The 230,686-nt window shown below is 43.8% G+C and carries 177 protein-coding genes, 3 tRNA genes, 10 pseudogenes and 1 other annotated feature (1 of these 191 cut by a window edge); of the genes and pseudogenes, 83 read left to right on the forward strand and 107 right to left on the reverse strand.

Going from position 1 to position 230,686, the window contains the following annotated elements; all coding sequences use genetic code 11:
* Positions 1-179: 179 nt before the first annotated feature.
* Positions 180-11,561: a non-ribosomal peptide synthetase gene (locus Xhom_RS47360; protein ID WP_069316853.1), complete on the reverse strand. Its 11,382-nt coding sequence runs from the start codon at positions 11,559-11,561 to the stop codon at positions 180-182.
* Between the two features lie 774 nt (positions 11,562-12,335).
* Here Xhom_RS47360 and Xhom_RS47365 point away from each other — a divergent pair.
* Complete coding sequence (locus Xhom_RS47365; protein WP_069316854.1) at positions 12,336-12,632, forward strand: hypothetical protein; 297 nt, start codon at positions 12,336-12,338, stop codon at positions 12,630-12,632.
* A 33-nt stretch (positions 12,633-12,665) separates the two neighbouring features.
* Here the strand turns inward: Xhom_RS47365 and Xhom_RS47370 are convergent, their stop codons facing one another.
* Positions 12,666-12,908: a hypothetical protein gene (locus Xhom_RS47370; protein WP_069316855.1), complete on the reverse strand. Its 243-nt coding sequence runs from the start codon at positions 12,906-12,908 to the stop codon at positions 12,666-12,668.
* 267 nt (positions 12,909-13,175) lie between these two features.
* Complete coding sequence (locus tag Xhom_RS47375; protein WP_069316856.1) at positions 13,176-13,370, reverse strand: hypothetical protein; 195 nt, start codon at positions 13,368-13,370, stop codon at positions 13,176-13,178.
* An 800-nt stretch (positions 13,371-14,170) separates the two neighbouring features.
* Here Xhom_RS47375 and Xhom_RS47380 point away from each other — a divergent pair.
* Positions 14,171-14,443, forward strand: a pseudogene (locus Xhom_RS47380) (5-oxoproline transporter, DUF979 family subunit); the annotation flags it as partial.
* Positions 14,427-15,073 (forward strand): annotated as a pseudogene (gene pcp / locus Xhom_RS47385) (pyroglutamyl-peptidase I). The pseudogenes Xhom_RS47380 and pcp, both read left to right, overlap by 17 nt.
* A 102-nt stretch (positions 15,074-15,175) precedes the next feature.
* On the opposite strand, the gene pgpA reads toward pcp, so the two are convergent.
* The 11 genes from pgpA to queA form a co-directional block, all read right to left on the reverse strand.
* Positions 15,176-15,667: a phosphatidylglycerophosphatase A gene (gene pgpA, locus Xhom_RS47390; protein ID WP_069316858.1), complete on the reverse strand. Its 492-nt coding sequence runs from the start codon at positions 15,665-15,667 to the stop codon at positions 15,176-15,178.
* Positions 15,660-16,706 carry a thiamine-phosphate kinase gene (thiL, locus tag Xhom_RS47395; RefSeq protein WP_069316859.1) on the reverse strand — a complete coding sequence of 349 codons (1,047 nt, stop codon included), beginning with the start codon at positions 16,704-16,706 and terminating at the stop codon, positions 15,660-15,662. Before thiL ends, pgpA begins: the two co-directional genes overlap by 8 nt.
* A 101-nt stretch (positions 16,707-16,807) precedes the next feature.
* Positions 16,808-17,224: a transcription antitermination factor NusB gene (gene nusB, locus Xhom_RS47400; RefSeq protein ID WP_069316860.1), complete on the reverse strand. Its 417-nt coding sequence runs from the start codon at positions 17,222-17,224 to the stop codon at positions 16,808-16,810.
* A gap of 29 nt (positions 17,225-17,253) precedes the next feature.
* Complete coding sequence (gene ribH, locus Xhom_RS47405) at positions 17,254-17,724, reverse strand: 6,7-dimethyl-8-ribityllumazine synthase (RefSeq protein WP_069316861.1); 471 nt, start codon at positions 17,722-17,724, stop codon at positions 17,254-17,256.
* 148 nt (positions 17,725-17,872) lie between these two features.
* A complete protein-coding gene (gene ribD / locus Xhom_RS47410) occupies positions 17,873-19,027 on the reverse strand; it encodes a bifunctional diaminohydroxyphosphoribosylaminopyrimidine deaminase/5-amino-6-(5-phosphoribosylamino)uracil reductase RibD (RefSeq protein ID WP_069318482.1) in 1,155 nt (384 codons plus the stop codon).
* A 41-nt stretch (positions 19,028-19,068) separates the two neighbouring features.
* Positions 19,069-19,518 (reverse strand): transcriptional regulator NrdR, encoded by a 450-nt coding sequence (gene nrdR / locus Xhom_RS47415; RefSeq protein ID WP_069316862.1) that lies wholly within the window; start codon positions 19,516-19,518, stop codon positions 19,069-19,071.
* A gap of 109 nt (positions 19,519-19,627) precedes the next feature.
* The gene (secF, locus tag Xhom_RS47420) at positions 19,628-20,596 is read right to left on the reverse strand and encodes a protein translocase subunit SecF (protein WP_069316863.1); all 969 of its coding nucleotides are present in this window, start codon (positions 20,594-20,596) and stop codon (positions 19,628-19,630) included.
* A 10-nt stretch (positions 20,597-20,606) separates the two neighbouring features.
* A complete protein-coding gene (gene secD / locus Xhom_RS47425) occupies positions 20,607-22,454 on the reverse strand; it encodes a protein translocase subunit SecD (protein WP_071933875.1) in 1,848 nt (615 codons plus the stop codon).
* Between the two features lie 28 nt (positions 22,455-22,482).
* Positions 22,483-22,815 (reverse strand): preprotein translocase subunit YajC, encoded by a 333-nt coding sequence (yajC, locus tag Xhom_RS47430; protein WP_069316864.1) that lies wholly within the window; start codon positions 22,813-22,815, stop codon positions 22,483-22,485.
* 133 nt (positions 22,816-22,948) lie between these two features.
* Positions 22,949-24,073, reverse strand: coding sequence for a tRNA guanosine(34) transglycosylase Tgt (tgt, locus tag Xhom_RS47435; RefSeq protein WP_069316865.1), 1,125 nt, complete (start codon positions 24,071-24,073; stop codon positions 22,949-22,951).
* 97 nt (positions 24,074-24,170) lie between these two features.
* A complete protein-coding gene (gene queA, locus Xhom_RS47440) occupies positions 24,171-25,271 on the reverse strand; it encodes a tRNA preQ1(34) S-adenosylmethionine ribosyltransferase-isomerase QueA (RefSeq protein ID WP_069316866.1) in 1,101 nt (366 codons plus the stop codon).
* A gap of 104 nt (positions 25,272-25,375) precedes the next feature.
* On the opposite strand from queA, the gene Xhom_RS47445 reads away from it, so the two are divergent.
* From Xhom_RS47445 to ggt, 3 genes are all read left to right on the forward strand, one after another.
* Entirely contained in the window at positions 25,376-25,999 is a 624-nt protein-coding gene (locus tag Xhom_RS47445) for an acyl carrier protein phosphodiesterase (protein WP_069316867.1), read from the forward strand.
* Positions 26,000-26,154: 155 nt separating this feature from the next.
* Positions 26,155-26,757: a peroxiredoxin C gene (locus Xhom_RS47450; protein ID WP_069316868.1), complete on the forward strand. Its 603-nt coding sequence runs from the start codon at positions 26,155-26,157 to the stop codon at positions 26,755-26,757.
* Between the two features lie 259 nt (positions 26,758-27,016).
* The gene (ggt, locus tag Xhom_RS47455) at positions 27,017-28,777 is read left to right on the forward strand and encodes a gamma-glutamyltransferase (protein WP_069316869.1); all 1,761 of its coding nucleotides are present in this window, start codon (positions 27,017-27,019) and stop codon (positions 28,775-28,777) included.
* A gap of 117 nt (positions 28,778-28,894) precedes the next feature.
* Here ggt and brnQ read toward each other — a convergent pair whose 3' ends face one another.
* From brnQ to phoB, 3 genes are all read right to left on the reverse strand, one after another.
* The gene (gene brnQ, locus Xhom_RS47460) at positions 28,895-30,235 is read right to left on the reverse strand and encodes a branched-chain amino acid transport system II carrier protein (protein ID WP_069316870.1); all 1,341 of its coding nucleotides are present in this window, start codon (positions 30,233-30,235) and stop codon (positions 28,895-28,897) included.
* A 469-nt stretch (positions 30,236-30,704) separates the two neighbouring features.
* Positions 30,705-32,018, reverse strand: a complete 1,314-nt coding sequence (gene phoR, locus Xhom_RS47465) for a phosphate regulon sensor histidine kinase PhoR (RefSeq protein WP_069316871.1) — start codon at positions 32,016-32,018, stop codon at positions 30,705-30,707.
* 78 nt (positions 32,019-32,096) lie between these two features.
* Positions 32,097-32,786 carry a phosphate regulon transcriptional regulator PhoB gene (gene phoB, locus Xhom_RS47470; RefSeq protein ID WP_069316872.1) on the reverse strand — a complete coding sequence of 230 codons (690 nt, stop codon included), beginning with the start codon at positions 32,784-32,786 and terminating at the stop codon, positions 32,097-32,099.
* A gap of 345 nt (positions 32,787-33,131) precedes the next feature.
* Between phoB and sbcD the strand changes: the two genes are divergently transcribed.
* Positions 33,132-34,343 (forward strand): exonuclease subunit SbcD, encoded by a 1,212-nt coding sequence (gene sbcD / locus Xhom_RS47475; protein ID WP_069316873.1) that lies wholly within the window; start codon positions 33,132-33,134, stop codon positions 34,341-34,343.
* Between the two features lie 50 nt (positions 34,344-34,393).
* Entirely contained in the window at positions 34,394-38,074 is a 3,681-nt protein-coding gene (locus Xhom_RS47480) for an AAA family ATPase (protein ID WP_069316874.1), read from the forward strand.
* Between the two features lie 51 nt (positions 38,075-38,125).
* Here the strand turns inward: Xhom_RS47480 and Xhom_RS47485 are convergent.
* From Xhom_RS47485 to mak, 10 genes and pseudogenes are all read right to left on the reverse strand, one after another.
* Positions 38,126-39,748: pseudogene (locus tag Xhom_RS47485) on the reverse strand (ABC transporter substrate-binding protein).
* Between the two features lie 364 nt (positions 39,749-40,112).
* Positions 40,113-41,747, reverse strand: coding sequence for an ABC transporter substrate-binding protein (locus Xhom_RS47490; protein ID WP_069316875.1), 1,635 nt, complete (start codon positions 41,745-41,747; stop codon positions 40,113-40,115).
* A gap of 116 nt (positions 41,748-41,863) precedes the next feature.
* On the reverse strand, positions 41,864-43,489 hold the full coding sequence (locus tag Xhom_RS47495; RefSeq protein ID WP_069316876.1) for an ABC transporter substrate-binding protein: 1,626 nt from the start codon (positions 43,487-43,489) through the stop codon (positions 41,864-41,866).
* A gap of 40 nt (positions 43,490-43,529) precedes the next feature.
* A complete protein-coding gene (locus tag Xhom_RS47500; protein ID WP_069316877.1) occupies positions 43,530-45,164 on the reverse strand; it encodes an ABC transporter substrate-binding protein in 1,635 nt (544 codons plus the stop codon).
* A gap of 128 nt (positions 45,165-45,292) precedes the next feature.
* A complete protein-coding gene (locus Xhom_RS47505; RefSeq protein ID WP_232326110.1) occupies positions 45,293-46,927 on the reverse strand; it encodes an ABC transporter substrate-binding protein in 1,635 nt (544 codons plus the stop codon).
* Between the two features lie 270 nt (positions 46,928-47,197).
* On the reverse strand, positions 47,198-48,835 hold the full coding sequence (locus Xhom_RS47510) for a bifunctional metallophosphatase/5'-nucleotidase (RefSeq protein ID WP_069316878.1): 1,638 nt from the start codon (positions 48,833-48,835) through the stop codon (positions 47,198-47,200).
* Between the two features lie 11 nt (positions 48,836-48,846).
* On the reverse strand, positions 48,847-49,662 hold the full coding sequence (locus Xhom_RS47515; protein ID WP_069316879.1) for a ribonuclease T2 family protein: 816 nt from the start codon (positions 49,660-49,662) through the stop codon (positions 48,847-48,849).
* A 78-nt stretch (positions 49,663-49,740) separates the two neighbouring features.
* Positions 49,741-51,693 (reverse strand): bifunctional 2',3'-cyclic-nucleotide 2'-phosphodiesterase/3'-nucleotidase, encoded by a 1,953-nt coding sequence (locus tag Xhom_RS47520; RefSeq protein WP_071933876.1) that lies wholly within the window; start codon positions 51,691-51,693, stop codon positions 49,741-49,743.
* An 83-nt stretch (positions 51,694-51,776) separates the two neighbouring features.
* Positions 51,777-52,949 (reverse strand): porin, encoded by a 1,173-nt coding sequence (locus Xhom_RS47525; RefSeq protein ID WP_069316880.1) that lies wholly within the window; start codon positions 52,947-52,949, stop codon positions 51,777-51,779.
* A 937-nt stretch (positions 52,950-53,886) separates the two neighbouring features.
* Complete coding sequence (gene mak / locus Xhom_RS47530) at positions 53,887-54,795, reverse strand: fructokinase (protein WP_069316881.1); 909 nt, start codon at positions 54,793-54,795, stop codon at positions 53,887-53,889.
* 168 nt (positions 54,796-54,963) lie between these two features.
* On the opposite strand from mak, the gene rdgC reads away from it, so the two are divergent.
* Positions 54,964-55,875 carry a recombination-associated protein RdgC gene (gene rdgC / locus Xhom_RS47535; protein WP_069316882.1) on the forward strand — a complete coding sequence of 304 codons (912 nt, stop codon included), beginning with the start codon at positions 54,964-54,966 and terminating at the stop codon, positions 55,873-55,875.
* A 105-nt stretch (positions 55,876-55,980) separates the two neighbouring features.
* On the opposite strand, the gene Xhom_RS47540 is transcribed toward rdgC, so the two are convergent.
* The gene (locus tag Xhom_RS47540) at positions 55,981-57,129 is read right to left on the reverse strand and encodes a porin (protein ID WP_069316883.1); all 1,149 of its coding nucleotides are present in this window, start codon (positions 57,127-57,129) and stop codon (positions 55,981-55,983) included.
* Between the two features lie 547 nt (positions 57,130-57,676).
* On the opposite strand from Xhom_RS47540, the gene Xhom_RS47545 reads away from it, so the two are divergent.
* Complete coding sequence (locus Xhom_RS47545; RefSeq protein WP_069316884.1) at positions 57,677-58,315, forward strand: TetR/AcrR family transcriptional regulator; 639 nt, start codon at positions 57,677-57,679, stop codon at positions 58,313-58,315.
* A gap of 139 nt (positions 58,316-58,454) precedes the next feature.
* On the forward strand, positions 58,455-60,851 hold the full coding sequence (locus Xhom_RS47550; RefSeq protein ID WP_069316885.1) for a beta-N-acetylhexosaminidase: 2,397 nt from the start codon (positions 58,455-58,457) through the stop codon (positions 60,849-60,851).
* Between the two features lie 555 nt (positions 60,852-61,406).
* Here Xhom_RS47550 and exbD read toward each other — a convergent pair.
* On the reverse strand, positions 61,407-61,832 hold the full coding sequence (exbD, locus tag Xhom_RS47555) for a TonB system transport protein ExbD (protein WP_069316886.1): 426 nt from the start codon (positions 61,830-61,832) through the stop codon (positions 61,407-61,409).
* A gap of 6 nt (positions 61,833-61,838) precedes the next feature.
* Complete coding sequence (gene exbB, locus Xhom_RS47560; RefSeq protein ID WP_069316887.1) at positions 61,839-62,870, reverse strand: tonB-system energizer ExbB; 1,032 nt, start codon at positions 62,868-62,870, stop codon at positions 61,839-61,841.
* A gap of 488 nt (positions 62,871-63,358) precedes the next feature.
* Between exbB and metC the strand changes: the two genes are divergently transcribed.
* From metC to Xhom_RS47585, 5 genes are all read left to right on the forward strand, one after another.
* The gene (gene metC / locus Xhom_RS47565; RefSeq protein WP_069316888.1) at positions 63,359-64,552 is read left to right on the forward strand and encodes a cystathionine beta-lyase; all 1,194 of its coding nucleotides are present in this window, start codon (positions 63,359-63,361) and stop codon (positions 64,550-64,552) included.
* Positions 64,553-64,858: 306 nt separating this feature from the next.
* Positions 64,859-65,524, forward strand: a complete 666-nt coding sequence (locus Xhom_RS47570; protein ID WP_069316889.1) for a DedA family protein — start codon at positions 64,859-64,861, stop codon at positions 65,522-65,524.
* Positions 65,525-65,836: 312 nt separating this feature from the next.
* Positions 65,837-66,997 (forward strand): alcohol dehydrogenase, encoded by a 1,161-nt coding sequence (gene yqhD / locus Xhom_RS47575; RefSeq protein WP_069316890.1) that lies wholly within the window; start codon positions 65,837-65,839, stop codon positions 66,995-66,997.
* Positions 66,998-67,022: 25 nt separating this feature from the next.
* Complete coding sequence (dkgA, locus tag Xhom_RS47580; protein ID WP_069316891.1) at positions 67,023-67,868, forward strand: 2,5-didehydrogluconate reductase DkgA; 846 nt, start codon at positions 67,023-67,025, stop codon at positions 67,866-67,868.
* Positions 67,869-68,277: 409 nt separating this feature from the next.
* Positions 68,278-68,571 carry a hypothetical protein gene (locus Xhom_RS47585; protein ID WP_069316892.1) on the forward strand — a complete coding sequence of 98 codons (294 nt, stop codon included), beginning with the start codon at positions 68,278-68,280 and terminating at the stop codon, positions 68,569-68,571.
* A gap of 33 nt (positions 68,572-68,604) precedes the next feature.
* Here Xhom_RS47585 and Xhom_RS47590 read toward each other — a convergent pair whose 3' ends face one another.
* Complete coding sequence (locus Xhom_RS47590) at positions 68,605-69,264, reverse strand: YtjB family periplasmic protein (protein ID WP_069318486.1); 660 nt, start codon at positions 69,262-69,264, stop codon at positions 68,605-68,607.
* 116 nt (positions 69,265-69,380) lie between these two features.
* Between Xhom_RS47590 and serB the strand changes: the two genes are divergently transcribed.
* The 4 genes from serB (at position 69,381) to Xhom_RS47610 (ending at position 74,832) form a co-directional block, all read left to right on the forward strand.
* Positions 69,381-70,358: a phosphoserine phosphatase gene (gene serB / locus Xhom_RS47595; protein WP_069316893.1), complete on the forward strand. Its 978-nt coding sequence runs from the start codon at positions 69,381-69,383 to the stop codon at positions 70,356-70,358.
* A gap of 23 nt (positions 70,359-70,381) precedes the next feature.
* Positions 70,382-71,767: a DNA repair protein RadA gene (radA, locus tag Xhom_RS47600; protein WP_069316894.1), complete on the forward strand. Its 1,386-nt coding sequence runs from the start codon at positions 70,382-70,384 to the stop codon at positions 71,765-71,767.
* A gap of 438 nt (positions 71,768-72,205) precedes the next feature.
* Complete coding sequence (nadR, locus tag Xhom_RS47605; RefSeq protein ID WP_069316895.1) at positions 72,206-73,432, forward strand: multifunctional transcriptional regulator/nicotinamide-nucleotide adenylyltransferase/ribosylnicotinamide kinase NadR; 1,227 nt, start codon at positions 72,206-72,208, stop codon at positions 73,430-73,432.
* A 674-nt stretch (positions 73,433-74,106) separates the two neighbouring features.
* Positions 74,107-74,832, forward strand: a complete 726-nt coding sequence (locus Xhom_RS47610) for an ATP-binding cassette domain-containing protein (protein WP_069316896.1) — start codon at positions 74,107-74,109, stop codon at positions 74,830-74,832.
* 67 nt (positions 74,833-74,899) lie between these two features.
* On the opposite strand, the gene ettA is transcribed toward Xhom_RS47610, so the two are convergent.
* Complete coding sequence (gene ettA, locus Xhom_RS47615) at positions 74,900-76,567, reverse strand: energy-dependent translational throttle protein EttA (RefSeq protein WP_071933877.1); 1,668 nt, start codon at positions 76,565-76,567, stop codon at positions 74,900-74,902.
* Positions 76,568-76,952: 385 nt separating this feature from the next.
* On the opposite strand from ettA, the gene sltY reads away from it, so the two are divergent.
* Both sltY and trpR read left to right on the forward strand, forming a co-directional pair.
* The gene (gene sltY / locus Xhom_RS47620) at positions 76,953-78,872 is read left to right on the forward strand and encodes a murein transglycosylase (RefSeq protein WP_069316898.1); all 1,920 of its coding nucleotides are present in this window, start codon (positions 76,953-76,955) and stop codon (positions 78,870-78,872) included.
* 56 nt (positions 78,873-78,928) lie between these two features.
* Positions 78,929-79,249, forward strand: coding sequence for a trp operon repressor (trpR, locus tag Xhom_RS47625; RefSeq protein ID WP_069316899.1), 321 nt, complete (start codon positions 78,929-78,931; stop codon positions 79,247-79,249).
* 253 nt (positions 79,250-79,502) lie between these two features.
* Here trpR and yjjX read toward each other — a convergent pair whose 3' ends face one another.
* A complete protein-coding gene (gene yjjX / locus Xhom_RS47630; protein ID WP_069316900.1) occupies positions 79,503-80,030 on the reverse strand; it encodes an inosine/xanthosine triphosphatase in 528 nt (175 codons plus the stop codon).
* Positions 80,031-80,085: 55 nt separating this feature from the next.
* Between yjjX and gpmB the strand changes: the two genes are divergently transcribed.
* Positions 80,086-80,733, forward strand: a complete 648-nt coding sequence (gpmB, locus tag Xhom_RS47635) for a 2,3-diphosphoglycerate-dependent phosphoglycerate mutase GpmB (protein ID WP_069316901.1) — start codon at positions 80,086-80,088, stop codon at positions 80,731-80,733.
* On the opposite strand, the gene robA is transcribed toward gpmB, so the two are convergent.
* Complete coding sequence (gene robA / locus Xhom_RS47640) at positions 80,730-81,611, reverse strand: MDR efflux pump AcrAB transcriptional activator RobA (RefSeq protein ID WP_069316902.1); 882 nt, start codon at positions 81,609-81,611, stop codon at positions 80,730-80,732. The genes gpmB and robA overlap by 4 nt on opposite strands.
* Before the next feature lie 704 nt (positions 81,612-82,315).
* On the opposite strand from robA, the gene creA reads away from it, so the two are divergent.
* On the forward strand, positions 82,316-82,792 hold the full coding sequence (gene creA, locus Xhom_RS47645; protein WP_069316903.1) for a protein CreA: 477 nt from the start codon (positions 82,316-82,318) through the stop codon (positions 82,790-82,792).
* Positions 82,793-82,966: 174 nt separating this feature from the next.
* Here creA and arcA read toward each other — a convergent pair whose 3' ends face one another.
* Positions 82,967-83,683, reverse strand: coding sequence for a two-component system response regulator ArcA (gene arcA, locus Xhom_RS47650; RefSeq protein ID WP_038238609.1), 717 nt, complete (start codon positions 83,681-83,683; stop codon positions 82,967-82,969).
* Positions 83,684-84,372: 689 nt separating this feature from the next.
* Positions 84,373-84,492, forward strand: a sequence feature (Thr leader region).
* 24 nt (positions 84,493-84,516) lie between these two features.
* Between arcA and thrA the strand changes: the two genes are divergently transcribed.
* Genes thrA through thrC form a run of 3 tightly spaced genes read left to right on the forward strand, consistent with a single transcriptional unit; the run spans position 84,517 to position 89,203 of the window.
* Positions 84,517-86,976, forward strand: a complete 2,460-nt coding sequence (thrA, locus tag Xhom_RS47655) for a bifunctional aspartate kinase/homoserine dehydrogenase I (RefSeq protein ID WP_069316904.1) — start codon at positions 84,517-84,519, stop codon at positions 86,974-86,976.
* Entirely contained in the window at positions 86,958-87,908 is a 951-nt protein-coding gene (gene thrB / locus Xhom_RS47660; RefSeq protein ID WP_069316905.1) for a homoserine kinase, read from the forward strand. The genes thrA and thrB overlap by 19 nt, the downstream gene beginning before the upstream one ends.
* A gap of 2 nt (positions 87,909-87,910) precedes the next feature.
* Positions 87,911-89,203 (forward strand): threonine synthase, encoded by a 1,293-nt coding sequence (thrC, locus tag Xhom_RS47665; RefSeq protein ID WP_069316906.1) that lies wholly within the window; start codon positions 87,911-87,913, stop codon positions 89,201-89,203.
* 383 nt (positions 89,204-89,586) lie between these two features.
* Here thrC and ymcF read toward each other — a convergent pair whose 3' ends face one another.
* The 3 genes from ymcF to yaaA all read right to left on the reverse strand — a co-directional run bounded on the left by ymcF (position 89,587) and on the right by yaaA (position 91,025).
* Entirely contained in the window at positions 89,587-89,709 is a 123-nt protein-coding gene (gene ymcF / locus Xhom_RS47670) for a cold shock small protein YmcF (protein WP_232326365.1), read from the reverse strand.
* Positions 89,710-89,715: 6 nt separating this feature from the next.
* Positions 89,716-89,928: a transcription antiterminator/RNA stability regulator CspE gene (gene cspE / locus Xhom_RS47675; protein ID WP_069314953.1), complete on the reverse strand. Its 213-nt coding sequence runs from the start codon at positions 89,926-89,928 to the stop codon at positions 89,716-89,718.
* A gap of 320 nt (positions 89,929-90,248) precedes the next feature.
* Positions 90,249-91,025: a peroxide stress protein YaaA gene (gene yaaA / locus Xhom_RS47680; protein ID WP_069316907.1), complete on the reverse strand. Its 777-nt coding sequence runs from the start codon at positions 91,023-91,025 to the stop codon at positions 90,249-90,251.
* A gap of 287 nt (positions 91,026-91,312) precedes the next feature.
* Between yaaA and tal the strand changes: the two genes are divergently transcribed.
* The gene (gene tal, locus Xhom_RS47685; protein ID WP_069316908.1) at positions 91,313-92,266 is read left to right on the forward strand and encodes a transaldolase; all 954 of its coding nucleotides are present in this window, start codon (positions 91,313-91,315) and stop codon (positions 92,264-92,266) included.
* Between the two features lie 109 nt (positions 92,267-92,375).
* Positions 92,376-92,951 carry a molybdopterin adenylyltransferase gene (gene mog, locus Xhom_RS47690; RefSeq protein ID WP_069316909.1) on the forward strand — a complete coding sequence of 192 codons (576 nt, stop codon included), beginning with the start codon at positions 92,376-92,378 and terminating at the stop codon, positions 92,949-92,951.
* Between the two features lie 154 nt (positions 92,952-93,105).
* Here mog and Xhom_RS47695 read toward each other — a convergent pair whose 3' ends face one another.
* From Xhom_RS47695 to Xhom_RS47705, 3 genes and pseudogenes are all read right to left on the reverse strand, one after another.
* Positions 93,106-94,509 carry a glycoside hydrolase family 1 protein gene (locus Xhom_RS47695; protein WP_069316910.1) on the reverse strand — a complete coding sequence of 468 codons (1,404 nt, stop codon included), beginning with the start codon at positions 94,507-94,509 and terminating at the stop codon, positions 93,106-93,108.
* 86 nt (positions 94,510-94,595) lie between these two features.
* A pseudogene (locus tag Xhom_RS47700) lies at positions 94,596-95,948 on the reverse strand (PTS transporter subunit EIIC); the annotation flags it as partial.
* 363 nt (positions 95,949-96,311) lie between these two features.
* The gene (locus Xhom_RS47705) at positions 96,312-96,947 is read right to left on the reverse strand and encodes an ArsR/SmtB family transcription factor (RefSeq protein ID WP_069316912.1); all 636 of its coding nucleotides are present in this window, start codon (positions 96,945-96,947) and stop codon (positions 96,312-96,314) included.
* A 184-nt stretch (positions 96,948-97,131) separates the two neighbouring features.
* Between Xhom_RS47705 and Xhom_RS47710 the strand changes: the two genes are divergently transcribed.
* The 10 genes from Xhom_RS47710 to Xhom_RS47755 all read left to right on the forward strand — a co-directional run bounded on the left by Xhom_RS47710 (position 97,132) and on the right by Xhom_RS47755 (position 109,671).
* On the forward strand, positions 97,132-97,629 hold the full coding sequence (locus Xhom_RS47710) for a DUF2938 domain-containing protein (RefSeq protein ID WP_069316913.1): 498 nt from the start codon (positions 97,132-97,134) through the stop codon (positions 97,627-97,629).
* A gap of 392 nt (positions 97,630-98,021) precedes the next feature.
* The gene (locus Xhom_RS47715; protein ID WP_069316914.1) at positions 98,022-101,447 is read left to right on the forward strand and encodes a non-ribosomal peptide synthetase; all 3,426 of its coding nucleotides are present in this window, start codon (positions 98,022-98,024) and stop codon (positions 101,445-101,447) included.
* Entirely contained in the window at positions 101,444-103,117 is a 1,674-nt protein-coding gene (locus Xhom_RS47720) for a GMC family oxidoreductase (RefSeq protein ID WP_069316915.1), read from the forward strand. The genes Xhom_RS47715 and Xhom_RS47720 overlap by 4 nt, the downstream gene beginning before the upstream one ends.
* Positions 103,104-103,832 (forward strand): thioesterase II family protein, encoded by a 729-nt coding sequence (locus Xhom_RS47725; protein WP_069316916.1) that lies wholly within the window; start codon positions 103,104-103,106, stop codon positions 103,830-103,832. The genes Xhom_RS47720 and Xhom_RS47725 overlap by 14 nt, the downstream gene beginning before the upstream one ends.
* 57 nt (positions 103,833-103,889) lie before the next feature.
* Positions 103,890-105,026, forward strand: coding sequence for an acyl-CoA dehydrogenase family protein (locus tag Xhom_RS47730; RefSeq protein WP_069316917.1), 1,137 nt, complete (start codon positions 103,890-103,892; stop codon positions 105,024-105,026).
* A gap of 91 nt (positions 105,027-105,117) precedes the next feature.
* Entirely contained in the window at positions 105,118-105,987 is an 870-nt protein-coding gene (locus Xhom_RS47735) for a GNAT family N-acetyltransferase (RefSeq protein WP_069316918.1), read from the forward strand.
* A gap of 70 nt (positions 105,988-106,057) precedes the next feature.
* Complete coding sequence (locus Xhom_RS47740) at positions 106,058-106,522, forward strand: group II truncated hemoglobin (RefSeq protein WP_069316919.1); 465 nt, start codon at positions 106,058-106,060, stop codon at positions 106,520-106,522.
* Positions 106,523-106,579: 57 nt separating this feature from the next.
* Entirely contained in the window at positions 106,580-107,422 is an 843-nt protein-coding gene (locus tag Xhom_RS47745; RefSeq protein ID WP_069316920.1) for a metallophosphoesterase family protein, read from the forward strand.
* A gap of 50 nt (positions 107,423-107,472) precedes the next feature.
* Positions 107,473-108,048, forward strand: coding sequence for a flavoprotein (locus Xhom_RS47750; protein ID WP_069316921.1), 576 nt, complete (start codon positions 107,473-107,475; stop codon positions 108,046-108,048).
* A 351-nt stretch (positions 108,049-108,399) separates the two neighbouring features.
* Positions 108,400-109,671 carry an MFS transporter gene (locus tag Xhom_RS47755; protein ID WP_069316922.1) on the forward strand — a complete coding sequence of 424 codons (1,272 nt, stop codon included), beginning with the start codon at positions 108,400-108,402 and terminating at the stop codon, positions 109,669-109,671.
* 66 nt (positions 109,672-109,737) lie between these two features.
* Here the strand turns inward: Xhom_RS47755 and satP are convergent, their stop codons facing one another.
* Complete coding sequence (gene satP / locus Xhom_RS47760; protein WP_069316923.1) at positions 109,738-110,310, reverse strand: acetate uptake transporter; 573 nt, start codon at positions 110,308-110,310, stop codon at positions 109,738-109,740.
* A gap of 349 nt (positions 110,311-110,659) precedes the next feature.
* Here satP and dnaK point away from each other — a divergent pair, with 349 nt between their 5' ends.
* The 3 genes from dnaK to Xhom_RS47775 all read left to right on the forward strand — a co-directional run bounded on the left by dnaK (position 110,660) and on the right by Xhom_RS47775 (position 114,964).
* Positions 110,660-112,570 (forward strand): molecular chaperone DnaK, encoded by a 1,911-nt coding sequence (gene dnaK, locus Xhom_RS47765; protein WP_069316924.1) that lies wholly within the window; start codon positions 110,660-110,662, stop codon positions 112,568-112,570.
* 228 nt (positions 112,571-112,798) lie between these two features.
* The gene (dnaJ, locus tag Xhom_RS47770; RefSeq protein WP_069316925.1) at positions 112,799-113,926 is read left to right on the forward strand and encodes a molecular chaperone DnaJ; all 1,128 of its coding nucleotides are present in this window, start codon (positions 112,799-112,801) and stop codon (positions 113,924-113,926) included.
* Positions 113,927-114,223: 297 nt separating this feature from the next.
* Positions 114,224-114,964, forward strand: coding sequence for a hypothetical protein (locus Xhom_RS47775; protein WP_069316926.1), 741 nt, complete (start codon positions 114,224-114,226; stop codon positions 114,962-114,964).
* Between the two features lie 13 nt (positions 114,965-114,977).
* Here Xhom_RS47775 and Xhom_RS47780 read toward each other — a convergent pair whose 3' ends face one another.
* Positions 114,978-115,823, reverse strand: coding sequence for a DMT family transporter (locus Xhom_RS47780; RefSeq protein ID WP_069316927.1), 846 nt, complete (start codon positions 115,821-115,823; stop codon positions 114,978-114,980).
* 206 nt (positions 115,824-116,029) lie between these two features.
* On the opposite strand from Xhom_RS47780, the gene nhaA reads away from it, so the two are divergent.
* Both nhaA and nhaR read left to right on the forward strand, forming a co-directional pair.
* Positions 116,030-117,199: a Na+/H+ antiporter NhaA gene (gene nhaA, locus Xhom_RS47785; protein WP_069316928.1), complete on the forward strand. Its 1,170-nt coding sequence runs from the start codon at positions 116,030-116,032 to the stop codon at positions 117,197-117,199.
* A 247-nt stretch (positions 117,200-117,446) separates the two neighbouring features.
* Positions 117,447-118,373 carry a transcriptional activator NhaR gene (gene nhaR / locus Xhom_RS47790; RefSeq protein WP_069316929.1) on the forward strand — a complete coding sequence of 309 codons (927 nt, stop codon included), beginning with the start codon at positions 117,447-117,449 and terminating at the stop codon, positions 118,371-118,373.
* A 113-nt stretch (positions 118,374-118,486) separates the two neighbouring features.
* Here the strand turns inward: nhaR and rpsT are convergent, their stop codons facing one another.
* Complete coding sequence (gene rpsT, locus Xhom_RS47795; protein WP_069316930.1) at positions 118,487-118,747, reverse strand: 30S ribosomal protein S20; 261 nt, start codon at positions 118,745-118,747, stop codon at positions 118,487-118,489.
* A 348-nt stretch (positions 118,748-119,095) separates the two neighbouring features.
* Here rpsT and ribF point away from each other — a divergent pair, with 348 nt between their 5' ends.
* From ribF to ispH, 5 genes are all read left to right on the forward strand, one after another.
* Positions 119,096-120,040: a bifunctional riboflavin kinase/FAD synthetase gene (gene ribF, locus Xhom_RS47800; RefSeq protein ID WP_069316931.1), complete on the forward strand. Its 945-nt coding sequence runs from the start codon at positions 119,096-119,098 to the stop codon at positions 120,038-120,040.
* A 70-nt stretch (positions 120,041-120,110) separates the two neighbouring features.
* On the forward strand, positions 120,111-122,924 hold the full coding sequence (gene ileS / locus Xhom_RS47805) for an isoleucine--tRNA ligase (protein WP_069316932.1): 2,814 nt from the start codon (positions 120,111-120,113) through the stop codon (positions 122,922-122,924).
* Positions 122,924-123,430 (forward strand): signal peptidase II, encoded by a 507-nt coding sequence (gene lspA, locus Xhom_RS47810; RefSeq protein WP_069316933.1) that lies wholly within the window; start codon positions 122,924-122,926, stop codon positions 123,428-123,430. Before ileS ends, lspA begins: the two co-directional genes overlap by 1 nt.
* A 137-nt stretch (positions 123,431-123,567) precedes the next feature.
* Positions 123,568-124,038, forward strand: coding sequence for an FKBP-type peptidyl-prolyl cis-trans isomerase (gene fkpB / locus Xhom_RS47815; RefSeq protein ID WP_069316934.1), 471 nt, complete (start codon positions 123,568-123,570; stop codon positions 124,036-124,038).
* On the forward strand, positions 124,019-124,972 hold the full coding sequence (gene ispH / locus Xhom_RS47820; RefSeq protein WP_069316935.1) for a 4-hydroxy-3-methylbut-2-enyl diphosphate reductase: 954 nt from the start codon (positions 124,019-124,021) through the stop codon (positions 124,970-124,972). The genes fkpB and ispH overlap by 20 nt, the downstream gene beginning before the upstream one ends.
* A gap of 179 nt (positions 124,973-125,151) precedes the next feature.
* Here the strand turns inward: ispH and Xhom_RS47825 are convergent, their stop codons facing one another.
* Positions 125,152-125,826 (reverse strand): GNAT family N-acetyltransferase, encoded by a 675-nt coding sequence (locus tag Xhom_RS47825; protein WP_069316936.1) that lies wholly within the window; start codon positions 125,824-125,826, stop codon positions 125,152-125,154.
* A gap of 184 nt (positions 125,827-126,010) precedes the next feature.
* Positions 126,011-126,652: an alanyl-tRNA editing protein gene (locus tag Xhom_RS47830; RefSeq protein WP_069316937.1), complete on the reverse strand. Its 642-nt coding sequence runs from the start codon at positions 126,650-126,652 to the stop codon at positions 126,011-126,013.
* Positions 126,653-126,744: 92 nt separating this feature from the next.
* On the opposite strand from Xhom_RS47830, the gene Xhom_RS47835 reads away from it, so the two are divergent.
* The 5 genes from Xhom_RS47835 (at position 126,745) to Xhom_RS47855 (ending at position 134,472) form a co-directional block, all read left to right on the forward strand.
* The gene (locus Xhom_RS47835) at positions 126,745-127,746 is read left to right on the forward strand and encodes a LysR family transcriptional regulator (RefSeq protein WP_069316938.1); all 1,002 of its coding nucleotides are present in this window, start codon (positions 126,745-126,747) and stop codon (positions 127,744-127,746) included.
* A 166-nt stretch (positions 127,747-127,912) separates the two neighbouring features.
* Entirely contained in the window at positions 127,913-128,734 is an 822-nt protein-coding gene (dapB, locus tag Xhom_RS47840; RefSeq protein ID WP_069316939.1) for a 4-hydroxy-tetrahydrodipicolinate reductase, read from the forward strand.
* 436 nt (positions 128,735-129,170) lie between these two features.
* Complete coding sequence (carA, locus tag Xhom_RS47845) at positions 129,171-130,331, forward strand: glutamine-hydrolyzing carbamoyl-phosphate synthase small subunit (RefSeq protein ID WP_069316940.1); 1,161 nt, start codon at positions 129,171-129,173, stop codon at positions 130,329-130,331.
* Positions 130,332-130,348: 17 nt separating this feature from the next.
* Positions 130,349-133,570, forward strand: coding sequence for a carbamoyl-phosphate synthase large subunit (gene carB / locus Xhom_RS47850; protein WP_069316941.1), 3,222 nt, complete (start codon positions 130,349-130,351; stop codon positions 133,568-133,570).
* A 221-nt stretch (positions 133,571-133,791) separates the two neighbouring features.
* Positions 133,792-134,472, forward strand: a complete 681-nt coding sequence (locus Xhom_RS47855; protein WP_084023335.1) for a tyrosine-type DNA invertase — start codon at positions 133,792-133,794, stop codon at positions 134,470-134,472.
* Positions 134,473-134,791: 319 nt separating this feature from the next.
* Here the strand turns inward: Xhom_RS47855 and Xhom_RS47860 are convergent, their stop codons facing one another.
* The 17 genes from Xhom_RS47860 to Xhom_RS47940 all read right to left on the reverse strand — a co-directional run bounded on the left by Xhom_RS47860 (position 134,792) and on the right by Xhom_RS47940 (position 154,123).
* Positions 134,792-135,070 carry a helix-turn-helix domain-containing protein gene (locus tag Xhom_RS47860; RefSeq protein WP_069316942.1) on the reverse strand — a complete coding sequence of 93 codons (279 nt, stop codon included), beginning with the start codon at positions 135,068-135,070 and terminating at the stop codon, positions 134,792-134,794.
* Positions 135,071-135,088: 18 nt separating this feature from the next.
* The gene (locus tag Xhom_RS47865; RefSeq protein ID WP_069316943.1) at positions 135,089-135,931 is read right to left on the reverse strand and encodes an MrpH family fimbial adhesin; all 843 of its coding nucleotides are present in this window, start codon (positions 135,929-135,931) and stop codon (positions 135,089-135,091) included.
* A gap of 64 nt (positions 135,932-135,995) precedes the next feature.
* Positions 135,996-136,559, reverse strand: coding sequence for a fimbrial protein (locus Xhom_RS47870; protein WP_069316944.1), 564 nt, complete (start codon positions 136,557-136,559; stop codon positions 135,996-135,998).
* 115 nt (positions 136,560-136,674) lie between these two features.
* Positions 136,675-137,433 carry a fimbria/pilus periplasmic chaperone gene (locus Xhom_RS47875; protein ID WP_069316945.1) on the reverse strand — a complete coding sequence of 253 codons (759 nt, stop codon included), beginning with the start codon at positions 137,431-137,433 and terminating at the stop codon, positions 136,675-136,677.
* A gap of 143 nt (positions 137,434-137,576) precedes the next feature.
* Positions 137,577-140,285 carry an outer membrane usher protein gene (locus Xhom_RS47880; protein WP_069316946.1) on the reverse strand — a complete coding sequence of 903 codons (2,709 nt, stop codon included), beginning with the start codon at positions 140,283-140,285 and terminating at the stop codon, positions 137,577-137,579.
* 549 nt (positions 140,286-140,834) lie between these two features.
* Positions 140,835-141,377 carry a fimbrial protein gene (locus Xhom_RS47885; protein WP_069316947.1) on the reverse strand — a complete coding sequence of 181 codons (543 nt, stop codon included), beginning with the start codon at positions 141,375-141,377 and terminating at the stop codon, positions 140,835-140,837.
* Positions 141,378-142,108: 731 nt separating this feature from the next.
* Positions 142,109-142,825, reverse strand: a complete 717-nt coding sequence (deoD, locus tag Xhom_RS47890; RefSeq protein ID WP_069316948.1) for a purine-nucleoside phosphorylase — start codon at positions 142,823-142,825, stop codon at positions 142,109-142,111.
* 75 nt (positions 142,826-142,900) lie between these two features.
* The gene (gene deoB / locus Xhom_RS47895; protein ID WP_069316949.1) at positions 142,901-144,124 is read right to left on the reverse strand and encodes a phosphopentomutase; all 1,224 of its coding nucleotides are present in this window, start codon (positions 144,122-144,124) and stop codon (positions 142,901-142,903) included.
* 80 nt (positions 144,125-144,204) lie between these two features.
* Positions 144,205-145,572 carry a thymidine phosphorylase gene (gene deoA / locus Xhom_RS47900; protein ID WP_069316950.1) on the reverse strand — a complete coding sequence of 456 codons (1,368 nt, stop codon included), beginning with the start codon at positions 145,570-145,572 and terminating at the stop codon, positions 144,205-144,207.
* 84 nt (positions 145,573-145,656) lie between these two features.
* Entirely contained in the window at positions 145,657-146,436 is a 780-nt protein-coding gene (deoC, locus tag Xhom_RS47905; RefSeq protein WP_069316951.1) for a deoxyribose-phosphate aldolase, read from the reverse strand.
* 218 nt (positions 146,437-146,654) lie between these two features.
* Positions 146,655-147,920: a NupC/NupG family nucleoside CNT transporter gene (locus tag Xhom_RS47910; protein WP_198148783.1), complete on the reverse strand. Its 1,266-nt coding sequence runs from the start codon at positions 147,918-147,920 to the stop codon at positions 146,655-146,657.
* Between the two features lie 348 nt (positions 147,921-148,268).
* On the reverse strand, positions 148,269-149,039 hold the full coding sequence (locus Xhom_RS47915; RefSeq protein ID WP_069316953.1) for a TatD family hydrolase: 771 nt from the start codon (positions 149,037-149,039) through the stop codon (positions 148,269-148,271).
* Between the two features lie 11 nt (positions 149,040-149,050).
* Positions 149,051-150,175: a patatin-like phospholipase family protein gene (locus tag Xhom_RS47920; protein WP_069316954.1), complete on the reverse strand. Its 1,125-nt coding sequence runs from the start codon at positions 150,173-150,175 to the stop codon at positions 149,051-149,053.
* A gap of 268 nt (positions 150,176-150,443) precedes the next feature.
* A complete protein-coding gene (locus tag Xhom_RS47925; RefSeq protein ID WP_069316955.1) occupies positions 150,444-150,812 on the reverse strand; it encodes a BON domain-containing protein in 369 nt (122 codons plus the stop codon).
* Positions 150,813-151,138: 326 nt separating this feature from the next.
* Positions 151,139-152,728, reverse strand: a complete 1,590-nt coding sequence (prfC, locus tag Xhom_RS47930; protein ID WP_069316956.1) for a peptide chain release factor 3 — start codon at positions 152,726-152,728, stop codon at positions 151,139-151,141.
* 566 nt (positions 152,729-153,294) lie between these two features.
* Positions 153,295-153,744, reverse strand: a complete 450-nt coding sequence (gene rimI / locus Xhom_RS47935; RefSeq protein WP_069316957.1) for a ribosomal protein S18-alanine N-acetyltransferase — start codon at positions 153,742-153,744, stop codon at positions 153,295-153,297.
* Positions 153,713-154,123: a DNA polymerase III subunit psi gene (locus tag Xhom_RS47940; RefSeq protein ID WP_069316958.1), complete on the reverse strand. Its 411-nt coding sequence runs from the start codon at positions 154,121-154,123 to the stop codon at positions 153,713-153,715. Before Xhom_RS47940 ends, rimI begins: the two co-directional genes overlap by 32 nt.
* 145 nt (positions 154,124-154,268) lie before the next feature.
* On the opposite strand from Xhom_RS47940, the gene rsmC reads away from it, so the two are divergent.
* From rsmC to Xhom_RS47955, 3 genes are all read left to right on the forward strand, one after another.
* Complete coding sequence (gene rsmC / locus Xhom_RS47945) at positions 154,269-155,282, forward strand: 16S rRNA (guanine(1207)-N(2))-methyltransferase RsmC (RefSeq protein WP_069316959.1); 1,014 nt, start codon at positions 154,269-154,271, stop codon at positions 155,280-155,282.
* Between the two features lie 211 nt (positions 155,283-155,493).
* Positions 155,494-155,580: transfer RNA gene (locus tag Xhom_RS47950), tRNA-Leu, on the forward strand.
* Between the two features lie 46 nt (positions 155,581-155,626).
* Positions 155,627-155,713, forward strand: a tRNA-Leu gene (locus tag Xhom_RS47955).
* A 105-nt stretch (positions 155,714-155,818) separates the two neighbouring features.
* Here the strand turns inward: Xhom_RS47955 and Xhom_RS47960 are convergent.
* The 5 genes and pseudogenes from Xhom_RS47960 to Xhom_RS47980 all read right to left on the reverse strand — a co-directional run bounded on the left by Xhom_RS47960 (position 155,819) and on the right by Xhom_RS47980 (position 161,182).
* Positions 155,819-156,100, reverse strand: a complete 282-nt coding sequence (locus Xhom_RS47960) for a DUF1435 family protein (RefSeq protein ID WP_069316960.1) — start codon at positions 156,098-156,100, stop codon at positions 155,819-155,821.
* Between the two features lie 133 nt (positions 156,101-156,233).
* A pseudogene (phoA, locus tag Xhom_RS47965) lies at positions 156,234-157,620 on the reverse strand (alkaline phosphatase).
* 271 nt (positions 157,621-157,891) lie between these two features.
* Complete coding sequence (locus Xhom_RS47970; protein WP_069316961.1) at positions 157,892-159,403, reverse strand: aldehyde dehydrogenase family protein; 1,512 nt, start codon at positions 159,401-159,403, stop codon at positions 157,892-157,894.
* Between the two features lie 15 nt (positions 159,404-159,418).
* Positions 159,419-159,799: a cupin domain-containing protein gene (locus Xhom_RS47975; RefSeq protein ID WP_069316962.1), complete on the reverse strand. Its 381-nt coding sequence runs from the start codon at positions 159,797-159,799 to the stop codon at positions 159,419-159,421.
* 81 nt (positions 159,800-159,880) lie between these two features.
* Entirely contained in the window at positions 159,881-161,182 is a 1,302-nt protein-coding gene (locus Xhom_RS47980) for an NAD(P)/FAD-dependent oxidoreductase (protein ID WP_069316963.1), read from the reverse strand.
* Positions 161,183-161,634: 452 nt separating this feature from the next.
* On the opposite strand from Xhom_RS47980, the gene uriH reads away from it, so the two are divergent.
* Positions 161,635-162,585: a uridine-preferring nucleoside hydrolase UriH gene (uriH, locus tag Xhom_RS47985; RefSeq protein ID WP_069316964.1), complete on the forward strand. Its 951-nt coding sequence runs from the start codon at positions 161,635-161,637 to the stop codon at positions 162,583-162,585.
* Between the two features lie 138 nt (positions 162,586-162,723).
* Here the strand turns inward: uriH and Xhom_RS47990 are convergent, their stop codons facing one another.
* A complete protein-coding gene (locus Xhom_RS47990) occupies positions 162,724-162,900 on the reverse strand; it encodes a helix-turn-helix domain-containing protein (RefSeq protein ID WP_069316965.1) in 177 nt (58 codons plus the stop codon).
* Between the two features lie 217 nt (positions 162,901-163,117).
* Between Xhom_RS47990 and Xhom_RS47995 the strand changes: the two genes are divergently transcribed.
* Positions 163,118-163,330 carry a helix-turn-helix domain-containing protein gene (locus tag Xhom_RS47995; RefSeq protein WP_069316966.1) on the forward strand — a complete coding sequence of 71 codons (213 nt, stop codon included), beginning with the start codon at positions 163,118-163,120 and terminating at the stop codon, positions 163,328-163,330.
* Between the two features lie 44 nt (positions 163,331-163,374).
* Here Xhom_RS47995 and sugE read toward each other — a convergent pair whose 3' ends face one another.
* The gene (gene sugE, locus Xhom_RS48000; protein ID WP_069316967.1) at positions 163,375-163,689 is read right to left on the reverse strand and encodes a quaternary ammonium compound efflux SMR transporter SugE; all 315 of its coding nucleotides are present in this window, start codon (positions 163,687-163,689) and stop codon (positions 163,375-163,377) included.
* 201 nt (positions 163,690-163,890) lie between these two features.
* On the reverse strand, positions 163,891-164,457 hold the full coding sequence (gene efp / locus Xhom_RS48005; protein ID WP_069316968.1) for an elongation factor P: 567 nt from the start codon (positions 164,455-164,457) through the stop codon (positions 163,891-163,893).
* Between the two features lie 40 nt (positions 164,458-164,497).
* Between efp and epmB the strand changes: the two genes are divergently transcribed.
* Positions 164,498-165,523 carry an EF-P beta-lysylation protein EpmB gene (gene epmB, locus Xhom_RS48010; RefSeq protein ID WP_069316969.1) on the forward strand — a complete coding sequence of 342 codons (1,026 nt, stop codon included), beginning with the start codon at positions 164,498-164,500 and terminating at the stop codon, positions 165,521-165,523.
* A 69-nt stretch (positions 165,524-165,592) separates the two neighbouring features.
* Here the strand turns inward: epmB and Xhom_RS48015 are convergent, their stop codons facing one another.
* From Xhom_RS48015 to Xhom_RS48030, 4 genes are all read right to left on the reverse strand, one after another.
* Positions 165,593-165,934: a DUF4156 domain-containing protein gene (locus Xhom_RS48015; RefSeq protein WP_069316970.1), complete on the reverse strand. Its 342-nt coding sequence runs from the start codon at positions 165,932-165,934 to the stop codon at positions 165,593-165,595.
* Between the two features lie 157 nt (positions 165,935-166,091).
* Complete coding sequence (groL, locus tag Xhom_RS48020; protein ID WP_069316971.1) at positions 166,092-167,738, reverse strand: chaperonin GroEL; 1,647 nt, start codon at positions 167,736-167,738, stop codon at positions 166,092-166,094.
* A gap of 53 nt (positions 167,739-167,791) precedes the next feature.
* Complete coding sequence (locus Xhom_RS48025) at positions 167,792-168,085, reverse strand: co-chaperone GroES (RefSeq protein WP_069316972.1); 294 nt, start codon at positions 168,083-168,085, stop codon at positions 167,792-167,794.
* A 177-nt stretch (positions 168,086-168,262) separates the two neighbouring features.
* Entirely contained in the window at positions 168,263-168,802 is a 540-nt protein-coding gene (locus Xhom_RS48030) for an FxsA family protein (protein ID WP_069316973.1), read from the reverse strand.
* 357 nt (positions 168,803-169,159) lie between these two features.
* On the opposite strand from Xhom_RS48030, the gene aspA reads away from it, so the two are divergent.
* From aspA to Xhom_RS48055, 5 genes are all read left to right on the forward strand, one after another.
* A complete protein-coding gene (gene aspA / locus Xhom_RS48035) occupies positions 169,160-170,584 on the forward strand; it encodes an aspartate ammonia-lyase (protein WP_069316974.1) in 1,425 nt (474 codons plus the stop codon).
* 140 nt (positions 170,585-170,724) lie between these two features.
* Positions 170,725-172,026 (forward strand): anaerobic C4-dicarboxylate transporter, encoded by a 1,302-nt coding sequence (locus tag Xhom_RS48040; protein WP_069316975.1) that lies wholly within the window; start codon positions 170,725-170,727, stop codon positions 172,024-172,026.
* A gap of 213 nt (positions 172,027-172,239) precedes the next feature.
* Positions 172,240-174,030, forward strand: a complete 1,791-nt coding sequence (locus tag Xhom_RS48045; protein WP_069316976.1) for a protein-disulfide reductase DsbD — start codon at positions 172,240-172,242, stop codon at positions 174,028-174,030.
* 18 nt (positions 174,031-174,048) lie between these two features.
* Positions 174,049-174,621 (forward strand): division control transcriptional repressor DicD, encoded by a 573-nt coding sequence (gene dicD, locus Xhom_RS48050; RefSeq protein ID WP_069316977.1) that lies wholly within the window; start codon positions 174,049-174,051, stop codon positions 174,619-174,621.
* A gap of 129 nt (positions 174,622-174,750) precedes the next feature.
* A tRNA-Phe gene (locus tag Xhom_RS48055) sits at positions 174,751-174,826 on the forward strand.
* A gap of 359 nt (positions 174,827-175,185) precedes the next feature.
* Here Xhom_RS48055 and Xhom_RS48060 read toward each other — a convergent pair.
* The 9 genes and pseudogenes from Xhom_RS48060 to Xhom_RS48100 all read right to left on the reverse strand — a co-directional run bounded on the left by Xhom_RS48060 (position 175,186) and on the right by Xhom_RS48100 (position 181,316).
* Positions 175,186-176,193: a tyrosine-type recombinase/integrase gene (locus tag Xhom_RS48060; RefSeq protein ID WP_069316978.1), complete on the reverse strand. Its 1,008-nt coding sequence runs from the start codon at positions 176,191-176,193 to the stop codon at positions 175,186-175,188.
* A gap of 210 nt (positions 176,194-176,403) precedes the next feature.
* A complete protein-coding gene (locus Xhom_RS48065) occupies positions 176,404-177,297 on the reverse strand; it encodes a TraI domain-containing protein (protein ID WP_069316979.1) in 894 nt (297 codons plus the stop codon).
* A gap of 194 nt (positions 177,298-177,491) precedes the next feature.
* Positions 177,492-177,680: pseudogene (locus tag Xhom_RS48070) on the reverse strand (DUF1281 domain-containing protein); the annotation flags it as partial.
* A 92-nt stretch (positions 177,681-177,772) separates the two neighbouring features.
* Positions 177,773-178,069 carry a TA system toxin CbtA family protein gene (locus Xhom_RS48075; protein WP_069316981.1) on the reverse strand — a complete coding sequence of 99 codons (297 nt, stop codon included), beginning with the start codon at positions 178,067-178,069 and terminating at the stop codon, positions 177,773-177,775.
* On the reverse strand, positions 178,066-178,626 hold the full coding sequence (locus Xhom_RS48080; protein WP_069316982.1) for a hypothetical protein: 561 nt from the start codon (positions 178,624-178,626) through the stop codon (positions 178,066-178,068). Before Xhom_RS48080 ends, Xhom_RS48075 begins: the two co-directional genes overlap by 4 nt.
* A 120-nt stretch (positions 178,627-178,746) precedes the next feature.
* Positions 178,747-179,208 (reverse strand): antirestriction protein, encoded by a 462-nt coding sequence (locus Xhom_RS48085; RefSeq protein WP_069316983.1) that lies wholly within the window; start codon positions 179,206-179,208, stop codon positions 178,747-178,749.
* A gap of 12 nt (positions 179,209-179,220) precedes the next feature.
* On the reverse strand, positions 179,221-179,655 hold the full coding sequence (locus tag Xhom_RS48090) for an antirestriction protein (protein ID WP_069316984.1): 435 nt from the start codon (positions 179,653-179,655) through the stop codon (positions 179,221-179,223).
* Positions 179,606-179,890, reverse strand: coding sequence for a hypothetical protein (locus Xhom_RS48095; RefSeq protein WP_145957419.1), 285 nt, complete (start codon positions 179,888-179,890; stop codon positions 179,606-179,608). The genes Xhom_RS48090 and Xhom_RS48095 overlap by 50 nt, the downstream gene beginning before the upstream one ends.
* 520 nt (positions 179,891-180,410) lie before the next feature.
* A complete protein-coding gene (locus Xhom_RS48100; RefSeq protein WP_418384931.1) occupies positions 180,411-181,316 on the reverse strand; it encodes an SAM hydrolase/SAM-dependent halogenase family protein in 906 nt (301 codons plus the stop codon).
* Positions 181,317-181,773: 457 nt separating this feature from the next.
* Here Xhom_RS48100 and Xhom_RS48105 point away from each other — a divergent pair, with 457 nt between their 5' ends.
* The gene (locus Xhom_RS48105) at positions 181,774-182,976 is read left to right on the forward strand and encodes an SIR2 family protein (protein WP_038187162.1); all 1,203 of its coding nucleotides are present in this window, start codon (positions 181,774-181,776) and stop codon (positions 182,974-182,976) included.
* Positions 182,973-184,751, forward strand: coding sequence for an ATP-binding protein (locus Xhom_RS48110; RefSeq protein WP_069316986.1), 1,779 nt, complete (start codon positions 182,973-182,975; stop codon positions 184,749-184,751). Before Xhom_RS48105 ends, Xhom_RS48110 begins: the two co-directional genes overlap by 4 nt.
* Positions 184,752-184,864: 113 nt before the next feature.
* Here Xhom_RS48110 and Xhom_RS48115 read toward each other — a convergent pair whose 3' ends face one another.
* The gene (locus Xhom_RS48115; protein ID WP_069316987.1) at positions 184,865-185,278 is read right to left on the reverse strand and encodes a hypothetical protein; all 414 of its coding nucleotides are present in this window, start codon (positions 185,276-185,278) and stop codon (positions 184,865-184,867) included.
* 55 nt (positions 185,279-185,333) lie between these two features.
* Between Xhom_RS48115 and Xhom_RS48120 the strand changes: the two genes are divergently transcribed.
* From Xhom_RS48120 to Xhom_RS48130, 3 genes are all read left to right on the forward strand, one after another.
* Positions 185,334-186,028 (forward strand): IS1 family transposase gene (locus Xhom_RS48120; protein WP_099139630.1). Its coding sequence is split into 2 segments (ribosomal slippage): positions 185,334-185,583 and positions 185,583-186,028, totalling 696 coding nucleotides; the frame shifts between segments, so codons are not numbered across the junction.
* Between the two features lie 437 nt (positions 186,029-186,465).
* A complete protein-coding gene (locus Xhom_RS48125; protein WP_069316990.1) occupies positions 186,466-188,238 on the forward strand; it encodes a hypothetical protein in 1,773 nt (590 codons plus the stop codon).
* Between the two features lie 262 nt (positions 188,239-188,500).
* Positions 188,501-189,097 carry a tyrosine-type recombinase/integrase gene (locus Xhom_RS48130; protein ID WP_069316991.1) on the forward strand — a complete coding sequence of 199 codons (597 nt, stop codon included), beginning with the start codon at positions 188,501-188,503 and terminating at the stop codon, positions 189,095-189,097.
* A gap of 669 nt (positions 189,098-189,766) precedes the next feature.
* Here Xhom_RS48130 and Xhom_RS48135 read toward each other — a convergent pair.
* From Xhom_RS48135 to Xhom_RS48155, 5 genes and pseudogenes are all read right to left on the reverse strand, one after another.
* Entirely contained in the window at positions 189,767-190,225 is a 459-nt protein-coding gene (locus Xhom_RS48135; protein ID WP_232326115.1) for an RNA-dependent RNA polymerase family protein, read from the reverse strand.
* On the reverse strand, positions 190,203-190,511 hold the full coding sequence (locus tag Xhom_RS48140; protein WP_069318487.1) for a helix-turn-helix domain-containing protein: 309 nt from the start codon (positions 190,509-190,511) through the stop codon (positions 190,203-190,205). Before Xhom_RS48140 ends, Xhom_RS48135 begins: the two co-directional genes overlap by 23 nt.
* Before the next feature lie 741 nt (positions 190,512-191,252).
* Positions 191,253-191,400 (reverse strand): annotated as a pseudogene (locus Xhom_RS48145) (IS982 family transposase); the annotation flags it as partial.
* A gap of 112 nt (positions 191,401-191,512) precedes the next feature.
* A complete protein-coding gene (locus Xhom_RS48150; RefSeq protein ID WP_069316992.1) occupies positions 191,513-191,923 on the reverse strand; it encodes a DUF4440 domain-containing protein in 411 nt (136 codons plus the stop codon).
* A pseudogene (locus Xhom_RS48155) lies at positions 191,923-193,302 on the reverse strand (MFS transporter). Before Xhom_RS48155 ends, Xhom_RS48150 begins: the two are co-directional and overlap by 1 nt.
* A 125-nt stretch (positions 193,303-193,427) precedes the next feature.
* Here Xhom_RS48155 and Xhom_RS48160 point away from each other — a divergent pair.
* Positions 193,428-194,342 carry a LysR family transcriptional regulator gene (locus Xhom_RS48160; protein ID WP_069316993.1) on the forward strand — a complete coding sequence of 305 codons (915 nt, stop codon included), beginning with the start codon at positions 193,428-193,430 and terminating at the stop codon, positions 194,340-194,342.
* A gap of 363 nt (positions 194,343-194,705) precedes the next feature.
* Positions 194,706-195,431 (forward strand): SDR family oxidoreductase, encoded by a 726-nt coding sequence (locus Xhom_RS48165; protein WP_069316994.1) that lies wholly within the window; start codon positions 194,706-194,708, stop codon positions 195,429-195,431.
* A gap of 18 nt (positions 195,432-195,449) precedes the next feature.
* On the opposite strand, the gene Xhom_RS48170 is transcribed toward Xhom_RS48165, so the two are convergent.
* Positions 195,450-195,686, reverse strand: coding sequence for a hypothetical protein (locus Xhom_RS48170; protein WP_145957420.1), 237 nt, complete (start codon positions 195,684-195,686; stop codon positions 195,450-195,452).
* 462 nt (positions 195,687-196,148) lie between these two features.
* Here Xhom_RS48170 and Xhom_RS48175 point away from each other — a divergent pair, with 462 nt between their 5' ends.
* From Xhom_RS48175 to Xhom_RS48185, 3 genes are all read left to right on the forward strand, one after another.
* Positions 196,149-197,753 carry a type I restriction-modification system subunit M gene (locus tag Xhom_RS48175; RefSeq protein ID WP_069316996.1) on the forward strand — a complete coding sequence of 535 codons (1,605 nt, stop codon included), beginning with the start codon at positions 196,149-196,151 and terminating at the stop codon, positions 197,751-197,753.
* Entirely contained in the window at positions 197,743-199,182 is a 1,440-nt protein-coding gene (locus Xhom_RS48180) for a restriction endonuclease subunit S (protein WP_069316997.1), read from the forward strand. The genes Xhom_RS48175 and Xhom_RS48180 overlap by 11 nt, the downstream gene beginning before the upstream one ends.
* Before the next feature lie 111 nt (positions 199,183-199,293).
* Entirely contained in the window at positions 199,294-202,572 is a 3,279-nt protein-coding gene (locus tag Xhom_RS48185; RefSeq protein WP_069316998.1) for a type I restriction endonuclease subunit R, read from the forward strand.
* A gap of 333 nt (positions 202,573-202,905) precedes the next feature.
* Here Xhom_RS48185 and Xhom_RS48190 read toward each other — a convergent pair whose 3' ends face one another.
* The 8 genes and pseudogenes from Xhom_RS48190 to Xhom_RS48225 form a co-directional block, all read right to left on the reverse strand.
* On the reverse strand, positions 202,906-203,514 hold the full coding sequence (locus tag Xhom_RS48190; RefSeq protein ID WP_069316999.1) for a histidine phosphatase family protein: 609 nt from the start codon (positions 203,512-203,514) through the stop codon (positions 202,906-202,908).
* A gap of 444 nt (positions 203,515-203,958) precedes the next feature.
* Positions 203,959-204,876, reverse strand: a pseudogene (locus Xhom_RS48195) (integrase domain-containing protein).
* A 943-nt stretch (positions 204,877-205,819) separates the two neighbouring features.
* Positions 205,820-207,007 carry a hypothetical protein gene (locus Xhom_RS48200; RefSeq protein ID WP_069317000.1) on the reverse strand — a complete coding sequence of 396 codons (1,188 nt, stop codon included), beginning with the start codon at positions 207,005-207,007 and terminating at the stop codon, positions 205,820-205,822.
* A gap of 216 nt (positions 207,008-207,223) precedes the next feature.
* Positions 207,224-208,738, reverse strand: a complete 1,515-nt coding sequence (locus Xhom_RS48205; protein ID WP_069317001.1) for a conjugal transfer protein TraG N-terminal domain-containing protein — start codon at positions 208,736-208,738, stop codon at positions 207,224-207,226.
* On the reverse strand, positions 208,735-209,073 hold the full coding sequence (locus Xhom_RS48210; RefSeq protein WP_198148708.1) for a hypothetical protein: 339 nt from the start codon (positions 209,071-209,073) through the stop codon (positions 208,735-208,737). Before Xhom_RS48210 ends, Xhom_RS48205 begins: the two co-directional genes overlap by 4 nt.
* Positions 209,074-209,078: 5 nt before the next feature.
* Positions 209,079-210,518 carry an integrating conjugative element protein gene (locus Xhom_RS48215; protein WP_069317002.1) on the reverse strand — a complete coding sequence of 480 codons (1,440 nt, stop codon included), beginning with the start codon at positions 210,516-210,518 and terminating at the stop codon, positions 209,079-209,081.
* Positions 210,519-210,529: 11 nt separating this feature from the next.
* Positions 210,530-211,498, reverse strand: a pseudogene (locus Xhom_RS48220) (TIGR03756 family integrating conjugative element protein).
* The gene (locus Xhom_RS48225; protein ID WP_069317003.1) at positions 211,495-211,887 is read right to left on the reverse strand and encodes a TIGR03757 family integrating conjugative element protein; all 393 of its coding nucleotides are present in this window, start codon (positions 211,885-211,887) and stop codon (positions 211,495-211,497) included. Before Xhom_RS48225 ends, Xhom_RS48220 begins: the two are co-directional and overlap by 4 nt.
* A 347-nt stretch (positions 211,888-212,234) precedes the next feature.
* Between Xhom_RS48225 and tssI the strand changes: the two genes are divergently transcribed.
* The 8 genes from tssI (at position 212,235) to Xhom_RS48265 (ending at position 223,765) form a co-directional block, all read left to right on the forward strand.
* Positions 212,235-214,307: a type VI secretion system tip protein TssI/VgrG gene (gene tssI / locus Xhom_RS48230; protein WP_069318489.1), complete on the forward strand. Its 2,073-nt coding sequence runs from the start codon at positions 212,235-212,237 to the stop codon at positions 214,305-214,307.
* 104 nt (positions 214,308-214,411) lie between these two features.
* Positions 214,412-214,831, forward strand: a complete 420-nt coding sequence (locus Xhom_RS48235) for a DUF1795 domain-containing protein (RefSeq protein ID WP_069317004.1) — start codon at positions 214,412-214,414, stop codon at positions 214,829-214,831.
* A gap of 12 nt (positions 214,832-214,843) precedes the next feature.
* On the forward strand, positions 214,844-219,211 hold the full coding sequence (locus Xhom_RS48240) for an RHS repeat-associated core domain-containing protein (protein WP_084023151.1): 4,368 nt from the start codon (positions 214,844-214,846) through the stop codon (positions 219,209-219,211).
* A 15-nt stretch (positions 219,212-219,226) separates the two neighbouring features.
* Positions 219,227-219,844: a hypothetical protein gene (locus Xhom_RS48245; protein WP_069317005.1), complete on the forward strand. Its 618-nt coding sequence runs from the start codon at positions 219,227-219,229 to the stop codon at positions 219,842-219,844.
* 478 nt (positions 219,845-220,322) lie between these two features.
* Positions 220,323-221,291, forward strand: coding sequence for an IS30 family transposase (locus tag Xhom_RS48250; RefSeq protein ID WP_069317006.1), 969 nt, complete (start codon positions 220,323-220,325; stop codon positions 221,289-221,291).
* A gap of 144 nt (positions 221,292-221,435) precedes the next feature.
* A complete protein-coding gene (locus tag Xhom_RS48255) occupies positions 221,436-222,035 on the forward strand; it encodes a hypothetical protein (protein ID WP_069317007.1) in 600 nt (199 codons plus the stop codon).
* 252 nt (positions 222,036-222,287) lie between these two features.
* On the forward strand, positions 222,288-222,824 hold the full coding sequence (locus tag Xhom_RS48260; protein ID WP_069317008.1) for a hypothetical protein: 537 nt from the start codon (positions 222,288-222,290) through the stop codon (positions 222,822-222,824).
* A gap of 167 nt (positions 222,825-222,991) precedes the next feature.
* The gene (locus tag Xhom_RS48265; RefSeq protein WP_069317009.1) at positions 222,992-223,765 is read left to right on the forward strand and encodes a hypothetical protein; all 774 of its coding nucleotides are present in this window, start codon (positions 222,992-222,994) and stop codon (positions 223,763-223,765) included.
* An 80-nt stretch (positions 223,766-223,845) separates the two neighbouring features.
* Here the strand turns inward: Xhom_RS48265 and Xhom_RS48270 are convergent, their stop codons facing one another.
* The 8 genes in view from Xhom_RS48270 to Xhom_RS48305 are tightly spaced (at most 10 nt apart) and all read right to left on the reverse strand, a layout consistent with a single transcriptional unit that may run on beyond the window.
* Entirely contained in the window at positions 223,846-226,608 is a 2,763-nt protein-coding gene (locus Xhom_RS48270; protein ID WP_069317010.1) for a conjugative transfer ATPase, read from the reverse strand.
* Positions 226,608-227,009, reverse strand: a complete 402-nt coding sequence (locus Xhom_RS48275; RefSeq protein ID WP_069317011.1) for a TIGR03751 family conjugal transfer lipoprotein — start codon at positions 227,007-227,009, stop codon at positions 226,608-226,610. The genes Xhom_RS48270 and Xhom_RS48275 overlap by 1 nt, the downstream gene beginning before the upstream one ends.
* Positions 226,997-227,347 (reverse strand): hypothetical protein, encoded by a 351-nt coding sequence (locus Xhom_RS48280; protein WP_069317012.1) that lies wholly within the window; start codon positions 227,345-227,347, stop codon positions 226,997-226,999. The genes Xhom_RS48275 and Xhom_RS48280 overlap by 13 nt, the downstream gene beginning before the upstream one ends.
* Positions 227,347-228,759: a TIGR03752 family integrating conjugative element protein gene (locus Xhom_RS48285; protein WP_069317013.1), complete on the reverse strand. Its 1,413-nt coding sequence runs from the start codon at positions 228,757-228,759 to the stop codon at positions 227,347-227,349. Before Xhom_RS48285 ends, Xhom_RS48280 begins: the two co-directional genes overlap by 1 nt.
* Positions 228,749-229,582, reverse strand: a complete 834-nt coding sequence (locus Xhom_RS48290) for a TIGR03749 family integrating conjugative element protein (protein WP_069317014.1) — start codon at positions 229,580-229,582, stop codon at positions 228,749-228,751. The genes Xhom_RS48285 and Xhom_RS48290 overlap by 11 nt, the downstream gene beginning before the upstream one ends.
* Positions 229,579-230,235, reverse strand: a complete 657-nt coding sequence (locus Xhom_RS48295; RefSeq protein ID WP_069317015.1) for a PFL_4703 family integrating conjugative element protein — start codon at positions 230,233-230,235, stop codon at positions 229,579-229,581. Before Xhom_RS48295 ends, Xhom_RS48290 begins: the two co-directional genes overlap by 4 nt.
* Entirely contained in the window at positions 230,232-230,609 is a 378-nt protein-coding gene (locus tag Xhom_RS48300; RefSeq protein WP_069317016.1) for a TIGR03750 family conjugal transfer protein, read from the reverse strand. Before Xhom_RS48300 ends, Xhom_RS48295 begins: the two co-directional genes overlap by 4 nt.
* A gap of 10 nt (positions 230,610-230,619) precedes the next feature.
* Positions 230,620-230,686 carry the 3' portion of a TIGR03745 family integrating conjugative element membrane protein gene (locus Xhom_RS48305; RefSeq protein WP_232326369.1) on the reverse strand. The gene runs 266 nt beyond the window's last position, so 67 of the gene's 333 nt are visible here — the last part of the coding sequence; the start codon falls outside the window, past its right edge; the stop codon is at positions 230,620-230,622.

Genomic DNA, 230,686 nt, shown 5'->3' on the forward strand with positions numbered 1-230,686 from the left:
TATCTGTAATCCATATTGCACCTCTCGTGCAATATAGTATCGCAGCTAAAGCTGACCGACTAAAGTCGGTGGTTTTAACCTTTCATATGGAAAAATAAACTGGGCCTGTTCTCATCATCATTCGGCGCAATCAATATATTAGACATAAAAATCGCGCCGTTTTTTCACAACAAGTCAGATCAATCCACCAACTCCAACACACCTTCAATAATCTGTGATTTCAGTTCGATAATATTGTGGTGGTCACAAGGCAGTGGTATGACAGACAGATGCTGGCAAGCCTGCCCTATCTGGTTATCATCAGCGTGCAGTGCTATCGGTATTTTTCCCTGCTTGTTTAATTGAGCGTGGAACTCCGGCAACTGAGTCGCTTTAAATAGAGTGACCGGGCTATGTTGCAGAGGTTGCGAGAGCTCATTCTGGCAAATCGCATCGTCCGCAGGGCCTGCCTCCAGCGCTCGTACCGCTGCATCCCCTTCCAGCCCCAGCTCCTGTAATAGCATCTGCCGCCAGCTTGGATGTAAAGCCCCCAGACTGACTTGATAGAAGCTGTCCAGCAGGTAGAGATGGATATCACGTATCCCTCTGGCTTCCAGTTGTGATGCAATCTCCAGAGCAATTAACCCACCCATTGACCACCCCAAAATACGTACAGGGCCTTGTGTCAATGACTGATACCGTTCCATTTGCTCCAGATAGAAACTGGCTATGTCACGCAGTGAAGTGATTAATGGCCGATGGTACAGGTTGTAATTATCCACACCCAGACACGTCAGTTTGCCATCCAGCGTTCTGGCGATGTCCAGATAAACTTCACATCCCGCCATAGCCGGATGGATCATCCATAACGTTTCTTTAGCTGAACCGTTATTCAATGGCTGGATCAGTTGATATTCAAGGCTTTCAAGAATGCCGCGGATGCTGCGCCGCTTGAACAATTCCATCACGGTGACTGCCTGCCCCAGCAAGGTCGACATCTGCTGGCAGACCGGAATAGCCAAAATGGACGTTCCACCACATTCAAAAAAGTCATCGTTTACGCCAACGTGATCCAGCTCCAGTTTCTGCTGCCATAACTGACAGAGTTGCTGCTCCTGTTCAGTCTGTGGCGGTTGATACTGATGCTGTTTTGGCGCGATATAATTTAGCGCCGACAATTGCTTACGGTCTATCTTGCCGCTGGAATTCAACGGCAGTTCTGGCATATGCACCAGTACAGCAGGAACCATATACGACGGCAACACTTGTGCGAGATGCTGGCGTAAATCGTTTTCATCCAGAAGTTCGTCACTGACGTAATAGGCGGCCAGACTATCAGATAAGCCACTGATTTTAACCAAAGCACACTGGCGAATGTCCTTCATTGCCATCAGCGTATTTTCAATTTCCCCCAATTCTATCCGATGACCATTGATTTTGACCTGACTGTCTATTCGTCCCAGAAACTCAATGTTGCCATCCGGTAACCAGCGCCCTAAATCGCCTGTCCGATACAGACGTTCACCACTGATAGGATGATATAGGAAACGTTCTTCTGTACGTGCCGGGTCCTGATAGTAGCCAATAGCCACACCTATCCCGCCGATATACATCTCACCGATGGCCTGAGCCGGTACAGGTTCCAGATCTTTATCCAAGAGAAGGAAGAATTGATTCGCCAATGCCTTGCCATAAGGGATACTCTGGTTATAACTGGCGCCTTGTGGTACTTCGAATAAAATCGACCACACCGAAGCCTCAGTGACCCCGCCGCCACTGAAAATGCGGCAACCGGGGAGCCAGTCACGGCAGCGCTGTATATGATTAACCGGTACCCAGTCGCCGGATAACAGAACACGATCCATCGCCACGTTAGGCCGTTCTGCCAATATTTCCACTTCCTGCAATAGCAATTCAAACAACGCAGGTGCCGCATTCCAGATCGTGACGCCATGCTCACGAATTAATCTGAGTAAGGTTGCTGGCTGGTATCGCTGTTCTTCGCTTGGGATCACCAGATTTCCGCCTACACCTAAAACGCCGAATATGTCATAAACTGACAAATCAAAGCACAAGGCATTAAGAGCCAGCAAAGTATCTCCCCGCACAACATTCAATTTACGGTTGATGTCTATCAATGTGTTGTTAGCCGTGTCATGGCGAACAGCAACGCCTTTCGGTGTTCCCGTGGAGCCAGAGGTGAAAATGACATAGGCCAGACTGTCACAGGGGATCGGCACAGGCAATGACATCGGTTTAGGCTCAGTCAAATGAATGGCGCAACCATAAGGATCGAGCTGGATAATTTCACAAGTTTCGGCTGTCCATGCTTTACTACTGATCAGCAACTGCGTACCTGTCTGATCAATGATCTGTTGGCAACGTTTCTGCGGCCATGAAATATCCATCGGTACGTAAGCTCTCCCTGCCAGCAAGACAGCCAGAACAGCAATGATCTGCGCCCTGCCTTTACTGACCTGAATGGCGATAAGTTCAGATTGATTACGCGGATGTTGATGGATTTGCGCGGCCAGTGTCTGTGCAGCCTGAAGTATTTCAGCATAGCTGCATTGGCCGATAGTATCAATTAAGGCAATGTCATTTGGCTGCTGCCGAGTCCAATCGAGGATCCCCTGATACAATGGGTAACTGTAGAGAGAAGCATCCTGTGTTTCCATTGGCGGCTGCAACAGAGCCATTCTCTCTTCCGATGAATACAGACTGATGTCTTGCACCAATTGTTCTGGATGAGCCACCATCTGCATCAATATATTCTGGAAGTGCTGGACCATGTCATTGATGGTTTCTGGCGCAAACAAAGCCTTAGCGTAGTTAATGTTGCCAGCCAGCGCATCATTACCCTCTTCAAACCCGAAGCTGAGGTCAAACTTGGCGACATCATATAACTCCGCCAGATTTTGCATGATGAAAGGTGCATTAGCATCAGTCGCTTTCTGTTCCAGCGCGAAAGAGATCTGAAATAGCGGATGGCGTGATAAATCACGTTTTAACTTCAGGAATTCGACCAATTTTTCGAAAGGCATATCTTGATGCTGCTGGCTGCTAATGGTGTTGGCAAAGACCTGACGAATTTGTTCAGCTACACTCCATTCTGGTGATACCTGGTTACGCAGTACCAACATATTAACGAACATGCCAATCAGTGGCTCCAACTGCGGGTGTGAGCGGTTGGCTATCGGGCTACCAACGACAATATCGTGCTTGCTGCAATACCTGACCAACAGGAAATTCATACCCGTCAACAAGACCGCATGTAAGGTCACATCCAATTGGCGCGCCAATTGCCGCAGTTGCTGGCTTAACTGAGGTGTAAGGGAGAAGAAAGTCGTGCCGCCACGATGGTCAAAAATATCAGGGCGCGGATAGTCGCAGGGAAGTTCCAATTGAGGGCAATTTTGCAACTGTTTTAGCCAGAATTGTTTTAGCTGTTCCAATTTATCGCTAGACAGCATCTGTTGGTGCCAAGCTGCGTAATCCATATATTGGATAGATAACGGCGGTAGTGCGGGTGGGCGGTTGTCCAATTCAGCACCATAAAACTCTGCCAACTCCCTTAAAAACACATTCAACGACCAGCCGTCAAAACTGATGTGATGAATGTTGAGCAGACAGAAATGAGACACATGTCCATCTGATTCTATTCGTTGTAACAGCGTCGCCCGGATGGGGTATTCGTAGCGTAAATCAAAGATACGTAAAATCTCCTGCTGCAAGAAATCATGCCACTCATCCGTCTGCACTTCAGCATGGGCGACCACCAGTGCCTCATCATGGGCTTGCAGGAAAGATTCTCCATTATCATCTTGCTCAAAGGTACAACGTAATATCTGATGGCGTTGCACCACAGCTTGCAAACTATGAACAAAGCTGTCCATCTGAATATCTGTCTGTAAGCTGAATAACAGGGGAATGTGGTAAACATTGTTTTCCTGCATCAGCGTTTCGATAAACCAGAGTCGCATTTGTGAAAAAGACAGAACTCCACGTTGCAACCCTGTTTTCGGGATCACTTCAAGGTGTGTGCAATTATCGGATAGGAAGGTACTCAGGGATCGGACAGTAGGATGCCGATTCAACGCCACCAATGGGATTTCACACTGCAATGACTGACTCAGGCGATTACTCAACTGGATAGCCATAATGGAATTGCCGCCCAGTCGGAAAAAGTTATCGTCTATACCAATACGTTCGCATTGCAGCAGTTCCGCCCAGATATCACAACACTGTTGTTGCAGCGGTGTTTCAGCAGAGATGTATTTCTGCTGTGCATCCGTAAACGTAGGTGCCGGGAACAGGCGGCGATCCAGTTTGCCATTAATAGTCATCGGAATGCGGGCTAATGGAATCAATGCACTGGGTTGCATATAGTTAGGCAACACCTGTGCCAATGTCTGCCGGATCTCGGACGAAAGATCATCACTGGTCGATATACTGCCGTTTGACATACTGTCGTTCAACGTATAGTAACAGACTATTTTTGGGGATTCCTGACCATGAATGATAGCCACAGCCTGATCAACACCGGGGATATCGGCGAGCACACTCTCGATTTCTCCAAGCTCGATCCGATACCCTCGAATCTTCACCTGACTGTCATTACGACCGAGATATTCCAACGATCCATCATCCAGCCAGCGCACAATGTCGCCCGTGTGGTATAAGCGTGAATGATCTGAATGCTGTTGGAATGGATTAACAACGAATTTTTCACGGCTCAATTCTGGTTGATTCAAATAACCGCGAGCCAATCCCACACCGGATAGGAACAACTCACCGGGCGCACCAACCGGCAATGGTTGCAGATTACTATCCAGCACATAAGCCCCACATTGCGCCAACGGCTTGCCGATGTTACACGCGCCATTATAGTGATAAGGGTTAACGGTGCAGCAGACACTCGTTTCAGTCGGGCCATAGCAGTTAAAGACATTACGCCCCTGAGCCGCGTAGTGATCCAACACATCCTGAGAGGAGGCTTCACCACCCACCGCCAGCCATTGCAGGCTATCCGGCAACGTCGGTTTGAGTTTGAGCAGCACAGGCGGCAACATCGCATAACCAATCTGCCACTTCTGCAATAACGTTTGCAATTCCTGCAAGTCATAACGCTGTACGTCAGATGCTACCACCAGCGAATGTCCACCCACAAATGCCGGGAAAATCTCCATCAGATGGGCATCAAACACAATAGAAGCAAATTGCAGGAAGCGAATGCCTGGCTGCGTCATTTCCATTCTGGTAAACAGACTACGCGCCATGACAGCAGAACCCCGGTGTTCCACCAGCGTACCTTTCGGCTTACCTGTCGTGCCTGATGTGTAAATAACATAAGCCAATTGCCTTGGTTCCACCTGTGGCAGTAACGATTGTATATCGCCTGTGGCCTCTGTATCCGCCAATTTTCTCAGGTATAGCTGTTGTAGACCGGGGCGCTCAAACAGAGGTGCCAAATCTGGCTCAGTCAGTACCAACTGGATTTGGCTGTCCTGTAGGATGTAATCCAATCTCTCTGCAGGAACATTTGTGTCCATCGGCACATAAGCCGCCCCAGCTTTAAGGATCGTCAGCAAGGCTACGATCATGTCAATACCACGTTCACAACACAGGCCAATCAATTCACCGGAAGCTAATTCACGCTGGAAAAGCCGGCGATAGGTAGCCCGCAGCCGAACTGCCTGACGTGATGAGAGATCATCCAGTTCTTGATAGCTTAATGTCCGGTAATCGTCCATTAACGCCGAATTTTGCGGTGTTAATCGCGCCTGCCTTTCCAGTAAACCATGCAGCGTCATCGGTTCCCATGTTTCTGAAGCCGCAAAAGCCCACTCTTCCAACAGTTGCCGACGTTTGTCATCACTCAGCGCCAATAACCGCTGATGAGGATAATGAAGATGGGAAGGAAGACGAGCCAGCAATACGCCCAACATTTGCAAAATGGCGTTGGCACGTTTGGCATCAAGGCTATTCTGGTTATAGGACAGAGATAGTGTCAAACCTTGTTCTACATCGCCCTCAGCAATCAGATTCAAGGGGTAGTCAGTAGTATTGCCACTGGCAGCCCGCAGATTGGCTCGCATGGTATCCAATTCTGTCGTTGGATAATTTTCATAGACAAAGATAGTTTGAAACAGTTTTTCACCCGCAGATTGTAATTCGGCCAGTGGCTGATAACTGTAAGTATCCAAATCAATCATACGTTGATGAAGAGTACGAAGCTGTTGCAGACAGGTTGATTGCGGCTCCCAATCCATCACCAGTGGCAATGTATTGATAAACAACCCGACACTACGCTCTATGCCTGATACTGGATGATTACGGCCAGACAAGGTGATACCAACGATGGTTTGTGATTGTTGGCTAAACAGATGTAATAACTTGTGCCAGACGAATTGAAGCATGACATTGAGTGTCAAGCCATGGTTGCGGGCGGTTTCCTGTAATGACAAAGCCACTGCATGAGGCAATGCCTGACATGCTACCGCCTGAATATCAGGCGTTTCATTACCGGAGGAATTCCGTGCATCACGAGCCAACAACAGGGAAATATCCGTACTCTCCCAATGCTGAGTCCCCAACTTTTGCCAGTGATGGCGGCACTCTGCAACCTGACTGGCGTAATAACGCTGGGTCGCCAGATAAGAAATATCGATGCGGGTATCTGGCATTTGTCCCGCCTGTAACTGCTGGTAAGTGCGATGGACATATTCCAGTAATATCTGGCTGCTCCAACCATCAATGATAATGTGATGACTGGTGTGGATCAGGCTGTATCGGTCTGCTGCCAATTTAACGAGACAAACCCGCATAAGCTCCGGTTTATTCAGTTCGAAAGAGTCGTTGTATTGTTGTTGGCAAAGCTCAGTCAGTTCCTGCTCCTGTGCAGAATGGGTACTGAGATCATGGTATTGCCATAATAATTCAGCATGTTTGGACACAATTTGCAGCGGCTGTTCCTGCCAGTCAAAGCCTGTACGCAACACCGGATATCGTTGCTGGGCGTATTCCCAAGCACTGTAATAATTATTCAGATCGATCGGTTGTTCGTAATCCAAGACAAACTGAAAGTGGTAGGTCGAGTTATCTGGGTAACTCAGATAATGGTGGATAAATCCTTGTTGCAGACTGTTAGCGGGATAAACAACGACTGGCTCCAATCCTGCCGGTAATCGGGACAGCAATGCGGCATTAATCCCACCATCCATTTCCTGCTGAGTCGTATTGGCTGATGATGCCATAGTGTCGATAAGCGATATCAATGCTATTTGGAAGCTGTGATCCAACTGAGCAAGCTGCGATTGGCTGAGTAAGCCATCCCAGCGATAGTGCAGCTCTTGGCCGATAAGCCAGATATTGAGGGTAAGCAAACCGGAATCAACATTGTGTGGATTAATGGTCTGTCCGGCCGATTCTGCACTAATCTGCCAATCACTTTCAGGCGCCTGTAGCTGCCCCAGATAATTGAACACTACGGCAGGATAAGGCGCTGACAGAGCAGGTTCCTCCCCCCCCAAACTGCGCAATGCACCGTATGAAATGCCTGAATCCGGTATACCTGCAAGAGTGGCATGAACTTGCTGCAATGAAATCGCCTCTTCACCCTCAGCAGAAAAATGCAGGGGATAGAGAGACGTAAACCAACCAACCGTACGGCCAACATCCAACTGTATCGATGGCAAATGGCGGCCATGACCTTCCAGAAGCAGCGTATGGTTCGATATTCCACTGAGATTGCCCAGTGCATGTAAAAGTGCAGTCAGCAATACCTCATTGGGAGCAAAGCTTGCTGCACCCTTGGTCACATCCAGTAAACGAATACTGGCGGCAGGCTGTAAAGTTTGTTGCAGAAATTGACGAGTGTGGCTGGCCTCCAATAATGGCCGATAATCAGATTGTAAAACACACTGCTGCAGCCAGAATTCACGCTGAGATTCGAAGCTGGAGAGCTGTTCCGTCAGGGCTGTCTGCCATTGCCGATAACTGGCAGTTTTGGCACCAAGATTGTCGCCATGATAAAGCTGTTTTAAATCATCAAGTACTATGCGCCATGACACGGCATCAACAATCAGATGATGCAAGGCACAGTAAATGCGCGCTGAACCATCCGCATAGCCATCAATATAGGCAAAACGCCACAATGGGCCAGCCGCAATATTAAAATCACTTTGCCAGCTATCCAGACGGTCATTGAATGCTTCATCGGTCAACTGGTCATAATGGCAAATCTCCAGCGCCGTTGGTACGACCTGCTTGATACCCAGATAAAGCTGACATTCAGCAGGAATAAATCTGGCTCGCAGCATATCGTGCCGTTCCATCAACGCTTGAATCGCTGCTTCCAGCTTCTGCGGTTGCAAAGGTGGCACCCGAATCAAGAAAGCCTGATTCCAGTGATCCGGTTCAGCAAACGCCTGTTCGAAAAACCAATGCTGAATAGGATGAAGAGGAAAATCACCCTGTAGAACTCCCTGCTCGGAATGCTTCATCTGGCAATCAGGGGTAGCCGCCAACTGTACTGCCAGTTCGGCAATCGTGCGACATTGATATAACAGTTTGGTGCTGCATGGCAACTGCTGGCGACGCATTTCTGAAACCAAACGGATAGCGGAAATGGAATCTCCCCCCAGATGGAAAAAATCGTCATCAATCCCTATTTCGTCCAAACCCAGAATCCCTTGCCAGAGATTTTGCAGCCGATGCTCTAACTCCGTTTCTGCGGCACGATAAACATAACGGCTCTGTTTAAAATCGGGTTCTGGTAACGCCACAGCATCCAACTTGCCACTAATCGTCATCGGCAAGGATGCCAGTTGTACGAATGCAGATGGCATCATATAATCCGGCAGGGAAAGCTGCAAAGTACGGCGTATGCTATCTTCATTTAAGGTAATATCTGACACATAGTAGAGCACAATGTGCGAGCGATCCTTACCGCGTACCTGCGCTGTGCATTGACTCAGCCCAGATGCCGCAATAAATACCTGCTCAATTTCAGCCAGTTCAATGCGATGCCCATGAATTTTTACCTGAAAATCCTTGCGTCCCAGATATTCCAGCTCCCCATTCGGCAACCAGCGCGCCTGATCACCCGTGCGGTAGAGCCGCTGATCATCGGAATGTTGAGCAAACGGGTTGGCAATGAATGCCTTGGCTGTTAATTCCGGCTGCCCCAAATATCCTCTGGCCAGCACGGCGCCAGAGAGATAAAGCTCACCGCTCATGCCCATCGGGACTAACTGCAACTGCTCATCCAATATATAAGCCTGAATGCCGGGAAACGGACGACCAATATTATGGGCACCATCCCACTGATAATGGTGCGTAGTGACACATACGCTGGCTTCCGTGGGGCCATAGGCGTTAAATATCCGCCGCCCCTGCATGGCGTAGTGATCCAGAATGGCTTGAGGTGTTGATTCCCCTCCCACCAGAATATTTTGCAATCGGGCAGGTAACACCGGTTTTGTTTTCAACAGAGTGGGAGGGAAAGTGGCTATTTCAACTTGATAAGTTTCAATTAATTTTATCAACAAGTCAGGATCATGGCGCTCTTCTTCTGAAGCAACCACCAATGTATGACCAAAACACAATGCCATGAAGGTTTCGAACACATGGGCATCAAATGCCAGCGAAGCAAACTGTAGCCAGCGTTGAGGTTGTTCAATGCCCTTAATCACCTTGGCATATAGACCATCCAACATGAGTAATACCCCACGATGTTCCAGCAGAGTCCCTTTCGGACGGCCTGTCGTGCCAGAAGTATAGATGGAGTAGGCCAATGAATTCGGCTTTGAGGCAGCTATCGGCGCGCTGGCTGGCTGATCACAATAATCATCCCCATGGCTGCCCAATGTCAGCAAAGCCAGGTTTTGCCCGTAATCACGCAATATAGGCTGATGCGCCATATCCGTAATTGCCAGCCGGGATTGACTATCGGTCAGAATATAGGCCAGCCGTTGCGTTGGGACTTGCGGATCAAGAGGCAGATAGGCCGCTCCCGCTTTCATCACGGCCAGCATGGCAACCACCATATCAACCCCACGATTCATAAAAATCGGCAATAATGTATCAGGGGCTAATGATTGTCCTGTTGTTTGCAGATAGCGTTCCCGTATCAACTGAGCCAGTTGGTTACTACGTTGTTCCAATTCCGCATAACTGAATTGCTGCTGGTTATCAATCAACGCGATTTGTTGTGGATGCAAGCAAGCCTGCTGTTGAAACTTTTCATGAATCGTTGTTTCCGGGACATCGGCCTGCTCTCCCTGATGACCATATTTCAGTAAGGCCATACGCTGATCCGGCGTCAGGAACGAAAATTGTCGGATTGGTTTTTCTGGATTTGTCAGGGCATTAACCAGTAATTGCTGGAACTGCTTAGCCAAAGCAGTAATTTGTTCAGGGTGGAAACGGCTGCGTGGGTAGCGGATACGGAAAGCCCATTGATCACCTTGCTGCTGATATTCCAGCGCCCATTCCGAATCAGCCAAGTCGTTGTTGAAACGGTGATTGTAATTAACTTCACAACCCTCCAGTTCCAGACAGAAATCCTTGAAATGAGCTTGATTTACAACGACATTTAACTTACGGATAGGGGTAACGGGTAACACCTTAAAAAGTGGCCAATATGAGCAACGCAGACCGGATGGTGTCTTCAATGATGAGGTATAATTTAACGCATGCTGGTAAAGCGAAGCAAAGCTGGCTGTATCATCCAATTGTAAGGGAAAAACAGCGGTGTTGATTTGGGCACCCAATGAAAGAGACTCTCCCCCTGCCACGGCAACAGGATAACTGACGTGAACCTTTCCATCAGGTATATATTGAGCAATCAGTGCCGCCCACAACGTTTTGAACACCAGAAATGGCGTACAGTGCCGCAGAGAACGTTTAAGGTGCTGCCAATCACTTAATGGCAGATTGAAACGAACCTCTCCGATCAGTTCCTGTTCATCTTTCGCCAGTTCTGATAAATAAGGCAACGGATTAGTTGCTGCCACATCAGCCAGACATGTTTTCCAGAACTGTTCCGGCTGATGTTCTTCCAATATTTTGATCTGCTGACGATATTGTGCAAACTTTTCCGCAACTTGCTCTAGTGTCAGCGGGGTATGACGCAGGGGGCGCTGATTATACAAATCCGATATAGCGTGATAGAGCTCTTCGGTACTCCCTCCATCCACTACAATATGGTGCAATACAATGACCAATTGAAATTGTCGCTCTGACTGTCGGAACAATCCAAACCGGATAAGTGGCCCTTGCCTTAAATCAAATGGTTGTGAAACAAACTGAGGCAGTTTTTTTTCACAGTCAAAAAGTTGTAGGGGATTAAGGCTATTCGAACCAGATTTCCAATATAATTCACTACTTTCTTCATCAAGCTGATACTGAAATAATGGATATTGATTCATCAATCCCTGTATAGCCGATCTCAATTTACTTTCATCTAAATCGCCCTGAATCGTTTGGTCTATGACCATATGGTATTTAACTGAGTCAGGTTCAAGAATCCATTCATTCCAAAATAGGCGTGTAAATGGAGAGGCCAGAATGCTATCCATACGGATACTCCTTTCGAATTTATTATTAAATAAAAACTTGTTTACCTGACCAGAGATCAGGTAATTACTTTTTGAATCAGTCCTGGCGATAAATTAGAAAAGCAATACCTCAGCATCCTCATACCTAAATTGGCTGCTAGGTAGATATTGTGAGTTATCGTCGTTATAAGAATTTTTAATTAGGCAGGCATCCTGCTTTGGAAACATATTCAGGCTATTGTTTGATTAAATATAAACCCTTGCTGTCTCTTTTTTATTAGTCTTCATCCTTGATATAACGGTGAATATAAGTGAAGGTTATCCTAGTGGTTTCTTTTTAAAACAATGATCTTATAAATAATACAAACTGGAAATTAATCATAAATCATTAATAAATAACATCTAACACACTAACAGATTTATTATTCCGCCCAGTGCAATAAATACAGAATAAAATAAATAAAATTTAACCAGCGATAGCTTTTTTTATTAAAAAATCGAGTTTGCTAGCAAACAACTTATTCGCAAAAATATACTTTCATATCAAAATCAAATAAATATCATTTTAAGTAATACAACAATCATAAAATATCTAACAAAATAGAAAAATAATCATTTTTATGTACTATGGAAATCATGGGAATATTATTAAAGATATAAATAACCATTGGTTATTATTTAATATTGTTATTTTTAGGATGGTAATTACAAGATAGGAAAACAGACGATAAAATTATTGATTTCACATCATCAAATTTATATCCGCTCAAAATAATTTGACGAACAGTTATATCAATGGAGAAAGGGGGAAGAGAAAACACTTATGGAGGGAATAAAAATCATGGGAAGCAAATCACTCAATCCTCTTATCGTTCAGCACGTAACGGACAGGAGAAATCTCTGCCAAAACTGGCAGGTTTTTGCCACGAGAAAAAAAGAGCGGGCTACAGGACTCATCTGACTAAGTTTGTTGGATCTGCTGCTCAAACGTCATATGGCAAGACGGTTATTTCCCGCAGTTTCGTTGTTCAAGGCAGCTCAAAATACGAGTATATGGTTATGGCCAATATTAGAAATATGCGATATGTGTAACTGTCTTTTTGTCTAATACTCCTAAGTTGTCTTTCAAAAAGGGAGCACAGGGCGTTGAAAATCGACCGAACTGGCTAACTCTTTTCCTTGAATGAGATATTTAGCCATAAAGGCCAACAAATAATCTTTACCTATTCTTGAAATAAGAATATCAAGGATACTAGGTTCGAAAACATGAATAACCAAGTTGTTGTTTTCACCAAACCCATAAGTTCTTAAAAACAAAATATCAGAAACATGAACAGCGTCTAATTGAGTATAACGTGCAGCATACATTTTTCCTTTTTCCCACGTATAAAAATATTCTTTTCTCTGTCAATAAAAAAAGATGTAGGTTTATGTAAAAAAAAACAAATATAAATAAATAGAGTTATCAATAATAAAAAAGGGGAAACACCTCATCTAATAATAAATTTCGCCACACTGTGGATTTTTCATAAAATATATTATCCATATAGCGAATATAAAAATATTGGGATAAAAATATACTTGTTGAATCATAAATATATTCATACACCTTAAGATAACTTGGAAATTTAGGATTTAAATAAAATTTATCCCGTATTCTTCTTTAACATCGTTGACTATTTCTAAATATATTTCTTCATTAAGCCTTTCTACATCGGGATCCCGCCCGCTGAGAGTATCATTGAGATGTGAACTCTCCTCACTAACCGCTTCCTCCAGTTTCATCAAGTCATCAATTTTCCACTGATAATAATATTCAAACTGATTCACTACTTACTCCTTTCCCCTTAAAGAAAAGCTACACGCTGTGCTAACTCTCATTTCTTTCTCAAACAAAATTAAAATATGTAATAGAAAAAAACCGTATTTACAGATGATAAAAACACCCAATTATAAATACATAAAACAAAGAACTACCGAACGTTAATTTATTTTTATAAATTCAAAAAATTTAGATAAAAATATTTTTTATTATTATTCATAACACCATAAAATAACACTATAAAAACAAAATAAATCGTCTTTTAATAAATACATTATGAATTGGTATTATTTAATTAGCAATTGACATAAATTAATAATATATAAATAATTTTACATTAATGGATGTCCAATAGAAAAAACTTAAAAATAATAAACCAATTAAAAATATATTTTAATTACACTAAAAATAAAATTTTAAATTACTATTTATCAAAAATACCCCTATTTATTCATCAGACAATCATCTCTATTTTCCAACTTTATTTATTAATTTACTTTTAAGCGATTGGTTGAATCCGTTCACTATATATCCCTTAAAAAGTGATCTGCATTCCATTTTTATAATTCCATGTGAATTTTATTTGCCTATTAGTTAATCACTCACTATTTATTTTGTTCAACAATACAAAAAATGATTTAACAAAAGTCACCATGTGAGCCAACAACATAACAACGATAAACTTATCTATGGGGAAGTAAAATATGCAGCAAACCATCAATTTTTGGCCTCTGATCGGGATCGCCGTCATCATGATCGGTTTTATCTCTATGTGTTGGCAGGGCTTCTTTTGCTCGCTGTCGCGGTCATGTCATGGCGTGACAAAGCGAATCCCCGTCGTTTAACTACAGGGCTATTTTGGGCACTGTATGGTTTCATCTTTTTAGTAGGGAAATGGAGTGGCGATCTGGTGGCGATTTGGGTCACTGATGAAACTCATGCCCAGAAAATCGCTCATGTCAGTGTTGGAATATTGGTGGTTGTTATGGCACTTCTGGCAGGGTTTGGCGGGGTTCGTTTAGGAAACTATCATCAACGTACACCAGAACAACGGCAAGAAAGTTCTGAACGTCTCGGTAATCACAGCATTTGAGCCTTTCGGTGGGGAAGCAATTAATCCATCATGGGAAGCCAGCAGGCCATTGCAGGGATACCAATTCGCTGATAAGAAAGTTGAAATTTGCCAACTTTCCTGTGTTTTCGATATATCCTTGCAGCAGCTTTATACCGCTATCAATAAGTACCAGCCTGAACTGGTGATTGCTGTCGGGCTGGCGGGAGGCAGAACGGCTATCAGCGTAGAGCGCGTCGCAATTAATATCAATGATGCAAGAATTCCTGATAATGCAGGCAATCGCCAATTGATACCCCCGTTATTGCGGGTGGCCCTGCCGCTTATTTTTCTACTCTGCCCATCAAGGCAATCGTGAAAGCGTTAAATACAGCAGGTATTCCCGCTTCGGTTTCCCAAACCGCCGGAACCTTTGTATGTAATCATGTTATGTATGGCTTATTGCATCATTTAACTCAGAATTATCCTTCCATACGTGGTGGATTTATTCACGTTCCTTATTTACCAGAACAATCCGCAAAATTTTCCCATCAACCAAGCATAGCTCTGGAGTTAATGACGAAGGCATTAAAAATCACTGTTGAAACAGCATGGAGCAATAAATCAGATATCACTGTTATAGGCGGGGCAACGCACTGAGCACAAATAAGCCGTCGATAAAAATAAATTAGCCACTAGTTCCAGTGGCTAATTTATTAATTATCACAACGATAAAAGCGAAGATTCAGAAAGGCAGAATACTCAGAAAGGCAATAGTTGGTAGAAATTCAATAGCCAGATCACCACAACCGAAAATATCGCCGCGATAATGTCATCCAGCATGATACCGACCCCGCCTTTTACATAGCGGTCAAACCAGCGGATCGGCCACGGTTTCCACATATCGAAAATGCGGAATACCACAAAGCCAACCAACACCCATTGCCAGTTGAGCACTGGGATTGCCATTAATGTGATCCACATACCAATGAATTCATCCCAAACGACACAACCGGGATCGTCCACCTGCATGGTATCGGCTGCTTTTTGGCAAATCACGCAACCAATGACTGTACCCAACAAGATAGCTAACCAAATTCCCCAGGTAGGCAACTGCACCAACAGTAACCAAAAAGGGATCGCCACCACTGAACCCATTGTGCCCGGCATAATCGGCGATAAACCACTGCCGAAACCCGTCGCCAATAAATGCCACGGATTACTCATTTTTAGGCGGCGTTTCGCATCATCCATGCGTTCCCTCCGTTTGGTCATTTTCTGTCTGCTGTGCTACCGAACAAGGTATTACCGGCTTTTTATCAGTTTTAAAATGGTCAAAGCCTTTCAGATCCAGCTCAATTTCTTCGTTGTTGTTAAAGTAGCGGATACCTTCTGATTCTGGCCTGATTTGCCCAACGCAACAGAAACTTGCGCCTGTATGAGCTAATGCCATATTTAATGCACCACGGTTAAGCTCTGGCACGGTGAAGCACAATTCATAATCTTCCCCACCACTCAACGCCCATTTCAATGCTTGCCCTGGAGCAACATATTGTTGTAGTGCTTCCGAATACGGTAACGCATCCAGATTAATACGTGCGCCACATTGGCTGGCTGTCAGGATGTGATTGAGATCAGAAATCAAGCCATCAGACAGATCAATTGCCGAAGAGGCCAGATCACGCAGTGCCTGCCCCTGTAAAACCCGTGGTTGCGGGCGAAGATGGCGTCTAACCAACCAGTTATGGATCGCGGTATCTTCCACTGTCAGGTGCTCTTGCAACAGAGCAAGTCCTGCAGCACTGTCACCCAACGTCCCGGTCACATAAATCCAGTCTCCGTTCTTCGCACCCGCACGGCGTAACGCCCTACCTGCCGGAACCAAACCATGTACAGTGAGAGTCAAACTCATGGGGCCTTTTGTGGTATCCCCACCGATCAACTGCATACCGTAATAGTTTAGTTGTTCAAACAAACTATCACTGAATCGTTTTAACCAATCCTCATTGACGGTCGGTAACGTTAAAGCAAGAGATGCCCAAGTTGGATCTGCTCCAACAGCAGCCAGATCACTGATATTGACAGCCAGAGCTTTATAGGCCAAATCCTCTGGTGAGATATCAGGAAGGAAATGAACACCAGAAACTAACGTATCCGTTGTTACCGCGAGTTCTTGCTTATCTGCAACGGTCATCAGCGCACAATCATCACCAATCCCTAGACTTACATCACGTCGGCGAATGACATGGCGATTGAAATAACGTGCAATGAGGTCAAATTCACCACATGCCATAATAGAATTCCAAAAATTGACTAACGATGAGCACATAAGGCCGGAATACCGGCCTTATGTATAAAATCATCGAGTTATAATGGGGAACTCCTGACAAGCAATCACTTTTTCTTACGTGCTGCCGGGCCAGCTTTATCCAATACCCCATTCACGAATTTATGGCTATCTTCAGCACCAAACGTTTTTGCCAGTTCGATACCTTCGTTAATAGCCACTTTGTAGGGAACATCATCACGAAAGCTTAGTTCAAACATCGCAACGCGCAAGATGGCTTTTTCCACCTGACCTAACTCTTCAAGTTGACGAGAAAGATAAGGTGCCATCAAAGTATCCAATTTTGTAGCATTGACCGCTACCCCGGATAGCAACTCACGGAAATAGGTGACATCAACACCGGTTACGTCCTGCTCTGACAGAAACTGCAATTCAACATCAGCAATACTATTTTTGGATAATTGCCATGAATAAATTGCCTGGACAGCACACTCACGAGCACGACGACGAGCAGCAGGTTTCACAAAATTCCCCTTAATTAAAACTAGAAAACTCAGCCTTTAATGGCTTTAATTACATTGATCATTTCCAATGCGGTCAAGGCAGCTTCCGCGCCCTTATTGCCCGCTTTAGTGCCAGCGCGTTCAATTGCCTGCTCAATATTTTCGGTTGTCAGAACACCAAATGTAACAGGAATATTGCTGGTCATCGCCACATTAGATAAACCAGAGCTACACTCGCCAGCAACATATTCGAAATGGGCTGTACCACCACGGATAACAGTTCCCAGAGCAATAGCCGCGTCATATTTTTGGGACTCAGCCAGTGCTTTGACCGCCAGTGGCAATTCATAAGCACCCGGAACCCATACTACGGTGATATTGTCTGAAGAAACTTGACCGATACGCTCCAGCGCATCCAAGGCCCCTTCCAGTAGGCTGTCATTTATGAAGTTGTTAAAGCGGGCAATCGCAATGGCGATGCGGGCTTCAGGAGCTGCAACAACACCTTTGATTACGTTCATAGCCGTCCTTATACCTTATTCATATCCGCAGGGGCGCGGATCTTATCACATTCTTTTTCTCTGCGTCTTGATTTATGTTCAAACTTAAATCAAGACGTTCCGAGTACCCGATTTTTATTTCATAATCAGCGCGACCAAGTTGATTGCTTTAATAAACTGGACGCAGGCGTAAGCGCAAATCAGGGCCAACTTGCTTCACATCAAACAGTGTGAATTCAGGCGCATCTGATAATTTCTGCAATTCCGGGATATCAAACAATCCACGAGCACTATTGCCCAATATTTTCGGTGCCATATAAAGAATCAGTTCATCCACTAATCCTAGCGATAACAATGCTCCGGCCAATGCTGGCCCACATTCTGCCCACACCGAGTTCACTTGACGTTTACCGAGTAGCATCATCAACAATACCAGATCAATCCCTGTACTCTGTTCAAGGTTATTTCCAGCCTTATATGCTAAATCTGGTAAGGGACGTGCAGGCAATAAGATTTGATCTGCATTATCGGGCCACATCTGTTCATCAATGGAAGTACGTGCTAACCAACATTGCCCCGTTTGCTGCACAACTTGATGCTGTGGTGTCACACGATTTTGACTATCAACAATAATCCTGATTGGTTGACGTAAATTTTCTTGAGGATAAATTGCCTGAACTTCCGCGCCTAACTCATTCCAGCGGACAGTCAAGGAAGGGTCATCAGCCAATACGGTTGCGCTGGTACTCAGAATTGCGCTGCATTGTGCCCGCAATTTTTGCACGTCTTGACGGGCTTCAGGTGAGGTAATCCATTTACTTTCCCCTGAGGCTAATGCGGTACGCCCATCCAGTGATGTTCCCATTTTGAGTTGCAGATAAGGAAAACCGGTACGCATCCGCTTGAAGAACCCTTTGTTCACCGCTTCTGCTTGTTCCATCATCACACCATGCTCAACAGCAATACCTGCCTGCTGCAACTTATACAATCCCCGTCCGGCAACCTGTGGATTCGGATCTTGCATTGCCGCCACTACGCGACTGACTCCCGCTTCAATCAAAGTATCAGCGCAAGGAGGGGTTTTGCCGTGATGGCTGCATGGTTCAAGAGTCACATAGGCCGTCGCCCCTTTTGCCTTGTCGCCAGCCATACGGAGAGCATGAACTTCAGCATGAGGTTCACCAGCCCGTAAATGAAAACCTTCACCCACAATGTAATCATCCTTAACGATGACGCAACCTACATTCGGATTCGGTGATGTCGTAAATCGTCCCAGATACGCCAATGCCAGCGCACGAGACATATATTTTTCATCTGGGGTCATTTGTGCATTAAGGGTCATTTTTTCATCGGGAGTCATGGTGTTTAGTCTTGTAATTTGGCTATTTCTTCACCGAATTCACGGATATCTTCGAAGCTACGGTAAACAGATGCAAAGCGAATATAAGCGACCTTATCAAGCTTTTTCAGTGCATCCATCACGAAATTCCCGATCATCTTTGACGGAATTTCACGCTCTCCTGTTGCCCGTACCTGTGATTTAATGTGGCTAATCTCTGTTTCCACATCATCAGAGCTGACAGGACGCTTTTCCAGAGCTTTCTGCATTCCGCGACGCAATTTTTCTTCGTCGAAAGGCTCACGAATATCATCACTTTTAATAACTCGCGGCATCACCAGTTCTGCAACCTCAAACGTAGTGAAGCGCTCATGACATTCTAAGCACTGACGGCGACGGCGCACTTGTGAGCCATCCCCAACCAAACGGGAATCAATAACTTTAGTATCAACGGCTGCGCAAAATGGGCAATGCATATCGTTTCCTGACAGTTAACCGAAGGGATAACAGTGTACCTTGAAGTGATAATAAAAACACCCTGTCAGTGAGTACTAACAGGGTGTTTTAGTAAGGTATGCTAAGCAATCAAGGAAGAATGGAAGGCTGATCTGCCCCTTCTTTCTCAACTTTCTGCTGAATCATATGTTCGCGCTTCATACCCAATTTCAACGCCAGTGCTGACGCCACATAGATAGAAGATATTGTACCGATGGAAACCCCGATTAACATTGCCAATGAGAAGCCTTTCAGCATTTCGCCACCAAAGATGTAAAGCATCATCACGACCAACAGTGTCGTTGCTGACGTCATAATGGTACGGCTCAGTGTCTGGGTCAGAGAGACGTTCGTGATTTCATACGAAGTACCACGGCGTATTTTGCGGAAGTTCTCACGAATACGATCCGACACAACGATACTATCGTTCAATGAGTAACCGATAACAGACATCAGAGATGCCACAATTGTCAGGTCAATCTCAATATGGAATAACGACAGTATACCCAATGTAATAACCACGTCATGGGCTAGTGCGATAACCGCTCCCAATGCCAAACGCCATTCAAAACGGAATCCGACATAAATCAGGATACTGATCAGTGCTACCAACAGTGCCATCGCCCCGGTCTGCGCAAGCTCACTGCCTACGCTCGGGCCGACAAATTCAACACGCTTAACGGTTGCTTCTTTATCGATATCGGCATTGATGACTGAGATAATTTTATTACCCAGTTCTTGCCCTGCATTGCCTGATACTGGCGGCATACGAACCATAACATCACGGCTGCTGCCAAAGTTTTGCAAGAGTGCATCAGAAAAGCCATTTTTTGTCAGGCCTTCTCGCATCTTATCAAGATCCGCAGGTTTGCTCAGGTTAATTTCGATTACCGTACCACCAGTAAAATCAAGCCCCCAGTTAAACCCGCGAACTCCTATCATGACAATAGAAGCGACCAATAACAGTAACGAAATACCAAAGGCAACGTTGTCCCAGCGCATAAAGTCGATGACTTTACGCCCATAGTTTAATTGTTCAACAGTGTAATCCTGTGCCACAACGTGCTCCTTAAATTGACAGCTTATTGATACGCTTGCCACCGTACAGCAGGTTCACGATTGCACGTGTTCCCACAATGGCGGTGAACATTGAAGTCGCCACACCGATGCTGGTTGTGATAGCAAAGCCCTTGATAGAGCCTGTTCCCACAGCATACAAGATCACGGCGGTAATCAGCGTAGTCAGGTTTGCGTCGATAATACTGGAGAACGCACCTTTGTAACCTTCATGGATAGCCTGCTGTACAGTGCGCCCGTTACGCAACTCTTCTTTGATACGTTCGTTTATCAAAACGTTCGCATCCACGGCCACAGCAAGTGTCAGGACGATACCTGCAATCCCCGGCATGGTCAGTGTCGCTCCCGGCAACAAGGACATGATACCCACAATCAGAACCAGGTTAGCCAGCAGTGCGCTACTCGCGATAAAACCAAACTTGCGATAGTAAATCACCATGAACAGGATGGAAGAAATCAAGCCCCACAAACATGCCTCAAGACCTTGCTCAATATTCTGCAAGCCCAGAGTTGGCCCGATGGTACGCTCTTCCACAATCTGGATTGGTGCAATCAACGCACCTGCACGTAGCAATAGTGATAACTGACGAGCCTCAGCAGGGTTACCAATTCCCGTAATGCGGAAACTGTTACCCAAGCGTGACTGAATGGTAGCAATGTTGATGACTTCTTCTTTCTTAACCAAAAGTGCTCGGCCGTTAGCATCTTTCTTACCGCTGTCCTTGTATTCTACAAACAGCGTTGCCATTGGTTTTTGCAAATTATCTTTGGTGAAATTAGACATTGCCGTGCCACCAGCACTATCCAAAGAGATATTAACCTGTGGGTAGCCATTCTCATCAGTGCTCGAAGTGGAGTCAGTGATGTGATCACCTGTCAGGATAACACGCTTGTACAGTACAACAGGGTTACCATCGCGGGTATACTGCAATTCTGAATCAGCCGGAATGCGGCCAGCCTGCGCCGCATTCTGGTCAATATTGGAATTGACCAAACGGAATTCCAGTGTTGCGGTTGCACCGAGGATCTCTTTCGCGCGGGCGGTATCCTGAATACCTGGCAGTTCAACAACAATACGGTCAGCACCCTGACGTTGAACCAGAGGTTCAGCAACCCCTAATTGGTTAACACGATTACGCAGAATAGTGATGTTTTGCTGCACAGCATAAGAGCGGGCTTCACGCAGGCGCTCATCACTCATGACAACTTTCAGCACGTTGTTTGCACCCGTGGAGAACACTAAATCACGGTGACGAGGCTCAAGATAGCTGTCAGCTTTAGAACGTGTGTCGCCATCACGGAAACGAACTTCGACGCCGTAATTATCAATTTTGCGGATAGTAGAATAAGGAATGTTTTGATCACGCAACTCAATGCGTAAGCTATCAATGTTCTGTTCTTGTAACTTGCTCAGGGCAGTTTCCATATCCACTTCCATCAAGAAGTGAACACCACCACGCAGATCAAGCCCCAATTTCATCGGCTCAGCACCGACTTTGCTTAACCAGCCAGGTGTCGCAGGTGCAAGGTTCAGCGCTACAACATACTGTTCACCCAATGCAGAAACCAGCGCTTCACGGGCACGGAGCTGAACATCAGAATTACTGAAACGAGCAAGAATTGCCCCATTTTCCAGTGCAATAGACTTGCTCTTGATTTGGTCTTTTTCTAAAACATTACGGACTTGGTCCAGCGTTTTTTCACTGGCGGCGATGCCTCGCGCGCCAGTGATTTGTACAGCCGGATCCTCACCATAAAGGTTGGGAAGTGCATAAAGCAAACCGATGAGGATCGCAGCGATCAGCATCAGATACTTCCACAAAGGATAACGGTTCAACACGGCAGTTCCCTTCGGGAAAATCGGAAAATTAAATAGCCTTCATTGTACCTTTCGGCAGAATGGCAGCAACGAAGTCACGTTTGACAGTTATTTCTGTGGTGTCATTCAAGGCAATCACAACATAGCCTGTTTCTGACACTTTAGAGACACGCCCAACCAAACCACCAGAAGTCAGCACTTCATCCCCTTTGGAGATGGAATCCATCAATTTTTTATGTTCTTTGGTACGTTTTTGTTGTGGACGCAGGATCATGAAATAGAAAATCAAACCGAAAACAACCAGCATGATAATCAGAGAATATGGGTTCCCCTGAGCTTGCGCACCAGAAGCTGCCGCAGCTTCAGAAATAAAAAAACTCATTAAATTTCCCTCATTGTTATCGAAGACATGGTTATCACATAGCCCTCGAAAATTGTTATCGAAAATCGACAGTGGCTCGATCAAAAACCAGCCCAATATGCTACACATATTAAGGCTGGTTAGTCACGCCAAATTATATATTTAACGACGGAACGGGTTTGCCAATCCGCTGATAAAACTCTTCAACAAACTGTTTCAGTTTGTCCTCTTCAATGGCTTTACGAATTCCAGCCATCAAACGTTGATAATACCTTAAATTATGTATTGTATTCAGCCTTGCACCAAGAATTTCGTTACAGCGATCAAGGTGATGCAGATATGCACGACTATAATTGCGGCAAGTATAGCAGTCACAATGCTCATCCAGTGAAGAAGTATCTTCTTTATGTTTGGCATTGCGGATCTTGATAACTCCTTCTGTCACAAACAGATGACCATTACGGGCATTACGTGTCGGCATCACGCAGTCAAACATGTCAATACCACGACGAACACCTTCAACCAAGTCTTCTGGCTTGCCGACTCCCATCAGGTAGCGTGGCTTATCTTGCGGGATTTGCGGGCAGACATGTTCCAAAATACGATGCATATCTTCTTTTGGCTCACCAACAGCCAGACCACCCACAGCGTAGCCGTCAAAACCAATTTCTACCAGTCCCTTTACCGATACATCACGTAAATCTTCGTAGACACTACCTTGAATGATGCCAAACAATGCATTTTTATTGCTCAATTCATCAAAGCGCTGACGGCTGCGTGCTGCCCAACGCAATGACATTTCCATGGAACGCTTCGCATAATCCCAATCCGCAGGGTATGGAGTACATTCATCGAAAATCATAACGATATCGGAACCCAAATCATGTTGGATTTCCATGGATTTTTCAGGGCTGAGGAATACAGGCGTTCCATTGATTGGATTACGGAAATGAACTCCCTCTTCTTTGATTTTGCGCATCGCACCCAGGCTAAATACCTGAAAACCACCCGAGTCTGTCAGGATAGGTCCATGCCACTGCATAAAATCATGCAGGTCACCATGCAATTTCATGATTTCCTGCCCCGGACGCAGCCATAGGTGGAAAGTATTTCCCAAGAGGATCTGAGCACCTGTTTCTTTCACCTCTTCCGGTGTCATACCTTTTACTGTACCGTAAGTGCCCACCGGCATAAATGCCGGGGTTTCCACTACGCCACGATCAAAAATCAATCGACCACGACGGGCATTCCCATCCGTCTTTTGTAACTCAAATTTCACTTAACCTCCAGACATCAGAAAAACAGTCTGATGCGATGTTTAGACACCGTTAACACCAGCGGATCTGGAATAACGACTCTTTTAATTTTAAACGCTTTTATTTCGATAACGTTTCTTTTGATGCCACTGTATTACGATTGATAAACATCGCGTCACCATAACTGAAAAAACGATATTTTTCTGTTACCGCTTCTTTATAAGCATTCATGGTATTTTTATAACCAGCAAATGCAGAAACCAGCATGATAAGCGTGGATTCCGGCAAGTGGAAATTGGTAATCAGCGCATCAACAACCTGATATTCAAATCCAGGGTAAATAAAAATTTGGGTATCATCAAAAAATGGCGCGATCACGCCATCTTGACAGGCTCTGGCAGCACTTTCCAAGGAGCGAACTGACGTTGTTCCCACCGCAATCACTTTATTGCCACGTGCCTTACATGCCAATACCGCATCCACCACATTTTGTGGTACTTCCGCGTATTCAGCATGCATCACATGATCTTCGATGGTTTCCACTCTGACTGGCTGGAAAGTGCCCGCGCCTACGTGCAGGGTAACAAAGGCCATTTCAACGCCTTTTTCACGCAGAGCAGCCAAAAGAGGCTCATCGAAATGCAACCCGGCTGTCGGTGCAGCTACTGCCCCGGGACGTTCACTGTAAACCGTCTGATATAACTCCCGATCCGCATCTTCATCAGGACGAGCAATATAAGGAGGCAGCGGTATATGGCCGATTTCATCTAAAATAGCCAATACATCACGATCATCATCAAAACGGATTTCAAACAACGTATCGTGGCGCGCCAGCATCGTTGCTTTAATGCTTCGCTCCTCACCGAGAACTTCTTTACCAAGAACATCTTCACCGAGAATAAGTTCAGCGCCTTCTTTCGGTGCTTTGGACGCACGAACGTGAGCAAGTACTCGCTTATTATCCAGCATCCTTTCGACTAAAACTTCTAATTTTCCCCCCGTCGTTTTGCGGCCAAACAGGCGCGCAGGAATGACGCGAGTATTATTGAAAACCAACAGGTCACCAGCTTCCAACTTATTCAGCACATCAGTAAAAATACCGTGCGTCAGCTCCCCTGTTTCACCATTAAGGGAAAGCAGTCGGCAACCACTTCGCTGCGACTGAGGATAGTGAGCTATCAGCTCTTCTGGCAATTCAAATGTAAAATCAGCGACACGCATTTTATCTGTATCATTCTAAAAAACAGGCAGACTAGTCTAGTGCTGCAAGCCCGAGGGTGCAACAAAGAAGCACTTAGTTTAACTATTTACGGTATACTCTCACTATGAATTTTCTCGCACATCTTCATTTAGCTGCATTATCGGAAAGTTCCTTATTGGGAAATTTGCTGGCGGATTTCGTTCGCGGCTCACCAGAAGGATTATTCAGTTCCGATATTGTAGCAGGTATCCGTATGCACCGCCGGGTAGACACCCTGACGGATAAACACCCGCTTGTCATTGAAGCACGTCGCTTATTCCGCTGTGAATATCGGCGAGTTGCCCCAATTACCCTTGATATCATCTGGGATCACTTTCTTTCCCTGCATTGGGACAAATTTGAAAAAAATTACTCTCTGCCGGAATTTGTCAATCTTGCCCGCCGCGATATAGAACCTCATCTCAGCTCCACTCCCGAAAAGTTTCAAGAGCTCAATCAATATCTCTGGTCACAAAATTTGCTCATCCGCTATGCAGATATGTCATGTATTGCCAATGTCCTGCAAGGCATGGCGAGAAGACGTCCCAAATTATCAGCGCTCGCGGGATCATATCAGGATATCGAAAACCACTACCTTGATTTCGAAGCACTATTTTGGCAATTCTACCCGCAAATGATGACATTGGCGTCAAATAAGCGTCTACTAGAGCAGGAAATTTCCCCAGAACCTTGCACTTTTCCTAAATAGTTTTATCTTATGTAGGCTAAAAGGAATTAAAAATAGATTATTGATAGGTAAAATCTATTATATCAATTGGTATTTTATCCTTTATTGCTATACCCTAATTCCTTATGCTGTAACCCGTTTCCACATAACACCTTTTAAAATCACAGGAGTCAATTATGGTTTTAGTAACCCGCCAAGCCCCTGACTTTACAGCTGCTGCAGTTCTCGGTAACGGTGAAATCGTTGATAATTTCAATCTGAAAAAACACCTGAATGGCCGTCCTGCCGTTATTTTCTTCTGGCCAATGGACTTCACTTTTGTCTGCCCTTCTGAACTGATCGCTTTCGATCACCGCTATGAAGAATTTCAGAAACGTGGTGTTGAAGTCATCGGCATTTCCTTTGACTCTGAATTCGTTCACAACGCATGGCGTAAAACCCCAATCAGCGAAGGTGGTATCGGCGAAGTCAAATATCCAATGGTTGCTGACATCAAGCGTGACATCATGAAAGCTTACGGCATTGAGCACCCAGAAGCTGGTGTTGCTCTGCGTGGTTCTTTCCTGATTGACAAAAATGGTGTTGTTCGTCACCAGGTTGTTAACGATCTGCCACTGGGCCGTAACATTGATGAAATGGTACGTATGGTTGACGCACTGCAATTCCACGAAGAGCACGGTGAAGTTTGTCCTGCTCAATGGGCAAAAGGTCAAGAAGGTATGGGCGCTTCACCTGAAGGCGTAGCAAAATACCTGACTAAAAATGCAGACAAACTGTAATTCTGCTCAAAATTACATAAATCAATAACATCGTTTTATTTATTACCCTAAACCAGTCGCTTAGCCGACTGGTTTTTTTTATCCAAATAAATTAATTATCCTAATATTTTTCGTTTTATCGCCTTACACACGAAAATCATCTTTCCAAAATTCTGAGCTTTGGATAAGGTGAGACACATATTTTTAACAAAAAATATACAATCCCAAAATACGATCGATTCCCCCTTTCGCCATAGATTCACGCTCAGGAGAACAAGGCATGGTCAAAATCTGGAAAATTCCATTTGTTATTATCGCGTTATTCGTTTCCTGTACACTTCATGCAGCTACTGAACCTGCAATTGAAGCTAAAAACGGCATGGTTGTCAGTGCACAACACTTAGCTGCACAAGCTGGCATCGACATTCTTAAAATAGGTGGAAATGCCATCGATGCCGCAGTTGCTGTCGGTTATGCTGAAGCCGTCGTTAATCCCTGCTGTGGCAATATTGGTGGCGGTGGCTTTATGACTATCCATCTCGCAAATGGCAAAGATACCTTCATTAACTTCCGTGAAACCGCCCCCGCAGCCGCCAGTGCCAATATGTATTTGGATAAAGACGGAAACGTCATCAAAAATGCCAGCTTATATGGCTACAAAGCAATTGGCGTACCCGGGACAGTCATGGGATTTGAAGAGGCATTGAAAAAATATGGTACATTGTCTCGTGAGCAAGTCATGGCTCCGGCCATCAAGCTGGCACGCGAAGGTTATATTCTGACGCGGGGCGATACCGATATCTTCGACACTACAGTTAAGCGTTTCGCTCAAGATCCTGAAGCGGCTCGTATTTTCCTGCACAAAGATGGCACACCATTTGAACCAGGGGATAAGTTCATCCAAACTGATTTGGCCAACACATTGGAAGCTATAGCGAAAGAAGGAACAAATGCTTTCTACCACGGTAAAATTCCCCAATTAGTTGAAGAAGCCTCAAAAAAATCAGGCGGAATTATCACCGCAGCAGATTTTGCCAACTATTACACAACAGAAACAGAGCCTGTTACCTGTAGCTACCGTGGATATAAATTTATTTCATCTCCACCACCTAGCTCCGGCGGTGTCACCCTGTGCGAAATATTGAACATTGTTGAAGGTTACGATCTAAAATCAATGGGGGTCAATTCTGCTGCCTATATCCATACTCTGACGGAAGCCATGCGCCATGCTTATGTAGACAGAAATACTTATCTTGGTGATCCAGCATTCATTAAAAACCCACTGGATCGGCTGTTAAGCAAAAGCTATGCTGAATCCATCAGAAAAGAGATCCAACCAAATAAAGCAACGCCTTCAAAATTAATACAGCCGGGGATTGCCCCCCATGAAAAACCAGAAACCACCCACTATTCTGTCGTAGATAAAAACGGTAATGCAGTTTCAACGACTTACACTATCAATGGACGTTTTGGTGCGGTTGTCATTGCACCGGGAACGGGCTTTTTCCTAAACGATGAGATGGATGATTTCACAACTAAAATCGGTGAGAAAAATCTGTATGGACTGGTACAAGGTGCAACCAATTCAATCGCCGCAGGTAAGCGCCCACTATCATCAATGAGCCCGACAATCGTGACCAAAGATAATAAAACCTTTCTGGTGTTAGGCTCTCCGGGAGGTTCACGTATTATTTCGATCACGTTGCAAACTGCGCTAAATATCATCGAGTTCGGTATGTCTCCACAAGAAGCCGTCAATAGCCCGCGTATTCACCACCAATGGCTACCTGATGAGGTCTATTATGAACAACGTGGTCTTTCAAAAGATACCCTGAATTTACTGGATAAAATGGGTTACAAAATGGTAGAGCAGACACCGTGGGGTGCCACAGAACTCATTATGATTGGCTTGCCAGGAGCCAGCGGAGTCACTCCCCATTCTTCAGGCAATGATTCAGCCGTTTCAGGTATTGTTCGTGAAAGGTATATTTATGGTTCCAATGATGTCAGACGCCCAGCTGGTGCGGCTATTGGCTACTGAAACTCAATAAAAGACCCAATATAAAAAAGGGTGAGCACTTTAAAGTGCTCACCCTTCTCTTTATTATTTGATGAATGAATAAATTAACTCATCAATCATCATTCAGATAGCAGGTAATCAGACATGTTCCTGCTGTACTTCATGCTTTGGGAGCTTTGCTCCTCCCGCGATGCGATCATAGATAGCGCAAACCACTACTGATAACAGCGTTGGTATCAACCACGCTAAACCTTGATCGGCCAATGGCAGGTGAGTCACCCATGATGGCAGTAAGTGAGACAGGTGCTCAGACGCTTTAATAGCATCCAAAATCCCAAACAGCAAGCTGACTAACATCGCTGGCGCCAGAATACGGCTGAAGTTTTTCCACCAACGCAATGTAAAGCTCAATAATATCAGAGTAATACAAGGCGGATAGATCGCCGTCAGCACAGGTATTGAGAACGTAATCAAATGGCTCAGCCCCAGATTAGAAACCATCATGGAGAAGATGCCCAAGATCAGAACCAGTGCACGATACGATAACGGTAAATAACGGCTAAAGAACTCTGCACAAGCACAAGTAAGACCGATAGCCGTCACCATACAGGCAATGAAAATCAACAGTGCAAGGAAGAAACTGCCATAGCTACCAAAAGTATTCTGAACATAAGCATGCAGGATAACCGCTCCATTTTCCGCTTTTGGCACCAATGAACCGCTGCTTTCGCCCAATTTGAACAAAGAGAGATAAACCAGCGCCAAACCTAGTCCGGCAATCAAACCAGCCCACATGGCATAGCGAGTTAACAGAGAAGGAGATTCAACACCTCGGGAACGGGCTGCATTGACAATAACAATACCGAACACCATTGCGCCTAACGTATCCATTGTCAAATAACCATTGACGAAGCCATTTGAGAATGGGATCTCCTGATAGCTTTCAATGGCAGGAATAGGACTACCTGCTGGCCATAGAACAGCCGCAAGACCCAGAATTGCCAATGCCAGAATTTTAATTGGAGCCAATATATGGCCGACGCTATCAAGCAGTTTGCCCGGATACAGTGAAATCAGGATCACCAGTGCAAAATAAATCACACTATAGATGAACAGAGGAAGCTCACCGGTTCCAGTTAATGGTGCGATACCGACTTCAAAAGAAACAGTCGCGGTTCTTGGTGTCGCAAATAAAGGGCCGACCGCCATATAACAGGTAGTTGCCAGAATCAAACCCGCAGTTTTACCAATAGGCGAACTGAGTGCCTCAATACCACCACCTACTTTCGCTAGAGCGATCACGGTAATTACTGGCAGGCCAACAGCGGTTAACAAAAAGCCTGCAGCTGCGATCCAAACATTCTCTCCCGCCAGCAAGCCAACCATGGGCGGAAAAATAATATTTCCCGCCCCGACGAACAAGGCAAAGGTCATAAAACCTAATGCCCAGATATCCTTAGATGATAAACGGTGTGCCATAATTATTGTTAATATATTGTTGCTAAAAGAATTGTATATGCGATATTAAGTATCGCAAATACTTGAATTTTCACTGGCGAGACTGACCTCAGATTTAACAGCCAATAATCAATAATATTCACTGAAATTCGGCAAGTTACAGAATGATAGAGGTAATTACAGAATGATAGAGGTAATTACAGCTAGAATCGCCAACAACTGCCCCCAAGTAAAACTTTTATAGCGCCAAAAGGCAAGCGGCAAACCTAAAACCAGAACAATATTTCAAACTCACTTTTAAAACCAGTGATTATTGTTATCTATCATTGAATACACACTATATGATTTGTACTTTTTTTGTCCATATTGATTAATAAATCATTTTTTATGTGTATTATTAACATTCAATTCTATTAAACTGATCCCCTATATCTTTTTTTAATCCACGATTGCTTTGTTTATACTTTCCATCTCAACGCCCTCACCTCAGTCACAAAATTTTAGTTGGACTATTTTTGACAGAAACAATGAGCCTAAGCGATAATAAAAAACTAAAAGTTGAGCCAGAACCTAATGCACTCGAGATATCAAGATGAGTATTGTAATGATGCAGAGCATGCTTAACTATCGCAAGCCCTAATCCACTTCCGCCAGTTAGCCGCGAACGGGCACGATCAACACGATAAAAACGCTCTGTCAGACGAGGTAAATGTTCGGCGCCAATTCCCCCACCATTATCCTCTACTTTGAACAACGCTCCCTGAGAGATATTTAGCCAACTCACCTCAATTCGTGTTCCCAGAGGAGTATGCTTAATAGCATTATAGACAAGGTTTGACATCGCACTGCGCAGCTGCTCTTCATTACCAAAAACTTTCAGGTTTTCATCTATGTTAAACACAATATTGTACTGGTTTCCCCCCAATGTCAGGGCTTCTTGCTGCAATAACTCCAACATAGCGGGAACATCAACGACCTGATTCATATCCACTTGCGGCCCTATCTCAATTTTAGAGAGGTGCAATAGTTGCTGCACCAAGCCATCCATTCTCCGGATCTGCTCCTGCATCGTCCCGATCGCTTTCTGATTTATCTTACTATCAAGCTCCTGATCTGCCATCATTTCCAAATAGCCTTGTAATACAGTGAGTGGCGTTTTAAGTTCATGGCTAACATTGGCGAAAAAATCCCGTCTGGCATTTTCCAACAATCGTTTTTGGGTAATATCGCGAGCCACCATCAATAATTGTTTTTCTGAATAAGGCATGACCCGGAATTCCATCATATTGCCATTATTCAATTCGATGGATAAAGGACGGGAAAAATCATTTGCTGTGATATAGCGGCTGAAATCAGGATAGCGAAGTAAATTGAAAATATGCTGACCATTATCCTCCGGCCAACGAAACCCAAGTAAATGTTGTGCCAGACGATTGCACCAGAAAATATGACCTTCCGTGGTCATCATCACAATCGCATCGGGCAGTGATTCTGCTCCACTACGAAAGCGCTTAATCAACAATGCGAGTTCACGACGCCGTTTGCGATTGCGCTGCTGCATCTGGTAAATACCATAAAAGATGGGTTCCCATCCTCCATGACCCGCAGGAGGTAGCATACTGCGATCCAACCATAGCCAATCGGATAATTTCAGCAAATTATACCCATGCCATATCAGAGCCAAAAATAGCGCGATGACGAGCAACCAAGCCAAATGACCGACAAAAATAGACAAAATGACGGCGGGAAGACAAAAAAGCACAAGGCCCAATACCAACTTTTTCCAAGACAAACGCTCAAGCACGCTATTTTCTCCGGCATGACAACTCGACTACGAATTAACACCAACATAGCCAATTAACATTTAAGGCACTCAAACTCATCAATAACGGGTAGAAAAACGATATCCCGTACCGCGAACAGTCTGTACCATTTTATCGTGCTTCCCAACCTCCAGCGCCTTGCGCAAACGCAGGATATGCACATCAATAGTGCGATCTTCCACATAAACATTCGTTCCCCAGACATAATTAAGTAACTGTTCACGACTATAAACACGTTCTGGATGAGTCATGAAAAAATGAAGAAGTTTGAATTCAGTTGGGCCCATTTCCAAATCCTGACCTTGACTGGAAACACGATGAGATGACGGATCCAGTATCAATCCATCCATATTAATGACATCACCCGCCTCCATAGGAGAAATACGGCGCAAAACAGCCTTGATACGGGCAATTAATTCCTTGGGTGAAAACGGCTTAGTGATATAGTCATCAGCTCCGACATCAAGACCCCGTACCCGATCTTCTTCTTCCACGCGAGCTGTTACCATAATGACAGGGATCGTCTTGGTATTATTATCCCGCTTAATTTGCTTGATAAGCTGTATCCCCGAACCGCCGGGAAGCATCCAGTCCAATAACACCAAATCAGGATAAGGCTCTGACAAACGCCCTATTGCTGTCTCATAATCTTCAGCTTCAACGGTCTGATAACCATTTTGTTCCAGTACAAAACAAACCATTTCACGAATCGGGACTTCATCTTCCACTACCAAAATACGTTTAGTCATGGTTAATCCTGTCAATATTATTGAAGTCAGCAACGTTCACTTTAGGACATTATGAGTCAATTTTATGACAATTTTATGAAAAGGCTTATATTTCAATCAGCAAACCGTAATCCGGTTTGCAAGAAATTTATCAGACATTTGTCGTGTTTCATTATGGATGCGAGCCAACCCGAAAATTCAATAACGTGAGTGGAATAGGACAGGACATCCCTCACACACCCATTATAATTAGCGCGTGTAGTAGGGTATTGTAGCGGGTTAGTAAGTAGTAGTGAGTTAATAAATAGTAGCGAGTTAATAAATAGTAGCAAGCTAAGCAAGATACATAGGCAATGGTGGGAAAACATGCGGATCATTCATACATCAGATTGGCACCTTGGCCAATATTTCTTTACCAAAAATCGTGCCGCAGAACATACGCACTTTTTACAGTGGCTTATTGAACAAATCATTCAACACCAAGTTGATACGCTGATTATTGCCGGAGATGTTTTTGATACAGGATCTCCACCCAGTTATGCACGGGAGCTTTATAACAAATTTATTGTGTCACTCCAGCCTACGGGTTGTCAGCTTATCATTCTCGGGGGAAACCATGATTCCGTTGCCACTCTCAATGAATCAAAATCACTGCTCACCTACCTGAACACAACAGTGATTGCCAACGCTGAAGCAGAAGTCGGGCAACAATTACAGGTGCTGAATAACAAAGAAGGGAACGCAGGAGCGATCCTTTGTGCCATTCCTTACCTGCGCCCACGAGATATCATGATCAGTCAAGCCGGACAATCTGGTACACAAAAACAACAGGCATTGCAAAATGCCATTACCGAACACTACCAACGGCTCTATCAACAAGCTTGTTCGTTGCGAGAACAGCTCGGGCAACCATTACCGATTATTGCAACCGGGCACCTCACGACAGTGGGTGCTTCCACGACGGATTCTGTTCGCGATATTTACATCGGCACATTGGATGCTTTCCCTGCACAGGCATTTCCACCGGCCGATTATATTGCACTGGGCCATATCCACCGCCCTCAAGTCATTAGTAAATCAGAACATATTCGCTACAGTGGCTCTCCTATTCCACTCAGTTTTGACGAAGTCGGTCAGGAAAAAAGTGTCTGTCTGGTTGACTTTAAAGCCGATAAACTTGATGGCATCACTCTTTTGCCCATTCCCCGTTATCAGCCTATGCAATTAATTCGTGGCAATTTGAAACAAATAGAAGAACAGTTACAAACATTCAAGGAATATCAGGGAGAACGCCCAGTCTGGCTGGATATTGAAGTCGCAACTCAAGATTACCTGCCCGATATCCAAAAGCGCATTCAAACCCTAAGCGAAGGCCTACCCGTTGAGATTATTCTGCTGCACCGCAGCAAAAACCCCCGCCAGCTATCAATGTCTGAGCAAAATAAAGAAACTCTGACTGAACTCAGCGTCAATGAAGTCTTCACACGACGTTTAGCATTGGCTGAAATAAAAGATATTTCTCAGAAACAACGAATAACTACCCTATTTAAGCAAACGCTGGATGACATTTCTCAGTAATAACAGTCTCATCAATAACAATCTCAGCAATAACATGAAGAGCGCATTCCATGAAAATTCTTAGCTTACGGCTGAAAAATATCAATTCACTACAAGGCGAGTGGAAAATTGACTTTACGGCAGAGCCTTTTGCCAGCAATGGATTATTCGCCATTACAGGCTCAACAGGGGCAGGAAAAACCTCCTTGCTGGATGCCATCTGTCTCGCGCTATATCATGAAACACCAAGGCTAAATACCATTTCGTCTTCTCAGAATGAATTAATGACCCGTCATACGGCTGAATGTCTTGCTGAAGTGGAATTCGAAGTCAAAGGTGTTGCTTATCGGGCATTCTGGAGCCAGCGCCGTGCCCGTAACCAAGCTAATGGCAATCTACAAGCCCCGAAAGTTGAATTGGCGGACAAAAAAAGCGGTAAAATTTTGGCCGATAAAATCCAAGACAAAAAAGAAAAAATCGCTGAGATAACGGGACTGGATTTTAGCCGTTTTACCAAATCAATGCTCTTATCACAGGGTGATTTCGCCGCTTTCTTAAATGCTCAGGATAAAGATCGGGCAGATCTACTGGAAGAGCTAACTGGCACCGAAATTTACGGCATTTTGTCCCAAGAAATTTATCAACGCCATAAAGAGGCTCAATCTGAGCTGAATCTTCAGCACGCTAAAGCTTCCTCCATTGAATTACTCACACCAGAACAGCAGCAAGCATACCAAGATCAGCAGCAACAACTGACTACAGAAGAAACTCAACTCAGCCAACAGATTAAAGCATTACAAATAGCCGACCAGTGGCTTTTCAGGCGGGATGAACTTCAGCAATCACTGGCAAACAATACGTCACTTTTACAACAAGCAGAGCACGTTATTCAAAAAGCCCAACCTCAATTGCAGCAGCTTACGGCCAGCGAACCAGCAGAAAAAATCCGCCCATTCTGGGATGCACATCTTCGTGCTCTCAATGAAAAAAATCGGCTCATTGAACAACAAACAAGAATAGAAAATGAACGCCAGCAGCAACAGGCACGGCTGCAACCCTCTGAACAAGAACTCACACATTTAGGAAAACTGAGGGAAGAACATCAGCAACATCAAAATCAACAGGAAAAACTGATCACAGAGGAGATCATGCCACTCGATCATAAAATCGATACGCAAGCAAAAGATCTGTTCGCTCTTGAAAAAGAAATAGCTGGGCAAGACCGCGATTTCTCTGACATTTCATCCCAATATCAAGTTGCGCAAAGCCAAACAGATATGCTGAATAAAGAACAAGCAGCGCTGGAAACCTACCACGAGGAGCATCCCTATTACCACGCCTTGGACAGTAAACTACCAGAGTGGAAGCAATTATTTGTCCGTCAGAAAGAACGACAAGAGAAAATAAACCAACTGACGCAAAACACCCAGCAACTTACCACAGAGATAGCCCGTGTAAACGATCATTTGAATACGTTGAGCACAGCACTAAAGCAACAAAAAATACAGAACCAAACATTGCACAACAGCCTCACTGCTGCGGAAAACAAACTCACTGCTTTGCAAGAAAAGCATCCGTTGGATCAGTTACAGAAATATTTAGCAAATTATCAGAAACAGTTACTGTCGCAAAACCAACTGGAGATCTTGCTACCTCAGATCCAGCAACTAAAGAATACGATCGCCACCGATCAGATCCAACTGACACAATCTCAAGCATTAGTTAACCCGCTACCTGATCAGATCACCGCGCTCAATCAGCAGTTGATAGAAAAGCAGCAACACTATGACGATCTAGATAATCATATTCGGTTAGAACAAAGGATTATCAGCTTAGAAAAAGAACGGACACAATTAAAAGAAGGAGAATCTTGTCCGCTTTGCGGTTCGACTCACCATCCTTTAATCCGTGAATACCAAAATATTGCCCTGCCACAATCAGAAAATCGTTTGAAAGCCTTGCGCCGACAGATTGACCAGCTACAAGAAAACCGCACTACCCTACAGCAAAAACAACAAATCCAGCAGCAGATCAGCGAACAATTACAGCAAAATATTGCACAATCCAACGCTAAATTAGCGAAGTTTGTTGAACAATGGGAACACCATTGCCAGCAGTTACAAGCCACTGAATTGCCGATGGATGCAGAGCCTGTTAATCACTTTATCAACCAACGGCAATATGCTTATCAACAACACCTGAACCAACAGGAAGCACTTTTACAAACAGAAAAAGCCTGCCAAGCAGCGGAAAAAGCACTGGCTGCCAATCGCGGACAATACCAAGCCCATGAGAAAAATATTGAACTGGAGAAATTCAAACAAGATTCATCCCAGAAACTATTAGCAGAAAAAACAGCCGAGATCCGACAGATAGAATCCGATCATGCGGCCACAGCACAGCAATTAAGCACTGAATTACAGGCTACACCTTTTATACTGCCAACTCATCAAGAGACAGAAAACTGGCTGCAACAACGTGAACAAGAATTAAAAAATTATCATGCTTCACTAGAAAGATGGCAGCAATTACAGAAAGAGTTGGCGGGCTTACAAAGCCAACTTCATGAATTGGAAAAACAAAAAAGCAAGCTCGTTATCCATATTCATACCCTGAATGAACAACAGCAGAAACAAAAGCAATTATTGGAACAAACACGGCAAGCACGCCATCATTTATTTGGTGAGCAATCCGTCATTACCATTCGTCAGGCTTTGCAACAAAAATACAATGAATTGGAGGTAACCTATACACAAGCCGTTTTCCATCAGCAAGAACTGCAAAACAAAATGAATCAATTAGCTGGTGCAGCCAATGAAATTGAAAAGAGCAGTAAAGCAGCCATAGCAGAAAGCCAACATGCCTCTCTTCAATTTCAAACTGGATTGGCGCAACAAGGTTTTCCCGATCAACCCGCTTTTGAACGTGCCCTATTGGAACCTGAACAACGGGAAAAATTACAACAGTTACAAACAATACTTGAACAACAGCAATTGCAAGCCAAAACAAAACACCGTGAATCAGAAATAGCGTTACAGAGGCATACAGAAACGCAACCACAACTGCTTGAGCAATATGAATCTCATCAATTATCAGCGATACTGCTCGACATTACGGCAAAACTGAAACACAACAACCTGCAACAAGGCGAAGTCAGAACCCTGTTAAACAGCGATGCCACTCGCCGCCAGCAGCAGCAGACACTACTGACACAAATCGCGCTCTCGCAACAAAACTATGATGACTGGAGTTATCTCAATAACCTGATTGGTTCCGCTGACGGCGCTAAATTTCGCCGTTTCGCGCAAGGTCTGACATTAACTCATCTCGTACATCTGGCGAATATCCGGCTGGAAAAATTGCATGGCCGTTACTATTTGCAACGCAAAGATGATGGTGGACTGGAATTGCAAATCGTGGACACTTGGCAAGCTGATGCCGTCAGGGATACCAAAACCCTCTCCGGTGGAGAAAGTTTCCTTGTCAGCCTTGCCCTTGCACTCGCCTTGTCTGACTTAGTGAGTAACAAGACGCAAATAGAATCCCTGTTTCTTGATGAAGGCTTTGGTACGCTTGATCCAGAAACCCTTGATATCGCACTGGATGCACTGGATCACCTCAATGCCTCAGGAAAAACCATCGGGGTAATCAGCCACGTAGAAGCATTAAAAGAACGCATTCCTGTTCAGATTAAAGTGGAAAAAAAGAATGGATTGGGGTTCAGTCAATTGGCACCCGAATTTCGGGTTTAACCCCCAGAGATCAAATATCAACATGGAAAGCCTGCCAAGCAGGCTCCTAATCTAATGTTTAATTACATAAAGGTCTTTCGTAGAAGTCAATCCAATAAGATTAGAATCATAACCTCCAATATAAGGCTTCACTAATTGAGCTGTCACATAATAATAAACGGGAGCGATGGGAGTATTCTCTGTCAGAATATCGATAGCCTGTTGAAAGTCTTCTTTCTTATTAGTTTCCCTCGATTTTTTTACCCAATGATCAAAATCCTTATTGGAGTAAAATGATGTATTGTTACTTTGATTCGTGGTAAATATATTCAAAAAAGACATTGGGTTGTTATAATCTCCAATCCATCCACCTCTAACAACATCAAACTTTCCCTGATGCTCGTTATCCAACAAAACTTTCCACTCTTCAGTTTGAATATTAGCAATAACTCCGAGAGTCTTTTTCCACATTGAAGTTGCAGCAATAGCAATTTTCTTATGCATGTCTGATGAGTTATAAACCAAATTAAATTTAAGAGGATTATTTTTATTAAATCCAGCCTCATTCAATAATTGCTTAGCTTTTTTAATACGTAGGGCTTGTGTCCATGTTTCATAATCAGGCTGTTTAAACTTAAAACCGCCGATCCCCGGTGGTATAATTGTGTAAGCAGGAATTTGGCCTTGGGCAACAACTTTATCCGCAATGATATCTCTATCCAAAGCAAGACTCAGTGCTTGCCTGACTCTAACATCATCAAATGGCGGCTTTTTGTTGTTGAACGCGTAGTAATATGTACTAAGGAGCGGGGAAATATGAACTTGCGAGCTTATACTTTTTTTTAATGATGCAAAGGCTTATAATGGGATCGTAAATGTAATATCTATCTCATCGGCCAGATAACGGTTTAAATCTGAGATATCTGATGAAAGTGGAAGATAAGTGACTTTATTGATTACTGTGTTTTTATTATCCCAATAATAAGGGTTTCTCACACCGACAATTTTTTCATTCACTCTCCATTCTGCTAATTTAAAAGCGCCACTGGAAACAAAAAATTCAGGTTGTGTCCATTTATTCCCATATTTTTCAACCACCTTTTCACTAATTGGTACTGTTATGGGAAAAGCCAGCATCTGTAAAAAATAGCCAACCGGCTTTTCTAGCGTTACTTCTAGCGTCGCATCATCCAATGCTTTAACCCCAAGCTCTTCCGCTGGTTTCCTCCCTGCCAAAATCTCTTTAGCATTCACTACAGAAGCATCAACGAAATAGCTACCATAGGGAGAAAGCGATTTAGGGTCAGTTAAACGCCGCCAACTGAAAACCACATCATGAGCCGTAATTGGCGTTCCATCAGACCATTTGATCCCTTTCCTTAAATGAAAAATCCATGTTTTATTATCTTTCGTTTCCCAGCTTGCAGCCAGTTTCGGTTCGACATTACCTTCTTTATCTGTACTTACCAACGTATCGAAAAAATCATTAATAATATTAATTGCTACATTACCTTCAACTTTATCGACATCCAATGAAGCCGGCTCTGAACCATTATTACGCACAATCTCTTGTTTTTCGGCCAATTGTATATCTGGTGGAATAACGGCGGCGTAAGATAGCGTGATACCGCCCAGCATGATACTGATAGAATAAGATAATTTTTTGATAATGTTTTTTATGATTCGATTTAGCATGTCATAATCTCCTATAACGATAAGATGTTCTTCAGTTATTTATTATTGAACCTCCATTTTTATTTCAATTCTAAATAATTTTTTAATCTCCTTTATTACTCAATAAATTATTAATTGCAACCACAATAGATTACAAACAGATTAACTTTATTTATGACTTCTAAAGTTCAGTTTATTTTTCAATTTAAAATCAATTTGATATGGTATTTTCATTTAAAAATAAAAATTGCACGAGAGTGGCCCCTCAGAAGGATAGATAAATATGTAGTGATGATGAGTGAATGCAACCAGTAAGGCCGTTATTTGAAAGAAGAGGTAAGCTAATAAGAGCCTGATAGACACAGGCTCTTATGTTAAAACTCATTCAGTGTTTGATAATATAAAGATCTTTCGTGGAGAAATCTCCTCTTGGGTTAACATAAAACCCACCCACATAAGGCTTCACCAATTTTGTATTAACATGATAGTAGATCGGGATAATAGGAACATCATGGGTTATAACATCAAGTGCCTGCTGATAATCTTCTTTATCGTTAGTTTTACTTGCTTTTTTTACCAAATTATCAAACTTATCATTAGCGTATTGTGACGTATTATTAGAGTTTCCGGAAACAAAAATCCGCAAGAACGTCATTGGGCTATTATAGTCACCAATCCACCCTCCTCTTGCAAGATCGAATTTTCCATTGTGCATATTATCCAACACCACTTTCCATTCCTGATTTTGCAAAATGGCATTCACACCAAGATTTTTTTTCCACATTGAACTTGCTGTAATGGCCAATTTTTTATGCATTTCTCGGGTGTTATAAAGTAAATTGAAAGTCAGTGGATTACTTTGATTGAAACCCGCCTCATTCAGTAATTCTTTTGCTTTCGCAATACGTTGTTCTTGCGTCCAAGAGGCATAATCTGCATGTTTAAAATCAAATCCCCCCGTATTTGGCGGCATGATATCATAAGCCGGAATCTGCCCTTGTCCCAAGACCTTATCGACAATGATATCCCTATCCAGTGCTAAATTTAATGCCTGCCTGATTCTGATATCAGTAAATGACGGATGTTGGTTATTAATTTCATAATAATAAATCGATGATTTTGGGGAAACACGGACTTGCTCACCCAGTGTTTTTTTCAATTGTGCAAAGGAATCCAAGGGCATGGTTTTAGTAATATCAATCTCACCGGCCAAATAGCGATTTGTCTCTGCTTTTTCAGCCGGAATAGTCAGAAAGGTCACTTTATTAATGACAGTATTTTTGTCATCCCAATAATAAGAATTTCTGACTCCTACAATTCTTTCATTAACTTTCCATTCAGACAATTTAAAAGCACCGCTACTGACAAAAATCTCTGGCTGAGTCCATTTATCACCATATTTTTTAAGCGCCTTCTCACTAATGGGAACCATCACTTGGTGGGTTAAGATCTGTAATAAATCGGCAACAGGTTTCTCCAGTTTCACTTCCAACGTGAAATCATCCAGCGCTTTTATGCCCAGCTCTTCTGTTTTTTTCTTGCCCGCAAAAATATCTTTGGCATTCACCACAGAAGCATTGCTTAGATAACTACCATAAGGTGAAAGTGTGTCAGGGTTTATCAAACGACGCCAGCTAAACACCACATCATGCGCTGTAATTGGCGTACCATCAGACCATTGTATGCCTTTCCTTAAATGGAAAACCCATGTTTGGTTATCCTTTGTTTCCCAGCGTTCTGCCAATCTAGGCTCAATATTGCCTTTATTATCGGTATAAACCAACCCATCAAAAAAGTCGTGAATAATCGCAAATTCAACATCGCTTTCGACTTTATGCACATCCAATGAAGCAGGCTCTGCGCCATTACCACGAACAATCTCCTGTTTATCTGCCAATTGCGTACCGGCAGGAACAGTTGCTGCATGGGATAAAGTCATGCTTCCTAGTGTCATGGCAATAGTACAGGATAATACTTTAATAGTTTGCTTTGTTGTTAATCCTACTTTATTACGTTGCATTTTTCACTCTCTATAATTTCAAATAAAAATAATTAAAATATTATTATAACTATAAATAATCATAACACTATTGATAATTAGAGCCTGCTGATACAGGCTCTTATCTCTTTACACATTTAATGCTCAATAATATAAAGATCTTTTGTAAAAAACTCTCCCCTTGTGTTAACGAAAAATCCGCCAACATAAGGTTTAACCATTTTATGATTAACATAGAAGTAAATAGGAATAGCTGGCATGTCTTTTGTTAATATATCAGATGCCTGCTGATAATAATCTTTAGAATTAACCTCACCTGCTTTCTCTAATATATTAGAGAACTCATTATTTTCATACAGAGATGTATTTTTTATGTTATTTAATGAAAATATAGATAAGAATGTCATCGGGCTATTATAATCAGCAACCCATGCCCGCCGGATAACATCAAATTTTCCTTGCTGCATATTATCCAACATGACTTTCCATTCTTGATTCTGCAAAACGGCATTCACACCAAGATTTTTTTTCCACATTGAAGAAATAGCAATGGCAATTTTTTTATGTCCTTCCTGAGTATTATAAAGTAGATTAAATGTAAGGGGATTTTTTTGATTAAATCCAGCTTCATTTAATAATTCTTTGGCCTTAGAGATACGTTGCGCCTGTGTCCATGAAGCATAATCAGGTTGTTTAAAGTTGAAGCCCCCAATATCTGGCGTAAGCATAATATAGGCAGGTAATTGTCCCTGCCCCAATATCTTATTAACAATAATATCTCGATCCACAGCTAAGCTTAGCGCCTGTCTGACTCTGACATCATTAAATGGCGGCTTTTTATTATTAAACTCATAGAAATATACTGTTGATTTGGGAGAAATCATTACCTGATCAGGTAATGATTTCTTTAATGATGGAAAAGATTCTGCTGCAATAGTATTGGTAATATCTATTTCTCCTGCAAGATAACGGTTTAAATCTGCTTTCTCCGAAGATAAAGGAAGATAGGTCACTTTATTAATCACTGTATTTTTATCATCCCAATATTTGGGGTTTCTGACTCCTACTATCTTTTCATTTACGATCCATTCAGAGAGTTTAAATGGCCCACTACCCACAAATACTTCCGGCCTAGTCCATTTATCGCCATATTCCTTTACTGCCTTTTCACTGATTGGAAACATAACAGGATGGCCCAGCATCTGTAAAAAATCGCCGACAGGCTTATCTAGCCTCACTTCTACCGTCATGTCATCCAGAGCTTTTACCCCAAGTTCCTCTGGTTTTTTCTTACCTATCAATACTTCATTTGCATTTATTACAGAAGCACTTTCAATATAACTACCATAAGGAGAAACTGTATCTGGAGTAATCAGACGCCGCCAACTGAAAACCACATCATGAGCCGTAATAGGTGAACCATTTGACCATTTGATATCTTTTCTTAAATGAAAAATCCATGTTTTATTATCATTGGTTTCCCAACTAGTTGCTAATCTTGGCTCAATATTTCCTTGCCTATTGATATTGATTAAGCCCTCAAAAAAGTCGCTGATAATATTAAATTCAACATCACTTGAAACTTTATGTATATCCAAAGAAGCCGGCTCTGCACCATTATTACGTACAATCTCTTGCTTAGCGGCCAGTTTTGTTCCCTCAGGAACCACCGCAGCATGAGATAATGTGATATTTCCCAATATTAATGCCATGGCACAGGATAATAATTTTATTTTTTTAGGTGTGTTTATGAGGTTAATCATGTTTTTTCTCCATAATCGGTGTTATTTCGTCAAAATTTATCTAATGCTTAATAATGTAAAGATTTTTCGTTGAAATATAATCCATTGGGCTAACATACAGCCCACCGACGTAAGGTTTAACCATGCGATTAGTGACATAGTAATAAACAGGTATGACAGGCACATCATTGTTAAAAATATTCATAGCCTTCTGATAAGAAGCAATATCATTAGTTTCGCCTGCTTTAATTACCATCTGATCAAATTCACTATTTTCATATAGTGGGATATTATGGCTACTACCTGTCAGAAAGGTATCCAAGAAAGACATTGGGCTGTTATAATCCGCTGTCCATGCGTATCTGACGACGTCAAACTTATTCTGGTGCATATTATCCAACATCACTTTCCACTCTTGGTTTTGTAAGTTGGCTTGAACACCTAAGTTCTGTTTCCACATTGATGTGACAGCAATAGCAATCTTTTTATGTGATTCTTTCGTGTTATAAAGTACGTCAAATTTAAGGGGATTTTTCTCGTTAAAACCCGCTTCATTCAAGAGTTCTTTGGCTTTTTTAATCCGTTTCTTTTGTGACCATGAGGCATATTCTGGCGGAGTTAATGTGATCCCGCCAATATTAGGAGGAAGAATATCGTAAGCGGGGAGTTGCCCCATGCCCAATACTTTGTCAGCAATCACATCTCTGTCTATGGCTAAACTTAGTGCCTTTCTGACTCTGACATCATCAAATGGCGGTTTTTTAGTGTTAAAGACGTAATAGTAAGTGCTTAGCATCGGGTCAACATGAACCTGATCACTCAATGTTTTCTTTGATGATGTAAAGGAATCCAAGGGAATGGTAAAAGTAATATCAATTTCACCAGCGAGATAACGGTTTAAATCTGATTTCTCTGATGTGAGGGAAAGATAAGTGACTTTATTAATTACAGTATTTTGATTATCCCAGTAATGGGTATTTCTGATGCCAATAACATTTTCATTCACTTTCCATTCCGACAGTTTAAAAGCACCACTGCCAGCAAAAGTATCTGGATGTGTCCATTTATCGCCGTATTTTTTGACTATTTTTTCATTAATAGGAACCAGAATCGGGTGGGTTAGCATCTGCAAGAAATAAGCCACGGGTTTATCGAGTTTTACTTCCAGAGTGAAATCATCCAGCGCTTTAGTACCAAGTTCTTCTGCTTTTTTCTTACCTGACAATACGTCGTTTGCATTAACGACATGGGCAGTTCCAAGATAGCTGCCATAAGGGGAACCCATTGTTGGATCAAGTAAACGCCGCCAGCTAAATACCACATCATGGGCGGTAATCGGTGTGCCATCAGACCACTTAGCTCCTTTTCTTAAATGGAAAATCCATGTTTGGTTATCGTTTGTTTCCCAGCGTTCAGCCAGTCTGGGAATAATCTTGCCTTTACTATCGGTGTAAACTAAACCATCAAAAAAATCATGGATAATATTCAGCTCAACATTACTTTCTACTTTATGTACATCCAAAGAAGCAGGGAAAGCACCATTATTACGTACGATCTCCTGTTTTTCAGCTAATTGTGTACCCGGGGGAACGACTGCGGCATGGGATGGTACGATATTTGTTAATAGTATTCCTATCGAACAGGTAAGTATTTGGGTGATTTTATTTTTAATTAAACTTGCCATTATTTTCTTCATATCTTTAACCTCCATAAATTGCTGTTTTTGTTATTACATTACGTTACCATTTTCATCTAACTCACTAATTTAATTAACTTCATTAACTAAAAAAATCCTATTTAAATAGACTCTTTTTATCGAAACAACTAGTGTTTTATAATATAAAGTTTTTTTGTCGAAATATGTCCCACTGAATCAATATGAACGCCACCAATATAAGGCTTAATTAATTTAACACGGACATAATAATAAACCGGAATAGCAGGAAATTCTTTATTAAGAATATCAATTGCCTGTTGATAATCGGCTGGTTCGTTAGTTTCATCTGCTTTTAAAACCCATTGATCAAATTTCTTATTTTGATATCTCATATAGTTATTGGTATTTTCTGAAGTAAAGATATCTAAAAAGCTGGTCGGGCTACTATAATCCGCATTCCATGCGTATCTCGTCACTTCGAAGTCGCCTTGAGCCATAGTATCATTCTGTGTTTTACTTTCTTGATTTTGCAAAATAACTTCTACACCAAGATGCTTTTTCCACTCCGAGCTGGCAGCAATGGCAATTTTTTTATGGCTATCAGAAGTGTTATACAGCAGGGTAAACTTAAGCGGATTATTTTTATTAAAACCCGCTTCATTCAATAATTCTTTTGCCTTTTCAACACGCTGCTCCTGTGTCCATGAGGCATAATCAGGATGCTTTAAATAAATGCCACCAGTACCCGGAAACACGACATCATAAGTAGGTTTTTGACCATTACCCAATATTTTGTCAGTAATAATGCTCCTATTCAGTGCTAAAGCCAGCGCTTTTCTGACCCGAATATCATTAAATGGCGGCCTTTGCGTATTGAACAGATAATAGTAGACTCCCAATATAGGTTTGACATGCAATTGATCGCCAAATTTCTCCTTAACCATTGGCAAAAATTCTGATGGCCCACCGTTGGATATATCAATCTCTCCAGTCATATAGCGATTAAAGTCAGCTTTATAAGCTGATAATGGCAAGTAAGTGACTTTATTAATTACAGTATTTTTATCATCCCAATAATAAGAGTTTCTGACACCGACAATCTTTTCATTCACAATCCATTCAGAGAGTTTAAAAGGCCCATTACTGACAAAATATTGTGGCTGCGTCCATTTACTGCCATATTTTTTGATAATCTTTTCACTGACGGGAGACATCACAGGGTGTGCCAACATATTCAGAAAACCCGCTTTTGGCCTTTCCAGTGCAATTTCTACCGTTTCATCATCCAGTGCTTTTACACCCAGTTCTTCAGGTTTTTTCTTACCTGATAAGACATCATGGGCATTCACAACCGTAGCTTGGATCAGATAGCTGCCGTAAGGCGAAGTCGTATCAGGTGTGACCAACCGACGGAAAGAAAACACCACATCATGGGCCGTAATCGATGTACCGTCAGACCATTTAATCCCTTTTCTTAAGTGGAAGATCCACGTTTTATTATCTTTAGTTTCCCAGCGTTCAGCCAAGGCAGGGATAATATTTTCTTCTTTATCCGTAGCAACCAGACGCTCAAAAAAATCATATAAAATATCAAATTCACTGCTGCCTTCAGATTTATGCGGATCTAAAGAACCGGGCTCAGAAAAATTATTACGGGTAATTTCTTGCTTATCCGCCAATTGTATATTGGGCGGGACAACCGCCGCATAAGAGAAAGTGGCACTTCCCAATATTAAGCTTAAAGAACAGAATAATATTTTTACAGTCTTATTTTTTATTATCCTTACCAGCATATTTTGCATATTAGCGGTCTCCATAACTATTTTTATTATTGAATAACGATTACATATATCACTATCACCTTATGACCATTACTGATATGAAGATTACTACATTGAGTAATATCTTCGAGTAATTAGAATGCGCTTTAAACTTAAACTTTATTCCAATGAAGAAATGCAACGCATAATAATTAACGTTGCATTTCTGATCAGGATCAAACACCCGTTACAATATCTTTGATCTGCTTGTTTTATCTACTGTGATTTGCGTTATCTTGTACCGCTGTCACATTATTTTGCACCGAGATCGATAATCCGATCCTGTTTTGGGTAATAGATTGGGGATTTTTCCGTGAAATATTTAACGACTGCATCAATATCCGGCACGTTATATACAGGATCGGTTCCTTCTTTAAATACAGAAAAACTACTTCCTCCTGTCGCCAGATATTCATTGGCTGCCACACGGTATTTCGTTTGTAAATCAACCGGCTTACCATTGATTTTCATCGAATTAACCATCACGCGATCACCCACAGGCCTGCGGCTGTCCCATGAATATTGAAAACTATGTGACACCGCCAAAATTTGCGGGCGTGTGCGATCCCATTGCTGTTCCAGCAGACGTTTAATTTGTTCGCCGGTCAGTGTCTTAGTTACCATCATATTGGAGAATGGTTGAACGGTATAAATCGCGTTATAAGTTACATCGCCCGCATCCATAGGTGCACGAATGCCACCATTATTGACAAAGGCGATTTGTGCTCCGCCATCTTTTTTTGCCGTTGTCGAATATAAATGCGCATCCGCAATCACTTTACCCAACGATGATTCTCCACCCTGAGTCAATTGCTTGGTCAGATTGCTTTCCAATTTACCAATAACGCGGTTTGCCAGCGGTGTGGCAATTTTTTCATAGGATGCCAGTAATTCAGTTATTTTTGGATCTTTACCGTATTTACGGTCATCGACCCAAATATTTTCCGCTTTGAAGTTCACCACATCTTTTGTGGCTTTATCCAATTTCAGATCCAACTTGGTGATCAGTGCGCCATTGGATTGAGCGGAAGTGACGGACTTACCATTAATCACGCAGTTGTAGGCCTGATGGGTGTGACCGCTGATGACAAAATCCACTTCTTTATCCAGATGATTGACGACTTCCAATACCTTGCCTGTCACATCATTACAGGCGTTGACATCAATGCGTTCTCCATCGCGTTTCTGAGCTGCTCCTTCGTGGATCAATACCCCAATCGCTTTCACGCCTTTTTTCTGCAATTCCGGCACTAAGGCGTTAATGGTTTTGACTTCATTGGCAAAACTTAATCCTGCTGTACCTTGTGGAGTCACAATGGCAGGCGTTCCTTCCAGCGTCAGCCCGATGAAAGCAACCGGAATTCCCTCAAATTCTTTAATTACGTATTCAGGGAAAAGGGTTTTGCCCGTTTCATTCACGGTGACATTGGCAGACAGGTATTGGAAATCTGCTCCCTTAAACGGTGTTGGCCCCTGACAGCCTGTCACCGGATGACAACCGCCATTTTGCTTACGCAGTAGTTCTTCCTTACCTTTGTCGAATTCATGGTTACCGACAGAAGTCGCTTCCAATCCGGCAAGGGACAAAGCTTCGATACTTGGTTCATCATGGAACATGGAGGAAAGCAGCGGGCTGGCGCCGATCATATCGCCTGCGGCTACCACAATATTATTCGGATTCTCTTTTTTCAGTTCCTTAATCAAGGTAGACATATGTTCAATGCCACCCGGTTGATTAGAGCCCGGCGCTTTCAATGCCCCATGAAAATCATTCAACCCCAAAACCCGGACATCCACCACATTTGCCCGGTCATGAACGGGTTTAGTTGTACATCCCGCTAACAAAGCTGCGCCAATCGCAATCGGAAGTAATTTATATTTATAATTCATGTTGCTATCTCTTAATGTTCAGGCCGTGGGCAATCAATCACTTCAAAATTCTTGCTATAACAGATATAGAATTCGTCGTGGCTAATTTGGATATGTTTGCCTTTCAATACTGGATTATGTGCCTGCAGGAATTTAATCAGCTTCTTATTGGATGAACGCCCTTCCGGCAAGACCAGTTCGTCGAATAGTTTTTGCTGTTTGCTAAAGAATTGAGTGGGAGTTTCAAAGGCACAGACGCCATGTTTCTCCCATTCACCTTGCAGTAAATCTATGCCGGGAGAGGTACACAGGTACGGTTTGATAATTTGGTAATCCAGTGCTGGCAAGTCGCCTTTGCACAAGCGAGGATGTTTTCGGATATCTGACCAATCGCGGCACTCTTCCATCGATTTACCATCGCAGCTCTCCGCCCACAGGCCATGTAGTATCCAGCCAAATTTATTGTCAGAGAAACATTGCAGCGCAATTTTTTCATATTCACGCTGGGCTTTTTCTTCCTGATTTTCGTGCTGCAATTTTTTGATTTTCTTCTTTTTATAATCACAAAATGCAGGGGAGTAGTTGATTGCCAATTTAAAATAATCAGTCGAAGCCCTGTCGTTTTGGCCATAGTGATCAGTTTTGGCATCATAATCGTAATTGGCCGTTGGCTGTTCAGGCACAATGCAGGAAGCACCGCCAGCCAGATTAGATTGGGCTTTCAATAGTGACGTAGTGTCGGGAGTAGTGTCGGGAGTAGTGTCGGGCGCAGTGGCACATCCTGCCGCCATTAACGCAAAAACGAGAGATACTGTTTTTAGGAAAGGTAACCGTGTTAGAAAACGCATAGCAATAAGTCCATCATCAGATCAATAATCCGCCTGCCCCAAAAGGCTTTAAGGAGCAGGCATCAATACAGCTAAGATTTACTTTTTCTCTGTCAGATCAATTTGATAGAGAGCAAAGCCGATATCATCATTTTTCAGGTATTTCACTGGGTATTGAGCGTGTTCTTGGATGAATTTCGCTGCTTTCTCGGTTGGAGAAGTTTCAAAGCGTACATCCAGTTTTGTCTCTGTTTTGATTGGCAGGAATGACCAGTTATTTTCAGCCTGTGTTGATACCACACCTTTCTCTTTGGTGATTCTGGAGATATAAGAAGCCAAAATGGTACGATTTTCATCCGGTGAAGCAAATGCAATGTGATCTTCACCCGTTCCCGCGAATTTACCACCGTAACCACGGTAGTTATTGGTGGCAATCAGGAAAGTGGCTTTCGGATCAATCGGCTTGCCCTGATAGGTCACGTCTTTGATGCGGTTAGCGCCTTTGTTGACGAGCTGACAATCTGTGTCGTATTTCGCTGGCTGGGTGAGATCTATCTTATAGTTAACTCCGGTGATGGTATCGAAGTTATAGGTTCGGAAGCCATCCCAGTTCAGCAACTCTTGCGGTTTGGTCGAAGTCGGGTTGATCTGATTAAACATGCCCGCGGAGCACTCCAGCCATTCAACAACGTCAGAGCCTGTTGCTTTCACTACTACCAGCGTATTTGGGTAGAGATACAGGTCAGCGGCATTACGGAAAGTCAGGTCACCTTTTTCCACTTCTACAAAGTCAGCCGGTGCATTTTTACGGCCGCCCGTTTTAAACGGCGCTGCCGCCGCCAAGACTGGAATGTCTTCCAGATTTGGATCACCCTGAATGAAGCGTTTGGTGTAATCCACCTGTGCGTCATTGACGATCTGGACGGTCGGATCACTCTGAATCAAAGCCAGATAGCTGTACATGTTGGCAGAAGCTTTGCCGATGAACTTACCAACGAAATCGCGGGTTCCCTGATGTTCTTTGTCAATGATGGAGGCCAGTTGATTATCGCGCTCGACCAGTGCTTTTTTCTGGATTTTATCATAGATAGGACGGGCTTCTGCTTTAGCAGATTCAACTTTCCACTCACCATTGCCGTTATTGATCACCATATCAACCACACCCAAATGGTCACCCCACTGTCCCGGCATCACAGCAGGAATGCCATTGACTGTTCCATTGGCAACATCAACGCCTTTGATCCCTGCATATTCCTTGGTTGGGAAAACACCATGAGAATGACCAAACAAGATAGCGTTAATGCCCGGCACTTCACTCAGATAGTAAACGGAGTTTTCTGCCATCGCTTTGTAAGGCTCTTGCGAGAAACCAGAGTGCGGAATGGCGATAATCAGGTCAGCACCCTCTTTTTTCATTTGAGGAACAAATTTTTTCGCGGTTTCGGTAATGTCATTGACGACAACTTTGCCATCCAGATTTGCTTTGTCCCATATGCTGATTTGTGGCGGAACAAAACCGATATAACCGATCTTAATGGTATGCTCTTTGCCTTCTCGATCTTTAACAGAGGTATCAACGATAATGTAAGGTGTGAAGTAGTTTTTGCCGGTTTTAGCATCCATAACATTGGCGTTGATATAGGGGAACTTGGCACCAGCAATGGCCTGTTTCAGGTAGTCCAACCCAAAATTGAATTCATGGTTACCAAAGTTACCCACGGTATAGCCCATTGTGTTCATCAACTTGTGAGCCGGATGAACATCTCCTTGTTGCAGCCCTTTTGCCGCCATGTAATCCGCAAGAGGGCTGCCTTGGATCAAGTCACCGTTATCAACCAAAATCACATTGGTTGCTTCAGCCTTGGTTGCCCTGATTAAATTTGCTGTACGAACCAAGCCAAATTGCTCAGTGGTTTTATCTTTAAAATAATCGAAATCAATCAGGTTGCTGTGAATATCCGAGGTTTCCATCACCCGTAAATCGACGGTAGCCGCATTGACATTGAATGCAACCAACATTGCCAATGTTGAGACTTTCAATATATTTTTCACTGTGCTATGCCCCCATAATAGAAAGAAGATAAGAGTAGAAGGATGACAAGAGAGCCTGAATCAGGCCCTCTATGCAATATTATCTAAAAAAACAAACGTGCCCCTGTTCCCAGAATGACTTGTTTCTTGTCTTTGTAAGCCGGATTGTCGCTACGAGCATCATCATATGCTGTTTCCACAAACAGTAGCAGGCTATTATTGTACTTAGAAACATTAAAACGTTTGTCTAAACCGACCGTGTAAGTCTGTTTTTTATAGTTGAATGTATTGGCATCCCCATCACGCAGGTAATATCCTGCGTACATGCCACTACCGATTTTATCCCAGTGCCACTTACCGCCCAGACCATACAAGTTTGCTTTCCAGTCACCTTTGACTGACTTTTCTTTCAAGCCTTTACCATTGCTTTCGTTGTACACTAAGCTGGAGTTTTTGGAGCGTGCCAATCCATAATCCAGACCAATAGAGAATTCACGGCCTGGGAAATAATATTCCATGCCAAAGGCCAGTAAGCTATCTTGTGGGGAAGCTAATCCAGCGTCTTTGCCATTGTCTTCTTTTTTTCTCTCGCCCGTAGCCTGAGAGTAACCCGCATTCACTTCCAGACCAACGTTCGATTTATAGAAACCTACCAGCGAGTAAGCGTGGCGAATATCACCATGAACACGCTCTTTATCAGAGCCGGATTTACCGCTGTAAGTTGCAGCCAGTTTGAAACCTTCATAACTTTGAGTCTGAAAAAAAATGGTTTGAGGCAAACGCGTCATAAAGTTATTCTTACCAACGCCACCTTTACTATAACCCGTCGTGCTACTCAATACATCGCTAAAGTAAAATACGCCTGTATTACCATAGCCATAGCTGGATTTTTTCACCCAGTCGATGGGAATATAAGTACGGCCAACCCGTACCTCACCAAAGTCACGATGAGAAGCACCGATATAACCAACGCGATTATACATTTCGAAGCTCGTATTGTTATTTTCACTGTTGGTTTTTTGGGTGTCAGAACCCCATTCCATTTTGCCAAATACTGAGATTTCGTCAGTAAATTTATGGCTGCCACTGAAACCGATACGGCTACCATCATCTTTAATAAGAATATCGCGATCCTGGCTGGTCACTGTCGCTTTCATACGAAACTGACCGTTCAAATCGACCTTGCTGCCTTTATCGTTGTATACCGTAACGGCATTGGCGCTGCCCGACATCACCAATAACCCAATTAAAACAGCCAACGGCTTCATGTTTTTCATAATAAGACACCCATCAAATATTAAATTTAATTTTCTTTCAGACAGAACATCGCCTTATCGCAGACTAAGCTGCAACTTGAAATCTATTAGATAGAGGGTAATAAATGCCCGTCTCGATCTTTCTGCTAAAAGGTAATCGCTCAAAAAAATGACAAATTTTGAATGCTATTTAAAATTATCTTTATTACTTCTTCCCATAGAGAGTTTTATTAACATCAATATAAAGTGAATCAGCCAAATTAGATGAAACAGAATCTGGTCTTATTTTTGCACAGTAAAAAATGTTCAAGGAATTAAATTTAATCTCTTCAATATGCTAAAATTAGTTTATTACACATATTAATAATAACCTAAAAAAACAGTGCATTTCGTGAAGAAAACCACATTAACATAAATATTTAGACAAATTATTACAATTGCATGTGATTTTCATCACAAAATCGCGGATTTTTTTGTTTTTTCCATGACTGCCATACCATGCATATGACAAAAAAATTATTTTCCTTATTCGTTTTATATCCGACTTTATTTAATAGTTCGTATTTTTTACCACCTAAATAATTAATAAATTTAAAGTCAAATGTGATATTTATTTCATTAAAAAATAAATATATTTTTATTTGCAAATAAAGCTAAGCTTATAAACAACATGAATGGATTGTTTTATTATTCTTCTTATTACGGGTAACATGAAAATATAATTACTTGATTAAATAATAAATTTAAATTAAGTTAATTTTTAATAAAATCATGTTGCTTTATCTGTAGCAGAAATAATGCAGGCAAAAATAGAAGCCACCTATCATGAGTGCTTATCTTTCAAATTGTGTGCAGTAGTGAGCAACTTTCGCTCATTACTGCACACAATTTGAGACCGACGGGAATTGAATTCAGACTGCTTCAGTTTGTGACTGTTAGTGTTGATAGAAATATTGCGTTATTGCTGAGGCCACAACCACGCTGCCCCACGCACACCACTGGAATCACCATGCAGTGCTTTCCTTATCGGAGTGGCACACTCCCCACCAAAAACCCACTCTTTGACTAAATCAGGCAGAGTCTGATAAAGGCGATCAACATTACTCATTCCACCACCCAGTACGATCACATCCGGATCAAATAAATTAATCACTTGTGCCAAAGCCCGTGCCAGGCGTCTTTCATAACGGCGCATCGCCAATTCTGCAAACTCATCTCCCTGTACCAACGCTTCCATAATTTCATGACCTTTTTTATGCTCTCCACTCAGGCGGAAGTAATCAGTCATGAACCCAGTCCCGGACACAAATGTTTCAGTACATCCCGGCTTACCGCAAAAACAAGAAACTTCAGCCTGATATAACCGATCTTCCTCATCCATCCAAGGTAACGGATTATGCCCCCACTCCCCAGACAGACCATTTCCGCCCGCATGTACTCTACTCTCAAATGCAATCCCAGAACCGCAACCCGTTCCAATGATGACAGCAAATACCATTGGCATTCCTGCTCCTGCACCATCCGTCGCTTCTGATACTGCCAGACAGTTTGCATCGTTGGCGATACGCACTTCACGTCCCAGCAAAGCGGCAATATCCTTATCCAATATTTGGCCATTCATCCAGACTGAGTTGGCATTTTTCACTTTTCCGGTAAAAGGCGAAATAGCACCGGGTATTCCAATCCCCACAGTTCCCTGCTGCCCGGTTACCTGTTCCGCATCAGCAATCAACCCGACAATGGCTGCCAGTGTTTTTTGATAGTCATTACGAGGGGTATCCACCCGTTTGCGAAATAACTCGTCCCCCTGATCGCCCAATGCGATCACTTCAATCTTGGTACCACCGAGATCAATACCTATACGCATAGCTTACCTTTTTTATTCAGCACGATGACGCTTGTTATTATATGAAAATACGCAAGTTATTATATGAAGCTGACGAAGTTCTAGGGCTTCATCACATGATTCGTTATTATGCTCCCTTATATTTTAAGATGACCGTTGTCACGATGCGCAAAAATATGGGGTAATTGCATGTTATGGTTTAAGAATTTAATGATTTATCGTTTAAACAGAGAGATCGCACTTTCTGCGGATGAACTGGAAAAACAATTAAGCTCATTGGCATTCACCCCGTGTGGCAGTCAAGATATGATGAAAACCGGCTGGGTTTCTCCGATGGGTTCCCACAGTGAAACGTTAACTCATGCTTCTGGTAATCAGATCCTGATTTGTGCGCGTAAGGAAGAAAAAATGTTGCCTTCTCCTGTAATTAAGCAGGAATTACAGGCCAAAATAACTCGTTTGGAAGGTGAACAGCACCGTAAACTGAAAAAAACAGAAAAAGACTCGCTGAAAGATGAAGTGCTCCACACTCTGCTGCCAAGGGCATTCAGCCGTTTCAGCCAGACATATATCTGGATAGATACCGTTAACCATCTGATCATTGTTGACGCCGCTAGTGCAAAACGCGCCGAAGATAATCTGGCATTACTGCGAAAAACGCTGGGATCATTGCCGGTTGTCCCGTTGACATTCACCGATCCTATTGAGTTGACTTTAACCGAATGGGTACGTTCAGGTAACCTGCCTACAGGTTATGCTCTGATGGATGAAGCAGAACTAAAAGCGATTCTGGAAGACGGTGGTGTTATCCGTTGTAAGAAGCAGGAATTAGTATCAGACGAAATCGCTACGCACATTGAGTCAGGCAAATACGTCACCAAACTGGCATTAGATTGGGAAGAACGAATTCAATTCATGCTGTCAGATGATGGTTCTCTTAAGCGCATCAAATTCTGTGAAACCTTACGTGATCAAAATGATGATATTGATCGTGAAGATGTTGCCCAACGATTTGACGCAGACTTTACCTTAATGACGGGTGAACTCAGTGCGCTAATCAAGAACACTATTGATGCATTGGGTGGTGAAGCAGAAAGTTAATTTTCCAGAAAGAAAGTTCAATCGAACTGCCTACGATGATCACACCCATTGAGGCAGTTCGATGAAATAACAACGTACTATTTTTTCAACTGACATTTATCTCAATCAGAACTGATAAACCAAACCGACACCAAACACATCGTCAGTGTTGATCTTAGTTGTTTTAGTAAATTCATTATTCTTCAACAAATTAAATTGATATTCAGCGTAAGTACGCATATTTTTGTTGAGGTTGTAAGACGCACCAACTGAAATATATTTCACTAAATCTTCAGACCCTTTGTCTGTTCCCACACTGCTGACAGGCAAGTCTTTGCCCAAATTTTTACCTTTGGAATAGACATAGCCGATAGATGGGCGCAGACCAAAATCAAACAGATACTGAGCTGTCAGCTCAAAGTTTTGTGTCTTATTGGCAAACATAGTGTAATCATTTACAGAGCTACCAAATCGGGTCAAGTTATGAGCTTCTCCGTACATGGCTGCCAGGTAAACGTTATTCTTGTCATACTTAGCAGAAACAAGCCATGCTTCAGCCTTATTCCCTTTAGCAAGAACTTTGGCTTTATCAGCACCCAACTTTTGTGCTGAAGTACGGTTAGAGTTACCGTATGACCCACCAAGACTAAAACCATTACCAAAATCATAGGAGCTAGACAGAGCAAAACCATCACCATTCTGCCTTGAAACATCACTACGGCTATTTTTAGTACCACCATCATTTTTAGCTTGATACTGCAAGGCAAAATTCAAACCATTCACCAAACCAAAAAAGTCAGTATTACGGTATGTTAACAGCCCTGTCGAACGCCCCATCATGAAATTATCGGTTGCCGCCATAGAGTCGCCACCAAATACGGGCAATACATCTGTCCATGCGTTAGCATCATAAACGACACCAAAGTTACGGCCGTAATCCAACGAACCGTATTCGTCAAGTTTAAAACCAACGAAGGCTAGACGTGTTCTGGCATTTTTACCACTTTCCGTTTCCACACCATTAGCACCCATGTTGAATTCCCAGCGTCCAAAGCCAGACAGTTTATCTGTCACTTGGGTTGAACCCCTGATACCTATACGGGCAACAGAGCTATCACCAGTTTCTTTACTTGATTTGGAGAATGTTCTCTGGGCTTCTGCTTTTCCATATAAATCAATTTTATTACCATCTTTATTATAAATTTCAGCGGCATTTACTGCCCCAGTGAGAAGAAGTACCGGAATTGCCATTGCTATTGCGTTGTGTTTTATCATTATCATGATCCTCATTAATGTTGTTATTTTTTGCGCCACCGCAAAAAAATGCACTCTCTAAGAAGTTACTTTTCCCAGAATCAATAATCAGGTGGTAGCGTTTTTTTACACGCTTTCGTTACTTAAATGTTAAATTTGTAACAAGCAAAGGGGATATTAAGATCTAAAAAAACCTTTTACTAACAAAATTTGACGAAAAATGCCGTCCTGTGAAGAAAATCACATAGTTAAGGGGGAACTTAAGCCCCTGATAGCACTCGTTATGGGACTAATTAATTAAAAAGGGTAAGTTATAAATATTAATGAAAGTAATAAAAAATAAGTGTCATGATAGAAGTGATTTTTCATTCCATTTTATTTTCACAATTATTAATAACTCATTTAAATAAATAATAATTTATAAATATTATTATTGACAAGATACGGTGAGTTCTGTATTTGGTGGGGAGTGATTTAGTTATCCATTTAAATTTAAATCAGTAATTTCTGTTTCTTAATGGAATCACGCCAATGCGGTACAAATATTCACAACTCATAAGGTGCTAAAATGGCAGAAAATCATTCACGTCCAAGAGGCCGCCCTACAATTCCAGAGCAGGAAATACGCCAAAAAATTCATGATATCACTCTTTCACTTCTTATTAATCAAGGATATATAACTACAACGATGGATGTGGTTGCCAAAAAAGCGGGCATTGCCAAAAAAACACTATACCGTTTCGTCACAAATCGAGAAAACCTGATGGAACAAGTTGTCATGCGCTGGGCAGATAATTTTACCCCCGCCTTTAAGAAAAAGCCCAATAACTCTCAGCAAGTCATCAAACTAATGAAAATATATTTAGGTGAAATGGCCAAGGAATCATTATCTTCAGATTCTGTAGGTTTATTTAAGTTACTACAATCTGATTTTCCTTATCGTGAAATACTGCTGGATAAATATCAGCAAGGTGGTATTGAAAAAGGGAAGAATATTCTGGCCAATTGGCTTGAACACCAATATCAGCAGGGGCTAATAAAAAAACTTGATTATAACCTTATTAGCGAATTGATAATTTCAATGGTTATTGCGGAACCGCTCAGGAAAATGGCATTGGGTATCCTCCCTCCAGTGCCAGAAACAGATATCACGCCTCATATTACCGCAGCAATGTCATTAATTAAGTATGAATTTTTAGAGGAATAGTGACTATTTCCGGGTATCTCATTTTCACGGAAATATAAACCGGCGCCGAAACGATAATCACATCGGCGCCCATTTGAATTAACGAATTTGCATTAAAAAAATTGTTTTACGCATTATTGAAAAAAATGAGAGAAAAATCATGAAGTTTCCCTTCCGCCCTCTATTATTAATCACCGCGTTAAGTTGTAGTTTTTCGGCTATGGCGGTTTCTGCCAATCACCTTCCTCTTATGCCTTGGCCACAACAAGTTTCAGTACAACAGGGGCGTCTTTATAATATTGACAGAAAACTGAATATCATCGTTACGGGAGATGAGATGCAAGATGCCATATCCCGCTGGCGAAAACGCATTGAAGCACAAACTGGCTGGATATTGCCGCCACCTGAATATTCTATTTCCTCTGTCCCGACGATCAGAATTAGCATAGCCAAGAAAACAGCGCCGATTCCCCAACCCAACAACGATGAAAGTTATCAGTTAGTCATTAATTCCCACGGTGTCACATTGAAATCAGCGACCCGTTTTGGTGCTATGCGTGGCGTGGAAACTTTGTTGCAATTATTGCAAAACGATCACAAAGGTACTTATCTGCCTCTGGTCAATATTACCGATAATCCGCGATTTTCATGGCGTGGCGTGATACTTGATTCTGCTCGTCATTTTCTGCCAGTTGAAGTGATTAAACGCCAATTGGATGGCATGGCTGCCGCCAAAATGAATGTCTTTCATTGGCATTTAACCGATGATCAAGGCTGGCGTTTCGCTTCTGATCATTATCCGAAACTACAACAACGTGCGAGCGATGGCCTGTTTTACAGTAAAGCGCAGATGCAGGATGTGGTTGCTTATGCCAGCAGTTTAGGTATTCGCGTTGTACCTGAGATTGATTTACCCGGTCATGCTTCCGCCATTGCCGTTGCCTACCCTGAATTGATCAGCACATATGGAAACTACGAGATGCAGCGCCAGTGGGGAGTCCACAAACCAACGCTGGATCCAAGCAATCCGCAAGTACATCAGTTTGTCGATACTTTAATTGGTGAGATCACTGAAATTTTCCCTGACCCATACATTCACATTGGCGGTGATGAAGTTGATGCTTCTCAATGGCAGGCTTCTAAAAAAATCCAGATATTTATGCAGGAAAAAGGCTTGAAAGATAGTCATGCCTTGCACGCGTGGTTCAATCAAGAGCTAGAAACGATCCTTGAAAAACACGGGCGTAAAATGGTGGGATGGGATGAAATCTATCATCCCGCATTACCGAAATCTATCGTTATTCAATCATGGCAGGGGCAAGATTCACTGGGCAAGACCGCTGATGAAGGCTATCAAGGAATCTTGTCCACAGGGTTTTATCTTGATCAACCCCAAAGTGCGGCCTATCACTATCGCAATGAAGTCTTGCCACAAACACTCAACATCGATGATAACGTGAAAGCAGATGAGACCGCGCAAAGCTGGTCATTTACGATGCCACGTTTAAAAGGAAACCCAGTGACGGGCAGTTTTACTCTGATTCAGGACAACAACGGCAAATGGCGTGGTTTTATTGATTTCGCCGGAAAATCACGTCGCGCCGTTAACAGCATTGTTTGGCGAGGGGAGACAGTGAAGTTTACTGTGGATAGTTGGATGGGAGAAACGACTCCGGTTGTAAACCTCAATCAGCAACAAAAAACCGCGAGCGGTTATATCCTGTTAGGTAATGTGCGCTATCCAGTCACAGGAGAAAAGTTAGCAACGACTCCCGCTGGCAATCAACCTGTTGTACCAGCGAATCACCATCAGCACAATATTCTGGGAGCTGAAGCTGCATTATGGTCAGAGAATGTCACCGCTGAAGTGTTGGATATTAAACTCTGGCCACGTACCTTTGCCATAGCTGAACGACTTTGGTCTGCCAAAGATGTGACGAATGAAAAGCACATGTATCAGCGTTTACATACGATGGATGCGTGGACAACGGTATCCGTCGGCTTGCAACAGCAAGCCAATAGCCAACGGTTGATGACCCGTTTGGCAAACAATACGAATATTGAACCACTGCAAATCTTGGCTGAAGCAGTGGAGCCAGCCCAGTATTACTCCCGCCATCATTCTAAGTTTCAAGCCGGTAATTACCATCAATATGAACCACTTTATCGTTTTGCTGATACGTTAGGATCAGAAAGTCTGGTTGTCAGGGAAATGGAAACATTGGTTGATCGGCTATTAAAGAATAAGCAGGATTGGCAGGCGGAGCAGGCATTACGTGATCGACTAATACGTTGGCGGGATAACCATAATTCCGTGATGAAGATTGTCAAAGCGAACTATATGATGCGTGATCTCGTACCCGTTGCCAATGATGTCAGCGAAATTGCCGAGCTTGGTTTAGTGATGCTGGATCACGTGAAGGCCGGAAAAACATTTTCGCCACAACAGCAACAGGATGCCCAGAAATTGCTGACACAAGGGACACAAATGCGTGATGAAGTAGTGATACGAGCGGTATATCCACTGGAACGGATGCTTAATTATTTGAGTAAATAGGCCGAACCATTAGATAAATCAAAGGGTAAGAATCATTATGATGATACTTGCCCTATTAGAAAACCAGGAGTCGATTTCAAATATAAAGATTATAAAACTCCGCCAATATGCCATGAATGCAAACGCCACAATTCAATGTTTGGCATAAGATTTTTTGCATATACCCAATGGATTTCAAGTTGCAGCGCGACGGCAAGGGAACGAATATCCAGGAGCATAGGCCATGTGACTGGGTGAGTGAGCGTAGCCAACAAAGCGGCAACTTGAAAGACGACGAGTATAGATAAACATAAAATAAAATATCGAAACATGAATATATATGCATACAGAAAAAACAATCTTTAGTTTTTTATTTTTAATACAATAATCTCAATTAATATCTACAAATGGAGATAAAGAATGGTGTTTGTTTTGAGGAGGGAGTTATGACGGTATACCATTAATATACCGAATAGAAATAAAAGATAAAAAATTGAACTGCCCAATCAATTGGACAGTTCATATTTATCACACTATCTTCCTGCGGCATCCGCTATCAGATAGCCTTGATGAAACTTACTGAGCGGCAACAGACTCCATTCCCACCAACCCAACTTTGAGATAACCCGCTTTGCGCAGTGAATTCATCACACTCATCAACATTTCATAATCCACAGATTTATCTGCTTGGAAGAAAATCGTGGTTTCTTTATTGGATTGTGTGGTTTGATCCAATACCGAAGATAAAGTATCGCGCTCAACCAATTGATCCCCCACGTACAGCTGATGATCCGCTTTAACGGTCAGGAATACGGGTTTTTCCGGGCGCGGTTGCGGTTTAGCAGAGGATGCCGGCAAATCAACTTTAATATCTACTGTTGCCAGTGGTGCCGCCACCATGAAAATAATCAGCAGCACCAACATCACGTCAATAAATGGCGTGACGTTAATTTCATGCAATTCACCGCTATCGTCCAAATCTTCATTAAGACGTATTGCCATAATTGATTACCTTGCTTCTGCTTTTTCTGCTTTTTCTGCTTTGCTGTCAGCCAGATCAAGATCACGTCCCAGCAACAGAATTGCCTGAGCCGCCATATCCCCCACTTGTCCACGATATGATGAAATCACACGGGCAAAGACGTTATAAATCACTACCGCAGGGATCGCTGCTACCAGCCCCAGTGCGGTTGCCAGCAGTGCTTCCGCGATACCCGGTGCGACAACGGCCAAGTTTGTCGTTTGTGAATGGGCAATACCAATAAAGCTGTTCATAATCCCCCAGACAGTCCCGAACAGGCCGATAAATGGGGAGATTGCGCCAATGGTTGCCAGATAGCCGTTGCCACGGCCCATATGACGGCTGATTGCCGCGACGGTACGTTCCATGCGGAAGGCTGTACGTTCTTTCGTACCCGCTTTGTCGGTACTTTCAGCAGATAAAGCGCGCTCGGACTGAGCTTCGCTCAACATTAGACGACTGATGCTCTGCTTACTAAAATCAGCTGCAATTTTCGCTGCCATATCCAAGTTGGTCGCGTCAGCCAAGGCCTGTTGTTCTTTGCGTAAACGACGGCGAGCTGTCAGCAGTTCAACTCCTTTGGAGAAAAATAGTGCCCATGTGATGACAGAGGCAATAACTAACCCCACCATAACAGTTTTTACTACTGCATCCGCGTTCTGATACATACCCCAAATAGACAGATCCGTTGCAAAACCACTGGACAGATTTTCAGATTCGTCTGAAACCGAAGTGGTAACAGTTTCAGTTGTCACGCTTTCTGCGGTCACACTCTCTGTTGTCTCAACCGCGTCTGATTGCGGCTCTGTGGTTTGCTTTTCTGTAGCTTGCGGTTTTTTGGTTGATGGCGCTTCGGTTTTCGCTTCAGCCTCTTGCTGAGGAGCTGCGGCAGGGGCTGGTGTGGCCGGAGCGGCTACCTGAGCAGCAGCCTGATTTTCTGGCGTTGCTGGCGCAGTATCAGCCCATGCTGAACTTGTTAATCCGAGTGCCAATAGAATAGAAGCTGTCAAATTACGCATCAGTTAGCCTTACTCTCTTTCTTATAGATTCTGTTACTTAGCAGTGAATCGCGTTTACTCATCTTGCTAATCCTAATATATATTCTGAGTATGGATCATTTTTCACCATGTATTCCTTCATCTTGCCCGTTGCTTCTCTGTTGACTGCACGTTGATCGCACTGCAAGTTGAAATCGATTAGGTATAAAAGCTTCATTTGAAGCCTGATCCATACTTATCACCCCAAGTGGGGTAAAAGTCCGCCGTGAATGATATCAGACATTGAGCGATTTGATAGTAATTATCATTACTATTTGATAAAAAAGTGCTAATTAATGATGCATATTATTTAATCTCTTCTGACTTACTGTTGATAGAGCACCTTGAATTTTCGTCAAGTTGCTCAATTCCTTTTGGCAAAACCGCCCCAAATCTTTTAACTTGCTTATCATTATTTGAACAATTTTACTTGGACAGTGAACCAAACATGAGCTTAGGGGTGGGATGCTATGACAGAAAAAAAACTAGAAACTTTATTAGTCAGTGCAGGAAGGCAAAAAAAATATACGCAAAACGCGGTTAATCCCCTTATTCAACGTACATCATCTGTCATTTTCGATACCGTTGCAGATATGAAACATGCCTTGAAGAATCGGGCAAAAGGTGAATTATTCTATGGACGCCGTGGCACACTCACGCACTTCTCCTTTCAGGAAGCCATGACCGAACTGGAAAATGGTGCTGGCTGTGCCCTTTATCCTTCTGGAGCAGCAGCGATCACCCATTCGATTTTAGCATTCGTGGAAACTGGCGATCATGTTTTGCTGACAGGAACAGCTTACGAACCTACACAGGAATTTTGCAATCAGTTTCTCCATAAGATGGGCATTTCTACCGACTATTTTGACCCGATGATCGGAGAAGGTATTGCTTCGTTGATTAAACCCAATACTAAGGTGGTTTTTCTTGAATCTCCCGGCTCACTGACGATGGAAGTACAGGATATTCCGGCTATCGTGCAGGCTGTCCGTCAGGTTAATCCTGAGATGGTGATTATCATTGATAATACATGGGCGGCGGGTGTGCTGTTTAAGGCGCTGGAATTTGGTATCGATATTTCCGTTCAATCTGCCACAAAATATATCATCGGACATTCGGATGGCATGCTGGGAACCGCGGTTGCCAATGCACGTTGTTGGGATCAACTCAGGGAAAGTTCTTATTTGCAGGGTCAAATTGCTGATCCTGAAACAGTGTATACAGCAACCCGTGGGTTACGTACGCTGGCTGTTCGCCTGAAACAGCATGAAGAAAACAGTATCAAGATTGCCAAATGGCTTGCACAGCGGCCAGAAGTGGCTGAAGTTTACCATCCTGCCTTGCCTTCTTGCCCTGGACATCATTATTTTCAACGCGATTTCACAGGCTCTTGCGGGTTATTTTCTTTTCTCCTGAATATCCAACTTACACCGACACAATTTTCTGATTATCTGGATAATTTCACCCATTTCAAGATGGCTTTTTCATGGGGAGGATTTGAATCATTAATTTTGGGTATCCAGCCTGAAATGCTTAAGACAATGCGCCAATATGATTCGCCCCAGAAAACGGGCACGTTATTCCGTCTCCATATCGGATTGGAAAACCCACAAGACTTGATTGATGATCTGGAAGCCGGTTTTGCCCGCCTGGCTCTTTTTTAATTCCAAGTATGCATAACATCAGAGACTCAATGTTTAGAATGAATTCTTTAACATCATGCCTCTCTATTTAGCGAAAAACGCCGTAAACCCTCGCCCCAATGCGAGGGGGTCGTAAAAGAGTATTAAAGAGAGTCATGATGTCATTTTTTCCCTGTCATCCCGTTCAAGCCTTTATGTTGTATCAAATCCCCCCCTCCCCCCTTCATTTTGCGGTACACTTGAAACCTCCTTTCATCTTTTACATTCGAAATATAGGTATAGACCTGCTCGTTAATTAGTTCATTCGCAAAAATTACAGGATAAACAATGGAAACGTTAAGCGAGATTGTGCATGCGCTCTGGCATCATGATTTTAACCAACTCGCCAATCCCGATGTCATCTGGATTATTTATGGTGTTCTCTTTGTCACGTTAGTGCTGGAAAACGGGCTATTGCCAGCCGCTTTTTTACCCGGCGATACTTTGCTGATACTTTCTGGTGCCTTGATTGCCAAAGGCGTCATGAGTTTCATTCCCACCGTCATTCTATTGAGTATTGCGGCAAGTCTGGGGTGCTGGCTAGGCTATTTGCAGGGTCGCTGGCTCGGTCATACCCGAATAGTGAAAAATTGGCTGGCGCAACTTCCCTTACAATATCGCCAACGTGCCAATCAACTATTCTCCGAATACGGCCTATCCGCTCTGCTTATCGGACGTTTTTTAGCGTTTGTTCGTACTCTTCTGCCAACATTTGCGGGTATTTCTGGTCTAAATAATAAACGCTTTCAGTTTTTTAACTGGTTAAGTGGCTTTTTATGGGTCATTATTATCGTGGGTTTTGGCTACATACTGAACCAGATCCCATTTGTCAAAGCGCACCAAGATCTGGTGATGAACATTTTGATAATTCTGCCTGTGATTTTGTTGATCAGTGGATTATCCGCTTCTTTACTGATGTACTGGCGCCACAAAAAATCATCAAAGAGAAAGTAAGTCAAAAAACTTGTTGTTTAGGCTTTCTTATAAAAGCGGCTGTTTTTTTATTTGAAAATTTATCAACCCCAAAAATTAAACAACCAGAGTCCATTCCGACAGGCAACCGTTAGTGCCAACAGTTTGAGCAGTACCCGAATTTCATAGGCTGAATAACTTCCCTGAATGGGATGGACGACCTTATCAATCGATCAATATCCTAACGTGATGCTGTTGAAACTATACAAATAAAATCGTCTCAATAAACAAAAGGATGCTCATTGATATATCCCAAAACTTACATGATCTAACGAGTAAGAAAAGGTTATTATTATGCAGAATTTCACCCTACACACCCCCACCAAAATCATTTTCGGCAAAGGGCAAATTGCCCAATTAAGTAATGAAATCCCGAAAACGGCGAAGATTTTGTTAGTTTATGGCGGTGGTAGTATTAAGCACAATGGGGTACTTTCCCAAGTTTATGCTGCATTGGAAGGCTATACAATTGACGAGTTCAGTGGTATTGAACCCAATCCCGCCTATGAAACACTTATCAAAGCTGTCGATTACATCCGCCAACATGAGATTGATTATTTACTGGCAATCGGGGGAGGATCTGTCATTGATGGCACTAAATTCATTGCGGCAGCAGTTAATTATCCTCATGATGATTTGTGGGAGATATTAATAACCAACGGTGCATATATCACTTCTGCTCTTCCTTTTTCCTGTGTACTAACACTACCTGCAACAGGTTCCGAAACCAATAATTTTTCAGTCATCAGCCGTCGGGAAACAGGCGATAAGCAATCTTTTTCCTCTCCTTTTGTTTTCCCCAAAATTGCCATCCTCGATCCCGAAGTAACATATTCTCTTCCAGTCAGGCAGACGGCTAATGGCGTCGTAGATGCTTTTGTCCATACGTTGGAGCAGTACCTGACGTATCCCGTAAATGCCAAAGTGCAGGATCGTTATGCAGAAGGTTTATTGATGACGTTACTTGAAGAAGGGCCTAAGGTACTAAAAGAACCTGAAAATTATGCTATTCGCGCCAATATTATGTGGACAGCAACCCAAGCGCTAAACGGTCTTTTAGGTGCCGGAGTGCCACAAGATTGGGCAACACACGAGTTGGGTCATCAGTTAACCGCCTTTCACGGGTTAGACCACGCTCAGACACTGGCGATTATATTACCGCATCTTTTACAAGAAAAACGCGAAGCGAAACACGACAAACTCCTGCAATATGCTGAACGTGTCTGGGATTTCACTGAGGGTTCTGAAGAAGAAAGAATCAGCAAGGCTATCCGTGCCACTCGTCAGTTTTTTGAAGATATGGGAGTGAAAACTCATCTTTCTGATTATCGGCTTGATGGCAGTTCTATTCCTGCAATGATCAAAAAATTAGAAACACAAGGTTTGGTTGCTCTCGGTGAACACCAAGATATTACGCTTGATGTCAGTCAGCGAATTTATGAGGCGTCCATCTGAAGTTCCAAATCTGAAGGAGGTAAGCATGGGGCAGCAAACAATTATTAAGCTCGTTGATGAGAACCACATGCCACAATTGGGGCTTGGGGTTTGGCAAGCGAGTAATGAACAGGTTGTTAAAGCTATCCACACGGCATTGGAAGTGGGTTATCGTTCTATTGATACAGCAGCGATTTATCATAACGAAGAAGGTGTAGGAAAAGCCTTGAAGGAAAGTGATATTCCACGGGAAGAGATTTTTGTCACCACCAAACTTTGGAATGATCGCCATCTGGACGCCAGTGCTGCATTACAGGAAAGTTTGGACAAACTACAGCTGGATTATGTAGATCTTTATCTCATTCACTGGCCTGCGCCTGAGCAAGATCATTATGTTGATGCATGGAGACAACTTATTGATCTGAAAGAGGCGGGGTTGGTTCGCAGTATTGGTGTGTGTAATTTCCACATTGAACATTTGCAGAGATTGATATCCGAAACCAACGAAATTCCTGCTATCAATCAAATTGAATTGCATCCACTGATGCAACAGCGACAGCTTCACTCATGGAATGCAACCCACCATATTACAACTGAATCCTGGAGCCCATTATCACGGGGAGGAAAAGGCGTTTTTGACTCTCCATTAGTTGAAAAACTTGCCATTAAATACGGAAAAACACCGGCGCAAATTGTCATCCGCTGGCACCTTGAATGTGGCATGATTGCCATTCCTAAATCCGTTACCCCTTCTCGTATTAAAGAAAATTTTGAGGTGTTTGATTTCAGATTGGAAAAAGAAGATTTAACTGCCATGGCAACATTGGATATTGGCAAGCGGATAGGCCCGAATCCTGAGACTTACAACCTGGTTGAATTAGCTACCTTTTAATAACTCTCCATATAATCTAATCCAACAGGACCTGAATTCTGTCGAATAACAGAATTCAGGTCACGGCATACCCAATAGGATATCAGGTTGCATAGCGGCGGCGAGGGAAACGAATTCCCAGGAGTATAACTCACGCTGTGACAGCTCCTCACCCTATCGAGGGTGTCGCAAAAGGCATACGTTGCCAGATGTAGTGTTGATGGGATAAAAGCACTGCAACTCATTAATAAAATCAAAATTATGAATAATAACAATGTTGATTATTGGTGTATGCTTTATGACATAGACTTACTGTATGACAGTAAATATTATATGTATTAAATGGATAGTAAGTTAATTATGTTTTTTTAGAGAGTAAAAAACATATCTACTTCCATATTTAACCCAAATAATACTTAAGGAAATGGTTATGATTTACATAGTGATTTCTTTATTGATGCTTATCCCTTTTTTCTTCATCTTAAAGTGGCTTCTGTTATCAAAGCACATTCACCACAATGCGGCAGGTATTATGTTTGCGGTAGCGGTTATTGCTTTCCATATGTATATCTTCCGCTTCGATCAGCTCCCTATTTTGCATGTTGCGATGTCCCATAAACCGATTGTGTTTTATGGCGCAATTGTGATTGCTCTTTTACACGGTGTAATCTATTCCGTTTGCTTTAATCGGTATTATGGGAAAGCAATTTATGATAAGCGTTAATCTACAAAACCTGCCCAACCTATAGCATTGAAGTTACTGTTGAGGATCATCATCTTTATTTTCTACCTCATCAGCGGATTTGGTGTTAGCAGTCAACAGATAAGGCGACTGTTGCCAACGGCTAGGAGATAGCTGCAATAAATTATGGGCCAGAATAAAGCCAATCGCCAAGGATAGCAGGAGCATGATACGGAGTAAGTTAGTGGTGTTATCGACCTGCTTAGCTTCAGTTGCCAATCTGTGGGTATCCAATGTCAGGCGGAGAAAACCTTTGGGCGAGTTTTTACCCGGTATAGGTACGACTATTTGCTGGTTAAAATAACCACTGGATTTTTTTCCCTCTAGCGATAATCGTTCGCGAACAGAGATCGGTTCACCACTCCGTGCAATCTGTGTTCCATTTGCCAAATAAACACTAGCATCCAAGATTCGACTCTCCCGAGTCAGATAATCCAAATTATCTACAATTTTTTTACTATCAATATCTTTGCTACCATTATCTATATAATCAGATAAGCTGAATGCAACTTGTTTTGCCAATGTCTTCGCCAGATCCTCGAACTGAGCCATATGGGATTGCTGTTGAGAACGACTGAAATAGGAAACCCCCTGCATCAGCAGTACCAGCAGACCTATACATACTAAAATAATCGCTGTCTTGTGTAATCGGAATTTTAGTTTAGCTTTTATCATCATTATTATCTCATCCCATGCACCAAAGGCACATGTTGCCAGATGCAATATTGATAGGATAGTTTGAAAAGAATTTTTTGCCGCCAAAATTGTATGGAATACAGGAGTCGATATTCATGTCTAATAATCTGGCCTATCGTTACTTACCGGATGAGATCCATAAATGGCCGGGATTACCGTTATCCCTCAGTGGTGATGAAGTGATGCCACTGGATTACCGAGCTGGGGACAGCGGATGGTTGCTGTATGGGCGTGGTTTGGATAAACAACGCATCAGCGAGTTTCAGCATCTGCTTGGTGCAGCTATGGTGGTCGTATCCTCATGGCGTATTGATGATTATCAGGTTGTCCGTATTGCTGGCAGCCTTTCGCCTCGCATTAAACGACTGGCAGATGAATGTCGTCTGGATGTTGTTCCATTGGGGCAAATCCCACGTCTGCGCTCGCCTGGCCTCTTGTTGATGGATATGGATTCAACCGCTATCCAGATCGAGTGTATTGATGAGATCGCTCGTTTGGCTGGCGTTGGCGACAAAGTCGCTGAAATCACAGAACGCGCAATGCAGGGTGAGCTTGATTTCTCAGAAAGCCTGCGCGAACGCGTTGCTCAACTGGCGGGTGCCGATGCAGCAATCTTGCAGCAAGTGCTGGATACGCTCCCTCTTATGCCTGGCCTGACGAGCCTTGTCCGCAAGTTACAATCATTGGACTGGCATGTTGCGATCGCCTCCGGTGGTTTTACTTTCTTTTCCGATAATCTTCGCCAACAACTGCGTCTTTTTGCCACCGTAGCCAATCAACTTGAAGTTAAAGATGGCAAACTGACGGGCAAAGTCAAAGGGACAATTGTCGATGCGAAATATAAAGCAACTACGCTGATAAGATTGGCAAAAGAGCTGAACATTCCTCTGAGCCAAACCGTTGCCATTGGTGATGGCGCCAATGACCTGAAAATGATCCGCAAAGCAGGATTGGGAATTGCCTATCATGCCAAGCCCAAAGTATATGCGCAGGCTAAGGTTGCGATCCGCCATGCCGATTTGATGGGTGTTTTGTGTGTTTTGAGTGGTGGCTTGAAACACGAAGAACGTTAGTAGTCATATTGAGGGAGAACAGAGTGGCAAAAGCAGCAAAACGGGCATTTGTCTGTAACGAGTGTGGTGCAGATTATCCACGTTGGCAGGGGCAATGTACCGCATGTCACGCATGGAATACAATTACGGAAGTGCGTTTGGCCGCAGCTTCATCTTCCCGTAATGAACGTTTAAGCGGCTATGCCGGAGATGTGGGCATCAGCAAAGTGCAGAAACTCTCAGAGATCAGTTTGGAAGAACTGCCCCGTTTTTCAACCGGATTTAAAGAGTTTGACCGGGTTCTTGGCGGCGGCGTGGTTCCTGGTAGTGCCATTTTGATCGGGGGTAATCCTGGCGCAGGGAAAAGTACCCTGCTCTTACAAACTATGTGCCAATTATCGACCCAGATGAAAACATTGTATGTCACAGGGGAAGAATCATTGCAGCAAGTCGCGATGAGAGCACATCGGCTAGGCTTACCGACCGATGAACTGAACATGCTGTCAGAAACCAGTATTGAACAAATTTGCCTGATTGCCGAACAGGAACAACCGAAACTCATGGTAATCGACTCGATTCAAGTGATGCACATGGCGGATATTCAATCCTCACCGGGCAGTGTAGCGCAAGTGAGAGAAACCGCAGCTTACTTGACACGGTTTGCAAAAACCCGTGGCGTTGCCATTATCATGGTTGGGCATGTCACAAAGGATGGCTCTTTGGCCGGTCCAAAAGTGCTCGAACACTGTATAGACTGTTCTGTCATGCTGGATGGCGAAGCAGATTCGCGTTTTCGCACACTGCGCAGTCATAAAAACCGTTTTGGTGCCGTCAATGAGCTTGGAGTGTTCGCTATGACCGAACAAGGATTGCGGGAAGTGAATAACCCTTCTGCCATTTTCCTGAGCCGTGGCGATGAAGTGACATCGGGTAGTTCTGTCATGATTGTGTGGGAGGGCACTCGTCCTTTGCTGGTTGAAATTCAGGCGCTGGTAGACCACTCCATGATGTCAAATCCTCGTCGTGTCGCGGTAGGGCTTGAACAAAACAGGTTGGCTATTCTATTGGCGGTTTTGCATCGACATGGAGGTTTGCAAATGGCTGACCAAGATGTATTTGTTAACGTTGTCGGTGGTGTGAAAGTAACGGAAACCAGTGCTGACCTTGCATTATTGCTCTCTTTGGTTTCCAGTTTCCGTAATCGTCCTTTACCCCGTGATCTGGTGGTATTCGGTGAAGTGGGATTGGCGGGTGAGATTCGTCCCGTTCCCAGTGGTCAGGAGCGCATTTCAGAAGCCGCCAAACATGGCTTTAAACGGGCTATTGTGCCTCATGCCAATGTTCCCAAAAAAGCATTGCCGGATATGAAGGTATTCGGTGTTAAAAAACTGGCTGATGCCTTAGCTATTTTGGACGATCTGGATGACTGAGTCACTATTTACTCCAGAGCGTTCTATCCTTAATAGATTCCGAGTTACATAAAATATTTTGTTACCTGCCTGACATTATCAGAACCAATAAGGCAGGTAATAAATTCACCCTATCAACCCACGCTATTTTCCTAATCAAAAACTATTAGTAACATTTAATCCGAAATAGTTATACAAATATAACTACGAAATCCCAAAGATAGATCAATCGTATTAAATAAAATCCAACAATTAATATAGTGATTATTTTTTCGATTTAACCATAAATTTAATACATATTTATTTTATTTTTTATATATTGTTGATTATCTAATTTTAAATTCTTACGGCCATGAAAATAGCAATATTTCATTCCAAAATATCAATATGCTCAATTTTATTTTACCTTTCACAGCGAGCATGCTATGTTGTTTAATATACTAAACACAAGGAGGATGTATGAATCAGTTTGACTATTTGAAAGATGCTATCAAACAGGCAGGTTACACGTTACAACAAATTGCTGATGCGAGCGGTATGACAAAAGGCTATCTGAGCCAATTGGTTAATGACAAAATAAAGAGTCCCAGCGCTCAGAAACTGGCAGCTCTTCATCAATATCTAGGATTAGCCTATCCTATGGAAAAGAAAACAATTGGAGTCGTGTTTGGTAAATTTTACCCATTACATACCGGACACATTTATTTGATTCAACGGGCATCCAGCCAAGTTGATGAATTGCATGTTGTTCTTTGTTATGACGAAACCCGGGATCGTGAGTTATTTATCAACAGTTCGATGTCCCAACAACCCACAGTGAGTGATCGCCTGAGATGGTTATTGCAAACGTTTAAGTATCAGAAAAATATCCATATTCACGTTTTTGATGAACAAGGAATGGAGCCTTATCCGAATGGCTGGAAAGCTTGGAGTAAAGGCGTGAAAACATTCATGGCAGAAAAAGGTATCAATCCTAATTATATCTATTCCAGTGAAGAGCAGGATGTCTCTCGCTATAAAGAATACTTCGGTATTGAGACTTTTCTTATTGATCCACAGCGTTCATTTATGAATATCAGTGGCAGCCAAATTCGTCAGGCACCTTTCCGTTATTGGGAATATATCCCTACAGAAGTGAAGCCATTCTTTGTGCGCACTGTCGCTATCCTTGGTGGTGAATCGAGCGGAAAGTCGACATTAGTGAATAAGCTGGCCAATATGTTTAACACCACCAGTGCATGGGAATACGGTCGTGAATATGTATTTTCCCACTTAGGGGGGGATGAAATGGCTTTGCAATACTCAGATTACGATAAGATTGCATTAGGTCATGCTCAATATATTGATTTTTCAGTTAAATATGCCAATAAAGTTGTATTTATTGACACCGATTTCGTGACAACACAGGCATTTTGCAAACGCTATGAAGGTAAAGAACATCCTTTTGTTCAAGCGATGATTGATGAGTATCGCTTTGATTTAGTTATTCTTTTAGAAAATAACACACCTTGGGTAGCTGATGGTTTGAGAAGTCTGGGTAGCGAACGGGATCGCAAAGAATTTCAACATTTACTTGAAAGTATGTTGAAGAAAAATAATATCAATTATATCTGTGTCAATTCGCCAGACTATGATCAACGTTTTCTGCGCTGTGTTGAATTAGTTCAAGAAATGTTAATGGAGTAACTAACTTTTATCTATAAAATAGATTTAAATTATATTATTATTATTACAATTAATAGATAGTAATTGATTCTTAGCCATAACTTTTTTCGACCTTGTTTTATTCCATATTAACGTTTAATTAAATGTTTCTTGTGGTTATTTTTACAATAGCAATAAAATAAATTGTGATAATAATATTTTTTGATGCTTGAATTTTACCGTTTTGACTTGAATTACAGAGAAATAAGTCATTTAATGAACAGACCTATTGATTTATTTATATAAATTTTATTAGTTATTAATAATCCCACAAATATGTTAGGTCTTTTATCAACAATGGGGGTGATGCACAAAATAATGTTAAGTTATTAATAAAAACATAATGACTTTTTTCCTTATTATCAAAGTGGAATAAAAATAGAATGATTTATGCTATTTTTATTTAACTAAATCTTTATCTTAAGCATAATTAACTAACGTTTTTGACTTTTTATTCCAAGACTAAGAAACATCTCATTTATTATATAATCATTGTAAATAATAATTGACATAAGATGAGTATATCCCTGATGTGAATGTTTCACATATAAACTATTTTTATTTGCGCAATTCCTTATAGGTATTATTGCGAATGGACTTAGACAGTATATGTTAAGGAAAAAGCTTTAATCTTTTAACCTAATTGTGTTGAGAATATGAACTTAAATCAATTTAAATCGATTGAGGTTATCAATATTTCATATGGTTTAACTGATAATACAGTTAATCATGAAATGATTTCAGATATCACATTTTCTATTATACCAGGTGAAATTACTTTGATAACAGGGCCGAAAGCATCGACTAACCGTACAGTGCTGTCGATTGCATCGGGTATGTTACAACCAGACCAAGGAGATGTATTAATAAATAATAACAAGCTGAAACTGATGAATGATAGAGAATTAGGAAAGTTTCATACCGAGAGTAGTGGGTTTATTTTCCAGGGTTTCAATTTATTTAGAGAACTCACTCTGTTAGATAACTTGTTATTATCAACGTCTTATGGATTATCGCTTTCTCGTGAACAAGCAGAAAAAATCGCGCAGAAATCGTTGGACGTTGTCAAATTAGGCCATAAGAGCCGTTATTATCCAGAGGAGCTGTCTGAAAACGAAAAACAACTGGCTGCAATGGCAAAAGCCATAGTCAGAAGGCCTGAATATTTATTTGCAGATGATCCAATGCGCAACTTAGATCAGCAGGCATTTCAGATGGTGATTAATATCTTTAAATTTATTGCACATGAACAGAAAGGTACGGTTGTAATTGCCTCTCAAGATAAACGCTTAATGCAATATGCAGATAGTGTCATCACTTTAGCAAGTGGAAAGGCCGTTAAAACTTATGAGTCTTTTCTGGAACAACGCGTGTTGTGTTAGTGTAGTTATTGTTTATAAACTTAAACTTGAAAAACGGCCTGATATCAGGCCGTTTTCTTTATCAGGCTTACTTGCTGATCTTTTTATATTTAATGCGGTGTGGCTCCAGTGCTTCAGCCCCCAGAGTCCGCTTTTTATAATCTTCGTATTCGGTGAAGTTCCCCTCAAAGAAGGACACCTTACCCTCATCCTGATAATCAATGATGTGTGTCGCGATACGGTCAAGGAACCAACGGTCATGGGAAATAACCATCGCACAGCCAGGAAATTCCAGCAGGGCATTTTCCAACGCACGCAGCGTTTCAATATCTAAATCGTTGGTTGGTTCGTCAAGCAGTAACATATTGCCACCGACTTGCAACAGTTTGGATAAATGCAGACGGCCACGCTCACCACCAGACAATTCACCAACACGCTTACCTTGATCTACGCCCTTGAAGTTAAAGCGCCCAACATAAGCTCGGCTCGGAATTTCAAAGTTGCCGATACGCATGATATCTTGACCGCCCGAAACTTCTTCCCAAACGGTTTTGCTGTCATCCATGCTATCGCGGAACTGATCAACAGAAGCCAATTTAACGGTTTCACCCAATGAAATTGAACCTGAATCCGGCTGCTCTTGGTCTGACAACATACGGAACAGTGTCGATTTACCCGCACCATTCGGGCCGATGATCCCAACAATCGCTCCTTTCGGCAGGGAGAAACTCAAGTTGTCGATCAGAATACGATCACCATAAGACTTAGTCAGATCGGTCACTTCCAGCACTTTATCACCCAAACGCGGGCCAGGTGGAATGAACAATTCACTGGTTTCATTACGTTTCTGGTACTCAACGTTATTGAGTTCTTCAAAGCGAGCCAGACGTGCCTTACCTTTTGCCTGACGCCCTTTGGGATTTTGGCGAACCCACTCAAGTTCTTTTTCAATGGATTTACGGCGAGCCGCTTCTGATGCAGCTTCCTGCGCCAAGCGCGCATCTTTTTGTTCCAGCCATGAAGAATAGTTACCTTCCCATGGAATGCCTTCACCACGGTCAAGTTCCAGAATCCAGCCAGCAACGTTATCAAGGAAGTAACGGTCATGGGTAATCGCAACGACTGTGCCTTCATAATCATGCAAGAAGCGCTCCAGCCATGCGACAGATTCAGCATCAAGGTGGTTGGTTGGTTCGTCAAGCAGCAGCATGTCTGGTTTTTCCAGCAACAAACGGCAGATTGCTACACGACGACGTTCACCACCTGACAAATGTTCAATTTTAGCATCCCAAGCAGGCAAACGCAGAGCATCAGCCGCCCGCTCAAGCTGGTTATCCAGGTTGTGCCCATCATGGGATTGGATAATAGATTCCAGTTCACCCTGTTCTTTTGCCAGCTTGTCAAAATCTGCGTCCGGATCAGCATAAGCAGCATAGACTTCATCAAGGCGTGTCAGAGCATTTTTTACTTCGCTGACAGCTTCTTCCACTGCTTCGCGAACAGTATGTTCAAGATTGAGCTTTGGTTCCTGCGGCAGATAACCAATTTTTATCCCGGGCTGTGGGCGAGCTTCACCCTCAATATCTTTATCAATACCCGCCATGATGCGCAGTAAGGTCGATTTACCGGCACCATTCAGACCGAGAACACCAATTTTTGCTCCCGGGAAAAAACTCAGAGAAATATTTTTCAGAATATGTCTTTTCGGGGGAACAATTTTACCAACCCGATGCATACTATAAACATATTGAGCCAATGTATTTTACCTTTTAATTAATCAGGAAATTTTGAAATTCGTTTGCGTTCAGGGGGCTAGATAACCGCAAACGGTAAAAAGCCTCTGGGCGGAACGTCCTTTTATGAATAGCATCGCCGTTCCAATCTGTCGATTGTATTCACTGAGGGATGGAATACAAATAGGTTTATCTACTCTCTTATAAAATAAACACTTTTACAGCCCCTTCCTTATTAGCACGTATTAGTTGTGATCAATCACATCAATAATATGCTTATAATTACATGGTATTTTAGCCATACCCAGTAGATTTCAGGTTGTAGCCAACCAAGCGGAAACTTGAAAAATAGGGGGTATATGCATTTTGGCATGATAGTAGAATCATCTTCTGGAGAGGTGTGTGGCAATGAGTAAGTGGCAGCATTTTGCAATAGCTGTAAGTCTGGTTTTTGTTGTTGTGGGAGCAGCTCATGCTGATTCGCTAGACGCACAACGTCAACGATATCAAGAAATAAAACAGGCTTGGGATGCCAAAAATAGAGAGGAAATTGCACGTCTAATGCCCACGCTGCAAAAGTATCCTCTCTACCCTTATCTTGAATATCGTCAATTAACTCAGGATTTGGCAATAGTTACCCCTGAACAAGTTCAACACTTTATTGATAATTACCCGACTCTGCCACTAACACACTCGCTGAAACTTCAATTTATCAATGTACTGGCAAAAAATGGCGACTGGCACAACCTTTTAACCTTCTCCCCCAATCCCCCAAATTCAGTTGCCGAACGTTGCCATTACTACTTCGCCCAATGGGCCACTGGTCACCAGCAGGTTGCGTGGCAAGGAGCTGAGAAAATTTGGCTCAGCGGCAGTTCATTACCTGACAGTTGCAATCAACTCATTAATGTTTGGGAACAATCTGGATATTTGTCTGCAAATTTAATTTTGCAGCGTCTTGAATTGGCTATGAAAGAAAATAACGTTCCACTCGTTAGCTATCTTGCCAAGCGATTGCCATTAAATTATCAGAAGTTAGTCTCTAGTTTGGTAAAACTACAACATGATCCTGAATTAGTTGAACAATTCGCAACCACCACGGCTCCAACAGATTTCACCCGCTCGGTCGTTATCACCGCCTTTCAGCGTTTCGCCCGCAAAGATGCCAAATTAGCCAGAATAACTATTCCAACACTGGTGCGAATGCAGAAAATGAATGACTCCGAACAGCAGCAATTAAAAGAGTTCATTGCATGGCAATTAATGGGAGATGTCACACCAGAACAAGCAAAGTGGCGAGATGAAACTATCCGGGATTCACAATCGACTAAATTGCTTGAGCGACGTGCTCGTTTGGCTTTGAGGGATGGCGATTATACTAGCCTTGATGGCTGGCTGGCGCTACTGCCCAAAACGGTCTTGCAAAATGATGAATGGCAATATTGGAGTGCCATTATTCTGCTCAATCAAGGAAAGACCACAGAAGGAAATGCAATATTGCGTAACCTAACCAAGCACCGTGGTTTTTATCCCATGGTAGCCGCTCAGAAATTGCATATAACTTATCCTCTGAACATTAATAAAGCCAAAAGACCCGATATGACCATTGCTGGTATGCCGGAAATTAAGCGCATCCAAGAGTTGTTGTATTGGGATATGGAGAGTCTGGCACGTTCGGAGTGGGTTCGCTTAGTGGCCTCACAAAATCCATTGACGCAGGAACAATTGGCGCGTTATGCGTTTGAACAACATTGGCCCTCGCTTAGTGTGCAAGCTACTATTACGGGAAAAATGTGGGATCATCTTGAAGAACGTTTCCCGCTGGCATGGAAAAACGAGTTCGCAAACTTTACAGCAGACAAAAATATTTCCCAAAGTTATGCAATGGCAATTGCTCGTCAGGAAAGTGCGTGGGATCCGCAAGCCCGCTCTTCTAAAGGAGCCAGTGGGCTAATGCAAATCATGCCTAAAACCGCCGAACATACGGTAAAGACGAATAAAATTCAGGGCTATGCCAGTAAAAATCAATTAATGAACCCAATTATGAATATTAAAATTGGCACCGCTTATCTGGATTCGGTTTACCAGCGTTTTGACAATAACCGTATTCTTGCCAGTGCCGCCTATAATGCAGGGCCTACAAATGTTGATCGTTGGCTGGCTGATACCTCTGGACACCTTGATCCGATTGCCTTTATTGAAAGCATCCCTTTCAATGAAACACGCAATTATGTCAAAAATGTTCTTGCCTACGATATGTTCTACCATAATTTTATGGGGAAAATATCTAACGTACTGACCGATACCGAATGGCAAAGACATTATTAATTTAGGATGCATGTATGATATGCTGCTGTACTAGTTAAATAGTATGGTGGCTTTTTATGGCACAAAATCATTTGATTGATCCGGCGATTTCCCCGGAAGATGGTGATGACTGGTTCACTTTTGTAAAGTTATTGCAAAACGCATTTGAAGAAAATTTGCAACATTCTATTTTGCAGCTATTATTGACCCCCGATGAACGTACCGCTTTATCAACCCGAGTTCGGATTATTCAGGAATTGATGCGTGGAGAAATGAACCAACGCGAACTGAAAAACGAGCTAAGTGTGGGTATCGCAACAATCACTCGTGGTTCGAACAGCTTAAAAATAGCGCCAGCTCATGTTAAAGCATGGTTGGAAGCGCAGTTATTAAAATAACTGCTATTAAATAATTACATTAAGTCGTGCAAATAACGGCTTAAATAGCCAAGCGGGGTCATCATGTTATGACCCCAAACGGCTTACTTGTATACCCAATGGATTTCGAGTTGCAGCTCGACAGCAAGGGAACGAATCCCCAGTAGCATAGCTAACTATGTCTAACTATGTGCTAACCTATGTAACTGGGGTGAGTAAACGTAGCCAACAAAGCTGCAACTTGAAAGACGGCGGGGATAAACAGCCGTTAAAGTTAATTATTAATATCCTTGTAAATTTCATGATGAATAGGTACAAGAGCCAATATCAGAGCTTGATGATAAACGCTGGTGCGAGTCAGAATGCCGTTGGTAAAAAAACCGATTGCCCCCCCTTTTTGCTTGATATTATCAATGCCAGTGACTTCAGCCATTTCATGGCCAAGTTCTCGTCCTTCGCGAATACCTTCCAATACTTTTTCAGGAAGCATAAGACTCGCAGAACGCGACTCTCCCCGAATTTGTTTATGCTCAATCACCATCCAGGCAAACGTCATGTCATCTTCAATTCCAGCTTCAACCCCAACCCAGAAGTCAGCTTCAGGCCGGACTTGACGGGCAGCCATAACACGATGGCGGGCACCTGTTCGGGTTTCGGTATTGCCAATAGGCTGTTGAGGTACACTGCTATCTACATTGACATCTTCTATGTGGTAAGTGCCCGAGCCAAAAACATCATCGAATGCAAGGCTAATCGCTTTTATTTTCGCAGGGTTAGTTGTTGCCGCAATAACATGATACATAATAAATAAATTATCCTTTGAACTATTTCACGATGCAGTATAACGGAAAATACATATGTTACAGGTCTATCTTGTTCGTCATGGCGAAACCGAATGGAACGTGGCTCGCCGCATTCAGGGCCAATCTGACAGTCCTTTGACTGAAATTGGCTTGCGTCAGGCTCACTTGGTAGCGCAAAAAATCAAATCAGAAAACATTACCCATGTTATCACCAGTGATCTTGGCCGAACACGCCAAACCGCAGAGATCATCGCCAAAGCCTGTGGGTGTGACGTAATATTGGAACCACGTTTGCGAGAATTACATATGGGGATTTTGGAAAATCGCGAACTAAACTCCCTCTCCCCCGAAGAAGAATCTTGGCGTAAAAGTCTCGTCGATGGTACACCAAATGGACGTATCCCAGAAGGTGAATCGATGAATGAATTATCTATCCGTATGCGAGCTGCACTGGATAATTGCCTCAATTTACCGGCTGGCAGCCGCCCACTGCTCGTAAGTCATGGTATGGCACTTGTCTGTTTGGTCTGTTCAATTCTGGGGCTTCCTGCCAATTCAGAACGTCGTTTAAGGCTGAGAAACTGTTCTATCTCACGAGTCGATTATCAAAATAGCCCATGGCTAGCTTCAGGCTGGATCGTTGAAACAGCAGGCGATATCACACATCTGAATATGCCCGCTTTGGATGAATTACAAGGCTAACGCTCAATTGGGATGAGGTACTCAAATTCCATCACATGGCTTTGAGACTCATCCTCGATATTTTTCCAGTCGAGATTAGTGAGATAGTATCGCTCGATATCATATCCCTTTCTGCGAGTAACATTTAATCTAGGCAAGCAAGTACCATAAATGGTAAAGAGAAACTCTTGTAATTGTTCTTTATTACCAAAATAACTGAACGAAATATAGTCCCCCCCAGGCAAGACGACTGGGCTACTACCTTTAGTATCAAAGACGGCATATTCCGGCTCTATTGCTGTGGTATAGAAAACGGTTTGCTCTTCTTCATGCTCATGACTGAGGATAGTATGATGTAACCCATAAAGTCTGGGTGGTAATACTTCCGCATGCTGTAGATAGTTAATCCAAAAGTTTTGCCGCATGCCTGTGCAAGCAGTTAGCCACTCTTCCAACATATAGCTACACGAGTGCTCAGTGCCAATCAATATTTTATCTTCCAACGTAATATATTTGTGTGTTGGCAGAGGCTTGTTATCCAGCAAGATAGGAGGGCATATTCCTTTTGCACACCATTCTTCACTTCGGCGATAAGATGCGGGCGTTCGATCAAACTGTTTTTTGAAAGCCCTTGTGAAAGTTTGTTGAGAATCAAAACGATATTGCAAAGCAATATCCAGAATAGGTCGACTGGTTAAACGTAATGCAACAGCAGCTCGAGATAATCTTCTCGCGCGGATGTAAGAGGCAATTGCCTGACCAGTCACATCCTTAAACATACGCTGCAAGTGCCACTTAGAATAACCTGCTTTTGCTGCAACATTATCGAGCGATAGTGGACGGTCTAAGTTATTATCCAGCCAATGCAGCAAATCTCGAATGATGTTGGTTTGATCCATACATCTCCCTAAGTCATCAAGACAAAAAGAAAAATCAGAAAATGTAAAACAACTTACTTTGTTGAAAAAACATTTTTCTGTACACATATGTTACGTAGCTTGATAGATAAGCAATACCTATCATTCTTCAAAGATAACAATATGGATTTTTCATCCTCCAGATTACCTGTTACTCAGGCATATTGTGGGTTTTACATTTTAAGATACAGTCCTTGCTTCCAAGCGTAATAGAAATATTTTTATACTATTACTTAGGGTTAATTACTTTATTTATTGCCACATAATTTATTGCCGCACACAGAATGCGACTAGCACTATATAGTGGGCATATTAAATATTGCTTAAATAATTAATTAACTTTGTTTCATCAATGTTATCAATCAGATCACAGATATAATAAAACAAGATAAAACTTGGAATAAGTTAATGGGAAACTTAATAATAAGTCAAGTACTGTCTTTCAAAACCACACAACCACATGAAAATATTAAAAATAAAAATTCCCTTCATTATATTACATGCGCTGTTAAAGACTATTTATTAGCCTACTATCTCATGCAACTCGAAACCTATTAGGTATATAATGGCATGGCTTTTCGTTATGTATATTCATGATGAAAATGGTTTTACCGCAACCATTTACTTGCATTATATGTTAATGGTGGATATTTTCACTGCATTTATTTAATTCATATGGACTAAATATGGTAACAATCAAGAAAATAGTGGTAGCAGCTACCTTACTCTTTTCTCCTGTGCTTCTGCATGCTGAAGAGATTGGCTCTGTTGATACCGTGTTCAAATTTTTTGGCCCTGATAACAAAATAGTAATAGAAGCCTTTGATGACCCCGATGTTAAAAATGTCACCTGCTATTTGAGCAGAGCTAAGACAGGAGGTATTAAGGGCGGTTTGGGATTGGCAGAAGACACATCAGACGCTGCTATATCCTGTCAGCAGGTTGGCCCGATTGAATTGGCAGATAAGATTAAGACATCCCCCAAGAAAGGACAGGTCGTCTTCCAGAAACGTACTTCTCTGGTGTTTAAAAAACTTCAAGTTGTACGATTCTATGATAATAATCGTAATTCATTGATTTACCTAACTTATTCTGACAAAGTGATCGATGGTTCTCCTAAAAACGCGATTAGTGCCGTGCCAATTATGCCGTGGAAAAAGTGATTGAACCACGAAATAGACCGACTGTTAAACTATCGTCCAGTAGGCAATGTCTGTTAAATTAAAAAGAAAAGCCCTGATGTTGTAAAACATTCGGGCTTTTTAGCTGATACTAAAACTCTTTCACTACATTAGTATTAAAGAATATCAGTATTAAAGAATGAGTATCAAAGAGGTTTAGTCTTCTAAATCACCACAGAAGCGATAACCTTCACCGTGGATAGTCGCAATGATTTCTGGAGTATCCGGTGTCGATTCGAAGTGTTTACGAATACGGCGGATAGTCACATCAACAGTACGATCGTGAGGTTTCAGCTCGCGCCCTGTCATTTTTTTCAGCAATTCTGCACGAGTCTGGATCTTTCCAGGATTCTCACAGAAATGGAGCATCGCGCGGAACTCACTACGTGGCAGTTTGTACTGATCACCCATTGGGCTAACCAAAGAGCGGCTATTAATATCCAGCTCCCATCCATTGAACTTATAGCTTTCAACCTGACGACGTTCTTCACCTGAATGACTCAGATTCATTGTCCGCGAAAGCAAATTCCGCGCACGGATAGTTAATTCGCGCGGGTTAAATGGCTTGGTGATGTAATCATCAGCACCAATTTCAAGCCCAAGAATTTTGTCCACCTCATTGTCACGGCCTGTCAAAAACATCAGCGCGACATTTGCCTGCTCACGTAATTCACGGGCAAGAAGTAACCCATTTTTACCTGGTAGATTGATATCCATAATAACTAAATTAATATCGTTATCTGACAGAATATTGTGCATTTCCGAACCGTCAGTCGCTTCATAAACGACATACCCTTCAGCTTCAAAAATGCTTTTCAGGGTATTGCGTGTGACAATTTCGTCTTCAACAATCAAAATGTGCGGGGTTTGCATGGTTGCTACCTAAAATCGCTAAAAAACAGAATCTGTATGGCATAAGCTGTTATTATTAAAAGAAAAACATACTGATTTTGTTCTGAATGACAGAAAACCAGCTCATGTCCAAAATAAACGTTTTGATATGTTTTACGCTAAAAGCCAGCGTCGCTTTTTTGGAGGGGACATACCCGAAGAACCCGTTTTAAATAACGGTCCTATAGTAGTCTATTAACAGCAAGATAACAGCTAGTAATGCATTTACCCTCTAAAAAAACTAACTTTTGTTGATACATATCAAAATCAATTGTAGCACGTTAACATTAATTGTAATTGTTAATTTCAATCAAGGCCATTTGTTATTTATTTGAAATAAATATGTTAACAATCGTCATGGTATCTTGAATGCCTGATTGAACCAGCCCGGCACTCAACCGTCCAGACATACATGTTTTTATCATAAAGATAAAACAATTACAAAATATGTTTTTTATAAAATTAAATGCTAGAAAATAAGCTCAAAAACCAGATAATGAGTTGGTCATTTTGTTATATTTTGAATAATTACAATACGGAAAATGACGTTTTTTTCTGCTATCAGCAGAAAAAATATTTGACACCGACCACAATTTACTTTAACCAATAGGGGGTCAAATGAATCCAAAAAAGACAGACAGGAAATTATGCAACAAATCAGCCTGAAAAAAATGGTTACAACAAAAACCACCACTACGATTACCACCGGAACAACGAGTAGCGGTGCGGGCTGACGCATATACATAAAACAATAATAAGCCCGTATCCCACAAGATACGGGCTTTTTTTTGGTCAGAAATCAGGAGAGAACGTTAATGCGAGTACTGAAATTTGGGGGCACCTCGGTCGCAAATGACCAACGGATGCTGAGTGTTGCGGATATCGCCGAAAATGAGTTGCAATTGGGGCAAGTCGCCTTGGTACTCTCTGCACCGGCAAAGATAACAAACCACTTAGTGGCAATGATTGAAAAAACGGTTGCAGGGCAAGACATCATTTCCAATATGAACGATGCGAGCCAAATCTTTGCTGATTTGTTATCGGGACTGAAAGAGCAACAAGCTGGATTCGATTTTGAACGCCTGAAAGGAATAGTCGAGCGTGAATTCGCCAACCTGAAACAGACTCTGCACGGTATTTCCTTATTAAGGTATTGTCCAGACAGCATTAACGCATCCCTGATCTGTCGTGGCGAAAAGCTGTCAGTTGCCATCATGGAAGCGTTATTACAGGCTCGCGGCCACAAAGTCACTGTCATTGACCCCGTCAACAATTTGTTAGCACATGGACATTGCCTTGAGTCCACTGTTGATATCCATGAATCGACTAAACGGATTGCTAGTCTTAACATCCCTGCTGATCATATTATCCTGATGCCGGGCTTCACCGCGGGTAACGAAAACGGAGAATTAGTCGTACTGGGACGCAACGGTTCTGATTATTCAGCAGCTGTTCTGGCGGCATGTCTACGCGCAGATTGCTGTGAAATCTGGACTGATGTGGATGGCGTTTATACTTGTGATCCAAGGGCAGTCGCAGATGCTCGCTTGCTGAAAAGCCTGTCGTACCAAGAAGCCATGGAGTTATCTTACTTTGGTGCCAAAGTTCTCCATCCCCGTACCATCGCCCCTATCGCCCAATTTCAAATCCCTTGTCTGATAAAAAACACAGCTAATCCTGACGCCCCTGGGACCTTCATTGGCAATGGACAAAAAGATGAGAACATACCGGTCAAGGGCATTACTAACCTGAATCACATGGCAATGATCAATGTTTCCGGCCCTGGTATGAAAGGAATGGTTGGCATGGCTGCCCGGATATTTTCCGTGATGTCCCGCGAAGGCATTTCCGTTGTGTTAATTACGCAGTCTTCGTCAGAGTACAGCATCAGTTTCTGTGTGCCGCAAAAAGAGTTAGCAAAAGCGCAAAAGGCGCTGACAGAAGAATTTTATCTGGAATTGAAAGATGGCGTACTTGATCCCATCGACATAATAGGCAATCTTGCCATTATCTCGGTTGTTGGGGATGGTATGCGTACCCAACGAGGCATTTCGGCCCGCTTCTTCTCGGCGTTGACACGTGCCAATATCAATATTGTTGCCATTGCACAGGGTTCTTCTGAACGTTCCATTTCCGCTGTCATTGAAAATGATACGGCAACCACCGCTGTTCGACTCTGCCATCAAATGTTATTCAACACCACTCAAGTCGTAGAAGTCTTCATGGTCGGTGTCGGTGGCGTGGGTGGCGCTTTGATTGAACAAATCCGTCGCCAGCAAGTATGGCTCAAACAAAAACACATTGAACTACGCGTTTGTGGTATCGCTAATTCCAGAGCCTTATTAACAAATATGCAAGGTATCAATCTGGATAACTGGCAGCAGGCACTCTCAGAAGCGAGCGAACCGTTCAGCCTGAGCCGTCTGATCCGCCTTGAAAAAGAGTATCATCTCCTGAATCCGGTCATCGTAGACTGTACCTCTAATCAATCGATTGCGGAACAATATGCTAGTTTCCTCAGTGACGGCTTTAACGTTGTCACACCGAATAAAAAAGCCAATACCTTGTCGATGGACTATTACCACCAAATTCGTCAGGCGGCAGAAAAATCTAAACGTAAATTCCTGTATGACACTAACGTCGGGGCTGGGTTACCTGTTATCGAAAATTTGCAGAACCTGCTCAATGCGGGAGACGAGTTGGTGCAGTTCAGCGGAATTTTGTCTGGTTCGCTATCCTACATTTTCGGTATGCTGGATGAAGGTATAACACTTTCACAAGCGACTTTACTGGCAAAAGAAAAAGGCTTTACCGAGCCTGATCCACGGGACGATCTTTCCGGTATGGATGTTTCCCGTAAGCTATTGATTCTGGCACGTGAATCAGGTTATGAACTGGAATTAGACGATATAAACGTTGAGCCAGTCTTACCTGCATTCTTTGACTCAAATGGCGATGTTGACAACTTCCTGCAACGTTTACCGCAATTGGATCAAGAGTTCAGCCAGCGGGTTACCGATGCTGCTGCGCAAGGGAAAGTTTTGCGTTATGTTGGCATGATTGAACAAGGACGTTGTATGGTGAAAATTGTCGCCGTTGATGGCAATGATCCACTATACAAAGTCAAAAATGGCGAAAATGCACTGGCTTTCTACACCCGTTACTATCAACCGATCCCGCTGGTGCTACGAGGTTATGGTGCAGGAAACGATGTGACGGCAGCAGGGGTTTTTGCTGATATATTACGCACTCTGTCATGGAAATTGGGGGTTTAATGGTAGTCAAGGTTTATGCGCCCGCCTCTATTGGGAACGTTGGTGTCGGGTTTGATGTGCTCGGCGCTGCGGTTTCTCCGATTGATGGTTCGTTACTTGGGGATTGTGTTTCCGTAAGCCAAGCTGAACATTTCAGCCTGAATAATCAAGGGCGATTTGTCAGCAAATTACCTGTCGATCCCAAACATAATATTGTCTACCAATGTTGGCAGCTTTTTTGTCATCGGCTGGGAAAAGAACTGCCCGTCGCCATGACATTGGAAAAAAACATGCCGATTGGTTCAGGATTAGGTTCCAGTGCCTGTTCTGTGGTCGCAGGTTTAGTGGCACTGAATGAATATGCTGGCCGCCCATTTGACCGTAACCAATTGCTGACCATGATGGGAGAACTGGAAGGACGCATCTCTGGCGGGATTCACTATGATAATGTCGCACCATGCTATTTAGGGGGATTACAGTTAATCCTGTCTCAGGAAGATCCTCTTTGCTATTCCGTTCCCACGTTTGATGACTGGTTATGGGTGATGGCGTATCCCGGTATCAAAGTATCGACATCAGAAGCCCGTGCGATCCTACCGAAACACTATGCTCGCAGGGACATCATTGATCATGGCCGTTATTTTGCCGGTTTTATCCATGCCTGCCATACCCAACAACCAGAACTGGCCGTCAAATTGATGAAAGATGTTGTTGCTGAACCTTATCGCACACAACTTCTCCCCGGTTTTGCCAACGCACGTGATGCAGTAAAAGAATTGGGTGCTCTGACATGCAGTATCTCAGGCTCTGGCCCGACACTCTTTGCGATTTGTAATAAAAAATCCGCAGCAGAAGAAGTAGCGCAATGGCTGCAACAACATTACGTACAGAATGATGAAGGCTTTGTACACATTTGCCGTCTGGATCACACAGGCGCACGACAGGTAAAGTAACGATGAAACTCTATAACTTAAAAGACAGCAGCGAGCAGGTCAGTTTTTCACAGGCGGTAAAACAGGGATTGGGCAAACAGCAGGGGCTCTTTTTTCCTCAGGAATTACCTGAATTCAGTCGTGCTGAAATTGACGAATTATTAACATTAGATTTCGTCAGCCGCAGCCAGCGGATTCTCTCTGCCTTTATTGGTGATGAGATCCCCACAGAGCAATTGGCAACCCGCGTTAAAAATGCATTTGCCTTCCCTGCTCCTGTCATGAGCATTGAAGACGATGTCGCTTCACTGGAGCTGTATCACGGGCCAACATTGGCCTTCAAAGACTTTGGTGGTCGTTTCATGGCACAAATCCTCGCACAGATTGCGGGAGAACAGCCTGTTACTATTTTGACAGCAACATCCGGTGATACGGGTGCCGCCGTTGCCCATGCTTTCTATGGCTTGAATAACGTACAAGTCGTGATCCTTTATCCCGAAGGCAAAATCAGTCCATTGCAGGAAAAACTCTTCTGCACACTAGGCGACAATATCCACACCGTTGCTATCAAAGGTGATTTCGACGCCTGTCAGTCCTTAGTCAAACAGGCTTTTGATGACGAGGAACTGAAACGCGCCCTGCACCTCAATTCAGCCAACTCAATCAATATCAGCCGACTACTGGCACAAATCTGCTATTATTTTGAAGCCGTTGCGCAGATCCCAGCCGAGAAACGCGACCAGTTGGTCATTTCCGTCCCAAGTGGCAACTTCGGTAATTTAACTGCGGGATTGCTGGCAAAATCGCTGGGGCTGCCAGTAAAACGTTTTATTGCGGCCACCAACGTCAATGACACCGTTCCCCGTTATTTGGCAGAAGGCGCGTGGCAGCCACATCAGACCGTTGCCACGTTATCAAATGCAATGGATGTCAGCCAACCCAATAACTGGCCACGCATCGAAGCACTGTTCCAGCGCAAAGGTTGGGCACTGAGTGAACTGGCAAACGGGGTTGTGGATGACAAAACCACTCAGAGCACCATGCAAGAACTGGCAGCAAAAAACTATATTTCCGAACCCCATGCTGCCGTGGCGTACCGTGTCCTGCGCGATCAATTACAGGAAGGGGAATATGGCCTGTTTTTGGGCACGGCTCACCCAGCTAAATTCAAAGAAAGTGTTGAAGAGATCCTCGGCCAACCACTTCCATTGCCACAAGAACTGGCAGAGCGTGCAGATCTCGCCTTATTATCTGATTTCCTGCCTGCGGATTTTGCTACCTTACGCGAATACCTGATGGAAAGAGCGCCGAAGTAACGTAGTCTGAAATTACTTTAAGAAAAGAACTCAATGCCTGAGACACGATTAAGGTTTTACTAAAAAACAAAATTGTGAAAACCCTCAGGCATATCCATAGATTCGAATATTCTGGTCAGAATTATTCATGGGTAGGAAATGCCAAAAATCTCAAAGAGGTTATGACTCAAGCGTGAATAGTATATTTTGGTTAAAAAATTTTCGGATTTTAACTACTATAGAGCCAAAAGCGGCCTTGTGAACGATATTAAAATGAAGCATCTGTTCAATTGTGCATAACTACACATGTAGCTCTGACCAAAGGAAACAGTAAGTCTTATCTGATTTTCAGGCAATAAAAAACCCCGCATCTGCGAGGTTTAACTATCTGAATGTATTTCTATTTAAACAGGCAACATAACTGATTTACAGAAAATACATTTTGCTCCGTATGGATTACTCTCTGATACATCAAAGAGATACCTCCGATACTGTGAGCCTTTACAGCATGGGCATCTGAAATAGATGTCGCCTTAGAGAGGCACCACATTTGCAGCTGCTGGGCCTTTCATACCATTTTCGATGGTAAATGAAACTTCTTGCCCTTCATCTAAGCTTTTAAAATCATTACCTTGGATTGCAGAATAGTGAACAAACACATCTTTGCTGCCATCTTTTGGAGAGATAAAACCGAAGCCTTTATCGTTATTAAACCATTTTACTAAACCAGTCATTGTATTAGACATATGAATTCCTTTAAATTTTTTGAGTTGCCATAAGGCAGAATAAGGTTTGTTTTTAATTTGTACGTACTTATGGGAACTAATTAGAAGGAATTCGCAATGAAGGATATCGAAGATAACGCTTAATGGTGAACTGCTTTAAACTTGCTTGTCATAAATAGGTCTGTACTTCCAAACCGATGACGCTATTAACTCATACCTTTACTGATATAGCAAACTTTATTTTTCTATTTCGGTTCCCTTCTTAAAGGAACCTCAGATTAAATGAATTAAATACCATTCATCACTCCATCTGTTCGGTGAAGTGATGACCACCGGGGAGATCAGTCCTGCTCAGGGCGCTTAAACACCAGTTCATTCCCTTTGGAGAGGGATTCATCAAACCTATATCCTTCCAGATTAAACTCCGCCAATCGCGCAGGCTCCGTCAGTTGATTCTGAATGATAAAACGGCTCATCAACCCACGAGCTTTCTTGGCATAAAAACTGATCACCTTATATTTGCCATTTTTTTCATCGAGAAAAACAGGCTTAATAATCTGGGCAGACAATTTTTTGGTATTGACCGATTTGAAATACTCATCAGAGGCCAGATTGACCAGTACGTTATCACCTTGCTGTTCCAGCACTGTATTCAGGTTTTCAGTGATACGATCGCCCCAAAACTTATACAGATCTTTACCGCGTGGGTTTTCCAGTTTGATCCCCATTTCCAAACGATACGGTTGCATCAGATCGAGAGGACGCAATACCCCATATAAACCAGACAAAATTCGCAGGTGGCTCTGAGCGAAGTCAAAATCAGCATCAGAAAACGTTTCTGCCTGCATTCCCGTATAGACATCACCTTTAAAGGCAAGGATCGCTTGGCGGGCATTTTCAGACGTAAAATTGATTTGCCACTCCCCAAAACGAGCAGCATTCAGGCCAGCCAATTTATCACTAATACTCATCAAACTACCGATTTGCACCGGGGTTAACGTTCGACAAACATCGATCAATTGCTTAGATTCCGCCAGCAATTCCGGCTGACTAAATGTTTCTGTCGCGAGAGGGCTTTCATAATCGAGCGTTTTTGCAGGTGAGATTGTAATAAGCATGATTTTGTTCCGAGATTCTGGTTCGATGTATTTTCTCAAAAATTGAGGCTTTCTCCACTCTTTCTCCACTTTAGCAAAAATAGACCGAAAAGGCAGAATATCCCCGATAGATTTCGCGTTGTATCGCGGTGATTAATGAATGAAACCCACCAAGAAGTCATTTGAAAAATGAAGGGGATAACAGCGATAGGATTTTCCTACCTTACAGCAAGACGCGACCATGTTATTATCACAGGATGGCGAGGCAACAGTGCCAATATTTTACGTATAACGATGAGATATTAAACATGACCGATAAACTGACTTCCCTGCGTAAACTGACAACAGTAGTAGCAGATACCGGGGATATCGCGGCGATGAAACTGTATCAGCCGCAAGATGCGACCACCAACCCTTCCCTGATTTTGAATGCAGCTCAAATTCCAGAATATCGCCAACTGATTGATGAAGCCGTTGAATGGGCACGTGGTCAGAGCGATTCCCGTGAACAGCAAATTATTGACGCCGGCGATAAATTAGCTGTCAACATTGGTCTGGAAATTCTGAAACTGATCCCTGGCCGTATCTCCACTGAAGTTGATGCTCGCCTGTCTTATGACACCGAAGCGAGTGTAGCGAAAGCAAAACGCTTGATCAAATTGTACAACGAAGCAGGTATCAGCAATGATCGCATTCTGATCAAACTGGCTTCTACCTGGCAGGGTATCTGTGCGGCGGAACAACTGGAAAAAGAAGGTATCAACTGTAACCTGACTCTGCTGTTCTCCTTTGCTCAGGCTCGTGCTTGTGCCGAAGCGGGTGTTTACCTGATTTCACCATTCGTTGGCCGTATCCTTGACTGGTACAAAGCCAACGGTGACCAGAAAGAATTCGCACCACATGAAGATCCGGGCGTGATTTCTGTTTCTGAAATTTACCAGTACTACAAAGAGCATGGCTATAACACCGTCGTGATGGGTGCAAGCTTCCGTAACTCTGGCGAAATTCTGGGACTGGCTGGCTGTGACCGTTTGACTATCTCTCCAGCGCTGCTGAAAGAGCTGTCTGAAACTAAAGGCGAAGTTGAACGTAAACTGGGCTATGAAGGCGAAATCAAAGCGCGCCCTGCTCGCTTGACCGAAGCTGAATTCTACTGGGAACACCATCAAGATCCGATGGCGACTGAAAAACTAGCGGAAGGTATCCGCAAATTTGCAGTAGACCAAGGCAAACTTGAGAGTATGATCGCTGATCTGCTGTAATTTCAGGCAATGAGCTATTTTTTCTTGCACAAAGGCGACATAATACGGTCGCCTTTTTTATCTTTCACCTTTCAAATAGCCTCTTTCTTGGCTGCTAATTGAGGTTTATATGAATGTATTGCGTATTGGCCTTCTATCGGTTTCTGATCGTGCCTCAAACGGTGTCTATCAGGATAAGGGCCTCCCTGCATTGGAAACATGGCTGGAGAAAGCGATTACCACACCTTTTGACATAGAAACTCGCCTGATCCCCGATGAACAAATCCTGATAGAACAAACGTTGTGTGAATTAGTCGATGAACTAGGCTGCCATTTGGTACTGACAACAGGAGGAACCGGGCCTGCTCGTCGCGATGTGACTCCTGATGCAACATTGGCGATTGCCGACCGTGAAATGCCCGGATTTGGTGAACAAATGCGCCAAATCAGCCTGCAATTTGTGCCGACAGCAATCTTATCCCGTCAGGTGGGCGTGATCCGAAATCAAGCCTTGATTCTCAACCTACCAGGCCAACCGAAAGCCATCGCAGAAACGCTGGAAGGGCTAAAAGATGACAGTGGCAAAGTGCTAGTAGCAGGTATTTTTGCCAGTGTTCCTTATTGCATCCAATTGTTGGATGGCCCATATGTAGAAACAAATGAAACCGTTGTGGCAACGTTCAGGCCTAAAAGTGCCCGTCGTTAATGAGGGTAATAAATAACATCCCCTAATAATGACCATTTGTAATTAATCATCATATGAAAACCAGAGATCCTGACAGGATATCAGGATCCCTTTGAGGGCCTATAAGAGCGAGACATCAACTCATTAAGCCATCATAAAATGATCATCACACTTTTTATTTCTCGCTCAGGCTCTGTCCATTGCTTTCAATCACCTGCTTATACCAATAAAAACTCTTCTTACGACGTCGTTCCAGTGAACCTGTTCCCTGTTCATTTTGGTCAACATAGATATAACCGTAACGCTTGGAGATTTCAGCTTTTGAGGCACTGACAAGATCAATCGGTCCCCAACTGGTATATCCCATCACGTTGACACCATCTTCAATTGCTTCACGCACTTGTACAAGGTGGTCGTTGAGATAATGGATACGGTAATCATCTTGAATACTGCCATCAGTTTCGACGGTATCTTTCGCTCCCAGCCCATTTTCAACAATGAACAGTGGCTTCTGATAACGATCCCATAATAAATTGAGTAATGTGCGTAAACCAACAGGGTCAATTTGCCAGCCCCATTCTGAACTAGCTAAGTAAGGGTTAGGGATCATGTTCAGGATATTACCCCTTTGTTTCTGATACTCCGTTTCATCTCCGGTTGTACAGCCGCTCATGTAATAACTGAATGAGATAAAATCGACGGTGTTTTGCAGTTCTTGTCGATCTTGTTCTGTGATAGTGACATCAATCCCATGTTCGCGGAAATAACGCAGCATATAACCGGGATAAGCACCACGACACTGTACATCACCAAAAAACAGCCATTTCTGATTTTGCTGGAGAGTCACCAGCACATCTTCCGGTTTACACGTCAATGGATACATCAAACCACCGAGCAACATATTACCAATCTGAGCATCAGGAATGATCTCACGACATAATTTCACCACTCGGGCGCTGGCAACCAATTGATGGTGAATCGCTTGATAAATTTCCGATTGAGTGCTGTTTCTGGAAAGCCCGACTCCCGTCAATGGTTCATGCAGAGACATATTGATTTCATTAAATGTCAGCCACAATTTCACTTTCTTTTGGTAACGAGTGAAAATCGTGCGCGCATACCGCTCAAAAAAATCGATTATCTTGCGGTTTCCCCAGCCACCGTATTGGTTAACCAATGCCCACGGCATCTCATAGTGAGATAAAGTAATCAATGGTTTAATACCGTATTTAGCCATTTCATCGAATAGCTTGTCATAAAATGCCAGCCCTGCTTCATTAGGCTGAGCATCATCGCCATGCGGGAAAATTCGGCTCCATGCAATGGATGTACGCAAACATTTAAAACCCATTTCTGCAAACAATGCGATATCTTCGGGATAACGATGATAGAAATCGATGGCGGTATCTTTAAGGTACTGCATAGCATTTGACGCATCACGCTCAATAATAGAACCAAAAATGCCTTGCGGCTGAACATCGGAGGTAGAAAGGCCTTTTCCATCAGTTAAATAGGCCCCTTCCACCTGATTGGCAGCAACTGCGCCTCCCCAAAGAAAATGCGTTGGGAACTGTTTCATTCGGATCTCCTCTTATGAACACTTAGCAAATAATAATGGATACAGCGAAGTAATGTGCCCAGTTACTGGCGAGAGAGCTTCTCCTTGGGTAGGCCAAATAACCAAGTCAAAACCATGGCAATAGTAAAAGCCAGAGCTGTACCCATAATTGCTCCCCACACCGTATTATTGATTCCTGTTGGTGGGATAATCTGGGTGAAGGTAAAAATACTAACCAGCCCCATTGAGTAGACAGCGCTTTGATAATAACCAATCACAGCACTACCGATTGCTCCAGCGATACAGCCAAAAATAAAAGGACGTCGATAAGGCAAAGTCACACCATAAACCGCGGGTTCTGTAATACCAAAAATACCTGAGGTAACCGCAGAGCCAGACAACATTTTCAATTTGACATCATGTGTTCGAAGAAATACCCCCAACGCAGCCCCTGTTTGTCCCATCACTGGCGCGAGTAGCAAAGGCACCAACGTATCATGACCAAGAACCGTTAAATTATTGATCATCACAGGAACTAATCCCCAATGCAGACCAAAAATGACACAAACCTGCCAGATAGCTCCCATGACTGCACCAGCCAGCGCGGGTGCAAATCCATAGATCGCTTGGTAACCCTGTGCCAATAACTGACTTAACCAAGTTGCGGCCGGCCCAATAACCAAAAATACCAGAGGAACGATAAGCATCAGGCAAACCAAGGGAGTGACAAACATTTTGATGGCGGAGGGAAGATAGGTATCTAATTTTTTCTCAATCTTGCAACTGACCCAAGAAGCAAAAATAATCGGTATCACCGAAGAGCTGTAATTCAGGAACACGAGGGGCATTCCCATAAAATATTCTGCCGTACCGCCTGCTGCGGATGCCTGAAAAGCCGAGATAATCAGGGGGTGAACCAGTGCCCCGCCGATCCCCATGCTGATAAAGGGATTACCCCCGAATTTTTTACCCGCCGTATAGCCGAGTAATAGAGGGAAAAAGTAAAATAGAGAGTCACTGGCGGCATACCAGATATGATAAGTCCCACTGTCAGACGACATCCAGTTAAATACAACAGCAACCGAAAGTAATCCTTTCAAAATACCAGATGCGGCCATAACGCCGAGAAAGGGGGTGAAAATGCCGGAAATAATATCAATAAAACGATTAAAGAGACTTTCTTGTCGGTTGTCTGAGTTCCCCGTTTCATCGGGCGGAGAAAATACCTGCTGAATAGCTTGATATACTTCTCTGACATCATTGCCAATCACAACCTGAAACTGTCCACCACTCTTGATAACTGTAATGATATTCGGATGGGCTTTCAGATTATCAATATTGGCAAGCGTACAATTTTTCAGTTTAAAACGTAGCCGAGTTGCGCAGTGGACGAGGCTGACGATATTCTCTTTACCGCCAACTTCCACAATGATTTCTTGAGCCAGTGTCTGGTATTTCATGCCATTTCTCTCATTTTCATCATTTTCATCATTGCTGATGGAGCAAAAGCCATAAGGTTTCTTTCGATGAAAAAAAACCTGACCTCTAGCATAATGAACTAGTTGATCAGGTTTTGTCTGCCTAAGAAGTAACAATCTACTTTATAATTTTAGTGGCTTCCAGAGATACCTCAAACTGAGGGTGATAGAAGTGTGATAGTGATCGCTCCTGCCTTGTGATTATTACCAAATATACCTGTCGTCTTTCAAATTTCAGCTTTGTTGGCTACGTTCACTCACCCCAGTCACATAGCTAGCTATGCTTCTGGGGATTCGTTCCCAAGACATAAGCACCGCATTTTGAAATCCATTGGAATAATCACTTTATTCCTCAATACGCATTCCCGCCTCTTTCCAACCTGAGAAACCTTTTTTAAACCGACGAGCCTGAATACCTTTAGCACGCAGTAATGCAAGGGCATTAGCAGAAAGTACGCAATAAGGGCCACGGCAATAAGCAATAAGATCCTGATAGGCAGCCAATTCATCTAGCCTGCTTTCCAGTTCATCGACCGGAATATTAATGGCATTGGGCAAATGACCTTGTTCAAACTCATCTTTTGGCCTGACATCAAGCAAGGTCATACTTTTGTCTTTGAGCCTGTCCAGCAGCTCTTCCCATGAAATGGCCTCCTGATTGTTCGTATCGTCGATCAGCCTACGCATTTCTGTACGGTTAAATTTGGCATATTTCTGAAGTACAGATATAACTTCCATAACAGGGCCTTCACCCCGACGATAAAGCACATTCTTGCCTGACTTGCGGGATTGAAGTAACCCTGCTCGCTTGAGATGCTGGAGGTGTTGAGAAGTATTAGCGATAGAGAGGCCAGACAGTTCCGACAGGCACTCCACGGATTGCTCGGCATCCGCTAAACATTCAAGCAATGTCAACCGGTGAGCATTTCCCAGCACCTTAGCAATTTCCGCGATCTCGACAAGAATTTGTTTATCAAACATTGATAGCCAGTTTCCAATATTATTACATTCAATAAATTTATTGACTATGATAGTATCAGAGTTTTTTAGGCATTTCGAGTGCCACCAGCTAAGAGTCTCCCCCAGAAGGCTCTAAGTAACTAACGGGAATTAACCGTTGTAGATAGACAAATGTAGATAGGCAAAATTCGGAGGATAGCAACAAATGAATGAAGGATTGGAGTTTATTGTTCGTTCTGTATTGATTGGTGCTGGAGCCACGGTTGTTATGGATATTTGGGCGGTTTTCATTAAACGCTGTTTCGGCATCCCCTCATTGAACTATAGCATGGTAGGGCGCTGGATTGGGCATATTCCAAAAGGGAAACTTATCCATACAAGCATTCTACAGGCTACCCCCGTAAAAGGTGAAAGCGGAATTGGCTGGTTTGCCCACTATTTAATTGGCATCATTTTCGCGGGACTGCTGTTATCAATTATGGGGCCTGATTGGGCAGAAAATCCCACTTTTCTACCCGCCTTAGTGATAGGTATCGTGACATTAGTGGCACCTTATTTCATTATGCAACCCGGCATGGGAATGGGCATTGCTGCCTCCAAAACCCCGGCACCGACCACAGCTAGATTAAGAAGCCTGATGGCACATACCTCTTACGGTGTTGGGCTGTATTTAACCGCGCTATTATTAACATTATTTCCTTAATTTTATTCTCAAATAACCGTCGATAAATTTACGTTATTTATCGACGGAGAATACCCACCGTTATATTTTTCATTCCTTATTAAAAACAAATCATGAATAAAAACACCATCAATAAAATACTTTTTATTAAATTCCTTATTAATTAATGCGTAATAAAAATTATATAATAATTATTATTAATTCAATATCGTTATTAGGTATAACCATTAGTTATAAAAGTGTTTATATTGTGTAAAAAAATGACAGCAAATAAAACTCAATGTCCAACCAATCAATCTAGATATATATTTTCGGTGATGTGTTATTTCTAATATAAAAAATAATCACAAACAACCAAATACAATATCACATAGAAAAACCGCAACTTCTCAGTCAAAGGTAGGAGATAATGTATGCAACATTTTCTCAAGGCATTGCAAGAATCTGGATTACATTTTTCTGTTTCTCCTGAACGATATGAACTAGAAAATAAAAATACAGAAATGGTACTTTCTCAACTGACACAACAGATTCATGGAATGCTTAGGAATGTATTACCATTGGATGCTCCCATCCCAATAACTCCCCAAACAGAGATCCCAGAGGCAGAAGATTTTCCATTAACGGATATTCAATATGCTTATTTGATCGGGCGTAATCCCGGATTGGAATTGGGGGGGCTAACCAGTTGCCTGTATACCGAGTGGGATATTAATGCATTAAATCTCAAAGTATTAAATGACGCATTGAACAAGCTCATTGAATATCACCCAATGTTACGGGCTAGTTTGTCTTTGGACGGACAGCAACGGATTTTATCCGCGCCATTGAACTACACCATTTCTATTCAAGATGGCAGAACATGGTCAACATCAGAAAAAGAGATAAAACTGGCAACACTTCGTCAGGAAATGGAAACTCAATTATTGCCCGTTGATAAAACACCGACATTCGATATACGGGCAACAATAATTAATGATGATATTACCCGCCTGCATATTTATTTCGACTTGATGTTTGTCGATCTTCATAGTGTCCATTTGATATTACGAGACTGGTGGCTGATTTATCAAGGTCATGAGTTGCCGATGTTACCTGCCAACATAGGTCTTCATACTCATGGCTTTCGCACTTATATCAAATCGGAGCGTTATCTACAGGGACAGCCTCAGGGACTGCGTGATAAGGCCTATTGGGAACAACAGCTAGATACTTTACCGCAATCACCAGAGCTACCATTGAAAAATGTTCCTGAGCTGATTTCTCCCCCGGTGTCCAAACGTTACAGCCGAAAAATCGCTGCCGAGACATTACTGGCTCTCAGGCAAAAAGCGGAATCACGCAAGTTAACACTGGAAACGGTGCTTCTCGGCATGTATGCAGAAGTCCTTCGTCAATGGTCGAAACGCCAAAATTTTACACTGACGATCACTCAATTTGGGCGACGTCCCTATTTTGATGGCATCGAAAATGTCGTCGGCAATTTCCTGCATCCTATGTTATTGGGCATACGGGGAACCGGGAATGAAAGCCTCAATGATCGTTTAACACAGATCCAGACTGATTTGATGATGAATCGCTGGCATTGCTCCTACAATGGTGTGCAGGTTCTGAGAGAGCTGACCCGCCGGGGTCATGGCAACCTAAGTAATGGCAACCGAGCCGCCGCCGCTCCCGTCGTATTTAGCAATACCCTGACGGCCAATTTGGATGATGTAGTGACAGATATTGGTTGGACTGAAGCGACCCAAATTTATAGCAGCAATCAGACCCCACAAGTATGGTTAGAGAATCAGATTGTTCGTGTTGATGATCTTGTCCAAATTAACTGGAATACAGTCAGTGAGCTATTCCCTGACGGTATGGTGGAAGCCATGTTGGATGCGTATCTGGCGCTGATAACAACGTGTGCGGAAAATGATTTCGTATGGGATAAAAACGCATCATTGGTGAAGTTGCCCGCTTCAGACCTGATGGAGCGAGCAGCAGCCAATGCCACGGATACCGAATTTGATCTCAAACTGCTGCATGAAATGGTTTTACAGGCCGCAGAAAAATTCCCCAATACCATTGCGCTTGTTCAGGGCGAAAAACAGATTACCTATGCAGAGATGGTCAGCAGAGCCTGTGCAATAGCACAGCAACTACGAACCTCCGTCCTAATTCATCCCAATGATATTGTCGCTGTATCTCTGCCACAAAGCCCGGAATTGGTGATCGGATTATTGGGCATTCTTATGTCAGGTGCTGCCTATGTGGCAATCGACCCTCTACTCCCAGTCGAACGTCGAATGAGTTTGCTTAATCGCTGTTCAGCCAAAGGGATCGTCACTGCCAGCACAGTTTTTAAACACGATGAGTTAGCAAATTTTTTCCGGATCAATTTGGATGAATGTCCTAAACACATCGATTCTCTACATTGGGCTTCCATGATGTCAGTACAGGGATTGGATGATCTGGCATATATCATCTTTACTTCCGGTTCAACAGGAGAGCCAAAAGGTGTCATGGCTTCCCACCGCAATGCAGCAAATACCGTGCTAGATATTAATCACAAATTCCATGTAACGGAAAAAGACACGGTATTGTCTGTCGCACCTGCCGGATTTGATTTGTCTGTTTATGACTATTTCGGGTTATTGGGTGTAGGAGGAAAAATCGTCTTTTCAATGCCTGAAACCGCCAATGACCCAAAAGTCTGGCTGGAACTGCTTATTAAACACCAAATTACTATCTGGGACAGTGTGCCAGCCCCGGTTAAGGTGCTGGTAGACAGAAATGGCTCCGCGCTCTCTGAGACAAAATTAAGGTTAATTCTCATGAGTGGCGACTGGATACCCGTCGATCTGCCAGAACGTATTCGGGAGAATTTGCCCCATGTTGCGATCATTAGTCTTGGCGGAGCCACCGAAGGTTCTATCTGGTCGATACACTATCCCATCCAAGAAATAGATAAAAACTGGAAGAGCATTCCTTATGGCAAGCCATTAGCAAACCAAACCTTCCACGTTCTGAACAATTGGCTGCTCCCCTGCCCCAAATGGGTGACAGGAGAACTCTATATTGGTGGAGATGGTGTGACTCAAGGTTATTTAGGTGATGCCGAAAAAACTGCCCTGCGTTTTATGACTCACCCCATCACTGGTGAACGATTGTATCGAACAGGCGATCTGGGACGCTATATTGCAGGCGGCTTGATAGAAATTCTGGGACGTGAAGATAATCAGGTCAAAATCAATGGATATCGCATCGAATTAGGCGAAATTGAAGCCTGTCTCCTGAATCACGACAATGCCAGTCACGTCGTTATTGATGCGCCTATTCATGCCAAAACCGGGCAACGGCATATCGTCTCTTATATTGTTCCGGGTACTGCTGAAACCTTGGACGATCCTCTTCATTTTCAGGAACAACTGAGGGAGACTGCCCGAAAAACCCTGCCTTCTTATATGGTGCCCAGTTATTACGTTTTGCTACCCCATATGCCGTTAACCAGTAACGGGAAGATTGACCGCAAGGCACTGCCACTCCCTTGGCCTGATACAGAAGAACATACCGATGCCGTCGTTGCACCTGCTAATGATATTGAAGCGAAAATCCTGCAACTCTGGCAAGTACAACTTCAGCATGATGATTTTGATGTTACTGATGGCTTTTTCGATATTGGCGGTGACTCACTGCATGCTGTTGGCTTACTCAGCGCATTGCGACAAGAATTTAAGATTACGCCAATTGGCGAACAAGACATCATCGAAGGGCTATTCATGAATTCCAATATTCAGTCCTTTTCCCGAATTATCGAGACACTTCTGCAATCCCAAGCGGTGAACAACCTATGAGTAAGAGATACGATTATATCGTGGTAGGCGGGGGTTCGGCGGGATGCGTGGCTGCATCACGCCTATCGCAGAATGGCATGAAATCGATATTGCTCATCGAAGCTGGCCCCGCATCCGATGTCCACAACCCCGTTAGCCCGCTCAGGGACGCATCAAGACTCGTACTGGAAGGATATAACTGGGATTATGAGGCCAATGTGCGCAGTGAAGACAGCTTCGCCGACCTCATTCATTCTCCCGCTCACCCGCAAAATAATGCGCAGCCGTCTCGTAAGCATAAAGGGCGCAAACCTTTCAATTATCGGGTAGGCAAAGTGTTAGGCGGTTCCTCCGCAGTCAATGGTGCCATTGCTTTGAGGGGGTTTCCGAGCGATTTCGATAAATGGGCCAGCATGGGTTGCCCCAAATGGTCTTGGGAACAGGTTTTACCGTGGTTTAAGCATCTGGAGAGTGATGTCGATCGTGTCAATGATGATAGCCACGGTTCACAAGGGCCAATGTGCCTGCGCAGACCACCGGATGGCGAGATTCATCCTCTCGATATGGCTTTTGCCCATGCCTGCGAACAACTTGGCGTTCCTTATGTTGATGATCTTAATGTCGGCGAACATCCCGCTGTAGGGCCTGTGCCTGCTAATGTCATCAATGGTGCGGAAAGAGTGGATGTTTACCGTTCATACCTAGAGTCAGTTTTAAATAGGAAAAACCTGCACATTATCACTGATGCATTGGTCGCACAGATCTTCTTTAACGGCACAGTAGCCTCTGGCGTCAAAGTCATTCAGGCAGGAAAAGAGTCGGTTTATCAGGCAAAACAAATTGTTCTCTGCGCTGGTGCGATCGGTTCGGCTGCATTGTTACAGCGTTCCGGTGTCGGTGATCCCGAGCATCTAAACGCATTAGGCATTCCCATTGTTGCTGAAGTCCCCGCAGTGGGCAGAAATTTAACCGATCATGCTTCAGTCGTGCTATGGGCACTCCCCAAAGCAGGAGTCTGCACAACCGGCCTGCCTTGGCGACAAATTGCTGCCCGCATCAGCAGCGGCTATGACGAAAAAGTCGATGTACAAATTGGCTTGCTGAACAATGTTGCCAGTGACACCGTGCCGGGATTTAAAGATCGTGTTGCTTATCCAATGTTAGTTGGGGCTTCCGTGATGTTAATGCGCCCACAAGCACAAGGGCGGGTTTTTATCAGCGCCGCTGACCCGACAATACTGCCTCACATTGACCTGCCATTAACCCGTAGCTCAGCGGATATCGCTCGTCTTATAGGTGGTGTACGCAAGGTCTGGGAGGTTTTGCGCCATCCAGAAGTGGCAGGCTTCCTTGACGGTATTCAATTTTGGTCTCACTCCATGATTTATAACGACGAAATCATGAACAGTGCAATCACGAACCTTGTCAATCCGGGTTGGCATGCTTCTGGAACGCTCAGAATGGGCCACGTTAGTGATCCTGACAGTGCCACACAAGAAGATGGACAAGTGCACGGAATCACAGGTGTGACCGTCGCTGATGCTTCCCTGTTTCCCACCATTCCCTCCATGCCAACCAATCTGACAACTATTATGACCGCCGAACGCATAGTCAGTTTTCTGATGGAAAGAGAAACTTTTTTGATGGAGAGAGAAACCACCGGCGAACGGAGGGCAAATGGACACGAGTAACAAACGGGTTATTTATGCCTTTCCACATGCGGGAGCAACAACGGCGATTTATCGTCCTTGGTTGAATGACCTGACAACAACCAAGGCTGCAATTCTACAGCCTGTCGCGATCCCCGGACGCGGTTATCTGGCAAAACAGCCCGAAATCCACGATCTGGATTTACTGGTTAATCGGCTGGCATCTGATATCTGGACAGATTTCCAGCAGAAACACACTCAGGGGATCACGGAACTGGTCACCTTCGGCCACAGTTTTGGCGGCGTACTGAGTATTGCGGTAGGACAGATGTTAGTGAAAAAATATGGCATTTCTCCTCTATTTGGCGTGGTGTCCAGTTCTGTTCCCCCCCATCTTCAACAGGAAGATGAGCGGCATACATGGACAGACGAACAATTAATTCAGAAAACCAAAGAAGATCAAGGAACGCCGGAAGCAATTTTGAACGAACCTGCACTGATAAAACCGATCATCAGGCAATTGCGCAGTGATTACCTGATACGCAGCCAATTTCCCCAGCTTGACGATATACAAGTGGATTACCCGCTGATGCTGGTTTCAGCCACTCAAGATAGGTATGTCAGTTTAGCAGCGATGAAAGCGTGGAAAAATTACACGTCTCGCGATATTTCGCTCATCCGTATTGAAGGGGATCACTTCGCTGTATACCGACATTGGGAAGCCATCAAACCAATATTGCTAAGTAAAACAATATAACTGTGCAAAACAATATTGCTGAGTAAAAAAATAGCTGACAACGAATATGGGGTGAATATGCGTATTGAGATTGATAACTTCGATAATTACCGGAAATCTTGCCATGCATTTATTGAGCGTGAAATCGTAGCTGATCATAAAATATGGGAAGAAAATGGGCTGGTTGAACGCACTTTTTGGGAAAAATTGGGCCAGTCAGGATTATTAGGCATGGGTGTTAGCCCCGAATTTGGCGGACTGGATCAACACGATTATCGATTCGCGGTGATCCTGATCGAAGAACTCATCAAAGCAGGCGTGACCGTACCGGGGATCGTTGCTCACAATGATGTTGTCGCCAGCTACATTTTTGCTCTCTGTAATACGGAACAGAAAAAAAGGTGGCTGCCGGAGTTATGTAGCGGAAAACAAGTCGTAGCCATTGCGGTGACAGAGCCTAGTGGCGGCTCCAATACAGCAGACATCAAAACTATTGCCAAGCGGCAGGGCGATTACTATCTGGTCAATGGTGGTAAAACTTACATCACTAATGGCATCCATGCCGATTTGATCGTTGTGGCGGTCAAAACGGAAGAAGGGCAGCAGGGTCAAGGCATCAGCCTACTGGTGATAGAGCGGGACATGCCCGGATTCACCAGAGGAGAGCCGTTGAAGAAAATTGGCTGGAATGGCAGCGATACGGCTGAACTCTTTTTTCATGACTGCAAAGTTCCCATTACCAACCTGATTGGCCGTGAAAACCTCGGTAACTATTACTTCATGTCGGCAATGCCCCGTGAACGCCTGAGCATCTCAGCGGTGGCGGTTGCCAGTGCAGAACATATTTTGCAGAGCACGCTGGAATATGTGAAAGAACGAAAAGCTTTCAACCAACCCATTGGCTCTTTTCAATATAACCGCTTTATCCTCGCTCAATTAGATACCGAAATAAAAATAGCCAGAGTCTATCTCGATAATGCTGTTGCGCTCTTTAACCAAGGTCTCTTCAGTTTGGTAGATGCCGCCCGTATTAAATGGTGGACAACCGAGTTGCAAATGAAAGTGGCAGATCGTTGCCTGCAATTGCACGGAGGAATGGGTTATATGCGTGATTCCATTGCTGGCAAAAATTGGCTGAATAGCCGTGCCCAAACTATTTACGGCGGAACCAGCGAAGTGCTGCAAGAAATCATCAGTAAATCAATGGGACTTTAGTTTGTAACTCTAGGTCATTAGATCGTGCGACGGATACAGAGATCTGAACCTCTACATTAACTACAGAATGTGTTGGAAGGATATATCGGCCATGAAAGAGAGAAACAGTAAAAAATGTACTATCCGATCGGTTAATTACACTCAATGGAGTGACATCATCCTTAATTGGTCTAGCGCCGAGAATTGGGATATGGGAGAAGGTGATACTGACTCTTTCTTTAATGTTGATCCCAATTGTTTTTTCATTACCTATCGTGGTGAACAACCCATATCCTCCATATCAATGGCACGTTATTCAGATACCTATGCACATGGTGGCAACTTCATTGTAAAACCTGAGTTTCGTAATCATATTTGTGCCGGAAGAATATGGAAGACCACGATGATTTTTGCAGACCAACGGACTATTGGCTGTGATGGTAACTGGGATATATCACATTTATATGAAAAAAGAGGATTCGTTCCCTACTACCGCAATCTGAGATTGTCAGGTGCCGTCACACAGAAAATGCCCCTCCCATTAGGGGCTTTGCCAATTACCCCTGCCAATATTGCTGAAGTGATCCAATATGACGCTGAATGTACCGGTATTCATCGTGGGGCACTGCTAACAGACTGGTTTTTCGGCAAAAACCGATATGGTTTTTATACCGTCTCCCAAAACAGAGTTACCGGCATGATTGGGATACGTAAATCTGAAAATGGTTACCGGATAGGCCCTTTCCACGCCGATAACGCAGAGGCTGTTGAAACTCTTACCTTCACAGCCTTGGCACAAGTACCCACAGGGGAACAAGTGTCAGCCGATATTCCTGAAACCACCAACAATGACTTTCTTCTGCTGGCTCATGAGATTGGATTACGAGAACTCTTTTTTACCTTCAGAATGTACAAAGGTAACAACATACCAAAAGGACGGCTGGATAAAGTCAAGGCTATCGCGTCCTTGGAGTTAGGGTAATAGGTATTCAAAAAAACAAGCACAACCTGAGTATCAATATCATTAATGTATTCCTACTGAGAGGTATTGTATGACGAATAAAACGCCGACTTTATTTGAATGGATGGGTGGTCGTGAGGCTCTGATGAAACTCATGACCGTCTTTTATGACAAAGTTGAAAAAGATGAACTCCTCGCTCCCCTGTTCAAAAACATGAAATCCGACCACCCCGCCCATGTAGCCATGTGGTTGGAAGAAGTACTTGGTGGAGAAGAACGCTATACCAATGAGCGGGGTGGCTTCAAAGTTATGCTGAGTCGTCACAGAGGCAGAAGTATACAACCAGAGCAGAGAAAAAGATGGGTTGAATTACTGATGCTAGCGGCTGATGAGATCGGCTTACCGTCTGATCCGGAGTTTCGTGCAGCATTCTCAGGTTATATCGAATGGGGTTCCCGCAGAGCTGAGGCCAATTCTCAGCCTGATGCAACCCCCTCACGCCGCGAAACGGTGCCTAAATGGGATTGGGGAGCAGCCCCTCCGGGAACGCCATAATTCCGCACTAAATTTATTGATATATAAATTTATTTCTCGGTAATTAGAGGTGAAATCATGCTGTTGGCTGTCAGTGACCTACATGTATCCCATGCAGCAAATCGGGCGATAGTCGAATCATTCAAACCATCAACCCCCGATGATTGGCTTCTGCTGGCTGGCGATATTGCAGAACAGGAGTCAGATTTTACATGGGTCATAAGTACACTTTCCCAACGATTTGCTCAGATCATCTGGACACCGGGTAATCATGAACTCTGGTGCACACCAAGAGATCAATTAAAATTGCCCGGCGTGCCGCGTTATGAACATCTGGTCAATATCTGCCAACAGCATAACGTCCTCACCCCTGAAGATAAATTCGGTCGTTACCACATGGGAAATGGCGCAGCCGTTACCATTGCGCCTATTTTCACGTTATACGACTATTCATTCAGGGGTATTTCTGACTATACGGCGGATCAGGCCATAGAACGCGCCCGTCGTTGCGGAATCATAAGTTCTGACGAGTTTTTTCTGAAAACCTATCCCCATAAAAATATTATCGATTGGTGTCGGGAACGTATCCAATATACCGAAAAGCGCTTGAACGAAATCCCGGACGGCGAAGATATCGTTCTTATGAGCCATTTCCCCATTATCCGAAAACCACTCGAATCTCTACGTAATACCGAATTTTCCATTTGGTGTGGCAGTGAAAAAACTCATCGGTGGGCATCAAGAAAAGGCGTCCGTATGGTGGTATACGGCCACCTGCATATCCCCAATGTCGAATATATTGAAGATGTCGTCCATGTTGAAGTGTCTTTGGGATACCCACGAGAATGGCAGGAACATGGCAGGCATTCTTACTTGTTGGAGCTGGATAAGCTACTGGAACATGCCAATGAATATCGATAACACGCCATATTAATAATAATTATATTAATGATAATAAAGGCAATTTACCCATGAAAAATGATGAAATCATCCAACCAATAAAACCACGCATTTTAATTGGAACTACCGGATCCGTAGATATCACTCTTCTTCCCAGATATCTTTCAGCTATTAAAGCAACGATTGACTGTACATTAACTGTATTGATGACTAACAGTGCCACCACCTTTCTACCCGCTGCAACGATGGCGCTCTATGCCGATCGAATCATCAGTGGCGAAAACCCGCAAGATTGGCCAACAGATAAACCTTCACGCATTGTCGCCGATCACGACCTCATGGCCATTTTGCCTGCAACAGCAAACACTCTTGCAGCAGTTGCTCATGGCAGCGCCCCCAACCGTTTAACCACTGTCATTCTGGCTTCTACATTCCCTGTGTTGTTTTTTCCTGTCATGGGAAGCGTGATGTGGGAGAAAAATGCAACGCATCGTAATATCAATCAATTACGGGATGATGGCTATCATGTTATTGAACCCATGTGGCATGAGAATTTTGATGCATCATTGAAACGGATGGTTGGGCATCCATCATTACCGGATATTGAAACGGTTATTTCCTTACTGAGGCAGCATCTGCCAGAGTAACCTCTAAAATAAAAGGGATATATGTGGAAGAGCATTCAGCCTTTTTGACTCAGTAAAGCGGTTAATTAGCTGATAAGCGGCGTACTCTTCCCTTCTTCAATTTCAGCTTTTCCATCTTTCAATTTTCTGTTTTATTGACTACTAATTGAAATTTATTCAATACCTAAAGCATTAAATTTTCCTTTTTGACCACCTTTAAATTGCATATCATCACATTTGTTTAATTAAACAAATTGCAGAATAAACGTCTTTTAATATAGCATAAGTTTTATTTTAATCTGATTACGATCTCTAATGGGCGATTAAAAATAATCACAATTGCCTAATTTTATAACTATAAATCGGTAACTTATGTCACAACATCAAAATAGAACATTAAACAAACAGGACTATAAAACTCTGTCTTTGTCTGCCTTAGGTGGTGCTCTGGAGTTTTACGATTTTATTATCTTTGTCTTTTTTGCCGTTACGCTTGGAGAACTGTTTTTCCCTGCGGACATCCCTGAATGGCTTAGGCAACTGCAAACATTTGGCATTTTTGCTGCCGGTTATCTGGCTCGTCCCTTAGGCGGGATCGTTATGGCGCATTTTGGTGATTTGATTGGGCGCAAGAAAATGTTTTCGCTCAGTATATTGATGATGGCTATTCCAACTCTGGCCATTGGGATGCTTCCCACCTATGATGCGATTGGTATGGTAGCTCCTCTGCTGCTCCTGCTGATGCGTATCATGCAAGGTGCAGCAATTGGAGGAGAAGTACCCGGCGCATGGGTCTTTGTGGCGGAACATGTTCCTCAGAAACGCATCGGCCTTGCCTGCGGCATTCTCACTGCCGGGCTAACCATGGGTATTTTGTTTGGCTCTCTTGTGGCAACCGTTATTACTTCTATTTATACCAAACAGGAAGTGTTTGATTGGGCATGGCGTCTGCCATTCTTCTTAGGTGGATTTTTCGGTCTTTGCGCTATGTATCTACGCCGTTGGCTACATGAAACCCCTGTTTTCAAAGAAATGCAGGAGCGTAAAGCATTAGCGGAAGAACTCCCGCTGAAATCCGTGGTTTTGAATCACAAACGCGCAACCATTATCTCTATGCTGCTGACGTGGTTACTTTCTGCCGGTATCGTGGTCATTATCTTGATGGCCCCAACTTACATGCAGACGGTCTTCCATCTGGAACAGTCACTGACCCTGAAAGCAAATAGCCTGGCGATTATCTCATTGGCAATTAGCTGCATATCTGTGGGATATCTATGTGATAAATGCGGAGCTGGTATTGTGTTGATCATCGGCTGTATTCTATTAGCCGCCACAGCATGGTTCTTTTATCACAATATCAGTCATGAACCGGTTAAATTATTTAGCGCTTATGCCCTGGTAGGGCTGGCTGTTGGCGTAATTGGCGCAGCACCTTTCGTCATGGTTAACAGCTACCCACCAGAAGTACGGTTCAGTGGTATTTCATTTTCCTATAATATGGCCTATGCCATTTTTGGTGGACTGACGCCGATCTTCGTCACTCTGCTGATGAAATATACGCCACTAGCACCCGCTTACTATATTATGGCTTTATCTGCGATAGGTCTTTTGTTGGGGCTTTATCTGAATAAAAGAACGGGTTGAATATAAAAAAGATTTGGATCTTAAACAAAACAGGATGAGCTTAAGAGTTCATCCTGTTTGGAATAGTTAAGCGTACTTCACTTCACCAATCGGTAGAACAGTACGGCCATATTGTTCATTCAGAACTTCAGCCATTGCCAGATAGAAAGCACTCGCGCCGCAGATAATCCCTTCGAAACCAGCAAAGGTCAAAATGCTCGCATTACCTGTGATATTACCGATAGCCAGTAAAGCAAACAGCAGAACCAGGCTGCCAAACACAAATTGCAGGACACGATTGGCTTTCAATGTTCCAAAGAACATAAACAAGGTGAAAATACCCCACAGAGCAAGGTAAACGCCGAGGAATTCATGGCTGGTTGCTTCAGCCAATCCCATCGTTGGCAGGAACAGCAATCCGATCAGGCTCAACCAGAACATACCGTAAGAGGTAAATGCGGTTGCAGCAAAAGTATTGCCTTTTTTGTACTCAAAGATGCCAGCCAGCACCTGAGCCAAACCACCGTAAAAAATTCCCATGCTCAAAATGGCCGATGCCAATGGGAAAAAACCAGCATTGTGCAAATTCAACAAAATGGTTGTCATTCCAAAACCCATTAAACCCAATGGGCCTGGGTTCGCCAACTGATTAGAGTGCATACGTCCCCTAGAAAATACAAATAAAAACAAAAAGTAAAAAAGTTCTCATGGTGCTTTACTGCACCAATAAAACGTAAAAGGCGGCGAATCATAATGTGATGACATCAACTACACAATGGCCTTCGAAAAAAATTTTTATTAAATCTCAATTTTTTTTCAATCTGCCCCTTGATGATGAGATGAATGACCCCATCTAAGTCTCAACTACAGTTACTACCGATACTTCGGCATGAGCTGGAAACATAAAATGGGGAATGTCTGGCAATCAGTGCCATTGAAAATAAAACATTCGTCCTCATATAGCTTAGTAACTTGACCGAATATATGAATTCTTTGTGGAGGCGTTTAGATGGGTAAAATCATTGGTATCGACTTGGGAACTACCAACTCTTGTGTAGCAATTATGGACGGCACAACTACGCGCGTGCTTGAAAACAGCGAAGGTGATCGTACCACTCCTTCTATCATCGCATATACTCAGGATGGTGAAACTCTGGTTGGTCAACCAGCTAAACGTCAGGCTGTTACTAACCCGCAAAACACCCTGTTCGCCATCAAGCGTTTGATTGGCCGTCGTTTTCAGGACGAAGAAGTACAGCGTGACGAAGCTATCATGCCATACAAAATCATCGCTGCGGATAACGGTGATGCGTGGTTAGAAGTGAAAGGCCAGAAAATGGCACCACCTCAGGTTTCTGCTGAAGTTCTGAAAAAAATGAAGAAAACAGCAGAAGATTATCTGGGTGAGCCAGTAACTGAAGCTGTTATCACCGTTCCTGCATACTTTAACGATGCGCAACGTCAGGCAACTAAAGATGCAGGCCGTATCGCAGGTCTGGAAGTTAAGCGTATCATTAACGAACCAACCGCAGCAGCTTTGGCTTATGGTCTGGATAAAGAAGTCGGTAACCGCACCATCGCAGTTTATGACTTGGGTGGCGGTACTTTCGATATCTCTATCATAGAAATTGACGAAGTTGATGGCGAAAAAACCTATGAAGTTCTGGCAACCAATGGGGATACCCACTTGGGTGGTGAAGACTTCGACAGCCGTATGATCAACTATCTGGTTGATGAGTTCAAAAAAGAACAAGGCATCGACCTGCGTAACGACCCACTGGCAATGCAGCGTCTGAAAGAAGCCGCAGAAAAAGCGAAAATCGAGCTTTCTTCTGCCCAGCAAACAGACGTTAACCTGCCATACATCACGGCAGATGCGACCGGTCCTAAGCACATGAACGTTAAAGTTACCCGTGCAAAACTGGAATCTCTGGTTGAAGATTTGGTTAAACGTACTATTGAGCCTCTGAAAGTAGCCCTGAATGACGCTGGCCTGTCTGTATCTGACATCCAAGACGTGATTCTGGTTGGTGGTCAAATTCGTATGCCAATGGTACAGAAAGCGGTTGCAGATTTCTTCGGCAAAGAGCCACGTAAAGACGTGAACCCAGATGAAGCGGTTGCTATGGGTGCAGCAGTTCAGGGTGGTGTACTGTCTGGTGACGTAAAAGACGTTCTGCTGCTGGACGTAACTCCACTGTCTCTGGGTATCGAAACCATGGGTGGCGTCATGACCTCCCTGATTACTAAGAACACCACGATCCCAACCAAACATAGTCAAGTGTTCTCTACAGCAGAAGACAACCAGTCTGCGGTAACTATCCATGTATTGCAGGGTGAGCGTAAACGTTCAGGCGATAACAAATCTCTGGGTCAATTCAACCTGGATGGTATTCAGCCTGCAATGCGCGGCACCCCACAGATCGAAGTGACTTTCGACATCGATGCTGACGGTATCCTGCACGTTTCTGCGAAAGACAAGAACTCTGGTCGCGAGCAGCACATTACTATCAAAGCATCTTCTGGTTTGAACGAAGAAGAAATCCAACAGATGGTACGTGACGCAGAAGCAAACGCAGAAGCTGACCGTAAGTTTGAAGAACTGGTTCAGATCCGCAACCAAGCTGACCAACTGATTCACGGTACTCGTAAACAAGTCGAAGAAGCAGGCGACAAACTGACTGCGGATGATAAAGCGGCTATCGAGAAAGCGATTTCTGAACTGGAAACAGCATCAAAAGGCGAAGACAAAGCTGAGATCGAAGCGAAGATTCAGGCTCTGGTTGAAGCTTCCAAAAAACTTCTGGAAATTGCACAGCAACAAGCTCAGGCTGGTGCTGCTGATGCAGGCACAGACAACGCGAAGAAAGAAGACGACGTTGTAGACGCTGAATTCGAAGAAGTTAAAGACAAAAAATAATAGCCCTTAAGCCCAATCGATTTCGAGTTGTATCTCGGCAATAAACGACTAAGCCCCAGAAACATAAATAGCTATGTGACTGGGGTGGATGAGCGAAGCCAACAAAGAAACAATTTGAAAGATGAAGGGAATAGCGGGCAAAGTAACAGGGCGCCCTGTTACTTGTTAATTGCACGGGCGTTGAGGTAACTCTACGCCCGTGTGTGCGTATTAAGGGTAAAAAATACAATGGCAAAAAAAGATTACTACGAAGTTCTGGGTGTATCCAAAACCACAGATGAAAAAGAGATAAAGAAGGCCTATAAACGACTGGCAATGAAACATCATCCTGACCGTAATCAGGGTGATAAAGAATCAGAAAGTAAATTCAAAGAAATTAAAGAAGCGTATGAGATCCTGACAGACTCACAGAAACGCGCCGCTTATGATCAATATGGTCACGCAGCCTTCGAACAAGGTGGTATGGGTGGTGGTGCCGGTGGCGGAGCTGACTTTAGCGATATCTTTGGTGACGTTTTCGGAGATATTTTCGGTGGTGGCCGCCGTCAGCAACGCGCTAGCCGTGGCTCAGATCTGCGTTACAGCATGGATTTAACACTGGAAGAAGCTGTCCGTGGTGTGACCAAAGAGATCCGCATTCCGACATTGGAATCTTGCGATAGCTGCCATGGCAGCGGAGCAAAATCGGGGACCAGCCCAGAAACATGTTCAACCTGTCACGGTGCCGGGCAAGTACAAATGCGCCAAGGTTTCTTCGCGGTTCAACAGCCTTGTCCTCATTGTCATGGTCGCGGAAAAATCATCAAAGAACCTTGCGGTAAATGTCATGGACATGGCCGTGTTGAAAAATACAAAACGCTGTCTGTCAAAATTCCAGCAGGTGTTGATACTGGCGACCGCATTCGCTTAAGTGGTGAAGGTGAAGCAGGTGAACATGGAGCACCAGCAGGTGATTTGTACGTACAGGTTCAAGTCAAGGCTCACCATATCTTCGAACGCGACGGCAGCAACCTCTATTGTGAAGTGCCAATCAACTTCGCAACTGCGGCATTGGGCGGCGAAATTGAAGTCCCTACCCTTGATGGCCGCGTCAGTCTGAAAATTCCTGCTGAAACACAAACTGCTAAACTGTTCCGCATGAAAGGCAAAGGTGTTAAATCCGTCCGTGGCGGCGTTCAGGGCGACTTACTGTGCCGTGTTGTTGTAGAAACACCGGTTAAATTGAATGAAGAGCAAAAAGAGCTGATGCGTCAATTAGGTGAGTCTTTTGGCGGGAAAGGCGGTGAAACCAATAGCCCTCGCTCTAAGAGCTTCCTTGATGGTGTGAAGAAGTTTTTTGATGATCTGACTAAGTAATTTCATGCTTTTGTAAGATCTCGATAATAGCGCCTCCTGATTATTATTTAATTTATTGATTATCAGGGGGTTCTTTTTTTATTCATTGATTCCCTCTCTATTTTCTGCCGTTTAAAGCAACGTTATCATCTGATTAACCTTGAAACTTCCTTAAAAAAAGCAGAAAGTATCACTGCTGGACGCCTTAAAAATAACATCCTATCTATATAAACAAGCCCAATAACAGTAATAAAATTGTTGAATTTAATTATACAAGTCTATTCCAGATAAAATTCTAAGCGATAACAGGGGCAGATTATGATTGAAAATATTCTAAACGATGCGATTAAGCATGCACGGCATATTTTTCAAGCAAAAACAACAAATAAAACTTATATTAACATTGAAAGACTGCCTGAAAATAAGAGAGTAATGTATACCCCTCAACGTATCAGAGAAAAGGAAAATATACATAATGAATTTGTAAATACTTGTCGGGGAATAAGGAATATCATTGATAAATATAAATATGTCGTATCTGAATCAGATGCTGGCAAAGTATTAATTGGAAACTGTGGCGAATTATCAGCGGCAGTATTTGGCTATTTACTCAATCATCATGCTAATAATATTTTAAATTGGTTTATGACAAGCGGAAAACGGAATGTAAATAATGCAAAAATGCCTATCTATATATTTATTATCACATTTAATGACCCTTATGATCATGGGCTCGTTGTTGTCATGCTTCCTGAAAAAGCTCAGGACTTGCCCGAATTAAATAAAGTATATGGTGCCTTACCTGATAACGCTTGGGTATGTGACCCTTGGGCTAATATAGCGTGCTCATCTAAAGAATATAACACTAGATGGAAAGTTAAAATGCTGAGATGGCATCTGGTAGGTAAATCAACATCAGTATATCAACATGAGAATTTGAACCCCCCTCCATCACCAATGAGGCAGGCTAACTATCATGCTGTGACCCTCAGCCAAAAAAAGGTGTTGTGTATAGGAATGATATTTCCTGATGGTCAGGTTAAGATAACTCATCCGTAACGAGATAAACTCGTTACCCCAATTTTGTTCCAATCACTCCCGCTACGATCACAACACAAGCCAATAATCGCATTTTGCTAAATGGTTCCCGCAAGATAAACACAGACAATAACATGGCAAACAGCACACTGGTTTCACGTAATGCAGCCACCAACACAATAGGAGCATGACTCATTGTCCAAATAACAATGCCATAACTCAATAATTGCATCAGCCCTCCCATCAAACCCTGCTTCCAGTATTGACGAATACTTTTTCCAACTGTATCCCAATATTTGAAATACATAACCGCGCCCATTACCCAGCCATTAATAGCAAACAACCACAAAATATAGGTCAGAGCATTATCGCTGGCACGGGAGCCGACACCATCAGACAAGGTATAACAGGCGGTAAATACTGATGTTGTAATCGCAGCAATCAATGTGTTGCGATCCAAGTGAAGAGATTTTCTCCCTTGCGGAAACGCAATCAAAATGATCCCCACAATAATTAACCCAACCCCCAGTATGGCAAAGGGCGGTAACATTTCTCGCAGAAATAACCAACTCAATAAAGCGGTGATGAGTGGTGCACATCCTCTAGCAATCGGATATACCTGACTTAAATCTCCCGTCTTATAAGAACGGCTCAAAAACAGACAATAACCAATATGCAGAATGGCAGATAATGCTAACCACGGTAACGAGGCAAGTGTCGGCAATCCCACCCAAAATAATCCTGATGTTGAAATCAACCCGGCAAAAAAGACAATAATAGAAATACCCAAGAATCGATCAGCGCTAATCTTTACTAACGCATTCCAACTAGCATGCAGCAGAGCAGCGCTGAGAACAAACAAGAAAAGTAAAGTGGTCATGAAATATTTTGTTTAATTATTAACATAACAGGCGATAAAAACATCATCTACTATCTAAGATAATTTATCAATATTGCAAAATATGTTACTTTCATAAAGTTATAGTTCGTATATATCGATTTATTTGGCACAAATAATCTACTTTTTCCGATACCATGACTGTCATAACATTGACACCTTAATCAATTTCCATAGGTTATCTATTCATGACTGCAATCATTCGCCAATTCTTGAAATTAGAGGCAGCAGGAGGAATTCTCCTCATCATAGCGGCCATCATTGCGCTGGTTATGGCGAATACGCCATTGCAGGGTATTTATCATCAATTTCTCAACCTTCCAGTGGCAGTGCAATTTGCCGCATTGGAAATCAATAAGCCACTATTGCTATGGATAAATGATGGCTTAATGGCAGTATTTTTCCTGATTGTCGGATTGGAAGTGAAGCGGGAACTGATGGAAGGCTCACTTGCCGGCCGTGACAAAGCAATTTTCCCTGCAATTGCTGCGTTGGGAGGCATGCTCGCTCCTGCGCTGATCTATTTGCTATTTAATGGCAATGATGACATCACACAACAAGGTTGGGCTATTCCTGCTGCGACAGATATCGCCTTTGCACTTGGGATCATGGCATTGTTAGGAAAACGTGTTCCCACCGCACTAAAAGTATTTTTACTTGCTCTGGCAATCATTGATGACTTAGGTGTGATCGTTATTATTGCGTTGTTTTATACCAAAAGCGTTTCTTTAGGAGCACTTGGTCTCGCCGCTGCCATGATTGCGCTTTTAGCATGGATGAACTGGAGAGGCATAGCCAAAACTTCCATTTATCTGGTTGTTGGTGTTGTTTTGTGGGTTTGTATTCTGAAATCTGGTGTTCATTCAACACTAGCAGGCGTTATCGTTGGGTTCTTGATCCCTCTGCGCGACAAAAAAGATGATTCACCTTCCGAAACACTGGAGCATGAATTACATCCGTGGGTAGCGTATTTAATTCTGCCATTATTTGCTTTCGCCAATGCTGGTGTCTCATTGCAAGGCGTTACACTCGATGGCTTAACAGGCATGCTACCCGTGGGCATTGCGATTAGTCTATTCATTGGAAAACCATTAGGTATTTTCTTGTTTAGCTGGGTTTCGGTAAAAATAGGTGTTGCTAAATTACCGGAAAAAATTGGTATGCAGCAAATTTTCGCTGTTTCCGTACTGTGTGGGATCGGTTTTACTATGTCTATCTTTATTTCCGGTTTGGCATTTGAAGGTCTAAATGATTCTTTCAGTACTTACTCCCGTTTAGGTATATTAATTGGTTCTACAACTGCGGCTGTCGTTGGTTATGGATTACTAAATATACTATTACCGAAGAGAAAAACGTAGAAAAATGCAAGTGAATAGATTAATTTAAGCACAAATTTATAAACAATTTCCGAATTAATTCAACCTATTAATATTACGCTACAGTATTTTTTACCTACTTTGCCATAATATTTCATCTCAATAGAAAAATAGGATTACGCCACAATTTGGCGAAACAAAATGTATGGCCGACTGTTATATACCCGACAGGCTTCAAGAGCGATAGATGAAAGGTATACAGATATAAGGCATACATAAGGATCAATATATGCAGGTTTCACATTTAAATTTTAACCACCTTTATTATTTTTGGCATGTTTGCAAGGAAGGTTCTGTTGTGGGTGCAGCAGAAGCACTCTATTTGACGCCACAAACCATTACAGGGCAGATTAAAGCATTAGAAGAACGATTGGGTGGAAAATTGTTCAAACGTCAGGGAAGAGGCTTGGTACCGTCTGAACTGGGGCAATTGATTTTCCGTTATGCAGATAAAATGTTTACGCTCAGTCAGGAAATGCTGGATATCGTTACCTACAGCCGAGAATCAAACCTACTGTTTGATGTGGGCGTCGCGGATGCTCTTTCCAAACGTTTAGTCAGCAAAGTACTCGAAACCACTGTTGTAGAACATGAGAAAATCCATTTACGCTGTTTCGAATCAACTCATGAAATGCTGCTTGAGCAACTCAGCCAGCATAAGCTGGATATGATCCTGTCAGATTGTCCAGTAGATTCTTCTCAACAAGAAGGTTTGTTCTCCGTGAAATTGGGTGAGTGCAATATCAGTTTTTATTGCCGTCAACCGATCCCGGAAAAACCGTTTCCAGAATGTTTGGAAGAACGCCGTTTATTGATCCCGGGGCGCCGCTCTATGCTAGGCAGGAAACTCCTGACATGGATACGCAATAAAAATCTTCAGGTTGAAGTGCTGGGCGAATTCGATGATGCCGCACTGATGAAAGCATTTGGCCTGTATCATAATGCTATTTTCATTGCGCCTTCATTTTATGCCAACGATACTTTTGCTGATAGTGATATTGTTGAGATAGGCCGACTGGATGCCGTACAAGAAGAGTATTACGTCATTTTTGCGGAACGCATGATCCAGCACCCTGCTGTTCAACGAGTGTGCAACAAGGACTTTTCTGCTTTATTCAGCGCACCACCCAAAAGCAGCCCTAAAAAATTATATTAAATCGACAGTTATAACCAGATGTTCTAACTGTATGATATAACAATATAGATATAACAACAGATACAAAAAAACCGGCTAGAAGGCCGGTTTTTTTAACATAATCAAAACAATAATTACATTGCTTTGATTTGTGCTGACAGAGCAGACTTATGACGTGCTACTTTATTTTTGTGGATCAGACCCTTACAGGCTTGACGATCAACAATTGGTTGCATGTCACTGAATGCTTTCTGTGCAGCTTCTTTATCGCCAGCAGCGATAGCCGCGTATACTTTCTTGATAAAAGTACGCACCATAGAACGACGGCTTGCGTTGTGCTGACGGCGTTTCTCAGACTGTACGGCGCGTTTCTTAGCTGATTTGATATTAGCCAAGGTCCAACTCCCAAATATATTCTATCGAGGACAATTCAAAGGCCGAGGAATATGCCTGTTCAGCCTTCTTTTGTCAATGGATTTGTGCAAATAAGCGTCGTTGTACTGCGACGCTGGTTACGTTGTGATGGGGCAGGATTTTATCAGCTTACTGAGAGGGAATACAGTCTTTAGCAATAAAAAACTGAATGAATCGCAGAGAAATGCAATAAATTAAATATTTTTCGGGCGTCTGGCCTATTTTTATTGTATGAATCAGGTTATTAATTTAAACCCTTTGTGATCGTGGGTTAACCTTGAGCCTTGTACAAGGTATAATCCGGCAATTTCCACGGTATTGAGCCAGCTATGGAGCTAATTCGCGGTATACACAATATCCGGGCGCGTCACCATGGTTGCGTGCTGACGATTGGTAATTTTGATGGTGTCCATCGCGGGCATCAAGCTTTATTAAAACACTTGAAACAAGAAGGGCTGCGTCTCGGATTACCGACGGTGGTCATGATTTTTGAACCGCAGCCATTGGAAGTTTTTGTTGCAGATAAAGCGCCAGCTCGCCTGACACGGCTAAGAGATAAAATAAAATATCTAGCCCAAAATGGTGTTGATTATTTATTATGTGCGAAATTTAACCAGTATTTTGCCGCTAATTCACCTGAAGCCTTTGTTTCACGGTTGCTCGTTGAAAAACTGGGTGTTAAGTTTCTGGCAATAGGCGATGATTTTCGCTTTGGCAAAAATCGCCTTGGCGATTTCCACTATTTGCAGCAAGCAGGTAAACAATACAATTTTGATGTCGCCAACACAGACAGTTTTTGTGATAGCGGCCTTCGGATCAGCAGTACAGCTATTCGTCAGGCATTGCAAAATGATGATCTGGCTCTGGCCGAAACATTACTGGGGCACCCTTACAGCATAAGCGGTAGAGTGGTTTACGGTAACCAATTGGGACGCACCATTGGGTTTCCCACAGCCAACCTGCCGTTAAAACGCTTGGTTGCGCCTGTTAAGGGCGTCTATGCTGTTGAAGTCCACGGATTAGGCAATACGCCCTTACCGGGTGTTGCAAATATAGGCAGTCGCCCCACCGTTTCTGGTCAGGGCCAGCAACTTGAAGTGCATTTGATTGATACCCAAATGGATCTATATGGGCGTCATATCAATGTAGTATTACGCAAAAAATTGCGTGATGAGCAGCGATTTGCTTCACTTGATGCGCTTAAACAGCAAATCGCAAATGATGTGGTTGCAGCAAAAGAATATCTTTTGCAGCAATCCGAGTCATGTATCTGATACCCGATAAATTTCACACTGAAGCTTGAAATATTAGGGTATAGCGGAAAATTGGAACTGAGAATCTATAATGAGTGACTACAAAGACACCCTGAATTTACCGGAAACAGGGTTCCCCATGCGCGGGGATTTAGCCAAGCGCGAACCAGATATGTTGAAACGTTGGTACAAGGAAGGTTTGTATCAGGCAATTAGAAAAGCAAAATCTGGCAAGAAAACGTTTATTTTGCATGATGGCCCTCCTTATGCAAACGGCGATATTCATATTGGTCACTCAGTTAATAAAATTCTCAAAGACATTGTTATTAAGTCCAAAGGATTATCAGGCTACGATTCGCCTTATATTCCGGGTTGGGACTGCCACGGTTTGCCAATTGAGCTCAAGGTTGAGCAAATTATCGGTAAGCCGGGGGAAAAATTTTCCGCCGCTGAATTCCGTGCTGAGTGCCGCAAATATGCCATGACTCAGGTCGAAACACAGAAAGCGGGTTTCCAGCGTCTGGGTGTACTGGGTGACTGGGATAAACCTTACCTGACGATGGACTTCAAAACTGAAGCCGACATCATTCGGGCACTAGGCCGCATTATCGACAATGGTCATTTGCTGAAAGGTGTGAAACCTGTTCATTGGTGTACAGATTGTGGTTCCTCCCTTGCCGAAGCAGAAGTGGAATACTACGACAAAACGTCCCCTTCCATTGACGTGCGTTTTACCGCCGTTGATGCTGATGCCGTGTACGCTAAATTTGATGTACGGCATCTGAGCCTACCCGTTTCTCTGGTTATCTGGACAACCACACCGTGGACATTACCTGCTAACCGCGCTATTTCACTGAATGCGGAAATTACGTATCAGTTAGTTAAAGTTGAAGATAAGTGTCTGATTCTGGCAGCGGAATTGGTTGAATCCGTCATGCAACGCGCAGGCATCACTTCATGGGAGGTCGTGAGCGATTGCACTGGCGCAGATTTGGAATTAATGCGTTTCAATCATCCATTCATGGGTTATGACGTTCCTGCTGTTCTGGGTGACCACGTTACCCTCGATGCAGGTACAGGTGCAGTACATACCGCAGGTGGTCATGGCCCGGACGATTACTCCATCAGCCTGAAATATGGCCTTGAAATCGCGAATCCTGTAGGCCCGAACGGTTGCTATATCTCCGGCACCTATCCTTCACTGGATGGTCAGTTTGTCTTCAAGGCGAACGATATCATTGTTGAGCTGTTGCAGGAAAAAGGCGCACTGCTGAGCCTGAAAAAAATCCAACATAGTTACCCTTGCTGCTGGCGTCACAAAAAACCGATCATCTTCCGTGCAACACCTCAATGGTTTATCAGCATGGATCAGAACGGCCTGCGTGAACAATCATTGAAAGAGATCAAAGATGTTCAGTGGATCCCAGGTTGGGGACAGGCTCGCATCGAATCAATGGTAGAAAACCGCCCGGACTGGTGTATTTCCCGCCAGCGCACATGGGGTGTTCCGATGTCTCTGTTTATTCATAAAGAGACACAAGAGCCACATCCACGCACTGTCGAATTGATCGAAGAAGTTGCGAAGCGTGTCGAAGTCGATGGTATTCAGGCATGGTGGGATTTGGACACAGCCGAACTGCTGGGAGCTGAAGCCGCTGATTACGTTAAGGCACCGGATACGCTGGATGTCTGGTTTGATTCAGGAAGCACTCACTCTTCAGTTGTGGATGCGCGCCCAGAATTTCACGGTAATTCAGCCGACATCTATCTGGAAGGTTCTGACCAACACCGTGGCTGGTTTATGTCTTCACTGATGCTGTCAACCGCAATCAAAGGCAAGGCCCCTTACCGTCAGGTTCTGACTCACGGATTTACCGTTGATGAGCAGGGACGTAAAATGTCCAAATCCATCGGTAACACTGTCAGCCCGCAAGATGTGATGAATAAACTGGGTGCGGATATCCTGCGTTTGTGGGTTGCATCAACGGATTATTCAGGTGAAATCGCAGTTTCTGACGAGATTTTAAAGCGTTCTGCTGATGCGTATCGTCGTATCCGTAATACCGCTCGCTTCCTGTTGGCAAACCTGAACGGTTTCGATCCAGAACAACATATGGTGAAAGCTGAAGACATGGCTGTACTGGATCGTTGGGCAGTAGGCCGCGCTCAGGCAGCTCAGGCAGATATCCTTAAATACTATGACGAATATGATTTCCATTCCGTCGTTCAGCGTTTGATGCAGTTCTGCTCCGTGGAAATGGGCTCGTTCTATCTGGATATCATCAAAGATCGCCAATACACCGCGAAAAGTGACAGCCTTGCACGCCGTAGTTGCCAGACTGCTTTGTTCCATATCGCAGAAGCGCTGGTTCGCTGGATGGCACCAATCCTGTCATTCACTGCTGATGAAATTTGGAATGAACTGCCGGGCAAACGTGCTCAATATGTCTTTACCGAAGAGTGGTATGAAGGGCTGTTTGGTCTGTCTGATGGCGAAGACATGAACGACACATTCTGGGCTGAACTGCTGGAAGTTCGTGGCGAAGTGAATAAAGTTCTGGAACAGGCACGTGCTGATAAACATATCCGCAGTTCACTGGAAGCCGCTGTAACGCTTTATGCAGATGAAACACTGGCAGAAAAACTCAACCAACTTTCTGACGAATTGCGTTTTGTGCTGCTGACTTCTCAGGTTGAAATTGCAGACTATGCAGCCGCCAATGAAGGTGCACAACAAAGCGAGATTGCAGGTCTAAAAGTGGCCTTCCGCAAAGCGGACGGAGAAAAATGCCCACGCTGCTGGCACTATGCTAAAGATGTGGGTCTGGTGGCGGAACATGCTGAACTTTGTGGCCGCTGTGTGACTAACGTTGCCGGTAACGGTGAAGAGCGTAAATTTGCCTGATGAATAAGCCCATTTGTTCCACTGGTCTTCGCTGGCTTTGGCTGGTTGTAGTGATATTGATACTGGACTTGGGAAGTAAACACTTAGTATTGCAGCATTTAGCGCTGTACAACCCGATACCCTTGATACCTTCATTCAATCTGATGTATGCCCAGAATCTGGGAGCAGCATTCAGTTTTCTGGCGGATAAAGGCGGCTGGCAACGTTGGTTCTTTGCGCTGATCGCCATTGTTATCTCAGTCGTTTTGATGGTGATGATGTATCGCTCCAGTGCTAAGCAGAAACTGAGTAATATCGCTTATGCTTTGGTCATCGGTGGGGCATTGGGGAATCTGTTTGATCGGCTGGTGCATGGCTTTGTTGTTGATTTCATCGATTTTTATGTCGGTGAATGGCATTGGCCCACCTTTAATATTGCAGATTCAGCCATCTGCATCGGAGCAGCTCTCATCATCATAGAGAGTTTTATCAGCCAAGATGACAAGAAAGCTGTACCGAAGGCATAGCCATTAAAAGAAAAATAAGAAGTAGCCCCAACTGGGGCTACTAATTTTATCTATGCCCGATAGATTTCAAGTCGAGAGCCAATTTGAAAGATAGAGGGTATACTTGCAATCGTTTTTGATTAAAAGGTTTGAGCGATATGTCAATGCAGGTGCAAGCGCACAGTGCGGTTTTATTACACTTCACGTTAAAGCTGGATGATGGTTCAACGGCAGATTCAACTTACAGTCAAGGCAAGCCTGCATTATTCCGTTTGGGTGATGGCAGCCTCTCCGTACCACTGGAACAACAGCTTCTTGGCTTAAAACTGGGTGATAAACACCAATTCACGTTGGCGGGTGAAACCATTTTTGGTAAACACAACCCTGACTTGGTGCAATACTTTACCCCGCGTGATTTTGCCGATGCCGGAACCCCTGAAGTGGGAACCATTATGTTATTTACCGCCATGAACGGCAGTGAAATGCCGGGGCTGGTTAAAGAAGTTGCTGAAGGTTCCATTACGGTTGATTTTAACCATCCACTGGCTGAACAAAACATCACTTTTGATATTGAAGTGTTGGAAATTGACCCTCAGTTGGAGGAAACCCATGCAAATATTGCTGGCTAACCCTCGTGGTTTCTGTGCTGGTGTAGATCGTGCCATCAGCATCGTAGAACGTGCGTTGGAATTGTACGGTGCTCCCATTTATGTTCGTCATGAAGTGGTTCATAACCGCTATGTTGTTGATAATCTAAGGGAACGTGGAGCCATTTTCATTGAAGAAATTTCAGAAGTCCCTGATGGGGCGATTCTGATTTTTTCCGCACACGGTGTATCCCAGGCTATCCGTGCCGAAGCCCGCTCCCGTAATTTAACTATGCTGTTTGATGCGACGTGTCCATTGGTCACTAAAGTACACATGGAAGTTGCAAGAGCCAGTCGTAAAGGCAAAGAAGCGATTCTGATCGGACATGCTGGTCATCCTGAAGTGGAGGGCACAATGGGTCAATACAATAACCCAGAAGGCGGTATGTATCTGGTCGAGTCACCGGAAGATGTGTGGAAACTGCAAGTAAAGGATGAAAACAACCTTTGCTTTATGACACAAACAACGCTTTCTGTCGATGACACATCAGAAGTGATTGATGCACTTAATGCCCGGTTCCCGAATATTATCGGGCCACGTAAAGATGATATCTGTTACGCCACAACTAACCGTCAGGAAGCCGTACGTGACTTGGCCTCAGGTGCTGATGTAGTTTTGGTCGTCGGCTCCAAAAACTCATCAAACTCAAATCGATTGGCAGAACTAGCACAGCGAGTAGGCAAGCCAGCTTATTTAATTGACTCTGCTGATGATATTAAAGAAGAGTGGGTTGAAGGCGTCAGTGCAGTGGGTGTGACTGCTGGAGCATCTGCGCCGGATATCTTGGTTCAGCAGGTGATCGAACGTTTGAAAACTTTTGGTGCGCAAACAGTTAACGAACTGCATGGCCGCGAAGAAAATATTGTTTTTGAAGTACCAAAAGAATTACGTGTTGAAGTGAAAGAAGTCAATTAATATCAGGTCTGCGTAAATTGAAACTCGGCTTTTTCGGGTTGGAAGGTTTAAGCAATTAACCCCGACACAATCACCAACAAAAAGCCGAGTATACAATATACTATGGTATCTTGGATGCTCAATTTAAACACTTCCACGATATCAGCTAGCATCCACATTCCTGCAAACTCATTAATTTATTAACCTATGAACTTATAACAATTATTTATAAAATACCATTTACTACTTTCATTAGGATTTAGCTGTAAATATACTTCGTCATCTAATTGAGTAAAACCCATACTAATATATAGCTGTTTAGCTGCTTTTACTGAAGAAAGAATTAGTTTTCCTTTCATTCCTAATTGTTGTGATTTATTTACTGCACACTCTATTAGTAAAACACCACAATCTCGAATACCACAATGAGTAGCCAAATAATCTACGATCGGTAATTCAGGATAATCTTTATTCTGAGGGGAAAATTGTAAAACTCCTATAGGTACCCCTTTGAAATATGCAGCAAAAAAAATGCTATCTTTTGGTCTGTTTTTTTTATCAATGTCACTCTTCGCTGAAATAGATATTTGCTTGAATATATAATTTGCGCTGTTATATCTGTCATTCCATTTTTTTTCTTCATCATCATCATTAAGAAAACCAACAGAATTCTCATATCTCCATTCTTTATTCATGGTTTCGTTAATAAGCATATTAGTTGTATTTAACGCCTCATTTTTATCAACCTCTTTGATTATTATCGATGATCTTACATTAACTGATATGAATTTCATATTAGGTACAGAATTATAATGAGGTAGTGAATTCAATGCGACGGGCTGATTAATATTAAAAGATTTTGATCTGAACATCATATCACTCCCATATGATTATTTACTTTAACTTACTGATTTTTCATTGCATCAAATGATTAACACCCATCCATTAATATCATTTAAAATTTAAATTAACATCGGAAATAAATATTTTTACACTATCAAATGTTAATTATGTTTTATACTCCAGTAAAAAATAGAGTGTTGACTATTAATACATGAATTACGATGGAAATACCACATTATATTGCACAGATAATCTGCCTTTCTTTTCCTTTATAGTCTCTATCAGAATTCTATGAATTTGTTTTAATGACACTACGTGTGTTCCACCACAAGGATAAGGCATCAATTCGCCAAAACCAACCTCTCGAAATCCATCATTCCGCATAATAATTTGGCAAGGTAAATCTTCAGAGATAAGTTGGTCACATCTTGCTTGTAGTTCTTCAACTGAAAAAACTTGCACATGATTTCCTGGTTTGAAGGTAATCTTACTTTCTCCGGGCCAATGGTGCGCTTTGATGGGATGCCACCCCAGCTGTTCGACAATATGACCAATAAGGTGGCCTGCCGAGTGTAATCTTGAATGCAATTGACGGCGCTTGTCATCAACTCTGGCAAAAGCCATTCCTGTATTTATTGGATGTGTTGTGTAATGGATTATTTTGTTATTCTCTAACGTAACATGGATAACTTCCACATCGTTAAGCCAGCCAGTATCACTGGGTTGCCCTCCTCCTTGAGGATGAAATGGCGTTTCTTTTAATTGAACTGCATAACGTTCATCATCACAAAGAGAACAATCTAAGATTTCAACTTCCCCTGTCAGTATGGGACTGGATAAATAAAGGCGTTCAGACATAATGAGTATTCTTTTATATGAGTAAGTTACCTAATTGTATTAAATAAACTTATTTTCGATAATCCATTAAAAGATCAAATAATTTTTGACTTATGAGCACAAATAGCACGATAAACTTGATGCGGGAAATGGCCATTTTTGCAAAAGTAGTTGAAACGGGTAGTTTCTCCGAAACAGCCCGTCAACTTGCAGCAACACCTTCCGCCATTAGCCGCTCTGTAGCTAAGCTAGAAAAAGCGCTTGGAACTCGTCTCTTACAGAGAACAACACGTAAACTACGCTTAAGTGAAAGTGGGCAAGAAGTTTACGCACATTGCTTGAATATGATGGAGGCTGCTCAAGAGATTATGGCAGTATCAGGAAATTTTAGCCGTGAACCACAAGGTATAATACGTGTCAGTGTTCCTAAAGCAGTTGGACGTTTCGTTGTTCATCCTCATATAGCGGCTTTCCTTGTTCAATATCCCAAAGTGGATGTGAATTTACGGCTCGATGATCGTTATGTCGATTTGATAGACGATCAGGTTGATCTCGCTATCCGAATTACAGACCAACCTCCCCCGGGTCTTATGGGACGACGTTTATTGAATATTTGGCATATGTTATGTGCAACACCTGAATATCTCGCAGAGCACGGCACTCCACAGCATCCGCACGACTTGAAAACTCATAGCTGCATCTATCTTGGAGAAGAACCTGGGGATTCACGCTGGAAGTTTAGTCAAGGCAACAAAGTAGCCACTGTTAATATCCATGGCCGTTATGCGGCCAATCATACGGGGGTACGGCTTGATGCCGTACTGCAACATATCGGCATTGGCAGTTTGCCGTACTTTACCGCTAAACATGCTTTGCAGCAGGGGCGATTAGTTCAGGTTCTGCCTGATTGGAGTTTTAAAGCCAACTATACGGGGGAACTCTGGATACTTTACCCACCAACACGACACTTACCACCAAAACTAAGAGTGTTTATAGAGTTTCTGGCCGAACGTCTCCGTAAGGAAATCACCTCAGATAAAATGGAGGCTAAGAACCTGACGACTAATCATTACGAGTTACCTGAGGCAGAAAAGTTGCCTGAGACAGAAAAATAGCGATATGTAACATGTATCCGCTATTTAGTATTTTTTATAACAAACTACCTGATCTCTATTTTTCTAATGGTTTTCCCCTAAATCTGGCGTAGCCTGCGGTTGCCAGTTAAGCTGTTAAACAATTTGCATATCACCTCAATTAAAAATGACTTATAGCGAGGGCCTTATGGCTGATACAGATATTCGTGTTGCGATCGTAGGCGCAGGTGGGCGTATGGGACGCAATCTTATTCAAGTTGTCCAGCAGCAGGATGGCATTACACTTGGCGCAGCACTGGAGCGTTCCGGCTCTTCATTAGTGGGAGCGGATGCCGGAGAGCTGGCAGGAATTGGTAAGAACGGGGTTTCTATCAGTGACGATCTGAATCATGTCATTGAACATTTTGATGTATTGATTGATTTTACCCGCCCGGAAGGCACATTAGCTTACCTCTCTATTTGTCGGCAGTATCAAAAATCGATGGTCATTGGTACAACAGGCTTTGATGATGCAGGCAAACAAGCCATTGAAGAAGCTTCCCGTGAAATTCCTATTGTTTTTGCAGCGAATTTTAGTGTCGGAATCAATCTGGTACTTAAATTACTGGAAAAAGCGGCGACCATTATGGGGGAGAATACGGATATCGAAATTATTGAAGCCCATCATCGCCATAAAGTGGATGCCCCATCAGGAACAGCGCTAGCTATGGGTGAATCCATCGCCAATACCTTAGGTCGCGATCTCAAAACCTGTGCAGTGTATGCTCGTGAAGGCCATACTGGAGAACGTGATCCGAACAGCATTGGATTTGCCACCATACGAGCAGGTGATATTGTCGGAGAACACACTGCAATTTTTGCAGATATCGGAGAGCGTGTAGAGATAAGCCATAAAGCCTCAAGCCGGATGACTTTCGCCAATGGCGCTATAAAGGCATCAAAATGGCTTAAAGCAAGAAAAGCAGGACTCTATGATATGAAAGACGTACTTAATTTAGACAAATTGTAATAAATATTAAATTTTAACTAATTGTAATTGCACGATTAATTATATTTAACCGTGCAATTTAATAATTACTTAATATTTTAATATAATTACCAGAATTACCACTTAAATTCATGATTAAAAGTCACCTTTTTGTTAATTTTTTTCTTCGGACATGAAAAAAACCTACTTTTTTTCTGTTTTTAAATTTTCTCTTACAGTAATCAACTATCCATGCTACTTTCCTTATGTTTTTCAGCCATATTTACCCAATACAAGGCTGAAAGATGTAAAAAAGCCAATAAAAATGCCATTTTTTGTAGACAAGCCCCCCTCTCCTCATTAGAATGCGCGCAATTTGCCAAAATTTTGATAAAAATGATGATTCGAATTGATTTTAAGTGTCAATTCTGAATTAATATGCAGTAAATGAGACTGATTATTCATTCTGGAGGGCGTTTTGATTAAGTCAGCTATATTGGTTCTGGAAGATGGAACCCAATTTCACGGTCGCGCCATAGGTGCAGAAGGTGTGGCTGTTGGAGAAGTGGTCTTCAATACCTCAATGACCGGATATCAAGAAATACTTACCGACCCTTCCTATTCCCGCCAAATTATTACTCTTACTTATCCCCATATTGGTAATGTCGGCATCAATGCCGCTGATGAAGAATCCCCAACCATTCAAGCCCAAGGCCTGGTCATTCGTGATTTACCCTTAGTGACCAGTAACTACCGCAGTGAAGAAAATCTGTCTGATTACCTGAAACGTCACAACATTGTCGCCATTGCTGATATCGATACACGTAAACTGACCCGCCTTTTGAGAGAAAAAGGGGCGCAGAACGGCTGCATCATCGTCGGGAATGAGGCAGATACCCAAGTTGCATTGGAAAAAGCAAAAGCATTCCCTGGCTTGAAAGGCATGGATCTCGCGAAAGAAGTGACGACTGCACAATCTTATCAATGGGTACAAGGAAGCTGGACATTAGCGGGTGGCTTGCCAGAAGCTCGCGAAGAACAAGAATTGCCTTACCACATTGTGGCTTATGATTTTGGTGTAAAACGCAACATCTTGCGTATGCTGGTAGATCGCGGCTGCCGCGTTACTGTTGTACCTGCAAAAACCTCCGCAGACGAAGTACTGAAAATGGCGCCGGATGGTATTTTCCTGTCCAATGGCCCCGGCGATCCGGAGCCGTGTGACTATGCTATCGAAGCAATCAAAACGTTTCTGAATACCGATATTCCTGTATTTGGTATCTGTTTGGGGCACCAATTGCTGGCACTCGCCAGTGGTGCAAAAACCGTGAAAATGAAATTCGGTCACCACGGTGGCAACCATCCCGTTAAAGATCTGGATCGCAATGTCGTCATGATCACCGCACAAAACCACGGTTTTGCTGTTGATGAAAGTTCACTGCCAGACAATCTGCGCGTAACGCACAAATCCCTTTTTGATGGAACACTGCAAGGCATTCATCGTACTGATAAGCCAGCATTCAGTTTTCAAGGACACCCTGAAGCCAGCCCTGGCCCGCATGAAGCTGACTCTCTGTTCGATCATTTTATCGAGCTAATTGAGCTGCATCGTCAGAATAACGTTCAGAACACCAAATAATCAGGAGAAAAGAAAAAATGGCAAAACGTACTGATATTAAAAGTATTCTGATCTTAGGTGCAGGCCCGATTGTTATCGGTCAGGCTTGTGAATTTGACTATTCCGGCGCTCAGGCTTGTAAGGCACTGCGTGAAGAAGGCTATCGTGTCATTCTGGTCAACTCTAACCCAGCAACCATTATGACCGACCCTGAAATGGCAGATGCGACCTATATCGAGCCAATCCACTGGGAAGTCGTGCGCAAAATCATTGAAAAAGAACGTCCGGACGCCGTCTTGCCAACCATGGGTGGACAAACTGCACTGAACTGCGCATTGGAATTGGAACGTCAGGGCGTACTGGCCGAATTCGGCGTTACAATGATTGGTGCCACTGCTGATGCTATCGATAAAGCAGAAGACCGCCAACGTTTTGACAAAGCGATGAAAAAAATTGGTCTGGATACCGCGCGTTCTGGCATCGCTCACACAATGGAAGAAGCGCTGGCAGTCGCAAACGATGTTGGCTTTCCTTGTATTATTCGCCCTTCTTTCACCATGGGTGGAACCGGGGGCGGTATTGCCTACAATCGTGAAGAATTCGAAGAAATCTGTGAACGCGGTTTAGACCTCTCTCCGACCAATGAATTACTGATCGATGAATCCCTGATTGGTTGGAAAGAGTATGAAATGGAAGTAGTGCGGGATAAAAACGATAACTGCATCATCGTCTGCTCCATTGAAAACTTCGATCCAATGGGTATTCATACCGGTGACTCCATCACCGTCGCTCCCGCTCAGACTCTGACCGATAAAGAATATCAAATCATGCGTAACGCTTCGATGGCGGTATTGCGTGAAATCGGTGTAGAAACAGGCGGTTCAAACGTTCAGTTTGCCGTGAATCCGAAAAATGGCCGACTGATTGTTATTGAGATGAACCCGCGTGTATCCCGCTCATCGGCACTGGCGTCCAAGGCAACAGGTTTCCCAATCGCAAAAATCGCGGCAAAACTGGCCGTCGGCTATACCCTTGATGAATTGATGAACGACATTACTGGTGGACGTACTCCTGCCTCTTTTGAGCCATCCATTGACTATGTCGTTACCAAAATTCCTCGCTTTAACTTCGAAAAATTTGCAGGCAGTAATGACCGTCTGACGACTCAGATGAAATCGGTTGGTGAAGTGATGGCGATTGGACGCACTTTCCAAGAATCCATGCAAAAAGCCCTTCGCGGTCTGGAAGTCGGCGTAATCGGTTTTGATCCCAAAGTCAACTTGGATGATCCACAATCACTGACCAAAATTCGCAGTGAACTGAAAAGTGCTGGTTCTGATCGTATCTGGTTCATTGCTGATGCGTTCCGTGCAGGTATGTCTGTTGATGGCATCTTTAACCTGACCAACATTGACCGCTGGTTCCTGGTGCAGATTGAAGAACTGGTTCGTCTGGAAGAACAGGTAGCAGAACAAGGCGTGAATGGCCTGACCTTTGATTTCCTACGCCATCTTAAACGCAAAGGTTTTGCCGATGCCCGTCTGGCTAAACTGGTGGGTATTTCTGGTAAAGAAATTCGTAAGTTGCGCCATGATCATAACCTGTATCCGGTATATAAACGTGTTGATACTTGTGCGGCAGAATTCTTTACTGACACCGCTTACATGTACTCCACGTACGAAGATGAATGCGAAGCTAATCCGAACAATGACAAGCCGAAAATCATGGTATTAGGCGGTGGCCCGAACCGTATCGGACAAGGCATTGAATTCGATTACTGCTGTGTACACGCTTCACTGGCTCTGCGCGAAGATGGTTTTGAAACCATCATGGTGAACTGTAACCCAGAAACCGTTTCAACCGATTACGACACTTCCGACCGTCTCTACTTTGAGCCTGTTACGCTGGAAGATGTGCTGGAAATCGTGCGTGTTGAGCAGCCAAAAGGCGTTATCGTTCAGTATGGCGGCCAGACTCCGCTGAAACTGGCTCGTGAGCTAGAAGCTGCTGGTGTACCTATTATCGGTACCAGCCCTGATGCAATTGACCGTGCGGAAGACCGTGAACGTTTCCAACAAGCGGTTAATCGCCTTGGACTGAAACAGCCAGCGAACTCTACCGTGACCACCATTGAACAAGCCATTGAAAAAGGTAATTTGATTGGCTATCCGCTGGTGGTTCGTCCTTCCTATGTATTAGGCGGACGGGCGATGGAAATTGTGTATGACGAATCAGATCTGCGCCGTTATTTCCAAACCGCAGTAAGCGTATCTAATGATGCCCCTGTCCTGCTGGATCGTTTCCTTGATGATGCCATTGAAGTGGATGTTGATGCGATTTGTGACGGCGAGAGAGTCCTGATTGGCGGCATCATGGAACATATCGAACAAGCGGGTGTTCACTCCGGTGACTCAGCCTGTTCTTTACCTGCTTACACATTAAGCAAGGAAATTCAGGACGTCATGCGTCATCAGGTTGAAAAACTGGCTTTTGAACTGCGCGTCCGTGGTTTGATGAATGTGCAGTTTGCCGTGAAGAACAACGAAGTCTACCTGATCGAAGTGAATCCACGTGCAGCACGTACTGTGCCATTCGTTTCCAAAGCAACAGGTCGGCCATTGGCAAAAATTGCAGCACGCGTGATGGCAGGCCAATCCCTGCTTGAACAAGGTGAGATAAAAGAAATTATTCCACCTTACTACTCCGTGAAAGAAGTGGTATTGCCATTCAATAAATTCCCGGGTGTTGACCCGATCCTCGGGCCAGAAATGCGCTCTACAGGTGAAGTGATGGGTGTTGGTCGTACCTTTGCTGAAGCCTTCTCAAAAGCCATGCTGGGAAGTAACTCCACCATGCGCAAGCAGAACCGGGCGCTGTTATCTGTACGCGAAGAAGATAAAGAACGTATCGTTGATTTGGCTGCGAAATTGCTGAAGCACGGTTTTGAACTGGATGCGACCCACGGTACTGCGATTGTATTGGGTGAAGCGGGTATTAACCCTCGTTTGGTCAATAAAGTCCACGAAGGGCGTCCACACATTCAGGACAGAATCAAAAATGGTGAATATGACTATATTGTCAATACCACGGCTGGCCGTCAGGCGATTGAAGATTCAAAACTCCTGCGTCGCAGCGCACTGCAATATAAAGTGCATTATGACACAACCCTGAATGGCGGCTTTGCAACAACGTTGGCACTCAGTGCAGATCCGACTGAACAAGTCATTTCTGTACAGGAAATGCACGCGAAAATTGCCTGATAGCTTCCCATAACTAACGGAAATCAAATACCGTCATTTTTTTGATAGTATCCTCCTAAAACAACGGCTTCCCCAAAGTTGGAAATCCAACGAGTAAGGAAGCCGTTTTCGTGAGTTTTTGTTAATTAATGAAGCTTAATATTGCAGTCTAGGAATAATCAGCAACAATCATAGTAGGCATCTTTGATCATCATAAGGAGTCGAATACTGTGTCAAATATCATATTAAAGCGTAAATACTTAACTCACTCAGAAATTGAAGTATTACTTAAGGAGCTCGAAAAGCACCCTCATGCTGACCGTAATATTTGCATGATATTCATGGGATTTATTCATGGTTTCCGGGTATCTGAGTTGCTTGGATTACAACTATCCGATGTCGATTTGGAAGGGAAAAAACTACGTGTACAACGCCTGAAAAATGGTTTTTCCACAATCCATCCTATGGTTGCGAGAGAAATTCAGCTAATACGGAAATGGCTTTCATTGCGCCAAGGCTATAAAAATAGTGAACAGAGTGACTGGCTATTCTTGTCACGAACAGGAACACGCATGTCGCGCCAGCAATTTTATAAAATCATCCGGCAGACCAGTTTAAAGGCTAATTTATCGGTTTGCGCGAATCCGCACATGTTACGACACTCTTGTGGCTATGCTCTGGCGGACAATGGCGTGGATACCCGCTTGATTCAAGACTATTTAGGCCATCGAAATATTCGTCATACCGTTCGCTACACCGCGAGTAATGCTGGTCGCTTCGAGACTATATGGCTGGAAAGAGGAAAACGAAAATTGTCAACAATTAGTACCAAACTGTCAACCCATCAATTACCCCACCATTTCAACTTGATACATCTTAACTTTTCTCACCAAAAACAAATCAACTCTTTGATTCATTTCTGAAAAATATCTCCTCTTTTTTCACTCTATATCTTATTTATCTCTCATAAAAATTTTCATGTTTTTTATTATGTTGAGCAAAAATTTAAATTGCGCGACATCGAAAGCCATATAAATCAAAACTATTAATAGTGTTGGAATAACTAACCAAAATAATAATCAAACCAAGCCTAATCTTCTTGAGTTGACAGTTTGGTACTAAATGTTAACCATTTGATGTGTAAAGATCTTATGTTGCCCTATGAATATTGGTCAAAAAAAAGCCATTCCGATTAAGGAATGGCTTAGAATTTTGATGCCTGAATGTTTTTTCTAATTGAGGTCAATATGAACCCAATACTGTTTCCGCAACATAGGAATATTGATTATTCATGTGGGCGGCAGGGCTACGAAAGCAATCTTCTAAAAACCAATCAACGGGAGTCTTTAAAGCAATAGAAATATCAACTAAATGCTCCAAACTGATTTTATTGGTTCCTCGTTCATAACGTGACAATTGCTGATGGCTAACACCAATTCTGTCTGCCAGCTCTGCTGCTGTCACTCCAATTTCTCTCCTTCTCATTTGGATTCTTTTTCCTACCAGCATACTGACTTGCATAATATTTTTACTCTTGATTTATAAATAAATTAAATAAACTATTGCGGTACCTTCATACTTACCGGCTTTTGGTGGAGTTATGGTGTGCAGCATTGATGTCAGCGTGAAATTCGTAGGCACATTCCGCCCTTGAGCGGTAACATTCACGCCATCTGCTGCATTTCTCCCATTAATCTGCAATGTCGAATACATTTGCTTATTAGTATCGAGATAAACTTTTGGTTCATTATTGATTGACTTAGTTTGCAGCATTATTTGATTACTATAGACAGCACATTTAAATTGACCGTTAATGGAACGGGTCGCATTATTCACTTCTGGCGCGGTTAATTCCCCATAAGCAATTTCAGAAGGCAGACTGAGTTCACAGCTTTGATTCAGAGGGGGCATTTTATTGCAAACAGAGCCCCGAAATTGTTGAGCATTACCATATCTCTCGAACAGACTGTCAGCATAAAATAAACCTACACAGTCCGCATTTACGTTCAGAATGGAAAATGTCACTCGTTTAGGTATCCCAAACTGACGTTTATAGGCTCGCATAACCTCTGCGGTGGTTCGGTATTTATGTGCATCAGTTAAGCATACCTTTGCATCATGACAGGAGCCATACATACCGGGTTGGCCGCCGGTGCGATACTGAACATCGGGGCCAACATAGCATTTGCTCCATCCATAACAATCATTCGGGATCCCCTCTTCCTCTGTCCAGGCAATAATTTCCATGGTCGTTAGGATGTTGCCATTCGATTGATTAATAGTATTCACCGGCATAACATAAGCCCCACCATAGACATGTGTGGCACTTAATAAAAACAACAGAGCCGTTAGCTTCAACAACGATTTCTTAATATGGCACATAACTTATTTTCCAAATGCATCAAACTCTGGCTAAAGATCGTGGATGAAAAACCAGTCAGCATGACTAGTCGTAATTAACTTCAAAAGTCGCAGTTGCACTGAATGGACCCGTACTAATTTTCTTCCGTTGAAGAGCGCTCGGCTCCGCTTGCACATAAGCCCGGAACGGGATCACATTATTTCTGCTATTGGCGAGTAACGGGAATTCACTGGTTTTATTGAACGGCATCGGCGTACCATCGACTTTTTCCATACCAATGGCCGCACCTTTCGCGCTACTAGCTGAACTAAAGGCCAACAAATCCGGTAGCTCTGAACTTGTTTGCCCTGAGAATTTAATTTTTAAGCGCTTTGTTATACGAGGATCGCAATTCTCTAAACGCAGATAGAATGGCTTGGCTATCGTGCGATGCCTCAGGTAAAGATCACTGTTAAGAATGCTCCCAAACTCCACTTCCATACTTTTATCTTCTGCCTTAATAGAACAAGTAGGAGCAAGGACAGTTAGCGTAATTTTGACATCTTGACTCAGGTTATCTTTTGCATATGCACTTTGCTGACCAGCAACGCCAAAAAGAAACAACACCAGCAAGGCATATCTGGATAGTTTGATGCTTAACTGACTCATTATCATTTACCCGACATTTATCTAACTAATTACCTAAAAAATCCGTTTACCTAAAGAACCCCATCACAACCTGATGATTGCCGCCTTAATGCAACTCGAAATCTAGTTAATTAATTTAATTTTCTTCATTTACTACTTTTGCCACAGTGCAGGTATCACCACTACAGCTGAATGTTAGCTGTGGACGACCACCATAGTCATTGACGTAGGTCAGTACGGGTGTATTGCCCAGTGAATTAGTTGAACCACCCAGTTTTTCACTGCTTTTAGGGGCCAACATCAAAGGTTGAAAACCCTCTACACTTTTGCCATTCACTTTGTTGGATGCTTCAGAAATAGTGACGTAATAAGGTGTTGGGTTATTCACCAAATATTGGTTTCCCTGACGGGTTAAGGTGAGTTTTTCCTGCCATGGGTTATCGATATCTATACGGCGTGCAATCACCGCTTCTGGGCGGTAGAACAGCTTGATACGCGTCTGTAAAGCGATTTGCAAAACATTGGGTTTCTCACTGCGTGGTGGAATTTCACGAATATTGAAATAGAACAAGCTTTCTTGATCTTGTGGTAATTGAGCCACCGCAGGTAGTGTTTGAATCTTGATTTGGCTCTTCGCTCCCGCTTCAACACGCTGTACTGGAGGAACAACCACAAGTGGGCTATTGATCTTATTTCCCTTGTCATCTTCAATCCATGCCTGTGCCAAATAAGGCAAATCAAGGTGCTGATTTTCAATGTTCAGGCTAACTGATTTCACATCACCGTTAAAAATCACTCGGGTACGATCCAACGCTATTGCTGCCATCGCCTGATGTACTGACATCAGGCTTGTCACTGTTATGGCAGTTATCATGAGAATTTTTTTCAGTTTCATAATGTCCGTTTACTCGTGTTGCTCGTGCTCAAAATAAGCGAATGTTTATATGACTGTGCCAACTAATATTCGCACGCTTTAAACCAATTAAATCAATATAATACGCTAATTAATAGCAACTTCTTGGTTTGTTTTATTACAATTTACTTATCTTCGCCTTTTAAAAACTGACATAGCAGCAAAAGTGAAGCCAAAGATGCTTCTGCAACTTCATCAGGCACGGTGATTTCACATTGTGCTTGCCCACCCCAATGCACTTTCAGCTTTTCTCCTTTGTTCATTCCACTCAGGTAAGCGTATCCATCATCACTCACAATCCCAATTTCCCGCTGAGCTGCATTCATGACGGATGCACCAAAAGGTGGGAATGAACCGTCAGGTAAACTGATAATCGTCATCGCCTTGATACCTGACATAACCTGGAATTTACGATAGCCAATAGCGCCTTCCGTCAATGTTGCTTGCTGCACAGAGCGCAGTGCTTCTACATCATCCGGTAAGTTATCCAGATCAATATTTGCCGTATTACGGAAATAGTTATTCACATCTACCAACACAGCTTTACCAAAAAAGTTGGTATGCACCGCTGAACCGAATGCCCTAATCGGGACATTCCTGACACCTTCCGTATCCACCATCAGGCGAGTTGCACCCGGCATATTGATACGATGTAAAACAGCACCATGTGCGGTTACTGTTACTCCACCTTGTAAGCCGAGTGCTGCCGAAGTATTACCGCCATCCTGATAACTGGCGCTGGCAGTCAGCAATGCTTTGTCACCATAATGGGTATAATAACCGTCCGTTGTCACCTTACCGTCAATGCTAGTTCCCGCTGATATACGATAGTTATTACGGTCATCAATACGGTCAAAATAACTTGCCCTATGCGAATTACCCTGACGATTAACAATCCCGCTGTAGCTGATGGTGCCACTTTCTCCCCAAGGAATGGAAAGACCCAGGTACATGCCATCATCTTTTTTATCGTCAAAATTGTTGCGATAAGCCGATAAGTTGACGTTGATATTTTTATAACGTCCGATATCCAAATACTTAGATAAAGAAAGGTTATAGCGATCGTTTGTCGGCCGATTCCAGTAGGTTTGATGGCTATAGTTTAAATGGGCACTGAGACCAATATCCGTAAACTGTTTATTGAAAATAATGGTATAAAGCTCTTTTCCACTATCAGAAGTATTGTTGCGATAGCGGCGATCAATATATTGCCCCATACTCATAAAATCACGTTCTGAAAAGCGGTATCCGGCAAACGTCACCTGACTGTTGTATTGATCAAAACGTTTCGAATAACTGAGACGATAAGATCCACCTGTGAAGGTTTTATTTTCTCTCGGCAGTTTTGCCCTTGATTCCGTCACGTCAAACGACAATGCACCAAACATCATCAAGTCGCGGCCGATCCCCAGAGACAAGGCATTGTAATCACCCGCCCCCAAAAGACCGCCATATAATGACCAACCGTTATTGATCCCCCAAGAGAACTCCCCCATACCAAATGCGGGCCCTTCACGACGGTGTTTATCATTAGTGGATTGCCCCCCAATCAATTTGTACTGCACACGTCCGGGGCGCGTCAGATAAGGGATCGTAGCGGTATTGACCTTAAATTCCTGTATGCTGCCATCCTGCTCTTCAACTCTGACATCCAATGTGCCTGACACAGCATCACTGAGATCCTGAATACGGTATGGGCCAGAAGCAACCTGCGTTTCATACAACACCCTGCCCATCTGACTGACAGTCACCTTGGCATTAGTTCTTGCGACACCCGAAACTTCAGGAGCATATCCACGCAGATTCGGCGGCAACATATTTTCATCGGTGACCAAACTCACTCCCGTATAACGGAAACTATCGAAAATATTGGAATTGAGATAATCCTCTCCCAATGTCAATTTCGATTCCAATTGAGGGATCGCACGGTACATGTAATAACGGCTCCAATCCCAATTACGCTCTCTTCCCTTTGAATTATCTGCGTAATACGATTTATCGCCCTTATTTTTGGAACGCTCATATCTGGCCTGCCAGTCAGCCCGGAAACGCCACGCTCCGGCATTCATACCGGCAGTACCATTAGCACTTAACTGTTGATTATTACTGCCGTGAGTTGGTTTGGATGTTTGAGCATTGAAGTTATAGTCAAACAATAACCCAGCTACTCCGTCGTCCCAACGGGATGGTGGATCCCAGTCCGGTAAGTCATATTCCAGATAGATTTTGGGTACAACTAAATACAATGTGTAAGTAGCCAGATCGCCTCTGGCTGACATGCCTGGCAGGGTATTGAGATCAAGACATTTCCCATCGTTGTACCAACCTAATTTTTCTGCCCACTGCGACTTCAATGCAATATGATTTACTAATTCGGGAGATATACAGGCTTCACTCCCTTTTGGATCATCAGCGGGCGCAATGAAATCGATAGTATAGGTATCTGGAAATTCATTCTTATTCATCCGGACACTCATGATGTAGTTACCCGGCATGATATAACCTGAACGAGCGAATTTATCCAAATCAATATTAGCTCGTTCACCGATGTCCAATGCATCAGTATTGAATTCAATAGGCTTAGAATAGCCAACATTAATACCCGATAATGCAAACAATACAAAGACAGAAAGCGGCTTAATTCCGTATATTAATTTTTTTGTTTTTATTTTGTTCGATGTCTTATTTTTATTAACCACTTTATTTTTATTAAAGACATTTTTTCTATTACTGTTCAATTTTTTATTAAAAGATGAAAAAACATGATTCATAGAATCTGAAAACAAAGCCATAGCATCCTCTGAACAATGAATCGTTAATAATCCGATTTGAATTTAGCCGCTGTCTGATACAGACACGTCTTAAGTGTGCAAAACTTTTCACTTAATACATGACATCATTAAAATTCATCGATCTAAATTTGAGGACCCTGACCGATAATGAGGGTTGCAGAGATAGCCACATGTCCTGCTTAATCCATAATATGCTATGTTCTCTGTTTGTGCTTCACTAGTTATACCGGAATGCGGGAAGTAGAGGAAACATGTCATCATCGGTATGCCATTAAAAATCACCTTTGTATGGCAAAAAATCTTTATTTTCCGAATACAGCCAATAGAGAACACCGTAGGTTAAATAAAAAAGGGTATTTCAATTTACCACTATAGGGATAACTCTGTTGTTAATTTTTTGTTACTATGAATTAACAGCGATCTTGATCTATATCAATAAAACAGAGCTCATTACAGAATACTATGATCACGTTTTCTACTAACGTGTTAATCCCAGAAATACCCTAAATATATTATCAGGAAATCCTAAACAAAGATAAAAGTGAACTTCCTGATATTCAGCTACTAAAAATTATCTGCTTATTTGTAATATTACAGGTACGCTAAAGAGAAGTTAGCAATAGCAGTGAAGTTACCAGGAACGACTAAGCTCGCACCTTTGTCATCACTTGCTTTAACACCTTGCAGGTAAGCGGCGAAATTCAGATCGTTGTTGCCTTCGTTCAAAGACATTACGTCTGATGCTGTACCCATAGGAATGATTTTTCCAGCAGCGTTAGTGATAGCGATTGCTGCACCTTTAGCAGTTCCTTCAATGCCCAGCAGCCCTTGAGAAGCTAAACCGTAATTGTTCTGACCAGTGAAAGTTGTTGTTAAGCCTTTTTTAGCTTGATCAGTACAACCTTCTAATTCAATTTTGAACAATTTGGATTCTGAACGGCCACCATTTTGCAGTTTATCGCTAGAAATTTGTCCCATATTAACTTCGATATTGGTGTTTTTGATTGAGCAAGGCGCGTCAATGATAGCACCAGTGAATCTAACTGTACCGCTACCTTGGTTAGCTGCACTTGCCGCTCCCGCAGTTAAAGCCACACCAAAACCTAAAACCATTGCCAATTTATTAAGTTTCATAATCAACTTATGCCTTTAAATGTTAAATAGATATTGATAGCCAAAAGGAAGCCGAAGCACAGAAATTAATTTCTGACACTTAGGCGCTTAGGCAAATTATTATTTAGTTTCTTGACTCAAATCATAAGTAGTCAAAATGACCGAAACTGTAAATATCATTCTACATAATGATTCTTAAGTCAAATTTCAGGCGATAAAACTAGCTATGTGCTTTAACGTCATATGAAATATGAGTTTTTGCAAAAAAGTACGTGTAATGAGTAGTATATTTTACTAATAAATTTTTAAATTCGGATTATTACACTGAGTTATATCGGGTGATGTTTAGTAATTTAGAATCTTAATTCATGCTGCTTTCTTGCTCTATTTTATATTTCTTAAAAAAATAAAAAATTTATTATCCTGACATAACTATAACATTCGGATTTTATTATCGATATTATCGACTATTTCAAAATAAAACTAAAACATTCCCCAAGAAATATAATTGTCAAGATAATTATTAATAAATATTATTATTTCTAAAAAATAATTTTTACATTGTTAATTTTATTATTTTTACTCATTTTTTAAGCAAATTAGTAAAAAAGAAAATACCTATTACATAAATAGACCAAACATATTTTAAAAAATACATCAAGCCAATACACGACTTACAAATAAAAAGCCCTCTCCAATAATGGAAAGGGCTTATAATTTCTATATAAAGTGATAAAACTATTTACGCTTTTTTAATTATCACCCAGTAAAATGGATTCAAGCGCGATTTCGATCATGTCATTAAATGTATGTTGACGTTCTTCAGCAGTTGTTTGTTCGCCAGTACGAATATGGTCAGAAACAGTACAAATAGCCAGTGCTTTTGCGCCAAATTCAGCAGCAACGCCGTAAATGCCCGCCGCTTCCATTTCAACCCCCAGAATACCGTATTTTTCCATCACGTCGAACATCTGAGGATCTGGCGTATAGAACAGATCTACAGAGAAAATATTACCAACGCGCGTGTTGATATTCTTCGCCTTAGCAGCGTCAACAGCGTTACGAACCAGCTCAAAGTCAGCAATCGCCGCAAAATCATGATCCTTAAAACGTAGGCGGTTCACTTTGGAATCGGTACATGCTCCCATACCAATCACAACATCGCGGATTTTAACGTCTTCACTAACTGCACCACAGGAGCCGATACGAATGATCTTTTTCACACCAAATTCAGTGATCAATTCCTTGGCATAGATTGAACAGGATGGGATACCCATACCGTGGCCCATAACAGAGATGCGACGGCCTTTGTAAGTACCCGTAAAGCCCAACATACCGCGAACATTGTTCACTTGACGGGCATCTTCCAAAAAGGTTTCCGCAATATATTTTGCACGCAGTGGATCACCCGGCATCAAAATAACATCAGCAAAATCGCCCATCTCAGCATTAATATGTGGGGTAGCCATAAATTTATTTCCTTGTTTTTATTACGTATCAAAATAGGTGAAAATCGAGGAAAGCCAATTGACCTCCCACAAAAATTAAAACATCACTTTCCCGTAATCCATCGGCGTCAGGTCGAAATATTTCGCCACTGTCTGCCCAATGTCGGCAAATGTTTCACGATGCCCTAATGAACCTGGTTTAACGTTAGGGCCGTATACCAAAACAGGAATGTGTTCACGTGTATGATCAGTACCCGCCCAAGTTGGGTCACAACCATGGTCAGCGGTAAAGATCAGAATGTCATCTTCTTTAACCAGTTTCAGCATTTCTGGCAGACGACGATCAAACAGTTCCAGTGCTGCCGCATAACCGGCAACATCACGGCGATGGCCGTAAGAGGAGTCGAAATCAACAAAATTGGTAAATACGATGGTGTTATCTCCGGCCTGCTCCATTTCAATCAGTGAAGCATCAAACAAAGCATCAATTCCCGTCGCTTTGACTTTTTTCGTGATCCCCACGTTCGCGTAGATATCAGCAATTTTACCAATAGAAACGACTTCACCCTGTTTTTCATCAACCAACTTTTTCAGGATGGTTGCCGCTGGTGGCTCAACCGCCAAATCATGACGGTTACCGGTACGTTGGAAATCACCCACTTTATCCCCTACAAATGGGCGGGCAATCACACGGCCAATATTATATTCGCCAATATTCAGCTCTTCACGAGCGATTTCACACAGCTCATAGAGACGATCTAAGCCGAATGTCTCTTCATGACAGGCAATCTGGAAAACAGAATCCGCAGAAGTATAGAAAATTGGCTTGCCGGTTTTCATGTGCTCTTCGCCCAGTTTATCCAGGATAACCGTACCGGAAGAGTGGCAGTTCCCCAGATATCCCGGCAGGTTGGCACGTTCAACGAGTTTATCCAACAATTCTTGTGGAAAACTGTTTTCTTCGTCGTGGAAATATCCCCAATCGAACAAAACCGGAACGCCCGCAATTTCCCAGTGACCTGATGGCGTGTCTTTACCAGAAGAAAGTTCACTTGCATAACCATAGGCGCCAATAATTTCGGCATCTTTATCCAGACCAACCGGGAAAGTTCCACTGGATTCTTCCGCTGCTTTGCCCAATCCCAACCGGCTCAGGTTCGGTAGGGTTAATAGCCCTTTACGGCCGATATCAGCCTCACCACGGGCACATTGTTCTGCGATATGCCCTAAGGTGTTAGATCCTTGGTCGCCAAACTTTCCAGCATCTGCGCTTGCACCAATACCAAAGGAATCCAATACCATGATGAATGTACGTTTCATAATTTTCTCCTGCGTCAATTCACGCCTATCAATGCGGAAACTGCCAGCTATTAAAATCTATTTTAAATACTTGTGATGGTTTATTCACTGATATGACGATAAACCATTGGCGTGCCGGTTTTTACCTTGGTTTTCTCTAAAACGGTTTCATCAAAAACTGTATCATTAAAAACAAAAGCGTTACGTACTGCTTCTGCGGTTTCATGCCAAGCGTTCTCGCTATTAGCATGAATCATCGCCAGAGGGGTATCTGCATTCACTTTTGTCCCCAACGCAACGATATTACTCAGCCCCACACTGTAATTAATAGGATCGGCCGCTTTACGACGACCACCTCCCAATGCAACAACAATCATTCCCAACGCTCGGGTATCCATCTCTGTAACAATGCCACTTTCGATGCCCCTTTCTCCTGCCAATACTGGCTTGCTGAATCCGGCAGTGGGTAGATAACGGGGGTAATTTTCGACGAAATCAACTGGCCCTTTCTGTGCAGCCACCATACGACCAAATATTTCAGCGGCTTTGCCGCTGTCCAGCACCGCCTGTAACTTACGATGGGCATCATCACGATCAGTTGCCAGATGACCTGACAGCAGCATTTCAGCAGACAATGCCATTGTCACCTCAAATAACCGAGGATTACGGTATTCTCCTGTCAGGAATTGAACAGCTTCACGCACTTCCAGCGCATTGCCGGCACTGGATGCTAAGACTTGATTCATATCTGTCAATAACGCGGTTGTTCTACAACCAGCCCCATTGGCTACTCTGACGATGGACTCAGCCAATCGTTCTGATTGTTCATAAGTCGGCATGAATGCACCTGAGCCGACTTTCACATCCATTACCAGTGCATCCAATCCCTCGGCCAGTTTTTTACCCAAGATCGAAGCGGTAATCAAAGGGATGGAATCAACAGTCGCAGTAATATCACGCGTCGCATAAAAGCGTTTATCCGCAGGTGCTAATGAATTGGTCTGCCCGATAATTGCAACTCCCACATCCCGAATAATGTCACGGAAACACTGCTCATCAGGGAAAATGTCAAAACCGGGGATAGACTCTAATTTATCCAGTGTGCCTCCGGTATGTCCCAAACCCCGTCCAGAGATCATCGGTACATATCCCCCACAGGCTGCCACCATCGGCCCAAGCATCAGAGAGGTAACATCACCTACTCCGCCCGTTGAATGCTTGTCCACAATCGGGCCGGGGAGGTTCAATTTCTTCCAATCTAAGACTGTACCAGAATCACGCATTGCCAATGTCAAGGCAACGCACTCTTCCATCGTCATATCATGGTAATAGATGGTCATTGCCAATGCAGCGATCTGCCCTTCGGAGACCGTGTTATCACGCACTCCATTAATAAAGAAACGGAGTTCTTCTGCACTCAAAGGGTGACCATCACGTTTTTTGCGGATTATTTCCTGTGCCAGCAACAAAGCTACCCCCCAATCATTATTATCTGAAAAGAATGGCAGTAATACACACTATCTTAGTGCGTATTGAATAAGTCATTATTGATCTCAATAACTACTGTTCTGCTTTTGGCCCTGATGTCCAAGCACGGTCAGCAAACTACTCAACAAACTGGAAGCACCGAAGCGGAAATGACGGGAATCAGCCCATTTGTCTCCCATGATACGTCCAACCAGCATCAGATACTGTTCCGCTTCTTCGGCAGTACGCACTCCACCAGCAGGTTTAAAACCAACGGTTTCACCCACGCCCATGTCACGGATAACACTCAGCATGATTTCAGCACTTTCCAGCGTCGCGTTAACGGGAACTTTACCTGTTGAGGTTTTGATGAAATCCGCACCGGCTTTAATTGAAATTTCTGATGCCTTACGAATCAGGTCAACTTCTTTTAATTCACCGGATTCAATAATCACTTTTAGCCAAACACCGGATTCAGCACAAACCATTTTGCAAGCTTTAACCAGCTCGAAACCGATTTGTTCATTGCCTGCCATCAAGGCACGATAAGGGAAAACAACATCCACTTCATCAGCACCATAGGCTATAGCAGCGCGAGTTTCAGCCAGTGCAATATCAATATTATCGTTGCCATGTGGGAAGTTGGTCACGGTGGCAATACGAATATCAGGGGTTCCCTGTTCACGTAATACCTTACGTGCCACAGGAATAAAACGAGGGTAGATACAGACAGCAGCGGTATGTCCGGCAGGACTATTAGCTTGACGACAAAGTGCAGTCACTTTCTCATCTGTGTCATCGTCATTAAGTGTCGTTAAATCCATCAAACTCAGCGCACGCTGAGCGGCGGCGGTTAAATCGGTCATAAAACTCTCCAACGGTATTAGGTTCGTTTGTTGGTGAGCGGACTTGGTTCCTTGAAGATATCGCTATGGTTATATACCACAACAACAACAGAGTTCCTTCTCTCCGCACTATTTTGCTTTTTCATTTTGCTTTTTTATTTTGTTTTTCTGCTTTCAGGAAAAACAAAAGCAGGTGAGAAACCTCACCTGCATTTAATTTGAGACTCACTTTCTACGTATTACAACGCGAGGAAGAAGCCTGCAATAGTTGCACTCATCAAGTTAGAGAGTGAACCGGCCAGTACAGCTTTGATACCAAAGCGTGCAATGTCACCACGACGGTTTGGTGCCATACCACCCAAGCCACCCAACAGAATAGCAACAGAAGACAAGTTAGCGAAGCCACACAGAGCAAAAGCGATAATCGCTTTAGTATGGTCGGAAAGCACTTGCAGACCTGCAGCCTGAACAACATCATCTGCTTTCAGGTATTCACCAAAGTTCATGAATGCCACGAATTCATTGACCACGACTTTCTGGCCGATGAAAGAACCCGCGATAGTCGCTTCATGCCATGGAACACCAATCAGGTAAGCAATTGGCGAAAACACCCAGCCCAACACCAATTCCATGGATAATTGAGGGTAATCGAACCAGCCGCCGATGCCACCTAAAATACCATTCAGCAAAGCAATCAATGCGGTGAATGCCAACAGCATTGCACCAACGTTCAAAGCCAGTTGCATACCTGATGCTGCGCCCGATGCTGCGGCATCAATGACATTGGCTGGACGATCTTCCGCTGCAATCAGAGACATTGCATCAACGGTATCGTGTGTTTCTTCGGTTTCAGGTACGATCAGTTTAGCAAACAGCAAACCACCCGGCGCAGCCATAAAGGAAGCTGCAATCAGATATTCCAGTGGAACACCCATAGATGCGTAACCCGCCAATACTGAACCTGCTACAGAAGCCAATCCACCACACATAACGGCGAACAGCTCAGATTGGGTCATGGTCGCAATATAAGGACGAACAACCAGAGGTGCTTCGGTTTGGCCTACGAAAATATTTGCTGTCGCAGACAAAGATTCAGTGCGTGATGTTCCCAACATTTTCTGCAAGCCACCACCCAATACTTTGATGATGATCTGCATGATGCCCATGTAATACAGCACCGCAATAAGTGAGGAGAAGAAAACGATTACTGGCAGAACACGCAGGGCAAAAATAAAGCCAGCGCCACCGAACAATTCAAACATTTTGTCAGAGACTAATCCGCCAAAAATAAAGTCTGTTCCTTTCTGACCATATCCAATCACGTTGGACACACCTCTTGACATTCCCCCTAGAATGTCTTTGCCCGCTGGCACGTAAAGCACAAATGCCCCAATAGCAACCTGAATCAGAAAGGCGCCCAGGACAGTACGGATTTTAATAGCTCGATAGTTACTGGAGAAGAGTACTGCGATGAAAATCAGCACTGCCATCCCGACCAGGCTCATAAAGAGTTGCATTGGAAGAATCCCTGTTCACTGAATGAATAATAAAAATATGTCAGTTATTTTGTGAGTTTCTACTGACATTGTGTGTGAGCCGATTATACCTAGTACCTAAAAGGAACAAGTAACTAACTTCACAAATTAATACAGCAAAAAGTAATATAAAAACGCAAAATGAGATACCCGTCACATAAAACCATCTAATTTCGGGGGGATTAGATAATCTTACGGGTAAAATGGTAAAAAAAAGGATAAATAAGCAAGCAATATAAGTTAAACATCATTAATGATTACTAAAAACCAATCGAATGTTTTATATACTAAAATCTCTTTAATTCTCACTGACTAAGATCAGTTCAGTTCGAATAATGCCATACTATTTTGATAAACTTGATTAGCAATTTCATCTGATGATTCTTGGCGCAAGTCACAAAGTACTGAAAAAATCGCAGCAACTCTTTCTGGTCGGTTTGGCTGCCCTTGGTATCCCGACAATGGCATATCCGGTGCATCTGTTTCCAAAACCAAAGATGACAGGGGGAGTTGTGAAATCGTATGACGTGTTTTTTGTGCCCGATCGTAAGTAATCGTTCCCCCTACACCAATGTAGAAACCCAGTCGAATAAAAGCTTGAGCTTGAGATAAACTGCCCGCAAAACCATGAATTACCCCTGTGCGGGGCAATTTATGCTTTCGCAAAATGGCAGCCAATTGATCATGGCTTTTTCTGGAGTGCAGTATCACCGGTAAATCATGTTGTTTAGCCAGCTTTACCTGCGCTTCCAACACACTTTTTTGCTTCTCAAACTGCGGTTCTGGCATATAAAGATCAAGACCAATTTCCCCGACGGCTACGCATTTGGCATTTTTTTCCTGTAACCTCTGAGCCAACTCATCCAAATGAGCACTTTGATGTTCACGGATATAGAGTGGATGTAACCCCAAAGCAGCATAGATTGCAGGGTAATTTTCTGCTAACGCAACAACTCGCTGAAAATTCCTTTCGCTGACTGTAGGCACAATAATTTTTTCCACTCCCACTCGTCTGGCTTGTTCTAAGCTCGTTATTTCATCACCCAAAAAGGGAGGGAAATCAAAATGACAATGTGTATCGATAAACATCTATTTGTCCGTTACTTGTCCGTGTTGTTCACCACTATTTTCTCTGTCGGCGGAACGTTATCAACTATCTCAACAATGGGCACATCGGCTACCGAACGTTCTATATTATTCAGGAAATGGTTTCGCCGGAAGCAATGACGATTGACGCCATCAGTACTTAAGCTATTACGGCATACACCATAACTCTTGCGTTCTGCTTGCCCAAATTTCCCACCCACAAAAGTATGACCAATAGTCGCCAAAAAGTATCGACCACAACGCCGTCCCAAGTGGTAATCCTGAGTTAATGCCCTAATTTTGCTGCCCAACGCCATCGTAGCCAATGGTGCAGGTGGATAAATTTCGAATATTTGCACGTCATCCGGTGGTTTTTTGATAAATTCCTGCGTCCGACGGTAACTCTGGGCGTGAAGATTGAGCATTTTGACCATCTTTTGCAAACTACTGGTTTCCAACCAGCGTTCCATTCTCTTGAACCACTGAGGAGTATAGTAAGGCTGTGAAGGAACTGTCCTGATCACAACAATCGTATCTGCACCACGGCGATAAGCTTCTTGCACAGGAATAGCATCGCAAATACCACCATCTTGATAGATTACATCGCCAAAGGAGACACCATTACGATAAAAACCGGGAATAGCACTGGAGGCTTTAATGATTTCCATCCAATTTTTGTCATCAGGATGCAAATAATCAGGTTTAAAGTTATCAGCACGACAGGCACACATGTAGAATTCACGCCCTGCATCAAACTGGCGCATCGCTGCTGTGATATCGAGTGGTAATTGTTCAGATATAGTATCAATATACCAATCCAGATCGATCAGGTGCCCACCGCGAACAAAACGAAATGGATTAAAAAAAGCGGGATCGGTTGTATAACGGTTGATCACTCTGCGGGCATAACCCTGCTGACCACAAATATAAGCCGAGAGGTTTTGGGCTCCTGCCGATGTCCCAAGAAACAACTCAAATGGATTAAAGCTAAGACGAAGGAATTCATCCAAAACACCTGCTGTAAAAATACCTCGCTGGCCCCCACCTTCACAAACAAGCGCTATTTTTCCTGGTTTGATCTGTGATTTATAAGCTAAAGGTTCTATATTACCCAACGTTATTGGAATATGTTTCCCCACTATTCTCCTCCCTCAAAATCAATAACGACATCAAAGCATAATCCGCATGTCGAATATCTATCAGTATATTGTTGTTCAAACAACCTGTTTGTAAAATTTTCGTTAAGTAGTGAAAACTAAAATATCAAAAGAGATTAATTCAGCAAATTATCCCAATAGATTTTCCTATGAGATAATCGCCTAATTTAGCAGGGTTTTACTTGAGGAAAAGAAGGGAAAAGAAAGAAAAAGAGTGGCTTATTATCAGCCACTCTATAAGTAACTTCAGTTATTTTTTAATCTCTAACGTACTCTTAACCGCTTTGACACCTTCCACTCCATGGACAATTTCAGCTATTTCTGCTGCTTGCCTCTTGTTTTTGACAAACCCCGAAAGGTAAACAATGCCTTTTTCCGTTTTCACTGAGATTTCATTGCTGTTCAAGCCCTTATGCCCTAACAATTCCCCTTTCACTTTTGCCGTAATGGTGCTGTCATCAAGAAAATTATCTGCATGCTGTAAAGAGCTATCTATCTTCTGTCCCGCGCTCTCAAATATTTTTCCTGAAGGACTTTCTTCTGCTAGAGCGCTGCTACTGATCAGTACCGAGCCGAGAACAACAGCCAGTAGTGAATGTGTAAACTTAATATTTTTCATCCTACCACCTTCTTTTACGTTAGCCGGAATTGTTACCAGAACAGTATGTCAATTAGACCGAAGTGATAAAATGAGCTTTACAAAAAATAACGTATATTTTCATTAAAACAGGGAATTATTCTAAATGAAGAAAAAAGGTAAGCGTTGTGTACCCGATAGATTCCAAGATGCAGCACTTATATCTTCTCGGAAGCATCGCTAACTCTATGTTTATAACTACATGACTGGGGTAAAAGAGCGTAACCAACAAAGCGGTAACTTGAAAGACGACGAGGATATGCGAAAAAAAAAGAGCCAACAGAACAAAATAGTTGGCTCCCCAAACATTAATGTTCCCGTGTCTTACGGAAAGCAATATCAGGATAACGTTCGCTGGTCAGGTTTAGGTTGACCATTGTTGGAGCAATGTAAGTCAGATTATCACCGCCATCGAGAGCTAAGTTCTGCTCACTCTTGCGTTTAAACTCTTCTAATGTTTTCACATCAGAACACTCTACCCAACGAGCCGTAGATACATTCACCGGCTCATACAGTGCTTCAACGTTGTACTCGCTCTTCAATCGAGCAACAACAACATCGAACTGGAGCACACCGACCGCGCCAACGATCAGGTCATTATTGGACAATGGACGGAATACCTGCACAGCCCCTTCTTCTGATAATTGAACCAGACCTTTCAGCAGTTGCTTCTGTTTCAATGGATCACGCAGACGAATACGGCGGAACAATTCTGGTGCAAAGTTAGGGATACCGGTGAATTTCAACTCTTCACCTTGGCTAAAGGTATCACCAATCTGGATTGTGCCATGGTTGTGCAGGCCGATAATATCCCCTGGATAAGCGTGCTCAACATGAGAACGATCTCCTGCCATAAAGGTCAGTGCATCGGAAATGACAACATCTTTCTTAATGCGGACTTGGCGCAGTTTCATGCCTTTTTCATATTTACCGGAAACAACGCGCATGAATGCAACACGGTCACGGTGTTTCGGATCCATATTGGCCTGGATTTTGAAAACAAAGCCCGTAAACTTCTCTTCATTAGCAGTGACTACACGTGCATCAGTTTGACGGGGCATTGGGGTCGGAGCCCATTCAACCAAGCCATCCAACATATGATCAACACCAAAGTTGCCCAATGCAGTACCGAAAAAGACTGGTGTCAACTCCCCTTGCAAAAAGGCATCCTGATCAAATTCATGGGACGCACCTTTAACCAGTTCCAGCTCTTCACGCAATTGATTCGCCAAATCTTCACCCACTGCCGCATCCAATTCAGGGTTATCCAACCCTTTGATAGCGCGCACTTCCTGAATGGTATGACCTTGACCGGATTGGTATAGATAAATTTTATCAAGGTAGAGGTGATAAACGCCCTTGAAGGATTTACCACAGCCAATCGGCCATGTAATTGGACTACAGGCGATATTCAGTTCATTTTCCACTTCATCCATCAGCTCCATCGGATCACGGATATCACGGTCAAGCTTGTTCATGAATGTCAGGATTGGTGTGTCACGCAGGCGGGTAACTTCCATCAGCTTACGGGTGCGATCCTCAACCCCTTTTGCGGCATCAATTACCATCAGGCAACAGTCCACCGCCGTTAAAGTACGGTAGGTATCTTCGGAAAAGTCTTCGTGCCCTGGCGTATCCAGCAAGTTCACCAGACAATCACTATAAGGAAACTGCATCACAGAAGTGGTAATGGAGATACCACGCTGTTTTTCCATTTCCATCCAGTCGGATTTAGCATGTTGGTTAGAGCCTCGGCCTTTTACCGTACCTGCTTTTTGGATAGCCTGTCCGAACAATAACACTTTTTCGGTAATGGTAGTTTTACCTGCATCAGGATGCGAAATTATCGCAAAGGTGCGCCTTTTCGCGACTTCTTGCAGAAATGGGGAATTTGACATCAATTGGAATCTTCTAGTCAGTACACGGATTAATATCAATTGGGAAATGCCCCTATTGGCGCCCCGCCTTCAAATCCGTCAGGTTAATCGTGATTGGAGCATATTTTCGCTGAACTTGGATTTATAAACAACCAATGATGTTCAAGATAAGTGCCGAATCAATGGAATTTCTCAGAGAAACTTCAACGATATTTAAAAGGGGATACAAAGAAGCACAAATGTAGCTGTTCCAAATATAACGAGAATGGAAAGAGAAGGTGTGTTTTTTAGCATCCGATGCCTATTTTTATCAAATTTTTTCATCTACTTAGAATCTTTGACTCTGCTAGCTACAGGCTATAAATTAGGTAACAAGATTGGTGTTTGGTTCCAATGGATTTAATCTATGACCATCCACAACGATCTGGAAAATCCGCCTCGGCCTTAAGCCGAGGTTTTCATTTCCGACCATCCTTACCTAAAACAGCCTATTAATTTTCCTGCATTTATACGATACTCAGTCAAAAATGTTCTTTTTATCAGATGATTTTGCATTCCGCCTCGCAAGATTTTTCATCAAAAACGGTTCATCCCCCAAATAACGGCAACGCCATAATAATGGCATCTTCCTTTCCTGTTGTTGTCGGGTAATAATTCTTGCGGATGAAAACCTCGTTAAAGCCGAGGTCTTCATACAAACGGATTGCGGATTGATTAGAACGACGTACTTCAAGCCATAGTGTATTTATCTGTTTTTCAGGCAATATATTGATAAGATGATCCAACAATGCCCGGCCATATCCCCGCGATTGATGATCAGGGTGAATAGCAATATTAAATAACGTGGCTTCATCCATCACATATTGCGTGATCGCAAAGCCGATAATTTGGTCATTCAGCGTTATTTTATAGTTGAGATAGCGCTCCCCTTGATTGGAGTAAAACGTTTTTTCACTCCACGGAAACATATGACTGGCCTGTTCTATTTGCAATGCTATGGAAAGATCAGCGGGAGTTAATAGAGAAATATTCTTCATAATGGTAAATTTGTTGCCAAAGAGCGCGTTTTGCATTCCCATCAAGAGATAAGTCATTTAATGCTGGGCTTCTCAAAGAAATCCCTTGTATTGATACGGTAATATCAACCCCCAACAGCCAGCACGGACAGTGGATTGATTCCGAAAGTAGCTCAACATCTTTTGTCGTGATGCAATATACCGATGAGGCATCAATCCCCATGGCTGTAAAAATATCAGCAAACAATGAATGACTTAAATCAATTTGATCATGGCTAATGATCAATAGACGGGTTGAGTCAGGGATGAGGACAGACAATTCACCTTGCAAGGCCATCGGGCTACGCAGAACCCATTGGGTGATCCCCAATTGGGAGAGTAATCTGTCACGCTTCGTCATCGTGTTTTATTCCATCTGCCATAAAAAAATAACAGGTAACATATTATCAGAGGGCTTATCTCTGCGCCAATCGGCATGGCATTTCAATTCTGCCCTCTGCTATTTATGATACTTGGATAAAGATTTATAAGGAGCTTATACATAGATGTCTGTATTAACCCCAGCCAGCGAAGTTATCCTGCGCCATCAGGAGCAATTGCACTCCCATCATCTGCTCTTTGCGGGTGATCTTCAGGATAATCTGGCAACGGAAATTGAAGCTGAAAGCGTGCGAGTGCACACTAACCAGTATCACCACTGGCAATCTTTGATCCGCCAACTCGGCGAAAATGCGTGGTTTGGCCTTGTAGCAGACAGCGCATTTATCAAAGGATGTGATACCCTGATTTATTACTGGCCAAAAAGCAAGCAAGAAGCGCGTTTCCAACTACGTAATCTGTTTTCCATTCTGCCTCCCGGGACAGATATTTTTATTGTAGGAGAAAATCGTAGTGGTGTACGCAGTGTTGATAAGTTAATGGAAGGTATAGCAACTTTTCATAAAATTGACACTGCTCGCCGTTGTAGCCTGTTTTATGGTCAACTGAAAAATCAGGTTCAGTTTGATCAAAACAATTGGTGGAATAGCTATCAGGTGGATGATGTCACGATCAATACCCTGCCCGGCGTGTTCAGTCAGGATGATTTGGATGTCGGCAGCCGTCTGTTGCTTTCGACATTTGATGCGCCTGTTTCTGGCAGTCTGCTGGATATTGCCTGTGGCTCCGGAGTATTGGCGACTGTACTGGGTAAAAAGAACCCTGATTTGGCCCTAACATTGAGTGATGTTAATGCTGCAGCTATCACATCCAGTAAAGCGACACTGAAAGCCAATAAATTGGAAGGCAATGTTATCACCAGCAATGTGTATTCAGCGATTGAGGAAAAATTCGACTGGATTATTTCCAATCCACCATTCCATGATGGCTTAAAGACTAATCTGTCTGCCGCTGATGACATGATCCGCATGGCTCCGAGCCATTTAAAATCCGGTGGTAAATTGCGGATCGTCGCAAACTCTTTCCTGCCTTATTCTAATTTGCTGGATAGTGCTTTCGGGAATCATGAAGTGATTGCACAGACAGGTAAATTTAAAGTGTATCAAGCAACGAAAAAGTAATTTAGGCATTAAATCCCGCTACTTTGCCTGCTCCAGTTCCACGGGCAGGCAATTTCTATTTTCCCATCTGGAACATCCTCCCTTTCAAAATATCAACACGCTGATTTTTGCACCAATTGCACGTTATCTCGCTAAATAATGATTGACGCCAGCCATAAAATCTCTAGAATGCGCCTCCATGCTATTTGTTTAAGTGATAGTATCTGGGTATGCGAGGGTGGCGGAATTGGTAGACGCGCTAGCTTCAGGTGTTAGTGTTCTAACGGACGTGGGGGTTCAAGTCCCCCCCTTCGCACCAAATCAGATAATTATAAGTTAAACAAATTGGATGAATGACAGTACCTGCGAGGGTGGCGGAATTGGTAGACGCGCTAGCTTCAGGTGTTAGTGTCCTAACGGACGTGGGGGTTCAAGTCCCCCCCTTCGCACCACTGTTTCATTTTCCTGCTCTATTCCTTTTCTTTTGCTCTCTTCTCGCTTTACTCTATTTAAGCAATTTTCCTTATTTCAGCAATTAATCAAGCATTAAATTCTTATCATAAGTACGCAAGGTGGCGCAAAATAGCGAACAGACTGCAAACAATAGCAATGCAAGCTGGAATCAACAAGAAATGACGCGCATTACGATGTAACAATAACGCAAGCGTCAATAACAAAGCTCCTTGAATACTGATTTTAAATTGCTCGATCCCAGCACCCTCTATTATCAGCACTGACACGACCAATCCTGATCCTATCAAGCTAAATAACAGCATTCCCCAAGATCCCGTAATACTTTGCCAAAAAGCGAGCTTTAAACTCCGTTTTGCACCGAGCATGATAAACCGCCAAACACAAATGATAATAATTCGCAATATCATATAGTGATGGCAGCTTAATCACAATCAAGAAATCAATAACGAAAATGAAAGATATACCCAATAGATTTCGAGTTGCATCAAGGTATATCTATTATTTCAAATCCATCGCACCACGTATGGTAAAGAATAGATCCGTCTGATCGGTCAAACCGACAACATTGGCAGCATAAGGACCATACGCTGCAACCCGCAACTGTGTACCAGTATGCTTCTGACTATCCCCCTTCTGAATTACCATAATTTACCGTCATCACAGTACCATCTTTAGTAATCAGTGAACGAGTAAAACCCGGTGATTTAACCTTGGGTTCAATGATCTGGCTGGCATGTGCATGATCAGCGGTCACAATCACTAAAGTATCCCCCTGTTCTTTCGCAAATTTAAGGCCAACTTGTACAGCCTTGTCCAAAGCGACTGTTTCACCAATCTGTGCACAAGGATTGGCATTATGATCCTGTTTATCAATCGAAGCGCTTTCAACTTGCAGAAAAAAACCATTTTTGTTCTGTTTCAGTAAATCAATGGCTTTTTCTGTCATTTGTTCTAACGTCGGAACGTTAGGATCTAATTTAGAATTAACCTCGCACTTCACTGGCTCTTCAGTAAGATTGCCGTGATAAACAGCTTTTGGCCCTTCCCATGCCACATCCATGTTTTCATCGTGGAACAGCCCCAACAACGGCTTTTTCTGAGTAGCCTCTTTAACAGCCGCCAACGATTTCGTATCTGTTACCCACTGATATCCCTGCGCCAAAGCCTGTTGTTGCAGAGTTTTTCCTTTATTGACGCCAGATACCGATTGTTGAGTAAACAATTTTGCTCCGCCTCCCAGAGTCACATCAGCACGAGCTGCCAGCAATTGTTCTGTAATAGAGCCTTTACCGCCATTTTCTAAAGCATTTTCGGGACATTTTTTCGACGTTTCGTCCGGCCCATAGCATTTACGATCCGTAACATGGGCATACAAAGCTGCTGGTGTTGCATCCTGAATTTCAGCCGTGGTGACATTTCCCGTTGCTTTGCCGTTCTTTTTAGCCAGCTCTAAAAGAGATTGATGATCTTTGCCAAAAACATCGACTCCCAACGCACCATTATAGGTTTTGACTCCCGTTGCCCAAGCTGTGGCTGAAGCCGCAGAGTCGGTAACATAATTCGGCTTTTTCGTTTTCTTATCTAGCGAGTAATGTGTGTATTGACCGGTAAATGACAAGGCATCTATTCCCGTGAAGAAACCTCCTGCACCTTCTGCATAATTACGAGCAAGAGTAATTTCAGAATCCCCCATCCCATCGCCGATAAACAAGATCACATTCTTGGCTTTTGTATTATTCAACGCAGCCTTAAGTGCCTCAGTTTGATCTTGGGTCAAGCGGCGAGCACCACCAAACTGAGTAACATCACCTTGTGCTACACGCTGTTGCGCCATAATATTCTCTGGATTGCTTGCTGCCCATACAGGCAGTGTAGTGCCTGACATCAATACAGCAATCACAGCAGCAAGCAGATTTTTTTCATAATTACGCGACATATTATTTTCCTTGCAATCGGATAGAGAATAAAAATTCTGATGTTGAATTGCAGGAATAATAAATATGTCGTATGACACTTATTTGAACCTATGGCGACATTATTGTGACAGGCGATTGATCGTTCTTTAGCCCTATCAATGATGAATGTGATTTTCACCTGAAAAAAGAGCCCAGTAGAATAGGCTCTTCATAAACCGTCAGTTATCCGTCAATTATCTATCAGTAACGCATCATAACCGACTTCAACTCCGTATAGTGCTCAATGAATGCACTGCCAAACTCGCGGCCAATGCCGGAAGAATTCATGCCACCAAATGGAACTGCTGGGTCTAAAAACGTATGCATATTAACCCATAGAGTGCCGGCTTTTATGCGAGGAAGCATACGCATTGCCTTGCTCAAGTCATTAGTCCATAAACTGGCAGACAAGCCAAATGGTGTCGCATTCATCATGGTTATCAATTCTTCCTCATCATCGTAACTGAGGAAAGTACCAATTGGCCCGAATGTCTCTTCTTTCATCAACGTGTCATCAGCACTATTGGCTTTAATGATCGTTGGTGCGACAAAAAATCCGGCGCCTTCCAGCACATGGCCGCCATAAACTATTTCATTACCTTCCTGACGCGCTTTTTCAAACAGAGACAGAATTTTTTCATAATGTTCTTTATTTGCCAAAGGCCCCATCTCAGTAGATTCATCCAGAGGAGAGCCAATTTTCATCGCTGACAAACGTTCAGAAAGCAGTTTCAAAACCGCATCCATATGAATGGAAGGAATATAAAAGCGTTCCGCAGCTGCACAAATTTGCCCTTGATACACATACCCCGCTTCCAATATGCCATCAACGATTTTATCAACAGTCATATCTGGCAGGAAAGCTGCCGCATTTTTACCTCCCAGCTCCAATGTTACCCGCTTTAATCCTTGCTCCAGAGCTGATTTTCCCACATTCATTCCCGTTGAAACGGAACCAGTAAAAGTAACTTTGGCACATTGTGGATGACTGACCAGAGCCGATCCAATATGAGCACCTGAACCATTAACGATATTGATCACACCATCTGGAATTCCCGCTTCTTTTGCCAGTTCAGCCACTCGCAATATAGTTAAAGGGGTATATTCACTGGGTTTGAGTACAATGGTGCAACCACTGGCCAATGCCGCTCCCAATTTCCAAATAGCTATCATAATGGAAAAATTCCATGGGATAATGCCAACCACAACCCCAATGGGTTCACGCCGGGTAAACGCGGTATAATGCTCCCCTTTGAGCGATGGCAAAGAAACATTCAGTGTTTCCCCGCTGATTTTACTCGACCAACCTGCAAAATAACGTAAGTAGTCGGCAGATGCCCCCACTTCCAGCATACGAGATAGTTGAATCGGTTTACCGGAACATAAACTTTCCAGTTGTGCCAGCTCCTCACCATTTTTTTGCAGTAAGTCAGCCAACCGATTTAGGCAATTTCCCCGCTCGATGGGAGAAGTCTGAGCCCAGACGCCGTGAAAAGCGCTAGATGCCGCCTGCATTGCTTGATTAACTTCTGCCTCTCCGGCTTGATTGACTGTAGCTATGATTTCACCGGAAGCTGGATTAACGACAGAAAGCATCGTATTTTTCTGATTTATCGTACTTTCCTGACTAAGAACAGAGGCTCCATTAATATAATGACCGTGAGAACGTTGCAAAAAAGCCGTAACTGACTCCAGCAAATTAATTTCACTCATTATTTTTTCCTCTGGTTAGCCTGACATTTGAGCATTTATACAAGCCATATAATGTTTGACGAAACGTTCACTGGTGATGTCCCACAACACTTCCGTACCTTTCGCGGCAAACCAAGAATCCCCTTTATGATATTCAACCGTCATCCCAGTTTTAATATCAGTCAGTTTCACTGAACCTTCATGAACCGTTGCCAGTTCATCAAAGGGGTAAGTCATTTTGAATTTCCCCTTAGTGCAGACAAAAATACCGCAAGTCAGGTTATCCATTGGTTCTCCGTGAATCATTGCTCCACTCGCCTGTGGATCACCCTCTACCACAATAGAACCGAGATTAGTAACACTGCCAATTGGCATTAATTCAGGAAGTTCTTTATCTAACAATAATGGCTTTATCATGACTTTTACCTTTTAACAGTTACCGTTCAAAAAGTTACAGTTCAAAAATAGAAAAAGAAAAAACGTTAAACAGGGATAAAACTAACGACGCCCTTTCCAATAACCTGAAGTTTGGTGCCAAATCTTGCCAGCAGAGAGAAGCACATTTCTCAATTTGTCTTTCCCGATAATATCGAGATGTGGAATAGAGCTCAGCAGCGAGTAACGATCAGAGCCTTCACTCATTCCCTCAGCCAAAATCTTGCAGATAATATGACTCGGTGTCACACCAAAACCTGAATAACCTTGAACATAGAACACATTTTTATGCTTAGGCAGGGAACCAATTTGTGGGAACAAATTAGCGCTACAACATAATGGACCACCCCATGCCAGTTCAATTTTCACATCTTTCAGGTAAGGAAAGGTTTTCAGCATGAGATTGCGGTTCCATGCTTTTAAATCGGAAGGCATATATTCAATAAAATGTGTCGCACTGCCATATAACAGGCGGTTTTCTTTAGTAACGCGGTAGTAATCGATGACAGGGCTAATATCACTGTAAGCGCCCCGAATCGGGCTGATCCTTTCGATCAGATCGTCTGGCAGTTCTTCCGTCATCAATTGGAAGGCATAGGTATTGATGGTTTTTTTGTAGATAGTGGGATCAAGCCCATCCAAAAAGCCATTACATGCCCACAACATTTTATTGGCACGAACCGAACCTAATGGTGTATGCACTGTGACCCTTGAGCCATACTCTACATTCACAACCTGACTGTTCTCAAAAATTTTGACGCCATATTCCGAGACTGCCTTGGCCTCCCCTAACAACAAATTGAGTGAATGAACATGCCCGCCTCCCATGTGCTTCAATGCACTGGTATAGCGATCTGAGCCAATGACTTGTTTCACATCAGAGCCAGTATAAAGTTCAATTTCCTCATCAGGAGAAGCTAAACGAAACTCTTTCAACCAACTTTGTAAGGTTTTATCGTGTCGAGAGTTCCAACCAAGATACGCATAACCTCGACAAAAATCGGCCTTAATGTCGTATCTGGCTATTCGCTCTCGAATAATTCCAGCACCCAAGCTACTGATTTTAAATATGGTTTCTAGGCCTTTTTCACCAATATGGCGTTTGATCCTGTCCAAGTCATGACCAATCCCCGTCATCACCTGACCACCATTACGACCTGTTCCGCCATATCCCAAGGTTCGACCTTCCAAAATAGCGATATTGGTGATTCCTTTTTCAGCTAGTTCCAGTGCCGTATTGATACCGGAAAAGCCGCCACCAATAATAACGACATCAACATCCAAATCTTCTGTCAGTGTCGGGAAATGGAGATCGTATTTTTTAGTTGCCGCATAATAGGTTAATGAATCAATATCATTGTACATGTTATACCCCGTGAGCCTCTGCCTATCCCCTGATGATGTACTGCCATCTGTCTTACTACTGCTATTTTTCAGGGGGAGCATTTATCATGTTGTTGAATATTAATTATTCAGGTGTATTAACAAAGCAATCAAGACCAAAACCATTAACAAATTAATAAAATAATGAGGCAGATATCGGCGCACCCCTTATCTTGCCTATATATGAATCATATGTACTTAAAATGCTCAAATCATTTGTTATTTATATGTTAATTAAATCACAATTAAAGACATGTTTATTAATTATTTATAGTTTTTATGTTTTCATTTTGTGATGAGCGGAAGGGGAATTTTTTCCAATAGTGAATTATTCTGAGAATGGATATTTGCATGTGTACCCAATCGATTTCAATTTGCGATCACAAAGCAACCGTTTGAAAGATGAAAGGGGATAATGACTAAAAGGAATAAATATGCTACCCAAAAAAATTATCCTTGATTGCGACCCCGGTCATGATGATGCCATTGCCCTCCTGCTTGCCCACGGAGACCCTAATATTGAACTATTGGCGGTAACAACCGTTGTTGGCAACCAAACCCTAGACAAAGTCACCCGTAATGCCCTCTGCATTGCCCGTATAGCCAATATTCACAATGTTCCTTTCGCTGCAGGATGTCACAGACCACTTGTTAGAGAAATCAAAACTGCGCCGGATATTCATGGTGAAACAGGCTTAGATGGTCCGATTCTGCCTGAACCTGCAACGAGGCTAGATGCCCGTCACGCCGTTGATTTAATCATTGATGTGATTATGGAAAATCCCCCCAAAAGTGTGACTCTGGTTCCGACTGCCGGTTTGACTAATATCGCCATGGCTGTACGTAAGGCTCCTCATATCGTTGAGCGGGTGAAGGAAGTGGTCTTGATGGGCGGTGGCTATCATAAAGGTAACAGAAGTGCTGTTGCAGAATTCAATATCTTTATAGATCCGGAAGCGGCACATATCGTTTTTAATGAAAAATGGTCGCTGACAATGGTCGGCTTAGATCTCACTCACCAAGCTCAAGCGACACCTGATATTCTTGAAGCTATCGCCCAGATTAAAACACGTTCTGCTCAGTTCGTTTTGGATGCTCTGAAATTTTATGGGAAGAGATGTCGTGAAACTCAAGGGTTTAGCTATCCTCCTGTGCATGATCCCTGTGCAGTAGCCTACGTGATTGACCCTACTGTGATGACGACTCAAAAAGTCCCCGTTAATATCGAGCTGACAGGAACACTGACAACAGGAATGACCGTCGCAGATTTTCGTTGGCCTCTTCCTGACGATTGCCATACGCAAGTTGCCGTCAAATTGGATCAAACTAAATTCTGGCAGTTAGTGATTGATGCCTTGAAAAATATCGGTGAAACCACTTATTGATTTCAATCACCACGGCTCCATAAATTCCGAGTTACCGCTTTACAGGCTACAACTTGAACGATGAAGGGAGGTATTTCCTTTGACCATTGAAAAACTTCTCTAACTAATGGCCAAAGGAACTTCTATTTAATTTATAAATTAGACTTCATGAAACGAAGTCATCGTCTCAAAATCGAACAATTCATTCAGTTCAATTTGTAATCCATTGGAGATGACATAAATAATTTCTAAGGTAGGATTTCTTACTCCGCGCTCAATACCGCTGACATAAGTTCGATCCAATCCACATTTATCGGCAAAAGCCTCCTGCGACATCCCTGCTTCTTTCCTGAGATACCTAATTCTTTGCCCAAAAAGGGATCTGATATTGTTCGACGTTTTCATCCGAAAAGTATCGATTCTTGTTACTTATCCGACCACGGACTATGAGTCACATTTCAATCTAATTTATGCTATGATGTGTGACTTATAGTCTACTTATTAATGGCTTACTTTTTAATTTAAAAAAATGATAGGTAACTGGAGATTTAGAATGGAAAAAAAAGACTGGCACTCTGCTGACATCATTGCAGCATTGAAAAAACGCGGAACCACGTTATCAGAAGTATCGCGTGCTGCGGGACTGGCTTCATCAACTCTTGCCAACGCACTGCAACGCCACTGGCCAAAAGGCGAACGTCTTATCGCGGCAGCGCTGGAAAGCACACCAGAAGAGATATGGCCTTCGCGCTATGAAAGAAAATGACCTGCAATAGAACCCAGCTCAATGCTGGGTTTACTCACCAATTATCAACTCGCCAGCTTTAAACCAATAATACCAGCTATAATCAGGCCAAGGCTTATCACCCTGGCCAAGTTTGCTGACTCCCCCAACACCACTATGCCAAAAATCGCCGTACCTACAGCACCAATGCCTGTCCACACAGCATAGGCTGTTCCTGTCGGTAAATTTTTCATGGCGTAGGCCAGCAATCCCACACTGACAATCATCGCACTGATCGTAATTAAGCTCGGCACCACACGTGAAAAACCGTGGGTATATTTAAGGCCTACAGCCCACACTACTTCCAGCAAACCTGCTATAAGGAGGACCAACCAAGACATGATTTTCCCTTTATCGAGTGGCAAATGGGGCCGTCCCCAATATGATGGCGTTTATCTGGGTCGTCCCAGACAACGATTAAGAAATGAAACTGAATTATAACTAGCCGATTTTACAACCGCAATCGCAGAACAAAAACACAATAAAAAAAGCCGCAGCCTCTAGACGAAGAGGCCACGGCTTTTCTAAAATAGCAAACGCGATTATTTCACGCGAGAAACGTATTCGCCGGAACGGGTATCAACTTTAATAACTTCACCGATCTGTACGAACAGAGGAACTTTTACTACAGCACCAGTGCTCAGGGTAGCAGGTTTACCACCAGTACCGGCGGTATCACCTTTCAGACCTGGATCAGTCTCAGTAATTTCCAGTTCAACAAAGTTTGGCGGGGTTACAGCGATAGGACGGCCATCCCACAGAGTCAGAATACATTCTGCCTGATCGATCAGCCATTTTGCATTGTCACCAACGGCTTTCTCATCTGCAGCTAACTGCTCGAAAGTTTCGTTGTTCATGAAATGCCAGAATTCACCGTCGTTGTACAAATAGGTCAGGTTCATATCCATGACATCTGCGCTTTCAACGGAATCTGTTGATTTAAAGGTTTTTTCTAGTAATTTACCAGAAATCAGTTTACGAATACGAACACGGGCAAATGCCTGCCCTTTTCCTGGTTTAACAAATTCACTTTCTAGAATAGCGCACGGCTCGCCATCTAACATGATTTTAAGACCTGAACGGAATTCATTGGTACTATAAGTAGCCATGGAGATCCTCTAATTTTTAACAAAATGGCTTAGCCAAAAAATGGCACACATTATAACCCATATTCCCCCTGTCAGAGAAGTCTGGCTACAACAACTTGCGGATGTAATTACAGATCCCAATGAGTTGTTGCAATTATTATCCCTAAACTCACACGCCATACTGAAAGACGGTAATGAGGCGAAGCGATTATTTCCCCTACGTGTGCCAAAAGCATTTGTAGCACGAATGAAAAAAGGCGATCCGCGTGATCCTCTACTATTGCAAGTCCTGACTGCACGGGAAGAGTTTGTAATATCTCCTGGCTTTTCAACAGATCCGCTAGATGAACAGCGTAATGTCGTGCCCGGGCTGTTGCATAAATACCGCAACCGAGCATTGCTATTAGTCAAAGGGGGTTGTGCAGTCAATTGCCGTTATTGCTTCCGTCGTCATTTTCCTTATGAAGATAACAAGGGAAATAAAAACAATTGGCAGCTCGCTCTGGATTATATCGAGCAACATACTGAGTTAGATGAAATCATCTTCTCTGGTGGTGACCCATTGATGGCGAAAGATCATGAATTGGACTGGTTAATTAGCCACATTGAATTTATTCCACACATTAAACGCTTACGGATCCACACACGTTTACCGGTTGTTATCCCTGATCGTATCACCCTAACCCTGTGTAATCGTTTGGCACAATCAAACTTGCAGGTGATCATGGTGACCCACATCAACCATGCAAATGAAATTGATGATGCCTTCCGAGAAAGTATAACTCGGCTAAAACAGGCTGGCGTGACACTTCTAAATCAAAGCGTGATGCTGCGTGATATCAATGATAATGCAGAAACACTGGCAGACTTAAGTAATGCATTATTCGATGCGGGTATTTTGCCTTACTACATCCATGTTCTGGATAAAGTTCAAGGCGCCGCACACTTTCTCGTTGATGATGAAGAAGCAAAAGCAATAATGCGGGAATTATTAACGAAAGTCTCCGGTTATCTGGTTCCTTGCCTGACAAGAGAAATTGGTGGAGAACCCAGTAAAACGCCTCTGGATTTGGGCTTAGGGCTATAATCTTCCCCTTTCAAGTTGCAGCTTCGTTGACTGGGCTGCAACTTGAAATCCCATTAGGGATACTAGTGATTAAGGACACTTATAGACCTGACCAACCATTTTGCTATCAAGGGGAACAAAGCTTCCCAATAGATTCTGGGATGGGCTATTTACGCCATAAATAACATTTCCGCCCATTTCAGCCACTTTATTACGCAGGTCATTGGCGGCGCTACGCATAGAGCTACTCTCATTGCTGACACCATTGAACCAATTGCTTTGAGTACCAACAACTTCACCTAACCGTTGGCATTCACTGCCCGGCTGAGTATCCATGAAACGTACATTAGCACCAGCAGAGGTTAATTGATGGTTTGTTGTACACCCCGCCAGCAACAATACTGACGCACCAAATAACATTTTGATTCGCATAACTTTCCTCATTGATTATAGAAATTTCTATAATGATGATAAATATACCCTTTTGTATTCCATTAGAACAAAAAATAAAAAGGCGAGCAGAAAAATCTGCTCGCCTTTAAAATCTTATCCTATCGGATGGGCAATTCCATCAGCAGGATGAGCAACATTACATCATGCCGCCCATTCCACCCATGCCGCCCATTCCACCAGCTGCACCTAAGTCAGATTTGTCATCTTTAGGCAGATCAGTCACCATTGCTTCAGTGGTGATCATCAGACCAGCGATAGAAGCGGCGAATTGCAGCGCGGAACGGGTTACTTTAGTTGGATCCAAGATACCCATGTCGATCATATCGCCGTACTGTTCAGTTGATGCGTTATAGCCGTAGTTGTCTTTACCCGCTTTCACGTTGTTAACAACAACAGATGGCTCTTCACCTGCGTTGTCTACGATCTGACGCATTGGCGCTTCCATTGCACGCAGTGCAACGCGAATACCAACGTTCTGATCTTCGTTGTCGCCAGTCAGGTTAGAGATCGCGCTAGCAACGCGAACCAGTGCGACACCACCACCAGCAACAACGCCTTCTTCTACTGCTGCGCGGGTTGCGTGCAGAGCATCGTCAACGCGAGCGCGTTTTTCTTTCATTTCAATTTCAGTCGCCGCACCTACTTTGATTACAGCAACACCGCCTGCCAGTTTAGCTACACGCTCTTGCAGTTTTTCACGGTCATAATCAGAAGTAGATTCTTCAATTTGCTGACGAATTTGAGTAACACGTGCAGCGATTACGACTTCTTCACCTACACCATCAATGATAATTGTGGTGTCTTTGTTGATAACAATGCGTTTTGCCTGACCCAGATCTTCCAGAGTCGCTTTTTCCAGCTCCAGACCGATCTCTTCAGAAATCACAGTACCATTGGTCAGGGTAGCGATATCCTGCAACATCGCTTTGCGACGATCACCGAAACCAGGTGCCTTAACCGCAGCAACTTTCACGATACCACGCATGTTGTTAACAACCAGAGTTGCCAGTGCTTCACCTTCAACGTCTTCAGCGATGATAACCAGAGACTTGCTTGCTTTAGCAACACCTTCCAGAACTGGCAGCAGTTCACGGATATTGGAGATTTTTTTGTCAACCAGCAGGATGTACGGGCTTTCTAGTTCAACAGAACCTGATTCTGGTTTGTTGATGAAATAAGGAGACAGGTAACCACGGTCGAACTGCATACCTTCAACAACATCCAGTTCGTCTTCCAGGCCAGTACCTTCTTCAACAGTGATTACACCTTCTTTACCGACTTTGTCCATCGCTTCTGCGATCAGTTTACCTACAGTTTCGTCGGAGTTTGCGGAGATAGTACCAACCTGCGCAATGGCAGTGGAATCAGAGCAAGGTACGGACAGGTTTTTCAGCTCTTCAACAGCAGCAACAACCGCTTTATCGATACCCCGTTTCAGATCCATTGGGTTCATACCAGCGGCAACAGCTTTCAGACCTTCAGTGACGATAGATTGAGCCAATACGGTTGCAGTAGTAGTACCATCGCCGGCTGCATCGTTGGCTTTAGAGGCAACCTCTTTAACCATTTGTGCACCCATGTTCTCGAATTTATCTTCTAATTCGATTTCACGTGCTACAGATACACCGTCTTTAGTGATAACAGGCGCACCGAAAGATTTATCCAAAATTACGTTACGGCCTTTAGGACCCAAGGTCACTTTAACTGCATCAGCCAGTACATTCACACCGCGCAGCATTTTGCTGCGAGCATCATTACCAAATTTTACGTCTTTAGCTGCCATTGTGTCTTTCCTTTAAATTCGCTCAATTAAGAAGGGTTAGCGTGAGGATTCAATTACGCTTCAACAATTGCAAGAATGTCGCTTTCAGACATGATCAATACTTCTTCATTATCGATCTTCTCTGCTTTAACGCCGTAACCTTCATTAAAAATGACGGTATCACCCACTTTTACATCCAGCGCCTTCACTTCCCCGTTTTCAAGGATGCGACCGTTGCCAACTGCCAAAATTTCCCCACGGGTAGATTTGCCCGCAGCAGAGCCAGTCAGGACAATCCCGCCAGCGGATTTTGATTCAACTTCTGTACGCTTAACGATAACGCGGTCATGTAATGGACGAATTTTCATTGATAGATCTCCTATAAATAAAGTCCATATCAGGTAAGAGGATTGATACCAGAACCCAATAGAACCAGTACCATGAAGCTACAAATTGGGGCTTAAGATCAGTACTTCAAGGGGCGGCAAGTAAAAAATATTTTACTTTTTGTTTACCCGCTCAAATAATAAGCAAAGCAGGAACAATTATCTTTTATCGTGCCCACTGCCATGTTCGCCATGATTTTTCTGATCATCTTGCGGCTGATTATTCAATTTACTGGAAGCATCATCCCGCCTGTGTTCATATTCGCCCTCAAAAGTTTGTCCATTCTGGCCGTCCTGCCCATAGCCACCAGTATAATTTGAGCCACGAAAAACATTCGGCCGATAGAGCTTAATATGGGGCAATAATTTTGCTGTCAGAAGTTTCTGTACAGGGGATAATAACAATAGTAATCCGAGAAAATCGGTAAAAAATCCGGGTAATATCAGCAAAAAACCGGCAAAGACCAAAGAAACGCTTTTAACGACTTCTTCCGCAGGGCTTTCACCCGCCACAATTTTTTGTTGCATCGACATAAAATTACTCATGCCCTGATTGCGTACAAGAGAAACCCCAAGGCAAGAAGTAAGAATAACAAGCAGCAGAGTCAACAAAACCCCTACTTCAGAGGCAATACGAACAAACAGGACTGATTCGATGTAAACCAGCAAGCATATAAGAATTAGTGGGAGCCAGCGCACGTGGTTCTCCTTTAATTATTTATTGTCCACACTCTATTTCTCATTCACATAAAGTGAAATCACATAATGTGGGATCAGATTACATAATATGGAGATAATAGTAACCATTTTCAATACTACAGATAGTTGACTTTTCATCTCTGGAATCGTGACCTTAGTCACACATATGTGATCTCATTAATAAAATAGCACTATAAAGTGATCTAGGTTCAAGGCATTTCTGGTAAATCCACATATGATCGCGCCGGCAATTTCGTGATAAGTAATTAATATCACGTCATTTGTTGACGGCAACATTATTCTCAACAAACACTTAATATAACAGTAAAAAAACGTATCCAAGTTAAGAAGGTTCTCATGTCAAACAACATTCGTATCGAAGAAGACCTGTTAGGTAAACGAGAAGTTCCCGCTGAAGCCTACTATGGTATTCACACTCTGCGTGCGATTGAAAATTTTTATATCAGTGACCGTACCATCAACGATGTCCCTGAATTCATCCGCGGCATGGTGATGGTGAAAAAAGCTGCGGCTCTGGCAAACAAAGAACTCCATACTATCCCTGGCAAAATTGCGGACGTTATTGTCAAAGCCTGTGATGAAATCCTCAACACTGGCAAGTATATGGATCAATTCCCTGTTGATGTCTTTCAAGGCGGAGCGGGTACTTCATTGAACATGAATACCAATGAGGTACTGGCAAATATCGGCCTTGAATTGATGGGACATCAAAAAGGTGAATATGAGTACCTGAATCCTAATGATCACCTGAACAAAAGCCAATCAACCAACGATGCTTATCCTACTGGCTTTCGCGTTGCTGTCTATAATTCACTAATGGGCTTAGTTGAATCAATTAAGTTGTTGAAAGCAGGCTTCGACAAAAAAGGCGTTGAATTCGACGATATCCTGAAAATGGGTCGTACCCAGCTGCAAGATGCTGTTCCAATGACTCTGGGTCAAGAGTTCCGCGCATTTTCCATACTGCTAAAAGAAGAAATCAAAAATATCACTCACACGGCAGAATTGCTGTTGGAAGTGAACCTCGGCGCGACAGCAATCGGTACCGGCTTAAACACTGCGCCAGGCTACCAAACACTGGTCGTTGAGAAATTGGCAGAAGTCACAGGGTTACCTTGTCTGCCAGCAGAAGACTTGATCGAAGCGACTTCTGACTGCGGCGCCTACGTTATGGTTCATGGGGCATTGAAACGTCTGGCAGTTAAGATGTCCAAGATTTGTAACGACTTGCGTTTGCTCTCTTCCGGCCCTCGTGCTGGCCTGAATGAAATCAATCTGCCAGAATTGCAGGCAGGTTCTTCCATCATGCCAGCCAAAGTTAACCCTGTTGTGCCAGAAGTCGTTAACCAAGTTTGCTTCAAAGTTATTGGTAACGATATTTGTATCACAATGGCAGCAGAAGCAGGCCAGTTACAACTTAACGTAATGGAACCTGCGATTGGTCAGGCGATGTTCGAGTCAATGTCCATCCTGGGCAACGCATGCCGTAATCTGGTTGAAAAATGTGTCAACGGCATCACTGCTAATAAAGAAGTGTGCGAAAGCTTTGTGTTCAACTCTATCGGTATCGTCACTTATCTGAACCCATTCATTGGCCACCACAATGGCGATATCGTGGGCAAGATCTGTGCTGAAACCGGCAAAAGTGTTCGTGAAGTTGTGCTAGAGCGTGGTTTACTGACCGAAGCTGAATTAGATGATATTTTCTCCGTTGAGAACCTAAAACATCCAACTTATAAAGCAAAACGTTTTGATGATTAATTAAATGCTTATAATAACGAGCTCGTCTTAATTTTTAAGGCACGCAACTCCAACCGGAAGCGTGCCTTTTTAATTTTCAGCAAACACAAAATATTAACCATAGATTTTCATAATACTAAATAAGTTAAGGAGTACGTAACATGTTAGCCGTAGAATTAGTTATTGTTCTGCTGGCCATTTTTTTGGGAGCACGACTAGGGGGAATAGGAATTGGTTTTGCTGGCGGGATTGGCGTTTTAGTCCTTGCAGCCATCGGTGTTAAACCGGGTAGCATACCATTTGATGTTATTTCAATTATTATGGCGGTTATCGCCGCTATCTCAGCCATGCAAGTAGCAGGTGGATTAGATTATTTAGTTCAACAAACAGAAAAATTACTACGCAGGAACCCAAAATACATCACAATCCTTGCACCTATCGTCACTTATTTTCTGACTTTATTTGCAGGTACCGGAAACATATCACTGGCAACACTTCCTGTTATTGCGGAAGTGGCAAAAGAGCAGGGCATAAAACCTTGTCGCCCACTCTCTACTGCGGTTGTTTCAGCTCAGATAGGGATTACTGCCTCCCCTATTTCGGCAGCGGTCGTTTACATGGCATCTGTCATGGAAAATCAAGGCATCAGTTATATACATTTACTTATGGTACTAATGCCTTCAACATTTTTTGCAATCATCCTGATGTCATTCATCATTTCATGGGTTTTTGATTCCAAACTGTCGAAAGATCCCATCTACCAAAAACGCCTTGCAGATGGTCTGGTAGAAATGCGTGGCGCTCATCAAATTCAGATTAAACCCAAGGCTAAACTGTCTGTTTTGTTATTCCTGCTGGGCGTTATTAGTGTTGTCATCTATGCAATTATCAACAGTCCGAGTGTCGGTCTGATTGAAAAACCACTGATGAATACCACTAATGCGATTCTGATTATTATGCTCAGTATTGCCACCCTAACCACCATCATCTGCTCTGTCGATACCGATGCTATTCTGAACTCAAGTACCTTTAAAGCAGGTATGAGTGCATGTATCTGTATTTTAGGGGTTGCATGGCTGGGTGATACTTTTGTGCAGGCCAATATTGATTGGATAAAAGAAACAGCCGGTAGTCTGATTCATGCTCAACCGTGGCTGCTGGCGGTTATTTTCTTCTGCTGCTCTGCATTACTCTATTCGCAGGCCGCAACAGCGAAGGCTTTGATGCCAATGGCACTGGCATTGCATGTAACACCATTAACAGCGATAGCTTCTTTCTCTGCGGTTTCTGGCCTGTTTATCCTACCAACTTATCCGACATTAGTTGCCGCTGTGCAAATGGATGATACCGGAACCACCCGTATTGGCCGATTTGTATTCAATCATCCTTTCTTTATTCCGGGCACCATTGCCGTTGTGTTGGCCGTTTCATTCGGCTTTTTGTTTGGTGGCATGATCTTGTAACGTCATAATACTGAACATTCATTCAAAAACGTTATTTCAGGGGCTGACAATGCCCCTGAAGTATTTCCAGCCAAAAATATTTGGCTATCAAAAAATTAACATTGCATTAATATTAGTCAATTGACTTTCTGTCATAGATGCCATCAGTTATAGTTCAAAGTCTGGTAAGTTTCACAAATCAAACCACGATACAAGCAGGTCAAAAACTATATTATGATGAAACGTATTCTCATGTTGTTTCTGCTGTTCAGCGGTATTGCTACCTCACCCATCAAAGCCAGCACACTGTTTGAACAACTCGGACAAAATCGCTACCTTCCTGCTAATCAGGCATTCATGTTTGATTTTCAGCAACAGGGAAATAAACTCACATTAAACTGGGATATCAAACCCGGTTATTATCTCTACCGACAACAGTTCAGTATCACACCTAAACAAGCGTCGCTGGGAAAAATTGAGTATTCCAAAAGCAGCAAGCATGAAGATGAGTTTTTTGGTAAGACTGAAGTTTATTTTCAATCTGTACATATTGATGTCCCGATCCTATCTGCTACTAATGACTCCTCACTTGAAGTCACTTACCAAGGGTGTGCAGAGGCGGGTTACTGCTATCCTCCAGAAACCGTCAACGTACCACTACAAGTAGTGGTAACGTCAATGGCACCAAATAATGCAATAGCAACAGCGCCCGATAATATAACGACTTCCCAAAATGCGTCATTATCGACAGAGCCACTGCAACAAGAAAATACCAATAGCAAAACCCATGACGTGCCTTTTTCACCGCTATGGGCACTGTTGATTGGCATTGGTATTGCATTTACTCCCTGCATATTGCCCATGTATCCGCTGATTTCCAGCATTATTCTGGGACAGAAACGCCCTGAAAGCCTGAAACGAATCTTTTGGCTCGCCATGAGTTACGTTCAGGGAATGGCGCTCACCTATACTATATTGGGGTTAATCGTCGCGTCGGCAGGCTTACAATTTCAAACGGCCCTGCAAAATCCTTACATTCTGGTCGGGCTGTCAATCCTGTTTATTTTACTCGCCCTATCCATGTTTGGGCTATATACCTTACAACTCCCTGCTTCTGCCCAAACTCGTCTGGTAGATTGGAGCAACCAACAGAAAAGCGGCTCCTATATTGGTGTGTTAGTTATGGGAGCCTTAGCAGGGTTGATCGCATCCCCCTGCACCACTGCACCACTCAGTGCCATTTTGCTCTATATCGCCCAAAGCGGTAATACGCTGGTCGGTGGCCTGACCCTTTACCTCTACGCACTGGGTATGGGTATACCACTTATCGCCGTTACCTTATTCGGCCACAAACTTTTGCCTCGTAGCGGCCCGTGGATGCAATATATTAAAGAGGCTTTCGGATTCATTATTCTGGCATTGCCTGTCTTTTTACTGGAGCGGATACTCGGAGACACATGGGGTACGAGATTATGGAGCCTGCTGGCCGTCTCCTTCCTTGGCTGGTCTTTCGCATTGACCTTAAGCAGTAAAAAGGGCTGGTTACGAACCTTGCAAATTGTTTTACTGGCGCTGGCTCTGATTGCCTCACGCCCATTGCAAGATTGGGTATGGGGAAGCCCGGCGACAGAACAACAGAAAGCCTCTGTCACATTCCAACAAATCAGTAGCTGGCAGGAGTTAAACCAGATTTTAGCTAAAAATCATGACAAGCCGATTATGTTGGATCTGTATGCTGACTGGTGTATAGCTTGCAAAGAGTTTGAAAAATATACTTTCAGTGATCCACAAGTACAGTCACAATTGAGCCAATTCTTCTTATTACAAGCTGATGTCACAAGTAATGAGCCAAACCAGAAAGAATTACTGCAAAAATTAAACGTAATAGGACTTCCTACTATCTTGTTTTTTGATACAGAAGGAAAAGAGCTAACCAATTCGCAAGTCAATGGATTCATGAATGCAGAACGTTTTAGCCAGCATTTACAGAAAATACAACAAGTACAGCATCCACAACAAAAATAATCTGGAAGGAGAGCTACCATGCAACGTGAATATGTGCTCAGTCATGCCCTGAATATACTGGAACAGCATGGCCTATCAGCAACATTGGAGACGCTTTTAACTCCCCTTAAAATTGAGATTAGCCATATAAAGCATTTTTGGCCTGATCGCGAAGCCCTGCTCTACGATTGCCTTCGCTATCATAGCCAGCAAATTGAGATATGGCAGCGCCAAATCTTACTGGACGAAACCTTGGATCCTGAGCAGAAATTACTGGCCCGTTACGATACCCTCAAGGAAAAAGTACAGGAACAACGATATCCGGGGTGTCTGTTCATTGCGGCGTGCAGCACTTTCCCTGATCCTACTCATCCGATTCACCAGTTAGCTGAATTGCAAAAACAAAATTCTTTTCATTACACGTCGGAGTTATTACAACAACTCGATATTGACGACAATGAACAAGTCGCCAACCAAATGGAACTGATACTTGAAGGGTGTCTCAGTAAATTGTTAGTGAAAAGAGAGTTTGAAGCTGTAACCACCGCAAAATTGCTAGCACAAGATATTTTAACCATCGCAAAATGCCGCAAAAACGGAGCATTAAGTTAAGAAAAAACAACTAAAGTTGAATAACCACACTAATTCGGTATGAAAATACAGCAAACAATCATTTTTCATCGTTTTTTTGCAGAAAGTATTTGACGGATTAAGCTGAATACGGTTTAATGCGCCCCGTTAGCCCGGATAGCTCAGTCGGTAGAGCAGGGGATTGAAAATCCCCGTGTCCTTGGTTCGATTCCGAGTCCGGGCACCAATTTTAAAACTCGCTTGTTGAAGTGATATCAATAACTTAACACGTGAGTTAGAAATAAGTGCTGTTAAGAAAATGTTAATGAATATAATCTATTACTTTGCGTAAGTTAATAAACTAAAAACAGCCACTCTATACGAAGTCAGGTGAACACAGTTTGTGCTCACCTTTTTGCGTTGAAAGTAATGATTTCAGTAATTGATTCTGATGTCAAGTCAGGTGATTGTCAGAATTGCTCTTTGAGCACACTTCCCGGTTTCTTCGTTTTGTGTCTCCACCTCCAAACCATCCCATAATTCAGTGACACAGTCAGGGCAATCCCGCTGATATCTTGCCCTGTTTTTTTACATCACGTTAACGGATTACACAGCAAGATCCAGATAAAACGCCAGTTCATTCGCCAGAGTTTTACCCGCGATTTCCATATCGATATCAATATACTCCATCGTGGTCGCCACACTGCGGTGTCCCAGCAAACACCTGACCAGCTGCAAATTGCGGTCGGGGGCTTTCATCAGCTCTGTCGCCAGCGTATGACGGAAGCGGTGGGGGGAGACAGCAAAACCACATTCTTTAGACAGGCGGTTAAAGAAAGAACGGAGATGTTGCTTTTCTCTGTCATGATGATACTGGTGACTGACATGGCGTCCGTGATGACAAAAACGCAGGCGGGTTAAATCAAACAGCGGATCATCCTCTTTCGCGCCACAGGCTTTTGCCTGTTCAATCAACTGCGCCAGCCGGGGTTTCAGCTGCGGGATCATCGGCACCCGCCATTCACTGTGGTTTTTACTGCCTTCCACACGCAACTCAATGTAACTGTTGTCCAGATTAATATCCCGTAACCGCAGATGCAGCAGCTGGTTCAGGCGCATGCCCGTCAGCCGGAAGGTATCCAGTACGGTCAGCCAGTACCCCGTCGGGTATAAGGCACAGCGTCCGCCCCGCGGGGCGGTCTGTAAACGTTCTTCCTCTTCATACTGCTGCATCCGCAGGTAAATCCCGGTTATCTGCGCCTTACTCAGGGTTTTCTTTTGTTTCTTCTCTTTTTTGACTGCCGCGTCATTAAACGGATTTTTGGGGTGTGACAACAGTTTTCTTTCCATCCCGAAATTAAAAATGGCCCGCAGGTGCGCCACCTTATTGTTCCACGTATAGCCGGACTGATTTTTTTCCATCAGCAGATGACGCCGCCAGCACAGGACATCCCGGTGAGTCACGCTCTCCGGCAACCCCGTTTCCCCCATATACCGGATAAAGACCCGCACCACCTTGCGATAACTCCATTCGGTTGCCGGCCGTAACATCCGTGAAAAAAAATACTCGTCCAGTAACGCATCCCAGCCCATTTTTTCCTTATTATTTAACATATTGTTGTTTCCTTAGTGTGTAATATTGTGTCCCGGTACAGAAATGTCCCGTTAATAAACTGAAAGATTAATTAACACTTTGAATTATTTCATTTTTCATATAATGACCTTTTGTACATTGCAGAAACAAGGCCTTCCGGCGCTGATGCGGTGCGTTCGGACAATTTCGAATCGTTATCGTTACCATTTGCATTCTTTCTCATCAAAATTTCATTCCTCTGCCTGAAACAATGACAGTAATCTCCGGGTATCCTCGGTGGTGTCGGGCGCAGGGACTGTTCCCGGTGTGACAGGCGGAATAACCGGATCGGGTTCTGATGATGACAGCCTGGTATCGGTAGCCGGTTTAGACGGTTCAACGGGATTCAGCAGCGGTGACTGCACCTGCTCAGCGGCAGACTGAAGCAGTGAGTCCGTCAACGGGACAGAAGACGGATGTCCGCCAAGATGCAACATCAGGCACTGCCACGCACCGGGCACTAAAGACAACCAAATCACCGCTTCCTCCGGTAACAAACGGGCAGCCAGCAATGTTTTATAAAGGACTGGCAGCTCAGGCCGCGGTGCCTGAAACCGGAAGCGGAAACGACGTTCAGGTATCCACAATCCCGGCTGCCAGTGATGTCCGTCTTCCAGTTCCCCTTCCAGTTGTCGCAACAGCGGCAGGTGGTAAAACAGCGCCGCCCAGAACACCACCGCCTGCCACAACAGACTTTGTGCGGCCTGTGTTTCCGGCACCACCCCCGGAGGCAACATATGCCCTTTTGCCAGCCGCATGGCACAGGCAGTAAATTGCAGGGTCAGATCGATAAATCCGCCGCAATAAGACCAGACGCCCTCTTGTGTTGCGGGAACATGCTGCACACGGACGCATAATTGCCGGAGCGGATCCAGATAGAATTGCTGATACAACCCAGCGGGCAGCGCACTGTTTTCCCACAGTTGCCGGAGATACTGGCCACGCTCTGAAGTTGCCAGCAGCACCTCTGCTGACTGTGGACGGAAATAACCTCCGGCACCGCGTACTCTTTCAGGCGCTAGCCCGGGGGCTTTTTGTGACGGGGAAAGGTCACGGGTAAAACGGGATTTAAAACGCTGAAACATCACTTTTCCTCTTTCGGTTCAGATTTAGCTCAGTGTCGGTGAATCCCGGCCGGAAACAAGGAACAACTCTTTTTACGAAAATGAAAATTAATCTGACCCGGTTCATCCCCTGACTGACCGAATTCGCTTAATTTCCATCATAACTCATTGTATTAAAGCCATTTAAAAACAAAAAAAGCGCCCCGAAAGGCGCGGTACGGGGTGTAGGTTTGTGGTTTGGTCGGTTTCAGTATTCCCGCACAACCCGCCAGAAATAACCGCAGGCTTTGTAACACCGCCTGACGGTAACGAGGGACTTCTTCCCCGCAGACCCACTGTTGCATCACATCGAGACAGACGGATTTGCCGGTGATTTCCAGTTGATTGGTGCACCATTCTGCCATAATTAAGTTCCTCACTTGAATGATAAAAATAAACAGGAGGAACCGCCCGGTCGGGGCACAATTCCCCCGATGGGTAGATTGAACAAAAAGTATTACTGTCCGGTCTGCCTGAATAGCCTGTCAGCCAAACCACTGTCAAAAATAACCGTCAGCTCATCGTGGATATCCAGATAAGGCGTACTGCGCAGGATAACCTGCGTGTTCAGCCGGATTAAGTCATATTTATCCACCAGTTCGTTAATGGCTTCTGAAGGCCGGACACCGCGAGCTATCAGTGCTGCCACCGTATCGGTTTCACACAGGGCCGTATCGGTCAGGCTGAGGCCAAAATGCCGTTTCAGCAAGGCAGCCGCAATCACCTGCCAGACGGTTAAACGTAACGTGGTCATAACGTCCCCTCAGAAAAGACACTGACGGAGACCCCATACCGGAGAATATCCCGCACTTCATGGCACTGCTGATAACAGGGGGAAACCCCATGCAGTGACAATAAATGCACCTTGTGCCACAACGCACGCGCCGCCGGAGTATTCTGCCAGCTCTGCTCAAGCATCGCTGCCTGACATAACCGCTGCTGTTGCTGTTCCAGTGACAGGCGTTCTGACGTCAGTGTGACCGGCTGCGCCCAGATAATCTCTTCATCAAACCGGCCACCGAGCACTTTTCTGTCCTGTGCATCAAAAATCATAACGGTCAGCGGAAAAAAAATCCCCGAAACCTGAGCAGATAACCTCTCCGGCACCGGCCAGTCACCCAGTCGATGGATCACCTTCAGCCGCTGCACCACTTCCGTGACGGTGGAGGCTTCGCACACCATCAGGGTTTCCGGCTGCAATGACTGTGGTGCTTTCGGGTATTGCCTCAGGCCGGTGACCTGAGCGGTAAACAGCTCTTCACGTAATACGATATCGGTATCATCCGGTACCGGTAAAAAAATGGGATTCATGGTGTTGTTCCTTGATTTTATGTCAATGAAAGAAAACACCCACCCGATACCGGGAAGGTGTTTTGGCTTCCCCGGTCAGGCGCTTAAGAAAAGCGTTAACAGCCTCATGGGCTGATAACGTTAATGATGATTATTTTTGTTAGGGATAAATGACGGACTGATAACGTCCTCTCTGGGTTTCAGTGTCATGATCGATGTTATCAGGCCGCTTTCCGGGTGCTGTTGTGCATACTCCTGCAATGCGCAGAACCGGTACGCCTCCTCATTCTGTGTATCCGGCACCGCGATACGGGCTGATACGATGGCCGTGACCGCCAGCCCGAAAGCATCGGCTGAAAGCGTGACCGTCAGCTGCGTAACCGGCAGGTAAACGGAATACGTTTCCGCCCGTGTCGGCACCATATAAGTCAGCGATTCAGACACCTGTCGGCTTGTCCACTGTTCAGGCTGATAATCGCTACATAACGTCGATGCGGTATTCGCCAGCAGGAACCCCAGAAACAACCGTTCCAGCGGGGTTTTGTCGGGAAACACGGCCGACAGCGCAAGACTGTCCAACATAATCAGTTCATTATTTGGCATCACGTTCTCCTGTTATGCACCCTTTAAGCCCAAAGCAGCCCGGATACACGAAGCCTGAGGATGTTGCCACGCATATTCACGCAAGGCGCAAAGCCGCTCAGCGTACCCGTCCAGCTTCATCAGGGCCGTCAGATAACCCAATACGCTCAGAGTTACCATCAGCCCAAAGGCATCGGCGGAGACTTCACCTTTAAAGTCAGTCGTATCCACGTTAACCACAGAAGAATCCGGCCGCATCGGCACGATATAGGCGATGCTGTCTGACACTTTCCGGTACTGCCATCGGTCACACCGGTCATCGTCACAAAGCACAGCAGCGGCTTTAATGAACGTGTGCTCCAGCAGCATCAGTTCCAGTGGACCGGTGTGCGGAAAAATTTCAGCAAAAGGGGATAATTCAGCCGGGGACACAGTGTGCACCGTGGCCGGGGTGATATTTTGTTGCATGGTATTCTCCTGATAAAACAACGGAGAACACCTGACCCAATGGGAAATGTGTTCCCCGTTGGGTGACTGGCCTGTTGGCCATCATGGATGAGATTAAGAGACCTTCATCGTCATCAGACTGACGATATCTGCTTCCAAAGGTGCGCAGATGTACCACACAGTGTGTACTCCCTTGCAGGCTACAGGAGTGTTGCTGTCGCTGCCCGAAGGTGATCCTCACAAGCGACCGGATCATGGATAAGTCTGACTACGCTAATAAACGGAAATCATTAGGTCAATGGGTAATTCATTTCTCGGGACAAAAAATAATGTCAGGAACACGACGGGATTTTGGGGGAGTCAGAGAGAGGCTGTCAATACGAGGTGACCCGTTCTGGTCGTTTGTCTAAATCATTTATGCCCCAAAATGTGTTGCACACTACTCCTGTTAAAAAAGTTAAACTGGATGGGGTCACCTAGAAAATCTAATGACTAATTAAAAGAGTTAATAAGAAAGACTCAACTAATTGGCTTTATGGTGCATAACCGAAACACAACGTAAGTTTGCACCATAGTAATATGTTAAGTTAAGTCGGCTATTCGCTCAAAACTGCCCGAGATTCTTTGAGCGGGCAGCATCTGCACAGTGTACTGACCGTTCGCCACGGGAATACCTGCTGCGCCAGACCAGTCATGGGTTAAGTAATCAAAGGTGCATGTAAATATAGTGGAAAACCCAGACCTTAATTAGCATTTTGTGTAGTTGCCAGTTCCCTTTAATCTGAGCACTTTTTTAGGCTGATGCGCCAGTTATCACCAGACTGCACTTGGTATCTGGCAGCGAAGTTATCCATATTGAGTGCTACCGATACCTGTAGCAGGCTGTTGAGATACACCAAAGGTTGACCTTCAGGAACTTCACCAAAGCTGCTGACATATGGGGCTTTGCCTTCATACCGGATCTTATCCCCTTCACTTATTTTAATGCAGACCTGATCCCCTTTGTGAATACCCACCTTACTGACCTGGCTGTCATTGATATTACTCCAGACATTCCCAAACCGTACATCTAGAACTGGAATAGTCCCCTTAAGAGTTCCATCCCTTTCAGCTACACCAGTCTGATAAGGGATCTTTACTACTTTATTTGGTAACAGCGGCCCCACCTGTTCATAGCTAATAATACCTGAAGCAAGTCGTGCCCCAGTATATGCGTATACATCACGTCCATGAAAAGTATATGATTTTTCAGAGCCAGGTACACGGTTGAACTTCTCGTCAATCTGACGTACAGATTCAATACCAAAGTGTTCAGCTACCAAGGTCAATGTTCCGTTATCCGGTGAGACTATGTAATGACCACTCTGTGTCTTGATAACCACTGAGCGCCTGTCAGTGCCCACTCCCGGATCCACCACGCTTACAAAGACAGTCCCTTTGGGCCAGTATGGTAGAGTCTGGTAAAGGCGATATGAAGCTTCCCAAATATTATAAGGTGGAATTTCATGTGTTAGATCATAAATAGGCTGGCTAGGATTCACCTTGAAAGATATCCCTTTCATAACCGATACTGCCCCATCTTTTAGGCCGAAATCTGTCTGAAACACCAGGGCTTCATTGGCAACAGTAACCGTACTTACAAGAGCGAGAGAAAGACTCGCAGCCCGGAGAGTAGTTCGAATATCCATAACTGAATCCTTTTCATTTAATAACGGGAGACAAAATATACAGTTCATAGGGATTTCGGGAACAATGGAACAGTAAACACTTAAGCGTTCAATTTAAATAGCTAAAAATGATCTGTCAGTCGAAGTCAGAGATCTCACAATATATTTATTTCATTTTGGTACAATTGACGCCATACAGGGCATCCATCTCATCAGATTAGGTCTAGCTCAGATCATCAATAGTGTCAGATCGAGTCTTATTTGGTAATCACATTGGTACAACTAACTCGCTTTTGCCCCAAACTGTTTTATGCTCCAAAAAGTCATACGCTTTAGCTTTTCTCTTTGACCAAATTTAGCTAATGAATCAATATGTGTTAAGTTTTGTATCTGTGTGGCCAGCCTGTGTCTTCTGATTCGGTGGCTATTCAGTCTTTCTATCGACATGACTTATTCTTGGAAATAGATTTAAATGACTGCTGAATTTAACTTACATCAAATCTACGATCATAACCTGAACTTTCTTGTCGGTGCTGGTGCTTCAAATGGTTTTCTACCGACGTTAGCACTAGAGGTAAAGGGGCTAGATGGTAGTAAGTGCACATTCGAGACACTTGCAAAGAAATATGAAAGCAACAAAGAAATGACAACACTGCTGTTCATGTTGTACTACCGAGAATGTATTAAGCCTGGTTTACCCTCAGTTCCAGCCAAAGGTATTCCTGCTCCTCCTAGACCGCCACATGAAGAAAGCGTCATTCAAGAATATAAGCGGTTCATGACCACTTTGATTCACCTCTTAAACAAGCAAAAACCATCAGCCAAAAAAGCAAACATTTTCACAACTAACTACGATAATTGCTTTGAAATTGCTAGCGAAGAGTTGATGGCAGAAAGAACATCTCAGTTCGAAGTTAATGATGGCAGCACTGGTTTTCAAGCGCGTACTTTCCACACAAGAAACTTCAATAACCGTATCGTAAATAAAGGCGTGTTTGACCGTCACGAACAGTTTCTTCCTCAAGTAAACCTTCTGCATGCTCACGGCTCAGTACATTGGATGAAAGGCAACAAAGATGGTGATATTGAACTTAATTACGGTACTAGCTGTTACAACATAGACTTCAATCAAGACGAAAATAATATTCTAGATGCTTGCAAGGTGATTCTTTATGATACAAATAAATCGCTCAATGACCTGAGTGTATTTGAAGCTCACACAGATTTTACGAAACTTCGTTCTGAGCAATTTGGGCAGGACTATAACAAAATGCCTATCGTGAACCCCACAAAGTGGAAGTTTCATGAAACCGTCTTTGAAGAGGCTTACTATCAGATTCTTCGTCACCTAAGTTATGAACTTGAACGCCCTCATTCAGTATTAATTGCTTTCGGCTTCTCTTTTGCCGACGAGCACATTCTCAGTCTTGTACAGCGAGCATTGTCTAATCCGTCATTGACTATGTACGTAATGTGCTATGACGAGTCAACGAAAGACAGGATGTCGGAAATATTCAGAAAGTACCCGAATGTTAAGTTGATTTACTCCGAAGATAGAAAATTAGATTTTACGCTTTTCAATGATGAATACTTCACGGTAAATAAACTAAACAAACCTATGCCTGAAGAAACCATGAAGCCAATGCTTGAAGCTGTAGTTGGTGGTGTCAAATGAGTATAGCAATTGGTGAAGTAATTTCAGTTAAAGGCACTAATATCACTGTAGAATTATACGAAGAGTCCAACAACGAGACGTTGTTCTATAACGGCGAAAAATTCAACGGTGTATCGATCCAGGAGTTCATTTTAATTCGTCGTGGGTTCAAGGATATCGTTGCTAGAGTACAAGGCGAATACCTAGATGAACGACTAAAAGACGAAGAGAGCGGCTGCTATATCCGTAAAGTTGAGTTAGTACCAATTGGGCATTTCCAGTTCAATGAATTCCATGAAGGCATAAAACACCTTCCGATGATCCGTGATATTGCGTATTTAATGAGTGACACTCAGGTTAAATCTATCTTTGGAAAGCCTGACGACAACTTCGTTGTCGGTGAAACGCTTACTGAAGAAATACCTATATCGCTACCTTGGGTAAAGCTATTCAACACTCATATAGGAATTTTCGGCAATACTGGTAGTGGCAAATCTAATACGCTGACTAACATATACACAACGCTATTTCGCAATAAGCTGGACAAGCTCATAAACAAGAGTCACTTTGTTGTTATCGACTTTAATGGAGAGTACACAAATAACCAGCTAATATCAAAAGACAAGTATAAGAAGGTATACCAACTAGATACTCGCAATGATGATGGCGATAAATTTCCACTCACTAGCGATGTATTCTGGGATGAAGAATTATTCGGCATCTTATTCAAAGCAACTGAGAATACTCAGAAGCCGTTCTTAAAGCGGATAGTTTCTGGTCGAAACAGGTTCAAAGACAATCCAGATAGCTTGCAGAAGTACGTCAAGTCAACTATCGAGCGTGCTCTCACAAGTACCGCACAAAAGAAAGAGTTTGTAGCTCTTATTGAAGAGATTGCAAAACTTGTTGGCTCCCAAGACCTAGAGAAAAAAGTTAGGGAAATAGGCTGGCATGGTGAACGATCTCGGTTGTATTTCCCAAACACCCCCCACCCAAATTATTTTAATGGTGGTGATAATGACCTTACGTACAATCATCATTGCAGAGCATACGTAGACGACATCAACATTAGAGAGTTATCGCCATTCAATGAGTTAAAACTGAGAATCAACACTCAACTTCTTTCTGACCTCATTAGCGGTTATGTTCAGTTCGACCATATACAACCTCTACTAAAGAGAGTAGAAGCGTCATTGACAGCACTAGATCGTGTGTTTGACGTTAGAGAAGAACGACCAGCAAACATGTTATTGTCAGTGGTATCACTTCGAAGGACTAATCAAGAAATTAAGAAGGTTATGCCACTTTTGCTTGCTAAGTTTTATTATGGTGAACACAAGCAGAAGGTTATGAACCAGAGTCCACCAGAGCAAACATTCCACATGATAATTGATGAAGCTCATAACATACTGTCGACCCAATCGAGTCGTGAAAGTGAGAGTTGGAAGGATTATCGTTTGGAGCTATTTGAGGAAATTATCAAAGAAGGCCGTAAATTTGGTTTCTTCTTAACTTTGTCAAGTCAGAGGCCAGCAGATATCTCACCTACGATTATGTCTCAGCTACATAATTTTTTTATTCATCGCTTAGTCAATGAGCGTGACCTCAAGTTGCTAGAGAACACTATTAGCTCACTTGATGAACTCTCACGACAAATGATTCCCAACCTTTCAAAGGGTTGTTCGATAATTATAGGAACATCATTCGATGTCCCAATGGTTGTTCAATTCAATGTGATGCCTGACGGTAGTAGGCCAGACAGTGACGATATTGATATTGAGTCTCTTTGGAATTAGAGAATGAAAGAGCATATTTCAAGTGTTTTAGATTACATCTAGTAATCTAAATCTAGTAAGTTAGAGCAAATACAAATAATTTAACTCACTTTTGTCCAATATCAACTAAGAACTTATAACCAGGTTAGATAATAAGAGCACTGTGATTCTATGGTTGCAGATATGTTACCGTTACTATCTGTTGCTGTGGCTGTGATTACATTTCCCGCATTATCACTAACCACTCTAGACTTATATGATCCATTAATTCTACATAGAATTATATCAACATAAGCTACTTGATCAAAGCTAATTGCTGTGATTCTGTAATTATTTGTAGGTCTTACACTGTTTTCAGGTGTGTTATTGATATCTTGAACTGTGAAATTAACTAATTGCTTATTTGTTGTTGAACCACTATCGATTACTGTACCTGGCTTTTTAAAAAGGGCTTTCTGTTTTACTGTTTCAATATTTATATTTGTAGAACCGCTATCGTTTTTGATATATCTTACATTAACCTCAGCTTCGTTTAAAAATAGGGTCACGTATTCATCCCGTTGTTCCTCACATATAATGAAGGTAAATACGTGAGGGATCGTGATGGCATTAGTTGAAGTGAAGTGTCGATTTTGCGACCAAACCACGCCTGTTAAAAAGCACGGCAAAGGAGAAGGTGGGCATCAACGATATTATTGCCAGTCCTGTCGTAGAACCTTCCAGCTCGAATACACTTACCGGGCTTGCCATTCGGGTATGAAAGAGCAAATCGTCGAGCTTGCCATGAATAACGCCGGTATTCGTGATACGGCACGGGCACTTCATGTCAGTATTAACGCTGTTGTACGCACTTTAAAAAACTCGCACCACGATGTGTAACCACGCTGCCGCTGGATACCCCTGAGCTTCAGCTTATCTGTGAAGTCGATGAGATGTGGTCATTCATCGGCAACAAAAAACGGCAACGCTGGTTGTGGTACGCGTGGGAGCCTCGCTTGAAACGTATTGTTGCTCACGCTTTTGGAGCCCGTAGCAAACAGACACTCAGAACGTTGCTGGAAAAGTTATCCGCTTTTGATGTAGCATTCTGGTGCACCGATAATTTAGGGGCATATGACATATTGGCTGATGAGAAACACATCACCGGTAAACTTTATACTCAACGTATTGAACGAGAAAATCTGAACCTGCGTAACAGGCTAAAGCGACTCAATCGCAAGACGCTGGGTTATTCTAAGTCAGTTGAAATGCATGACAAGATCATTGGCACATTCATCGAGCGTGAATTCTATTATTGATGATCAATCAACAGATTGAATACACGACCCATGTTTCTGCCCCATTGTGTGTTGACGCCGATGACTGAATTATATCGGTAACCTATTTTTACAATATATAAACTAATGGTTAGGTAAAAGATAAAGCCGACTTTATTTAAGTCATTCGCTCTAGTTAGAGCTGTATATTTAATCATATGATTGAGATAAGAAACATTTACTTTTTAAGCAATTCATATGTATGGGAAATCACACAAGACTGATTAATTAAAAAAATAACTTCATGTGGTATCTTAAGGTGATTATAAACAGGGAATTAAACCTATTTAAAACTCAATCACACTATCCTTTATGAAATGCCATTAATAATCAAATAAGGTTTTATGAGCAAAAACCAAGATGTTTTTGAATAAATTAAAAACTATCATATAGGATAAATATTTTTTGGAGTAACATAGATGTCAGAAATGATACATAGTTCTTTATTACCATCTCAATCATTTAATTCAATCAGAGTAATATCTGCAAAAGAATTTGGCATTGAGTCTGGAGTTTGTAATAGGAAATTATTACAGGATCTACAAGATAGATCTGAATTATTGCGGATCCCGATAGATTTTTCAGGTATTCGAGAAATATGTTTCGATGGTTACATTTCTATCGGTGATTGGTTTCATTGGCGCTCATCCGGCCGATTTGATACCACGATAAAACCTGTGTCATTAACCAGAGCAACCGTTGGTTCAAATGGCTATGGTATTTATGCGTGGTTTACACGAAAAGATCCCGAACAAAATCTCACTTACGCCATGCTTGAAGATATTGGAATGGATGGTCAATATCAAGGTGGATATGAAATTAAGGTGGAATCACTAATCAGGGGATTTTGTTGGCATGCAGATAGAGATTCTGTTTTAACTGATATCACAGCATTGCGCTGCCACTTTAAAAATATGCCTCATGAAGCCTGGGAAGGTTACACAACTAATGGAGGAACAATAGATGGTATACGATATTTATATTGTTCATCTGAAGGCGAAGACCCAGAAAAAACCTCAGTAGGATTCAATGCGTTTAAATGTATGAATGGCTCCATAGACTCACCATCAGAGTATGGAATATATACAATACGCAATATTGTAAGCCGAGGAAATACAGCAAGAGGGCATAGAACATTGACCGATTTGAAACGCGGTTGTGAAAAGTGGAGCATTTCTTTATGTAATACATATGATATGAATGATTGCCACCATTCTACTGATGGCTCTAGAGACGGAATTTTTTCTGATAACATTGGAGAACAAACAGGAAAGTCTTATAGGAATAAAAACTTCCTTGAAATTCAGGGGGAAAATATAACTGTAACATCCTCTATATTCAAAGGAGCACCGGATGATAAAAGAGCGGGAGTCGCGGGTATTTTAATCACTAACTATCAGTATCCTTCATTACCAGGAAGTAATGAAAGTAAAAATATACATATTAGTAACTGTCAAGTAAACAACATTGATAATGGAGCCATCAGAATTATTAATGCGTCAAATGTAAAAGTAAATGGCTTGAGCATTAATAATTGCAAAAATGGAGTTTCATTTGAGCGAAATCTCGGAATGAATAAACCTTTATTTAATACAATCGAAGATATTGTAACTCATGATTCCGATACAGGTTTAATTGTCTCTACTGACTATCCATTGTTAATTAACACTCCACCTATCAATGGAAAAATGGCTTGTAAAATTAATAACGGCACTATAATTTACAGATTCAAAAAACCATATTTTTGTAATTACCCCCCCAGCATAGAAAATTCGGATATACTACTTAAAAATATTGGTGGTACCTCATCCGATGATAGACCTATTGGTATACCTTATGCTATTGAATTAGATGATTCAGAACCATTATCAGTACGGGAATATTCTGCTGCATTAATCCCTGTTCTGGAAGATGATATTATTTATTTCTCTTGCCATGTAAAAGAATTGAGTTCCCCAGAGTCTTCATTTTTAATTAGAGAATACATTGATAATGAGATTAAATATAGTGAATTTATTAGAACTGGAGCACGGAATGACTGGAATGAATTTTTCGTTATTTATCATCCATCAGTTCAAGGAGTTAATAAAATAGAAATTCTGTTATGTCCAGCAACCGATGATTTAGGAAATACGTCACTGCAAGGGAAAACACTATTTTCGAAGATGATTATATCAAAAAGACCTATATGAGCAGCAAGGATGATTTTTAAATAACAACCTTAACTTCACCCTGGTTTCATTGTGGAAGTATATTTTCCATACTCAATATCTCATGCTATCACGTCCTTGGTAGCATTTTTTCAACCATTGAGGATATCCATGCGGTTAATTTACGAGCTGAATGAAGCAATAAGTCCAAGTCTTACAAGTTAGATAAAAAGCACTGACAAATATCTACCCATCTTCAAAAGACTACAATCATGATGACTAATTATACAAAAAGGAAATCATTATGGTCGTATCAAACAAAAGTCGACGTAGTGGTATCAAAAAGCCTTTTAGACTCGAAGAAATCTGGCGTATCCGAACAAGGCTCGAAATCGAAAATAACCTGATGCAACTGGCGTTACTCAATTTGGCAATCGATAGCAAACTCCGAGCGAGTGATTTGCTGACTCTCAAAGTTTGCGATGTTTCGTCACAAGGTATGGTATTTGATAGGGTTAGACATGCTCAGAGGAAAACTGATATTGAAGTCCAATTTGAGATTACCTCTAAGACTCAGAATAGCTTAATTAAGTGGATGCTCTCTGCTTCTTTGACTGCTGGCAATTATCTTTTCCCAAGTTTGAGATGTAAGCAGCAACCAATTAGTTACTCATACTATAGGCATCTCGTTAGAACGTGGGCATCAAATCTTGGGTTAGACCCAAATTTCTATGGCACTCACTCGATGAGGAGAACGAAAGCAACGCTTGTATACGCTAAAACTAAGAACATTCGTGCAGTTCAACTATTACTTGGGCACGCAAAGGTAGATAATACTATCCGTTATCTTGGTGTTGAATTGGAGGATGCCCTCCGACTTTCAGAAGGAACAGATTGTTAAGCCATGTGGCCCTGAATTATAGGGGGCCACCACCCATTACGAGTTAGATCCAAGATTTACCAATCCTCCCTTTTCGTGCTTATTCATACCAAAGCTAATGGATATGTAAAGCCTTATCCTATTCTTAATCTTAAACTACCAAGAAAAAATTAAGTATAATAGGTAGATACAAATATTATTTTTGAGTGTTGGCCTTAATAGTTCTGGCTCTATCTTTGAACTTAGGGTCAATAGAACTTAGTGCATACAATCTACCTAGTAATGTGAGTGTAATCTGCATATTGATGGCATTAGGAATGTCTTTTATAGATTTCCAACATGTAATGTCTGAAACTAGCTTCATTCGCTGCTCATTACGTACGAACACTATTTCATCCTTTATCACAATGCCTGTTACAAGCTTCGGTTCTTTGCCGCGATACAATTTTGTTTTGGTCGGGTGCATTTGGTGTCCATGCCTTTCAATAATCTGACGAGTTATGGACTTGAAAAGTGGGTTTACGTGGTTTCCCGAGAAAGTAAGGTCATCGACATACAAAGTCATTGTTACATTGTGCTTAATAGCTAACTGTTCGAGCTCGCTAAACATTCTACAGTTAGCCCAGTAAGCGAGTGGCATACTGATGCGACTACCTGTTGGAAGGTGACCGTGAATTGTGCAAATATGGCTTAAGATATCTGCGACATCTGATGAACATTCCATAACTGTGTAGAAAAACGAAAAAACCATGCTTCTTTTTGTCGATATGGAAAAAAAGAACAAACATCCGTTGTCATGAGTGGAAAACTGTTACAGTGAATACGAGCATTACCTACATTTGAGTGTTGTTTCTTTCCAGAATGCAAAAAACTCGGTGTAGCAATTCGGCAAATTAGACTTGCGATCCGTGTGTGAACTACATCTAATTCGCCTACTGGATGCTGTATTTTACGTACCTTACCCTTCTTACCTTTTTCCTCAAACTCGTTGTAGTTTTCCGTATCGTTCATCATACGAAGCAGAGTTTCCATATCAACTTTGAGTAGATTTGTTAACTTCTTTTTTGACTTAAGTTTGTAGAAAGGAGAATCTTGTAAGGTATAGGATTTTTTTCTGGTAACTATTTTAAGCTTTGATTTTTTTGTCATTCTTATTGATCGCCCAGTCTGCAATTACTAGAACTTTACCAACCATTAATTGTCTGAATTTTTTGGCTAACTTCCCTTCCTTGTGGATGTTCTGAGAAAACATTACAAGAGAAGTTACGGGGATATCAAACTTTGATGAATACATCTCAAGTAATTCGCTCTCGATAGGCCTATTACCTGATTCAAGTTCTTTTAAATACAACGGCGTCAAACCAAACTCGTTAGCTAAATCGCTAACCGTTAGTTCATGATATTGTCGAATTAATTTTAAAGCTTTGTGGATCATTAGGTAGTCCATAGTAGGTTCGAAACAAGGGGGAGTAAACTTACTCGTCACCCCTTTCTGTTCCTTCTAACATACGTAGTAAGAGCCAGATTCTATAAATCCATACGAGTATGAACTTAATGATTGAAAAAACGGTTTCCCACTTCTTCGGGCGTGTCTTTTGGTTTACTTGCTGATCTTGATGTGCGTTATGTTTTTTCATAAATATCTCCTATGTGCCTTGAAACCCACCTCATCCGCAGATGAGATTAAGAAGTTACAAGTTCGCCTCACAAAGGAAGGGATTGATCAGCACAAAGCCCCCGTCTCGACGAACCTTTGGTCGCCCAAAAGGTTCGAGTACCCACCCATGTTCATGCTGTCACTAATATAGAGAAGCTAGGCATGTGGGGGTAAAAGGGTAGAAAGATTTCTCTTTCCTCGGACTAAGTCCAGTTAATGGCGTAGTTATCCCTCAACACATCAAGTATTAATCATATTAATGAAATCCATAACTATCAAAGGGAATATTTAAAAATGAGACATAGTAGGCAATATTGAAGTGTATTAGTCGTCACTCGAACTTGACCTGGCAGTTAGCCATATATTTTCTCATCATCGTCAGATCGTTACCTACCTTTGGGTTAACTCATTTATGCCCAAGGACATATCGGGGCATGATCATCGCCAGCATGTTTCTGCCCCATTGTGTGTTGGTGTCGCTAGCTGAATTATATCGGGAACCTATTTTTAGCCTGAATTTGTCAGATAACTACATAGTGACACTAAACCGGAAGGTGCAATACTGGTGGAACGAGTATAACTGAGCAAGCTGGGAAATTATGATTGTGATACTTCCAGAGAACTCCACATAGAAGGCTTTAAATTTACGGTAATATGACATGTGAAAACACTTGCTAATATTGATGCGATTTAATCCTACGTTTTGCACAAAAAACATGAGTTGTATTTCGTAACACGGCTGAATGCCCATACCCTAACATCCAGCCGATTTAAGGAAATTAATCCAATGAGAATGCTGATAAAGGAAGAGCTGTCTCATGCAGATGACGCCATATCACCTGATTATCCGCCTCCAACTCGAACACCACGGTCGAAAAGCGCAGCGTTGCGTTCTGGCCTGGCAGCTGTTGCCGTTCCTGATAAGTCACGGTAGCCCCTATAGCACTCTCTGCAATCAATTGCATATTGTCGATTTCAATCTCCAGCCCCGATTTTGCGCCGCATTGCGTACGGAAAAACGAAGTTAGCGACGTGTAATCAAGCTGGCCTCCACCTGGAGTCACCATGGAATAGGCTGGGCTGAAACGTGCCAACAAATCTTCACACACCTCGGCGGGACTGCTGGCATCGCCGAGCCAACGGCGGATCAGTACGTGAGCATCTAAGACTTCCTGAAAGTAGCGATTCATCATTTCTCCTGATTAAACGTAAGAATAACTCTGCTATTAGCTATCCGTAGGCAGAGTAAGACGGGAATGACAGCACTGATGGCCGCCAGTGCAAAGCACAGATGATAAGCCTGGGTTTGCTGAATACCTGATATGTTGAGTAACACGTTCAGTAATAAACTGATTAACGTCACGCCCAAACAGAAACTGAGCTGACGGTTAATGTTCCACAGGGCGCTGGCATCCGCCAATTCAGCATCGTGTATCTGAATAAACGCCAAACTCTGCGCGGTGCTGCTGCACAGGCTGCCCCCGAATCCCATCAATGCATAAGCGACAGCCGCCAAAATCACGTCATCGGCACTGCCAACCAGAGGTAATAATCCAATACCGATCCCCTGCACCAGGCAACCAATGATGAACAACGGACGCGGCCCGACCTTATTAAACTTTTTGCCAGTGAGAGAGATAGCGGCAAATGAGGCTATCGCCCAGGGAAACATCATCGCGCCCACCAGGGTGGCATGCATCCCAAGCTGATCCTACAAATACAGCATCGTAATCAGGCTGACGCCGGTAAAAATGCCCGGAATAAGCTGATAGATCAGCATCGCGGTTTGCAGCATCGGCTTCTGGATTAGACGCAGGTTGAGCAACGGTTGCGTTTTACGTAACGAAGTGCGTACATACCAGCACATCAGCGCAATACCAGAGCCCAGTAACGCCGCCCCCAAGCTCAGGCGATCGGATTCGCCCATGTAAGTCAGGCCTAGCAGAATCAGAGTCAGCGCCAGACAGCCCGAGATAAGATCGCTGAAATCCAGCCGTTCGGCACTGGTGGCACGCACATCACTCTTCAGCCAACAAACGGCAAGAATCAATGCGACGAATGCCAAGGGCAAACTGGCTAAAAATACCCAGCGCCAGCTGACGTTGTCCACGAGCACGCCGCCGATGGCCGGAGAGAGCGCCGGCGCCATTAAGGCGACCAGCATAACGACCGAAGAGAGTTTTGCCCGCTCATGACTGCGATAAAGGGCATAAGTCATTGCCTGACCAACAGGGATCAGCAGTCCCCCGCCCAGTCCCTGTACCACGCGCCAGGCAATGAGTTGCTCAATATGGGAGGCGCCGGCTGTACAGCCGGTGCCGATGATGAAAATAATCAATGAGAGGATAAACAGGCGCTTTGAGCCCACTCGTTTTGCCAGCCAACTACTTAGGGGAATAACCAACGTTAATCCCAGAATATAGCCATTACTCACCCACGCCAGCTGACTAACCGGCGCATTAAGCTGCCGGCCAATATCGGGATAGGCGACGTTGGCGATAAACATGTTGACCAGATCGATGAAAAAACCCAGCAGATAGACGCTGGCGACACGCACCCGATAATTCATATATTTCTCATGAAAAACAACATAATGGGCGCAGTATACAGTTAGAAAAAAAAAGATAAATCGACGTTTTGCAGTTACACTGTCTAAATTATTTTGACAATAATCCAAGTTCATAAGGAAGATCCATGCTGAATATGCAACGTCTGGAGATATTTGTGGCGGTAGTGGAAGCCGGCAGTTTTACCGGCGCGGCGCATACGCTGGGGCTGACCAAAGCAGTAGTGAGTTTTAACATTAAGCAGCTTGAGGAGGAATTAGGCATTTCCGTGCTCAGTCGCAGTACCCGGCAGGTAGCCATCACCGATGCCGGCGAACGTTTTTATCTGCACTGTTTGCAGCTGTTGCAGGATATGGAAAAAATCCTAGGCGATGTCCGCAGCGATCATGCCGGCCTGAGAGGCATGCTGCGTATCACCACCACGCAGGAATATGGGGCCAGAGTTGTGGTTCCCGTGATCTCGGCATTTGCCGCCCTGCATCCACAACTACGCATCCAGCACGTATCGTCATCAAAAAATGATGATTTGATCTCTGGACGTTTTGATGTAGCAATACGTCTTGGCCAACTGGCAGATTCTACTCATCATGCGAAGCTAATCGATTGGTTCGATATTCTACCTGTCGCTTCAAAAGAATATTTAACGACGCATCATGACAATACCATCACTGACCTGAAACAACTGCAAAGTGCGCGCTGGATCGCACATAGCCGTCTTGCCACACCATTAAGCTGGCAGGTTTTGACGCCTGCAGGCGACAATGTACTGTTCAGGGCAGATGCTCCTCCCATGATTATGGCTGACAGCGCGACTTCACTGCGGGCATTTGCCCGCAGTGGCGCAGGCGTGGCATTACTGCCCGCTTGGTTGGTGCAAGAAGATATTGCCAACGGATGTTTAACCCCATTACTGCCTGATCACCACTTTCCCAGGCAAGGCATCTACGCGCTCTATCCCAATACCCGCCATGTCTCCGAAAACGTCCGGACATTTATCGATTTCTTACAAAGCCGGATCGAAAAGCCCAACAGCAAACAATAACAGAATCTAAACAACCAATCTCAAACACATCAGCAAAATTCGCGATGAGTGACTTCAGGAAAAACGGAATGATAGCAAACTTATCGCGCCCCCCTCTTAAAGGCTAACAACCTTTCGGCTTAGAAATTTTCAAAATGAATTGTGTAATTTTACATCAAGCACGCTAAAAAAATTTTCCGTTCTGATCCAGCGAGCTAGTGTAGCAGTCAAGGATTTTCGGACACTTTAATAAAGACCAAAAACTGATCCTTATCTATAATTTTTTTATCTCAGTGAAAAAAATAAACTATTTCTCATCAAAAACTTTAGTTTTAAAGTAAGAATTATCATTTTGATATAAATTTACTTAATGAGGATATATCAATGAAAAAGCCACTAGTCGTAATAACTGGAGCTAGTTCAGGAATCGGTCAGGCAACAGCAAAATTGCTTTCCTCATATGGCTATCCACTACTTTTAATCGCTCGACGAATAGAACGAATGGAAAGTCTAAATTTGCCAAATACATTATGTATGGCAGTTGACGTTACAGATAAAAAATCATTTTCCAAAGCAATAGAACAAGCAGAACAAAAGTTTGGTCCCGTTGATGCTCTAATTAACAATGCAGGAGTCATGCTGTTAGGAAGCATGGAATTACAAGATTCTAACGAATGGGAACAAATGTTAAATGTTAATGTGAAAGGAATGATGAATGGTATTAGTGCTGTAACGAAAGGGATGATAAACAGAAAAAACGGAACCATAATAAATATCAGCTCAGTAGCCGGACGTAAAACTTTTCCTAACCATACCGTTTATGTTGGTACAAAATTTGCTGTACATGGAATGAGTGAGAATTTAAGAGAAGAACTTTCAAAGTACAATATAAGAGTCACAATAATTGCTCCGGGTGCAGTCGAAACTGAGCTATTAAGCCACACATCCGATAAAAAAATAAAAGAAGAATATCAAGACTGGAAAAAAAGTATGGGTGGTGAGGTTCTAACCGCAGAAGATGTAGCTAAGGCTATAAATTATGCCTACAGCCAACCTCAAAATATCTGTATCAGAGAAATTGTTCTTGCGTCCACTAAGCAAGAAGCTTAAAACCAAATTAAATGGGCACTACTGCAAAATTTGATTTCTATAAAAATGGAACTCTATTGCCACAACATATTGCGTTTCTAGTAATAGAAATAACAAAATGTAGTAGGGAAACCATCTCCAGCAAAAATTTGCAACAGTGCCAACATCAACAGGGCGTTTTATGTTTAGGCATGTTGGCTTCATTGCTGAGCTTGAAAATTGAATTGCCACAGGTTTAATTGATAACTCAGAATTATTATGGGCTGACTTTGCCATGGTTGAAGCTCCCCAACTCTATGAGCATCTGCTATTGGCACAGGGCTGACAGTGGATGGCATGATTATGCGGGATATTTACAATCATACCGACATGACTTAGTGACGGTTGTATCTAATTTTTGGCGCCGATCAGTTACAACATAGGACTCCAATACTGCTACAAGCTGTTTAACCACTATTTGTTGTGCAAACTCGGTCAATTTTCCTAGTTATGAAGACGCAGGTTGTGAGCGGTCGATTGCCTAGCCCATCTGTGGGGATACCAAAATTACATCCATTTTGGCCTGGTGCAATTAAGTCAGACTGATTTTATGAGATAATCTCATCCAAGATCATTTTATATATATTATCGGACGACAGAAGAGGGATTAACTAGTGATGGCATTTCTTCTTTGCCAGAGCTTAGTCCTCAATATGCAGAACTCCGATTATTTTTCGTAAAAAAAGAGAACCTATTTACATGGCTAAATCACCAGCTAAAAAAACCAACAAAGGCTTCGAAGAGACCCTCTGGGATACCGCTAATCAACTGCGTGGTAGCATAGAATCCTCCGAATATAAGCATGTAGTGTTGAGTTTGGTCTTCCTGAAATTTATCAGTGATAAGTTCGAAGCCAAACGTAACCAATTAATTGCTAACGGTCAGGAAGCCTTTGTTGATATGGATGTTTTCTATCAGCAGGATAACGTTTTCTTTTTGCCTCAAGAGTCTCGTTGGTCTTACGTCAAAGCCCGTGCGAAGCAAGATGATATCGCGGTAATTATCGACACAGCCCTGTCTACTATAGAGAAGAGCAACGCATCGCTGACGGGGGCTTTACCTGATAACTATTTCTCCCGTCAGGGATTAGAGGTGAAAAGGCTCGCTTCCCTCATCGATAGCATTGAGAATATTGATACCCTTGCAAGCGAGTGCGGTCTGGCGGAAGAAGATCTGGTCGGTCGAGTCTACGAATATTTTTTAGGAAGATTTGCTGCCAGTGAAGGTAAGGGGGGCGGCGAATTCTATACCCCTAAATCGGTGGTAACACTGCTAGCCGAAATGCTCGAACCTTATCAGGGCAAGATTTATGACCCTTGCTGTGGCTCAGGCGGTATGTTTGTACAGTCACTTAAATTTGTTGATAGCCATCAAGGAAAAAGCAAAGATATTGCTATCTATGGGCAAGAACTCACCAGCACCACTTACAAACTGGCTAAAATGAACTTAGCAGTAAGAGGTCTCACTGGCAACTTAGGGGAACGCCCAGCCGATACGTTTTTTGCTGACCAGCACCCTGATCTCAAAGCTGATTTCATCATGGCTAATCCTCCTTTTAACTTGAAGGATTGGCGCAATGAAGCGGAACTGACTAACGACCCCCGTTTTACCGGTTTCCGCACTCCACCTACTGGTAATGCCAACTACGCATGGATCTTGCACATGCTTTCTAAGTTGAGCGAAGACGGCGTCGCGGGTTTTGTATTGGCTAACGGTTCGATGAGTTCCAACACCAGTGGTGAAGGGGAAATTCGCCAAAAGCTAATAGAAGATGACCGTATCGAGTGCATGATTGCCTTACCCGGCCAGCTTTTTTTCACTACACAAATTCCGGTTTGTTTATGGTTTATTAGCAAGAGTAAGCAAACTAGCGCTAAATATGGTTACCGTGATCGTCAAGGCGAGACACTGTTTATCGATGCGCGCAATCTCGGCACTATGATCAGCCGTACCCAAAAAGAACTCACCCATGATGATATTGCCACTATCGCCGATACCTTCCACGCGTGGCGCAGTAGCGAAAGCGAACTTAAGCGCCGTGTTGCAGCTAAAGAAATTAGTATTGAGGAGTACCAAGATCAGGCGGGTTTCTGTAAGGTTGCTACCCTTGACGATATTAAGGCTAACGATTTTGTATTAACGCCGGGGCGCTATGTGGGCGCTGCGGAAGTGGAAGATGACGGCGTTGCTTTTGAAACCAAGATGCAGGAGTTGACTCAAACTTTATATCGCCAGATGGATGAAGCAGAAAAGTTGGATAAGGCTATCCGTACCAATATGGAGGTGCTGGGTTATGGGGAATGAATGGCCAGTAACTTGCCTTAATAGACACATTTCTATCAAACACGGTTTTGCTTTCAAGGGAGAGTATTTCAAAGATTCACCTACATCTAATTGCCTATTAACACCCGGTAACTTCGCAATTGGTGGAGGGTTCAAAGGGGATAAATACAAGTACTACGATGGTCCCGTTCCGAGTGACTATGTTTTAAAATCTGGTAATTTAGTTGTAACAATGACTGACTTGAGTAAGCAGGCTGATACTCTTGGTTACTCTGCGTTAATACCAGAACAATCTGTTAAACGCTTCCTGCACAATCAGCGAACGGGATTGGTACAATTTAAAGACGATGCACTAGACAAAACTTTCCTATATTTCCTTTTGCGCTCAAAAGAGTATCGACATCACGTTGTCAGTGGGGCTACTGGGACAACAGTAAAACACACATCTCCAACAAAAATCCTCTCATATGAATTCCGAATACCTCCGAAGGATTTGCAAATTTCGATCGGTAACTATTTGCTATCAATAGAGAAAAAAATCTCCCTCAACCTTCAAATCAACCAAACCTTGGAGCAAATGGCACAAACTCTGTTTAAATCGTGGTTTGTAGATTTTGATCCAGTGGTCGATAACGCACTTGATACAGGTTTTTTTGAGCAGGATTTAGCATTTTCTGAAGAGTTATTGCATCGAGTAGAAATGCGTAAAATTGCGCGTGAAAGTGGTAATTTTAAATCGCTACCTGAGGATATCCGTAAGTTATTTCCATCTTCTTTTGAAAAATGTGAAGAGCTTTCATTGGGGCTTGGTGGCTGGGTGCCGAAGGGGTGGGAAGTATCTACCGTAGGTGATGAACTTACTGTAAAAGGTGGCTCTACACCAAGCACTGCAAATCCTGAATTCTGGGTGGGGGGAAATATTCACTGGACTTCTCCAAAAGACCTATCGGGTAGCAAAGAAAAAATAATGCTCGATACAGAGCGAAAAATCACTGATGTTGGGTTAAATAAAATTACATCTGGATTACTCCCAGTTGAAACGGTGCTGATGTCTTCACGAGCACCTATTGGTTATCTTGCTCTGACAAAAATTCCGGTTGCGGTTAATCAGGGCTATATCGCGATTCCTACAACAAAAAGGCTTTCACCGGAGTATGTCCTTTATTGGTTGAACTCTTCTATGGATGAAATTAAAGGAATTGCTGGCGGTACAACATTTGCTGAAATCAGCAAAAAAACGTTCAAAAGCATCTCAATGGTCATTCCGAATACAAAGGTAATTGGTATCTATACAGTTACAACTAAAAGCTATCTCAATAAAATGACGCTAAATGCTACAGAAAGGTCAGCATTAGAAAAACTCCGTGATGCGTTATTACCTAAGTTGATCTCTGGCGAGCTATCCCTAAGCGATGTTAAAACAAGTATCGCAGAAGATGCATCGATATAAATAATTCGACCGCTTCACAGTTTTCCCATTGTGAGGCGGTTTTTGTTATCTAATCGATTAAACTTATTTTATAAAAACAAATCCTATAAAAACCAATAAGAAGCCACTGACATGAGCCATATTTTTACAGAAGCCAAACTGGAACAGGCTATTATCACCTTGCTAGGACAGCACGTAAATGATGCAGGGCAGCCTTGCTACCCACATTTTATGGGTAACGATATTCCACGCAAAGATAACAGTGAAGTGATAATTACGGATGATCTGCGCCAGTATCTCGCCAATCAATATCAGGCGGAAGGCATAACCGAAGGGGAAATTACCTCCATCCTACAACAGTTACAAACCTTGCCTGCAAGTGACCTATACCAAAGCAACAAAACCTTCTGTCATTGGCTCAGTAATGGTTTTTTACTCAAACGTGAAGACCGTAAACAAAAAGACCTGTATATCGAACTGATTGATACCCAAACGCTGCCAAGCCAGCTGGTTAGGCTGTTTGCGGGTGAAGAAGTGGCGTCAGAGGTGGATAATAATATCTACCGATTGGTCAATCAGTTGGAAATAGAGGGGCAAACGCGTGATGGCGGGCTACAACGGCGTATTCCTGATGCGATTTTGTACGTTAATGGTTTGCCGCTGGTGGTGTTCGAATTTAAATCGGCAGTGCGTGAGGAAGAAGCGACACTGTTTGATGCTTGGACACAGATTTGTGTTCGTTATCGTCGCGACATCCCTAAACTATTTGTCTATAACGCATTGTGTATTATCAGTGATGGCGTGAATAACAAAATGGGCAACTTGTTTGCCCCTTACGAATTCTACTACGCATGGCGCAAAGTAAACGGCAACGAGTCAACGGAGAAAGAGGGCATCAATGGCCTTTATACCCTGCTTCAAGGGCTATTCCATCCCGTTAGGTTACTGGACGTGCTGAAAAATTTTATTTTCTTCCCTGATACCAGTAAGCATGAAGTAAAGGTGTGTTGTCGTTATCCGCAATATTATGCAGCCCGTAAGCTTTACTACAACATTAAAAAAGAGCGTAAGCAAATCACGGGCAGTGGCGAGAATATTGGTGGTAGCGGTAAGGGCGGAACCTATTTCGGTGCAACGGGTTGCGGTAAGAGCTACACCATGCAATTTTTGACTCGCTTATTGATGAAGAGTGTCAATTTTGCCAGTCCAACGATTATCTTAATTACCGACCGTACCGATCTCGATGAGCAGCTCGCTAAGCAGTTTTGTAATGCCACTGCCTTTATTGGTGATGAGATTATTGAACCGGTATCGAGTCGGCAAGATCTGCGGAACAAACTGGCGGGACGAGCCAGTGGCGGGGTATTTCTCACCACCATTCATAAGTTTACCGAAGATATTCAACTGCTTTCTGAGCGCAGCAATATTATCTGTATCTCTGACGAAGCCCACCGTAGCCAGATCAACCTTGACCAGAAAATCAGTATTAATCAGGAAAATGGCACGGTTAAAAAGACTTACGGTTTTGCCAAGTATCTGCATGACTCACTACCGAATGCGACCTATGTTGGGTTTACGGGCACGCCTATCGACGCAACGCTGGATGTATTCGGCGATACTATCGATAGCTACACCATGACGGAGTCGGTCAATGATGAAATCACCGTTCGCATTGTGTATGAAGGACGAGCCGCCAAGATAGTCCTTGATAACAGCAAACTAGAGGCAATCGAACAGTATTATCAGGAGTGTGAAGCACAAGGAACAAACGAGTACCAGATTGAAGAGAGCAAGAAGGCAACCGCTAACATGAACTCCATTCTTGGTGACCCCGACCGCATAGAGGCTCTAGCTAAAGATTTTGCTCAACATTACCAAAAACGCGTAGAGGAAGGCTCAACGATCAAAGGTAAAGCCATGGTTGTTTGCGCCAGCCGTGAGATTGCGTATGCTTTTTACCAGAGCCTTAAACAGCAACGCCCTGAGTGGTTTGAAGCGAAACAGGCTATTGATGGTATATCTCTTACTGAACAAGAGAAAAAAGAGTTAGTGAGTCTTCCTTTGGTCAATATGGTAATGACACGGGGGAAAGATGACGCAGAAGCTATGTACAATTTGCTCGGTACTAAAGAGTACCGCAGAGAGTTAGACAAGCAATTTAAAAACCCTAAGTCTAACTTCAAGATAGCGATTGTGGTGGATATGTGGCTGACGGGCTTTGACGTGCCGGAACTCGACACCATTTACATTGATAAGCCGTTGCAAAAGCATAATCTTATCCAAACCATTTCCCGGGTAAATCGTCGTTTCGAAGGTAAAGACAAGGGGCTTGTAGTTGACTATATCGGCATTAAAAGCCGAATGAATATGGCGTTGGCGATGTACTCGAAGGCGGATAAATCTAACTTTGAAGATGTTCAGCAATCCATCGTCGAGGTTCGTAATCACCTGCATTTATTGGCGCAAGTGTTTCATAATTTTGATAGTCGTGATTACTTTTCAGGTGCACCGACCTTGCAATTAGAATGCCTCAATAAGGCGGCTGAATTCGTATTGCAGACGAAGAAAGTCGAACTACGCTTTATGGGGTTAGTGAAACGCTTAAAAGCTGCCTATGATGTCTGCGTTGGTAGTGAAGAAATTACACAGGAAGAGCGTGAGCAAATCCATTTTTATTTAGCGGTACGTTCGATTGTCTACAAACTGACGAAAGGTGATGCCCCTGATACTGCGCAGATGAACCAAAAAGTGCGTGAGATGATAGCCGAAGCACTCAAGGCGGAAGGTGTCGAAGAAATCTTTACCTTAGGTGATGACAAAGCCGAAACCATCGATATTTTTGATGATGAGTACATGGATCGCATTGGCAAAATCAAGCTGCCCAACACCCGGATGCAACTGCTACAAAAGATGTTGGCAAAAGCCATCAATGATTTTCAAAAGGTGAACCAACTTCAAGGGATCAACTTTTCCAAGCGCTTCCAAGCCTTGGTTGAACAGTATAACCAGCGTAAAGAGAACGATGTGCTCAACGGTGAAGAGTTCGACATCTTCACTCAGCAGATGGCTGATATGATCTATGACATCAAGACCGAGATGATGTCATTTGAGGATATCGGTATCGACATGGAAGAGAAGGCCTTTCTCGATATTCTGCTGCATATGTGCCAGAAGTACGATTTTACCTACGACGATGACAAAATGTTGGCCTTAGCCAAGGAGATGAAGGTCATTGTCGACGATGGTACCCAGTACCCCGACTGGAGTAACCGCGACGACATTAAGGCCAAGCTGAAAGTCGATCTTATCCTGCTGCTACACCGTTATGGCTTCCCCCCAGTGGCTAACGATGAGGTTTACAAAAGCGTTCTGGAGCAGGCAGAGAACTTCAAGAAGTACCAGCATAGTTGATTTATCTCATCGAGGTTTGGCAATCAGTTACATGTGCAACTGATTGCCACCTCAGGCTGAATACACCAGATTTGAAAGACACCTCAGAGTTATTTATGGACATCTTGATTCGTTAAGAGAACCACATTTATGAGTGTCCGCAGTTGGTACAGACTGTGTAAAAACCGTGATTTCATCCAACAAACATCGATTTAGGTTGCATTTAAGCATCCGATTTCGTCGTAGCTTTTATCAAAGGCTATTAGTCTGTTCCCCTTGCTGACTATTAAATCAGCAACAGCCCGACCAATCCCTTCGTTTGCACCAACTACAAGGTATGTTTTAATTGTTTCGTTACACATTGAGATAAGCCAACGTTCTATTCTTAAATAAATAATCCTCAACGAGAACTGTGTATTTTCCTTGCTCAAATCGGTATGAAACATACCCACTACTGTCAAGCTTGAGTTTCTGGAATGCGGCAATAACAAAGGAAGCAGAGAAGCCATGAGTTACTACAGCAATCGACGAATCGCTTTTTTCGTAAACATCTTGGATAAAGCTTTCTACACGGGTAAAAAGCTCACCCCTTGACTCAGCCCCTTCACATATCCTATGGTTTTCTCGGTCTCCTGTCGGAGATGCTGGAACAATGAGTTTATTGTGTTCATCCTGGTCCATTCCTTCATGTTTCCCAAATGACATTTCACGCAATCGCGAATCAAACACTATAGGTAGCTGTGTTCCTGAAAAAATCTCATTTGATGTCTGCTGGCAACGTTTTAAGTCCGAAGAATAGACTTTTGTGACATCATCGATAGCACCTGAATCCACCAGTTTTTTCTTTACCAGTCGTGCCTGTTCAAGCCCTTTTTCAGTGAGGCTAGAGTCAAACCAGCCTCCAACACATTTATTCACACCATGGGTAGCTTCACCGTGCGTAATTAAGTATATTTTCTTCATGTTCACCTCAACACATAGTTACATTCATGGTCACAAAATCATTAATGTATCTTCGCTAACAAAGTCGTCCATGAGTTCTGGAAAGAGCGTGGATTGATGCCTTGATTGACCAGTAATATGGTGAGACATGCCAGAATCTCCATGATTATGCTTACCAATCTGATGATACTGGACTTGGCTTTGAAATTGGATCGGTAGCTAAGACCAATTGATCATAAGTACATCGTACTGAGACCAAAAGATGAACAAGGGTTTTTACACAGTCTGGGTACTAAGCCGACTATTTGATTGAATCTCGTTCAGTTCGAGTCTTATTTGGTACAACTAACTCACTTTTGTCCAAAAGTGAGTTAGCGTAACATAGGGATAATCGCCTAAGATTCAAGATTGCTTTGCTCATATTCCAATGACCAGAGCAACAGAGCGTGTGTGCTCCAATACAACTTATTCGCCCTCAATATTCTGGTAATACACCTGCTTAATATAACGCCCTCGCCCGTCACCATGCCCTAAATCCATCGAGACCAGTGCCAGCGCTTCCCGCTCGCTGAATCCTTGCGCTATATAATGCTCCCCAGATTGCTGAGCAAAATGATAACGCATACTGTGTGGCGCTTTATTACCGCTCAGTCCTGCACGTCTGACAATATAGCGGTAACGGTCTATGGCCTGCGTGATCGTGGGTTTATCAATCAGTTTGCCGCCACGCCCGGTCTGCTCGCGTTCAGCATAAGCAATCGCGTGTTGCAGGGCTTCCCGAACCAGTATGACCGTCTGTCTGGGGCGTCCACCTTTAGTACCGAACACCACCCGCACAGACGTATGCCCGTTTTCCAGTGCTTTCTTCCAGGTCGCTAACGATTTGTAGGCTTCCACCGCTTCTTTGGTACGCAGTCCCAGCACATACGCCAGTTGCATAACAACCGCGACACGCCGGTCTTTTTGTTCCACCTGCTGAAAAATGTCCCAGAATGCAGCCGGTACCAGCGCCATTTTCGTTCCCTAGCGGCTGGTATCCGCGATACCCAATGCCCGGTTACTCAGGCGGGCATTATCGGGATCAGCCAGCTTATGCTTTCCCGCCTGCGCTAAAATGGCTCGCAGCATCGACATTTCATTTTGCAGTGTCCGATGACTGATATTGTTGGCTTTGCGTTCAGCGATGTAGTGCTCAATATATTTCACCTTCAGGCTATCCATTTGGCGGAGTTTGATGCCATTGTCTTTCAAATAATCAAGGAAGTGCCGGGCAATCCGCGCCCGATCCGCCACCGTAACAAAACTTCCGCCTGCCTGTCGGGCATGCGTGATAAAAACTTTTCTGAACAGCTCAACCTTTGAACGTGTCGATCCCTGCGCCATTCTCGCCTCTTCTGCTACTTTGCGTTTGTTTTATTCATTTTTAGTCGTTTTTAAAACAATTCCCTGCGTGTCGGTTCAGGTTCACCGTTCCGTGGTGCGTCAGACAATGTGTAGCAGGGCGAGATTGTGTTGAGTTATTGCAGGAGCTCGCGACGTGCTCAGCACAGCGATGACATGCTCCCCGTTCAGTGCCTGATCTCATCAGGATGAACGCCTCATTATCTTGACGTGATTCATTTCTCCTTAATTTTTACTGCATCAGCCTGCAATCAGGCAGTGGGTTGAAAATCCGATAGGACAATCGTTTATCCATCAGACAACAGGGTGGTTAATAGTCTGTTTTACGTGGTTTCACTGAGTAATGCGGGATTCAAATCGGTCGTAAAGCCAGACCGGATGGGCTATGGACGTTTGCCGCTTTGCGGCGTCACTTGGTAATCGCTGCGCTTCAACACAAGTGACGCCGCACAATATTCGGGACGTTTACCGTGATGAACTGAAAATACAGATAAATGTTGTACTGATGAGAATGGTCTCATTCAGCGTAAGACAGGGCCTGTTTTGCTCTGTTGTGTGAATAGCCGGTGAATAACACCGGGAAACTTTCATCCTCAGACGATGGGTTAGGTGTCCGGGGATATCTGCTCCCAAAAGTGCACAGATGTACCGCAATGCTTGCACTCCCTTTCAGGCTACGGGAATTTTTTTGCCCCTTGGAGGTGATGGGCACTTTGATAATTACTAATGGAGATGCTAACAGTTATACATGAAACGAGCAAATTTTTGCTCTATCATACTCATCTCACGAATTTTCTTCTGAACAAATCGACTAAGGCTCATGATGTTAGTCTTCAAATGAAAAAACTATTGCACACATAAGCCAGACCATGGAAATAAGAGCTATTGTAGTGTCGAATAATGTTCCATTTTTTCACTATCAAAATTATCTATCTGTTGCTGAATTAATTTCCTGATAACTAATAGGTACGTTCCATCTTTTTATATCTTCTTTATTGAAGGCAATACACCATTCAGCGTCTTCCTGAAGCGCTTTCCTAACCTTATTATCATAATCAGTATTGCCCGGAATAAATTTCCAACTCTCTTTATATGCTTTAGTAATTTCTGAAGGACACATAAGCTGAAACTCACCAAATGAAAATATAGAAACCGCTCTGATAGCAATTTTCCCTGTATCCTCAACTTTCCAACTTATCCATACACCTTTATCAAAAAGGTTCTGAGGATATTCTTTTTCATCTACCAAATAAGTATGAGGTGTAAAATCACTGATCCCTGAAAGTTTCATTACAGAGTGAACAAACATAACCGGGATAACAGTAATAAAGTATGACATCACTAACATTATGGCAAATGCCAGCGCGATCGGAACAGTAACTTTCTTGACTAATTTTTCACCATTATTCATTCGTATAAAAACAACCCCAGGAAACATAGTAACTATATAAAAAGCATAAGAAATAGCCACAAACCCAATAACTTGATAAGTATCTCCCATTAAATCAGGAAATTTCATTGAATCAGAAAACAATGATATAGGAATAATTTGACTATAAGATAAAACAGAAATAAAAAAAGGAATCAATAAATAAATTCTAAATTTATATTTATTTTTTATGGTGTTTGATTTGATTCTTAACTCTTGATTTAATATTTCTTTATTCATAAGGTAAGACACAATTGATATACTAACTACCAAAATAAAAAATGAAGAAAGAATAATTATGTGAAAAACACTACTAGGATCATCAAAGATAAATACACTCAATGCAATAATTATTGGAGTGAAAAACCCACTTACCATAAGTATCGTTATGAGATTATTTTTTATATTATCATAATAAATAAAGTGTTTATTTTCTGCCGGTATGAAAAGAGATAATAGCCAAGACCCCATGAAGAAAATAATCAAAAAAAACGCCATGTTAATAATAAAAGAAAACACAAGAATATTAAACATATTTTTGAAACTGACAGATTCGTTAAATATATCCAAACGTCCCATCCTATTAAGGAAAAACCAAATAATAACTATTGATATGATAGAGGAAATTGATGACATTGGTAAAACTGAGATGCCAATTTTTTTTAGAAGTTTATTACATTCCATAATTTAAAATCCAATAGTGTGAAACGACTCACAATGCGTTAAAAGTAATAAGTAAATTTATTAGATTAATATAACATAAAACACAATAATATGAGTTGATATTGTTATTCATTCCAAACAAGATGATTTTATAAAAGACATGATAGCCCCAGTGAAATGTAAATATTCTCGAAAAAATATTCCTGCTCCAGATACAGAAAAAACGGCCTCACAATTTTATTTTCCTTTGGATATCATCTTTTGCAGCACCAACTGTCCAAACATACCCGCAGATTGCCTGACCTGCCCCACGCCCTGGCTCATCATCCCTGCCATATCCCCCATCCGCACGCCGGCCCACGCTAATGCGCCCAGCCAGACCATCGGCAGGACGATAAACAGCGTCCCCATCACCAGCCCCATGATTAAATCGTCCGAGGTATTCTGAATACCCGCCAGATTAAACAGGCTGTGGGTGTCTGAGCCGTACAGGGCTTCCAGTAAATGGCTGTCCAGCCAGCGCGCCAGTTCCCACCAGAAGGTCAAAAAATTCAATGCGAAAATCACAAATGTCAGCGTGAAGATGGTCTTAAATTCATAGGCCGCAAACAGCAGGATCAACGGGATTAAGATATACAACGCCATCAAAATTACCGCCTGCATCATCGGCAGCGCCTGTCGTACCGCATCGAACATCGGCATACTGAGTAATCCACCCAATAAAGCCCCTGCGGAAGTGCCGATTCGATTAGCGCCATCCAACAAGGTGGGATCGGCACTACCACCATACCCGGCATACACATACCCGTCCTGTGAAACGCTCAGGTTTACCGGGCTGACCAGACGGCGGATCACCGCTTCCTGATAAGCCTGCGTGTTTTTCCCCAGTATTTTCAGTGTCGCTGACAGACGCAGCCACAACCCCGGATCGGCCTGCGCCAGTACCCGGTCTTTCAGACCAATCTGGGCCGTTGACCACCAAGCCTGACACGTCGGGTATCCGCCCTGCCCGGTATACGGCCGCCCGTTATCCCGACTCTCCTGCCACGGAAAATCCGCCCGGGGGAGGCGAGATTGCAGCATCCGGTAATCCCCGGCTAAAAACGTGTGGCTGCCCAACCAGCCGATATCATTCAGGATAATAGGGTCAGTGATGTGCTCCTGATCGCGTTGTTTCCACTGATACAGGGCTAAGGCATAGCAATCGTGGGTAAAATCCTGCAATTCCGCCGCCAGTGCCGGGTTGCTGATGCGGGTGTGCTGCACGTCAAAGCGTAGTTGCCGCAGATCCGGCCGACAGGGAATGGACGCCACCGCCGCCTGTGTCAGTCCCTTGGATAATCGGTGCACCACCGCCCACCAGAGCGGCACAGCCGCTGTCTGGTTATTCAGGCTGGATATTATTGGTGCATACCCACCGTTATCCGGCGCTGTCGGTGTCCAGGTGCCACAGCTTTTGGCACGGGAAGTATCGTACTGAAGGGTGGTCAGGCTGACATTGACCAGCGGCACACAACAGACCACCATCACGAAGAACGCGCCGTACAGGGTGTTTTCAATCCGGGCCAACGACTGTAACCCGGCCTGACCGTCTTCTTCGCCACACTCTCTGACTTTCAGCCAGACCGAAATCACTTTTACCACTAACGGCAGCGTAAACAGTCCGGTCGCAATCAGGATGTGCCACAGGCCATTGTTGATGACCCAGCCGAGTAGTGTCAGAAAATATTCCAGATAGCTGTTGGCTGTCATCGTATCTCCTCAATAGTGCCTGACAGGGCATACTCACCCAGCAGGATAAACAGCAGGCTGGCCACCATCATTCGTATCAACATTGCGCGGTATTCCGGCAGATGTTTTAGCCTTTGCCAGGTTTTCTGACCTCCCCAGCTCAGTACCGCATACAGGCCTAACCGCCAGACTAACCAGACTCCCCCGGTTTCGGTCACCCAGTCGTGAATGCGGTGAAGTTTTTCTGCCTGATGCAGCCCGACCCAGCCTGCCGCTACAGTAATGACCATCACCACAGCGATAGCCAGTAATAACACCGCACCTTTTCTGAATACTGAATGCTTCTCTGCTATCATTCGCCTTACCTGCGCTCACGATTGGGTGCTTCCAGTTGATAAAAACGCGCATCCGTGCTATCCGGTACCTGTTTTTGCGGATGCATGTTGATGCGCTGGGTATCCCGCTCAATGATGGTCAGGATGGCATTACGGGACAGGGCCTGTTTCAGCTGCATTTCATTCTTCAGCGCATTGATTTCCCGGTCCAGCGCGGCAATCCGGCGTTCCCCTTCTGCCAGCGCTTCTGACTGTGCCGCCGCATTGGGTTCGGACATGCCGGTGATAAGCATCCGCCGCATCAGTAACGCCGTTTCTACGGTTTCCGCCATCGCCAGCTCTCCCGCTAAACGTCCCGTCAGGGCAGCCCGGTCCTGGTCTCGCTGCAACGACTGAATGACACCTTTGGTTACCGTCAGACTGCCGGTTTTCAGTTTCGCCAGATTGACCATCGTCGGTTTTTCCGCGCCGCTGACCAGTTTCACCAGCTGTTCCGTATTGGTTTTGGTGTGTGCTTCCAGCATCGGGGCAAATCCCGTACCCGCCACGGTGGTGCCCGGCTGGTGTTTCTCGCCGCCACTAGTGCAGTCTGCCGCCTGAGCACAGGTACGGATGACCCGGTCGCCCAGCACACTGACCACCGCTTCGGCCGCTTCATGGGCATTGCTGAATTTACGGCAGACACTGCCTTCACACTTAAGGCTACTGACCGATGACTGGCTCAGCACCGGCAACTGATTCATCATATTAAAGCCGGCACTGACTAAATCCCGGGTCGGGCGAATGGCACTCTGCCCCTTACCGCCCTGTCGCTGGCCGCCAATCCACGGATGCCCGCCGGCACCGGTTGCTTTGCTGCCGGCGTTATTGACACGCACCGCATCGCCATCCCCGCTGTTAACCAGGCTTTTATATTCCTGCAAAGCCGCTGACTGCGTCCATTTATTATTCTGCGCAAAATCCATCATCTTATTGGCCATCGCCTGACAGTTGAACTGGGCTTTGTCGAACGCCACATTGGCCTGCAAGACCCCGTTGGTCAGCATGTCATACAGTCCCGGATTGGCGCGTTGGATAATCATCGCCGGCAGGCTGGCCACGGCTCCGGTGGCGCCCTGAATGACATCACTCATCAGGTTCTTGAACCCGGCCGTAATCCCGTTCAACTGGTTGCTGACCGTGGCTTTCAGGTTAAAATTGCCGCACATCAAATCCGAGCGCCAGCCCAGCTCTAATCCACCGAGAGTGGTGGAACCACTGCGACTGGCCGGTTCAGAAATCACCGAACCTCCCCCTAAGGTATAGAACAACGTATCAGACACCGCACCGCTGGCGTCTGCCCCATAGCCCAGTGCACTGCGGTTCACCTGCGGTAAGGTCAGGGACAGCCCGGTGGCATTGGCCTGTTCCGAAGTGATGACCAGTCCACCGACTATCAGCCATAACGCGTTTTTTTTCATTATCATTCATCCCTTGTTCAGATATCCGTACTGCTGAGAAAACGCTGTCCACGCCGCTGGCAACAACTGTAAGGCTGCCACAGGGCATACGCCTGATTACCATCGATTGCCGCCGTGTGTTCACCATCAGGAAACACGGCACAGGACTGACTTAACGTCGGTGATAACCGCTACCATTGATGATTTTTGATGCCGGTGTTTTCGGTGACCGATTCAGGTGGCCAGTAACCCGCGGTACGGGTGCCTTTCAGGGGCTGATAAACATGGGGTTGCCCGACACGACTAATGATATCCGCTACCCGTTGCGCCACCACAGCCGAGGCCTTGTCATCATCGGTCTGATTAATAAACCCTGAGCGCGGATAAATATTGCCCCACATAGTGCCAGCCATCTGACTGCCCAGTTCCCGCTGACCGGGCATCAGGGCTTCCGGGTAGAACGATTCCGGCAGACCCGAGCGCCATGCCACGCTATCCAGTGTGCTGAAAAAATAAGGCATCAGCGGGGTGGCCGCACTGCGACACGAATAACCGGGGATTTGCCCGCCTATCAGGTTAGTTGCCGGATGCCCGATGGCATCGGCATATTTGAAACGCAGACTGGTACGCCGTTGCCCGGCAATCTGGACATTATGATTACCCCCGCCGGCGTTCAGATGAGAGAACGCCCCGGTCACGGTATTTTCCACGCCACCGGCGAGTTGACTGACCTGTGCCATTTCTGTCCATGGGTTGCCACCAGAGGCCTGATACGTGGACACCACCACTTCGGGGAGGTAATGGGTCACCTTCACCGAGGTTTTCACGGTACAACCGTGCAGGCCACAGAGCAGCCAGTAACAGATGCCGCTGACCCGCCACTGAATGCAGGAGGGTGAAAGACTGCCGGCAACAATCTGAGCCGTATTGATGGAAGCCTGCGTCACCGGAGAAAATGCTGCTATCAGGGTGATGAGTGCAGGAAACGTCACACGTTGAAGACTCATGGTTGATATTGCTCCCTGAGTGCGCGGGCTTTTGCCACATCCGCGGTGCCATACACCACCTCCCTATCATCAAAGACCACGGCCGGATACTTTTTTACGCCTGATTGCCATGCCTGCACCACAGCACGGTAAGCCTTGATCAGTTGTTGCTCCTGCTGACGCCATTGGGAGGATTGCAGTATCACCTGTGCCTGAATAGCGGCTTGCTGCGGATTGGCGGAAAGTTGGGCAAAGAGTTGCTTTTGCTGTTGTTCAGCTTCATCCAACCAGACGATGTGACTGTCCGGCATCAGATTCACCGGCGGGTGCTGACGGTCAGTATACACCACTGTCCCCGCACTCCCTGCCCCACTCCATCCCAGCAAAAACACTAAATACAGCTTTTTCATCCTCTCCGCCTCGGTTGCAAACCCTCAGACCAGCGTGAAGCAAGCCACGGTAAAAGTCAGCCCATAACTGATTTTCCGAAAATGAAAATTAACGCCCCGATTCGCTGATGCATTTCCGACAAACCAATGTAATAACAGCCCGGATTAACCGGATGACAAAATTTGTTATGAACTTAATGAAAAATATGCCGATAAAACAGTCAGCCCATTCTCATAATGAGCAAAAAAGGTAGGCATACCGAATGGGCTTTGCCTGTCCCTTTTCTGTCCGGATATCGGGAGGCATAAGTCAGCGAAAACCGGAAGGAGAACAACAAAAAGCCCATGACAATAAGGAAAATGACACCATGTCAATGAAAAAACACCTGACAAAGTTGCAGCAGGGACAATCCCTGCTGGAAAAAGGTAAACAGACGGCAGGCCTGCTGGGGGGTAGCGGTGCCGCCGGCCTGATGAAGAAAGGGGGTCTGACGACATCCGGCGGTTTTGCCGGTCCGCCCGGCGGTGGTCAGGGTCTGGCACAGCAGGCGGCAGTCGGACACAATGCCGCCACCAAAGCCCTGCAAAAAGCCAGCCAGTTGCTGAATGGTGGCGACTCCCCCAGCGGCCTGCAATTTACCCTGACGGCTGGCGGTCTGGCACCGGAGACCTTTGTCGTCACGGATTTTACCCTGAACGAACATTTTTCCCAGCCGTTCCAGCTGGAAGTCGGGCTGGCGAGTGCTGACCCGGCCATCGACTTTCCTGCGGTACTCGACCGCTCTGCTACCCTGACTATCACACAGGATGGGGTTGAAAGCCGGAGTATCACCGGTATCGTTGCCAGCTTTGAGCAGGGTAATACCGGATTGCACCAGACCACCTACCAGATGAGTATTCGCCCGGACCTGTGGCGCACCACGCTGCGTCAGAATTCGCGTATTTTCCAGCAACTGAACATTGCGGCCATTATCACTACGATTCTGAAAGAGCACGGTATCCGTGATGTCGTCTTCAGCCTGCGCCATACCCACCCGGAGCGGGAATTCTGTGTGCAATATCAGGAAAGTGATTTTGCCTTCCTGCAACGGCTGACCGCAGAAGAAGGTATTTTCTACTTTTTTGAATGCGGTAACGGGCGTAATACGCTGGTGTTCGCCGATGATGCCGGCTCTGTGCCACCGGGCATTGTGCTGCCTTACCAGCCGGGTGACACCAGTACGCTGGGAGAGCCGGCAGTGAGCCACCTGACACACCGGGCACAGGTCCGCCCGGCACAGGTACAACTCAAAGACTACACCTTCAAGAATCCCGCATGGCCGGCCGAATTCAGCCAGCAGATGAAGGAAGACACGCTCCAGCAATTGTATTACGAACATTACGACTATCCGGGCCGTTTTAAGGATGAGGCACACGGTAAGGATTTTACCCGCTACCGTCTGGAAGCACTGCGCAACAATGCCGTGACAGGACAAGGCCGTGGTCATGCAATTGCGATCCAACCGGGGCGGTTATTCACCCTGTACAACCACCCGCGTGAAGACCTGAACCAGTCCTGGCAGGTGGTGGGCGCCAGTCATGCCGGCAGCCAGCCTCAGGCACTCGAAACTGCTCACAGTGGTACAGGGACTACTCTGAACAGCCAGTTCCACTTTATCCGCCATAACCAGCACTGGCGTCCGGCACCGTTACCGAAACCGGTCATCGACGGCCCACAGATTGCCAAAGTCGTCGGCCCGGCCGGGGAAGAAATCTTCTGTGACCAGTACGGGCGTATCCATCTCCAGTTTCCGTGGGACCGCTACGGCAAGAGTGACGACCAGAGTTCCTGCTGGATACGGGTCACCCAGCCGTGGGCCGGTCAGGGCTGGGGGATGCTCGCTATCCCGCGTATCGGGCAGGAAGTCGTGGTGGATTTTCTGCATGGCGACCCGGATCAGCCCATCGTTACCGGCCGCACCTACCACGCGAGCAATATCCCGCCGGGCGGGCTGCCGGGCAGCAAAACCCAGATGGCCTTTCGTTCCAAGACCCATAAAGGTGAGGGCTATAACGAACTGCTGTTCGAGGATGCCAAAGGCAGTGAGAAACTGTCACTGCACGCGCAGAAAGACATGGATACCACCGTCCTGAATGACCGCAGTACCCGCGTAATGCACGACCATACCGAAAGTGTCGGCCACAATCAGGCTATCAGCGTACGGGCTGACCGGCATAAAGAAGTGGTCGGTATGGAAGTAAGCAGCATCGGGACACGGCAGGTCACCGTAGAAAAAACCAGCGTCCTCAGCGTCAAAGGACAAATTACTATTCAGTCTACCGAAAGCGGTATCACCCTCGGCAACACCAAAGGGAGTATCGCGATTGATGCCGACGGCAATATCCATATTACCGGTAAGACCGTCATTGTGAACGGACAAGAGGTTATCACCCTGAACTGAGTCCGGGCAGGCCAACTACAGACTGACACCTGCTCAGCCGTATTTTTACGGCGGGCTGAATATCGCTGAATATCAATGACGTAAAAAGAGTGAAAAGGAAAATCATGAGCAAACAACCCTACCAGATGAACGAAGGTATCCTGACCCTGCCTACCGGCTGGCGTGATGAATCGATGCACGTGTTTGTGCTGCCGGATGACAGCGGTGTCAATCTGGTGATTAACCGCACCCCGGTGCCGGCAGGCACGGACAGCGATGCGTATTATGAACAGACACTGGCCCAGTTTGTCACCCACCTGCCGGGGTATCAGGAGCATCAGCGACTGCAAATGGAACTCAGCGGTGACACGGCGTGGCGGCTGGATTACCAATGGCAAAGCCCGGAGGGGGAAATGCACCAGACAGTGGTGCTTCAAATCCGGGGCAGCCAGTTACTGGCATTTAACCTGACCTCACCACAACCCTTTAATACCGGGCAGCGGGCAGCCTTACTGGCCGTGGTGAGCAGTTTTCAGGCGGCATAAGGAGAGGCTGATATGGGATTAGGTGATGAAATTATTACCCGGATTGCCCGGGTCGGGGCTACCCATGCCCGGCCGCCCCTGCCACCTGGTGGTGGGGCCAGAGGGCCGGCAGCCGCACGCCAGGGCGACCCCATCCAGCATAAGAGTTTCTTTGGTGCTCTGATGGGGGCGGTGGCCGGTGCCCTGATTGGTGCCGCGATTTTCGGGGCCGTGGGATTACTGGTTGCCGGCACCGGCGGGCTAGGGGCGACGCTGATTGTGGCGGCCGCCGGCAGCGGATTAACCTATCTGGCCAGCGATGCCATTGCGGCAGCCAGCTCGGCCGTCACGGACTTTATCGACAGCTTCGGCTCACCGGACGGCGTGCTGGACAGCGGCTCCGGTAACGTCCTCATTGAAGGCAAACCCGCGGCACGGGCTACAGTAGATATGGCTAAATGTAGCAAACACCCGGCACCGCCGCCCCTGATAGCGCAGGGCAGTGAATCCGTGTTTATCAATGGTCAGCCTGCGGCGCGAGTCGGCGACAAGCTGGTCTGTGGGGCTGCCATCAAAGGGGGCGCGGGCAAAGTCTTTATCGGCTCCGGTCAGGGGACTTACCTCAAGGTTGAAGAAGAGTTCTCCGGCTGGCAGCGGGCATTACTGGTGGCGGTGGAATTTCTGGTGCCGCCGACCCGCGGGCTGCTCAAAGGCGTGGGTAAGCTGCTGACCAAAACCGGTCGGCAAGCAGTGCTGGCTGGCGCAAAGCTGGGGGCCAAAAAAGCCGGTCGTGCCCTGAAGGGCAGGCTGATTTGTGCCAAGGCCGCGTTTAAAGCCAATAAAGGGATGAAACGTTTCACTCAGGCCACCAAAAAATTCTTCACAGGTGACCCGATAGACGTGACCACCGGCAGCCTGTTTGACCAGCGCACCGAATTTGAACTGGGCCAGACAATACCCCTGACCTTTACCCGCAGTTGGTCACCGGGAAGGCGGGGCCTGCTTGGCGAAAACTGGCTGGACAACTTCTCCGAGGCCATTATCGTGACCGGCGACCGGGTGGAAATCCTGACACTGGAAGGGGCCTCCCTGCATTTCGCCCTGCCCCACAGCGTTGACCACAGTATCAACCCGGAGCACCCGGAGTTTACCCTGAGCCGGCAAAAACAGGGTTTCGTTCTGAGCGAGCGCAATCATCCGGTTCGCAGATACTTCACCCGGTTAGCACTCACAGAAGAAAATACGGTACAACGCTGGTTACTCACTGAACACCGTGATCGCAATGGCAATACCGTGCGTTTTCACTATAACGATCCCCATCAACTGGAAAAAGTCACTCACAGCGACGGTCCGGAGCTGATATTACTCTACCGTGATGATGGTCTGCTGGCCGACATTCGCCGCATAGACAATGGTCTCAGTGACGTGTTGGTGCGCTATGACTACCACGACAATGGCTGGCTGGCGGAAGCGGACAGTACCCAGCAATTTCACCTGTTCTATGAATACAATGCACAGGGGCTGATTAGCCGCTGGTCGGATGGCGACCAGACAGCCGTGGATTATGTGTATGATGCCCAGGGACGCTGCATTGAAAGTGTCGGTAGCGGAGGCTATTACCCCGTCCGGCTGGACTATGAAGCCGGTATTACCCGTTCCACCACGCCACAAGGGCATACCACTACCTGGCATTATAACGCCGGACAGCAGGTCACGCAGGTCGAAACCCCGTGCGGTCACGTTACCCGGTATGAGTATGATGACTGGGGCAATCTGCAACGGCAGATCCTGCCGGAAGGACAGGTTCTGCAACTGGACTATCTGGCGGATACCGGACTGGTTACCGCATTTACCGATACCGGCGGTGCGGTGTGGCAGTATCACTACGATGAGGCTGACCGGTTGACCAGCATGACTGACCCGCTTAGGAGAGTCTGGTGGCAGCAATACGATGATAAGGGCCAGGCTGAATGTTTTATTGCCCCGGACGGCAGCAAAACCACCCTGACCCGCAATGCGTTCGGGCTGGTGACGAAGGCCGAAGATGAAGAAGGTAATCAACGAAGCTGGGAATACGATGACCATCAGCGGCTGACCCGGCTGTTTGACGAAGAAAACCGCAGCCTACGGTTGGGATACGACAGCCATGACCGGTTACAGCGACTATCATCAGGCGGCGGAGCCTTATGGTTGTGGCAATATGACCGCCATCACCGTGTTGCTTTAAGTGACCGCCCTAACAACAGTCTTGAGCGCTTCCGACATGACCGCCACGGCAACCTGACCCGGTGGACAGATGCCCGGGGCGTGGAATGGCAGATTGAATACGGGCCGTTTGACCTGCCGGTTAGTCGGCTCGATGGAGAAGGTCATCGCTGGCAGTATCGTTACGATTTAGACAGCCTGCAATTACGGGAAGTGATTAACCCGCAAGGAGAAAGCTATTGTTATCAGCTGGATGCCGACGGGCAGGTGACCACGGAGACTGATTACGCCGGTACGCAGTGGCATTATGCCTATGACGGCAATGGCAACTGCACGGAAAAACGGGATGCGCTGAATAACATCACCCGCTATGACTATGATGCCAGCGGGCAGATGACCGCGATGCACACTCCCGAAGGCATGACCACCTACAGTTACGATATTCTGGGACGTTTACTGGAAGTCATTACTCCCGATAATACACCACTGACGTTCGAATACGATGATAAAGATCGCATCGTGAAAGAAACACAGGCACATGGCGACATCCAGCGTAATTACCCGGACAGCATCACCGTCGAAAGAACACTTATCACAACAAATAATCAGGTCTGGCAGGCAAAAACCGAAGCCAATAAAGTCGGCGAACTGCGGAAAATCAGTTTCAGCGGTGAACATACACTCAGACTTGAACGAGACGACGACGGCCATGAATGGCATCGCCAATCAGATAAAGGTTTTATTCTGCGGCAGGAACACTCATTGATGGGGCAACTGACCGCTCAGCGTGCCGGACGCAATACCGAGTTTTTTGAAGCCCATGAAGTGGCGGATATTCCCCAACCGACACTGGCTGGACTGGATCGGGAATATCGCTACGATGCGGCACTCAATCTGGTGGCCGCAAACGATGAACGGCAGTGGCTGCGTTATGTAGTCAACGGCAACGGTCAAGTGACTTCGGTCAGCGACTGGAACCGCTTGCAGGAACATTATCAATATGATGCCTCCGGTTACCCAGCACGTCGTTTTGACGGTTTGCACGACATTGACGGGGAACGTCTTTACCAGAAAGGCCACCGGTTACGCCAGCTCGGTCAGCATTTATTTGAGTATGATGATGCTGGTCGCATGACCGCTATGCAGCTCTGGCAGGCAGGTCACCGCGCTCAGCTCACCAAGTTCCGCTGGAACAGTCAAAATCAGCTTATCGGGGTACAGACCCCGGGCGGCCAGCAGTGGAACTACCGCTATGATGCCTTTGGACGGCGCACGGAGAAAGTCTGTGAACCGACCGGCATGCGCACCACCTATCTGTGGGACGGGGATGTACCGGTGGAAATCCGTGAATACCGGCACCACCGGTTGTACAGTATCCGGCATCTGGTATTTGACGGTTGGCAGCTGCTGGCGCAACAAATCCAGTTCTTCACCCCCGACCCAGACAACCGCAGTGAATTGCTGGCGGAGGAAGTGCAAACGCAATATGCCGTGTGTGCTCCAACAAGAGAACCGCTGGCACTGTTTAATCCGCAAGGTCACCGTGTCTGGCGTCAGCCACCTCAAAGCCTATACGGGATACGACTGAAAGTCGCAGGTGAAAATGCACAGTACAATCCGGGTCAACAGTTCGCCGGCCAGTGGCTGGATGAAGAGAGCGGGCTGGTCTACAATCGGTTCAGGTATTATTCGCCTGTTGCGGGGCAGTATCTGACGCCGGATCCGATTGGGCTGACAGGAGGTGAGAACCCCTATAGTTATGTTCATAATCCCACAGGATGGATTGATCCGCTTGGTCTTTCCACATGTTCAGACGCCAAAATATTAGCAGAAAATTTAGGTGCTAAACCTAACTTGGGAGGTCAACATGATGCACATCATATTGTTATGTCTAATGCTAAAGATAAGAGAATGCAAGAACTTCGGGACCTGATGGACTCTTTAGATATTAATATTAATGATAAAAGAAATGGTATTTGGTTACCAAATACGGGTAAGGACAGGGTTCCTAGTGCAAAAACAACAGCACATAAAGGTAATGGGGTGCATGGCAATTCTTATAAACAACATGTTTATGATAGCCTAATAAACAGTAAAACAGATAAAGAATTTTTTGCTGCTCTTAAAGTTCTAAAAGATGAATTGGCTAACGGTAAAGTTTTTCAGTTGGCTAGTGGAAAATGGCCAACGCCTTAATATACAGGACAGAATATGGAAACATTGATCAAGACAATGAATAACCATCTTACTAAGTTAAAGGAAGAGTTACTTTCAACGGCAGAGTTAGATGAAAAAATAAACAATGGTAGCTTTGGTGATACAGTTTTATCTTGGTCTAAATCCAGAGCTTATGGTGTCATTCCCTTTTATAGTGAGCTGACAGGCTATAGTTCTGATAGCATGCTAAAAAGAGAGCCTAAAAACAAAAAAAATGCTTACTGTTACATTGGTAATGGTAATATAGATAAAATTATCAGATATAATACGCGTTCAGAGATTGAAGATATTGAATATATTATCAGAACCAATAATGAAGTGTTCAGTATACTGAAAGATTTTCGAGGAGATTTTAGGTCTCTGACAAAATTAATTTTGGATGATCAGGGAAAGAATCAAGAATGCTATCGAGTAGATGATGATGGCGATTTTTTTGGTTATCATTATATTTATAATGATGATGTTATTTCTGAAATAATATCCATGACACATTATAATATAAACGCATGCAACTCTATTTATTTAGAATATGATGATACTAAAAACTTAGAAGGCATATATTTTAAAAACAAAGGTGAAAAAGTATATATATACTCTATAAATAAACGGTAATGAAAGTAGCTAGATATGTGAGCATGATATAGCTAGAAAAACTCTACTTAGGCTAAGTCACATATCAAATATAGTCATAGATTTTGAAAAAAGCCGGAAAGAACCACATTATTTTCCGGCTTTTTCATCATCATATTACTTTGTAACCCTCAAGGCTGTATTCATATAACAAGTGAATTATATTATGAGTCCTAACCACGATCATAAGTTTTGAAAAAGACAACAATACATGATAATCCAATCTAAAATGAAATAACCTTTCCGAAATGGCAATGGAGCCTTAGGAGGGGCTTGGAAAGGAGACCCTAGAAATATTGTATTCCCACTAAATGGTAAAAACCCTGATGACGTAGACAATAATTTATTTATTTATTTATTTATTTATTAATCAATCTTGGATTCGCCTAATAAGTGCAATTTTTAAGAAAGGCGGTCAGTTGCTATAGTAGGCATCTTTCTCGCCAAAGGAAAATGCACTATGGCCTATACACAACTGACCGAAATAGAAAGATACCAGATTTTTAGTTTAAAAGAAGCCGGTTTTACACAACGCTTTATCGCAACGTCTCTTAATAGAAATCCATCAACAATTAGCCGGGAATTGAGACGAAACCAGGAAGACGAGAAATACTGCCCTAAACAGGCTCAACTTAAAGCCTCAGAGCGCCGTCATGCCGCGATAAAAGCCGTAAAAGTGACACCTGAGATCGTCAAATTGATTAAACAGTTAACTTGGCAAGATTTGAGTCCTAAACAAACCGTTGGTTATCTCAAAAGGGAAAATATCATCTCTTTGCATCATGAAACAGTTTATAGATTGATTTATAAAGATAAAGTGAATGGTGGTGACTTATGCCAGAATCTCAGGATAGCTAAAAAACCATATCGTAAACGCTACGGAAGTGATGAACACCGAGGAAAAATCAAAAACCGAGTCAGTATTGAAAAACGTCCAAAATGTGTTGATAAAAAGCAGCGTATTGGTGATTGGGAAGGCGATACTATTGTTGGCAAAGATCATAAAAGTGCATTATTGACCTTAGTTGAACGAAAATCGCTATTTACTCTCATCATTAAACTGGAAGATAAAACAGCAAAAGGCGTTGCAAAAGCGGCAACAAGACACTTATCTGGGATAAAAAACAAAGTTAAAACAATTACCTTTGATAACGGACTGGAGTTTGCTGAACATGCTCTTATCAGTAAAAATTTAGAGGCAAAAATTTATTTTGCTCACCCGTATTCCCCTTGGGAAAGAGGAATAAATGAGAACACAAATGGATTAATCAGAGATTACTTCCCAAAGGGAACTGATTTTAATCAGGTATCAGAGCGAGAGGTGAATCTTGTGGCAAACCGATTAAATAATCGTCCTCGTAAAACGAGGAATTACAAAACACCGAATGAATTATTTAAAGGAATATCAACTCATTTACTTCGTTTATAACGGTGTTGCACTTATTATGTGAATGCAAGAATGATATGAATATATCCAGGAAAAGGTCGCCTAATTGACAGGGAAGAAACAATAAGGCAATTACAGCTGAAAAAATGTAAAGCTAAATAAATTTAATTACTCCAAGAGATTAACATGAAAAAATTAGAAAAAGCGTTAAGTGAACTAGTTAATATTCACAAAAATTTTACTCTTCAGGGTAAATTCGAAGAAAGTTATGATACCAATCAAACATGGCCTGATTATATTAAAATATCTAAAGAAATTTCATTCTTATTTGAAAATTTTTTTCCTATAGATATAGAAATCGAAACTGGATTTGCTCCAATCAAGCTTTTTAATTTTGATGAGATTGAGGAAGCTCAATATGGATATTGCTGGATAAAAAACTCAGATAAGATAACAAAAAATCCTAATTGGCCAGATAATAATTTGGTATTCATGGATGATATTGGTGGGGGAAAACCAATCATTGCCTTATTAGATACTCAAGATACTCCTGTTTACGCTAACTATGATTCTGGAAGACCATTTAAAATATCTGATTCGTTGGCCGATTTTTTCTTATCTCTATCAAAACTAATTGAAATAGTGTATGGTGAATTTGACATTTTTGAAATTTGTGATGAAGATGATGAACTGAAAACAGAGTTTATTGAAATGATTACCAAGGAAATTGAACCATTAATAGGTTCAGACAATTTTGTAAATTTCTTTGACTATTTTTATGGATAATAAATTCAATTCCGTATAATAACTTCATAAAAAAACCGGCAAGATCCGCTGTTCTTCCGGTTTTTAATCATCATCCTAATTTATAATCCCCATCAGTTCCTATTCAGCAGAATACCTCCATTACCAAAGGTAAAAGGTGTTGAAAAATAAAATTATTCAGTAAATTATTGCAAAAAATGGTTGCTATACTGCATAACGGATAATATAGGGAGAGTTCTGGAAATACATATAAAGGCGATAAATAGGTGACATATGATTGATGTAAAAAAAGAATTTGTGATTGAACCAATGAATTTTCTTTTATCTGAAAAATTACTTTTTGGAACTCCCTGTGCTCAGCTTGAATCTTATTTAGAAATTAGTGATCTTGAATTAGCATTAACTCTAGCTTTTGAGCAAATATTACCTAATGGATATGTTGTATGGTCAGATATTATTGATAATTCAATTGGAAAATTCAGATTAAGTAATGAGTATGATGATGCTGATGAATATTTAAATGATATAGAGGAAGTTTTTTCTACTCACCAAAGCAAAATATCAATTTATTATAGAAAGAAAAAAGTAAAGAAAGAGAATTCAGATTATGATGACTTTTATTTTGAGGTCTTAGATGAGATCTATTACCAACTAAAAATGCTGTCTATCCAAAGATATATACTGGGGGAACAAAAGGAATCAATCTTAGAAAAGATATTCGAAATATATAAAGAAGGTCTTTATCCATGTGGAATGTCTAAAGATAAAAAAATGGCTGTTTTTAATCCTATAATATTAAAAAGTAGTTGATATAGAAAATATGTAAAAGAAAAAGACAAAAAATCCTTGCAATATTCCATTTTTCTTACTCGGAAAATGTTCAAATTATGTTAGCTCTATGGTGGCCGCTGTCATATAATAAGTTCATGACCTATTTTTATAACCACAATCATACATTATGAAAAGGACGACAATACATGATAAACCCAATGCAAAACGCAATAACTTTTCCGGAAGGATGGTTTCTTTTCATTAATGGTGAGATCCCCTTCTATTGCGATCATGGATGCACTGTCACCGATTTTTCGGAGGCAGGAAACCTAATCGGTTATAACAAAAAAAACGGGATCTACTTCAAATTTGCCTATGAATCCTCTGAAATCAGCGGGTATGAACCTCCGCCGGGAACCTATGTTCTGACCATCAGAAAATACAATTACACCTACAATGCCGGTTATTATGGCCGCTGTGTTTATGCAGAAGTCAAGCAAACCCAATGTCCGGACGAATTTAAAAATATCATGACGGATATGCTAAAAATGTCGGCGGAACAATCTACGTTTGAAGAAGTCAAACGGCCGAAACCACAGGGAAAATGCACACCTCAGTTACAGCAATGTATTCATGATTTTTTTACTGGTGTCAAGAAAGATCGCACGGATGAAATCATGGCCTTAATCAGGTCTCCCATGGATAAAGACGAAGAGGACGATATTCGTTATCTTCGTGAACTGTACGATGGAGACGATGAAAGCCTCTATCAGAGAGATGATTTAGTTAAAAGTGAAATACATAAAAAAGTCATCTCAGAGATCCACCGCTATTTTGACTCACTCGATAAGACAAGAAAACTGGAAAATGGCCGGGATCTTTTTTCCTTTCTTTTCAGCTCAAAAAAATATGATATCAGTATCATTGTGCCTAAAAATGTGAGTTTATGTGATGTGTTTATGAACATGAGCCATCTTTAGGATGAAAAAATCATGTGATAAAGCATTTACCTTCCAGTGTGGCCTGTATCCATAGAAAGAGCAGACTATGTTACCCACGTTTATACAGGATGGTCGGGATCAACCTGTAACCCCCGAGCTACATCCATCTTTCTTGCGACTAAAACTGCCGCTTCCAGTTCACTACATTGATATGTCTGCATTAACGCTCTTCGCTCAGACTTTTCTTCTTTTTCCGTCATGCCCAGTGCCAGATACAGGCTCGGTGGCACAACCCGGAATAACGCTTCTATTTTTTTCGCCAGCACCACGCCTTCGGTATAACAACGCGGGAGTTTACTGGCAGAAAGCAGTACGGCTTTTTGTTCTTCATTGAGTTTTTTGAAGCGGGCGATTTGCTCCACTTCATCCGGGGGCATGGTGAGACATAACCACCATTCCGCCATGTTCAGCATTTTTTCAGCCGTGTCGGGATAGTCAGCGAGGTTTTGCGTGGCCAGCCACAACCAGGCACCCAGCTTACGCCACATTTTCACGACCTTAGTCATATAGGGGGACAACAGCGGGTTGGTGGTGGTGATATGGCCTTCGTCTATCACCAGTTGCAGTTCCCTGTCCTGATACTGATCGCGTTCGGCGAGGTTATTGACGGTGTTAATCAGTGACACCATCGCCAGTGCCATCTGTGCCGAGTAGTTTTCCCGTGCCAGTGTACCCAAATCAATTAACGTCACATCCACTTCCGGCCACGGGCTACCGGATTGGTTAAACAGCTCGCCTTCAAATCCCTGCGTAAACATCGACATGGCTCCGGCCATTTCATCGGCCCGTGCCCGACGGTGTGCCGTGATTAAGGGCTGACCGTGTTCATCCTGCCGATGATTACGGGCGATGGCATAAAGTGCATCCTGTAAGTCTGAGGCCACCATTTGACGCCCTGCCTCATAGCTGGTGTGTGCGGCCAGCATAATCGCTTCACGGATCAAACCGCGATCCGAACGGGTCAGGCGTTCTTCTTCTTTTTTCTCACCGCCGGTGATCATCAGCCGGGCCGCAATTTCCATCTCACCCAGAATATCGCGCTGTTCATCGCCCTCTTCCTGTCCTTCCTCCGTGTCCGGAATATCGGCTTCATTAATCCGTAATTGTTTTGGACTGAGTTGCAGCAACTGATGCGCATCGGCAAACAACGCCAGACTGACACCACAACCCGGTTTAATACCGATTTTATTCACCGTCAGCCCTAGACTGGCGTAATAGTCTGCCAACAATCCAAAACTGTTCCCCGCTTCGACAATAAACAGACGCGGACGGTGGATCGCCATCAGTTGTACCAGCGAAGCACACAACGTGGCGGATTTCCCTGCCCCAGTCGGGCCAAACAGCAATAAGTGCGCGTTTTGGGTGCGATCCTGTTTGTTCATTGGATCAAAGGTCAGCGGTGCTCCACCCCGGTTAAAGAAACTGAAGCCCGGATGCCCGGTGCCGGTTGAGCGTCCGGTGACAGGCATAAGTCCTCCCAGATGCTGGACCCACGTCAGACGGCTGTACCAGTGTTTTTTATCTTTCTGCGGGTTAAAGCCCATCGGCAACGCCCGTAAATAAGCATTCAGCGGGGACACACTGAATTCAGGTCGCACGGGCTGTAATCCGGCGCTCAGTAATGTGGAAGATAACTGATGCACCCGCTGGTTCAGATTATCTAAATCCTGACCGCGCACCAGAAAGGTCAGTGCACTGCGGTACAGTTTATGGCGTCGCCCCAGTAATTCCTTCACGGCCTGTACATCCTGCCGGACGCGCAGTGATTCGGTATTTTCCCCTACGGCATTTTTTGCCAGTCGGGTGAAGCTTTCTTCCAGTGTATCCTGTGCCTGCGCCACAATGGTCAGCGTGACCACAGTGCCTTCCGGCATCATATCCATCAGCGCATTGATATTGTCTCCCCGTTTCACTTCCCCTGTCAGGGTGCCCGGCTCGGGCGGACGCCGCAGGCGCTCAACCGGCACTGCTTTATGCGGCAGGCCGTCAAACCACCAGACACCGTTATCGGGATCAGACACCGGCGGGGTAAACCATAGACTTTCGGCAAAGTCATTATTCACCGGGAGATCGGACTGTGCGGATGACTCATAACGCACCGCACGATAAAAATCGGCTTTGGTCATGCCCCAGTCCGGGGCCGGATTAAAATGGCGCAGCAGCCAGTGGTGAATTTGACTACCATTTTGTCGGGTCGCCACAATACCGGCAGATGCCAGTGAGGAGACCAGTCGTTCACAGACCTGATTGAGTGCTGCCACCGACGATACCGTTTGAGGGTGAGCCTTCGATTTATGCGCAGGCAACCAGCGGTAAACCACCATGCGCGTCTGGCGTTGCTGCCCCCGCCACGGTTGCCCGGTGATTAAGCTATCCTGAAATATCCCGTCAGGCTGCGCAATGTTGTTCAGGTGACGTGCTGATTCTGCCAGAAAAGCGTCAGTAAAGGCGGTACCCTGCGCCCACGGTTTCACATAGCCCCGTAACGTATTGAGGTAACCCGACGGGTCATCGTCATCCTGACAAAAAAACTGCACCACCCACGGGGACATATCGTCCTCATCCAGACTGTCCTGAATCGCATCTTCCAGTTGGTCACGGATTTCAAGCAACCGCTCGGCAGGGCGTCCTTCGGTGGCGATGGGTTCAATCTGATAGACGGCCCCCACGGACACACCATCATCCAGCAATAAACACTGCCCGTCTTCCAGATATTCCACCCAGGGCAGGTAGTCAATAATCGACGGATTCGCCCGGTAAATCGCGGCTTCATCCGTTTCGCGCAGTTTGCCGGGACGGTGCAATGCATTGGGGTTTTCCATTACGGTGCCTCCGTGCGTTCACCCGGCAGGGCATACTGCACCTGCTGATAAAACGGGAACACCGTGCTGTAGCCCGGTACCGGCGTCTTGCCTGCCACCAGATGCGGGTAGACATACATCACCATATCGGGATTGGGCAGGCGGGGAAACTGCTGGCTGATTTCATGCTCAGCCGAGCGGCTGTAATTGTCAGGCTCACTCAATGCCCGACTCCGTTCGGCCGGGTTTAACGCCCGGCGCAAAATTTGCCTTGCCTGTGCTACGCTCTGCCCCGCCTGATTTCCCTGCCACATGGCCAGCACCGTCTGTTCGCCGGCCGGAAGCAACATCTCTTTCGAGGCTGAACAGCCTGCCAGCAGCCCCGTCAGACCTAACACGATAGCATAGGTTATTTTTCGCATCCCTGAGCCTCCGGGCTACTAATAAGGGTAAACGTGGCAAATTCCGGGTGTACCGCCAGTTCCGATAAAGTAAACGGCAAGCGCTCCCAGTGTTCAGCCTCGCTGTTGCCTGCAAGCATTGATTGCCACTGAAATTCGGTCAGCCGAAAAACGGTAAAATCCCCGTCATTCAGCAATCGGCTCTCATTGCCGCTAAAGAGATATAATTGACTGCCCTGGGTACGCCCGGGTCGCCAGTCAAGCTGAACTGGTGTGGGTTCAGCCTGTGGAGTTATATGGGTTTGCAGACAATAAGGCTGGCTGGCACTAAACAGCCATGGAGAAGACGTCGTTTCCATTAATCTAAGGCTTCCTGATGATGACGTTGAACTGATTCACTAAAACCGTAACGCACCTTACGGCCTGTTGTTTCATAATCAATCGCCAGACTTTGTGTGATATGCACGACAACATGGGCACCGGGTGGGACGTAAATGGCATCGAAGGTCTGGCTGTAGCGTTGTTTGAACCATTCGCTCATCTCATTCATGCCCCCGGCCACTGCTTTGCCGAGTGTCGCCTGACCGGCATTGCCGGTTAATGCGGATGTGATGCCGCCGGTACCGTTGGTTTGGGCGGTTTGCTGGCTCTCGTTCAGGGCATTGCCGGCTGAATTCATGGCTGACAACGCAAACAATGTTGGTAAATAAGTACTGGCATTGGATTTACGCTCACCACTGATGCAGGGAATGCCGTTTTCATCAGACAACCAGCCGATACCCTGTTGATTCTGTCCGCTGCCCGGCAAAGTACGCACGGTACCATCCTGAAACACAAAGGTGATGGAATTGACCTGACCACGCACGCAGGACAACGTCCAGTCGCCACTGGTGGAACCGGACACCACCGCCCCTTCCACCTCCGGCAGTTCGATACCGTTAGCGGTCAGGTTATCTTTACCGATAAGAATTTTAAACGGATAGGGGTCAGTGACTGTGCCATTAACAGGAACGCGACCTAATAATGCGGTCATAGCCTGACTGCCCACCAGAGTGGCATTTTCCGGCAGGGTGTAGACCGGTTTTTCGTTGTCGGCCTTAGCCGATGGAACTTGTGGATTATTTTTTACGGTGGTCGGTTGTTCGCTTAAAAAAGAGGTGGGAAACTGAGCCGCCGTTTTTCCATTGCCCATCGTTTGCCTATCGGGGATTTTTTCATCGGCCGGGGTAACCCAGATAAGGTCATCCTGTCCTCTGATAGTGCTGGCAGAATATGAACTCCCTGCCAGCCCGCTACCCAGGGGTATCTGATTATCCGGTGCCGACAACGGCGTTGAATTTAACCGTTCAGTGAGCAAATCAATCTGGGCCAGCAATCCCTGCTGTTCGTCCTGTAACGTGCGCTGACGCTGTTCATCGTCCTGCCGGATAGTCGCAACCGCAGCCTCTATCTGACCGGCAACATCCTGTTGCTGATTTTTTAACTGGTCATTTTCTTTTCTCATCGCGGCATTCTGCTGGTCTAAGCGTTTCTGCTCTGCCCGCACGGCATTGAGCGTCCCGACCAGCGTGTGCAGGGTATCTTCCGGTGTATCTCCACCCACCCCCAGCGCCTGTAACTCTTCCGGAGAGAGGGTCGCCAGAGCGTTATTCTGTGGTTTATCCGGCGCGCTATTCTCTGTTGAGCTGCAACTCCTGATACCAATAAACCCACCAATCACCAATACGGTCGGCACCAGTATTTTTACCAGACTGTTGGATTTAATCTGCATCGCGGCCTCCCGGTTTTACCAATACCGGTTCAGGAATGAGGGCGTTACCCGGCGCCCCTTGGGTAACAAGATAGAGTACCGTGGTATCTTCCGCCGTTCCGGCTTTTCCCAGCCAGCGATGCTGGAAGGTGGCAGTGACGAACTGTCCCTGTAAGGCGCGTGGGTCAAGCGAGATAATCCGTTTGGCGGTATTGCGTAGTTTCAGGGCCATCACGGTGTGATGATGCAGTCGCCAGCCGGCCAGCGGGGTCACTTCAACCGGCTCTGACGGGTAGAGGGTGGTGATGGAGGCAGCCAGATGCAGGTTCACCAGCTGAATGCCACTGACCGGCTCCACCGTACGCAGGGGCGCATACAGTTGCTGGGCCGCATAGCGGGTTAACAGCACGGGAGTAGGCGCAGACAATGATGGTTTGCTCTGTGAGTGCGATTTATCTTTTGAATCTATTGATTTTTCAGCCGGGTAAATAATACGCACGGGTTCGCTGACCTCGGTTTTGCCGGCGGTCACATCCAGTAAGATAATTTCGCCATTCTCACTGTCCTGCAATTGTAGTCGGGTTGACGGGAATGCACTGTTGGCTTTCAGATAAACCGCACCGCCCGTGCTCTGCACCCGCAATTTCTCACCCAGTGCCGGGGGCAGACCGACACGGACATTGCGGTCCGCAAAAATAATCCGCTCCTGCCCGACCTTAAGCGTAACCGGTAACGGGATCCGCTCCCATGTCAGCAGCTCATCGGCCTTTGTGCCAACGCTGAACAGCAGGAGGCTGAGCAGCACCAGCCAGACACTGCACCAGTCAAATACATCTCTTCTCATTGAAATACGCCTTTTTTCTCTTCCGCTGACGGTGGCAGAGCTTCCAGCCGCTGTGGCATCCCGTCGTAGCAATCCAGTGCCAGACCAAAAGGATTACGCTCCGCATCGCCTTCCCAGCGCACCACTTTCAGCGGATAGCGCACCAATGCCCGTTTGACCGGTTCGGCGTGATAATATTCATCCGCCACCAAATCCAGCCGTACCACCCAGTTATCGCGATCAAGCACCCTCACACTGCGGGTCTCATAGCCCCGGCCGGGCACTTCATACACCACCCGCACCCGATCGAGCAGTTCACCGCTGTCAGCCCGGATTCGGGCATCCGCACGCAGAAAATCCTGACACGCGGGGGTCAGATACGGCGATAAGGCTTCAATTTTGGCCGGATAATCCTGTGCCCCGTTCTTCGGCCAGGCATGCAGTTGCTGGAAAATATAAAAGGCAAAGCTGTAGACACTCGGTGCCGGCACTTCCCACCACGCCCGGGTGCTGCCACTGCGTAAATCCGGCGGGTTATGAATGGTGAGATTGCGCGGGGAAGCCATCCAGCCCAGCAGGCTCAGCAGCAGCACCCCCACCAGAATGCCGCACGCCACCCGCAGGGTCAGAATATGCTGGTCCCGGTTTCTGACCGCATGACGAAAGCGACTCATAACACGCCTCTCCCGTTGCAGTGCGCCTGCCTGCTGCGGCGTAATGACCAGCCCTGCGCCGCAATAATCAACGTTGGGTCACCCAGCCCTAATCGGCGTTTTTTCTCTTCCAGTTTCTGCCAGAGATAGTTTTCCGGCTTGCCCCGCTTCAGCTGAGCGAGCCAGCGCCCGCCAACGCTCATCAGTAACAACGGCATCATCAGCATGCCGGTCGGCAGCATCACCCAACCGGCAAACGGAATAAAGGGAAGGCTGACCACCAGACCGAGGGCCAGCCCTGCGATGGCTGCCAGCCCCATCTCCGGCGTGGTGAAGCCGCGAAATACGACGGGTTCGGCGTTTAAGCGATCGGGTAAAAAGGGGATCGTCTGCATCCGCGGCACCTTAAAAAATAATGTTGGCCGATTTTGCCAGCAACCAGATCACCGCAACCAGCAACACAATACCAACC

This window comes from Xenorhabdus hominickii (genome assembly GCF_002632725.1).
GTDB classification, from domain to species: domain Bacteria; phylum Pseudomonadota; class Gammaproteobacteria; order Enterobacterales; family Enterobacteriaceae; genus Xenorhabdus; species Xenorhabdus hominickii.

What these genes read in the sequence shown, in the direction of transcription:
- nhaA (WP_069316928.1), top strand. Translation starts at nt 116,030, where the DNA reads ATGACTGCAATCATTCGCCAATTCTTGAAATTAGAGGCAGCAGGAGGA.
- dnaJ (WP_069316925.1), top strand. Translation starts at nt 112,799, where the DNA reads ATGGCAAAAAAAGATTACTACGAAGTTCTGGGTGTATCCAAAACCACA.
- ribD (WP_069318482.1), bottom strand. Translation starts at nt 19,027, where the DNA reads ATGACCCCAGATGAAAAATATATGTCTCGTGCGCTGGCATTGGCGTAT.
- Xhom_RS48180 (WP_069316997.1), top strand. Translation starts at nt 197,743, where the DNA reads ATGGGGAATGAATGGCCAGTAACTTGCCTTAATAGACACATTTCTATC.
- Xhom_RS47585 (WP_069316892.1), top strand. Translation starts at nt 68,278, where the DNA reads ATGATTTACATAGTGATTTCTTTATTGATGCTTATCCCTTTTTTCTTC.
- sbcD (WP_069316873.1), top strand. Translation starts at nt 33,132, where the DNA reads ATGCGGATCATTCATACATCAGATTGGCACCTTGGCCAATATTTCTTT.
- ribF (WP_069316931.1), top strand. Translation starts at nt 119,096, where the DNA reads ATGGAGCTAATTCGCGGTATACACAATATCCGGGCGCGTCACCATGGT.
- Xhom_RS47915 (WP_069316953.1), bottom strand. Translation starts at nt 149,039, where the DNA reads ATGTTTATCGATACACATTGTCATTTTGATTTCCCTCCCTTTTTGGGT.
- Xhom_RS47495 (WP_069316876.1), bottom strand. Translation starts at nt 43,489, where the DNA reads ATGATTAACCTCATAAACACACCTAAAAAAATAAAATTATTATCCTGT.
- rsmC (WP_069316959.1), top strand. Translation starts at nt 154,269, where the DNA reads ATGTCTGTATTAACCCCAGCCAGCGAAGTTATCCTGCGCCATCAGGAG.
- Xhom_RS47865 (WP_069316943.1), bottom strand. Translation starts at nt 135,931, where the DNA reads ATGTGCCATATTAAGAAATCGTTGTTGAAGCTAACGGCTCTGTTGTTT.
- nadR (WP_069316895.1), top strand. Translation starts at nt 72,206, where the DNA reads ATGAATCAGTTTGACTATTTGAAAGATGCTATCAAACAGGCAGGTTAC.
- dapB (WP_069316939.1), top strand. Translation starts at nt 127,913, where the DNA reads ATGGCTGATACAGATATTCGTGTTGCGATCGTAGGCGCAGGTGGGCGT.
- phoB (WP_069316872.1), bottom strand. Translation starts at nt 32,786, where the DNA reads ATGACTAAACGTATTTTGGTAGTGGAAGATGAAGTCCCGATTCGTGAA.
- thrB (WP_069316905.1), top strand. Translation starts at nt 86,958, where the DNA reads ATGGAAATTGGGGGTTTAATGGTAGTCAAGGTTTATGCGCCCGCCTCT.
- Xhom_RS48225 (WP_069317003.1), bottom strand. Translation starts at nt 211,887, where the DNA reads ATGAAAAAGCTGTATTTAGTGTTTTTGCTGGGATGGAGTGGGGCAGGG.
- brnQ (WP_069316870.1), bottom strand. Translation starts at nt 30,235, where the DNA reads ATGGCACACCGTTTATCATCTAAGGATATCTGGGCATTAGGTTTTATG.
- Xhom_RS48285 (WP_069317013.1), bottom strand. Translation starts at nt 228,759, where the DNA reads ATGCAGATTAAATCCAACAGTCTGGTAAAAATACTGGTGCCGACCGTA.
- Xhom_RS47590 (WP_069318486.1), bottom strand. Translation starts at nt 69,264, where the DNA reads ATGATAAAAGCTAAACTAAAATTCCGATTACACAAGACAGCGATTATT.
- Xhom_RS47830 (WP_069316937.1), bottom strand. Translation starts at nt 126,652, where the DNA reads ATGTCTGAACGCCTTTATTTATCCAGTCCCATACTGACAGGGGAAGTT.
- Xhom_RS47720 (WP_069316915.1), top strand. Translation starts at nt 101,444, where the DNA reads ATGAGTAAGAGATACGATTATATCGTGGTAGGCGGGGGTTCGGCGGGA.
- yaaA (WP_069316907.1), bottom strand. Translation starts at nt 91,025, where the DNA reads ATGCTTATTACAATCTCACCTGCAAAAACGCTCGATTATGAAAGCCCT.
- Xhom_RS47970 (WP_069316961.1), bottom strand. Translation starts at nt 159,403, where the DNA reads ATGAGTGAAATTAATTTGCTGGAGTCAGTTACGGCTTTTTTGCAACGT.
- ggt (WP_069316869.1), top strand. Translation starts at nt 27,017, where the DNA reads ATGGTCAAAATCTGGAAAATTCCATTTGTTATTATCGCGTTATTCGTT.
- lspA (WP_069316933.1), top strand. Translation starts at nt 122,924, where the DNA reads ATGAATAAGCCCATTTGTTCCACTGGTCTTCGCTGGCTTTGGCTGGTT.
- metC (WP_069316888.1), top strand. Translation starts at nt 63,359, where the DNA reads ATGACAGAAAAAAAACTAGAAACTTTATTAGTCAGTGCAGGAAGGCAA.
- Xhom_RS47995 (WP_069316966.1), top strand. Translation starts at nt 163,118, where the DNA reads ATGGAAAAAAAAGACTGGCACTCTGCTGACATCATTGCAGCATTGAAA.
- Xhom_RS47705 (WP_069316912.1), bottom strand. Translation starts at nt 96,947, where the DNA reads ATGTTTGATAAACAAATTCTTGTCGAGATCGCGGAAATTGCTAAGGTG.
- uriH (WP_069316964.1), top strand. Translation starts at nt 161,635, where the DNA reads ATGCTACCCAAAAAAATTATCCTTGATTGCGACCCCGGTCATGATGAT.
- Xhom_RS47445 (WP_069316867.1), top strand. Translation starts at nt 25,376, where the DNA reads ATGAATTTTCTCGCACATCTTCATTTAGCTGCATTATCGGAAAGTTCC.
- Xhom_RS47710 (WP_069316913.1), top strand. Translation starts at nt 97,132, where the DNA reads ATGAATGAAGGATTGGAGTTTATTGTTCGTTCTGTATTGATTGGTGCT.
- trpR (WP_069316899.1), top strand. Translation starts at nt 78,929, where the DNA reads ATGGCACAAAATCATTTGATTGATCCGGCGATTTCCCCGGAAGATGGT.
- Xhom_RS48040 (WP_069316975.1), top strand. Translation starts at nt 170,725, where the DNA reads ATGTTAGCCGTAGAATTAGTTATTGTTCTGCTGGCCATTTTTTTGGGA.
- Xhom_RS48190 (WP_069316999.1), bottom strand. Translation starts at nt 203,514, where the DNA reads ATGAAGAAAATATACTTAATTACGCACGGTGAAGCTACCCATGGTGTG.
- Xhom_RS47525 (WP_069316880.1), bottom strand. Translation starts at nt 52,949, where the DNA reads ATGAAAAACATGAAGCCGTTGGCTGTTTTAATTGGGTTATTGGTGATG.
- Xhom_RS47835 (WP_069316938.1), top strand. Translation starts at nt 126,745, where the DNA reads ATGAGCACAAATAGCACGATAAACTTGATGCGGGAAATGGCCATTTTT.
- Xhom_RS47980 (WP_069316963.1), bottom strand. Translation starts at nt 161,182, where the DNA reads ATGTACAATGATATTGATTCATTAACCTATTATGCGGCAACTAAAAAA.
- carB (WP_069316941.1), top strand. Translation starts at nt 130,349, where the DNA reads ATGGCAAAACGTACTGATATTAAAAGTATTCTGATCTTAGGTGCAGGC.
- Xhom_RS48170 (WP_145957420.1), bottom strand. Translation starts at nt 195,686, where the DNA reads ATGGCAAAGTCAGCCCATAATAATTCTGAGTTATCAATTAAACCTGTG.
- Xhom_RS48255 (WP_069317007.1), top strand. Translation starts at nt 221,436, where the DNA reads ATGAAAAAATTAGAAAAAGCGTTAAGTGAACTAGTTAATATTCACAAA.
- Xhom_RS47725 (WP_069316916.1), top strand. Translation starts at nt 103,104, where the DNA reads ATGGACACGAGTAACAAACGGGTTATTTATGCCTTTCCACATGCGGGA.
- Xhom_RS48265 (WP_069317009.1), top strand. Translation starts at nt 222,992, where the DNA reads ATGATAAACCCAATGCAAAACGCAATAACTTTTCCGGAAGGATGGTTT.
- Xhom_RS47480 (WP_069316874.1), top strand. Translation starts at nt 34,394, where the DNA reads ATGAAAATTCTTAGCTTACGGCTGAAAAATATCAATTCACTACAAGGC.
- Xhom_RS47960 (WP_069316960.1), bottom strand. Translation starts at nt 156,100, where the DNA reads ATGCTCGGTGCAAAACGGAGTTTAAAGCTCGCTTTTTGGCAAAGTATT.
- yqhD (WP_069316890.1), top strand. Translation starts at nt 65,837, where the DNA reads ATGCAGAATTTCACCCTACACACCCCCACCAAAATCATTTTCGGCAAA.
- Xhom_RS47750 (WP_069316921.1), top strand. Translation starts at nt 107,473, where the DNA reads ATGAAAAATGATGAAATCATCCAACCAATAAAACCACGCATTTTAATT.
- Xhom_RS48200 (WP_069317000.1), bottom strand. Translation starts at nt 207,007, where the DNA reads ATGGAATGTAATAAACTTCTAAAAAAAATTGGCATCTCAGTTTTACCA.
- Xhom_RS47365 (WP_069316854.1), top strand. Translation starts at nt 12,336, where the DNA reads ATGGAGAAAGGGGGAAGAGAAAACACTTATGGAGGGAATAAAAATCAT.
- Xhom_RS48185 (WP_069316998.1), top strand. Translation starts at nt 199,294, where the DNA reads ATGAGCCATATTTTTACAGAAGCCAAACTGGAACAGGCTATTATCACC.
- Xhom_RS48045 (WP_069316976.1), top strand. Translation starts at nt 172,240, where the DNA reads ATGATGAAACGTATTCTCATGTTGTTTCTGCTGTTCAGCGGTATTGCT.
- gpmB (WP_069316901.1), top strand. Translation starts at nt 80,086, where the DNA reads ATGTTACAGGTCTATCTTGTTCGTCATGGCGAAACCGAATGGAACGTG.
- creA (WP_069316903.1), top strand. Translation starts at nt 82,316, where the DNA reads ATGGTAACAATCAAGAAAATAGTGGTAGCAGCTACCTTACTCTTTTCT.
- Xhom_RS47370 (WP_069316855.1), bottom strand. Translation starts at nt 12,908, where the DNA reads ATGTATGCTGCACGTTATACTCAATTAGACGCTGTTCATGTTTCTGAT.
- deoD (WP_069316948.1), bottom strand. Translation starts at nt 142,825, where the DNA reads ATGGCTACCCCACATATTAATGCTGAGATGGGCGATTTTGCTGATGTT.
- Xhom_RS48210 (WP_198148708.1), bottom strand. Translation starts at nt 209,073, where the DNA reads ATGATAGCAGAGAAGCATTCAGTATTCAGAAAAGGTGCGGTGTTATTA.
- Xhom_RS48090 (WP_069316984.1), bottom strand. Translation starts at nt 179,655, where the DNA reads ATGCAACAAAATATCACCCCGGCCACGGTGCACACTGTGTCCCCGGCT.
- prfC (WP_069316956.1), bottom strand. Translation starts at nt 152,728, where the DNA reads ATGTCAAATTCCCCATTTCTGCAAGAAGTCGCGAAAAGGCGCACCTTT.
- Xhom_RS48140 (WP_069318487.1), bottom strand. Translation starts at nt 190,511, where the DNA reads ATGATCCACAAAGCTTTAAAATTAATTCGACAATATCATGAACTAACG.
- Xhom_RS48215 (WP_069317002.1), bottom strand. Translation starts at nt 210,518, where the DNA reads ATGATAATGAAAAAAAACGCGTTATGGCTGATAGTCGGTGGACTGGTC.
- Xhom_RS47515 (WP_069316879.1), bottom strand. Translation starts at nt 49,662, where the DNA reads ATGCGTTTTCTAACACGGTTACCTTTCCTAAAAACAGTATCTCTCGTT.
- Xhom_RS47695 (WP_069316910.1), bottom strand. Translation starts at nt 94,509, where the DNA reads ATGAAACAGTTCCCAACGCATTTTCTTTGGGGAGGCGCAGTTGCTGCC.
- Xhom_RS48130 (WP_069316991.1), top strand. Translation starts at nt 188,501, where the DNA reads ATGGTCGTATCAAACAAAAGTCGACGTAGTGGTATCAAAAAGCCTTTT.
- sltY (WP_069316898.1), top strand. Translation starts at nt 76,953, where the DNA reads ATGAGTAAGTGGCAGCATTTTGCAATAGCTGTAAGTCTGGTTTTTGTT.
- Xhom_RS47450 (WP_069316868.1), top strand. Translation starts at nt 26,155, where the DNA reads ATGGTTTTAGTAACCCGCCAAGCCCCTGACTTTACAGCTGCTGCAGTT.
- Xhom_RS47885 (WP_069316947.1), bottom strand. Translation starts at nt 141,377, where the DNA reads ATGAAACTTAATAAATTGGCAATGGTTTTAGGTTTTGGTGTGGCTTTA.
- sugE (WP_069316967.1), bottom strand. Translation starts at nt 163,689, where the DNA reads ATGTCTTGGTTGGTCCTCCTTATAGCAGGTTTGCTGGAAGTAGTGTGG.
- exbB (WP_069316887.1), bottom strand. Translation starts at nt 62,870, where the DNA reads ATGCGTAATTTGACAGCTTCTATTCTATTGGCACTCGGATTAACAAGT.
- Xhom_RS47870 (WP_069316944.1), bottom strand. Translation starts at nt 136,559, where the DNA reads ATGAGTCAGTTAAGCATCAAACTATCCAGATATGCCTTGCTGGTGTTG.
- Xhom_RS48085 (WP_069316983.1), bottom strand. Translation starts at nt 179,208, where the DNA reads ATGCCAAATAATGAACTGATTATGTTGGACAGTCTTGCGCTGTCGGCC.
- Xhom_RS47500 (WP_069316877.1), bottom strand. Translation starts at nt 45,164, where the DNA reads ATGAAGAAAATAATGGCAAGTTTAATTAAAAATAAAATCACCCAAATA.
- pgpA (WP_069316858.1), bottom strand. Translation starts at nt 15,667, where the DNA reads ATGGATGATGCGAAACGCCGCCTAAAAATGAGTAATCCGTGGCATTTA.
- Xhom_RS47755 (WP_069316922.1), top strand. Translation starts at nt 108,400, where the DNA reads ATGTCACAACATCAAAATAGAACATTAAACAAACAGGACTATAAAACT.
- Xhom_RS48105 (WP_038187162.1), top strand. Translation starts at nt 181,774, where the DNA reads ATGACTGCTGAATTTAACTTACATCAAATCTACGATCATAACCTGAAC.
- Xhom_RS48110 (WP_069316986.1), top strand. Translation starts at nt 182,973, where the DNA reads ATGAGTATAGCAATTGGTGAAGTAATTTCAGTTAAAGGCACTAATATC.
- Xhom_RS47510 (WP_069316878.1), bottom strand. Translation starts at nt 48,835, where the DNA reads ATGAATTATAAATATAAATTACTTCCGATTGCGATTGGCGCAGCTTTG.
- Xhom_RS48095 (WP_145957419.1), bottom strand. Translation starts at nt 179,890, where the DNA reads ATGATCCGGTCGCTTGTGAGGATCACCTTCGGGCAGCGACAGCAACAC.
- Xhom_RS47775 (WP_069316926.1), top strand. Translation starts at nt 114,224, where the DNA reads ATGATTGAAAATATTCTAAACGATGCGATTAAGCATGCACGGCATATT.
- yjjX (WP_069316900.1), bottom strand. Translation starts at nt 80,030, where the DNA reads ATGTATCATGTTATTGCGGCAACAACTAACCCTGCGAAAATAAAAGCG.
- nrdR (WP_069316862.1), bottom strand. Translation starts at nt 19,518, where the DNA reads ATGCATTGCCCATTTTGCGCAGCCGTTGATACTAAAGTTATTGATTCC.
- Xhom_RS47975 (WP_069316962.1), bottom strand. Translation starts at nt 159,799, where the DNA reads ATGATAAAGCCATTATTGTTAGATAAAGAACTTCCTGAATTAATGCCA.
- nhaR (WP_069316929.1), top strand. Translation starts at nt 117,447, where the DNA reads ATGCAGGTTTCACATTTAAATTTTAACCACCTTTATTATTTTTGGCAT.
- Xhom_RS47735 (WP_069316918.1), top strand. Translation starts at nt 105,118, where the DNA reads ATGAAAGAGAGAAACAGTAAAAAATGTACTATCCGATCGGTTAATTAC.
- Xhom_RS48300 (WP_069317016.1), bottom strand. Translation starts at nt 230,609, where the DNA reads ATGCAGACGATCCCCTTTTTACCCGATCGCTTAAACGCCGAACCCGTC.
- Xhom_RS47825 (WP_069316936.1), bottom strand. Translation starts at nt 125,826, where the DNA reads ATGATGTTCAGATCAAAATCTTTTAATATTAATCAGCCCGTCGCATTG.
- efp (WP_069316968.1), bottom strand. Translation starts at nt 164,457, where the DNA reads ATGGCTACTTATAGTACCAATGAATTCCGTTCAGGTCTTAAAATCATG.
- deoC (WP_069316951.1), bottom strand. Translation starts at nt 146,436, where the DNA reads ATGACCGATTTAACCGCCGCCGCTCAGCGTGCGCTGAGTTTGATGGAT.
- Xhom_RS48280 (WP_069317012.1), bottom strand. Translation starts at nt 227,347, where the DNA reads ATGGAAACGACGTCTTCTCCATGGCTGTTTAGTGCCAGCCAGCCTTAT.
- Xhom_RS47610 (WP_069316896.1), top strand. Translation starts at nt 74,107, where the DNA reads ATGAACTTAAATCAATTTAAATCGATTGAGGTTATCAATATTTCATAT.
- Xhom_RS48125 (WP_069316990.1), top strand. Translation starts at nt 186,466, where the DNA reads ATGTCAGAAATGATACATAGTTCTTTATTACCATCTCAATCATTTAAT.
- Xhom_RS47875 (WP_069316945.1), bottom strand. Translation starts at nt 137,433, where the DNA reads ATGAAACTGAAAAAAATTCTCATGATAACTGCCATAACAGTGACAAGC.
- thrC (WP_069316906.1), top strand. Translation starts at nt 87,911, where the DNA reads ATGAAACTCTATAACTTAAAAGACAGCAGCGAGCAGGTCAGTTTTTCA.
- cspE (WP_069314953.1), bottom strand. Translation starts at nt 89,928, where the DNA reads ATGTCTAATACAATGACTGGTTTAGTAAAATGGTTTAATAACGATAAA.
- Xhom_RS48175 (WP_069316996.1), top strand. Translation starts at nt 196,149, where the DNA reads ATGGCTAAATCACCAGCTAAAAAAACCAACAAAGGCTTCGAAGAGACC.
- Xhom_RS47730 (WP_069316917.1), top strand. Translation starts at nt 103,890, where the DNA reads ATGCGTATTGAGATTGATAACTTCGATAATTACCGGAAATCTTGCCAT.
- Xhom_RS48160 (WP_069316993.1), top strand. Translation starts at nt 193,428, where the DNA reads ATGCTGAATATGCAACGTCTGGAGATATTTGTGGCGGTAGTGGAAGCC.
- Xhom_RS48150 (WP_069316992.1), bottom strand. Translation starts at nt 191,923, where the DNA reads ATGAATCGCTACTTTCAGGAAGTCTTAGATGCTCACGTACTGATCCGC.
- Xhom_RS47545 (WP_069316884.1), top strand. Translation starts at nt 57,677, where the DNA reads ATGGCAGAAAATCATTCACGTCCAAGAGGCCGCCCTACAATTCCAGAG.
- Xhom_RS48235 (WP_069317004.1), top strand. Translation starts at nt 214,412, where the DNA reads ATGAGCAAACAACCCTACCAGATGAACGAAGGTATCCTGACCCTGCCT.
- Xhom_RS48250 (WP_069317006.1), top strand. Translation starts at nt 220,323, where the DNA reads ATGGCCTATACACAACTGACCGAAATAGAAAGATACCAGATTTTTAGT.
- Xhom_RS48015 (WP_069316970.1), bottom strand. Translation starts at nt 165,934, where the DNA reads ATGCGAATCAAAATGTTATTTGGTGCGTCAGTATTGTTGCTGGCGGGG.
- Xhom_RS48060 (WP_069316978.1), bottom strand. Translation starts at nt 176,193, where the DNA reads ATGTTAAATAATAAGGAAAAAATGGGCTGGGATGCGTTACTGGACGAG.
- deoB (WP_069316949.1), bottom strand. Translation starts at nt 144,124, where the DNA reads ATGAAACGTACATTCATCATGGTATTGGATTCCTTTGGTATTGGTGCA.
- aspA (WP_069316974.1), top strand. Translation starts at nt 169,160, where the DNA reads ATGTCAAACAACATTCGTATCGAAGAAGACCTGTTAGGTAAACGAGAA.
- Xhom_RS48290 (WP_069317014.1), bottom strand. Translation starts at nt 229,582, where the DNA reads ATGAGAAGAGATGTATTTGACTGGTGCAGTGTCTGGCTGGTGCTGCTC.
- Xhom_RS47740 (WP_069316919.1), top strand. Translation starts at nt 106,058, where the DNA reads ATGACGAATAAAACGCCGACTTTATTTGAATGGATGGGTGGTCGTGAG.
- yajC (WP_069316864.1), bottom strand. Translation starts at nt 22,815, where the DNA reads ATGAGTTTTTTTATTTCTGAAGCTGCGGCAGCTTCTGGTGCGCAAGCT.
- groL (WP_069316971.1), bottom strand. Translation starts at nt 167,738, where the DNA reads ATGGCAGCTAAAGACGTAAAATTTGGTAATGATGCTCGCAGCAAAATG.
- ribH (WP_069316861.1), bottom strand. Translation starts at nt 17,724, where the DNA reads ATGAACGTAATCAAAGGTGTTGTTGCAGCTCCTGAAGCCCGCATCGCC.
- Xhom_RS47550 (WP_069316885.1), top strand. Translation starts at nt 58,455, where the DNA reads ATGAAGTTTCCCTTCCGCCCTCTATTATTAATCACCGCGTTAAGTTGT.
- satP (WP_069316923.1), bottom strand. Translation starts at nt 110,310, where the DNA reads ATGCACTCTAATCAGTTGGCGAACCCAGGCCCATTGGGTTTAATGGGT.
- Xhom_RS47925 (WP_069316955.1), bottom strand. Translation starts at nt 150,812, where the DNA reads ATGAAAAATATTAAGTTTACACATTCACTACTGGCTGTTGTTCTCGGC.
- Xhom_RS48135 (WP_232326115.1), bottom strand. Translation starts at nt 190,225, where the DNA reads ATGACAAAAAAATCAAAGCTTAAAATAGTTACCAGAAAAAAATCCTAT.
- Xhom_RS47715 (WP_069316914.1), top strand. Translation starts at nt 98,022, where the DNA reads ATGCAACATTTTCTCAAGGCATTGCAAGAATCTGGATTACATTTTTCT.
- Xhom_RS48275 (WP_069317011.1), bottom strand. Translation starts at nt 227,009, where the DNA reads ATGCGAAAAATAACCTATGCTATCGTGTTAGGTCTGACGGGGCTGCTG.
- ispH (WP_069316935.1), top strand. Translation starts at nt 124,019, where the DNA reads ATGCAAATATTGCTGGCTAACCCTCGTGGTTTCTGTGCTGGTGTAGAT.
- Xhom_RS48165 (WP_069316994.1), top strand. Translation starts at nt 194,706, where the DNA reads ATGAAAAAGCCACTAGTCGTAATAACTGGAGCTAGTTCAGGAATCGGT.
- serB (WP_069316893.1), top strand. Translation starts at nt 69,381, where the DNA reads ATGTCTAATAATCTGGCCTATCGTTACTTACCGGATGAGATCCATAAA.
- tssI (WP_069318489.1), top strand. Translation starts at nt 212,235, where the DNA reads ATGTCAATGAAAAAACACCTGACAAAGTTGCAGCAGGGACAATCCCTG.
- Xhom_RS47860 (WP_069316942.1), bottom strand. Translation starts at nt 135,070, where the DNA reads ATGCAAGTCAGTATGCTGGTAGGAAAAAGAATCCAAATGAGAAGGAGA.
- Xhom_RS48065 (WP_069316979.1), bottom strand. Translation starts at nt 177,297, where the DNA reads ATGTTTCAGCGTTTTAAATCCCGTTTTACCCGTGACCTTTCCCCGTCA.
- thrA (WP_069316904.1), top strand. Translation starts at nt 84,517, where the DNA reads ATGCGAGTACTGAAATTTGGGGGCACCTCGGTCGCAAATGACCAACGG.
- queA (WP_069316866.1), bottom strand. Translation starts at nt 25,271, where the DNA reads ATGCGTGTCGCTGATTTTACATTTGAATTGCCAGAAGAGCTGATAGCT.
- Xhom_RS48295 (WP_069317015.1), bottom strand. Translation starts at nt 230,235, where the DNA reads ATGAGTCGCTTTCGTCATGCGGTCAGAAACCGGGACCAGCATATTCTG.
- fkpB (WP_069316934.1), top strand. Translation starts at nt 123,568, where the DNA reads ATGTCAATGCAGGTGCAAGCGCACAGTGCGGTTTTATTACACTTCACG.
- rdgC (WP_069316882.1), top strand. Translation starts at nt 54,964, where the DNA reads ATGTTATGGTTTAAGAATTTAATGATTTATCGTTTAAACAGAGAGATC.
- Xhom_RS47990 (WP_069316965.1), bottom strand. Translation starts at nt 162,900, where the DNA reads ATGTCGCAGGAGGCTTTTGCCGATAAATGTGGATTGGATCGAACTTAT.
- Xhom_RS47360 (WP_069316853.1), bottom strand. Translation starts at nt 11,561, where the DNA reads ATGGATAGCATTCTGGCCTCTCCATTTACACGCCTATTTTGGAATGAA.
- ileS (WP_069316932.1), top strand. Translation starts at nt 120,111, where the DNA reads ATGAGTGACTACAAAGACACCCTGAATTTACCGGAAACAGGGTTCCCC.
- Xhom_RS47940 (WP_069316958.1), bottom strand. Translation starts at nt 154,123, where the DNA reads ATGACGAAGCGTGACAGATTACTCTCCCAATTGGGGATCACCCAATGG.
- dnaK (WP_069316924.1), top strand. Translation starts at nt 110,660, where the DNA reads ATGGGTAAAATCATTGGTATCGACTTGGGAACTACCAACTCTTGTGTA.
- Xhom_RS48025 (WP_069316972.1), bottom strand. Translation starts at nt 168,085, where the DNA reads ATGAAAATTCGTCCATTACATGACCGCGTTATCGTTAAGCGTACAGAA.
- Xhom_RS48075 (WP_069316981.1), bottom strand. Translation starts at nt 178,069, where the DNA reads ATGACCACGTTACGTTTAACCGTCTGGCAGGTGATTGCGGCTGCCTTG.
- mak (WP_069316881.1), bottom strand. Translation starts at nt 54,795, where the DNA reads ATGCGTATAGGTATTGATCTCGGTGGTACCAAGATTGAAGTGATCGCA.
- epmB (WP_069316969.1), top strand. Translation starts at nt 164,498, where the DNA reads ATGGCACACATTATAACCCATATTCCCCCTGTCAGAGAAGTCTGGCTA.
- Xhom_RS48205 (WP_069317001.1), bottom strand. Translation starts at nt 208,738, where the DNA reads ATGACAGCCAACAGCTATCTGGAATATTTTCTGACACTACTCGGCTGG.
- rimI (WP_069316957.1), bottom strand. Translation starts at nt 153,744, where the DNA reads ATGAAGAATATTTCTCTATTAACTCCCGCTGATCTTTCCATAGCATTG.
- Xhom_RS48240 (WP_084023151.1), top strand. Translation starts at nt 214,844, where the DNA reads ATGGGATTAGGTGATGAAATTATTACCCGGATTGCCCGGGTCGGGGCT.
- Xhom_RS47490 (WP_069316875.1), bottom strand. Translation starts at nt 41,747, where the DNA reads ATGCAACGTAATAAAGTAGGATTAACAACAAAGCAAACTATTAAAGTA.
- dicD (WP_069316977.1), top strand. Translation starts at nt 174,049, where the DNA reads ATGCAACGTGAATATGTGCTCAGTCATGCCCTGAATATACTGGAACAG.
- Xhom_RS47780 (WP_069316927.1), bottom strand. Translation starts at nt 115,823, where the DNA reads ATGACCACTTTACTTTTCTTGTTTGTTCTCAGCGCTGCTCTGCTGCAT.
- Xhom_RS47540 (WP_069316883.1), bottom strand. Translation starts at nt 57,129, where the DNA reads ATGATAAAACACAACGCAATAGCAATGGCAATTCCGGTACTTCTTCTC.
- Xhom_RS48080 (WP_069316982.1), bottom strand. Translation starts at nt 178,626, where the DNA reads ATGAATCCCATTTTTTTACCGGTACCGGATGATACCGATATCGTATTA.
- robA (WP_069316902.1), bottom strand. Translation starts at nt 81,611, where the DNA reads ATGGATCAAACCAACATCATTCGAGATTTGCTGCATTGGCTGGATAAT.
- Xhom_RS47505 (WP_232326110.1), bottom strand. Translation starts at nt 46,927, where the DNA reads ATGCAAAATATGCTGGTAAGGATAATAAAAAATAAGACTGTAAAAATA.
- Xhom_RS48245 (WP_069317005.1), top strand. Translation starts at nt 219,227, where the DNA reads ATGGAAACATTGATCAAGACAATGAATAACCATCTTACTAAGTTAAAG.
- thiL (WP_069316859.1), bottom strand. Translation starts at nt 16,706, where the DNA reads ATGGCATGTGGTGAATTTGACCTCATTGCACGTTATTTCAATCGCCAT.
- Xhom_RS48260 (WP_069317008.1), top strand. Translation starts at nt 222,288, where the DNA reads ATGATTGATGTAAAAAAAGAATTTGTGATTGAACCAATGAATTTTCTT.
- arcA (WP_038238609.1), bottom strand. Translation starts at nt 83,683, where the DNA reads ATGCAAACCCCGCACATTTTGATTGTTGAAGACGAAATTGTCACACGC.
- Xhom_RS47910 (WP_198148783.1), bottom strand. Translation starts at nt 147,920, where the DNA reads ATGAGCCTGGTCGGGATGGCAGTGCTGATTTTCATCGCAGTACTCTTC.
- dkgA (WP_069316891.1), top strand. Translation starts at nt 67,023, where the DNA reads ATGGGGCAGCAAACAATTATTAAGCTCGTTGATGAGAACCACATGCCA.
- exbD (WP_069316886.1), bottom strand. Translation starts at nt 61,832, where the DNA reads ATGGCAATACGTCTTAATGAAGATTTGGACGATAGCGGTGAATTGCAT.
- mog (WP_069316909.1), top strand. Translation starts at nt 92,376, where the DNA reads ATGAATGTATTGCGTATTGGCCTTCTATCGGTTTCTGATCGTGCCTCA.
- Xhom_RS47745 (WP_069316920.1), top strand. Translation starts at nt 106,580, where the DNA reads ATGCTGTTGGCTGTCAGTGACCTACATGTATCCCATGCAGCAAATCGG.
- Xhom_RS48270 (WP_069317010.1), bottom strand. Translation starts at nt 226,608, where the DNA reads ATGGAAAACCCCAATGCATTGCACCGTCCCGGCAAACTGCGCGAAACG.
- Xhom_RS47570 (WP_069316889.1), top strand. Translation starts at nt 64,859, where the DNA reads ATGGAAACGTTAAGCGAGATTGTGCATGCGCTCTGGCATCATGATTTT.
- tal (WP_069316908.1), top strand. Translation starts at nt 91,313, where the DNA reads ATGACCGATAAACTGACTTCCCTGCGTAAACTGACAACAGTAGTAGCA.